Origin of the sequence: Variovorax beijingensis, from assembly GCF_007828835.1 — a bacterium.
In the GTDB taxonomy this organism is placed as follows: domain Bacteria; phylum Pseudomonadota; class Gammaproteobacteria; order Burkholderiales; family Burkholderiaceae_C; genus Variovorax; species Variovorax beijingensis_A.
Window position 1 is genome coordinate 1 of record NZ_VIVL01000006.1, and the last position, 225,323, is coordinate 225,323.

201 protein-coding genes, 1 tRNA gene, 2 pseudogenes and 2 riboswitches are annotated in these 225,323 nt (G+C 68.5%); of the genes and pseudogenes, 121 read left to right on the forward strand and 83 right to left on the reverse strand.

The window, feature by feature from the left end; genetic code table 11:
• From vgrG to FB547_RS18100, 8 genes and pseudogenes are all read left to right on the forward strand, one after another.
• A pseudogene (vgrG, locus tag FB547_RS18065) lies at positions 1-886 on the forward strand (type VI secretion system tip protein VgrG); the annotation flags it as partial.
• A 54-nt stretch (positions 887-940) separates the two neighbouring features.
• Positions 941-1,945: a DUF2515 family protein gene (locus FB547_RS18070; RefSeq protein ID WP_145744589.1), complete on the forward strand. Its 1,005-nt coding sequence runs from the start codon at positions 941-943 to the stop codon at positions 1,943-1,945.
• A gap of 111 nt (positions 1,946-2,056) precedes the next feature.
• Positions 2,057-2,836: a hypothetical protein gene (locus FB547_RS18075; RefSeq protein WP_145744591.1), complete on the forward strand. Its 780-nt coding sequence runs from the start codon at positions 2,057-2,059 to the stop codon at positions 2,834-2,836.
• A 319-nt stretch (positions 2,837-3,155) separates the two neighbouring features.
• Positions 3,156-3,413 carry a pentapeptide repeat-containing protein gene (locus FB547_RS33625; protein ID WP_261380331.1) on the forward strand — a complete coding sequence of 86 codons (258 nt, stop codon included), beginning with the start codon at positions 3,156-3,158 and terminating at the stop codon, positions 3,411-3,413.
• Positions 3,414-3,597: 184 nt separating this feature from the next.
• Positions 3,598-4,602 (forward strand): sugar ABC transporter substrate-binding protein, encoded by a 1,005-nt coding sequence (locus tag FB547_RS18085; protein WP_145744593.1) that lies wholly within the window; start codon positions 3,598-3,600, stop codon positions 4,600-4,602.
• Positions 4,603-4,621: 19 nt separating this feature from the next.
• Positions 4,622-5,581 carry an ABC transporter permease gene (locus FB547_RS18090; RefSeq protein WP_145744595.1) on the forward strand — a complete coding sequence of 320 codons (960 nt, stop codon included), beginning with the start codon at positions 4,622-4,624 and terminating at the stop codon, positions 5,579-5,581.
• On the forward strand, positions 5,581-6,378 hold the full coding sequence (locus FB547_RS18095) for an ATP-binding cassette domain-containing protein (RefSeq protein WP_145744597.1): 798 nt from the start codon (positions 5,581-5,583) through the stop codon (positions 6,376-6,378). The genes FB547_RS18090 and FB547_RS18095 overlap by 1 nt, the downstream gene beginning before the upstream one ends.
• Positions 6,371-7,600 (forward strand): ROK family transcriptional regulator, encoded by a 1,230-nt coding sequence (locus FB547_RS18100; protein ID WP_145744599.1) that lies wholly within the window; start codon positions 6,371-6,373, stop codon positions 7,598-7,600. The genes FB547_RS18095 and FB547_RS18100 overlap by 8 nt, the downstream gene beginning before the upstream one ends.
• Positions 7,601-7,634: 34 nt before the next feature.
• On the opposite strand, the gene FB547_RS18105 is transcribed toward FB547_RS18100, so the two are convergent.
• The 6 genes from FB547_RS18105 to FB547_RS18130 all read right to left on the reverse strand — a co-directional run bounded on the left by FB547_RS18105 (position 7,635) and on the right by FB547_RS18130 (position 13,269).
• Entirely contained in the window at positions 7,635-8,075 is a 441-nt protein-coding gene (locus FB547_RS18105; protein ID WP_145744601.1) for a hypothetical protein, read from the reverse strand.
• A gap of 143 nt (positions 8,076-8,218) precedes the next feature.
• On the reverse strand, positions 8,219-9,241 hold the full coding sequence (locus FB547_RS18110; protein WP_145744603.1) for a Bug family tripartite tricarboxylate transporter substrate binding protein: 1,023 nt from the start codon (positions 9,239-9,241) through the stop codon (positions 8,219-8,221).
• 28 nt (positions 9,242-9,269) lie between these two features.
• The gene (locus FB547_RS18115) at positions 9,270-10,688 is read right to left on the reverse strand and encodes a sensor histidine kinase (RefSeq protein WP_261380332.1); all 1,419 of its coding nucleotides are present in this window, start codon (positions 10,686-10,688) and stop codon (positions 9,270-9,272) included.
• Positions 10,689-11,354, reverse strand: coding sequence for a response regulator (locus FB547_RS18120; protein WP_145744605.1), 666 nt, complete (start codon positions 11,352-11,354; stop codon positions 10,689-10,691).
• A gap of 25 nt (positions 11,355-11,379) precedes the next feature.
• The gene (locus FB547_RS18125; protein ID WP_145744607.1) at positions 11,380-12,390 is read right to left on the reverse strand and encodes a Bug family tripartite tricarboxylate transporter substrate binding protein; all 1,011 of its coding nucleotides are present in this window, start codon (positions 12,388-12,390) and stop codon (positions 11,380-11,382) included.
• 84 nt (positions 12,391-12,474) lie between these two features.
• Positions 12,475-13,269: an IclR family transcriptional regulator C-terminal domain-containing protein gene (locus FB547_RS18130; RefSeq protein WP_145744608.1), complete on the reverse strand. Its 795-nt coding sequence runs from the start codon at positions 13,267-13,269 to the stop codon at positions 12,475-12,477.
• A 201-nt stretch (positions 13,270-13,470) separates the two neighbouring features.
• On the opposite strand from FB547_RS18130, the gene FB547_RS18135 reads away from it, so the two are divergent.
• The 20 genes from FB547_RS18135 to FB547_RS18230 all read left to right on the forward strand — a co-directional run bounded on the left by FB547_RS18135 (position 13,471) and on the right by FB547_RS18230 (position 33,775).
• On the forward strand, positions 13,471-14,394 hold the full coding sequence (locus FB547_RS18135) for a shikimate dehydrogenase family protein (RefSeq protein ID WP_145744610.1): 924 nt from the start codon (positions 13,471-13,473) through the stop codon (positions 14,392-14,394).
• 42 nt (positions 14,395-14,436) lie between these two features.
• Positions 14,437-15,042, forward strand: a complete 606-nt coding sequence (locus FB547_RS18140) for a TRAP transporter small permease (protein ID WP_145744612.1) — start codon at positions 14,437-14,439, stop codon at positions 15,040-15,042.
• Between the two features lies 1 nt (position 15,043).
• Positions 15,044-16,324: a TRAP transporter large permease subunit gene (locus FB547_RS18145; RefSeq protein WP_145744613.1), complete on the forward strand. Its 1,281-nt coding sequence runs from the start codon at positions 15,044-15,046 to the stop codon at positions 16,322-16,324.
• A 46-nt stretch (positions 16,325-16,370) separates the two neighbouring features.
• Positions 16,371-17,375, forward strand: coding sequence for a TRAP transporter substrate-binding protein (locus tag FB547_RS18150; RefSeq protein WP_145744615.1), 1,005 nt, complete (start codon positions 16,371-16,373; stop codon positions 17,373-17,375).
• A gap of 15 nt (positions 17,376-17,390) precedes the next feature.
• The gene (locus tag FB547_RS18155) at positions 17,391-18,224 is read left to right on the forward strand and encodes a shikimate dehydrogenase family protein (RefSeq protein ID WP_145744617.1); all 834 of its coding nucleotides are present in this window, start codon (positions 17,391-17,393) and stop codon (positions 18,222-18,224) included.
• A gap of 100 nt (positions 18,225-18,324) precedes the next feature.
• Positions 18,325-19,533 carry a 3-carboxy-cis,cis-muconate cycloisomerase gene (gene pcaB / locus FB547_RS18160; RefSeq protein ID WP_145744619.1) on the forward strand — a complete coding sequence of 403 codons (1,209 nt, stop codon included), beginning with the start codon at positions 18,325-18,327 and terminating at the stop codon, positions 19,531-19,533.
• Positions 19,533-19,964, forward strand: a complete 432-nt coding sequence (locus FB547_RS18165) for a carboxymuconolactone decarboxylase family protein (RefSeq protein WP_145744620.1) — start codon at positions 19,533-19,535, stop codon at positions 19,962-19,964. The genes pcaB and FB547_RS18165 overlap by 1 nt, the downstream gene beginning before the upstream one ends.
• The gene (locus tag FB547_RS18170; RefSeq protein ID WP_145744622.1) at positions 19,961-21,181 is read left to right on the forward strand and encodes an MFS transporter; all 1,221 of its coding nucleotides are present in this window, start codon (positions 19,961-19,963) and stop codon (positions 21,179-21,181) included. Before FB547_RS18165 ends, FB547_RS18170 begins: the two co-directional genes overlap by 4 nt.
• Complete coding sequence (locus FB547_RS18175) at positions 21,178-21,942, forward strand: alpha/beta fold hydrolase (RefSeq protein WP_145744624.1); 765 nt, start codon at positions 21,178-21,180, stop codon at positions 21,940-21,942. Before FB547_RS18170 ends, FB547_RS18175 begins: the two co-directional genes overlap by 4 nt.
• A 141-nt stretch (positions 21,943-22,083) precedes the next feature.
• Positions 22,084-23,982: a bifunctional sugar phosphate isomerase/epimerase/4-hydroxyphenylpyruvate dioxygenase family protein gene (locus tag FB547_RS18180; protein ID WP_145744626.1), complete on the forward strand. Its 1,899-nt coding sequence runs from the start codon at positions 22,084-22,086 to the stop codon at positions 23,980-23,982.
• A gap of 30 nt (positions 23,983-24,012) precedes the next feature.
• Positions 24,013-25,425: an MFS transporter gene (locus FB547_RS18185; protein WP_145744628.1), complete on the forward strand. Its 1,413-nt coding sequence runs from the start codon at positions 24,013-24,015 to the stop codon at positions 25,423-25,425.
• 38 nt (positions 25,426-25,463) lie between these two features.
• Positions 25,464-26,147, forward strand: coding sequence for a DsbA family oxidoreductase (locus FB547_RS18190; protein ID WP_145744630.1), 684 nt, complete (start codon positions 25,464-25,466; stop codon positions 26,145-26,147).
• 122 nt (positions 26,148-26,269) lie between these two features.
• Complete coding sequence (locus FB547_RS18195; protein ID WP_145744632.1) at positions 26,270-26,740, forward strand: hypothetical protein; 471 nt, start codon at positions 26,270-26,272, stop codon at positions 26,738-26,740.
• 50 nt (positions 26,741-26,790) lie between these two features.
• The gene (locus tag FB547_RS18200; protein ID WP_145745200.1) at positions 26,791-28,341 is read left to right on the forward strand and encodes a DUF1800 domain-containing protein; all 1,551 of its coding nucleotides are present in this window, start codon (positions 26,791-26,793) and stop codon (positions 28,339-28,341) included.
• Positions 28,342-28,491: 150 nt separating this feature from the next.
• Complete coding sequence (locus FB547_RS18205; RefSeq protein WP_145744634.1) at positions 28,492-29,703, forward strand: DUF1501 domain-containing protein; 1,212 nt, start codon at positions 28,492-28,494, stop codon at positions 29,701-29,703.
• A 54-nt stretch (positions 29,704-29,757) separates the two neighbouring features.
• The gene (locus FB547_RS18210; protein ID WP_145744636.1) at positions 29,758-30,504 is read left to right on the forward strand and encodes a tRNA-uridine aminocarboxypropyltransferase; all 747 of its coding nucleotides are present in this window, start codon (positions 29,758-29,760) and stop codon (positions 30,502-30,504) included.
• A gap of 142 nt (positions 30,505-30,646) precedes the next feature.
• Positions 30,647-31,705 (forward strand): NAD(P)H-dependent flavin oxidoreductase, encoded by a 1,059-nt coding sequence (locus tag FB547_RS18215; RefSeq protein ID WP_145744638.1) that lies wholly within the window; start codon positions 30,647-30,649, stop codon positions 31,703-31,705.
• A gap of 4 nt (positions 31,706-31,709) precedes the next feature.
• Positions 31,710-32,375, forward strand: coding sequence for an alpha/beta hydrolase (locus FB547_RS18220; RefSeq protein WP_145744640.1), 666 nt, complete (start codon positions 31,710-31,712; stop codon positions 32,373-32,375).
• A 126-nt stretch (positions 32,376-32,501) separates the two neighbouring features.
• Positions 32,502-33,437: a DUF3014 domain-containing protein gene (locus FB547_RS18225; RefSeq protein ID WP_145744642.1), complete on the forward strand. Its 936-nt coding sequence runs from the start codon at positions 32,502-32,504 to the stop codon at positions 33,435-33,437.
• Positions 33,438-33,526: 89 nt separating this feature from the next.
• Entirely contained in the window at positions 33,527-33,775 is a 249-nt protein-coding gene (locus FB547_RS18230) for a hypothetical protein (RefSeq protein WP_145744644.1), read from the forward strand.
• Positions 33,776-33,785: 10 nt separating this feature from the next.
• On the opposite strand, the gene gcvP is transcribed toward FB547_RS18230, so the two are convergent.
• The 8 genes from gcvP to denD all read right to left on the reverse strand — a co-directional run bounded on the left by gcvP (position 33,786) and on the right by denD (position 43,238).
• Positions 33,786-36,692: an aminomethyl-transferring glycine dehydrogenase gene (gcvP, locus tag FB547_RS18235; RefSeq protein WP_145744646.1), complete on the reverse strand. Its 2,907-nt coding sequence runs from the start codon at positions 36,690-36,692 to the stop codon at positions 33,786-33,788.
• A 50-nt stretch (positions 36,693-36,742) separates the two neighbouring features.
• Positions 36,743-37,114, reverse strand: coding sequence for a glycine cleavage system protein GcvH (gene gcvH / locus FB547_RS18240; RefSeq protein ID WP_145744648.1), 372 nt, complete (start codon positions 37,112-37,114; stop codon positions 36,743-36,745).
• A gap of 47 nt (positions 37,115-37,161) precedes the next feature.
• A complete protein-coding gene (gene gcvT / locus FB547_RS18245) occupies positions 37,162-38,340 on the reverse strand; it encodes a glycine cleavage system aminomethyltransferase GcvT (protein WP_145744650.1) in 1,179 nt (392 codons plus the stop codon).
• A 45-nt stretch (positions 38,341-38,385) separates the two neighbouring features.
• A riboswitch (glycine riboswitch) is annotated at positions 38,386-38,501 on the reverse strand.
• 12 nt (positions 38,502-38,513) lie between these two features.
• A riboswitch (glycine riboswitch) is annotated at positions 38,514-38,604 on the reverse strand.
• 31 nt (positions 38,605-38,635) lie between these two features.
• Positions 38,636-39,184 carry a hypothetical protein gene (locus FB547_RS18250; protein WP_186454199.1) on the reverse strand — a complete coding sequence of 183 codons (549 nt, stop codon included), beginning with the start codon at positions 39,182-39,184 and terminating at the stop codon, positions 38,636-38,638.
• 150 nt (positions 39,185-39,334) lie between these two features.
• Positions 39,335-40,612, reverse strand: a complete 1,278-nt coding sequence (locus tag FB547_RS18255) for a TRAP transporter large permease (RefSeq protein ID WP_145744653.1) — start codon at positions 40,610-40,612, stop codon at positions 39,335-39,337.
• On the reverse strand, positions 40,609-41,103 hold the full coding sequence (locus FB547_RS18260; RefSeq protein WP_145744654.1) for a TRAP transporter small permease: 495 nt from the start codon (positions 41,101-41,103) through the stop codon (positions 40,609-40,611). Before FB547_RS18260 ends, FB547_RS18255 begins: the two co-directional genes overlap by 4 nt.
• Positions 41,104-41,185: 82 nt before the next feature.
• The gene (locus tag FB547_RS18265; RefSeq protein WP_012748393.1) at positions 41,186-42,157 is read right to left on the reverse strand and encodes a TRAP transporter substrate-binding protein; all 972 of its coding nucleotides are present in this window, start codon (positions 42,155-42,157) and stop codon (positions 41,186-41,188) included.
• Between the two features lie 64 nt (positions 42,158-42,221).
• Complete coding sequence (gene denD / locus FB547_RS18270; protein ID WP_186454200.1) at positions 42,222-43,238, reverse strand: D-erythronate dehydrogenase; 1,017 nt, start codon at positions 43,236-43,238, stop codon at positions 42,222-42,224.
• Positions 43,239-43,306: 68 nt separating this feature from the next.
• Between denD and FB547_RS18275 the strand changes: the two genes are divergently transcribed.
• The 4 genes from FB547_RS18275 to FB547_RS18290 all read left to right on the forward strand — a co-directional run bounded on the left by FB547_RS18275 (position 43,307) and on the right by FB547_RS18290 (position 50,150).
• Positions 43,307-44,212 carry a LysR family transcriptional regulator gene (locus FB547_RS18275; RefSeq protein WP_145744656.1) on the forward strand — a complete coding sequence of 302 codons (906 nt, stop codon included), beginning with the start codon at positions 43,307-43,309 and terminating at the stop codon, positions 44,210-44,212.
• A gap of 91 nt (positions 44,213-44,303) precedes the next feature.
• Positions 44,304-45,119 (forward strand): putative hydro-lyase, encoded by an 816-nt coding sequence (locus FB547_RS18280; protein ID WP_145744657.1) that lies wholly within the window; start codon positions 44,304-44,306, stop codon positions 45,117-45,119.
• Between the two features lie 39 nt (positions 45,120-45,158).
• Complete coding sequence (locus tag FB547_RS18285) at positions 45,159-46,451, forward strand: MFS transporter (protein ID WP_145744658.1); 1,293 nt, start codon at positions 45,159-45,161, stop codon at positions 46,449-46,451.
• A 42-nt stretch (positions 46,452-46,493) separates the two neighbouring features.
• Entirely contained in the window at positions 46,494-50,150 is a 3,657-nt protein-coding gene (locus FB547_RS18290) for a hydantoinase B/oxoprolinase family protein (RefSeq protein ID WP_145744659.1), read from the forward strand.
• Positions 50,151-50,403: 253 nt separating this feature from the next.
• Here FB547_RS18290 and FB547_RS18295 read toward each other — a convergent pair whose 3' ends face one another.
• Positions 50,404-52,107: an electron transfer flavoprotein-ubiquinone oxidoreductase gene (locus FB547_RS18295; protein WP_145744660.1), complete on the reverse strand. Its 1,704-nt coding sequence runs from the start codon at positions 52,105-52,107 to the stop codon at positions 50,404-50,406.
• 116 nt (positions 52,108-52,223) lie between these two features.
• On the opposite strand from FB547_RS18295, the gene FB547_RS18300 reads away from it, so the two are divergent.
• Positions 52,224-53,006, forward strand: coding sequence for an SDR family oxidoreductase (locus tag FB547_RS18300; protein ID WP_145744662.1), 783 nt, complete (start codon positions 52,224-52,226; stop codon positions 53,004-53,006).
• Positions 53,007-53,028: 22 nt separating this feature from the next.
• The gene (locus FB547_RS18305; protein WP_145744664.1) at positions 53,029-53,451 is read left to right on the forward strand and encodes an acyl-CoA thioesterase; all 423 of its coding nucleotides are present in this window, start codon (positions 53,029-53,031) and stop codon (positions 53,449-53,451) included.
• A gap of 9 nt (positions 53,452-53,460) precedes the next feature.
• Here FB547_RS18305 and FB547_RS18310 read toward each other — a convergent pair whose 3' ends face one another.
• On the reverse strand, positions 53,461-54,813 hold the full coding sequence (locus FB547_RS18310; protein ID WP_145744666.1) for a sensor histidine kinase: 1,353 nt from the start codon (positions 54,811-54,813) through the stop codon (positions 53,461-53,463).
• Complete coding sequence (locus tag FB547_RS18315) at positions 54,810-55,484, reverse strand: response regulator transcription factor (protein ID WP_145744667.1); 675 nt, start codon at positions 55,482-55,484, stop codon at positions 54,810-54,812. The genes FB547_RS18310 and FB547_RS18315 overlap by 4 nt, the downstream gene beginning before the upstream one ends.
• A 149-nt stretch (positions 55,485-55,633) precedes the next feature.
• On the opposite strand from FB547_RS18315, the gene FB547_RS18320 reads away from it, so the two are divergent.
• Genes FB547_RS18320 through FB547_RS18330 form a run of 3 tightly spaced genes read left to right on the forward strand, consistent with a single transcriptional unit; the run spans position 55,634 to position 58,724 of the window.
• Positions 55,634-56,359, forward strand: coding sequence for a phosphatase PAP2 family protein (locus FB547_RS18320; RefSeq protein ID WP_145744669.1), 726 nt, complete (start codon positions 55,634-55,636; stop codon positions 56,357-56,359).
• Positions 56,346-56,915, forward strand: coding sequence for a phosphatase PAP2 family protein (locus tag FB547_RS18325; protein ID WP_145744670.1), 570 nt, complete (start codon positions 56,346-56,348; stop codon positions 56,913-56,915). Before FB547_RS18320 ends, FB547_RS18325 begins: the two co-directional genes overlap by 14 nt.
• A gap of 57 nt (positions 56,916-56,972) precedes the next feature.
• Positions 56,973-58,724, forward strand: a complete 1,752-nt coding sequence (locus tag FB547_RS18330; protein ID WP_145744672.1) for a phosphoethanolamine transferase — start codon at positions 56,973-56,975, stop codon at positions 58,722-58,724.
• Between the two features lie 12 nt (positions 58,725-58,736).
• Here the strand turns inward: FB547_RS18330 and FB547_RS18335 are convergent, their stop codons facing one another.
• From FB547_RS18335 to eat, 5 genes are all read right to left on the reverse strand, one after another.
• Positions 58,737-59,318 carry a peroxidase-related enzyme gene (locus FB547_RS18335; RefSeq protein ID WP_145744674.1) on the reverse strand — a complete coding sequence of 194 codons (582 nt, stop codon included), beginning with the start codon at positions 59,316-59,318 and terminating at the stop codon, positions 58,737-58,739.
• 192 nt (positions 59,319-59,510) lie between these two features.
• Positions 59,511-60,770 carry an HAD family hydrolase gene (locus FB547_RS18340; RefSeq protein ID WP_145744676.1) on the reverse strand — a complete coding sequence of 420 codons (1,260 nt, stop codon included), beginning with the start codon at positions 60,768-60,770 and terminating at the stop codon, positions 59,511-59,513.
• Between the two features lie 85 nt (positions 60,771-60,855).
• Positions 60,856-61,638 (reverse strand): ethanolamine ammonia-lyase subunit EutC, encoded by a 783-nt coding sequence (gene eutC / locus FB547_RS18345; protein WP_145744678.1) that lies wholly within the window; start codon positions 61,636-61,638, stop codon positions 60,856-60,858.
• Positions 61,635-63,029 (reverse strand): ethanolamine ammonia-lyase subunit EutB, encoded by a 1,395-nt coding sequence (locus FB547_RS18350; RefSeq protein ID WP_145744679.1) that lies wholly within the window; start codon positions 63,027-63,029, stop codon positions 61,635-61,637. The genes eutC and FB547_RS18350 overlap by 4 nt, the downstream gene beginning before the upstream one ends.
• A gap of 13 nt (positions 63,030-63,042) precedes the next feature.
• Complete coding sequence (gene eat, locus FB547_RS18355) at positions 63,043-64,464, reverse strand: ethanolamine permease (RefSeq protein ID WP_145744681.1); 1,422 nt, start codon at positions 64,462-64,464, stop codon at positions 63,043-63,045.
• A 154-nt stretch (positions 64,465-64,618) separates the two neighbouring features.
• Between eat and FB547_RS18360 the strand changes: the two genes are divergently transcribed.
• Entirely contained in the window at positions 64,619-64,996 is a 378-nt protein-coding gene (locus FB547_RS18360; RefSeq protein WP_370878910.1) for an FKBP-type peptidyl-prolyl cis-trans isomerase, read from the forward strand.
• 39 nt (positions 64,997-65,035) lie between these two features.
• On the opposite strand, the gene FB547_RS18365 is transcribed toward FB547_RS18360, so the two are convergent.
• Positions 65,036-65,788 carry a glucose 1-dehydrogenase gene (locus tag FB547_RS18365; protein ID WP_145744684.1) on the reverse strand — a complete coding sequence of 251 codons (753 nt, stop codon included), beginning with the start codon at positions 65,786-65,788 and terminating at the stop codon, positions 65,036-65,038.
• A gap of 125 nt (positions 65,789-65,913) precedes the next feature.
• On the opposite strand from FB547_RS18365, the gene FB547_RS18370 reads away from it, so the two are divergent.
• Complete coding sequence (locus FB547_RS18370; protein ID WP_145744686.1) at positions 65,914-66,831, forward strand: LysR family transcriptional regulator; 918 nt, start codon at positions 65,914-65,916, stop codon at positions 66,829-66,831.
• 13 nt (positions 66,832-66,844) lie between these two features.
• On the opposite strand, the gene FB547_RS18375 is transcribed toward FB547_RS18370, so the two are convergent.
• From FB547_RS18375 to FB547_RS18385, 3 genes are all read right to left on the reverse strand, one after another.
• Positions 66,845-68,443: a glucan biosynthesis protein gene (locus FB547_RS18375; RefSeq protein ID WP_145744688.1), complete on the reverse strand. Its 1,599-nt coding sequence runs from the start codon at positions 68,441-68,443 to the stop codon at positions 66,845-66,847.
• Between the two features lie 216 nt (positions 68,444-68,659).
• Entirely contained in the window at positions 68,660-69,505 is an 846-nt protein-coding gene (locus FB547_RS18380) for a class I SAM-dependent methyltransferase (RefSeq protein ID WP_145744690.1), read from the reverse strand.
• 116 nt (positions 69,506-69,621) lie between these two features.
• Positions 69,622-71,130, reverse strand: a complete 1,509-nt coding sequence (locus FB547_RS18385; protein ID WP_145744692.1) for a CoA-acylating methylmalonate-semialdehyde dehydrogenase — start codon at positions 71,128-71,130, stop codon at positions 69,622-69,624.
• 103 nt (positions 71,131-71,233) lie between these two features.
• On the opposite strand from FB547_RS18385, the gene FB547_RS18390 reads away from it, so the two are divergent.
• On the forward strand, positions 71,234-72,178 hold the full coding sequence (locus FB547_RS18390; protein ID WP_145744694.1) for a LysR family transcriptional regulator: 945 nt from the start codon (positions 71,234-71,236) through the stop codon (positions 72,176-72,178).
• A 36-nt stretch (positions 72,179-72,214) separates the two neighbouring features.
• Here the strand turns inward: FB547_RS18390 and FB547_RS18395 are convergent, their stop codons facing one another.
• Positions 72,215-73,126, reverse strand: a complete 912-nt coding sequence (locus tag FB547_RS18395) for a LysR family transcriptional regulator (RefSeq protein ID WP_145744696.1) — start codon at positions 73,124-73,126, stop codon at positions 72,215-72,217.
• A gap of 114 nt (positions 73,127-73,240) precedes the next feature.
• On the opposite strand from FB547_RS18395, the gene FB547_RS18400 reads away from it, so the two are divergent.
• The 6 genes from FB547_RS18400 (at position 73,241) to FB547_RS18425 (ending at position 78,164) form a co-directional block, all read left to right on the forward strand.
• Positions 73,241-74,416: a CaiB/BaiF CoA transferase family protein gene (locus tag FB547_RS18400; RefSeq protein WP_145744698.1), complete on the forward strand. Its 1,176-nt coding sequence runs from the start codon at positions 73,241-73,243 to the stop codon at positions 74,414-74,416.
• Positions 74,413-75,396 carry a hydroxymethylglutaryl-CoA lyase gene (locus tag FB547_RS18405; RefSeq protein WP_145744700.1) on the forward strand — a complete coding sequence of 328 codons (984 nt, stop codon included), beginning with the start codon at positions 74,413-74,415 and terminating at the stop codon, positions 75,394-75,396. Before FB547_RS18400 ends, FB547_RS18405 begins: the two co-directional genes overlap by 4 nt.
• The gene (locus FB547_RS18410) at positions 75,393-75,773 is read left to right on the forward strand and encodes a VOC family protein (RefSeq protein WP_145744702.1); all 381 of its coding nucleotides are present in this window, start codon (positions 75,393-75,395) and stop codon (positions 75,771-75,773) included. Before FB547_RS18405 ends, FB547_RS18410 begins: the two co-directional genes overlap by 4 nt.
• 48 nt (positions 75,774-75,821) lie before the next feature.
• A complete protein-coding gene (locus FB547_RS18415; RefSeq protein ID WP_145744704.1) occupies positions 75,822-76,793 on the forward strand; it encodes a Bug family tripartite tricarboxylate transporter substrate binding protein in 972 nt (323 codons plus the stop codon).
• A 100-nt stretch (positions 76,794-76,893) separates the two neighbouring features.
• Entirely contained in the window at positions 76,894-77,931 is a 1,038-nt protein-coding gene (locus FB547_RS18420; RefSeq protein WP_145744706.1) for a hypothetical protein, read from the forward strand.
• Complete coding sequence (locus FB547_RS18425; protein WP_145744707.1) at positions 77,928-78,164, forward strand: hypothetical protein; 237 nt, start codon at positions 77,928-77,930, stop codon at positions 78,162-78,164. Before FB547_RS18420 ends, FB547_RS18425 begins: the two co-directional genes overlap by 4 nt.
• 9 nt (positions 78,165-78,173) lie before the next feature.
• Here FB547_RS18425 and FB547_RS18430 read toward each other — a convergent pair whose 3' ends face one another.
• Complete coding sequence (locus tag FB547_RS18430; RefSeq protein ID WP_021007927.1) at positions 78,174-78,740, reverse strand: LuxR C-terminal-related transcriptional regulator; 567 nt, start codon at positions 78,738-78,740, stop codon at positions 78,174-78,176.
• Positions 78,741-78,843: 103 nt separating this feature from the next.
• Between FB547_RS18430 and FB547_RS18435 the strand changes: the two genes are divergently transcribed.
• The 4 genes and pseudogenes from FB547_RS18435 (at position 78,844) to FB547_RS18450 (ending at position 82,114) form a co-directional block, all read left to right on the forward strand.
• Positions 78,844-79,647, forward strand: a complete 804-nt coding sequence (locus FB547_RS18435) for a CoA transferase subunit A (RefSeq protein ID WP_145744709.1) — start codon at positions 78,844-78,846, stop codon at positions 79,645-79,647.
• Position 79,648: 1 nt separating this feature from the next.
• Positions 79,649-80,287 carry a 3-oxoacid CoA-transferase subunit B gene (locus FB547_RS18440; protein ID WP_145744711.1) on the forward strand — a complete coding sequence of 213 codons (639 nt, stop codon included), beginning with the start codon at positions 79,649-79,651 and terminating at the stop codon, positions 80,285-80,287.
• 81 nt (positions 80,288-80,368) lie between these two features.
• Positions 80,369-81,753 (forward strand): annotated as a pseudogene (locus FB547_RS18445) (CoA transferase).
• 28 nt (positions 81,754-81,781) lie between these two features.
• Positions 81,782-82,114: a hypothetical protein gene (locus FB547_RS18450; RefSeq protein WP_145744713.1), complete on the forward strand. Its 333-nt coding sequence runs from the start codon at positions 81,782-81,784 to the stop codon at positions 82,112-82,114.
• A 10-nt stretch (positions 82,115-82,124) separates the two neighbouring features.
• Here FB547_RS18450 and FB547_RS18455 read toward each other — a convergent pair whose 3' ends face one another.
• Positions 82,125-83,021 carry a LysR family transcriptional regulator gene (locus FB547_RS18455; protein ID WP_145744715.1) on the reverse strand — a complete coding sequence of 299 codons (897 nt, stop codon included), beginning with the start codon at positions 83,019-83,021 and terminating at the stop codon, positions 82,125-82,127.
• Between the two features lie 139 nt (positions 83,022-83,160).
• Between FB547_RS18455 and FB547_RS18460 the strand changes: the two genes are divergently transcribed.
• Genes FB547_RS18460 through mmsB form a run of 5 tightly spaced genes read left to right on the forward strand, consistent with a single transcriptional unit; the run spans position 83,161 to position 88,302 of the window.
• Positions 83,161-84,684, forward strand: coding sequence for a CoA-acylating methylmalonate-semialdehyde dehydrogenase (locus FB547_RS18460; RefSeq protein WP_145744716.1), 1,524 nt, complete (start codon positions 83,161-83,163; stop codon positions 84,682-84,684).
• A 32-nt stretch (positions 84,685-84,716) separates the two neighbouring features.
• Complete coding sequence (locus FB547_RS18465; protein WP_261380333.1) at positions 84,717-85,073, forward strand: lysozyme inhibitor LprI family protein; 357 nt, start codon at positions 84,717-84,719, stop codon at positions 85,071-85,073.
• Complete coding sequence (locus FB547_RS18470) at positions 85,070-86,224, forward strand: acyl-CoA dehydrogenase family protein (RefSeq protein WP_145744720.1); 1,155 nt, start codon at positions 85,070-85,072, stop codon at positions 86,222-86,224. Before FB547_RS18465 ends, FB547_RS18470 begins: the two co-directional genes overlap by 4 nt.
• Before the next feature lie 28 nt (positions 86,225-86,252).
• Entirely contained in the window at positions 86,253-87,368 is a 1,116-nt protein-coding gene (locus FB547_RS18475) for an enoyl-CoA hydratase/isomerase family protein (RefSeq protein ID WP_145744722.1), read from the forward strand.
• A 31-nt stretch (positions 87,369-87,399) separates the two neighbouring features.
• Positions 87,400-88,302, forward strand: a complete 903-nt coding sequence (mmsB, locus tag FB547_RS18480) for a 3-hydroxyisobutyrate dehydrogenase (RefSeq protein WP_145744724.1) — start codon at positions 87,400-87,402, stop codon at positions 88,300-88,302.
• Between the two features lie 11 nt (positions 88,303-88,313).
• Here the strand turns inward: mmsB and FB547_RS33360 are convergent, their stop codons facing one another.
• A complete protein-coding gene (locus FB547_RS33360) occupies positions 88,314-88,469 on the reverse strand; it encodes a hypothetical protein (RefSeq protein ID WP_186454202.1) in 156 nt (51 codons plus the stop codon).
• Positions 88,441-89,736: an MFS transporter gene (locus FB547_RS18485; RefSeq protein WP_145744726.1), complete on the reverse strand. Its 1,296-nt coding sequence runs from the start codon at positions 89,734-89,736 to the stop codon at positions 88,441-88,443. Before FB547_RS18485 ends, FB547_RS33360 begins: the two co-directional genes overlap by 29 nt.
• Before the next feature lie 159 nt (positions 89,737-89,895).
• On the opposite strand from FB547_RS18485, the gene gcvA reads away from it, so the two are divergent.
• On the forward strand, positions 89,896-90,879 hold the full coding sequence (gene gcvA, locus FB547_RS18490; protein WP_145744727.1) for a transcriptional regulator GcvA: 984 nt from the start codon (positions 89,896-89,898) through the stop codon (positions 90,877-90,879).
• Here gcvA and FB547_RS18495 read toward each other — a convergent pair.
• Both FB547_RS18495 and FB547_RS18500 read right to left on the reverse strand, forming a co-directional pair.
• Positions 90,780-91,220 (reverse strand): hypothetical protein, encoded by a 441-nt coding sequence (locus tag FB547_RS18495; protein WP_145744730.1) that lies wholly within the window; start codon positions 91,218-91,220, stop codon positions 90,780-90,782. The two genes, gcvA and FB547_RS18495, sit on opposite strands and share 100 nt — an antisense overlap.
• A gap of 54 nt (positions 91,221-91,274) precedes the next feature.
• Complete coding sequence (locus tag FB547_RS18500; protein WP_145744731.1) at positions 91,275-92,201, reverse strand: LysR family transcriptional regulator; 927 nt, start codon at positions 92,199-92,201, stop codon at positions 91,275-91,277.
• A gap of 102 nt (positions 92,202-92,303) precedes the next feature.
• Between FB547_RS18500 and metE the strand changes: the two genes are divergently transcribed.
• Positions 92,304-94,649, forward strand: a complete 2,346-nt coding sequence (gene metE / locus FB547_RS18505) for a 5-methyltetrahydropteroyltriglutamate--homocysteine S-methyltransferase (protein ID WP_145744733.1) — start codon at positions 92,304-92,306, stop codon at positions 94,647-94,649.
• A gap of 40 nt (positions 94,650-94,689) precedes the next feature.
• Positions 94,690-95,556, forward strand: coding sequence for a hypothetical protein (locus FB547_RS18510; protein WP_145744735.1), 867 nt, complete (start codon positions 94,690-94,692; stop codon positions 95,554-95,556).
• Here FB547_RS18510 and FB547_RS18515 read toward each other — a convergent pair.
• Entirely contained in the window at positions 95,498-97,009 is a 1,512-nt protein-coding gene (locus FB547_RS18515; protein WP_145744737.1) for a short-chain fatty acyl-CoA regulator family protein, read from the reverse strand. The genes FB547_RS18510 and FB547_RS18515 overlap by 59 nt on opposite strands.
• Between FB547_RS18515 and FB547_RS18520 the strand changes: the two genes are divergently transcribed.
• From FB547_RS18520 to FB547_RS18540, 5 genes are all read left to right on the forward strand, one after another.
• Positions 96,993-97,529 carry an acyl-CoA thioesterase gene (locus FB547_RS18520; RefSeq protein ID WP_307698037.1) on the forward strand — a complete coding sequence of 179 codons (537 nt, stop codon included), beginning with the start codon at positions 96,993-96,995 and terminating at the stop codon, positions 97,527-97,529. The genes FB547_RS18515 and FB547_RS18520 overlap by 17 nt on opposite strands.
• On the forward strand, positions 97,526-98,692 hold the full coding sequence (gene prpC, locus FB547_RS18525; protein WP_145744738.1) for a 2-methylcitrate synthase: 1,167 nt from the start codon (positions 97,526-97,528) through the stop codon (positions 98,690-98,692). Before FB547_RS18520 ends, prpC begins: the two co-directional genes overlap by 4 nt.
• A 34-nt stretch (positions 98,693-98,726) precedes the next feature.
• Positions 98,727-100,181: a bifunctional 2-methylcitrate dehydratase/aconitate hydratase gene (locus FB547_RS18530; RefSeq protein WP_145744740.1), complete on the forward strand. Its 1,455-nt coding sequence runs from the start codon at positions 98,727-98,729 to the stop codon at positions 100,179-100,181.
• Between the two features lie 2 nt (positions 100,182-100,183).
• On the forward strand, positions 100,184-101,062 hold the full coding sequence (locus tag FB547_RS18535; RefSeq protein ID WP_145744742.1) for an oxaloacetate decarboxylase: 879 nt from the start codon (positions 100,184-100,186) through the stop codon (positions 101,060-101,062).
• A 164-nt stretch (positions 101,063-101,226) separates the two neighbouring features.
• The gene (locus tag FB547_RS18540; protein WP_145744744.1) at positions 101,227-101,568 is read left to right on the forward strand and encodes an alpha/beta hydrolase; all 342 of its coding nucleotides are present in this window, start codon (positions 101,227-101,229) and stop codon (positions 101,566-101,568) included.
• A gap of 104 nt (positions 101,569-101,672) precedes the next feature.
• Here FB547_RS18540 and FB547_RS18545 read toward each other — a convergent pair whose 3' ends face one another.
• Positions 101,673-102,251, reverse strand: a complete 579-nt coding sequence (locus tag FB547_RS18545; protein ID WP_145744746.1) for a DNA-3-methyladenine glycosylase I — start codon at positions 102,249-102,251, stop codon at positions 101,673-101,675.
• A gap of 65 nt (positions 102,252-102,316) precedes the next feature.
• On the opposite strand from FB547_RS18545, the gene FB547_RS18550 reads away from it, so the two are divergent.
• The 7 genes from FB547_RS18550 to FB547_RS18580 all read left to right on the forward strand — a co-directional run bounded on the left by FB547_RS18550 (position 102,317) and on the right by FB547_RS18580 (position 107,761).
• Positions 102,317-102,793 carry an NUDIX hydrolase gene (locus FB547_RS18550; protein WP_145744748.1) on the forward strand — a complete coding sequence of 159 codons (477 nt, stop codon included), beginning with the start codon at positions 102,317-102,319 and terminating at the stop codon, positions 102,791-102,793.
• Entirely contained in the window at positions 102,790-103,017 is a 228-nt protein-coding gene (locus tag FB547_RS18555) for a hypothetical protein (RefSeq protein WP_145744749.1), read from the forward strand. The genes FB547_RS18550 and FB547_RS18555 overlap by 4 nt, the downstream gene beginning before the upstream one ends.
• Positions 103,014-103,547: a DUF2867 domain-containing protein gene (locus FB547_RS18560; protein ID WP_145744751.1), complete on the forward strand. Its 534-nt coding sequence runs from the start codon at positions 103,014-103,016 to the stop codon at positions 103,545-103,547. The genes FB547_RS18555 and FB547_RS18560 overlap by 4 nt, the downstream gene beginning before the upstream one ends.
• A gap of 127 nt (positions 103,548-103,674) precedes the next feature.
• A complete protein-coding gene (locus tag FB547_RS18565) occupies positions 103,675-104,370 on the forward strand; it encodes a DUF3348 domain-containing protein (protein WP_145744753.1) in 696 nt (231 codons plus the stop codon).
• Complete coding sequence (locus tag FB547_RS18570; protein ID WP_145744755.1) at positions 104,363-106,453, forward strand: DUF802 domain-containing protein; 2,091 nt, start codon at positions 104,363-104,365, stop codon at positions 106,451-106,453. The genes FB547_RS18565 and FB547_RS18570 overlap by 8 nt, the downstream gene beginning before the upstream one ends.
• Positions 106,453-107,109, forward strand: a complete 657-nt coding sequence (locus tag FB547_RS18575) for an OmpA family protein (protein WP_145744757.1) — start codon at positions 106,453-106,455, stop codon at positions 107,107-107,109. The genes FB547_RS18570 and FB547_RS18575 overlap by 1 nt, the downstream gene beginning before the upstream one ends.
• A gap of 7 nt (positions 107,110-107,116) precedes the next feature.
• Positions 107,117-107,761, forward strand: a complete 645-nt coding sequence (locus FB547_RS18580; protein ID WP_145745203.1) for a DUF2894 domain-containing protein — start codon at positions 107,117-107,119, stop codon at positions 107,759-107,761.
• 19 nt (positions 107,762-107,780) lie between these two features.
• On the opposite strand, the gene FB547_RS18585 is transcribed toward FB547_RS18580, so the two are convergent.
• The 7 genes from FB547_RS18585 to FB547_RS18615 form a co-directional block, all read right to left on the reverse strand.
• On the reverse strand, positions 107,781-108,095 hold the full coding sequence (locus FB547_RS18585) for a chaperone modulator CbpM (protein WP_145744759.1): 315 nt from the start codon (positions 108,093-108,095) through the stop codon (positions 107,781-107,783).
• Positions 108,096-108,097: 2 nt separating this feature from the next.
• On the reverse strand, positions 108,098-109,060 hold the full coding sequence (locus tag FB547_RS18590) for a DnaJ C-terminal domain-containing protein (protein ID WP_145744760.1): 963 nt from the start codon (positions 109,058-109,060) through the stop codon (positions 108,098-108,100).
• Positions 109,061-109,105: 45 nt separating this feature from the next.
• Positions 109,106-109,747, reverse strand: coding sequence for a histidine phosphatase family protein (locus FB547_RS18595; RefSeq protein ID WP_145744763.1), 642 nt, complete (start codon positions 109,745-109,747; stop codon positions 109,106-109,108).
• A 14-nt stretch (positions 109,748-109,761) separates the two neighbouring features.
• Positions 109,762-110,340 (reverse strand): glutathione S-transferase family protein, encoded by a 579-nt coding sequence (locus tag FB547_RS18600; RefSeq protein ID WP_209502780.1) that lies wholly within the window; start codon positions 110,338-110,340, stop codon positions 109,762-109,764.
• A gap of 30 nt (positions 110,341-110,370) precedes the next feature.
• Positions 110,371-111,012, reverse strand: coding sequence for a CDP-alcohol phosphatidyltransferase family protein (locus tag FB547_RS18605; protein ID WP_145744764.1), 642 nt, complete (start codon positions 111,010-111,012; stop codon positions 110,371-110,373).
• 125 nt (positions 111,013-111,137) lie between these two features.
• A complete protein-coding gene (locus FB547_RS18610) occupies positions 111,138-111,674 on the reverse strand; it encodes an SRPBCC family protein (protein ID WP_145744766.1) in 537 nt (178 codons plus the stop codon).
• 30 nt (positions 111,675-111,704) lie between these two features.
• Positions 111,705-112,046, reverse strand: coding sequence for an ArsR/SmtB family transcription factor (locus FB547_RS18615; protein ID WP_145744768.1), 342 nt, complete (start codon positions 112,044-112,046; stop codon positions 111,705-111,707).
• Positions 112,047-112,214: 168 nt separating this feature from the next.
• Here FB547_RS18615 and bla point away from each other — a divergent pair, with 168 nt between their 5' ends.
• Positions 112,215-113,114 carry a class A beta-lactamase gene (gene bla, locus FB547_RS18620; protein WP_145744770.1) on the forward strand — a complete coding sequence of 300 codons (900 nt, stop codon included), beginning with the start codon at positions 112,215-112,217 and terminating at the stop codon, positions 113,112-113,114.
• Positions 113,115-113,138: 24 nt separating this feature from the next.
• Here the strand turns inward: bla and FB547_RS18625 are convergent, their stop codons facing one another.
• The 4 genes from FB547_RS18625 to FB547_RS18640 all read right to left on the reverse strand — a co-directional run bounded on the left by FB547_RS18625 (position 113,139) and on the right by FB547_RS18640 (position 116,615).
• Entirely contained in the window at positions 113,139-114,440 is a 1,302-nt protein-coding gene (locus tag FB547_RS18625) for a UDP-N-acetylglucosamine 1-carboxyvinyltransferase (RefSeq protein ID WP_145744772.1), read from the reverse strand.
• Between the two features lie 20 nt (positions 114,441-114,460).
• Complete coding sequence (locus FB547_RS18630) at positions 114,461-114,898, reverse strand: helix-turn-helix domain-containing protein (protein ID WP_186454203.1); 438 nt, start codon at positions 114,896-114,898, stop codon at positions 114,461-114,463.
• Between the two features lie 91 nt (positions 114,899-114,989).
• The gene (gene trhA, locus FB547_RS18635; RefSeq protein WP_145744776.1) at positions 114,990-115,610 is read right to left on the reverse strand and encodes a PAQR family membrane homeostasis protein TrhA; all 621 of its coding nucleotides are present in this window, start codon (positions 115,608-115,610) and stop codon (positions 114,990-114,992) included.
• A 93-nt stretch (positions 115,611-115,703) separates the two neighbouring features.
• Positions 115,704-116,615, reverse strand: coding sequence for a LysR family transcriptional regulator (locus FB547_RS18640; RefSeq protein ID WP_145744778.1), 912 nt, complete (start codon positions 116,613-116,615; stop codon positions 115,704-115,706).
• Positions 116,616-116,757: 142 nt separating this feature from the next.
• Between FB547_RS18640 and FB547_RS18645 the strand changes: the two genes are divergently transcribed.
• From FB547_RS18645 to FB547_RS18660, 4 genes are read left to right on the forward strand one after another with little or no spacing between them, the layout of a single operon-like run.
• Positions 116,758-117,213 carry a DoxX family protein gene (locus tag FB547_RS18645; protein WP_145744780.1) on the forward strand — a complete coding sequence of 152 codons (456 nt, stop codon included), beginning with the start codon at positions 116,758-116,760 and terminating at the stop codon, positions 117,211-117,213.
• 24 nt (positions 117,214-117,237) lie between these two features.
• Positions 117,238-117,888 carry a (2Fe-2S)-binding protein gene (locus FB547_RS18650; RefSeq protein ID WP_145744783.1) on the forward strand — a complete coding sequence of 217 codons (651 nt, stop codon included), beginning with the start codon at positions 117,238-117,240 and terminating at the stop codon, positions 117,886-117,888.
• Positions 117,881-118,876, forward strand: a complete 996-nt coding sequence (locus tag FB547_RS18655) for an FAD binding domain-containing protein (protein ID WP_145744785.1) — start codon at positions 117,881-117,883, stop codon at positions 118,874-118,876. The genes FB547_RS18650 and FB547_RS18655 overlap by 8 nt, the downstream gene beginning before the upstream one ends.
• Before the next feature lie 2 nt (positions 118,877-118,878).
• Entirely contained in the window at positions 118,879-121,119 is a 2,241-nt protein-coding gene (locus FB547_RS18660; protein WP_261380334.1) for a xanthine dehydrogenase family protein molybdopterin-binding subunit, read from the forward strand.
• Positions 121,120-121,128: 9 nt separating this feature from the next.
• On the opposite strand, the gene FB547_RS18665 is transcribed toward FB547_RS18660, so the two are convergent.
• The 5 genes from FB547_RS18665 to FB547_RS18685 form a co-directional block, all read right to left on the reverse strand.
• Positions 121,129-121,488, reverse strand: a complete 360-nt coding sequence (locus tag FB547_RS18665) for a hypothetical protein (protein ID WP_145744786.1) — start codon at positions 121,486-121,488, stop codon at positions 121,129-121,131.
• Between the two features lie 143 nt (positions 121,489-121,631).
• Positions 121,632-123,047, reverse strand: coding sequence for a GTPase/DUF3482 domain-containing protein (locus FB547_RS18670; RefSeq protein WP_145744788.1), 1,416 nt, complete (start codon positions 123,045-123,047; stop codon positions 121,632-121,634).
• Complete coding sequence (locus FB547_RS18675) at positions 123,044-124,453, reverse strand: DUF2868 domain-containing protein (protein ID WP_145744789.1); 1,410 nt, start codon at positions 124,451-124,453, stop codon at positions 123,044-123,046. Before FB547_RS18675 ends, FB547_RS18670 begins: the two co-directional genes overlap by 4 nt.
• 386 nt (positions 124,454-124,839) lie before the next feature.
• Entirely contained in the window at positions 124,840-126,699 is a 1,860-nt protein-coding gene (locus FB547_RS18680; RefSeq protein ID WP_145744791.1) for an ABC transporter ATP-binding protein, read from the reverse strand.
• A 30-nt stretch (positions 126,700-126,729) separates the two neighbouring features.
• The gene (locus FB547_RS18685; protein WP_145744793.1) at positions 126,730-127,674 is read right to left on the reverse strand and encodes a LysR family transcriptional regulator; all 945 of its coding nucleotides are present in this window, start codon (positions 127,672-127,674) and stop codon (positions 126,730-126,732) included.
• Positions 127,675-127,774: 100 nt separating this feature from the next.
• Here FB547_RS18685 and FB547_RS18690 point away from each other — a divergent pair, with 100 nt between their 5' ends.
• From FB547_RS18690 to FB547_RS18700, 3 genes are all read left to right on the forward strand, one after another.
• Positions 127,775-128,605 (forward strand): DODA-type extradiol aromatic ring-opening family dioxygenase, encoded by an 831-nt coding sequence (locus FB547_RS18690; RefSeq protein WP_145744795.1) that lies wholly within the window; start codon positions 127,775-127,777, stop codon positions 128,603-128,605.
• A gap of 28 nt (positions 128,606-128,633) precedes the next feature.
• Positions 128,634-129,506, forward strand: a complete 873-nt coding sequence (locus tag FB547_RS18695) for an alpha/beta fold hydrolase (RefSeq protein WP_145744797.1) — start codon at positions 128,634-128,636, stop codon at positions 129,504-129,506.
• Between the two features lie 121 nt (positions 129,507-129,627).
• Complete coding sequence (locus FB547_RS18700) at positions 129,628-130,443, forward strand: MipA/OmpV family protein (protein WP_145744798.1); 816 nt, start codon at positions 129,628-129,630, stop codon at positions 130,441-130,443.
• Here the strand turns inward: FB547_RS18700 and FB547_RS18705 are convergent.
• The 4 genes from FB547_RS18705 to FB547_RS18720 all read right to left on the reverse strand — a co-directional run bounded on the left by FB547_RS18705 (position 130,431) and on the right by FB547_RS18720 (position 134,594).
• On the reverse strand, positions 130,431-131,840 hold the full coding sequence (locus FB547_RS18705; protein ID WP_145744800.1) for a sensor histidine kinase: 1,410 nt from the start codon (positions 131,838-131,840) through the stop codon (positions 130,431-130,433). The genes FB547_RS18700 and FB547_RS18705 overlap by 13 nt on opposite strands.
• Entirely contained in the window at positions 131,837-132,502 is a 666-nt protein-coding gene (locus FB547_RS18710; RefSeq protein ID WP_145744802.1) for a response regulator transcription factor, read from the reverse strand. The genes FB547_RS18705 and FB547_RS18710 overlap by 4 nt, the downstream gene beginning before the upstream one ends.
• A gap of 80 nt (positions 132,503-132,582) precedes the next feature.
• Positions 132,583-133,599, reverse strand: coding sequence for a Bug family tripartite tricarboxylate transporter substrate binding protein (locus FB547_RS18715; RefSeq protein WP_145744804.1), 1,017 nt, complete (start codon positions 133,597-133,599; stop codon positions 132,583-132,585).
• On the reverse strand, positions 133,596-134,594 hold the full coding sequence (locus FB547_RS18720; RefSeq protein WP_145744806.1) for a Bug family tripartite tricarboxylate transporter substrate binding protein: 999 nt from the start codon (positions 134,592-134,594) through the stop codon (positions 133,596-133,598). The genes FB547_RS18715 and FB547_RS18720 overlap by 4 nt, the downstream gene beginning before the upstream one ends.
• Positions 134,595-134,759: 165 nt before the next feature.
• Here FB547_RS18720 and FB547_RS18725 point away from each other — a divergent pair, with 165 nt between their 5' ends.
• The 7 genes from FB547_RS18725 (at position 134,760) to FB547_RS18755 (ending at position 142,968) form a co-directional block, all read left to right on the forward strand.
• A complete protein-coding gene (locus FB547_RS18725) occupies positions 134,760-136,211 on the forward strand; it encodes an FAD-dependent oxidoreductase (RefSeq protein WP_145744807.1) in 1,452 nt (483 codons plus the stop codon).
• 68 nt (positions 136,212-136,279) lie between these two features.
• Entirely contained in the window at positions 136,280-137,122 is an 843-nt protein-coding gene (locus FB547_RS18730) for an IclR family transcriptional regulator (protein ID WP_145744809.1), read from the forward strand.
• 43 nt (positions 137,123-137,165) lie between these two features.
• Positions 137,166-138,461, forward strand: coding sequence for an aconitase X (locus FB547_RS18735; RefSeq protein WP_145744811.1), 1,296 nt, complete (start codon positions 137,166-137,168; stop codon positions 138,459-138,461).
• A gap of 121 nt (positions 138,462-138,582) precedes the next feature.
• Positions 138,583-139,029, forward strand: coding sequence for an aconitase X swivel domain-containing protein (locus FB547_RS18740; RefSeq protein WP_145744813.1), 447 nt, complete (start codon positions 138,583-138,585; stop codon positions 139,027-139,029).
• The gene (locus tag FB547_RS18745; RefSeq protein ID WP_145744815.1) at positions 139,026-140,726 is read left to right on the forward strand and encodes a dihydroxy-acid dehydratase; all 1,701 of its coding nucleotides are present in this window, start codon (positions 139,026-139,028) and stop codon (positions 140,724-140,726) included. Before FB547_RS18740 ends, FB547_RS18745 begins: the two co-directional genes overlap by 4 nt.
• 117 nt (positions 140,727-140,843) lie before the next feature.
• Positions 140,844-141,971: a porin gene (locus FB547_RS18750; RefSeq protein WP_145744817.1), complete on the forward strand. Its 1,128-nt coding sequence runs from the start codon at positions 140,844-140,846 to the stop codon at positions 141,969-141,971.
• 19 nt (positions 141,972-141,990) lie between these two features.
• Positions 141,991-142,968 carry a Bug family tripartite tricarboxylate transporter substrate binding protein gene (locus FB547_RS18755; RefSeq protein ID WP_145744819.1) on the forward strand — a complete coding sequence of 326 codons (978 nt, stop codon included), beginning with the start codon at positions 141,991-141,993 and terminating at the stop codon, positions 142,966-142,968.
• Positions 142,969-142,981: 13 nt separating this feature from the next.
• On the opposite strand, the gene FB547_RS18760 is transcribed toward FB547_RS18755, so the two are convergent.
• On the reverse strand, positions 142,982-143,869 hold the full coding sequence (locus FB547_RS18760) for an aldo/keto reductase (protein ID WP_307698073.1): 888 nt from the start codon (positions 143,867-143,869) through the stop codon (positions 142,982-142,984).
• A 211-nt stretch (positions 143,870-144,080) separates the two neighbouring features.
• On the opposite strand from FB547_RS18760, the gene imuA reads away from it, so the two are divergent.
• The 4 genes from imuA (at position 144,081) to FB547_RS18780 (ending at position 150,573) form a co-directional block, all read left to right on the forward strand.
• Positions 144,081-144,887, forward strand: coding sequence for a translesion DNA synthesis-associated protein ImuA (imuA, locus tag FB547_RS18765; RefSeq protein ID WP_145744821.1), 807 nt, complete (start codon positions 144,081-144,083; stop codon positions 144,885-144,887).
• Positions 144,856-146,205, forward strand: coding sequence for a Y-family DNA polymerase (locus tag FB547_RS18770; protein ID WP_145744823.1), 1,350 nt, complete (start codon positions 144,856-144,858; stop codon positions 146,203-146,205). Before imuA ends, FB547_RS18770 begins: the two co-directional genes overlap by 32 nt.
• Positions 146,198-149,554 carry an error-prone DNA polymerase gene (locus tag FB547_RS18775; RefSeq protein WP_145744825.1) on the forward strand — a complete coding sequence of 1,119 codons (3,357 nt, stop codon included), beginning with the start codon at positions 146,198-146,200 and terminating at the stop codon, positions 149,552-149,554. Before FB547_RS18770 ends, FB547_RS18775 begins: the two co-directional genes overlap by 8 nt.
• A 74-nt stretch (positions 149,555-149,628) precedes the next feature.
• Positions 149,629-150,573: a hypothetical protein gene (locus FB547_RS18780; RefSeq protein WP_145744827.1), complete on the forward strand. Its 945-nt coding sequence runs from the start codon at positions 149,629-149,631 to the stop codon at positions 150,571-150,573.
• 11 nt (positions 150,574-150,584) lie between these two features.
• On the opposite strand, the gene FB547_RS18785 is transcribed toward FB547_RS18780, so the two are convergent.
• The 19 genes from FB547_RS18785 to FB547_RS18875 form a co-directional block, all read right to left on the reverse strand.
• Positions 150,585-150,815 (reverse strand): hypothetical protein, encoded by a 231-nt coding sequence (locus FB547_RS18785; protein ID WP_145744829.1) that lies wholly within the window; start codon positions 150,813-150,815, stop codon positions 150,585-150,587.
• A gap of 96 nt (positions 150,816-150,911) precedes the next feature.
• The gene (locus FB547_RS18790; RefSeq protein WP_145744831.1) at positions 150,912-151,511 is read right to left on the reverse strand and encodes a hypothetical protein; all 600 of its coding nucleotides are present in this window, start codon (positions 151,509-151,511) and stop codon (positions 150,912-150,914) included.
• A gap of 32 nt (positions 151,512-151,543) precedes the next feature.
• On the reverse strand, positions 151,544-153,058 hold the full coding sequence (locus FB547_RS18795) for a mannose-1-phosphate guanylyltransferase/mannose-6-phosphate isomerase (protein WP_145744833.1): 1,515 nt from the start codon (positions 153,056-153,058) through the stop codon (positions 151,544-151,546).
• Positions 153,059-153,090: 32 nt separating this feature from the next.
• Positions 153,091-153,879 (reverse strand): LuxR C-terminal-related transcriptional regulator, encoded by a 789-nt coding sequence (locus tag FB547_RS18800; protein WP_145744834.1) that lies wholly within the window; start codon positions 153,877-153,879, stop codon positions 153,091-153,093.
• A gap of 59 nt (positions 153,880-153,938) precedes the next feature.
• A complete protein-coding gene (locus tag FB547_RS18805; protein ID WP_145744836.1) occupies positions 153,939-155,186 on the reverse strand; it encodes a glycosyltransferase WbuB in 1,248 nt (415 codons plus the stop codon).
• Positions 155,183-156,448, reverse strand: coding sequence for a lipopolysaccharide biosynthesis protein (locus tag FB547_RS18810; protein ID WP_145744838.1), 1,266 nt, complete (start codon positions 156,446-156,448; stop codon positions 155,183-155,185). Before FB547_RS18810 ends, FB547_RS18805 begins: the two co-directional genes overlap by 4 nt.
• 31 nt (positions 156,449-156,479) lie before the next feature.
• Entirely contained in the window at positions 156,480-157,412 is a 933-nt protein-coding gene (locus FB547_RS18815) for a hypothetical protein (RefSeq protein ID WP_261380335.1), read from the reverse strand.
• 9 nt (positions 157,413-157,421) lie between these two features.
• Entirely contained in the window at positions 157,422-158,354 is a 933-nt protein-coding gene (locus tag FB547_RS18820; protein WP_145744842.1) for a hypothetical protein, read from the reverse strand.
• On the reverse strand, positions 158,351-159,448 hold the full coding sequence (locus tag FB547_RS18825; protein ID WP_145744843.1) for a glycosyltransferase: 1,098 nt from the start codon (positions 159,446-159,448) through the stop codon (positions 158,351-158,353). Before FB547_RS18825 ends, FB547_RS18820 begins: the two co-directional genes overlap by 4 nt.
• A gap of 8 nt (positions 159,449-159,456) precedes the next feature.
• Complete coding sequence (locus FB547_RS18830) at positions 159,457-160,779, reverse strand: hypothetical protein (protein WP_145744845.1); 1,323 nt, start codon at positions 160,777-160,779, stop codon at positions 159,457-159,459.
• Positions 160,780-160,824: 45 nt separating this feature from the next.
• Positions 160,825-161,805, reverse strand: coding sequence for a GDP-L-fucose synthase family protein (locus FB547_RS18835; RefSeq protein WP_145744847.1), 981 nt, complete (start codon positions 161,803-161,805; stop codon positions 160,825-160,827).
• A gap of 42 nt (positions 161,806-161,847) precedes the next feature.
• Positions 161,848-162,510 carry a sugar transferase gene (locus FB547_RS18840; RefSeq protein WP_145744849.1) on the reverse strand — a complete coding sequence of 221 codons (663 nt, stop codon included), beginning with the start codon at positions 162,508-162,510 and terminating at the stop codon, positions 161,848-161,850.
• Positions 162,507-164,801 carry a polysaccharide biosynthesis tyrosine autokinase gene (locus FB547_RS18845; RefSeq protein ID WP_145744851.1) on the reverse strand — a complete coding sequence of 765 codons (2,295 nt, stop codon included), beginning with the start codon at positions 164,799-164,801 and terminating at the stop codon, positions 162,507-162,509. Before FB547_RS18845 ends, FB547_RS18840 begins: the two co-directional genes overlap by 4 nt.
• 43 nt (positions 164,802-164,844) lie before the next feature.
• Entirely contained in the window at positions 164,845-166,026 is a 1,182-nt protein-coding gene (locus FB547_RS18850) for a polysaccharide biosynthesis/export family protein (RefSeq protein ID WP_145744852.1), read from the reverse strand.
• Between the two features lie 31 nt (positions 166,027-166,057).
• Entirely contained in the window at positions 166,058-166,939 is an 882-nt protein-coding gene (locus tag FB547_RS18855) for an alpha/beta fold hydrolase (RefSeq protein ID WP_225612827.1), read from the reverse strand.
• Between the two features lie 49 nt (positions 166,940-166,988).
• Positions 166,989-167,807, reverse strand: a complete 819-nt coding sequence (locus FB547_RS18860; RefSeq protein WP_145744856.1) for a serine aminopeptidase domain-containing protein — start codon at positions 167,805-167,807, stop codon at positions 166,989-166,991.
• Positions 167,804-168,565, reverse strand: coding sequence for a 4'-phosphopantetheinyl transferase family protein (locus FB547_RS18865; RefSeq protein ID WP_145744858.1), 762 nt, complete (start codon positions 168,563-168,565; stop codon positions 167,804-167,806). The genes FB547_RS18860 and FB547_RS18865 overlap by 4 nt, the downstream gene beginning before the upstream one ends.
• Positions 168,566-168,571: 6 nt before the next feature.
• Positions 168,572-173,572: a non-ribosomal peptide synthetase gene (locus tag FB547_RS18870; RefSeq protein ID WP_145744860.1), complete on the reverse strand. Its 5,001-nt coding sequence runs from the start codon at positions 173,570-173,572 to the stop codon at positions 168,572-168,574.
• Positions 173,569-180,909: a polyketide synthase gene (locus FB547_RS18875; protein ID WP_145744861.1), complete on the reverse strand. Its 7,341-nt coding sequence runs from the start codon at positions 180,907-180,909 to the stop codon at positions 173,569-173,571. Before FB547_RS18875 ends, FB547_RS18870 begins: the two co-directional genes overlap by 4 nt.
• Before the next feature lie 936 nt (positions 180,910-181,845).
• Here FB547_RS18875 and FB547_RS18880 point away from each other — a divergent pair.
• Together FB547_RS18880 and FB547_RS18885 are read left to right on the forward strand one after the other, a co-directional pair.
• Positions 181,846-182,619, forward strand: coding sequence for a TIGR04325 family methyltransferase (locus tag FB547_RS18880; protein ID WP_145744862.1), 774 nt, complete (start codon positions 181,846-181,848; stop codon positions 182,617-182,619).
• Positions 182,620-182,915: 296 nt separating this feature from the next.
• Positions 182,916-183,173, forward strand: coding sequence for a hypothetical protein (locus FB547_RS18885; protein ID WP_145744864.1), 258 nt, complete (start codon positions 182,916-182,918; stop codon positions 183,171-183,173).
• A gap of 34 nt (positions 183,174-183,207) precedes the next feature.
• On the opposite strand, the gene FB547_RS18890 is transcribed toward FB547_RS18885, so the two are convergent.
• The 3 genes from FB547_RS18890 to FB547_RS18900 all read right to left on the reverse strand — a co-directional run bounded on the left by FB547_RS18890 (position 183,208) and on the right by FB547_RS18900 (position 184,824).
• Positions 183,208-183,281, reverse strand: a tRNA-Gly gene (locus tag FB547_RS18890).
• A gap of 131 nt (positions 183,282-183,412) precedes the next feature.
• Positions 183,413-183,991, reverse strand: a complete 579-nt coding sequence (locus FB547_RS18895; RefSeq protein ID WP_225612825.1) for a hypothetical protein — start codon at positions 183,989-183,991, stop codon at positions 183,413-183,415.
• Between the two features lie 11 nt (positions 183,992-184,002).
• Complete coding sequence (locus FB547_RS18900) at positions 184,003-184,824, reverse strand: ferritin-like domain-containing protein (RefSeq protein ID WP_145744866.1); 822 nt, start codon at positions 184,822-184,824, stop codon at positions 184,003-184,005.
• A 246-nt stretch (positions 184,825-185,070) separates the two neighbouring features.
• On the opposite strand from FB547_RS18900, the gene alaS reads away from it, so the two are divergent.
• The 22 genes from alaS to FB547_RS19010 all read left to right on the forward strand — a co-directional run bounded on the left by alaS (position 185,071) and on the right by FB547_RS19010 (position 210,528).
• Complete coding sequence (gene alaS / locus FB547_RS18905) at positions 185,071-187,695, forward strand: alanine--tRNA ligase (protein ID WP_145744869.1); 2,625 nt, start codon at positions 185,071-185,073, stop codon at positions 187,693-187,695.
• Positions 187,695-188,726, forward strand: coding sequence for a 2-dehydropantoate 2-reductase (locus FB547_RS18910; protein ID WP_145744871.1), 1,032 nt, complete (start codon positions 187,695-187,697; stop codon positions 188,724-188,726). Before alaS ends, FB547_RS18910 begins: the two co-directional genes overlap by 1 nt.
• A 60-nt stretch (positions 188,727-188,786) precedes the next feature.
• On the forward strand, positions 188,787-190,043 hold the full coding sequence (locus FB547_RS18915; protein ID WP_145744873.1) for a D-amino acid dehydrogenase: 1,257 nt from the start codon (positions 188,787-188,789) through the stop codon (positions 190,041-190,043).
• A gap of 221 nt (positions 190,044-190,264) precedes the next feature.
• On the forward strand, positions 190,265-191,248 hold the full coding sequence (locus FB547_RS18920) for a Bug family tripartite tricarboxylate transporter substrate binding protein (protein WP_145744875.1): 984 nt from the start codon (positions 190,265-190,267) through the stop codon (positions 191,246-191,248).
• A 6-nt stretch (positions 191,249-191,254) separates the two neighbouring features.
• Positions 191,255-192,070 carry an SDR family oxidoreductase gene (locus tag FB547_RS18925; protein WP_145744877.1) on the forward strand — a complete coding sequence of 272 codons (816 nt, stop codon included), beginning with the start codon at positions 191,255-191,257 and terminating at the stop codon, positions 192,068-192,070.
• Positions 192,071-192,105: 35 nt separating this feature from the next.
• Positions 192,106-192,654, forward strand: coding sequence for a cupin domain-containing protein (locus tag FB547_RS18930; RefSeq protein ID WP_145744879.1), 549 nt, complete (start codon positions 192,106-192,108; stop codon positions 192,652-192,654).
• A 14-nt stretch (positions 192,655-192,668) separates the two neighbouring features.
• Entirely contained in the window at positions 192,669-193,544 is an 876-nt protein-coding gene (locus tag FB547_RS18935; protein WP_145744881.1) for an alpha/beta fold hydrolase, read from the forward strand.
• Between the two features lie 53 nt (positions 193,545-193,597).
• Positions 193,598-194,434 (forward strand): IclR family transcriptional regulator, encoded by an 837-nt coding sequence (locus tag FB547_RS18940; RefSeq protein WP_145744883.1) that lies wholly within the window; start codon positions 193,598-193,600, stop codon positions 194,432-194,434.
• Between the two features lie 8 nt (positions 194,435-194,442).
• A complete protein-coding gene (locus tag FB547_RS18945; protein ID WP_145745211.1) occupies positions 194,443-195,276 on the forward strand; it encodes an SDR family oxidoreductase in 834 nt (277 codons plus the stop codon).
• Positions 195,269-196,984, forward strand: a complete 1,716-nt coding sequence (locus FB547_RS18950; protein WP_145744885.1) for a thiamine pyrophosphate-binding protein — start codon at positions 195,269-195,271, stop codon at positions 196,982-196,984. The genes FB547_RS18945 and FB547_RS18950 overlap by 8 nt, the downstream gene beginning before the upstream one ends.
• 5 nt (positions 196,985-196,989) lie before the next feature.
• Positions 196,990-197,784, forward strand: a complete 795-nt coding sequence (locus FB547_RS18955) for an aspartate dehydrogenase (protein ID WP_145744887.1) — start codon at positions 196,990-196,992, stop codon at positions 197,782-197,784.
• 10 nt (positions 197,785-197,794) lie between these two features.
• A complete protein-coding gene (locus FB547_RS18960; RefSeq protein ID WP_145744889.1) occupies positions 197,795-199,273 on the forward strand; it encodes an aldehyde dehydrogenase in 1,479 nt (492 codons plus the stop codon).
• Entirely contained in the window at positions 199,270-200,241 is a 972-nt protein-coding gene (locus FB547_RS18965; RefSeq protein ID WP_145744890.1) for a VOC family protein, read from the forward strand. The genes FB547_RS18960 and FB547_RS18965 overlap by 4 nt, the downstream gene beginning before the upstream one ends.
• Before the next feature lie 17 nt (positions 200,242-200,258).
• Positions 200,259-201,251 carry a Bug family tripartite tricarboxylate transporter substrate binding protein gene (locus FB547_RS18970; protein WP_145744892.1) on the forward strand — a complete coding sequence of 331 codons (993 nt, stop codon included), beginning with the start codon at positions 200,259-200,261 and terminating at the stop codon, positions 201,249-201,251.
• Between the two features lie 29 nt (positions 201,252-201,280).
• Positions 201,281-202,438, forward strand: a complete 1,158-nt coding sequence (locus FB547_RS18975) for an FAD-dependent monooxygenase (RefSeq protein WP_145744894.1) — start codon at positions 201,281-201,283, stop codon at positions 202,436-202,438.
• 31 nt (positions 202,439-202,469) lie between these two features.
• Positions 202,470-202,691 carry a recombinase-like helix-turn-helix domain-containing protein gene (locus tag FB547_RS18980; protein ID WP_012748259.1) on the forward strand — a complete coding sequence of 74 codons (222 nt, stop codon included), beginning with the start codon at positions 202,470-202,472 and terminating at the stop codon, positions 202,689-202,691.
• A gap of 13 nt (positions 202,692-202,704) precedes the next feature.
• The gene (locus tag FB547_RS18985) at positions 202,705-203,748 is read left to right on the forward strand and encodes an aromatic ring-hydroxylating oxygenase subunit alpha (RefSeq protein WP_145744896.1); all 1,044 of its coding nucleotides are present in this window, start codon (positions 202,705-202,707) and stop codon (positions 203,746-203,748) included.
• A gap of 18 nt (positions 203,749-203,766) precedes the next feature.
• Entirely contained in the window at positions 203,767-204,735 is a 969-nt protein-coding gene (locus tag FB547_RS18990) for a PDR/VanB family oxidoreductase (RefSeq protein WP_145744898.1), read from the forward strand.
• A 36-nt stretch (positions 204,736-204,771) separates the two neighbouring features.
• A complete protein-coding gene (locus FB547_RS18995) occupies positions 204,772-205,878 on the forward strand; it encodes a porin (protein ID WP_145744900.1) in 1,107 nt (368 codons plus the stop codon).
• A 44-nt stretch (positions 205,879-205,922) separates the two neighbouring features.
• On the forward strand, positions 205,923-207,233 hold the full coding sequence (locus FB547_RS19000) for an MFS transporter (RefSeq protein ID WP_145744902.1): 1,311 nt from the start codon (positions 205,923-205,925) through the stop codon (positions 207,231-207,233).
• A 646-nt stretch (positions 207,234-207,879) separates the two neighbouring features.
• Entirely contained in the window at positions 207,880-210,105 is a 2,226-nt protein-coding gene (locus FB547_RS19005) for a M1 family metallopeptidase (RefSeq protein ID WP_145744904.1), read from the forward strand.
• Positions 210,106-210,117: 12 nt separating this feature from the next.
• Entirely contained in the window at positions 210,118-210,528 is a 411-nt protein-coding gene (locus FB547_RS19010; RefSeq protein ID WP_145744906.1) for a hypothetical protein, read from the forward strand.
• Positions 210,529-210,548: 20 nt separating this feature from the next.
• Here FB547_RS19010 and FB547_RS19015 read toward each other — a convergent pair whose 3' ends face one another.
• Together FB547_RS19015 and FB547_RS19020 are read right to left on the reverse strand one after the other, a co-directional pair.
• Entirely contained in the window at positions 210,549-211,304 is a 756-nt protein-coding gene (locus FB547_RS19015; RefSeq protein WP_145744908.1) for a transporter substrate-binding domain-containing protein, read from the reverse strand.
• 70 nt (positions 211,305-211,374) lie between these two features.
• Positions 211,375-212,193, reverse strand: a complete 819-nt coding sequence (locus tag FB547_RS19020) for a substrate-binding domain-containing protein (protein WP_145744909.1) — start codon at positions 212,191-212,193, stop codon at positions 211,375-211,377.
• A 135-nt stretch (positions 212,194-212,328) separates the two neighbouring features.
• On the opposite strand from FB547_RS19020, the gene FB547_RS19025 reads away from it, so the two are divergent.
• Both FB547_RS19025 and FB547_RS19030 read left to right on the forward strand, forming a co-directional pair.
• On the forward strand, positions 212,329-213,102 hold the full coding sequence (locus FB547_RS19025; RefSeq protein ID WP_145744911.1) for an AraC family transcriptional regulator: 774 nt from the start codon (positions 212,329-212,331) through the stop codon (positions 213,100-213,102).
• Between the two features lie 38 nt (positions 213,103-213,140).
• Complete coding sequence (locus tag FB547_RS19030) at positions 213,141-214,052, forward strand: DMT family transporter (RefSeq protein ID WP_145744913.1); 912 nt, start codon at positions 213,141-213,143, stop codon at positions 214,050-214,052.
• Here the strand turns inward: FB547_RS19030 and FB547_RS19035 are convergent.
• Positions 214,038-214,322 carry a DUF1488 family protein gene (locus FB547_RS19035; protein WP_145744915.1) on the reverse strand — a complete coding sequence of 95 codons (285 nt, stop codon included), beginning with the start codon at positions 214,320-214,322 and terminating at the stop codon, positions 214,038-214,040. The genes FB547_RS19030 and FB547_RS19035 overlap by 15 nt on opposite strands.
• A gap of 126 nt (positions 214,323-214,448) precedes the next feature.
• Between FB547_RS19035 and FB547_RS19040 the strand changes: the two genes are divergently transcribed.
• Together FB547_RS19040 and FB547_RS19045 are read left to right on the forward strand one after the other, a co-directional pair.
• Positions 214,449-215,600 (forward strand): sensor histidine kinase, encoded by a 1,152-nt coding sequence (locus FB547_RS19040; protein ID WP_145744917.1) that lies wholly within the window; start codon positions 214,449-214,451, stop codon positions 215,598-215,600.
• A 162-nt stretch (positions 215,601-215,762) separates the two neighbouring features.
• Positions 215,763-216,203: a hypothetical protein gene (locus FB547_RS19045; RefSeq protein WP_145744919.1), complete on the forward strand. Its 441-nt coding sequence runs from the start codon at positions 215,763-215,765 to the stop codon at positions 216,201-216,203.
• A 38-nt stretch (positions 216,204-216,241) separates the two neighbouring features.
• On the opposite strand, the gene FB547_RS19050 is transcribed toward FB547_RS19045, so the two are convergent.
• Positions 216,242-217,147 carry a response regulator transcription factor gene (locus tag FB547_RS19050; RefSeq protein ID WP_145744921.1) on the reverse strand — a complete coding sequence of 302 codons (906 nt, stop codon included), beginning with the start codon at positions 217,145-217,147 and terminating at the stop codon, positions 216,242-216,244.
• Complete coding sequence (locus tag FB547_RS19055; protein ID WP_145744923.1) at positions 217,125-220,514, reverse strand: ATP-binding protein; 3,390 nt, start codon at positions 220,512-220,514, stop codon at positions 217,125-217,127. Before FB547_RS19055 ends, FB547_RS19050 begins: the two co-directional genes overlap by 23 nt.
• A 250-nt stretch (positions 220,515-220,764) precedes the next feature.
• Here FB547_RS19055 and urtA point away from each other — a divergent pair, with 250 nt between their 5' ends.
• The 4 genes from urtA (at position 220,765) to urtD (ending at position 225,094) form a co-directional block, all read left to right on the forward strand.
• On the forward strand, positions 220,765-222,030 hold the full coding sequence (urtA, locus tag FB547_RS19060) for an urea ABC transporter substrate-binding protein (protein ID WP_145744925.1): 1,266 nt from the start codon (positions 220,765-220,767) through the stop codon (positions 222,028-222,030).
• A gap of 148 nt (positions 222,031-222,178) precedes the next feature.
• Positions 222,179-223,093: an urea ABC transporter permease subunit UrtB gene (gene urtB, locus FB547_RS19065; protein WP_145744926.1), complete on the forward strand. Its 915-nt coding sequence runs from the start codon at positions 222,179-222,181 to the stop codon at positions 223,091-223,093.
• A 34-nt stretch (positions 223,094-223,127) separates the two neighbouring features.
• Entirely contained in the window at positions 223,128-224,333 is a 1,206-nt protein-coding gene (urtC, locus tag FB547_RS19070; protein ID WP_145745214.1) for an urea ABC transporter permease subunit UrtC, read from the forward strand.
• A gap of 17 nt (positions 224,334-224,350) precedes the next feature.
• On the forward strand, positions 224,351-225,094 hold the full coding sequence (gene urtD / locus FB547_RS19075; protein ID WP_145744928.1) for an urea ABC transporter ATP-binding protein UrtD: 744 nt from the start codon (positions 224,351-224,353) through the stop codon (positions 225,092-225,094).
• Positions 225,095-225,323 lie beyond the last annotated feature (229 nt).

Genomic DNA, 225,323 nt, shown 5'->3' on the forward strand with positions numbered 1-225,323 from the left:
TGGACCGACCGCTACGGCCGCATCAAGGTGCAGTTCCACTGGGACCGGCTGGGCCAGCACAACGAGCATTCGAGCTGCTGGGTGCGCGTGTCCACCGCCTGGGCCGGCGCCACTTTCGGCGCGGCCGCCTTGCCGCGCATCGGGCAGGAGGTGATCGTCGATTTCCTCAACGGCGACCCCGACCATCCGATCGTCACCGGCCGGGTGCACAACGCCGACGAGATGCCCGCTTGGGCCCTGCCCAGCCAGAAGCAGCTCACGGGCATCCGCAGCCGCGAATTGGGCGGTGGGCGCAGCAACCACCTCGCCCTGGATGATTCCAGCGGCAAGGTGCAGGCCCAGCTCAAGAGCGACCACCAGAGCTCCAGCCTGAGCCTGGGCCACATCGGGCGACCTCACGGCGCTCAGGGACAGCATCAACGCGCTGGCCAAGCTGGACATCAAGATGGAGGCCAACCGGATCACCATCACGGCGAAGGAAGAGGTGCTCGTCAACGGCGGCTCCAGCTACACGCGCTGGACCGCCGGCGGCATCGAGAGCGGCACCCTCGGCCTGTGGCGCGCGCATGCGGCTTCGCATTCGATGGTGGGGCCTAGATCCATGGGGGTGAACGTGCGGGGCGAGCCGGAGCTCTCGCTGTACGACGAGACGTTCAAACTGCTCGACCCCAAGGGCAATCCCATGGCCCACATCCCTTACGCCCTGAGGGGCGCAGGCGACATCGGCCACGAGGCCCAGACCGGCAAGTCCGGCCAGACACCAAGAATCAATACCAAGAGCCCGGAAAAGTTGAAGTTCTCCCTGGCGTGGGCGGAAATCTTCGTGGATTCCGATGCCGACAAGAGTCCCGATACATCCGGAAGGGGAAGGGCAGCAAGCACATGAACGACCGTACCACCGTCGAAGCGACAACCAACGAAACCCAGAACAGCTGCGTCGATGTCCACTGCGACTGTCCCACGTTGTGGTCAATGGCGCAGCAGTTCTGCTATCTGCGCCTTTCGAACTCGACGACCAAAGAAGAGGGGGGGCACGATCAGCCACCGGCTGATCAATTTCTTCCCCGCACGAGCAAGGCGGATTGCTGCGACCTATGCGCGGCTGTACCTTGAACTGGAAGACCACAGCACGCCGGCAAAGAAGGGGCGCTACTACTGGATGGCGCTGGGAGCGTTCGCTAGCAAGACCGTCGCTTGTTCGATCGAATCGCTGCAGTTGACTTGGACGCGAGGTGTGATGGGATCGACAGTGCGCGAAGGCTTGGGGCAAGGCAATTTCTGGCTTTTCAACGACATTGCGGCGTGGCACTGGTTCTACAACGTGAGTCCGGATTCGTTCGATCATTGCGTGGAAGAGCGAGATACCAATACCTACGTCACTCAGGTCAAGGAGCAAGTCGACAAGCTGCCTTGGGCTGCGCAATCACTGGCCAAGATCGACAGGCTCAAGGTGAAGCCGGAAGTCAGGCAAGGATTCGAACTCGTCAAGAAAATCGAAAATACGTCCCCTTCTCCCCGCCGAGAGGAAAATCAACTACGCCATCTGATGAAAATGGCTGCCCATGAGCAAAAAAACATCCTGCAAAATCTCATTTATAACAATGCCGATTTTTCTTGGTGGATCAAAGTTCAAAGAAATGATTCGGAGTTGCGGGGGCTGGCAAAGGCTTTTGCAGTTCCGGCAAGTTGGGTCAGCCCCAAGTTGAAGGTTTCTTTCATCAGTCAATGCGATACCGATCTTCCGGAGTACAGCAATGTCGCTTCCGAGGATACGAAATTGAAAAGCTATCAAAGCCGAATGAAATGGATCGAGTTGGTCGGGAGCCAATTTCATGACTTGATGAGAAGAAAGACCTCGTTCATGGAAGCGGAACTGTCGGCGATGGCAGGCTGGGTCGATACACAAGATTCGGTTGTTTATCTGAAGGAAAGTCGAGCACTCTGATGAATTTTCGAGAATTAAATGGGGTGTTCGCCATTTTTTTTGCTTGCCAGTTTTTCTTTTTTGGCGTGGGCTGCCCCAAGCCAAACCCCAGATGCCTTATCGAAAACAGTTATGAATTCCTCGGAAAAACGCAACGTATTCGTAGAGATTGGAGAGCCTCCCGAGGCTTGGGTCAGACGTTATGGGAAAAAGGTTGAAATCAATTCAAAAAATCATGGGTTAAAGTTCTACGGCCTCGATTGGACGGTCAAAAATCCGGGGCAATTGATCGTTCGCAATCGTTTAAGTGAATTTCAATTGGAAGCGGTGCTGGGGGCAATGGGGACTTTCGATGACGAATATCCAGGAGAGGGCTTTTCGAAGATTGTGATTACGACGAACATCTCCCAGAGCGAAACCATCGCTCATGACGAAGCTCGGCAAAAAATATTCGCACTGCTGCAAAAAATCCGAAGTGCAGGATGGACACGCTGGATCTATCCGAGTGACCCTCGATTGAGCGGGGAGGACGCATTTCGTTATCAAATCGCAGAAGACGATACGTTCTACTCATTGGACTCGAATTACCTGCCTCCCTTGGATGTCTGGATGAAGCTTTCAGATCGCTCGCAATGGAAGTTCTTCTTGAATGATGTTGCTATGTCCGTCAGATTCTCTAGAGACCAGGATCGGATGAAGCCGAACCTCCCCGGCGCGTATATTGTTTGGATCGAGCTGATATCGAAGAACGAGATGGAGCGTAGCGAATTTCAAGGTGAGGAGCGTAAAAAATGGAAGGCGCTATATCCTGGGGCAAGAAAAAGACAGCTGTCCATCCGCATTGAGCAGGAAAAAAAACTCCAGATGCAAGGTTATAAAATAGATGTCGAATATAAGAATCCAGATCAATGACATTGCAGAGCCCTTGGGCAGGAGATGGCCCCGTTGACGTGGGATGAACCATTGTGGCAATTGGGACAAACAACATAAGCGCCCAACAATTCATCCTCGACCACGACAAATGGCGCAAAGGCCTCGGCGGCGCGCCCGCGGGCCTGGCCGGCCAAAGCGACGCCAATGCCTATCCCCGGCTGGACTGGAAACGGCGCAGTTCGCCGCGTCGTCCTTCTCGGGCAGCAGCTTCACGGACACGGTCTTTAGGCGCGCCGGCTGGACCGCCTGCCAATTCGATGGCTGCAGCTTCACGCGCTGCAACGTCGAGCACATCGCTATGGCGGATTGCGTGTTCACGCGCTGTGCCTTCGACCAGGCGCAGTTCAGCCAAAGCTCCCTTCGCGGTTGCCGCTTTGTCCAGTGCACGTGGAACGGCATGAACTTCGACGGCAGCGACTGGAGCCATGTGAAGGTGCTGCAGTGCAAGGGAACGAACGTGAACGCAAGGAACCTGCGCGGCGAGCAGGTCGACTTGACTGACAGCTATTTCGAGCAGGTCGAATTCGAGGGTGCGCAGCTCAACAACACCCTGTGAGGCCGCGAGGTGCGAACTTGCGCCCCCTCGGGTTTTCGATAACTAAAACCACTTGATTTAGTCGCTTCGCTCGCCGATAGTCTCCCTGCGTCCGGCCGCCGCGCTCCTTCCACACAGGGGCCGCTGCCGGTTATCCAGCCCCGCGGGCGCGTGCCGCCCGCCAACGAACGTACGGAGACAAACCATGTTCAGCTCCCGCTCCATCCTGGCCATGGCGGCCATGTCCCTGGCCGCATCGTCTGCCGCCTTCGCCGCCGACCAGCCCGTCATCGGCCTGGTCACCAAGACCGAAACCAATCCCTTTTTCGTCAAGATGAAGGAGGGCGCGCAGGAAGAGGCCAAGAAGCTCGGCGCCAAGCTGCTCTCGGGCTCGGGCAAGGCCGACGGCGACAACGCGGGCCAGATCACCGCGATGGAAAACATGATCGCCGCGGGCGCCAAGACCATCCTCATCACGCCGAGCGATGCCAAAGCCATCGTGCCGGCCATCAAGAAGGCGCGCGACAAGGGCGTGATGGTGATCGCGCTCGACAGCCCGGCCGATCCGCCGGATGCGACCGATGCGCTCTTTGCCACCAACAACTACACGGCCGGCGTGCTGATCGGCGAATATGCCAAGGCCGCGATGGCCGGCAAGACGCCGAAGATCGTCGCGCTCGACCTGCTGCCGGGCCACCCGGTGGGCGCGCAGCGGCACAACGGCTTCATGAAGGGCTTCGGCCTGCCGGCCAACGACGCCAAGTCGAACGAGCTGTCGAAGGCGCCCGAGATCGTCTGCATGGCCGACAGCTTCGGCGACCAGGCCAAGGCGCAGACGGCGATGGAAAACTGCCTGCAGAAGGCGCCCGACGTGAACCTGGTCTACACCATCAACGAACCCGCCGCGGCCGGTGCCTACAACGCGCTGAAGCGGGCAGGCAAGGAGAAGGGCGTGCTGATCGTCTCGGTGGACGGCGGCTGCCAGGGCATCAAGGACACCAGCGCCGGCATCATCGCCGCCACTTCGCAGCAGTACCCGCTCAAGATGGCCGCGATGGGCGTGGCGGCGGGCGTGGAGTTTGCCAAGACGGGCAAGAAGGCCTCGGGCTACGTCGACACGGGCGTGACCCTGATCGCGGGCAAGAGCGTGGCCGGCGTCGACAGCAAGGACACCAAGACCGGCGCCGAGCTGTGCTGGGGCAAGAAGTAAGCCGGCCCGGAGCGTCCTGATGGCGAAATCTCCAACGCACCACATTCCGTGGGGCGCCCTGGGGCCGTGGCTGGCCCTGCTTGGCGCATGCATCTTCTTTGCGACCCAGTCCGACCGTTTTCTCACGGGGGACAACCTCTCGCTGATCCTGCAGCAGGTGATGGTGGTCGGCGTGATCGCCATCGGCCAGACGCTGATCATTCTCACGGCGGGCATCGACCTGTCGTGCGGCATGGTGATGGCGCTGGGCAGCATCATCATGAGCAAGTTCGCGACCGAGCTCGGGCTGCCGGTGCCGGTGGCCATTCTGTGCGGCGTGGGCGTGACGACGCTGTTCGGGCTGGTCAACGGCCTGCTGGTCACGCGCATCAAGCTGCCGCCCTTCATCGTGACCCTGGGCACGCTGAACATCGCGTTCGCGATCACGCAGCTGTATTCGTCATCCCAGACCATCACCGACCTGCCCGCCGGCCTCACGGGGCTGGGCACCACCTTCGCCGTCGGCGGCGCCGCGGTGGCCTGGGGCGCGGTGCTGATGCTGGTGCTCTATGCGCTCGCCTGGTTCGTGCTGCGCGAGACGGCGGCGGGGCGGCACATCTACGCGGTGGGCAATAACGCCGAGGCCACGCGGCTGGTCGGTATTCCGACGCAGCGCGTGCTGCTGGGCGTGTACGTGGCGGCGGGTGCGCTCTACGGCATTGCCTCGCTGCTGTCGGTGGCGCGCACCGGCGTGGGCGACCCGAACGCGGGGCAGACCGAGAACCTCGACGCCATCACGGCCGTGGTGCTCGGCGGCACCAGCCTGTTCGGCGGCCGCGGCGTGGTGCTGGGCTCGCTGATCGGCGTGCTGATCGTGGGCGTGTTCCGCAACGGGCTCACGCTGATGGGCGTGTCCTCGATCTACCAGGTGCTGGTGACGGGCGTGCTGGTGATTCTGGCGGTGGCGGCAGACCAGCTGTCGCGCCGGGGAGCACGTTGATGAATACCGTGGCAAACCCCAAGATCGTGATGCAGGCCCGTGGCCTGGTGAAGCGCTACGGCCAGGTCACGGCGCTCGATGGTGTCGACTTCGAACTGCGCGAAGGAGAAATCCTCGCGGTGATCGGCGACAACGGCGCGGGCAAGTCGTCGCTGATCAAGGCGCTGTCGGGCGCCATCGTGCCGGACGAGGGCGAGATCCTGCTCGACGGCGCGCCGGTGCACTTTCGCAACCCGCTCGATGCGCGGCGTGCAGGCATCGAGACGGTCTACCAGGACCTGGCGGTGGCGCCCGCCATGACCATCTACGAGAACCTCTTTCTCGGCCGCGAGCTGCGCCGCCCCGGCTTCCTGGGCAACATGCTGCGCATGCTCGACAAGAAGAAGATGCTGCACGAAAGCGCGGCCCGCATGGCGGACCTGAAGGTCGGCATCCAGTCGATGACGCAGGCAGTCGAAACGCTCTCGGGCGGCCAGCGCCAGTGCGTGGCGGTGGCGCGCAGCGCGGCCTTCGCGCGGCACGTGGTCATCATGGACGAGCCCACCGCGGCACTTGGCGTGAAGGAGGGCAACATGGTGCTCGAGCTGATCCGCCGCGTGCGCGACCGCGGCCTGCCGGTGGTGCTCATCAGCCACAACATGCCGCACGTGTTCGAGGTGGCCGACCGCATCCACGTGGCGCGCCTGGGCAAGCGCGCGGCGGTGCTCAACCCGAAGAACATCAGCATGAGCGACACGGTGGCCGTGATGACCGGTGCCATGACCGCCGACCAGCTGCCCGCGGAGGCGCATGCCTGATGCAGAAGCCCCTGCGCGCTCGCCCGACCTGCTGCGGCCTCGCGGGTCCAACCAGGTCGGCATGCGCCAGTTCAACGAGCGCACCGTGCTGCAGGCGCTGCGCGTTCACACCAGCCTGCCCAAGGCCGACCTCGCGCGGCTCACGGGGCTGAGCGCGCAGACCATCGGGCTCATCACCGCGCGGCTCGAGGAAGACGGGCTCATCATCAAGCAGGGCCGCGTGCGCGGCCGCATCGGGCAGCCTTCGGTGCCGCTTGCCTTGAACCCGGACGGGGCCTTTGCGATCGGCATCAAGGTGGGCCGGCGCGGCGCCGAATGGCTCTTGATCGACTTCACCGCGAAGGTGCGCGAGCGGCATGCGATCAGCTACGACTTTCCCGATGCGGACGAACTGCTGCCCGCCATCGCGCAGCACATCCACCGGCTGCGCGAGGGCCTCGGGCCGCTGGCGGTGCGCAACGTGGGTGCGGGGCTGGCCGCGCCGTTCCAGCTCGGAGGCTGGCATCGCACGCTGGGGCTGTCGAAGGCGCAGGCCGACCTCTGGAACCAGATGGACCTGGCGGCCGAGGTGCGCGCGCGCACCGAGCTGCCCGTGAGCTTTGCGCGCGACACGGTGGCAGCCTGCGTGGCCGAGTTGGTGGGCGGGCGCGGCCATGACCTGAAGAGCTTTCTCTACATCTTCGTCGACACCTTCGTGGGCGGCGGGCTGGTCATCAACTCGCACCTGCACACCGGCGCGCACGGCAACGCGGGCGCGCTGGCTTCGCTGCCGATGCAGCCGGCGCAGGCTGGTGCGGGCGGGGCGCTGCCGCCGCAGGTGATGGCCGAGGCCTCGCTGTGGGAACTGGAACAGCGGCTGCAGGCCCAGGGCCTGGATACCACCGCGGCCTACGACGACCGCGCGCTGCAGGCGCCCTTTGCCGCAGCCACGCAGGCCTGGCTCGGCTCCGCATCGCTGGCGCTCGCGCATGCCATCGTGAGCAGCACGGCGGTGCTCGACCTGGCGGACGTGGTGATGGACGGCTCGATGTCGCGCTCGCTGCTGCAAGCCCTGCTCGAGCAGACCCGTGCAGCGCTGGCCCGGTGCAACTGGGAGGGCTTGTGGGCGCCGCAGCTGCATGGGGGCCGGGTGGGTGCACAGGCGTGTGCGCTGGGCGGCGCGATGCTGCCGCTGCACGCCAATTTCGCGCCCGATCATGATGTGTTCCTGAAGGCGGCCTGAGGCGCGGCTCCGGTCCGGTTCTGAACCACGCCGCCTATAGCCGCGCCGCTGCCACGTGCAGGTTGCGTGGCAGTCGCAGCGTGCTTGCGCGTGCGCTTTCGGGGCAGGGCCCATCGGAATAGAGGGCATCGCCCTCGGGCATGACACACTTTTGCACTTCGACGAAGGCGGGCGGCTCTGCTGGAGCGACCGCCGGGCTTTCGATGACGGCGTTCACGAGCGGCGCGCGAAAAGGCACCGGCGGGGCAGGCGCTTCCCTGGCTGGCACCGGGGGCTCGACATGGGCCGGCATGGTCGCTGCCGGCAAGGCCGGTGCGCGCGCGGTGCTTTCGTGCACCAGGTCTTTCAAGGCCACATAGAAAAGGGATGTCGCCAGCAGCGCCACGGCCAGGCAGGGCGCCCAGTACCGTTGCGAGCCGGATCGGCGCGCAGCATCCGGGTGCCTGGACGGGTCGATCGTGTGTTCCGGGCTCATGGCTGAAGCTCCTTGGTTGTCTTCAGCCGTTCTTACCGGCGCCCGTCTGGCGCTGCTGTAGGCCTGCGCCACGTGGCGCTACGGAATCCGCCGCGTCGATGCCGTGGAAAGGACCGCTGCGGGGCCTCGCCCACCCGGGTTCTTCAGGGCTTCCAGCGCCGCAGGCCCAGTTCTTCGGCGAGCTGCCGGTAGGCCTGGATGCGGGCCTGCACGTAGTCGTCGAGCGCGGCGCCGGTCAGCGCGAAGGGGTAGAGGCCATGCCGTTCGCGCAGCGCCGCATAGCCGGGCGCGGCCGTGGCTTCGACGAATGCCGCAGTCCATGCGCGCACCGCGGCATCGGGAACGTTCGCGCTGAGGTACAGGCCGCGCACGGTCGGCCAGACGATGTCCACGCCTTGCTCTCGCGCGGTCGGCACACCGTCGAGTGCACCGCCCAGCCGCGCCTGCGAGAGCACGGCCAGCAGCCGCACCGCCGCACCGCCCGCGATGGCCTGCAGCGCCTCGGCGGCGTCGCCGGGGAACGCATCGACGTGCCTGCCCTGCAGCGCGCCCAGCGCGTCGCCGCCGCCTTCGAAGGACACGAAGCGCATGGCGCGGTGGTCGCGGCCGGCGGCGCGCACCAGCAGCGCGGCCTTCACCCAATCCTGGCTGCCGACCGTACCGCCCGCGCCAAAGGCCACGCGCGAGGGGTCCTGGCGCAGCGCGGCCACCAGGTCCTGCAATTGCCTGTAGGGCGAGTCGCGGTGCACGGCGATCACGCCGTAGTCGGTGCCGAGCGCGGCAATCCAGCGCACGGCTGAGGGCGCATGCGGACCGAAGCGGCCCTGCGCGAGGTTGAGCAGCGAGCCGCTGGAGAACGCCACCAGCGTGCCAGGCCCGCCGAGCCGGCCGGTGGCGATGCGGTCGAAGGCCACCGCGCCGATGCCGCCCGGCAGGTAGCGCAGGCCGAGCGGCGGCCGCGCGGGGCGCACGGCCTGCAGCGCATCGCGCGCCAGCGCGCAGGTCAGGTCGAAGCCGCCGCCGGCCTTGGCGGGGATCACGCATTCGGCCGCGGCCAACGACGGATCGGTGGTGCTCTGCGCCATGGCCGTGCGCGCGATGCCGGGCATCAGCAGTGCAGACAGCGCGCTGAGCGCATGGCGGCGGGTGGCGAAAGGAATCGGCATGGGAGCGTTGGGCGGCGCGACGTCCCGGCTAGCTGGCCGCCGGACGGGGCCACCAGATGATCGCATGCAGCCCCGTGCCGGACTCGCGTGCCTCGAGCCGCAGCTCCCCGCGGTGCCGCTGCGCGATGGAGCGCGCGATGGCCAGGCCGAGCCCGAAGCCGCCCTTGCCCGCGCGCGCCCCGCGGCGAAAGCGCTGGCCCAGCGCGGTGCGCTCCTCATTGCTCAGGCCGGGGCCGTCGTCCTCGACGTTGAGGCTCCAGCCCGCCGCATCGCCCGCCGCGAAGAGGGTGATCGTGCCTTCGGCCGGCGTGTAGGCGATGGCATTCGCCACAAGGTTGCTCAAGGCTTCGCGCAGCAGTGCCCGGTCGGCCACCGCGAAGAACTCGGGCGCGGGCGCATGGATGCCCAGGTCGATGCGCTTGGCGCGCGCGAGCGGCAGCAGGTCGACGGCCACTTCGCGCAGCAGCGCCGCCAGGTCGAACTCGGCGGGCTCCACCGCCACCGTGTCGCTGCGGCCCAGCGCCAGCAGCTGCTGCGCGCTGCGCGTCGCGCGGCCGATCTCGGTGCCGAGCGCGTCGAGTGCGGCCTGCACCTGCGCCGGGTCTTCCTCGCGCCTGGCGTAGTCGGCCTGCATCTGCAGCGTGGTGAGGTGCGTGCGCAGCTGGTGGGACGCATCGTCGAGAAACTGGCGCTGCTGCGCCGCCAGTTCCTGCGTGCGCGACATCTGCTGGTTGACGGCGGTGACCAGCGGCCGGACTTCCGCGGGCAGGTCGGCGTCCGCGATTCGGGTCAGGTCGTCGGGCGCGCGGGCCTGCACCTCGCGCGCGAGCCGCGACAGCGGCCGCAGCGCCGCGGCCAGCGCCAATGAGGTGCTGCACAGCAGCAGCGCGAGCACCAGTCCGTCGCGCAGCGCGGCGCTTCGGACAAAGCGCGCGCTGAATTCCTGCCGCGAGCGCGTGCTCTCGCCCACCTGGATCAGCACGCTGCGCCCGGTGCTGCCGGCCGGCGTGCGGTCGAGGTCGCGCCGGTAGGCCGCGAGCCGCACGGACTCGCCGAAATAGCTTGCGTCGTAGAAGGCCGGCACGCCCGTGCGCAGCTCGGCGGGCGGCGCGGGCAGGTCGGCGCTGCCGAGTTCGACCAGGCCGTCGGAGGTCGCCACGCGAAAGAACACCTGGCCGCTGGCCGTGAGCTCGAAGAACTCGAACATCGTGTAGGGCAGTTCGACCGAGAGGCCGCCCGAGACGGTGGAGATGTTCGCGTCGATTGACTTGAGCGCGCCGAGCAGCGAGCGGTCGTAGGCCGCGTTGGCGGCAGCCAGCGCGTCGTGCCGCGTCATCCACAGCTCGATGCCGGTCACCAGCAGCAGGGCGGGGAACAGCAGCAGCGCGAGCCGCCGCCACAGGCTCGCGCGCCGCAGGCGCTGTGCGAATGGGCGCAGCGCACTCACTCAGTCGGCTTCCAGCACGTAGCCCAGGCCGCGCAGCGTGACGATGCGTACCCCGCTGCCGTCGAGCCGCTTGCGCAGCCGGTAGACCAGCACTTCGACCGCTTCGAGATGCACCTCATCGTCGTCGGAGAACACGCGCTCGAGGATCTGCTGCTTGGACAGCGGCTCGCCGCTGCGCTGCACCAGCACGCGCAGCACCGCCTGTTCGCGCGGCGACAGTGCCAGCGCTTCGCCGTCCAGCACGAACTGCCGGCGCGCGCCGTCGTACGCGAGCGGCCCGCAGGCCAGGCGCGGATGCTCCACGCCGCGCGCGCGGCGCACCAGCGCATGCAGCCGCGCCTCGAGTTCGGCCAGCGCGAAGGGCTTGGCCAGGAAGTCGTCGGCGCCCGCATTGAGCGAGGCCACGCGCTCGCTCAGCGAATCGCGCGCGGTGAGGATCAGCGCGGGCAGCCGCTGGTCGCGCTCGCGCAGCCGCTGCAGCACTGTGTGGCCGTCCATGCCCGGCAGGCCGAGGTCGAGCACCAGCGCGTCGTGGTCGCGCTGCTGCAGCGCGCGGTCGGCGAGCCGGCCGTCATCCACCCATTCGACCTGGATGCCCGCATGCTCCAGCGCCTTGCACAGCCAGGTGCCCAGGGTGTGTTCGTCTTCGGCCAGCAGGATGCGCATGGCGCGATGCTAGAGGCTGGAGCGCTCAATCAGGCTTGATGTTTGCCCTTGCGATGACCTTCTGCCAACGGGCTTGTTCCGCCGCGATGAACTGTGCGAACTGCTCGGGCGTGCCGCCGACGGCCTCGGCCGCATCGGCCGTGAGCCGCTGCATCGAATCCGGCGACTTCACGGCCTTCATCGTTTCGGCCGAGAGCTTGGCGAGGTTCGCGGGCTCGATGTTGGCCGGTGCGAGCATGCCGTACCACTGGGTCATCTCGAAGCCCGGGAAGCCCTGCTCGGCCACCGTGGCCACGTCGGGCAGTTGCGCGAGGCGCTTGGCCGAGCCGGTGGCGATGCAGCGCACCTTGCCTGCCTTGATGAACGGAATGATGGCCGCGGCGCCGATGGCCGAGGCGTCGAGCCGGCCCGAGAGCAGGTCGGTCACCATCGGCCCGGTGCCGCGGTAGGGCACGTGCAGCATGAACACGTCCGCCGTCATCTTCAGGTATTCGAAGGCCAGATGGCCCGCGCTGCCGTTGCCTGCGGAGCCGTAGCTGAGCTTGCCGGGCTTGGACTTGGCGTAGGCGATGAATTCCTTGAGGTTCCTGGCGGGCACGTCGGGGTGCACCACGTAGAGGCTGGGCACCTTGGCCAGCAGGCTCACGGGCTTGAAGTCCTTGTTCGCGTCGTAGGGCAGCTTGGCGAAGATGTACGGGTTGACCGCCAGCGTGCCGATGTGGCCGAGGATGATCGTGTGCTGGTCGGTGCTGCGCGCCACCTCGCTCATCGCGATGTTGCCGGCCGCGCCTGGCTTGTTGTCGACGAAGACGCTCTGGCCCAGCGTGCGCGAGAGTTCGGCGGCGGTGGAGCGCGCCACGATCTCCGAGCTGCCGCCCGGCGCAAAGGGCACGACGAAGCGCACCGACTTGCTGGGCCATGCCGACTGGGCCAAGGCGAGAGAAGGAAGCAGGCCGCCGAGGGCGAGCGCGGACCCGCCCTGCAGCCATTGGCGGCGCGTGGGCTGCAGGTCGTTCGGGAAGAAGTTGTCGGACATGGTGCTTGTCTCCATCGATCTTGTAGAAAAGGAAAGCCGCCATCCTGCCCGGCGGATGCTGTCGGAATGCTGTCAGTCCGCGATTCAGATCAGGTTGCGCATGGCTTGCGCCGTCTCGCGCAGCACCGGCAGCACGCGGGCGACCGCGTCCTCGGAGCTTTCGTGGCCCATCGGCATGGTGATGTTGAGCGCGCCCACCAGCGTGCCGTGCCGGTCGCGCAGCGGCACCGCAATGCCGCGCGAATTGAGGTCCAGCTGCTGCTCCGACAGCGCCCAGCCCTGGGCCCGGATGCGCGCGAGCTCCAGCTTCATGCGCTCCTTGCTTGCGATGGTGTGCGAGGTGAACACCTGCAGCTGCCGCGTGGCGAGCCAGCCGGCCAGCTCGGCGTCGCTGCGCAGCGCGAGCATCAGCATGCCTGCGGCCGTGACCTGCGCCGGCACCCGCGCGCCCAGCACGTAGCCCGTGCTCATGCTGCGGTTGGGTCCGTTGCGCGCGATGTAGACCACCTCGTCGCCGTCCATCACGCTGAGGTAGGCGATCTCGCTGGTGCCCGCGGCCACGCGCTGCAGGAAGGGCTGGACGATGCGCGGCAACCGCGCCGAGTCGAGGTACGACTGCCCGAGCCGCAGCACGCGCGGCGTGAGCCAGAACAGCTTGCCGTCGCTCGCCACGTAGCCCATGTGCTGCAGCGTCAGCAGATAGCGCCGCGCGGCGGTGCGCGTCATGCCGGTGCGTTCGCCGGCCTGGCTGGCGGTGAGTCGCGGATGGGCGTCGTCGAAGGCTTCGATGATGCTCACGCCGCGTTCCAGCCCGGCGATCCAGTCGCGCTTGTCGAGGCCGGCCGGCGCGGGGGAAAGATCGGTGGCATCGGTGCTCATGGCCCGAAGTGTGCCGTGCGGCGGGCGGTGCGGCGGCCCGGCTGGATAAGGACAAACCCTGTTTATGTACGATCATCGAACGAACAAGGATGATTGTCGATCGACATGGGCTTGATTCCTGAGCGAAATCCATGGAGAGGTGGCTAAAGTTCGCCTTGGCAATGGTCCTGGAGCGATTGCCGTACAAAAAAGAGGCAAGACATGACCACCTCCATCAGCGGCAGCACCCTGGCGTACCTGATCCCCGGCGACCCCGTGCGGAACGTGCGCCTGCCCCGGATGTTCAACGCCGCCTTCGAGCGCTTCGGCATCGACGCGGTGCTGGTGCCCGTGCAGGTGCCGCTGCGCGATTTCGCGGTGTTCTTCAAGTCGGCCTTCCTCGCGCGCAACGTGCGCGGAATGGTGATTGCACCGCCGCACAAGCCGCTGGCGGTCGACCTGCTCGACGGCTGCGGCCTGTTCGGCCGCGTGGCGGGCTCGGTCAACGTGGTGCGCCGCATCGAGAACAACGAGCTGGAGGGCGACCTGTTCGACGGCGAGGGCCTGCTGGGTGCGCTGGACCACTTCAACATTCCATTCCGCGGCAAGCGGGTGCTGATCCTGGGCGCCGGCGTGAGCGCCGCGGCCATCGGCGTGGCGCTGGCCGAAGGCGGCACGGTCGACGGCGCCGAGCACATCGCGTTCTACGACACCTCGGCCGGCAGGGCCGCCGGCGTGGCGGCCAAGCTCGACGCCTTCTTCGATGCCAACGTGGTGGCGGTCGACCGCAATGCGCCCGAGGGCTACGACCTCGTCATCAACGCCACGCCGCTGGGCCTGGACGAGGCGGACGCGCTGCCCGTCGACGTCGCACGCATGGACGCCCATGCCGCGCTGTTCGACATCCTGCTGCGCAACCAGCCGACGCCGCTGGTGCGCGCCGCGCGCGCGCGCGGCCTCAATGCGCAGGCCGGCTTCGAGATGCTGATCCAGCAGATGCCGCACTACTTCGGCTACTTCGGCCACAAGGATGCAGCCGAAGCGCTGCGCAAGGACGCGGATTTCCTGCGCGAGCTGATCTATCCGGCCGCCATGGCCGCGGAGATTACCGCCCCCTTGCGCTATCGCTCCGACAACGTCGCCTGAAAGCGCGGACCGACCCAGAACAATTTCAACAGGAGGCAAGCAATGACAAGGATCTTCTCGTGGTACTGCCGGGGGCTCGAAGGGCTCATGGCGCTGATGCTGGCCCTCATGGTGGCCATGGTGTTCGGCAACGTCGTGCTGCGCTACGGCTTCAATTCGGGCATCACCGTGTCGGAGGAAGTGTCGCGCTGGCTCTTCGTCTGGATGACCTTTCTGGGCGCCATCGTCGCGGTGCGCGAGCACGGCCACCTGGGCACCGACATGCTGATCTCGAAGCTGCCCACCTGGGGCAAGAAGCTGTGCCTGGTGGTGGCCCACGGGCTGATGCTGTTCGCCTCGTACCTGCTGCTCACGGGCAGCTGGCAGCAGACGCTGATCAACTGGGACGTGAGCGCGCCCACCACCGGCGCCTCGGTCGGCATCTTCTATTTCGTCGGCGTGGTGTTCGGCGTCTCGGCCATCGTGTTCCTGCTGTACGACCTGTGGCTGGCGCTGAGCGGAAAGCTCAGCGACGCAGAACTCGTGATGGTGCACGAGTCGGAAGAGCAGGGCGACATCGACCGCATCAACGCCGAACTGGCGCGCCGCGATGCGGAAGAAGAAGCACGCACCCGCCAGGGCAGCGGCAACGACACGCGAGGCCGCTGACATGACGATCGCCATCTTCCTCGGTGCCCTGCTGGGCGCCATGGCCATCGGCGTGCCGATCGCCTATTCGCTGCTGCTGTGCGGTGTCGCGCTGATGTGGCACCTCGACCTGTTCGACGCGCAGATCCTGGCGCAGAACGTGATCAACGGCGCCGACAGCTTTCCGCTGCTGGCCGTGCCTTTCTTCATGCTGGCCGGCGAGGCCATGAACCAGGGCGGGCTGTCGCGGCGCATCGTGAACCTGGCGCTGGCGGTGGTCGGCCACGTGCGCGGCGGCCTCGGCTACGTCGCGATCGTGGCGGCCTGCATCCTCTCGGCGCTCTCGGGGTCGGCGGTGGCCGACGCGGCCGCGCTGTCGGCGCTGCTGATCCCGATGATGGTGGCCGCCGGCCACGACAAGGCGCGCTCGGGCGGCCTGATCGCCGCCTCGGGCGTGATCGGGCCGATCATCCCGCCCTCGATCGGGTTCGTGATCTTCGGCGTTGCCGCCAACGTGTCGATCTCCAAGCTCTTCCTTGCGGGCATCTTCCCGGGCATCCTGATCGGCGCCTCGCTCTGGTTCACGTGGTGGTGGCTGGTGCGCAAGGAAAAGGTGCTGCCGCCGCCGCGCAAGTCCGGCGCCGAGATGCTCACCGCGCTGCGCGAGGCGACCTGGGCGCTGCTGCTGCCGCTGATCATCCTGGTGGGCCTGCGCTTCGGCATCTTCACGCCCACCGAGGCGGCCGTGGTGGCCGCGGTCTACGCGATCTTCGTGGCCACCGTCGTCTACCGCGAGCTCAAGCCCTCGCAGTTCTATGCCATGTTCGTCTCGGCCGCCAAGACCAGCGCGATCGTGATGTTCCTGGTTGCGGCGGCCATGGTCTCGGCCTGGCTCATCACCGTGGCCGACCTGCCGGCCAAGCTGGTCGCGCTGCTCGAGCCGCTGATCGCGAGCCCGATGCTGCTGATGGTCGTGATCATGGTGCTGGTGATGGCGGTCGGCACCGCAATGGACATGACGCCCACCATCCTGATCCTCACGCCGGTGCTGATGCCGGTCATCAAGGCCGCGGGCATCGATCCGGTCTACTTCGGCGTGCTTTTCATCATCAACAACTCGATCGGCCTCATCACGCCGCCGGTGGGCACAGTGCTCAACGTGGTGGCCGGCGTCGGCCGGATGAAGATGGACGAGGTCACGCGCGGCGTGTGGCCCTTTGCTGTTGCGGAGTTCGGAATGATGTTCCTGATGGTCATGTTCCCCCAACTCGTCATCTGGCCGGCCCGGCTGCTGAGCGGCTGACGTCCACCCTTTCTTTTTTCCCAGATCAACCCAAGGAGACTTTCACATGAACAGCTTTTTCAAGCGCACGCTGGTCGCCGTCGTCACGCTCGCGGCCATGGGCGGCGCCGCGGCCCAGGTGAAGGAACGCACGCTCAAGTTCGCGTTCCAGAACCAGACCGGCCATCCGCAGGCGCAGGGTGCGCAGAAGTTCGCAGACCTCGTCGCCGAGAAGTCGGGCAAGAAGATCACCGTCAAGCTGTTCCCGGGCGGCACGCTCGGCGGCGACCTGCAGACGGTTTCCGCGCTGCAGGGCGGCACCGTGGAGATGACGGTGCTCAATGCCGGCATCCTGACGGCGCAGGTCAAGGAGTTTGCGGCCTACGACTTCCCGTTCCTGTTCAACAACGCGCAGGAAGCCGATGCCGTGACCGATGGCCCCTTCGGCCAGAAGCTGCTCGCCAAGCTCGACGAGAAGAACCTGCACGGCCTGGGCTACTGGGACCTTGGCTTTCGCAACCTGACCAACAGCAAGCGCCCGATCGCCAAGGCCGACGACATCGCGGGCCTGAAGATCCGCGTGATCCAGTCGCCGATCTACATCGACCTGTTCAACACGCTGGGCGCCAATGCCACGCCGATGCCCTTCCCGGAGCTGTACTCGGCGCTGGACCAGAAGGCGGTGGACGGCCAGGAGAATCCCAACACCGTGATCGCGTCGTCGAAGTTCGCCGAAGTGCAAAAGCACATCACGCAGACGCGCCACATCTACAACCCGCAGGCGCTGATCATCAGCAAGAAGGCCTGGGACGGCATGAGCGCCGAGGAGAAGAAGATCATCGGCGAGGCCGCCGCCGAAGCCACCAAGTTCCAGCGCCAGGCGTCCCGCGACGCGGCCGACACCGCGCTCGACACGCTCAAGAAGGCCGGCATGACCGTGACCGAACTCCCGCCCGCCGAGATGGCCAAGCTGCGCGACAAGGTCAAGCCGGTGATCGACAAGTACACGGCCACCGTAGGCGAGGCGACCGTCAAGGAACTGATGGCGGAGATCGCCAAGGTTCGCAAGTAAGGACGGCTGACCGACATGATTTCCGGCAAGACCACACTCGTCGCGCACCTGGGCTTTCCCACCGAAAGCTTCAAGGCGCCGATGATCTACAACCCCTGGTTCGAGAAGCAGGGCATCGACGCCGTCGTGGTGCCGATGGGCGTGAAGCCCGAGGACTATCCGGCTGCCTTCGCCGCGCTCTTCCGGCTCACCAACATCCGGGGCGCGCTGGTGACCATGCCGCACAAGATCACGACCATGGGCCTGGTCGACGAGGTCACGCCAACGGCAAAGATCGCGGGCGCCTGCAACGCCGTGCTCAAGCGCGCCGACGGCACGCTGGTGGGCGACCAGTTCGACGGCGCAGGCTTCGTGCGCGGCGTGCTGCGCAAGGGCTGCGCGCTCGAGGGCGCACGCGTGCTGGTCTCCGGCAGCGGCGGCGTGGGCTCGGCAATCGCAGCCTCGCTGGCAGCGGCCGGCGTGGCGCAGATCGCGCTCTTCGATGCCCACGCACCGTCGGCCGAGGCGCTCGCCGGGCGCCTGCGCACGCACTATCCGGCGCTGGCCGTGTCCACCGGCTCGAACGATCCGGCCGGCTTCGACCTCATCGTCAATGCCACGCCGCTGGGCATGAAGGAAGGCGATCCGCTGCCTTTCGATGTGGACCGCATCGCGGCCTCGACCTTCGTCGGCGAAGTGGTCATGAAGTCGGAATACACGCCGCTGCTGCGTGCCGCCCGGGACAAGGGCTGCGCCGTGCAGGTGGGCACCGACATGCTGTTCGAGATGATTCCCGCGTACCTCGAGTTCTTCGGCTTCGGCACGGCCACGGCCGATGCGCTGCGTGCCGAGGCGAAGATCAGCTACTGAGCAGTGTGCAACGCCGGCCCTGCGCCGTGCGGCGCGAGGGAAGACGCGGTGTAATGCTGTTGCGATCACTCGATTTTTTTGACGCAAGAAGACATTCACCATGAGTATTTTCGAAGGCTTCCTTTCCACGTCCGAGACGCTTTCCGCCTTCAGCGACCACAATTTCGTCGGCGCGATGCTTCGCTTCGAGGCCGCACTGACCCGCGCGCAGGCCGCGCTCGGGCTGGTGCCGGAGGCGGCCGCGCATTCGATCGTCGGCAGCTGCAAGGTCGAACTGTTCGACGTGGCCAAGATCGTGCGCGACAGCGGCCGCGCCGGCAGCGTCGCGATTCCGCTGGTCAAGGCCTTGAAGGAGGCCGTGGGCCTGTTCAATCCGGGCGCCGTGCCCTTCGTGCATTTCGGCAGCACCAGCCAGGACGTGATCGACACCGCGATGGCGCTGGTCACGCGCGAAGGCATTGCGCTGATCGAAGCCGATGTCGACCGCGCCATCGAGGCGCTGCTGCAGCACGCGACGCAGCATGCGGCCACGCCGATCCTGGCACGCACGCTGATGCAGCCCGCGTCGGTCACGAGCTTCGGCCTCAAGTGCGCCGGCTGGGCCGCGCCGCTGGTGCGCAGCCGCGCCCGCCTGCGCGAGGCCGCACGCCACGCGCTGAGCGTGCAGCTCGGCGGTGCCGTCGGCACGCTCTCGCAGATGAAGGGGCAGGGCCCGGCCGTCGTGCAGCGCGTGGCCGATGAGCTCGGCCTCGGCAATGCCGGCGCCACTTGGCACACGCAGCGCGACGAATGGGTCGCGCTCGGCTGCGAGCTGGGGCTGCTCACGGGCAGCCTCGGCAAGATCGCGCGCGACATCGCGCTCATGGGCCAGTACGAGGTCGGTGAGGTGGCCGAGCCCACCGAGCCGGGCCGCGGCGGCTCTTCGGCCATGCCGCACAAGCGCAACCCGGTGGCGGCGATGGTCGCGCTGGCCGCCGCCCAGCGCGCGCCCCAGCGCGTGGCCGCGCTGCTGGCGGCCATGCCACAGGAACACGAGCGCGCGCTCGGCGGCTGGCAGGCCGAGCTGGCCGAATGGCCGCAGCTGCTGATGTCGGCGCACGGCAGCGCGCGTGCGCTGGCCAGTGCGCTGCCGGGCCTGCAGATCGACGCGGCGCGCATGCGTGCCAACATCGACACCCTGCGCTCGGAGCTGCCGCGCGAGGCCGCGGACGAATGGTTCGACCCCGCGCTGGCCGGGCCCGCAGGCGAAACCGCGCTGCGGCAAGTCGCGGCACTGCGCGCCCAACTGATTGCGAAAGACACCCCCTGATGACCGACGAAGCAAGCACGACCACACCTCCCAACGACTACGAAGCCGGCCTCGTCAACCGCCGCCGCGTGCTCGGCGACGCCTGGGTCGACAAGTCGCTCGCCAACCGCAACGCGTTCAACGCCGAGTTCCAGGAGCTCATCACGCGCCATGCCTGGAACGACATCTGGGGCCGGCCCGCGCTGGGCGACAAGACGCGCCGCTACATGGTGCTGTCGATGATGCTGGGCATCCACGCCTATGAAGAATTCGCGATGCACGTGCGCGCGGCGCTCGACGGCCCGCCCGAGTCGCGCCTCACGCCCGAGGACATCAAGGAAGTCATCATGATGGCGGCCATCTACTGCGGCGTTCCGGTGGCGAACCACGCCTTCGGCATCGCGACCGGCATCCTGCGCGAGAAGGGCTTGCTGGCCGCGGCCGCCCAGTGACCGGGCCGAGCATCCGCAAGGCCCGGTTCGAACTCGGCTTTGGCCTGCTGCTGCCGCTGCTGCTGGCGGCACAGCCCGTGGCCACTGACAGCTACCTGCCCGCGCTGCCCGCTATTGCCAGGGAGCTGGGCTCGGCCAGCACCAGCCTGACGCTGTTCGTGCTGGCCTTCGGCTTTGCGCAGTTGCTGTGCGGCCCGCTGGCCGACCGCTTCGGCCGCCGGCCGGTGCTGCTGGCGGGGCTTGGCTGCTACGCGGCCGCGGCGCTGGGCGGCGCCTTCGCCGGCAGCGTCGCGGTGCTCGCGGGCTGGCGCACGCTGCAGGGCTTTTCGATGGCGGCCATCCTGGTGTGCGCGCGCGCCGCGGTGCGCGACCTCTACCCCGCGCACGAGGGCCCGCACGTGATGGCGCGCGGGCTCACGGGCCTGGGCGTGGTGGGGCTGCTGGCGCCGCTCGTGGGCGCGTGGCTGGTGCAGGGCGCCGGCTGGCGCTGGGTGATGGCGTCGATGGCGCTCTACGCGCTGGTGCTGCTGGCCCTGTGCTGGCGTTCGTTCGCGGAGACGCGGCGGCCGCTGGCGGGCGAGCCCTCGGCGCCGAGTGGCAGCACCCGCGCCGTGTTCGCGAGCCACAGCTTCCGGGCCTGGGCCTCGGTGGCCGCAACCACCTACGGCGGCCTTTTCTGCTTCCTGCTGCTGTCGCCGATGGTCTACATCGGCTACCTGGGCTGGTCGCCCGCGATGTACGGCTGGATCCCGGCCGGCGGCTCGCTGGTCTACATCTTCAGCACCACCCTGTGCCGGCGGCTGCTGCGCAGGTACGGCCCGGTGGGCACCGTGCAGCTGGGCGCCACGCTGAGCATGGCCGGCGCAGCGGTCCAGGCGCTGGGCTGCTGGCTCGCGCCGCACAGCGCACTGCCGCTGCTCGCGGGCCACGCGGTGTATTGCCTGGGCCACGGCATCCACCAGCCCTGCGGCCAGGCCGGCGCCGTGGGCGACCTGCCGCACCTCGCGGGGCGGGCCGTGTCGTGGTCCGGTTTCGGCATGATGATGGTGGCGTTCGGCGTCGGGCAGATGGCCGCGCAGTTCGTCGACACCGATTTTTCGAACGGCGCCTGGCCGATGGTCGTTCCGATGCTGCTCGCAGGCTGCGGGTTGCTGGCCATCGCGTTCCTCTGGCTGCCGCGTCTTCAACATCCGATCAAGGAAAAGGAATCACCATGACCCGTTTGAACGTCGTCCGAGAAGGCAGCGGTCCTTTCGTCGTGCTGAGCCATGCGCTGGGCTGCGACCTGCACATGTGGGACGGCGTGGCCGAGCAGCTTGCGCGCGCCCACACCGTGATCCGCTACGACCACCGCAACCATGGCGGCTCGCAGGTGGTGCCGGGCGCGCTGCGCGTGGAGACGCTGGCGCAGGACGCGGCCGAGCTCATCCAGCGCGAGGCGGGCGGGGAGCCGGTGCACTTCGTCGGCCTGTCCATGGGCGGCATGACCGCGCAGGCGCTGGCGGTGCGCCATCCCGAGCTGCTGCGCAGCGTGGTGATCGCGAATTCGTCGGCCCACTACCCTGACCAGTCGCCGTGGCGTGCGCGCGCCGAGACGGTGGCCGCCAAGGGCGTGGCCGCCATTGCACCAGGCGCGGTGGCGCGCTGGCTCACGCACGGCTACGTCACCACGCAGGAGGGCAAGGCCGCGGCCGAGGCGCTGCACGACGTGCTGGTGCGCACCGACGCGCAGGGCTACATCGAAAGCTGCAACGCGGTGGCGGCGATCGATTTCCGCGACAGCAATCGCCGCATCGCCGTGCCCACGCTGGTGATCGCGGGGCTGCAGGACGAGGCCACGCCGCAGGTGATGTCCGAAGCCATCGCGGCCGCCATTCCCGGCGCGCGTCTGGCCACCATCGACGCGGCGCATCTGAGCGCGGTGGAGCGGCCGGTCGAGTTCACGCAGCTGCTGATCGATTACTGGCGCAGCCTTTGAGAAACGCGGCCTCCACGCCATGGGTCGGGCCTAGGTCTAACCCCTAATCCGTGCGAACAATGCACGCATGCGTTCGATGATCGAACGCTGGGTGCATGTGGAGCGTTGTGGGCGGCGGTGGGTGTTCCTACAGTCACCCCCATGCATCGCTCCATTGCCACCGTCTCCCTCAGCGGCACGCTTCGCCAGAAGCTCGAAGCCGTTTCGGCCGCGGGCTTCGACGGCATCGAGCTGTTCGAGGCCGACTTCGTCAACTTCAAGGGCAGCGCCGCCGAACTGCGCCGCATCGCCTCGGACCTCGGCCTCTCGATCGACCTGTACCAGCCCTTCCGCGATTTCGAGGGCATGCCCGAGGCCCAGTTCCGCCGCAGCCTGGAGCGCGCCGAGCGCAAGTTCGACCTGATGGAGGCCATGGGAGCGCCGCTGATGCTGTGCTGCTCCAACACCTCGCCGCTCTCGGTGAACGACCCCGCGCTGGCCGCCGCGCAGCTGCACGAACTCGCGGAGCGTGCCGCGCGCCGCAATCTGCGCGTGGGCTTCGAGGCGCTGGCCTGGGGCCGCCACACCTCGTTGTACGGCCAGGCCTGGAACATCGTGAAGCAGGCCGACCACCCGCAGCTCGGCCTGATTCTCGACAGCTTCCACACGCTGTCGCTGAAGGACGATGCCACGGGCATCGCCGCCATTCCGGGCGACAAGATCTTCTTCCTGCAGATGGCCGATGCGCCGCTGCTGTCGATGGACGTGCTGCAATGGGCGCGCCACCACCGCTCGTTCCCGGGGCAGGGCGATTTCGACGTGATCGGCTTCTTCGAGCAGGTGCTGCGCGCGGGCTACACCGGCCCGCTGTCTCTCGAGATCTTCAACGACCTGTTCCGCGAAACGCCCAACCGCCGCACCGCGGTGGACGCGATGCGCTCGCTGCTGTACCTCGAAAGCGAGGCGCGGCAACGGTTGGCTCCGGCGGCCGATGCGCAGGCGCCCGCGCAGCCGGTCGCGGTCGAGCTGTTCAGCCCGCCGCCCGTGCCGGCGCTCTCGGGCCTGTCGTTCATCGAGTTCGCGGCCGATGAGGCCTCGGCCGGCACGCTCGGCGCGTTCCTGGAGCAGATCGGCTTCCGCCGCGTCGGCCGGCACCGCTCGAAGGCCGTGGTGCTGTACCGCCAGGGCGAAATCAACCTGATCGTCAACGCGCAGCCGGATTCGTTCGCACGCAGCCGCTTCGAGGCGCACGGCACCTCGGTGTGCGCGCTGGGGGTGCGCTGCGCCGATCCGCAGGCCGCCGTCGAGCGCGCCACGGCCATGTGCTCGCAGCGCCACGACAGCCCGGTCGGACCGAACGAATTGCGCGTGCCGGCCATCGTGGCGCCGGGCGGCAACCTGATCCATTTCGTGCCCGAGGCCCTGGGAACCAATGGGCTGTACGAGGCCGACTTCATCCTCGAGGAAGACGCGGCGGCCGATGCCGGCGGCGCCGGCCTCGCGCAGGTCGACCACGTGGCGCTGGGCCTGGCGCTCGACCAGCTCGACACCTGGGTGCTGTTCACGCGTGCCGTGCTGGGACTGGAGCCCGGCGAAAGCCTGGAGCTGGCCGACCCTTTCGGCCTGATCCGCTGCCGCGGCGTGGCCAATGCCGACCGCAGCGTGCGGCTGGTGCTCAACGTGTCGCTGAGCCAGCGCACCCGCACCGCGCGCACGCTGAGCCTGACCGGCGGCGGCGCGGTGCACCACATCGCGCTGCGCTGCGACGACATCTTCGAGAGCGTGGAGCGGCTGCGCGCGAGCGGCACGCGCTTCGTGCCGATTTCGGACAACTACTACGACGACCTGGCCACGCGCGTCGACCTCGACCCGGCGTTGCTCGCACGCCTGCGCGCGGCGGGCGTGCTGTTCGACCGTTCGCCCGCGGGCGACTACCTGCACATCTACACCGAGAACATCGAAGGCGGGCTCTTCTTCGAACTGGCACAGCGCACCGCGGGCTACGACGCCTACGGCGCGCTCAACGCACCGGCGCGCATGGCATCGCAGGCGCAGCAATAAAGATTCTTTTCGTCAACCCGGAGACAAACCATGGCAACCATCACGGCCCACGAGCCGAAAGGCAAGCACCAGTCGAAGAAAGCCACCGCGAGCGGCTGGATCGGCTCGGCGCTGGAGTACTACGACTTCTTCATCTACGCCACCGCGGCGGCGCTGATCTTTCCGCAGATCTTCTTTCCCAAGGGCGACCCGCAGATCGCGATCATCGCGTCGCTCGCCACCTACGGCGTGGGCTACGTCGCACGGCCGATCGGCGCGCTGCTGCTGGGCCACTGGGGCGACACGCACGGCCGCAAGACGGTGCTGATCCTGTGCATGTTCCTGATGGGCTTTTCCACCGTGGCCGTCGGCCTGCTGCCCACCTATGACCAGGTCGGCCTGTGGGCGCCCGCGCTGCTGGTGGTGCTGCGCCTGATCCAGGGCTTTGCGGTGGCCGGCGAGATTTCGGGCGCGAGCTCGATGATCCTGGAGCACGCGCCGTTCGGACGCCGCGGCTTCTTCGCGAGCTTCACGCTGCAGGGCGTGCAGGCCGGCCAGATCATGGCGGCCGCCGTGTTCCTGCCGCTCGCGCACTACATGGACAAGGATGCCTTCAACGCCTGGGGCTGGCGCATTCCGTTCCTGCTGAGCTTCATCGTCATCGTGGCCGGCTACATCATCCGCAAGGAAGTGGACGAGACCCCTGCCTTTGCCGAAGTCGAGAAGAGCGCCAAGGTGCCGAAGGCGCCGGTGATCCAGGCCGTGACCGAGAGCTGGGGCGACATGCTGCGCGTGCTGCTGTGCTCGCTGATGAACGTGATCCCGGTGGTCGCGACCATCTTCGGCGCCGCCTACGCGGTGCAGCCGGGCTACGGCATCAACTTCGAGAAGGACATCTACCTCTGGATTCCGGTGATGGGCAACATCCTGGCCGTGATCGTGATCCCGTTCGTCGGCAACCTGTCGGACAAGGTCGGCCGCCGCCTGCCGATTGCCGTCGGCGCCATCGGTTCGGGCCTGCTGTCGTTCGGCTACCTGTACGCCATCAGCATCCACAACGTGCCGCTGGCCATCGTGATGTCGCTCCTGATGTGGGGCGTGGTCTACCAGGGCTACAACGCCGTGTTCCCGAGCTTCTATCCGGAGATGTTCCCCACACGCACCCGCGTTTCCGGCATGGCGATCTCGCAGAACATCGGCACCGCGATCACCGCGCTGCTGCCGGCGCTGTTCGTGGCGGTCGCGCCTCCCGGCGCCGCCAACATCCCGCTGACCGTCGGCGCCATCACGCTGGCGATCTGCGCCATTGCCGCGATCTCGGCCCTGAGCGCACGCGAAACCTACCGCGTGCACATGAACGACCTGGGCAAGCCCGATGCGGTGCCGGTCGACAAGCTCGAGTACGACCGGCTGCGCGAAGAAACGCTCGCCTCCGCACGCATGGCCGCCAAGGCCGTGGCCTGAAGACCTTGCGCGCACCAAGGGCGTCGGCGCCATGAAGAATGGCGCCCATGACCTCCCATCTCAAGATCGATTTCGTCTCCGATGTCTCCTGCCCCTGGTGCGCCGTCGGCCTGGGCTCGCTCGAAGCGGCGCTGCGGCGCGTCGCGCCCGGCATCACGGCGGAGCTGCATTTCCAGCCCTTCGAGCTGAACCCGCAGATGCCGCCCGAAGGCCAGGACACCTTCGAGCACCTGAGCCAGAAATACGGCTCCACGCGTGAACAGCAGGCGCAGTCGCGCGAGATGATCCGCCAGCGCGGGGCCGAGGTGGGCTTCGAGTTCAGCCCCGAGGGCCGGCCGCGCATCTACAACACCTTCGACGCCCACCGCCTGCTGCACTGGGCCGAGCTCGAAAGCCCGGCCAGGCAGGCAGCGCTCAAGAAGCTGCTGCTGAAGGCCTACTTCACCGACCGCCAGAACCCCTCCGACCACGAGGTGCTGGTGCGCCTGGCCGCCGAGGCCGGGCTCGATGGGGCACGGGCCCGTGAGATTCTGGCCAGCGACGAGTTTGCGCGCGAAACCCGAGAGCGCGAACGCATGTACACCGATGCCGGCATCCATTCGGTGCCCGCGATCATCATCAACGACCACCACCTGATCTCGGGCGGCCAGCCGGTCGAGGTGTTCGAGCGCGCCTTGCGCCAGATTGCCGGCGCTGCACCTGCCAGCGTGGCGGTTGCCTGACTTAGCCGGAGCTTAGGCACTGCCTCGCGCGGCGCGGCGAAGGTAAAGTGCGTCAACGCGGAGCGGGGCACGGTGGTTGAGGAAGCGTCCTCGAATCGCCGTTACCCGCAGGAGCTCCGAAGATGAAAAAGAAAAGCCTCATCGCCGCACTCGTTCTCATGGCCGCGGCCTCGCTGCCCGCGTTGGCCGACGAATACGGCAGGCACCCGTTCTACCTGCACGCCCTGTCGGACCTGCGCACGGCCGCCTGGAAGGTGGAGCACCGCCGCCCCGAAGACGGGCAGGTCTCGCGCGACGAGCAGGTGGTGCTCGACGAGATCCATGCCGCCATCGGCGACCTGCAGCACGCGGCGTGGCTCGATGGCAAGCCCGTCGAATGGCGCGAGCCCACCGACGCCTGGCTGCCGCGCGAGGGCCGCCTGCATGCAGCGGTCGACCTGCTGCGCAAGGTGCGCTCCGACGTGGCGCGCGAAGAAGACGACCCGCGTTCGCGGCTGTTCCAGCAGCGCGGCCTGGCGCACGTCGACCTGGCACTCGGCACCGCGCAGCACGCCATCGGCGACGTGCGCCGCCACGACCTGCGCAGGGAGTGAACGCGGTGCCGGCCGCCGCTTCGCCGTGGTTCTCCATTCGTCGCGCGCGGATGTCGCTGGGTGCATGCGCACTGGCACTGCTCGCGGCCTGCGCGGGCGCGCCGGGCGACCATCGGCCGCTGGTCTCGGTCTCCTTGCCTTTCGCTTCGGTCGACGAAGCTGCGCGGCTGCGCTGGCTCGACCGCGTGGGCTGGGGCGCCAATGCGAGCAGCGAAGCGCAGCTGGCGCGGCGCGGCCTGCCGCTGTGGATGCGCGACCAGCTCAATCCGCGGCCCGCCGCGCTGCCGCCGGCCGCGCAGGCGCAGGTCGATGCCATGGCCATTTCGCGCACGCCGCTCGACCAGCTCGTGACCGAACTCGACGCACAGCGCAAGGCTGCCGACGCCTTGCCCGACGAAGACCAGAAGAAGGCCGCGCGCCAGGCCTACCAGCAGCAGCTCAATGCGCTGGCGCGCGAGGCGCAACAGCGCTTCTTGCTGCGCGCACTCTATTCGCCCAACCAGCTGCAGGAGCACATGACGTGGTTCTGGATGAACCACTTCAACGTCAACCTGCGCAAGGACAACATCCGCGCGATGGTGGGCGACTACGAAGAGAACGCGATCCGCCCGCATGCGCTCGGCCGGTTCCGCGACCTGCTCGGCGCCACGCTGCACCACCCCGCGATGCTGCGCTACCTGGACAACGCGCAGAACGCCGCCAACCGCATCAACGAGAACTATGCGCGCGAACTGATGGAACTGCACACCTTGGGCGTGGGCGGCGGCTATTCGCAGGCCGACGTGCAGGAACTCGCGCGCGTACTCACCGGCGTGGGCGTGAGCTACCAGCCGCTCGATGCGCCGCCTCCCAACGTGCGGCCGGCGCTGCGCGCCGATTACCTGCGCCGGGGCCTGTTCGAGTTCAACCCCAACCGGCACGACTACGGCCCGAAGACGCTGCTGGGCCAGCCTATCCAGGGCCGCGGACTGGCCGAGGCCGACGAGGCGCTCGACCGCCTGGCGCGCGCGCCGGCTACCGCGCGCTTCATCTCGCGCAAGCTCGCCGTGTACTTCGTCTCCGACGATCCGCCGCAGGCGCTGGTCGAGCGCATGGCTGCGGCCTTCACGCGCAGCGACGGCGACATCGCCGTCACGCTCAAGGCGATGTTCGAGTCGCCCGAGTTCGCCGCCTCGCTCGGACGCAAGTTCCGCGACCCGGTCCACTACGTGATCGCCGGCGTGCGGCTCGCATACGACGACCGCGTGGTGACGAACCTGAATCCGATGCTCGGCTGGATCAACCGCATGGGCGAACAGCTGTACGGCCACGAGACGCCCGACGGCTATCCGCTCAACGAAGCAGCCTGGGCCAGCGCGGGGCAGATGAACACGCGCTTCGAGATCGCGCGCGCCATTGGTGCGAACGGCGCCGTGCTGTTCCGCACGGACGACAAGGCGCCGCTTGAGAAACCCGCATTCCCGCCACTGGCCGATTCGCGCGCGGTGCGCGCCATGCAGGCGGGCCTGGGCGCGGACACGCGCGAGGCGCTGGCGCAGGCGAGGACCCCGCAGGAGTGGAACACCTTCCTGCTGGCGTCGCCCGAGCTGATGCGGCGCTGATCGCGGTTTTTCTCCCTCCCCTCCGGGGGAGGGCAGGGGTGGGGGCCAGCGGCGTTCGATGACGCACAAGGCGAGACAAGCGCCGCCGGGCCCCCATCTCAACCTTCCCCCGGAAGGGGAAGGGGCAAGGCAGAAGAAAGGACATATCTTATGCAACGTCGAGAACTCTTGAAGCTCCTGGCCGGCGCGCCACTCGCGGGCGCCGTCGGCCGGCTGGTGGCCGCGCCCGCGGCCGAAGGCACCAAGCTGCTGGTGGTGTTCCTGCGCGGCGCGTACGACTGCGCCAACCTGCTCGTGCCCACCGGCAGCGACTTCTACTACGCATCGCGCCCCAACATCGCCATCGCCCGGCCCGGCTCGCCCAACGGCGCGCTGCCGCTGGACGCCGACTGGGGCCTGCACCCTGCGCTGGCGCAGAGCGTGATGCCGATGTTCCAGCAGAAGCAGGCCTCCTTCATCGCCTTCGCCGGCACCGACGACCTCACGCGCAGCCACTTCGAGACGCAGGACTCCATCGAACTGGGCCAGGCGCTCGACAAGCGCCGCGACTACCGCTCGGGCTTTCTCAACCGGCTGGCCGGCGTGCTCGGCGCGGGGCCCGTCACCGACGTCTCGCCCATCGCCTTCACCGACCAGTTGCCGATCTCGATGCGCGGCAGCGCCAAGGCAGCCAACATGGCGCTGGCCGGCAGTGCGCGCTCGGGCATCGACGCGCGGCAGAGCCAGGTCATCGCGGCCATGTACCGAAACACCACGCTGGCCCAGCCGGTGGCAGAGGGCTTCCAGGTGCGCGACGAGGTCATGCGCGCGGTGCAGGCCGAGATGGACGCCGCCAGCCGCAACGCCATGAGCGCCAAGGGCTTCGAGCTGGTCGCGCGCCGCATGGCGCTGCTGATGCGGGACCGCTTCGACCTCGGCTTCGTCGACGTCGGCGGCTGGGACACGCACGTGGGGCAGGGCGGCGCCACCGGCTACCTCGCCAACCGGTTCGAGGAACTGGGCCGTGGCGTGGCCGGCTTCGCGCAGGAAATGGGTGAAGACGCCTGGCGCCAGACCGTGGTGGTGATCATCAGCGAATTCGGCCGTACCTTCCGCGAGAACGGCAACCGCGGCACCGATCACGGGCACGGCACCGTGTACTGGGTGCTCGGCGGCGGCCTCTCGGCGCAGGCCGGCGGGCGCATCGTGGGCGAGCAGCAGGAAGTGGCGCAGGCCACGCTGTTCCAGAACCGCGACTACCCGGTGCTCAACGAATACCGCGCGGTGTTCGGCGGGCTGTTCAAGCGGATGTACGGCCTTTCGCCGGCCCAGCTCGCGCGGGTGTTCGAGGGGGTGGCGCCGAAGGATCTGCAGCTGGTTTAGCTGCCCGGCGCATTCCTGCGGACCGGGCGTCCAGGAGCCGCCGAGAATCGGTGCATGCCTCATGCCGTCTCCTTCCTTCGCGCCGCACGCCTGGCGCGAAGCGCCAAACCCTTTCTCGCCCGCGGCGGCTTCAAGCGCGAGCGCTGCGCGGGCTGCCGCCTGGTGCCCAGCCATTGCATGTGCGCCGTGCGCCCTTCGGTGGCAACGCACGCGGGGGTGTGCCTGCTCATGGCCGACATCGAGCCGCTCAAGCCCACCAACACGGGGTGGCTGGTCGCCGACGTGGTGGCCGATACCTTCGCCTTCGGCTGGGCCCGCACCGAGACCGATCCCGCGCTGCTGGCGCTGCTGAACGATCCGCAATGGCAGCCCTACGTGGTGTTCCCGGGGCAATACGCGGCACCCGAGCGCGTGGTCCTGGCCGTTCCGGCGCCTGGAACGGACGGCAGCGGCATTTCGAAACGGCCGCTCTTCATCCTGTTCGACGCGACATGGGCCGAGGCACGCAAGATGTTCCGCAGAAGCCCTTACCTCGACCGGCTGCCGGTGCTGAGCCTGCAGCCGGAGCGGATCACGCAGTACAAGCTGCGCAATTCCGGCCGCGACGACCACTTCTGCACCAGCGAGGTGGCCGCGATGTGCATGAGCCTGGCGGGCGAAAGCGTCGCCGAACAGACGCTGGATGCCTACCTCGCGGTGTTCACGCACCACTATCTGCATGCGAAGAACCAGCAGCCCGTTGCCTGGGACGGTGCAGCGCATCGGCGGCTGCGCGAAGTGTCCATTCGACCGCCGGCGTAATGTCGCCGAACTTGCCAGCGATCATCGTCATGCCTCGGCTTGCGGCACTTCCCGCATCGCCTGCCTGCTCGGCGCCAGGGCTTTGGGCTTCGCCGCAAAATAGGCGCCGGCGCGCACGGCGCATCCAGAAGGAACATCCGACATGACTACGCCCTTACAGCAACTCCTCGGCACCGATCTGCCGCTGATCCAGGCCCCGATGGCCGGCGTCCAAGGCAGCGCCATGGCCATTGCGGTCAGCAACGCGGGCGGGCTCGGCTCGCTGCCCTGCGCCATGCTGGCCCCCGATGCCATGCGCAGCGAACTCGCCGCGATCCGGGCCGGCACCGGCAAGCCCTGCAACGTCAACTTCTTCTGCCACACGCCGCCGGAGCCGAGCGCCGAGCGCGAGGCGGCATGGCGCAGTGCGCTGGCGCCGTACTACGCCGAATTCGGCATCGATGCCGCGAGCATCCCCACCGGTCCCGGGCGCAATCCGTTCAGCGCCGACGTGGCCAAGGTGCTGGCCGAGTTCCGCCCGGCGGTGGTGAGCTTTCATTTCGGGCTGCCTTCGGAGGCGCTGATGGCGCAGGTGCACGGCTGGGGCGCGAAGGTGCTGGCTTCGGCCACCACGGTCGAGGAGGCGCGGTGGCTCGAAGCGCGTGGTGTGGATGCGGTCATCGCGCAAGGGCTGGAGGCAGGCGGGCACCGCGGCCATTTCCTGTCGCATGACCTGACGAGGCAGCTCGGCACCTTTGCGCTGCTGCCGCAGCTGGTGCATGCCGTGAAGGTGCCGGTGATCGCGGCCGGCGGCATTGCCGATGCAGCGGGCGTGGCCGCGGCCATGGCGCTGGGCGCGGCGGGCGTGCAGGTCGGCACCGCCTATCTGCTGGCGCCGGAGGCGACCACCAGCGCCGTGCACCGTGCGGCGCTGAAGAGCCAGGCCGCGCGCCACACGGCGCTCACCAATCTCTTCACGGGCCGCCCCGCGCGCGGCATCGTGAACCGCGTGATGCGCGAGCTGGGCCCGATCGGTGCCGCGGCGCCCGAGTTTCCGCTGGCCACGTCGGGCATTGCGCCGCTGCGCGCCAAGGCCGAGGCGCAGGGCAGCGGCGATTTTTCTCCGCTGTGGTCGGGGCAGAACGCCACCGGCTGCCGCGAGCTGCCGGCCGCCGAGATCACGCGCGCATTGGCGCAAGGTTTTCAATCTCTTACGGCCTGACGCCATGACGCAACTCCACCTGCCTTTCAAGTTCCTCGAGCAGGCCGCAGGGCCGAACGTGCGCGAGCCCTGGCTGCTGGTGCTGATGCACGGCGTCGGCAGCAACGAGCAGGACCTGTTCGGCCTCGCGCGGCTCATGCCGCCGCAGTTCCACGTGCTGAGCCTGCGCGCGCCGTATGTGCTGTCGCCCGATGCCTATGCGTGGTTCGAGTTCGAGGTGCTGGCCGATGGCGAGCGGCGCATCAACGAGGAGCAGGAGCGCGAAAGCCGCTTCCTGGTGAGCGAGATGGTGGCCTCGGCGTCGCAGCAGCTCGGCGTACCGCCCGAGCGCGTGGTGGTCGGCGGTTTCAGCCAGGGCGGCATCATGGCGCTGTCGCTGCTGCTGACCCAGCCCGCCAAGGTGCGCGCGGCGATGGTGTGGCACGGCCGGCTGCTGTCGCAAGTGGCGGCGCACGTCGCGCCGCCCGAGGCTTTCGAAGGCAAGGCGCTGTGGGTGAGCCACGGCAGCGGCGACAACGTGATTCCGCCAAGCGCCGCGCAGGCCACGCGCGAACTCGCGCGCGGCCTGCCGCTGGCGCTGTCGGGCGCCGATTTTCCGGGCGGCCACGAGATCCGTCCGGCCGAGCTGCAAGGCACGCTGGCGTGGCTGCAGGCGCTCGGCGCGTCCTAGCGGTCGAACTTTCGGGCGATCGGCGCGTCACAGGGCGTTACGGGACCAAGCCGCGGCCGGGCGCCAATCTGGTGCACCATAGCCGCTCGTCTCCCATTGCAATCCTCCAAAAAGGAAACCGCAGACATGTCCGACCGAGACATCCCCGAAATTCACGACGCGCGCGATCCGCGCGATGCGCCTGCGTACAGGCCGCGGCGCGAGACATCGACCGGAACCATCATCGTGATCGTGCTGCTGGCGATCGCGGCCGGATTCCTGGGCTGGCGCTGGTACCAGCAGCAACAGCCGCTGCCGGTCGAACCGCCGGTGGCCACCGCCCCGAACGACGGGCTTGCGCCTGCGCCGCCCCCGTCCCTGCCCGAATCCCCGGAGCCGCAGAACCCCATCGACGCGATCGCGCTGCCCGAATCGGGGCTGCCCAAGGTCGCCGATTCCGATGCGCGTGTGATGAAGGCGCTCGTCGACCTGATGGGCAGCAAGAACGTGGCGGACTTCCTGCAGTTCGAAGGCATCGTGCGCCGCTTCGTGGCCACGGTCGACAACCTCGCGCGCGAGCAGTCGCCCGCGAGCACGTGGCCGGTGCAGCCGACGAAGCAGCGCTTCACCACCCAGGGCAAGGGCGAGAAAGAGACCATTTCGCCCAACAATGCCGCGCGCTACAGCCCTATCGTGATGCTGGCCGAGTCGATCGATCCGGCCAAGGCGGCCAAGGTGTATGCGCGGCTCTATCCGCTGTTCCAGCAGGCCTACGAGGAGCTCGGCTATCCGGGGCGCTACTTCAACGACCGGCTCGTTGCCGTGATCGACCATCTGCTGCAGGCGCCCGAGCCCGCCGGCCCGGTGCCGGTGCGCCTGGTCGAGGTGAAGGGCAACGTACCGTCGCAGCGGCCCTGGGTGCGCTACGAGTACGCCGATCCGCAGCTCGAGTCGCTCTCGTCGGGCCAGAAGATCATGGTGCGCGTGGGACTGGAGAACGAACGCAAGCTCAAGGCCAGCCTGCGCGGCTTCCGCGACCAGATCGCCACGGGCGAGCTGGCGAAGAAGAAGCAGCAGCGCTGAGCGAGTGCGCCGTGTAGGCGCGGGCCGATTGCATGCGGCGCCGATGCCGGGGATGATTCGCCGGATCCCCAGATTTCGAGGACACCCGTATGAACCTGATGAGCGTCGACCTCTACCAGAGTGCCACCGATCCCGAGAAATTCCTGGCGCTTCCCGCGGGCACCGACCCTGCCGAGCTCATGGGTCCGATGACCTTCGACCGCGACTTCGCGCATGTCAGGTGCTACAAGGAAGGCTTCGAATTCGATCCGTCCCAAAGCTACGCGGGCGTCAACGCCGCGAAGATTGCGGCGGACGTCCTCACCGTGAAATGGGCGATGTACCGCCGCGAAGCCTGAGCGGCCTTTTTCAGGCCTCTTCGGTTTCCTTGTAGTTGCCCACCGGCACGCAGCTGCAGAACAGGTTGCGGTCGCCGTAGACGTTGTCGACGCGGCCGATCGGCGGCCAGTACTTGGCCAGCTTCAGTTCGGCCAGCGGAAACGCGCCCAGTTCGCGCGAATACGGGTGCGCCCATTCCGTGCCGAGCAGGCTGGCCGCCGTGTGCGGCGCGTGCTTGAGCGGGTTGTCGTCCTTCGGCCAGACGCCTTCCTCGACGCGGCGGATCTCGCCGCGGATCGCGATCATCGCGTCGATGAAGCGGTCGAGTTCGGCCAGCGGCTCGCTCTCGGTGGGTTCCACCATCAGCGTGCCCGGCACCGGAAAGCTCAGCGTGGGCGCGTGGAAGCCGTAGTCGATCAGCCGCTTGGCCACGTCCTCGGCGGTGACGCCGCTGCTGTCCTTGAGCGGGCGCAGGTCGAGGATGCACTCGTGCGCGACGTGGCCGTTGGGGCTCGCGTACAGCGTGGGGTAGTGGTCCTTGAGGCGCGCGCTGATGTAGTTGGCGCTCAGGATCGCGGTCTCGGTCGCCGCCTGCAGGCCCTTGGCGCCCATCATGCGGCAGTACATCCAGCTGATCGGCAGCACGGCCGCGTTGCCCAGCGGTGCCGCCGACACGGCGCCCACGCCGTTGGAAGCGACACCCGCGGTCGCATGCCCTGGCAGGTAGGGCACGAGGTCTTCCACCACGCACACCGGTCCCACGCCCGGGCCGCCGCCGCCGTGCGGAATGCAGAAGGTCTTGTGCAGGTTCAGGTGGCTCACGTCGCCGCCGAACCCGCCCGGCGCGGCCACGCCGACCAGCGCATTCATGTTGGCGCCATCGACGTACACGCGGCCGCCGTGTTCGTGCACGAGCTCGCAGAGTTCCTTCACGCGCGTTTCGAACACGCCGTGCGTGCTCGGGTAGGTGATCATCACGGCCGCGAGCTTGTCGCTGTGCTTCTCGCAGGCGCGCTTCAGGTCGGCCATGTCGACGTTGCCCTGCGCGTCGCAGGCCGTCACCACCACCTGCAGGCCCACCATCTGTGCGCTCGCGGGGTTGGTGCCGTGCGCCGACGACGGAATGAGGCAGATGTTGCGGTGCCCCTGGCCGTTGGCCTCATGGAAGGAGCGGATGGCCAGCAGGCCCGCGTACTCGCCCTGCGAGCCCGCGTTGGGCTGCAGGCTGATGCCCGCGTAGCCCGTGGCTTCGCAGAGCCAGGCGCGCAGCTGGGCGTCGAGCTGGGCGTAGCCCACCAGCTGCTCGGCCGGCGCAAAGGGATGGATGTTCGCGAATTCGGGCCAGGTGATCGGGATCATCTCGCTGGTCGCATTGAGCTTCATCGTGCAGCTGCCCAGCGGGATCATGCTGCGGTCGAGGGCCAGGTCCTTGTCCGACAGGCTGCGGATGTAGCGCAGCATCGCGGTTTCGCTCTTGTGGGTGTTGAACACCGGGTGCGTGAGGAAGGCGCTGGTGCGGCGCAGGTCCTCGGGCAGGCGCGGCGCTGTGTTGGCCAGGTCGTCGAAGCGCGGCATCGGCGTGCCGGCCGGCACGAACAGCGCCCAGAGCGTCTCGATGTCGGCGCGCGTGGTGGTCTCGTCGAGCGAAATGCCCAGGTGCTGCTGCAGGCGCTGGCGCAGGTTGACGCCCGCAGCCTGGGCGCGCTCGATGATCCTGGGCGTGTCGTCGCCGGTGCGGATGGTCAGCGAATCGAAGGCGGTGGCATTGACCGGCTCGCGGCCCATTTGCGCGAGGCCCTGCGCGAGGATGGCCGTGAGCGCGGCCACGCGCTGCGCAATGCGCGTGAGGCCGTCGGGCCCGTGGTACACGGCGTACATGCTGGCCACCACGGCCGGCAGCACCTGGGCGGTACAGATGTTGGAGGTGGCCTTCTCGCGGCGGATGTGCTGCTCGCGCGTCTGCAGCGCGAGGCGGTAGGCGGGCTGGCCGTGCGTGTCGACACTCACGCCGACCAGGCGGCCCGGCAGCGAGCGCTTGAACTCGTCGCGGCAGGCCAGGTAGGCCGCGTGCGGGCCGCCGTTGCACATCGGCATGCCGAAGCGCTGCGTGGTGCCGCAGACGATGTCGGCGTCCCACTCACCGGGGGGCGCGAGCAGGGTGAGCGCGAGCAGGTCGGCGGCCACGCAGAAGGCGGCGTCGCACTGGTGCGCATGGCCCGCAAGCGGGCGCAGGTCGTGCACATGGCCGGTGGTGGCGGGGTACTGCGCGAGCACGCCGAAGAATTCGCCGCTCACCATCAGGTGCGGCAGCGTCTCGGAGACGGTGCTGACCTTGACCTCGATGCCCAGCGGCGCGGCGCGCGTCTTGATGACCTCGATGGTCTGCGGGTGGCAGTCGCCCGACACGAGGAACACGTTGCTCTTGCTCTTGACGCTGCGCTTGGCGAGCGTCATGGCCTCGGCCGCGGCCGTGGCTTCGTCGAGCATCGAGGCATTGGCGATGGCCATGCCCGTGAGGTCGCACACCATGGTCTGGAAGTTGAGCAGCGCTTCCATGCGGCCCTGCGAAATCTCGGCCTGGTAGGGCGTGTAGGCCGTGTACCAGGCGGGATTCTCGAGCACGTTGCGCAGGATGACGCCCGGCGTGTGCGTGCCGTAGTAGCCCTGGCCGATGAAGCTCTTGAAGACCTTGTTCTTCGCCGCGATCGCCTTCAATTCGGCCAGCGCGTCGGCCTCCGCGATGGGCGCCGGCAGCCGCATCGGCTTCGCCCGGCGGATGGCCGCAGGCACGATGCCGTCGATGAGCTCCGCGCGCGTTTCCGAGCCGATCACCGGCAGCATGCGCGCCTCGTCGGCCGCATCAATGCCGATGTGGCGGGCGAGAAACTCTTCGGCGTTCTCCAGTTGTTGCAAAGAGGGAAGGGCGGGAATCGGCATGGCGGTGAAGGCTCGGGGATGAGGAAAAAGCGGCTTGCGAACTCGGCGGATCAGGACTCGGCAGCGAACTTGTCGTAGCTGGCGGCGTCGAGCAGCGCGTCGAGCTGCGCCGGCTCGCTGAGCTTGACCTTGAAGAACCAGCCCGCGGCCAGCGGGGCGGTGTTGGCGAGCGAGGGATCGGCGCGCAGGGCTTCGTTCACTTCGGTGATCTCGCCCGACACGGGCATGAACACATCGGCCGCGGCCTTGACCGATTCGACGACACCGGCCACCTCGCCCTGTGCAAAGGTCTTGCCGACTTCAGGCAGGTCGACAAAGACCACGTCGCCGAGCGCGTCCTGCGCATGCACGGTGATGCCGACGGTGGCTGCGTTGCCTTCGGCCGAGACCCATTCGTGGTCCTTGGTGTACTTGATGCTCATGGTGGAAAACTCCTCGTGGAAAAAATGATGATGGGGGCGCGCAGCGCCTAGCCGCGGTAGTAGCGCGTGGGCACGAAAGGCAGGGTCGAGACTTCCATCGGCACCGGCTTGCCGCGCACGATGGCCTGAACGCGCGTGCCGGGCTCGGAAAACGCGGTGGCCACGTAGCCCATGGCAATCGGGCGGTCGGCCGTCGGGCCGAGCAGGCCGCTCGTGACAAAGCCGATGTCGTGGCCTTCGAAGGATTGCAGCACGGTGCCGTCGCGCACCGGAATGCGTTCCAGCGCCACGAGGCCGACGCGCTTGCGCTTCAGCGTGTCATGGTCGGTGTGGCCCGCGGCGCCGGCCGTGGCGGCGGCGAGCTGGGCCAGGACTTTGGCCGCGCCGGGGAAGCCGCCTTCGCGCGCGCCGCCCGTGCGGCGCACCTTCTGGATCGCCCAGTTCAGCGAGGCCTCGACCGGCGTGGTGGCGGTGTCGATGTCGTTGCCGTAGAGGCACAGCCCCGCTTCCAGCCGCAGCGAATTGCGTGCGCCCAGGCCGATGGGCTTGACCTCGGGCTGCGCCAGCAGCAGGCGGGCCAGCGCCTCTGCATTCTGGCCGGCCACCGAGATCTCGAAGCCGTCCTCGCCGGTGTAGCCGCTGCGCGTGGCGAAGGCCGGAATGCCGCCGATCTGCACCGCGCCGCCCGTCATGAACACGAAGCGCTCGATGCCGGGCGACAGCCGCGCCAGCACCGTGGCTGCCTGCGGCCCCTGCAGCGCGAGCAGCGCGTGGTCGGGCATGGGCTGCACCTCGCAGCGTGCGCCGATCTGCTGCTGGATGTGGGCGATGTCCGCCACCTTGCAGGCGCCGTTGACGATCACGAAGATCGAGCCGTGGCCCTCGTTGAAGAACATCAGGTCGTCGAGGATGCCGCCCTCGTCGTTCAGCAGCAGGCCGTAGCGCTGCTTGCCGGCGGCAAGGTCGATCACGTCGACCGGCATCAGGGTTTCGAAGGCGGCCGCCGCGTCCGGGCCCACCAGGCGCAGCTGGCCCATGTGCGAGATGTCGAACAGGCCGGCCGCATCGCGCGTGTGCCTGTGCTCGGCCATGAGGCCGGCGGGGTACTGCACCGGCATCGAATAGCCGGCAAACGGCACCATGCGGGCGCCGAGCTCCACGTGCAGGCCGTACAGCGGGGTCTTCAGGAGTTGTTCGGCGGAAGAGGCGTCGGAGGATGCGGCCACGGGGCACTCCAAAGGGGCAGACGAATTCCATGGCGCGAGCCATGGGCCACCCCTGCTGTCCGCTTTACCTGAGAGATTCGCCCCACGATCGGGGTTTGCTCCTTCGGTGGGCTGGTGCATCGCATTGATGCAAGCAACAGCCTCTCTCCAGCAAGGAAACGCCGGCATGCGCCAGCGCTGTGTCAGTCCTTTTGCCTGAGCGTTCGGGAAACCCCTGCGCCTTCGGCGGCCCCGGCTGGCGGGGCTCTCTCCTGACCATGGGAGTGTAGTGGATCGCGGCCGTCCGGTCTGCGGCTCAGTGCACGGTCTCGGCCGGCGGCAGCAGCCGGTCGATGCGCTCGCGCAGCGATTCGGCCCGCTCGGCGCCCGCGGCTTTCTCGACCTCGGTGAGCATCAGCGCGGCAATGGTCAGCATCGCGCCGCGGTCGCGCGCCTCGCGCAGGGCGTCGCGCATCTGCAGCGCGAACCTGGGGTCGCGGCGCACGAACATGCGCTCGCAGATGTCGAACAGGAACATGCGCGTCGTGGCCAGGGATCGCTTGCCGTCGAAGTTGTCGGCCGAGGTGGCGAGCCGTATCGGGTCGGCCGCGGGCACCGGGGCGGGCGGCGGGGCCACGGCCTGCGCTGCCGCGGCAGCCACCGCCTGCGCGTCCTGCAGGTAGCCCTGGCGCATCAGCGCCTGGATCGCCTGCTCGGCTTCGGTCCGGCTTGCGAACAGCGGGCTGAAATCGGTCAGCGAACGCCGGCCGTCGGCCATCAGCAGCAAGGCGCGTTCGCGCTGGCTCAGCGTGCGCTGGCGGCCCTGGAGTTCGTCGCGTGCCTTGTCGGTCTTGGTGGGAAACATGGCGCCACAGCTTTCGGGAATCGAGGGCTGCAGCATCGTTGCAAGCGGTGACATCTTCGTGAAACGTTTGCCTTACAGCGGCGCCGCCGCACAAAAAAAAGCAGCCTGCGAACAGGCTGCCGTTTCCTCCTTGTTTTTGGCGCCGTTCCGCTACTTGGCGTACACCAGGTCGCGCAGCGCCAGCGATATCCATGGCACGTAAGTGATCACCATCAGGCAGGCCAGGATCACGAGCACGAAGGGCACCAGGTACTTCACGATCCGGTCGAGCGAGATGCGCGCCACCGTGCAGGCGGCGAACAGGTTCACGCCGAAAGGCGGGGTGATCATGCCGAGCGCGAGGTTCACCACCATGACGAGCCCGAAGTGCACCGGGTCGATGCCGAAGTGCACCGCCACCGGCGCGAGGATCGGCGCGAGCACGATGATGGCCGCGCTGGTCTCGATGAACATGCCGATGACGAACAGTGCCGCGTTCACGCCCAGCAGGAACATCGCGGGCGACTTCAGCACTTCCTGCAGCCAGTGGCCGATGGCGTCGGGCACGCCTGCGCGCGTGATCAGGAACGCGAACAGGCCCGCATTGGCGATGATGAACATGATCACCGCCGACGACAGCACCGACTTGCGCAGGATCACGTACAGGTCCGCGGGCTTGATCTCGCGGTAGATCACGACGCCCACCACCAGCGCATAGAACACCGCCACGGCCGAGGCTTCGGTGGGCGTGAAGATGCCGCCGTAGATGCCGCCCAGGATGATGACGGGCATCAGCAGCGCCCAGCCGGCCTGCCACAGCGCGCGGCCGAAGGGCATGCGGCCGTCGCCATCGTTCTTGCCCCAGCCCTTCCACTTGCAGTAGATCCAGACGAACAGCATCAGCGCCAGGCTGATCAGGATGCCGGGGCCGAAGCCCGCGATGAACAGTTCGCCGATCGAGACCTCGGCGCTCACGCCGTAGAGGATCATCGGGATCGAGGGCGGGATAATCACGCCCAGTTCGGCACTCGTGGCCTGCAGCGCCGCCGCGTAGGCGGTGGGATAGCCGTGCTTGATGAGCGCCGGAATCAGGATCGCGCCAATGGCGAAGGTGGTGGCCACCGACGAACCCGACACCGCCGCAAAGATCATGCAGGTGAGCACGCAGGTCATCGGCAGGCCGCCCTGTACGCCGCCCACGATGCTCTTGGCAAACTCGACCAGCCGCCGCGAGATGCCGCCGGTTTCCATCAGGTTGCCGGCCAGGATGAAGAACGGAATCGCCGCCAGCGGAAACTTGTTGATCGAATTGAACATCTCCTTGACGGAGATCAGCATGTTGGCATTGGCCACCTGGATGCCCAGGATCGACGCGAGCCCGATGGAAACCGCCACCGAAACCGACAGTGCAAAACACAGCACCATCGTTGCAACCATGACTGGTGTCATTGCGCGGTCTCCAGTTCGAGCCGCTTGGGATCGAGAAAATTACCAACGATGCCGAACAGGCAGAAGACGGAGCCGACCGGCAGCGCCAGGTATGCCCAGACCATCGACAGGCTTTCGAGCCCGGCCATCGACTGCACGCGGCCGCGCATCGCGTAGTCCCAGCCCCACCAGAGAATGACCAGCATCAGGATGAGGGCGGCAATGCTCACCACCGCGTCGAGCACGCGCTTGATGCGCGGCGGGCTCCAGCGGTAGAGCACGTCCACGCTGACCATGGCACCCTGGCGAAACGCCATCGGTATGCCCAAAAACACCATCCAGATCAGGCTCACGCGGATCAGGATCTCGCTCCACTCGGCGGGCTGCTCGAGCACGAAGCGGGTCACGATCTGGAACACGCCCAGGGCCGATGCAATGACCAGCATCAGGCAGGCGGCAAGCATCGAGGCGCCGGTGGTCCAGCGTTCGATGCCGAGGAATTTTTCTTTCATCTGCACTCGCGTTCAAAACAAAAAAGCCCGCCAGACCGGTCTGGGCGGGCGGGGGCATGCCGCCGGGCGGCGGCAGCCGGGGTTACTTGTAGTCGCGGATCTTGTCGAGATTGGCCTTGCCGAAGTCCTTCTCGAACTGCGCATTCACCGGAGCGAGCGCGGCCACGAACTTGGCCTTGTCGACATTCTCGATCACGGTCATGCCCTTGGCGCGCAGGTCGGCCACGCCCTTGGCGTCGTCCTCGTCCACGCGGGCGCGGTTGGCCTTGGTGCCTTCCTTGGCGGCGTCGAGGAAGGCCTGCTTGTCGGCCGCGCTGAGCTTGTCGAACGAGGCCTTGTTCATCAGGAAGATGCAGGGCGAATAGACGTGGCCCGTGAGCGAAAGATGCTTTTGCACCTGGTCGAACTTGGCGGAGATGATCACCGGCAGCGGGTTCTCCTGGCCGTCGACCGTGCCCTGCTGCAGCGCGGTGAACACCTCGGGGAAGGCCATGGGCGTGGTGATGATGCCGAAACCCTTGTAGGCGGCGATGTGCACCGGGTTCTCCATGGTGCGCATCTTCAGGCCCTTGAGGTCTTCGGGCGCCTTCACGTCGCGCTTGCTGTTGGTCATGTGGCGGAAGCCGTTCTCGGCCCAGGCCAGCGCCTTGAAGCCCTTGGCGTCGAACTTGGTGAGCAGGTCCTGGCCGATCGGGCCGTCGAGCACGGCGCGCGCATGGGCCTTGTCGCGGAACAGGAAGGGCACGTCGAGGATCTTGGTCTCGGGCACGAAATTGGGCACCGGGCCGGTCGAGGAGAACGCGAGTTCCTGCGTGCCCAGCTGCACCGCCTCGATCGATTCGCGCTCGCCGCCGAGCGAGCCGTTGTAGAAGGTCTGGACCTTGTAGCGGCCGCCCGTGCGCTTTTCGACTTCCTTGGCGAAGGTGTCGATGGCCACGCCCTGGTGCGAGTTCTGCGCGGTCGAGATGCTGATCTTCATGGTCGTCTGCGCAAAGGCCGCGCAGGCCATGCCCATGCCCAGAACCAGGCCAGCGGCCAGTCGGGTCAATTTCATTCTTCTGTCTCCTGAGATGGAAAGGGGGGTGTCGCAAAGCGTCGGCTTCGCGCGCAACCGATGACTATGCCGCAATAACCAGTTTGACTGCGTCGGGATTTTCACGGACGTAATCGCGAATGACCGCCTCGAAGCTGGCGTCGGGCACGAGCCCGAGCTTGCCGGCGCGCGCGGTTTTGATGCGCCCGGGCCAGGTCTTCACGATGCGCTGGATAACCGGATCGGGCGTGCGGTCGAGCAGATCGGTGGCCGCCTTGCCGGCCACGCGTTCGAGCGCGGCGGCCATTTCGCCCACCGTGGTGGAAAGCGAGGGCAGGTTGAGCGCGGTGCGCGGTCCCCATTCGGCATCGCTGGCCTGCGCGGCGCGCAGGATGCCTTCGACGGTGCGCGCCGGCGACGCGATGGCCACCGGCGTCTCGTCGGGCACCGGGCAGGCGGCGCGGATGCCCGCGAGCGGCTCGCGGATCATGCCGCTGAAAAAGCCCGAGGCCGCGCCGTTGGGCCGGCCGGGGCGCACGCTCACCGTCATCAGCCGCACGCTGCGCCCGCGCACGAAGCCCTTGCGCGTGTAGTCGGCCACCAGCTGCTCGCCGATGAATTTCTGGATGCCGTAGCTGGTCTGCGGCGTCGGCAGCGTGTGGTCCTCGATCACCGGCGGCAGCGGCTGCTCGGGCGAGTCGCCGAACACTGCGAGCGAGCTGGCAAACACCAGCAGCGGCCGGGTGCCCACGGCGCGCGCCTTCTCGAGCAGCGCATGCGTGGCGGCGAAGTTGCTGCGCATGCCCAGGTCGAAGTCGGCCTCGCATTCGCCGCTGACGGCTGCGGCCAGGTGAAAGATGGCGTCGGCCTCGCGCCAGGGCGCCGCATCGGACGAGGCCAGCTGTTCGTTCATGTCGCCGAGCGCGGTGGCGATGCGCGGCTCGGCCGCCAGGTCGGCCGGCGGCGCGGCGCGGTCGACCAGCGTGATGCGGGAAATGGTGCGTGCCGGCGCACCCGCCAGCGAAAGCTCGCCCTGCTTCAGCAGGGTGCGGGCAAGGCGTGCGCCCAGGAAGCCGGCGCCGCCCGTGATGACGATCTGCATGGTGGTCTTGTCTCCTTCGCCAACGAGCATAGCGCAGCGAAGGGCGCGGCTCAGGCGACACTTGCACCATGAACCTGCGATTCGTCGAAGCCTTCCATTGGGCCGTGGCGCTCAAGAGCGTCACCCGTGCGGCCGAGAAGCTGCACCTCACGCAGTCGGCGCTGTCCAGCCGCATCGCCGCGCTCGAACGCGAGCTGGGCGTGCTGCTGCTCGACCGGCGCGACAAGCAGTTCCGCCTCACGGTGGCGGGGCAGCGCTTCCATGCCTTTGCGCAGAAGCTGCTCGAGATGCAGATGCACATCAAGGCCGAGATGGGCTCGGGCACGGTGCGCGAGGCCGTGCTGCGCGTGGGCGCCATCGAATCGGTGGTGCACAGCTGGCTGACCGGCTGGCTCAAGCACATGCAGGCGACGCATCCGGACTTCGAGCTGGAGCTCACCGTCGAAACCACGCCGGTGCTGGTCGATCAGCTGCAGCGCGGCAAGCAGGACCTGGTGTTCGCCGCGCTGCCGGCCGCCGGGGACGGCGTGCGCACCCGCGCCGTGCCGCCGATGCCCATGTGCTTCGTCGGCCACCGCGAGCTGCACCTGAAGCGGCGCTACCGCCTGCCGGACCTGCTGTCGCTCGACCTGCTGACCTTCCAGCGCGGCTCGCAGCCGCATGTGGCGCTGCTCGAGCTGTTCCGCGAAGCCGGCAGCCCGCCGCCGCGCGTGCATGCGATTTCGTCGATCTCGGCGATGGCGCAGCTGGTGGAGGCGGGCTTCGGCGTGGCCGCGCTGCCGCGCGCGGTGGTCGAGCCGCTGGCGCGGCGCCTGCCGCTGCGCGTGTTGCCTTGCGACGTGACGCTGGAGCCGCTGCCCATCTACGCGAGCTACCGCGACGACCCCTCGTCTCCGCTGCCGGAGGCCGCGCTGGGCTCCGCCGTGGTGCATGCCTCGCACCGCATGGGGTCATCGAAAAAATCGATGAGTTGAGAAAGAAACTTTGCGTTGGCGTTCGTGAGCGCGGATTCCCACAATCCGGCGCATCACACCACAGCGATGCCTCGGGCATCGGAAACGCCAAATGTCGAACCGTCCATCCTTCGCAGAACAGCCCGGCGCAGGCAGCAGCGCACTGGCCGTGCGCCAAGCCTGCCGCAGCGGTGCGCTGAGCTCCCACACCAGCGGGCTCGCAAGCGCCCATGTGCAGGGCAACCTCGTGATCCTGCCGCGGGTGCATGCGGCCGACTTCCTGCGCTTCTGCCAGGCCAACCCCAAGCCGTGCCCCTTGCTCGGCGTCTCGGAAGCCGGTGACCCGGCGCTGCCGGCGCTCGGCGAGGACATCGACATCCGCACCGACCTGCCGCGCTACCGCGTGTGGCGTGACGGCATCCTGGCGGACGAACCCACCGACGTGCGCGCGCTCTGGAGCGACGACCTGGTGAGCTTCGTCATCGGCTGCTCCTTCACCTTCGAGCATGCGCTGATGGCCGAAGGCATCGTGCTTCGCCACGTGGCGCAGGGCCGCAACGTGGCGATGTACCGCACCTCGGTGGCCACCACGCCGGCCGGTGCCTTCCATGGGCCGATGGTGGTGTCGATGCGCCCGCTGCGCGCGGCCGATGCCATTCGTGCGGTGCAGATCACCTCGCGCTTTCCGGCCGTGCACGGCGCGCCGGTGCACATCGGCAACCCGGCGCTGATCGGCATCCGCTCGATTGCCGACCCCGACTACGGCGACGCGGTCGAGGTGATGCCCGATGAGCTGCCCGTGTTCTGGGCCTGCGGCGTCACGCCCCAGGCCGCGCTGGCCGCCGCCCGCCTGCCATTCGCCATCACGCATGCGCCGGGCTCGATGTTGGTGACCGATCTGCTGCATCACAGCCTGGCCGCGTTCTAGCTCCGCCGTTTTCACCCATTCATACCTGGAGACAAAACCATGAAAACCACCCTCGATGCCACCCAGGCGGGCGACGCCGCACCAGCCGAAGGCAGCTGGCTGCGCACGCTCAACCCGAACGAGAAACGCACGCTCGCCGCATCCTTCAGCGGCTACGCGGTAGACGCCTTCGACTACTACACGCTGCCGCTGGTCACGCCTATCCTGCTGTCGCTGTGGGGCATGAGCAAGACCGAGGTGGGGCTGATCGGCACGGCCACGCTGGTGGCCTCGGCCATCGGCGGCTGGGTGGCCGGCATCCTGGCCGACAGGTATGGCCGCGTGCGCATCCTGCAGCTCACGATCCTGGTGTTCGCGATCTTCACCTTTGCCTGCGGCCTCGCGCAGACACCCGAGCAGTTGCTGGTCGCCCGCACGCTGCAGGGCCTGGGCTTCGGCGGCGAATGGGCGGTGGGCTCGGTACTCATCGCCGAGATGATCCGGCCTGCCTACCGGGGCAAGGCGGTGGGGCTGGTGCAGAGCAGCTGGGCCGTGGGCTGGGGCGCGGCGGTGCTGGTGTCGATGGCGCTGTTCTCGTTCCTGCCGCCGGAGTATTCGTGGCGCGCGATGTTCATGCTGGGCCTGCTGCCGGCGCTTTTGATCGTGTTCATCCGCCGCTCCATCCGCGACCCGGAAATCTACGTGCAGAGCCGTGCCGCGGTGGCGCGCGGCGAGCGCAGCGGCAATTTCCTCGCGATCTTCAAGCCCGGCATGCTGGGCACCACGGTGCTCGCGAGCCTGCTGTTCACCGGCATGCAGGGCGGCTATTACGCGATCGGCGTCTGGCTGCCCACCTTCCTCAAGAACGAGCGCCATCTCACGGTGCTGAGTTCGGGCGGCTACCAGTTCATGTTCATCATCGGCGCCTTCATCGGCTACCTGTGCGGCGCCTACCTGTCGGACCGGCTCGGGCGCCGCCGCGCCTTCATCCTGTTCGCGGTGGGCGCCGGATCGCTGGTCTATGCCTACACGCTGCTGCCCATCACCGACGGCCTGATGCTGCTGCTCGGCTTTCCGCTCGGCTTCTTCATGTCGGGCATCTTCAGCGGCGCAGGTGCCTTCCTGGCCGAGCTCTTCCCCAATGAGCTGCGCGGCTCCGGGCAAGGCTTTTGCTACAACTTCGGGCGTGGCATCGGCGCCACCTTTCCGGCGCTGGTCGGTGTGCTGAGCGACCGCATGCATCTTTCGCTGGGCACGGCCATCGGCGTGTGCGCCGCGGTGGCCTACGCCATGGTGGTGATCGTGGCGCTGTGCCTGCCCGAGACGCGCGGGCGCGACCTGCGGCAGAACTGATCCGGACCGCCATTCCCTTTTTGCGAAGACTCTTCCTTTCCCATGACCACGCATTCCCTTCTCCCGTCCCGCTGGCAGTTCTGGATCGACCGCGGCGGCACCTTCACCGACCTGGTCGGCCGCGACCCCGAGGGCGGCCTGCACACGCTCAAGCTGCTGTCCGAGAACCCCGAGCAGTACAAGGACGCCGCCGTCGAAGGCATCCGCCGCCTGCTGAAGCTCGCGCCCGCCGAGGCCGTGACCCCCGAGCGCGTCGAGTGCGTGAAGATGGGCACCACGGTGGCCACCAACGCACTGCTGGAGCGCAAGGGCGAGCCCACGGTGCTGGTCACCACGGCGGGCTTTCGCGATGCGCTGCGCATCGCCACGCAGGCGCGTCCGCGGCTGTTCGACCGCCGCATCGTGCTGCCGGAGCTGCTCTACGAGCGCGTGATCGAGGCTGGCGAACGCATGGATGCGCAGGGCGGCGTCGTGCAGCCGCTCGACGAGGACGCATTGCGCGCCGAACTGCAGGAGTCCTTCGATGCCGGCCTGCGCGCCTGCGCCATCGTCTTCATGCACGGCTGGCGCCACACCGCGCACGAGGCGGCGGCCGAGCGCATCGCGCGCGCCATCGGCTTCACGCAGGTGTCGGTCTCGCACAAGACAAGCCCGCTCATGAAGCTGGTGCCGCGCGGCGACACCACGGTGGTCGACGCCTACCTGAGCCCGATCCTGCGGCGCTACGTGGAGCAGGTGTCGCGCCAGATGCCTGGCGTGCCGCTGTTCTTCATGCAGAGCTCGGGCGGGCTCACGCAGGCCGACCGCTTCCAGGGCAAGGACGCGATCCTCTCGGGCCCGGCGGGCGGCATCGTCGGCATGGTGCGCACCGCGATCGATGCCGGCCATCCGCGCGTGATCGGTTTCGACATGGGCGGCACTTCCACCGACGTCTCGCATTACGCCGGCGAGTTCGAGCGCTCCTTCGAAACCCAGGTGGCCGGCGTGCGCATGCGCGCGCCGATGATGAGCATCCACACCGTGGCCGCGGGCGGCGGCTCGGTCATCGCCTTCGACGGCGCGCGGCTGCGCGTGGGGCCGGAGTCGGCCGGCGCCAACCCCGGGCCGGCCAGCTACCGGCGCGGCGGTCCGCTCACCACCACCGATGCGAACGTGCTGCTCGGCAAGATCCAGCCTTCGCACTTTCCGCGTGTGTTCGGCCCCAACGCCGATGAACCGCTCGACCTGGCGGCCGCGCGGCGCGGCTTCGAAACCATGGCGCGCCGCATGTCGGAAGCCACGGGCCGCACCGTGAGCGCCGAGGAAGTGGCGAGCGGCGCGCTGCGCATCGCCGTAGCCAGCATGGCCAACGCCATCAAGCGCATCTCGGTGGCGCGCGGCTACGACGTCACGCAGTACACGCTGCAGTGCTTCGGCGGCGCCGGCGGCCAGCACGCCTGCCTGGTGGCCGATGCGCTGGGCATGCGCAGCGTCTACCTGCATCCGCTGGCGGGCGTGCTCTCGGCCTTCGGCATGGGGCTGGCCGACCAGCTCGCGATGCGCGAACTCGCGCTGGAACGCCGGCTCGATGCGCAAGGCCTGGCGGCGGCGCGCGAGGCGGCGGGTTCGCTGGCGGCGCAGGCCAAAGGAGAACTGCGCGAGCAGGGCATGGCCGATGCAGCCATTGCCACGGTGCACCGCGTGCAGCTGCGCTACGAGGGCACCGACACCGCGCTGGCCTGCGCGCTGCCCATGGCGGGTTCGGCCGGCGAGGCGATTGCCGCGATGCGCGAAGAGTTCGAAGCCGGCTATCGCCGCCGCTTCGCCTTCCTGATGGCCGAACGGGCGCTCGTGATCGAAGCCGTGACGGTCGAAGCCGTGGGCGCCGGCGAGCGCGCCGCGGCGCCGGCCGCGCAGGCCGAAGCGGCCTCGCATGCACCGGAGCCGCTGGCGGCCGTGCGCATGTACTGCGAGGCCGACGAAGAAGCCGCGGGCTGGCGCGACGCCGCGCTGTTCGACGAGGCGGCGCTCAAGCCCGGCGCCTCCATCGACGGTCCCGCCATCCTCGCGGGCCGCAATGCCACCACGGTGATCGAGCCCGGCTGGCAGGCGCGCGCCACCGCGGCCGGCATCGAGCTGCACCGCGTGCGCCCGCGCGTGGCCGCGCAGGCCCTGGGCACCAGCGCCGATCCGGTGATGCTCGAGGTGTTCAACAACCTCTTCATGAACATTGCCGAGCAGATGGGCCTGCGGCTGCAGAACACGGCCTACTCGGTGAACATCAAGGAACGGCTCGACTTCTCCTGCGCGTTGTTCGACGTGCAGGGCAAGCTGATCGCCAATGCGCCGCACATGCCGGTGCACCTGGGCTCGATGAGCGAGTCGATCAAGACGGTGATCGACGGCAACCCCGGCATGAAGCCGGGCGACGTCTTCGTGCTGAACGACCCCTACCACGGCGGCACGCACCTGCCCGACATCACGGTGGTCACGCCGGTGTACCTGGGAGCGAGCGATGCGCGGCCCTCGTTCTACGTGGCGTCGCGCGGCCACCATGCCGACGTGGGCGGCATCACGCCGGGCTCGATGCCGCCGTTCTCCGCCACCATCGGCGACGAGGGCGTGCTGATCGACAACTTCAAGCTGGTGGAGGGCGGCCGCCTGCGCGAGGCCGAGCTGCGCGCGCTGCTGGCCAGCGGCGCGCATCCCTCACGCAATATCGAGCAGAACCTGGCCGACCTGCGCGCGCAGATCGCCGCCAACGAGAAGGGCGTGCAGGAGCTGCAGGCCATGGTCGCGCAGTTCGGCCGCGAGACCGTGGCCGCCTACATGGCCCACGTGCAGGACAACGCCGAGGAATCGGTGCGCCGCGTCATCACGGCGCTGAGGAACGGCGAGTTCACGCTGCCGCTGGACAACGGCGCGCAGATCCGCGTGCGGGTCACGGTCGATGCCGTCGCGCGCTCGGCCACGGTCGACTTCACCGGCACCAGCGCGCAGCTGCCCAACAACTTCAATGCGCCGCGGGCCATCACCATGGCGGCCGTGCTGTACGTGTTCCGCACGCTGGTGGACGACGACATCCCGCTCAACGCGGGCTGCCTCAAGCCCATCGAGGTGATCGTGCCGGACGGCTGCATGCTCAATCCGCTGCCGCCGGCCGCGGTGGTGGCGGGCAACGTCGAAACCTCGAGCTGCGTGACCAATGCGCTCTACGGCGCGCTGGGCGTGATGGCCGCGAGCCAGTGCACCATGAACAACTTCACCTTCGGCGACGGCGAGCACCAGTACTACGAAACCATCTCGGGCGGCTCCGGCGCGGGCCCGGGCTTCGATGGCACGAGCGTGGTGCAGACCCACATGACCAACTCGCGCCTGACCGACCCCGAGGTGCTCGAATTCCGCTACCCGGTGCGCCTGGACAGCTACCGCCTGCGCACCGGCTCGGGTGGGGCGGGCCGCTGGCGTGGCGGCGACGGCGGCGTGCGGCGCGTGCGCTTCCTGGCGCCGATGACGGCATCGATCCTCAGCAATGGCCGGCTCTACGGTGCCTTCGGCGGTGCGGGTGGGGAGGCTGGTGCGGTGGGCATCAACCGTGTCGAACGGGCCGATGGGACGGTCGAGACGTTGGATCACATCGGACAGGTGCAGATGGCACCGGGGGACGTGTTCGTGATCGAGACACCCGGTGGGGGAGGGTGGGGCGAAGCTGGGCGCTGAACTGTGCGTTCTGTCGGCGGGGGTGCGCTCCCGCCGACGGGGTACCTTGCTCCGCGAATGTCCTCCGGCCTGCGGCCTCCCCCTTGATTTCGCTGCGCAAGGCACCCCACCGACGGGAGCGTTATGCGCAGCGGTCGTTGATCAGCGGTACACCGGCGCCGTGGCCTGTGCACGCACCCCGAACAAGAGCGCACAACAACCAACAAAAAGCAAAAAGCCCTCCGAAGAGGGCTTCCAAGAAGGTAGAGAAGCCTCACATCCCCACGTAATTCGGCCCGCCGCCCCCTTCAGGCGTGACCCACACGATGTTCTGCGTCGGGTCCTTGATGTCGCAGGTCTTGCAGTGCACGCAGTTCTGCGCGTTGATCTGCAGGCGCTGCTTGCCCGCGCTGGCCTCGTCGGGCACGAACTCGTACACGCCGGCCGGGCAGTAGCGGCTTTCGGGGCCCGCGAACTTCGAGAGGTTGATGTTCACCGGCACCGACGCGTCCTTGAGCGTCAGGTGCGCCGGCTGCTGCTCCTCGTGGTTGGTGTTGCTGATGAACACGCTCGAGAGGCGGTCGAAGGTCAGCTTGCCGTCCGGCTTGGGATAGGCGATGGGCTTGCACTCCGCCGCGGGCTTGAGGTACAGGTGGTCGGGCTTGTGGCGGTGCAGGGTCCATGGAATATGACCCTTCAACAGCCACTGCTCGATGCCGTTCATGAAGGTGGCAATGCCCAGCCCCTTCTTGAACCAGGCCTTGAAGTTGCGCGCCTTGTTCAGCTCGGTGTAGAGCCAGCTCTTCTCGAAGGCGGCCGGGTAGGCCGTGAGCTCGTCGTGCTGGCGGCCGGCCTGCACCGCGTCGAAGGCGGCTTCGGCGGCCAGCATGCCGGTCTTGATGGCGGCGTGGCTGCCCTTGATGCGGCTCACGTTGAGGTAGCCGGCCTCGCAGCCGACCAGCGCGCCGCCCGGGAACACCGTCTTGGGCAGCGACATCAGGCCGCCGGCCGTGATGGCGCGCGCGCCGTAGCCGATGCGCTTGGCGGGCTTGATGCCCTGGGCCTCGTCGCCTTCGAGGTACCAGCGGATGTTGGGGTGCAGCTTCCAGCGCTGCATTTCCTCGAACGGGCTCAGGTAGGGGTTGCTGTAGTCCAGGCCGGTGATGAAGCCCATGGTGACCTTGTTGTCTTCCATGTGGTAGAGGAAGGCGCCGCCGTAGGTGTCGCTCTTCATCGGCCAGCCGGCGGTGTGCAGCACGAAGCCGGGCTGGTGGCGCTTGGGGTCGATCTCCCACACTTCCTTCACGCCCAGGCCGTAGGTCTGCGGATCCTTGCCCTCGTCGAGCTTGAATCTGGCGATCAGCTGGCGGCCCAGGTGGCCGCGCGCGCCTTCGGCAAACACCGTGTACTTGCCCAGCAGCTCCATGCCGAGCTGGAAGTTCTCGGTGGGTTCGCCGTCCTTGCCCACGCCCATGTTGCCGGTGGCCACGCCGCGCACCGAGCCGTTCTCGTTGTAGAGCACCTCGGCCGCCGGGAAGCCCGGGAAGATCTCCACCCCCATGTTCTCGGCCTGCTGCGCGAGCCACTTGGTGAAGGCGCCCAGGCTGATGATGTAGTTGCCGTGGTTCTGGAAGCAGGCCGGCAGGAAGAGGTTGGGCGTGCGCAGGCCCGACTTCTCGCCGAGGAACACCATGGCGTCGTCGGTGACGGGCTGGTTGAGCGGGGCGCCCAGTTCCTTCCAGTCGGGCAGCAGCTCGTTGAGCGCGCGCGGGTCCATGATGGCGCCCGAGAGGATGTGCGCGCCGGGCTCGGAGCCCTTTTCGAGCACCACCACCGAGATTTCCTTTTCATGATGGGCGGCCAACTGCTTGAGCCGGATGGCGGTCGAGAGGCCGGCCGGGCCGCCGCCGACGACGACCACGTCATATTCCATGGATTCGCGGGGGCCGAACTGGGCGAGGATTTCGTCGTGGGTCATGTGGGTCTCGTCGATAATGATTTGAGGCTCGGACGCCTCGAGGGCGCGAAACATTTTATGTGGAGTGCCGGGCGTCGCCTCGGCGACTCGGCAACGGCTCAACAGGACCCCCTTTCATGGCTTACAGCATCGATCTTTCGGGCCGCGTGGCCTTCGTCACCGGCGCTTCCAGCGGACTGGGTGCACAGTTTGCCAAGACGCTGGCGCGCGCCGGCGCCGCAGTGGTGCTCGCGAGCCGCCGGCTCGAGAAACTGAAGGAGCTGCGCGCCCGCATCGAGGGCGAGGGCGGCGACGCGCATGCGGTCGAGCTCGACGTCACCGACATCGGCAGCATCAAGGCTGCCGTGGCGCGCGCCGAAACCGAGGTCGGCCCCATCGACATCCTGGTCAACAACTCGGGCGTGAGCACCACCCAGCGCCTGCAGGACGTCAAGCCCGACGACTACGACTACATCTTCGACACCAACGTGAAGGGCTCCTTCTTCGTCGCGCAGGAAGTGGGCAAGCGCATGCTGGCACGCGCCGACGGTTCGGCGCCCGGCACCTACATCGGCGGGCGCATCATCAACATCGCCTCGGTGGCGGCGCTCAAGGTGCTGCCGCAGATCGGCACCTACTGCATGAGCAAGGCCGCGGTGGTGCAGATGACCAAGGCCATGGCGCTCGAATGGGGCCGCTTCGGCATCAACGTGAATGCGCTGTGCCCGGGCTACATCACGACCGAGCTCAACGAGGACCACTGGGCCTCCGAGGGCGGCGCCAAGCTCGTGAACATGCTGCCGCGCAAGCGCGTGGGCAAGCCCGAAGACCTCGACGGCCTGATCGTGCTGCTGGCCAGCGGCCAGAGCCATTTCGTGAACGGCGCGGTCATTGCGGCCGACGACGGGTTCGCGCTCTGATCCTTTCCATCAAAGCCCACCGATGAGAATCGAAATCCCCGAGGAGAAAAAGTTCGTGTTCGAGATGTCCATCCCCATCCGCTGGGGCGACATGGACGCCATGGGCCACCTCAACAACGGCACCTACTTCCGCTACCTCGAAACTGCGCGCATCGACTGGATCCGCTCGCTCGGCATCGAGCCCGCGCCGGGCGGCGAAGGCATGGTGATCGTCAACGCCTTCTGCAATTTCTACCGCCAGATCGAATATCCCGGCGACGTGCTGCTCAAGATGTACGTGAGCGATCCGGCACGCACCACCTTCGAGAGCTGGGCCACCATGGCGCGCGCCGAGGCGCCCGAGGTGATCTGCGCGGCCGGCGGGGCCACCACGATCTGGGTCGACTTTCCGAAGCAGAAGGCGCTGCCCTTGCCCGACTGGCTGCGCGCGGTGGTGAGCGAGTAGGCCTGGCCGCTAGGCCGGCCGCAGCACGATGCGCGCCTCGAAGCCGTGGGCGGCGCCGGGCGGGGGCGATGCCAGTTCGAGCCTGGCGCCATGCTTCTCGACGATCGTGCCCACGATCGACAGCCCCAGTCCGTAGCCCGCGCGATCGGAGCTGTGGCGCACATGGCGCTGCTGCAGCGTGGCGAGCTGCGCGGCGCTGACGCCCGCGCCGAAGTCGCGCACCGCGAGCGTGCAGGGCGCCATCACCTCGATCACCACGCGGCCGCTGCCGCCGTAGCGCAGCGCGTTTTCCACCAGGTTGCGCAGCGCGATCGCCAGCGCGTCGACGTCGCCCGAGGCAACCGGCGCGGCGTCGTCGGGCACCTTGAGCGCGAGCCGCTCGCTGATCTGCGGGTCGTTCCAGAAGTCCTGCGCCACGGCACCGGCCAGCTGCACCAGGTCGACCCGTGCGCGAGCGAGCGAGGCGGCCGATTCCGCGCGCGAGAGCTGCAGCAGCTTCTCGGTGCGGTGGCTGAGCATCTGCAGCGCATCGAGCGCCGCCTGCACGTCGTTGCGCTGCAGGTCGTGCTCGAGCGCGGTCTGCAGCCGCAGCCGTGCGGCGGCCAGCGGTGTTCGCAGCTCGTGCGCCGCGTTGGCGGCCAGCGCGCGCTCGACGTCCAGCGAGTGCGACAGGCGTTCCAGCAGGCTGTTGACGTGGTCGCCGACCGCGCGCAGCTCGTACGGCAGGCCGGGCAGCGTGATGGGGCGCAGGTCGGAGCCGCTGCGCTTCTCGATCTCGCCTGCGAGCTGCTGCAGCACGCGCAGCTCGTTGCGGGCCACCCTGCGCAGCACCAGCGCCAGCAGCGGCAGCACGGCACCCAGCGGAATGATCAGCCCGAACAGCGTGCGGTTCAGCGCCGAGCGCCGCTCGTCAAGCGGATCGGCCACCTGGAAGTAAAGGCCCAGCGTGGGATGCCGCACCGTATAGATGCGCCAGGTCTGGTTGTTGGCGAAGCCCGCGGCCAGCGGCACGTCGAAGGCATCGGTGGGCGCCTCGGCCGAGCGCAGCAGCACGTGCTCGTGGATGTCCACCACCTGGTACATCACAGCGTCTTCCGAGAACAATTGCTTGGGCGCGATCATTGGCGCGTCCGGCGTGGCGCCCGAATGCTGCAGCTTGCCGAGCTCTTGCAGCGCCATGTCGAACATGCGGTGCGAGACCTCGACCAGTTCGTTGTCGAAGTTGTGGTTGATCTCGCGGTCCACGTACCAGACCACGGCCAGCACGCAGAGCATCCACACGCCGCCGACCCAGAGGATCAGTGTGCGCGTCAGGCGGCCGGCCAGCGTGTCGCGGTCGTCCTTCGGGCGTGCCGCGGTCATTCGTCGTCGCCCGACGAGGTCGACAGCCGGTAGCCCAGGCCGCGCAGCGTCTGGATGTGGTTCTTGCCCAGCTTGCGCCGCAGGCGGCTGATGAACACTTCGAGCGTGTTGCTGTCGGCCTCGTCGCCGAAGCCGTAGAGCGCGTCGGCCAGGTTCTCGCGCGTGTGGATGCGCTCGGGCCGCGTGGCCATCACGCGCAGCAGGGCCCATTCCTTCTGCGTGAGGACGACCGGGTTGCCGTCCTTGCGGACCCTGTCCTGCGCCAGGTCGATCTCCAGTGTTCCCAGGCGCAGCACTGGCGAGCTGCCGGCGCTGCGCCGCCGCTCCACCGCGCGCAGCCGGGCCAGCAGTTCGGCCGGGTCGTAGGGCTTGATGAGGTAGTCGTCGGCGCCGGCGTCGAGCCCGCGGATGCGGTCGGTGACCTGGTCGCGCGCCGTCAGCACGATGACGATGGGCGGCTCGCGCAGCGCGCGCACCTGGGGCAGCAGCGACAGGCCGTCGCCGTCGCCCAGGTGCAGGTCGAGCAGCACGGCGGCGTACTGCACCGAGAGCAGGGCGCCGCGTGCCTCGGCGAGGCTGGACGCCACGTCGACCACGAATGCCTTCGCAACCAGGTAGCTGCAGACGGCGTCTGCCAACGCACTGTCATCTTCGACGAGCAATATGCGCACGCGATGGGGTCTTTCAAAAAAAACGCAGTCTAGCGCCGACTGTCGCGGGGCCGGGCGGCGTCAGTTTCCGTTCAGGGCCGCTTCAGGCTCGGTTCAGGCCACGAACGTAGGCTCTGGGGGTTTTCAGGCTTGCAGGTTTCTCTGTTCTCATGACGCGTGTCCCCAATCATCCAAATCCCTCGAATCTCCGCCTGGGAGCACTGACCTTCCTTGCATTGGTCCTGCTGCTGGCGTGGGACGCCACCGGAGGCGATCTCGCGCTGGCCCGCCTGGCGGGCACCCCCGTGGGCTTTCCGTGGCGCGACAACGCCTTCCTGGTGCATGTGATGCACGAGGGCGCGAAGGACCTGAGCTGGCTGTTCGTGATCGCGCTGTTCGCCGCCATCCGCTGGCCGCTCGGCGTCCTGCGGCAGCTGCCGGTTCGCGCCCGGGCGCAGCTGGCATTCACCGTGCTGCTCTCGGTTGTGGCCATCAGCCTGCTCAAGCATGCGAGCCACACGAGCTGCCCCTGGGACCTGAAGGAATTCGGCGGCGCGGCCAGCCATGTGTCGCACTGGGCATGGAAGGTCTATGACGGCGGCGCGGGCGGGTGCTTCCCGGCGGGCCACGCTTCAGCGGCCTTCGCCTATGTGGGCGGCTATTTCGTGCTGCGCCGGGTATCGCCGCGCGCCGCCATCCTCTGGCTCTGCGCGTCGCTGGCCGCGGGGCTGCTGCTCGGCCTGTCGCAGCAACTGCGGGGGGCCCACTACATGAGCCACACGCTCTGGACCGCCTGGATCTGCTGGGTGGTGGGCTTTGCCATCGACCTGGCCGCCGCACCCCGCGCTTTGCGGTTGGCCGCAGCCGAACCTGCTGTGCTGCATGCAGGCCCTTGATGCCGCCCTGTTCGCGCTGATCAACGCCAGTGCCGCGGCACCGGCGTGGAGCATCCATTTCGCGCGCTTTGCCTCCGACGTGCTGCCGGCCTTGCTGGCCACCGCGATCATCGGTGCGGCGGTGATCGACCGCCGCCTGCGCTATGCCTGCTTCACCGCGCTGGTCAGCGTGCTGGCGGTCTGGATCTTCGTGAACGTGTTCCGCTCGGCCATGCCGTTCCAGCGGCCCGCCTTCTACGGCCTGGGAATCCAGTGGGCGCCGCAAGGCGCGCGGCCGGGCTTTCCGAGCCTGCATGCCGCCTGCACCTTCGCTGCGGCGTTTTCGCTGTGGTGCCTGCCGTGGCGCGCGCCCATGCTGGCCGCGCTGGCGGTGGCCGCGGTGGTCGGATGGAGCCGCGTGTTCCTCGGACTGCACTTTCCGCTCGACGTGGTCGTGGGGGCGATGCTCGCCGCCCTGATGTCGATCGTGGTGGAGCGCGGCCTGAGCCGGCCGCTCAACCTGGCGCTCAGGGCCTTCATGCGGCCCCGCTTGAGGGCGAGGCGGGCGCGAACCTGAACGCCGGCTGAACGCGCAATTCAGGCTGGCTTCAGTTGCGCTTCTTACAGTCGGTAGATGTCATTTTCAAGAATCGGGCCCACGCCGGGGCGGGACGTGGGCGTGCCGGCGTCCGGCGCTTCCTTCCTGGCGCCCGCACGTGCGCTCTGGGCGCACATCGACCTCTGGCTGGCGCGGCCACGCTCGGCGCAGAGCGTGGTCGTCTGGCTCGCCATCTACCTTGCCCTGGCCGCCAACTGGCCGCTCTGGAACGAACTGGCGCGCATCGGCGGCGCACCCAGCACCTACCTGCCCACGAGCGCCGCCATGGCGGTGCTCATGGTGTGCGCCACGGTCGCGCTGCTGTCCTTCACGGCCTGGTCGCGCTGGATGAAGCCCTTGTGGTTCGCGGTGGTGCTGCTGGCCGCGTTCGTGCAGCACTACATGCTCGAGTACCGCGTGGTGATGGACCCGACCATGATCGCCAATGTGCTGCAGACCGACCCGAACGAGGCGCGCGACCTCATGAGCTGGCGCATGGCCTACCACGTGCTGCTGGTGGCGCTGCTGCCGGCGCTGGCGCTCTGGCGCGCGCGCATCGTGCCGATGCGCTTCGTCTCCAAGCTCTGGCGCAACGCGGCGCTGCTGCTGCTTTCGGTGGTGGTGGCGCTGGTGGCTGCGGTCTCGATGAACCGGCAGCTCGCGCCGCTGATGCGCAACAACGTCCACCTGCGCTACATGATGAACCCGGTCGCGAGCCTCTACTCGGCCGGCTCGGTGGTCATCAGGCCGATGTTCAAGCGCAGCCGCAAGCTGATTCCCATCACGGCCGGAACGGCGCTGGGCGCGAGCTACGCGGGCCAGGCGCGGCCGCCGATGTTCGTGCTGGTGGTGGGCGAGACGGCGCGGGCCGACCACTTCGGCCTCAACGGCTATGCACGCAACACCACGCCCGAGCTGGCGGCGCGCGGTGTACTGAGCTATCGCGACGTGCATTCGTGCGGCACCAACACGCTCGCCTCGGTGCCGTGCATGTTCTCGCCGCTCGGCAAGCAGGGCTACGAGTCGCGCAGCGACGACTACGAGAACCTGGTCGACGTGCTGCAGGCCGCCGGACTGGCGGTGCTGTGGCTGGACAACCAGGCCGGCTGCAAGGACGTGTGCACGCGCATTCCCAATGCCTCGGCTTTCGACAGCCTTTCGCCCGCGCAGAAGAGCGCGCTGTGCGACGGCGAGGAATGCCTGGACGACGTCATGCTCAAAGGCCTGGACGCGCGCATTGCCGCGCTGCCCGCCGAGCGCCGCGCGAAGGGCGTGGTGCTGGTCATGCACCAGATGGGCAGCCACGGGCCGGCCTACTACAAGCGCTCGGCGCCGGAGGTCAAGCGCTACCTGCCCGAGTGCAAGACCAATGCGCTGGCCGAGTGCGGCCACGCGGAGCTGCAGAACGTCTACGACAACTCGATCGCGCAGACCGACCATTTCCTGGGCCAGACCATCGACTGGCTCAAGGCGCAGTCGAGCCAGTACGACCCGGCCTTGCTCTACGTGAGCGACCATGGCGAGTCGCTCGGCGAATACGGCCTGTTCCTGCATGGCGTGCCCTACAGCTTCGCACCCGAGGCGCAGAAGCACGTGCCGATGGTCACCTGGTTCGGTGCCGGCATGAGCGAGCGCCGCAAGCTGTCGCGCGCGTGCATGGAGGCGGGGCTCGACACGCCGCTCACGCACGACAACCTCTACCACACGGTGCTGGGGCTGATGGACGTGAGCAACCCCACCTACAAGCCCGCGCTGGACGCGCTCGCGTCCTGCCGGGGCAAGGCCTGACCCCCGCGCGGTCTATTTCTTCTCGCGCGGCAGCCGCCCCATCAGGAAGAACTCGGTGTTCGGCTGCATGCCGCTGAAGCTCGCGAGGCGGTTGCTCAGGCCGAAGAAGGCGGTGATGGCGGCGATGTCCCAGATGTCCTCGTCGTCGAAGCCGTGGGCGTGTAGTGCGGTGAAATCCGCGTCCTCGACTTCGTGCGAGCGTTCGCAGACCTTCATCGCAAAGTCGAGCATGGCGCGCTGGCGCGGCGTGATGTCGGCCTTGCGGTAGTTCACCGCCACCTGGTCGGCCACCAGCGGCTTCTTCTCGTAGATGCGCAGCAGCGCACCGTGCGCCACCACGCAGTAGAGGCACCGGTTGGCCGCGCTGGTGGTACTGACGATCATCTCGCGGTCGCCCTTGGTGAGCGAACCTTCCTCCTTCAGCATCAGCGCGTCGTGGTAGGCGAAGAAGGCGCGCCACTCGGCCGGGCGGCGCGCCAGCGCGAGGAACACGTTGGGCACGAAGCCGGCCTTTTCCTGCACTGCGAGGATCGCGGTGCGGATGTCTTCCGGCAGGTCTTTCAGCTCGGCGAGGGGGTAGCGGTCTGTGGCCATGTCGTCTCCGGTGCGGGTTGTCTCGATGGGCCATCATAGTTTTTACTACGATGACGTATGACCCGCGGCCCACGCGACTGGCGCAGCCAATGCCAGGAACACCGCGGAACCGGCTTCGCCGGGCCGCTGGTGTTGCCCCCGGTGAGGGGGAGGGAGAAGCGACACGAAGTGCGCGAAGCCTGGGGATGAGCCTTATTTCAGTGCCTTGCCCTGGGTTGCGCCGAGCGGCGTGTGCAGCTGTGAAGCCACCCACTGGCCGGTGTTGTCGTCGCGGCCCTGCAGCAGGTAGCGCGTGTCGGGCTTGCCGTAGTTCTGCACCGCCATGGCCGAGAACTTGCCGATGTCGGTCTTGGGGTCGCGCAGGCGGTTCACGATCAGCACCTTCTTCGTGTCGGCGAAGTCGGCCATCATGTTCTGGTCGCCCTCGCTGTCGCCGGCAATGAAGCTCGGGCCGTAGCCGTACTTGCTGACCAGGAAGCGCTGGATGTTCTTGGTCTTGCCGGGGCCCTGGGTCTGGTCGTAGCCGTGGCGGTACTCGGGCTGGATCACGCCGTTGGCGTCGCGCTCCAGCTCCATTGCCAGCACGCGCTCGGGCGGGTTGTTGTAGCCGAAGGCGGGGTTCGAGGAAATCTCCTTGATCACGTCGACGAAGGAGGCCGAGCACACCCACACGTCGAAGCCTGCGTTGCGGAACGCGGCATACAGCTCCTGCATCTCGGGCTGCAGCCGCAGGCCGTTCTTCCAGCTGACCGAGACCACGCCGGCCTGGCCCGGCAGCGCGGCCGGCGAGGTCCATTTCACCTTGGCCACGGGCTCCTTCAGCTGCCAGGCCACGGTGGCGGCCGTGAGCTTGCGCACCTGGGCTTCGGTCATGCCGGCGAAGAGGTAGGTGACCCAGGGGTAGGCGGTGTCGTGGTCGAAGGTGTCGCCGATGGCTTCATAGAGAAAGCGCACCTTGGTGGTGAAGGCGATGTAGTGCGGGCTCAGCTTCACCGCGGCCAGCGGCTGGCTGCCCTTGAGGCCGCTGTAGTTCTGGTAGAGCCAGGTGTAGCTGGCCACGATGTCGGGCACCACGCGGTCGATGTTGACCGGCTGGCCGGCCGCATTGTTGTAGGCGGGAAGAAAGTCCTTCTTCGGGATGTTCTTGCGCAGCGCCACCTCGAGCTGCGCCGGCGTGGCGCCGAAGACCAGGTTCTCGAGCTGGTAGATCAGCGAGGCTTCCTCGATGTCGAGGAACACGCTGGTGTTGTCCCAGTCGAAAACCACATAGGGCGGCCTGGCCGCGTTGTAGCCCGGGCTCGACTTGCCGAGGCTGGCGATCAGGCCTTCGATCTGCGCCCGGTTGAAGGCGTCCCAGTGGCCGGTGTTCAGGCGCTGGGAAGGCACGCTGGCGCAGCCGGTGGCGACGAGCGCCGCGGCCAGGGGGGTGAGAAGGACGAGTCGGCGTTGCATTGTTTTTGACCTTGTACTTGTGCAGGGATGAACCAGGCCGCGAGCGTACGGAACGCTCGTGACAATTTGGCAAGGGGCTTGGCGCTCAGCGCGGCAGCGGTGTCGCCTGGCGTGATTCGAGCACCGCGAGATCGCTCTCGTCCTTGAGCCCGACGCCGGTCAGCCCCCGGCGTAACGCCTCACGCATCAGCCATGCCAGCTTGAACGCGGCGGCTTCGCAGGGCAGGCCTTCGGGGCGCACGTTCGAGATGCAGTTGCGCTCGGCGTCGTGGCGGCCGCGTTTCGGCGAATGGGTCAGGTAGATGCCGAGGCTGTCCGGCGAACTGAGCCCCGGGCGCTCGCCGATCAGCATCACCGAGAGCGCGGCGCCGAACAGCTCGCCGACCTCGTCGGCCAGCGCCACGCGCGCCTGGGTGGCGATGACCACGGGAGAGAAGCGCGTCTCGGGCGGCAGCTGCGCGCGCAGCGCGGCCAGCAGCGGCGCGGCATGGCGCGCCACGGCGAGCGAGGAAAGGCCGTCGCCGACGACGAGGCACACATCGCAATCGCTTGTCGCGGCGGTTCGCAGGCGCTGCGCATCCGCGGGGTCGAGCTGGCGGCCGAGGTCGGGGCGGCGCAGGTAGGTGGTGCGGTCTTCGGCGCGGCTGCGTGCCCGCATCACCTGCCAATGCTGTTGTTGCAGCGTGGCTTCGAGTGCATCGACGTCGAGCGCCGCATGGATCGCATCGCGCGCCATCGCATGGGCCCAGCCGAAGCGCAGCGTCTCGTCGGTCGGCATGCCGGCGCCGGCGCGGCCCAGCGCGAGGCGCGCGGGGGTGGCCGAACGCCATTGCGCCCAGGGATTCGGCGTGACGGCGTCCTTGCTCATGGCGCGAGCGCGGCGAGCCCGCTCATGTCCGCCAGCAGGCGGTTGGCCGAAGGCGGCGCGAGTTGTCCCGCGGCATCGGTGATCTGCATGCGCTGCAGCCAGGCCTCGAACTCAGGGGCACGCTTCAGGCCCAGCGTCTGGCGCAGGAACAGCGCGTCGTGGAACGAGGTGCTCTGGTAGTTGAGCATCACGTCGTCGGCGCCCGGAATGCCCATGATGAAGTTGATGCCCGCGGTGCCCAGCAGCACCAGCAGGTTGTCCATGTCGTCCTGGTCGGCCTCGGCATGGTTGGTGTAGCAGATGTCGCAGCCGATGGGCAGGCCCAGCAGCTTGCCGCAGCAATGGTCTTCGAGGCCGGCGCGGATGATCTGCTTGCCGTCGTACAGGTATTCAGGCCCGATGAAGCCGACCACCGTGTTGATGAGCAGCGGCTTGTAGCGCCGCGCCAGCGCATAGGCGCGCACCTCGCAGGTCTGCTGGTCGACGCCGAAGTTGGCATTGGCCGACAGCGCGCTGCCCTGGCCGGTCTCGAAATACATCACGTTGTTGCCGACCGTGCCCCGGTTCAGTGCCAGTGCCGCGGCATAGGCTTCGTCCAGCAGCTCGGGCGTCACGCCGAAGGACAGGTTCGCCTTCTCGGTGCCCGCGATCGACTGGAACACCAGGTCCACCGGCGCGCCGGCCTCCGCGAGCTTGAGCGTGTTGGTCACGTGCGTGAGCACACAGCTCTGGGTGGGGATCTCGAAGCGCTGGATCACCTCGTCGAGCATGTGCAGCAGGCGGCCGAGCACCTGCATGCTGTCGGACACCGGGTTGAGGCCGATCACCGCGTCGCCCGCGCCGTAGAGCAGCCCGTCGAGCGTGGAGGCCGCCACGCCGCGCAGATCGTCGGTCGGGTGGTTGGGCTGCAGGCGCACGGCCAGGTGGCCGGGCAGGCCGATGGTGTCGCGGAAGCGCGTGACCACGCTGCATTTTTTGGCGACCGACACCAGGTCCTGGTTGCGCATGAGCTTGGACACGGCTGCCACCATCTCGGGCGTGAGGCCCGGTGCCAGTGCCGTCAGCGCGTCGGTGGTGGCCTGCTCCGAAAGCAGCCAGTTGCGGAAGTCGCCGACCGTGAGGTGGGCCACCGGCGCAAAGGCCTGCGCATCATGGGTGTCGATGATGAGACGCGTGATGTTGTCGCTCTCGTAGGGAATCAGCGCTTCGCTCAGGAACTGCCTGAGCGGCGTTTCGGCCAGCACGTGGCGCGCCGCCATGCGCTGCTGCGCGGTGGCCGCGCCGATTTCCGCCAGGTAGTCGCCCGAGCGCGCCGGGCTGGCCACGGCCATGACCTGCTTCAGGTCGTCGAAGGCGAAGACCTGGCCGGCGATGGTGGTGCGGTAGCGCATCTTTCCTTCCTCTTCACAGAGTGCGCGTTGAGGAAAGCATCTCGTCGGGCGCCGCCGCCTTGCGCTGCGCCGAGGTCAGCAGGAAGTAGCCGTAGGCCAGGGCCATCAGCACCACGAACAGCAGCGTGAGCATGGCGTTGAACCAGACCATGGCACCCAGGCAGACCACCCCGAGCCCGAGCGCAATCGCCGGAAACACCGGATAGAAGGGCGCGCGGTAGGCGCGCAGCAGGCCGGGCTCGCTGCGGCGCAGCTTGAAGAGCGCGGCCATCGAGATCAGGTACATCACGATGGCGCCGAGCACGGCCATGGTCACGATGTTGGCCGTGAGCGTCTGGCCGCCGAACTGCACCCACTCGTCGCTGAAGATGGCGACCACGCCGATCACGCCGCCCGCCAGCAGCGCGCGGTGCGGCGTGTCGAAGCGCGGGCTCAGGCCCGCGAAGTAGCGCGGCAGGTAGCCCGCGCGCGCCAGCGCGAAGATCTGGCGCGAATAGCCCATGATGATTCCGTGGAACGAGGCGATCAGGCCGAAGAGGCCGATCCACACCAGCATGTGCAGCCAGCCGCTGTTGTCGCCCACCACCGCCTTCATGGCCTGCGGCAGTGGGTCGTTGATGTTGGCGAGCTTGCGCCAGTCGCCCACGCCGCCGGCGAAGATCATCACGCCGAAGGCCAGCACCACCAGCGTGACGATGCCCGTGGTGTAGGCGATGGGAATGGTGCGGTGCGGATCGCGCGCTTCCTCGGCGGCCATGGCCGCGCCCTCGATGGCCAGGAAGAACCAGATCGCGAACGGTATCGACGCGAAGATGCCCGAGATGGCCGCGCCGTTGAGCACGCTGCCGCCGGCCCAGCCGTTGGCAACGAAGTTGGCCATGGTCCAGCCCGGCGTGACCACGCCCATGAACACCAGCAGCTCGACGATCGCGAGCACCGTCACGAACAGCTCGAAGGCCGCCGCAATGCCGATGCCGATCCAGTTGAGCGCGATGAAGATCACGTACGCGCCCAGCGCGAACCACTTGGGGTTGATGCCCGGGAACTGCACGTTGAGGTAGGCGCCGATGGCCAGCGCGATGGCCGGCGGCGCAAAGACGAACTCGATCAGCGTGGCAAAGCCCGCCACGAAGCCGCCGGTCGGACCGAAGGCGCGCCGCGCATAGGCAAAGGGGCCACCCGCATGCGGGATGGCGGTGGAGAGCTCGGTGAAGCTGAAGATGAAGGTGGTGTACATCGTGGCCACCAGCACCGTGGCCACCAGGAAGCCGAGCGTGCCGGCGGTGTTCCAGCCATAGCTCCAGCCAAAGTACTCGCCCGAGATGACCAGGCCCACGGCGATGCCCCAGAGCTGGACGGGGCCGAGGACCTTCTTCAGGTGGCCGGTGCCTGCGGGAACAGCGGCTGCGGCCGGCGTGACTGCGGTGGACTGCATGGGGCTTCCTCCTTTTGCGGATGTTGACAGTGCGTATCCGGCAAAGCAAGGCCCGTTCCACCGCTGGCCATAATCGTGCCTTTCCAATCTCCCGAGGTGTTCAGTGAAGTCTTCCTCTTCTTCCTTGTCTGTCTTCTGTGCCGTCCTGGTTTCTCTGTGCGCGGTGTCCTCCGCCTGGGCGCAGTCGGCACCCGTCACCACGCCGAGCGGCCTGGTCTACCAGTCGCTGAAGGAAGGCACCGGTGCATCGCCCGCCGCCACCGACGTGGTCAAGGTGCACTACCGCGGCACCTTTCCCGACAGCGGCAAGGAATTCGACAGCTCCTACAGCCGCGGCGAGCCGACCGAGTTTCCGCTCAACGGCGTGATCCCCTGCTGGACCGAAGGCGTGCAGAAGATGAAGCCGGGCGGCAAGGCCAAGCTGACCTGCCCGCCGGCCATCGCCTATGGCTCGCGCGGCGCAGGCGGCGTGATTCCGCCGAATGCCACGCTCAACTTCGAGGTCGAGCTGGTTTCCGTCAAGAAGCGCTGAACCGGAGTGCTCGGTTCGTGAGCCTGGGGCGGGGCGTGCCTATATTTGCGCCATGCCTCCGTCGACGAAGAGCTCCGCTCCGTGCACGAAGCTGCTGTCGTCGGAGGCCAGGAATACCACGGCCTTGGCGATCTCGTCGGGCGTGCCTACCCGGCCAAGTGGAATGTTCTGCGCCTGTCCCTCGATGAAGCCTTTCACCTGTTCCGCCGTGAGGCCCAGCAGGTCGTAGGCCGGGGTAGGCACCACGCCGGGACTGACCGCGTTGACTCGGATGCCGGCATCCTTCAGGTCCACCGCCCAGCTGCGCGCGAAGCTGCGCACCGCCGCCTTGGTCGCACTGTAGACGCTGAAGGCGGGCGTGCCCTTGATGCTGGTGATCGATGCGTTGAGGACGATCGACGCGCCCTTCGGCATCAGCGGCAACGCCTTCTGCACGGTAAAGAGCAGGCCGCGCACATTGGTGCCAAAGATCTTGTCGAAATGCTCTTCGGTGATCTGGCCCAGCGGCAGCAGGCTGCCGCCGCCTGCGTTCGCGAAGAGCACGTCGAGTCGGCCCTTTTGTTCCTTGATGGCGGCATAGAGCCGATCGAGATCGGCGGTCTTCGACACGTCGCCGAGCACGCCGGTCACGTTGCGGCCGATGGTTTTGACGGCTGCGTCGAGCTCGGCCTGGCGGCGGCCGGTGATGAACACGTGGGCGCCTTCGGCCACGAAGCGTTGCGCGGTGGCAAGGCCGATGCCGCTGGTGCCGCCGGTGACGAGGGCGATCTTGTCGCTGAGCTTGAGGGTCATGGTTTCCTTCTTCCTTGATGGCTGCAATGCAGCGTTGACGACGGAACGAAGTTTGGGCGCGACCCGCTCGCGGACCAAGACGCCTCGGAGGATATGTTTATTCACGAATCACTAATAATCCAGCGATGGACCAGATCACCGCCATGCGCGTCTTCGCCAGGGTGGTCGAGGCGGGCACCTTCACCCGCGCGGCCGACTCGCTGCAGATGCCCAAGCCCACCGTGACAAAAATGGTGCAGCAGCTCGAGACGCATCTGCGCGTGAAGCTGCTGCAGCGCACGACGCGGCGCGTGACGGTCACGCCCGAGGGCGCGGCGTACTACGAGCGCACCGCGCGCGTGCTGGCGGAGCTCGAAGGCATCGAATCGGACCTCACCAACGCACAAGCCAATCCGCGCGGGCGGCTGAGGGTGGACGTCGGGTCCTCCTTTGCCAACATGATCCTGATTCCACAACTGCCGGCGTTTCATGCGCGGTATCCGGAGATCGAGCTCGAGATCGGCGTGAGCGACCGGCCCGTGAACCTGATCGGCGATGCGGTCGACTGCGTGATCCGTGCGGGCGAACTGAGCGACCAGTCGCTCGTGGCGCGCCGCATCGCGACCTTGCGCTTCGTGACCTGCGCGACGCCGGCCTATCTGGAGCGCCACGGCATGCCGAAGACGCCGGCGGACCTCGGCGACGGCACGCACCGCGTGGTGGGCTACTTCTCGTCGCTGAGCAACCGACCGATTCCGCTGCGCTATGTGCGCGGCGACGAGCGCATCGAGATCCATGGCCACACCGTGGTGGGCGTGAACGAGAGCACCGCGCACCTGACGGCCATGCTCACCGGCATGGGCGTGGCGCAGACCTTCGACGTGATGGCTGCTCCGTACCTCGCGAGCGGCGCACTCGTCGAGATGTTGCAGGGCTGGGCGCCGCCGCCGTATCCGCTGCACGTGGTGTATCCCCCCAACCGGCACCTGAGCGCGAAGCTGCGGGTGTTCGTCGATTGGGCGGTGGAGCTCTTCGCGCCCTACAACCAGCCGGGCAGGCGCTGAAGTATCGGCGGCCTCAGGCTGGCTGGTACTGGAACAGCCAGGTTTCGGTCAGCGTCTTGTCGCCGGTCTTCAGGTAGAGCCGCATGTCGATCGGCTCGTTGCCTTCGGGCGTGAAGTCGAACTGTGCGCGCCAGTGGCCCGGCACACCGTTCGGCACGGCCTCGGCAAAGACGTAGGAGAACTTGCCGCGCGGCGCCGTCAGCACCAGCTCGGGCTTCACGCCGAAGGGCACGGTGGTGAGCGGCTGCCCGACGAACTCCACCATGAACTTGCGCACGCCCGGCGGGCGCGGCTGGCCGGGCTGTCCGCCGCGTCCGATGCGCGTGGCCACGCAGCGCGCGAGCGGCGAGGGAAAGGGCTCCTGATCGGTCCAGTGCAGCCGGTACTGCAGGCTGTAGCTCGCGCCCGCCTTGGCCTCGGCCTTGGGCACCCAGAAGGCGACGATGTTGTCGTGGATCTCGTCGTCGGTCGGGATCTCGATCAGCTGCACCGAGCCTTCGCCCCAGTCGCCCAGCGGCTCGATCCAGAGGCTGGGGCGCTTCTCGTAGTTGACGCCGTCCTGGTAGTTGTCGAACGCACGGTCGCGCTGCAGCAGCCCGAAACCGCGCGGCCGGGTGTCCGCAAAGGCCGAGGCGCGCGTCTGCGTCGGGTTGTTGAGCGGGCGCCAGATGCGCTCGCCCGCGCCGTTCCAGATGGCCAGGCCGTCGGAGTCGTGCACCTCGGGGCGCCAGTCGATGGCGGTGGGCTTGATGGTCTCCGAGTACCAGTACATCGAGGTGAGCGGCACCAGGCCCAGGCGCGACACGTCGCGGCGCAGGAAAACGCGTGCGTCGATGTCCATGATCACGGCCTTGCCGCGCTGCATCACGAACTTGAACACGCCCGTGACGCTCGGCCCTTCGAGCAGCGCGTAGACGGTCATCGATGTGGTGTTGTTCGCAGCCGGCGTCTCGAAGTAGAAGCGCGTGAAGGTGGGGAATTCCTCGGGCTTGTCGGGCACCGCCACGTCGAGCGCAAGGCCACGCGCCGACAGGCCGTACTGGTAGAGCTCGCCGATCGCGCGGAAGTAGGAGGCGCCCAGGAAGGCCACCCAGTCGTTCTTCTGCCAGTCGAGCTTGCTCTGGTCGCCCAGGCGGCTTTCCTGCAGCCGGAAGCCCGCAAAGCCAGCGCCGGCTGGCAGCGCGCGCGCCGGGCTGTCGGGCGGCATCGAGAAGTACGAAGGGCTGTAGAGCACCTCGCGTGCGAAGGCGTCGCCATCGGAATTCTCTAGCACGTGCATGCGCACGGGTGTCTGGAAGAAGCGGCCGAGGTGGAAGAAGGTGACGGGAAAGGCGCCCGGGCCGTCGCGGAAGAGGGCGTTGGCCGGGTCGAACTTGATCTTGCCGTGTGCGTCGTAGTCGATCTTCTCGAGCACCTCGGGTGCGAGCGGCGCGGCCGCGGCATAGGGCTGCCCGGCCAGGCGCCTGGCCTGCGCCACGAGGCGGTCGAACGAGAAGGGCGAAGGCTGGCTCAGCTTCAGGCCGTTGGCGGCCAGTGCCTCTTCGGGCAGTCCAAGGGCGGCGAGTGCGGCGGCGGCACCACCTGCGGCAAGGAAGGATCGGCGATCAAGCATGTGTTTCTTGAGGGTTGCGGTCTTGGGAGTACGTCGTGGAGTACGAAAAGGAATGAGCGGAAGGCGATGCGGCCGGGGAAACCATCCTAATGCAGCCGGCGCCCTGGATTTTCCGCGCACAGGAGCGACGAGCATGCCGCGGCCGCGGGGTTTGGCGCGTCAGCCAAGCTGCGCAGCGCGAGCCGGACAAGGCCGGGATTTGAGAAATTTGTGCGTTTATGTATCGGCGCTGTCGGCCACGCCCAGCGCGTAGACGGCATAGAGCGGCAGGCCGAGCAGCATCAGCACCAGTGGCGCGAACAGGGTGTAGGCCAGGCCGCTGCCTTCGAGCACCCGGTAGGTGGCATCGAGCCGCAGGCGCGGATGGGGCTGCGTCAGCTCGGCGGTCTTGCGCAGCCCCCAGTGGAACTCCGCCCCGGTGGCGCGCAGCGAGGGATGCTGCGCGGCGCGGCCCACGGCAAGCCAGCAGACCGCATCGAAGGCCAGCACCGAGCCCGCGGGCGCGCGTTCGCCGAAGGTCGCAAGCACGGCCTGCGCCTGCTGCGGCTGAAGGTACATCAGGACGCCTTCGGTGAAGAGGAAGACCGGCTGCGCCTGGCGCTTGCGCGGCAGTTCGAGCGCGTCCCACCAGCGCGGCGATGTGAGGTCGAGCTCGCGCGCATCGTGGCGCGGGTGGGTCTCGGGAATCAGCTCGCGGCGCAGCGCCATCACCTCGGGCAGGTCGGCATCCGTCATGCGCGACCTTCCGTCGTCCAGCCACTGGAAGTAGTGGCTCAGGCCGCAGCCCATGTTCACCACGCGGCCGCCCGGATGCTGCTTGAGGAACTCCTGCGCGAGGCCGCGGAAGCGCCGCGTGCGGCTCAGGATGCTGTAGATGGTGGTCCGGTCCTCGGGCAGCGGATGGCCTTCGTCGCGGATCTTCTCGAGGATCGAGGCGGCGTAGGCGTCGCGCACGGCCATCTGCGGAAACATCGCGTCGCCCGAAGCGCGCGCGGCGAGCGGGATCCGCAAGGTCGACGGCACGGCCGACAGGCTTCGCGCGGCTCTCTTGCTTGCTGTCATGGGCGCAGGCACCGGTTCATGCGCAAGTCTGGCCGCTCCCACGCCGCGGAGCAAGTCAGCCTTTCGTTAGCCCGCGGGCAGGCCGGCATGCCCCGTGCCGGCCGCCGCTGCATCTTCTACTTGGCGGTGGGCATCACGAACTCGGCGCCCTTGCCAATGCTCTCGGGCCAGCGCTGCATGATCGACTTCTGCTTGGTGTAGAAGCGAACGCCTTCCTCGCCATAGGCGTGCATGTCGCCGAACAGGCTGCGCTTCCAGCCGCCGAAGCCGTGCCATGCCATGGGCACCGGGATCGGCACGTTGATGCCGACCATGCCCACCTGGATGCGGCGGCTGAATTCGCGCGCCACGTTGCCGTCGCGCGTGAAGCAGCTCACGCCGTTGCCGAATTCATGGTCGTTGACCAGGTCGACCGCGTCCTTGAAGCTGGCCACGCGCACGCAGGAGAGCACCGGGCCGAAGATCTCTTCCTTGTAGATGCGCATCTCGGGCGTGACGTGGTCGAACAGCGTGCCGCCCATCCAGAAGCCGTCGCCGCAGCCGTCGCCAGCCTTGCTGCCATCGAACTGGCGGCCGTCGACCAGCAGTTTCGCGCCTTCTTTTTCGCCCTGGGCGATGTAGCCCGTGATGCGCTCGTGCGCCGCGCGCGTGACGATCGGGCCCATCTCGGCCGCGAGGTTCTCGCCGTCGAGCACCTTGAGCGTCTTCGTGCGCTCGACGAGCTTGGGAATGATCTTGTCGGCCACGTCGCCCACCAGCACCGCCACGCTGATGGCCATGCAGCGCTCGCCGGCCGAGCCGTAGCCCGCGCCGATCAGCGCATCCACCGTCTGGTCGATGTCGGCGTCGGGCATCACCACCATGTGGTTCTTTGCGCCGCCGAGCGCCTGCACGCGCTTGCCGTTGCGGGCGCCGGTTTCGTAGATGTAGTTGGCAATGGGCGTGGAGCCCACGAAGCTCACGGCCTTGACGTCGGGGTGCTCGAGCAGCGCATCGACCGCCACCTTGTCGCCCTGCACCACGTTGAACACGCCGTCGGGCAGGCCCGCCTCCTTCAGCAGCTCGGCCATGCGCAGCGACGGGGTCGGGTCGGTCGGGCTGGGCTTGAGCACGAAGGTGTTGCCCGCGGCAATGGCCACCGGGAACATCCACATCGGCACCATCACCGGGAAGTTGAAGGGCGTGATGCCGGCGACCACGCCGAGCGGCTGGCGCAGCGTCCAGTTGTCGATGCCGGTGGAGACCTGGTCGGTGAAGTCGCCCTTGAGCAGCTGCGGGATGCCGCAGGCGAACTCGACGATGTCGATGCCGCGCGAGACCTCGCCCTGCGCGTCGGTGAACACCTTGCCGTGCTCGGCGGTGATCATGTGCGCGAGCTCGTCCTTGTGCAGGTTGAGCAGCTCCAGGAACTTGAACATCACGCGGGCGCGGCGGATCGGCGGCGTGTCGGCCCACTTGGGGAAGGCGGCCTGCGCGGCGGCCACCGCGGCATCGACGTCGGCCTGGGCGGCCAGCGCCACCTTGCCCGTGACCTTGCCGGTGGCCGGATTGGTGACGTCCTGCGTGCGGTCGGAGGTGCCGGCGGCGTGCTGGCCGCCGATGAAATGCGCGATCTGTGTGGTCATGGAGGGTCCCAGGTCAAGTGATTGCGCCAGTCTAGAAAGGGGAAGGGCGCCTGCCTAGACGCTGGAGTTGAACTGTTTGTTCGCTATAGTGAACAATCCCACCATGGATCTGCAAAAAGCCGAATCGCTCTGGATGCACCTGCACTGGCTGATCGTGCTCGGCCAGCAGGGCAGCTATACCGCCGCCGCGGCGCGCCTGGGCGTGAGCAAGGCCGCCATGAGCCAGCGCATCGCCGAGCTGGAGCGCGCCGTGGGCGTCACCCTGGTGCGCCGCACCACCCGCAGCATGCGGCTGACCGAGGCCGGACAGCAGCTGGTCGACCAGACGCGCGAGCCCTTCGAGCAGATCGCCCACAGCTTCCTGCAGGCGCAGGACCATGCGGGCGAACCGCGCGGCCTGGTGCGGGTCACCGCGCCGGTGGCGCTGGGGCGGCAGCAGCTGCTGCCCAGGCTCGCCGATTTTCTGCTGGCGCATCCGTCGATCCGCATCGAGATGGAGCTTTCCGACCGGCTGAGTTCGCTGGCCACGGAAGGCTTCGACCTCGCGGTGCGGCATGCCGCATCGCCGCCCGACACGCACGTGGCCTGGCGCCTGTGCGACACGCGCTCGGTGCTGGTGGCCAGCCGGGCCTACCTGCGCCGCCGCGGCACCCCGCTGGCGCCGCCCATGCTGACCGAGCACGACTGCCTGCACTATCCGCGCGGGCAGGAAACCAACGTGTGGTCGTTCGAGCGGCGCGGCGGCCGCGCGCGCCAGGCCGAGCGCGTGACCGTGCCCATTGCCGGTCCGCTGGCGGCCAACAACAGCGAGGCGCTGCGCGACGCGGCCCAGGCGGGGCTGGGCATTGCGCTCTTGCCCGACTTCAGCGCGCAGTCGGGCCTGCAGGCGGGCAAGCTGGTCGAGGTGCTCCCCGACTGGCAGCCCACGGGCGCCTTTGCCGACCAGATCTACGCCATACGGCCTTATTCGCTGCACATTCCGCGCGCGGTCAACCTGTTCGTGAGCCATCTGCGCGAGACGCTCAAGGCGGGGTTCGAGCTGCCTTAGGGCTGATGCTTCAAGGAGACCGTTCCGGTCTCGTTTTCAGTTGGACGACGCCATCAACTGCCCCACCAGCAGCTGCGCCGCCGGCGACAAGGTCTCGCCCGTCTTGGTCGCCATCAGCAGACGGCGCACGGCCCAGGCGTCGCTGAGCCGAACCACCTTGAGGCCGAGTGCGTTCACCTGCGCCTTGCAGGCCGCGAGCGGCACCACGCCGATGCCGAGGTTGGCCGCGATCATGTGGCACATCGCATCGAAGCTGCGCACCTGCACGCGCAGTCGCATCGGAATGCCGGCCTGCTCGGCCGCGCGCGAAGTGAGTTCGAGCAGCGAGCTGCTGCGGTTCAGGCCCACGAACTCATGCGCGAGGCAGGTCTTGAAATCGGTCCGGCGGGTGCGTGCGAGCGGATGCTGCCGGGCGCACAGCACCACCAGCTCGTCGGTCTGGAACGGCGCCACGTCGAGCCCGTAGGCTGGCGTGTTCTCGGCGAACACGCCCACGTCGGCCAGGCCGTCGACCAGCGCGCGCACGATGTCGCCGCTCAGCTGTTCCTCGACCTCGACGCGGATGTCCGGGTGCTGGCCCAGGAAGGCGGCGAGCGTGGCCGGCAGGAACTCGGTGAGCGCCGACATGTTGGCCCACAGCCGCACATGGCCGCGCACCCCGCTCGAGTAGTCGCCGAGCTCGTTGCTGAACTGCTCGAAGCCCTGGAACAGCCGCATTGCATGCTGCATGGCCACGTGGCCGGCCGGGGTCAGCGCGATGCCTTGCGAGCTGCGCTCCAGCAGCTTCGATCCCGTGGCCGCCTCGAAGTCCGAAAGCCGCCGGCTGGCGGCCGAGAGCGCCAGGTGGCAGGCTTCCGCGCCCTTGGTGATGCTGCCCGACTGGGCCACGGCGCAGAACAGGCGCAGCGTGACGAAGTCGACGCGGGCGGGGTTGATGGGAACGGCCATCCGTTCATTCTAGAAAGCCTTCGCATTTTGCGAAGGCCTCCTGCCATCAAAGCAATTCCGCTCGCCGCGATCTGTTCCTAGAGTTGGGGCAACCAACCAGGAGACAGACGCAAGATGAATGCACTCGAAGGCCTCAAGGTGCTGGAGCTCGGCCAGCTCATCGCCGGCCCGTTCGCGGGCAAGACGCTCGCGGAATTCGGCGCCGACGTGATCAAGGTCGAGCCGGCCGGCGTCGGCGATCCGCTGCGCAAGTGGCGGCTGCTGCGCGAAGGCACTTCGGTGTGGTGGGAGGTGCAGTCGCGCAACAAGCGCTCGGTGTGCCTCGACCTGCGCAGCGCCGAAGGCCAGCAGGCCGTGCGCGCGCTGGCGCTGGAGGCCGACGTGCTGATCGAGAACTTCAAGCCCGGCACGCTCGAAGGCTGGGGCCTGGGCTGGGAGCAGCTGCATGCGCTCAACCCGCGGCTCATCATGCTGCGCATCTCGGGCTACGGGCAGACCGGGCCGTACCGCGACAAGCCGGGCTTCGGCGTGCTCGGCGAATCGATGGGCGGGCTGCGCTACCTGAGCGGCGAGCCGGGCCGGGTGCCGGTGCGCGTGGGCGTCTCGCTCGGCGACACGCTGGCGGCGCTGCATGGCGTGATCGGCGTGCTCACGGCGCTGCACCATCGCACGGTCCATGGCGGCGAGGGGCAATTCATCGACGTGGCGCTCTACGAGTCGGTCTTCAACGTGATGGAAAGCCTGCTGCCCGAATACGACGCGTTCGGCGCGGTGCGCGAGCGCGCCGGCAGCGCCCTGCCGGGCATTGCGCCGACCAATGCCTACAAGTGCAATGACGGCCACTACGTGCTGGTGGCGGGCAACGGCGACAGCATCTTCAGGCGGCTGATGCGCGCCATCGGCCGCGCGGACCTGGAGAACGATCCGCAGCTCGTGCACAACGATGGCCGCGTGCAGCGGGTGGAAGAGATCGATGCCGCCATCGAGGCCTGGACGCTGCAGCGCAGCCGCGACGAGGTGCTCGCGGTGCTCGATGCGGCCGGCGTGCCGGTCGGGCGCATCTACACGGTGGCCGACATCGCCACCGATCCGCAGTACCTGGCGCGCCAGATGATCGTCGAGACGGCCACCGCCGACGGCGAAATGCTCAAGGTGCCGGGCGTGGTGCCCAAGCTCAGCGCCACGCCGGGGCGCATCGCGCATCCCGCGCCGCGGCTCGGCGAACACACCGATGAGCTGCAAGGCGCGGGCTGGCCGGCGCGCCGCACCGAAGAAAGCGAGGCCGTATGAAAGAAGGCAAGGGCAAGCGGCTCTTCATCAACGAAGTGGCCACGCGCGACGGCTTCCAGATGGAGGGCCGCTTCATTCCCACCGACGACAAGATCGCGCTCATCGATCGGCTGGGCACGCTGGGCTACGCCAAGATCGAGGTGACTTCGTTCACCTCCGCCAAGGCGATTCCGGCGCTGCGCGATGGCGAGGAAGTGATGCAGCGCATCGTGCGCCGGCCGGGCGTGGTCTATACCGCGCTGGTGCCGAACCTGCGCGGGGCCGAGCGCGCTCTGGAGAGCCGCATCGGCGAATTCAACATCGTCATGTCGGTCAGCGAGACCCACAACCTCAGCAACCTGCGCATGACGCGCGAGCAGTCGTTCGCGCAGCTGGCCGAGGTCATCGCGCTGGCCAGGCGGGCCGGCGTGCCGGTGAACGTGTCGCTCTCCTGCGTCTTCGGCTGCCCGATGGAAGGCGAGGTGCCGATGGCTGCGGTGCTGGAATGGATCGACCGCTTCGCGGCGCTGCAGGTGCAGGGCATCACGCTGTGCGACACCACGGGCATGGCTTTTCCCACGCAGGTGCAGGCCGTCTGCGAGGCCGCGATGGCGCGGCATCCCGGCCTGCAGTGGACGGCGCACTTTCACAACACGCGCGGCATGGGGCTCGCGAACACGGTGGCGGCAGTCGAGGCGGGCATCGAGCGGCTCGACATGTCGCTGGGCGGCATCGGCGGCTGCCCCTATGCACCCGGCGCCACCGGCAACGTCGCCACCGAGGACGTGGTGCACATGCTGCAATGCATGGGCTACGACACCGGCATGGATCTGGACGGCCTGATCGATGCCGCCTCGGAACTCGAAGCGCTGGTGCAGCACGAATTGCCGAGCCAGGTTTCCCGCGCCGGCCACCGGCTCACGCGGCATGCGCCGCCGGCGGATTTCAACGACATCGCGGCGCGCGCGCATGCGCGCCGGGCCAAGGAGCTGCACGCATGATCGACCATCTGGACCACCTGGTGCTCACCACCGCTCACGAGGAGGCCTGTACCCGCTTCTATGTCGACGTGATGGGCATGGCGCTGGAGACTTTCGGCGCGAACCGCAAGGCCTTCCGCTTCGGCAACCAGAAGATCAACCTGCATGTGAAGGGCCATGAGTTCGAGCCCAAGGCGCAGGTGCCGACGCCGGGCTCGCTGGACCTGTGCTTCATCGCGAGCGTGCCGCTCGAGGACGTGATCGCGCGGCTGAAGAACAATGGCGTTCCGATCCTCGAAGGCCCGGTGATGCGGACCGGCGCCACCTCGCGCATCCGATCGGTCTACGTGCGCGATCCCGACCTGAATCTCATCGAGATATCCGAGCTGGCGCCCTGACGCGCCGGCTTCGAATGCAACCCTAAAAACACCGGAGACAGACAAACCATGAAATCCACCCATCGCCTTCTGATGGCCGCAGGCCTCGTGCTGGCGGCCAGCGCGGCCAGTGCCGACACCTGGCCCTCGAAACCGATCACCTTCATCGTGCCCACCGCGCCTGCCGGGTCCACCGACATCATGGCGCGTATGGTGGCCGACCCGCTGCAGCGCGCGCTGGGCCAGCCCATCGTGGTCGACAACAGGCCCGGCGCCAGCGGCAACATCGGCACCGAGGCGGTGGCGCGCGCCGCGCCCGACGGCTACACGCTGCTGATGCAGTACTCGGGCTACCACGTCGGCAACCCCGCGCTCTTTCCGCAGATCAAGTGGAGCCCCACCAAGGACTTCGTGCCGGTGGCGCTGGTGATGCGCGCGCCGCACGTGGTCGCGGTGAGCGGCAAGCTGCCCGTGAACTCGATGAAGGAGCTGATCGATTACGGCAAGAAGAAGAAGGAGGGCGGCCTGTTCTACGCCTCGTCGGGCAACGGCTCCATCCAGCACATCGCGGGCGAGCTGCTGTCGCGTCAGGCCAGGCAGCCGATGACGCACGTGCCCTACAAGGGCTCGGGCCCGGCCATCAACGACCTGATCGCGGGCAACGTCGACATGTTCATCACCACGCCGCCCTCGGTCATCGGCCATTTCGCGGGCGGGCGCATCAAGCCGCTGGCGTACACCGGCAGCAAGCGCCATCCGTCGATGCCCGATGTGCCGACCTCGGCCGAGGCGGGGTTGCCGGGCTACGAGGTGGAGTCGTGGTTCGCGGTGTTCGCACCGGCCAGGACGCCGCCCGAGGTCGTCAACAAGCTCAGTGCGGAGATCAAGAAGATCGTCGAGAGCGAGCCGTTCCGCAAGAAAGTGGACGAGCAGGGTGCCTTCGCCACCTACATGGACCCGGCGGCGCTGGGCAAGTTCGTCGACCAGGAACTGGCGGCCTGGGCGAAGGTGATCAAGGCGGCGGACATCAAGCCGGATTGAGGGGCTCGACGGCGCAGCGTTCGCTTGCCGCGCCGGACTTTTTTGGAGGGGCGCGAGACTGAACGGCCCATCGCGGCTCGGCGAACTATCGGCAACCCGCATGCACACTGGTTTTTCGCTTACGCACCTCGAGAAAGTGCGCAAAAAGGCCTGGGCAGGCATGCCTCACGCTGGTAGCCTCGGGCGAAAAGGCAATCAACCAAATGATTGCTTTCCTGGTGCGTGGAAGGGGGAATTTGTGGCTGAAGTACTGGAAATGTCAGTGACGGACCGGGTCGGCGAAGCCATGCGGCGGGCCCTGCCTCTTTTGCCAAACGAAGCTCGGTCGATCGTCATGGCGATGTTGCAGCCCCAGGCGCTTGCGATCATCGCAGGAACGCTGATCGTGTGGGCTGGCTCGCACTTCTTCGGAGTGGGTGAAATCGTCGACATCATCCTGCTTGTGGTGGGTTTCGCTGCACTCGGCATGTCGGTATTTTCAGGAGCCAGTGAGCTCACCGATTTTGTGCAAAAGGCAGTAGATGGACGGTCGGATGCGGATCTCGATCAGGCTGCCGAGCACTTCGCAAAGGCGATTTCCTTGCTTGGAATTTCGACGATTCAGGCTCTGCTGATGCGCGGTGCCGCCCGTACAGTAATAGAGCGTGGTGTACCGAAAGTCGAGCCTTTGCCCAACGTTGGGACACCTCCTCCCGCAGGGAATGCGCTGCGGCTCAGTCGGCCCGAGTCGCTGCCGAGCGGGATCGCTGGCTCCACCAGTTTGTTCGGCGACGTCAGCATTGCGCGCAGCCAGAGCCTCACCGAGCAGCGGATCACGCTTTTCCATGAGTTGGTTCATCGCTATTTTTCGCCGCGGACCGGTCCGTTGCGCCAACTGCGTGCGGAACTACGCTGGTCTGCGTATTCACGATCTTCGCTACTGCGTTACCTCGAGGAAGCGTTGGCGGAAGGTTACGGACAGCTGAAGGTGCATGGCTTGGCTCAGGCATTTGGCGCGTACCGCTTTCCAATCCAAAACGGGTACGTCACGGTATCTCAACTCGCGGTGGAAGGCATGTACATCGGCCGAATTCTTATCGGTGGCTCCAGTTTCTGGGTTGGTGTGAGTGGCGGCCAGATCCCAAATCACAGACCATGATTGACGAGCAAACCGCACTGGCGATCGCCAGAGCTGAGGCACAGGCGCTGGGTTGGGCCTTTGGCGAACCCGTTGAAGCTGTGTTGAGACGGCGCCGATCCTGGTTCGGCAAGCTCGAGGACCGTGGGCAGTGGAAGATTCGCACCAATGCCATGGCCCTAGGAACTTGCGCATGGTTTGTCATTGACGCGAGCGATGGACGGATCCTTGAAAAGGGCTATGTTCCCCGTTGAAGAGTTTTTCTATCCCGCAATGAGTTTCTGCACCAGCTCCGCCGTGGTCGCTGCCGCGTACTTGCGCATCAGCCGCGCCCGGTGCAGTTCCACCGTGCGATGGCTGATGCCCAGCGCCTTGCCGATCTCCTTCGAGGTCAGCCCGCGCATCACCTGTGCCGCCACCTCGCGCTCGCGCGGCGTGAGCTCGGCCTTGACCGCGCGGCGCGATCCCAGGTCCTCGAAGGTCCAGATGCCGGCCTCGTGCGGCGCGGCGCGGTTCATGGCGTGGCCCGTGACGTGGCACCAGAAGGTCTCGCCGGCGATGGCGCCGTGCAGGCCGCCCAGGCGCTTCATCATGCGGTTGTCGGCATAGCGGCCGCTGGCGTTCAGGAACGGTTCCATGCGCTTGCCGATGCGCTCGAACTCGGCCACGCTCGGGTACAGGATGCTGAACGAATGCCCGACCAGGGCGGAGGGCGTTGCACCGAAAATCTCGCACACCCGCTCGTTGCAGGCCACGATGGTGCGGTTGCTCGACACCACCATGCCGACGGGCGCATGTTCAAAAGCCAGCCGGTAGTCGATCTCGGGCATCGGGGGTCACCATTACGAAATACTACGTATGCGACTACGTAGTATCGTTCAAGGCTTGCAAAAGGCTTTACGCCAACTCTCCACCATCCATCAAGGAGCCCGAGTGAACAAGATTTATCCCTCCGCAGACGCGGCACTCAAGGGGGTCGTGGCCGACGGGCAGACGCTCGCGGTCGGCGGCTTCGGCCTGTGCGGCATTCCCGAGGCGCTGATCGACGCGCTGCACGACTCGGGCGTCAAGGATCTCACCTGCATCTCCAACAACGCGGGTGTCGACGGCTTCGGCCTCGGCAAGCTGCTCGAGACGCGCCAGATCAAGAAGATGATCGCGTCCTACGTGGGCGAGAACAAGGAGTTCGAGCGCCAGTACCTCGCGGGCGAACTGCAGCTCGAATTCACGCCCCAGGGCACGCTGGCCGAGAAGCTGCGCGCCGGCGGCGCGGGCATTCCGGCCTTCTTCACCAAGACCGGCGTCGGCACGCAGGTGGCCGAAGGCAAGGAACTGCGCGAGTTCGACGGCGAAACCTACGTCATGGAGCGCTCGCTGGTGCCCGATGTGGCGCTGGTCAAGGCCGACGTGGCCGACAAGTCGGGCAACCTGCGCTTCCGACTCACGGCGCGCAACTTCAACCCAGCCGCCGCCATGGCCGGCAAGATCTGCATCGTCGAGGTCGAGAAGATCGTCGAGGTGGGCGAACTGGCCCCTGACGACATCCACCTGCCCGGCATCTACGTGCATCGCATCGTGCTCAACGCCAAGCCCGAGAAGCGCATCGAGAAGCGCACCGTGAGCGCCGCCGCGCCGGCCGACGCCGCGGCCGCCAAGGTCGAAGCCCAGGCCGCCATTGCGCAGGCCGCCGCCGGCAGCGAAGTGCCTGCCCCCGTCAAGAACAACAAAGGAGCCTGAGATGCCCTGGACCCAAGACCAAATGGCCGCGCGTGCGGCGCAAGAACTCGAAGACGGCTTCTACGTGAACCTGGGCATCGGCATTCCCACGCTGGTGGCCAACTTCGTCGGCGACAAGGAAGTGTGGCTGCAGAGCGAGAACGGCATGCTCGGCATCGGCCCGTTCCCGACCGAAGACCAGGTCGACGCCGACCTGATCAACGCCGGCAAGCAGACCGTGACCACCATCCCCGGCTCGGCCATCTTCGGCAGCCATGACAGCTTCGCGATGATTCGCGGCGGCAAGATCAACCTGTCGATTCTCGGCGCCATGCAGGTCAGCGTGAAGGGCGACCTCGCCAACTGGATGATCCCGGGCAAGATGGTCAAGGGCATGGGCGGCGCCATGGACCTGGTGGCCGGCGTGAAGCGCGTGATCGTGCTGATGGAGCACGTCGCCAGGAAGAAGGACGGCACCGAGGACCTCAAGATCCTCGAGAAGTGCACGCTGCCATTGACCGGTGTGGGCGTGGTCGACCGCATCATCACCGACCTGGCCGTGATGGACGTGGTGCCCGAAGGCCTCAAGGTGGTCGAGCTCGCGCCGGGCGTGAGCTTCGACGCGCTGCAGGCCAAGACCGGCGCCAAGCTGATCCAGTAGGGCGGCGGCGCAACGGCGACGAAGGGCAGGGCCGCGAGAGCGGGCCCTGCCTTTTTGCTTTGGACGTTCTGGAGAAATGAAATGAATGCGAGCGACGCCCTGGACAGCATCTGGCAGCGGGCGGGCCTGCCGCCCGAGGCCTTGCAACAAGCGCGGCTCACGGGCGAAGACCCGGTGCTGCCGTCGTCCTTCGCGGTGGGTGCGGCCGCGCAGAGCAGCATTGCGGCTGCGGCGCTCGCGGCCTGCGAACTGGGCCACTTGCGCGGCGCCGGGCGGCAGGAAGTGGCCGTCGACATGCGCCACGCGGCGCTCGACTGCACCGGCTGGTTCAGCCTCGACGGCCGCGTGCCCGAGCTGTGGGACAGCTTCTCCGGGCTGTACCGCTGCGCCGACGGCTGGGTGCGCATCCACGCGAACTTCGCACACCATCGCGACGGCGCGCTGCGGCTGATGAAGCTGGATCCGGCCACCGCCACGCGCGCCGAGGCCGAGGCGGCCATGGCGACGTGGCGCGCGCTCGACTTCGAAGACGCCGCCGCCGCGCAAGGCCTGGTGGCGACCGCGCTGCGCCGCTTCGACGAATGGGACGCAACGCCGCAGGGCCGGGCCATTGCGGCACAGCCGCTCTTCACGATCGAGCGCATCGGCGATGCACCGCCGCGCGTGCTGCCGCCGCTGCGCGAAGACCAGCGGCCGCTCGAGGGCTGCGCTCGCTCGACCTGACGCGCATCCTCGCGGGCCCCGTGGGAGGCCGCGCGCTGGCGGCCTATGGCGCCGACGTGATGCTCGTCAATTCGCCGCACCTGCCCAACATCGAATCGATCGCCGACACCAGCCGCGGCAAGCTGTCGGCGCACGTGGACCTGCGCACCGAGGCGGGCCGCGCCGTGCTGCGGCAGCTCGCCGCGCAGGCCCATGTCTTCGTGCAGGGCTACCGGCCCGGCGGCATCGCGGCACTGGGCTTCGGGCCGACGGAACTCGCGCGGCTCGCGCCCGGCATCGTGTGCGTGTCGCTCACGGCCTATGGCACGCAAGGCCCGTGGGCGCATCGCCGCGGCTTCGATTCGCTGGTGCAGACCGCCATGGGTTTCAACCACGCCGAAGGCGAAGCGGCCGGCGACGGCAAGCCGAAGCCGCTGCCGATGCAGATCCTCGACGAGGCCACGGGCTACCTCATCGCCTTCGGCGCGGCCGCGGCGCTCTGGCGGCAGCAGCAGGAGGGCGGCAGCTGGCATGTGCAGGTGTCGCTGGCGCAGACGGGGCAATGGCTGCGCGGGCTCGGTCGCGTGGCTGGCGGCCTGTCGATCGCCCGGCCCGACCTGAAGCCCTATCTGGAGACCTCGGCCTCAGGCTTCGGCGAACTGACCGCGCTGCGCCACGGCGCGCAGCTGTCGCGCACGCCGGCCACATGGCCGCGTCCGTCGATGCCGCCGGGCAGCCATGCGCCGGCCTGGCCGACGTCCTAGCGGCCCCGGGCAATGAGAAACTTGGCGCATGCAGACGACGAACAGATACGAAGGAAGGCCGTTGCTGCGGCTGGTGGATTGCCTGGTGCTGGACGCCATCGACCAGCTCGACGACGCCAAGCGCGCCAAGCTCGAAGCGCTGGAGCCCACGCTCGCCCAGACCTTCAATGCGAGCGGTACCTGGCAGGAGATGGTCGGCACCCAGATGGGCTTTGCCGATGACGTGCAGGACCAGATCCGGCAGTTCTGGCGCAGCTACCTCGACCGGGCAGAGGAGCAGCAGCTGCGCGCGGACCCGCAGGAGTTCGTGATCGAGTTCGTGGCGCTGAACTTTCCGGACCTCGCGCCGCCGCGGCGCTGATTCTTCGGCGTCATGCGGGCGCGGGCAGCAGCAGTTGCCGCTGTGCCTGCACCGTCTCGCGCAGGAACTCCCACACCGCCTGCATCCGCACCAGGTGCTTGGTCTCCGCCGGCATCGACATCCAGAACGTGCGCGTGAAGTTCGCCTGCCCCGGCAGCACGGGCTTGAGCGCGCCGTCGTTCTCCGCGATGAAGGCCGGCAGCACCGCGATGCCCGCGCCCGCCAGCACCGCGCGGTGCTGCGCGAGCACGCTGGTGCTGCGCAGCGCGAAGGCATCGGGGCGGTGCAGTTCGTCCAGGTACTGCAGCTCCTTGCTGAAGAGCAGGTCGTCCACGTAGCTGATGAAGGTGTGGCCGCGCAAGTCTTCGCGTGTCTTGATGGGCTTGTGCGCGGCCAGGTACTTCTTCGACGCATAGAGCCTGAGCGTGTAGTCGGTGAGCTTGGTCACGACCACCGGTCCGCGCGCCGGCCGCTCGAGCGAGATCACGATGTCGGCCTCGCGCCGCGACAGGTGCACCAGCCGCGGCATCGCGAGCAGGTCGATGGTGAGCTTGGGATGCTGCTGCGCGAAAAGCGCCAGCTGCGGTGCCAGCACCACGGTGCCGAAGCCCTCGGTCGCGCCGATGCGGATCAACCCCGACAGCCCCTCCTGGGAGGCCGGTGCGGTGCTCTCCACCGCCTGGAACGCGCTTTCCATGGCCTCGACCTGTGGCTGCAGCTTGCGGCCCGCCTCGGTGAGCCGGTGGCCACCCGACTCGCGCGAGAAAAGCGGCGCGCCCACTTCCTTTTCGAGCGCCTGGATGCGCCGCGCCACCGTGGTGTGGTCCACCTCCAGCCGGCGCGCGGCGCTCATCAGCGTGCCCGAGCGGGCCAGTTCCAGAAAGTAGCGGAGGTTGTCCCAGTCCATGTGTTCGCGTGTTCTTGGGTGGGCTCTGCATTTTTGCAAAGCAATGGCGCATATTTGTCTATTGTCATGGCAAATCTGCAAAGCTAGGATGCGTGTTGAACCTGCATGCAGGCCCCGTATTCACAGGAGACAAAACCCCATGGACGCCACCACCACCCCCAAGACCCAGGTCGCCACCGTCAAACTGCTGATCGGCGGCAAATTCGTTGAATCCAAGACCAGCGAATGGCGCGACATCGTCAACCCGGCCACGCAGGAAGTGCTGGCCCGCGTGCCGTTTGCCACGCAGGCCGAGCTCGATGCCGCCGTGGCTTCCGCCAAGGACGCCTTCAAGACCTGGCGCAAGACGCCTATCGGCGCGCGTGCCCGCATCTTCCTGAAGTACCAGCAGCTCATTCGCGAGAACATGGGCGAGCTGGCCGCCATCCTCACCGCCGAGCAGGGCAAGACGCTGCCGGACGCCGAGGGCGACGTGTTCCGCGGCCTCGAAGTGGTGGAGCATGCCGCGAGCATCGGCAACCTGCAGCTCGGCGAGCTGGCCAACAACGTGGCCAACGGCGTCGACACCTACACGCTGCTGCAGCCGCTGGGCGTGTGCGCCGGCATCACGCCGTTCAACTTCCCGGCCATGATTCCGCTGTGGATGTTCCCGATGGCCATCGTCACCGGCAACACCTTCGTGCTGAAGCCCTCGGAGCAAGACCCGATGGTCACGATGCGCCTCGCCGAACTGGCGCTCGAGGCCGGCATTCCGCCCGGCGTGCTGAACGTGGTGCATGGCGGCGAAGCGGTGGTCAACGGCATCTGCGACCACAAGGACATCAAGGCCATCAGCTTCGTCGGCTCGACCAAGGTCGGCACGCACGTCTACAACCGCGCCACGCTGGCCGGCAAGCGCGTGCAATGCATGATGGGCGCGAAGAACCACGCCATCGTGATGCCCGACGCCAACAAGGAGCAGACGCTCAACGCACTGGCCGGCGCGAGCTTCGGCGCGGCCGGCCAGCGCTGCATGGCGGTGTCGGTGGCGGTGCTGGTGGGCGAGGCGCGCAACTGGGTGCCCGAACTCATCGAGAAGGCCAAGACGCTGAAGATCGGCGCGGGCACCGAGAAGGGCGTGGACGTGGGACCGCTGGTTTCCTGTGCAGCCTACGACCGTGTCAACCATCTCATCGAACGCGGCGTGGCCGACGGCGCCAAGCTGGAGCTCGACGGCCGCAAGCCCACGGTGCCCGGCTACGAGAAGGGCAACTTCGTGGGCCCGACGATCTTTTCGGGCGTGAAGCCCGGCATGACGATCTATGACCAGGAAGTGTTCGGGCCCGTGCTCTGCGTGGCCGATGCAGAGAACATCGACGAGGCCATCGAGCTGATCAACAGCAACCCGAACGGCAACGGCACGGCGATCTTCACGCAGTCGGGCGCCGCGGCGCGCCGCTTCCAGGAAGACATCGACGTGGGCCAGGTCGGCATCAACGTGCCGATCCCGGTGCCGGTGCCGATGTTCTCGTTCACCGGTTCGCGCGCATCGAAGCTCGGCGACCTGGGCCCGTACGGCAAGCAGGTCATCATGTTCTACACGCAGACCAAGACCGTGACGGCACGCTGGTTCGACGACAGCACCGTCTCGCACGGCGTCAACACCACGATCAGTCTCAAGTGAGCCGCGCGTTCTGCGCTGTCGCGGCATCGGCCATGCTGCTCCTGCTCGCCGCCGGCGCGCATGCGGCCGATGATGCAAACCCGCTGGACTGCAGGCCCGACGGCAACCAGCAGCAGATGAATGCCTGCGCGGTGCGCGACTTTCGCGCCGCCGACGCCGCGCTCAACATCCGCTATGGCGAGGTGATGAAGACGCTCTCGCCGCAGATGCGCGTCGCGCTGCGCACCGAGCAGCGCGCCTGGCTCAAGGGCCGCGACCCCTCTTGCAAGCGGGCCTCGAAAGCGAGTGAAGGCGGCTCCATCTGGCCGCTGGTGTTCAATTCATGCCTGGAGGAATCGACCCGGAAACGGACGGCCGAACTGGGTCACTGGAAGGGTCGCGAACAATGAACTTCGAATTGTCCGAAGAGCAGAACGCCTTTGCGCAGACCGCGCGCGATTTCGCACAGGCCGAGTTCGCACCGCATGCGGCACGGTGGGACGCCGAGGCCATCTTCCCGAAGGAAGCCATCGCCAAGGCCGGCGAGCTGGGCTTCTGCGGGCTCTATGCGCCCGAGCGCATCGGCGGCCTCGGCCTGCCGCGGCTCGACTCGGCGCTGGTGTTCGAGGAGATGGCCGCGGTCGACCCCTCGACCACGGCCTTCATCACGATCCACAACATGGCGACCTGGATGCTCGGCACCTGGGCGACCGATGCGGTGGCGCAGCAGTGGGGCGAAGAGCTCACGAGCGGGCGCAAGCTGGCTTCCTACTGCCTCACCGAGCCGGGCGCCGGGTCGGATGCGGGCTCGCTCAAGACGCGCGCCGAACTGCAGGGCGCCGAGTACGTGATCAACGGCGGCAAGGCCTTCATCTCGGGCGCCGGGTCGACCGACGTGCTGGTGCTCATGGCGCGCACGGGCGGCGCGGGCGCCAGCGGCATCTCGGCCTTTGCGGTGCCGGCCGACGCGCCGGGCGTGAGCTACGGCAAGAAGGAGCACAAGATGGGCTGGAACAGCCAGCCCACGCGCACCATCAGCTTCGACAACGTGCGCGTGCCGGCCGAGAACCTGCTGGGCAAGGAAGGCGAGGGCTTTCGCATTGCGATGAAGGGGCTCGATGGCGGGCGCATCAACATCGCGACCTGCTCGGTGGGCGCGGCGCAGGGCGCGCTCGATGCGGCGCGCCGCTACCTGCACGAGCGCCAGCAGTTCGGCCAGCCGATCGCGAGCTTCCAGGCCCTGCAGTTCAAGCTGGCCGACATGGCGACGGAACTGGTCGCCGCGCGGCAGATGGTGCGGCTCGCGGCAAGCAAGCTCGATGCGGGCCATGCCGATGCCAGCACCTACTGCGCCATGGCCAAGCGCTTTGCGACCGATGCGGGCTTCAACGTCTGCAACGACGCGCTGCAGCTGCACGGCGGCTACGGCTACCTGAGCGAGTTTCCGCTCGAGCGGCTGGTGCGCGATACCCGCGTGCACCAGATCCTCGAAGGCACCAACGAGATCATGCGCGTGATCGTTGCGCGAAAATTGCTGGAAGGGGACAGCGATATCCGCTGAAGCCCCGCATCCAGAACCTCTCAAGACAATGACCGACTCCGTAGTTCTCTTCGACGAAATCAAGACCGCCGGCGGCAAGCGCTTTGCCACCGCCACGCTCAACGCACCCGCTTCGCTCAACGCGCTGTCGGTGGACATGGTGCGCCTGCTCACGCCTCGGCTGCGCGAATGGGCGAAGGACGACGGCATCGTCGGTGTGCTGCTGCAGGCGGCCGGCGAGAAGGCCTTCTGCGCCGGCGGCGACCTGCGCCAGCTGTACCAGACGCTGCTCGAGTGCGGCCCCGCGCGCAACACCTACGCCGAAGACTTCTTCCGCGAGGAATACGAGCTCGACTACCTGATCCACACCTTTCCCAAGCCCTTCCTCTGCTGGGGCCACGGCATCGTGATGGGCGGCGGCGTCGGGCTGATGGCGGGCTGCTCGCACCGCGTGGTCACCGCGCAGAGCCGCGTTGCCATGCCCGAGATCAGCATCGGCCTGTACCCCGACGTGGGCGGCAGCTGGTTCCTGCGCCGCACGCCGGGCCGCACGGGCCTGTTCCTGGCGCTCACGGCCGCCAACCTCAATGCGGCCGACGCCATCTTCTGCGGCCTGGCCGACCTGCTGGTGCCGCATGAGCGCAAGGGCCAGGTGTTCGAAGCGATTGCCGCCGCGCACTGGCGCGGCGAGCAAAAGGCCGACCGCGCCGAGCTTTCGCGCATCCTCGCGCGCGCCGGCGAGGGCGCCGAGATGCCGCCCTCCAAGGTGCGCGAACACTACGACACCATCAACGCGCTGATGGCCGGCGACGACCTGCTCGACATCGCCGGGCGCCTGCGCAGCCTGCAGAGCGACGATGCCTGGCTGCAGTCCGCCGCCAAGACCTTCGCCAAGGGCGCACCCAGCTCTGCGGCGCTGAGCTTCGAGCTCTGGCAGCGCGTGCACCACATGTCGCTGGCCGAGGTGTTCCGGCTCGAATACTGGGCCTCGCTCGGCTTCTGCGCGCACAAGGACTTTGCCGAGGGCATCCGCGCGGTGCTGATCGACAAGGACCGCAATCCGCGCTGGAACCCCGCCGCCCTCGAAGAGATCACGTCCGCCTTCATCGAGGACCACCTGCGCCCGCGCGGCCAGATGCCCGCGGAGCTGGCCGCGCTGGCCTGAGCCTCTTTCACGAATACAACGGAGACATCAAATGAAAATCGCATTCATCGGCCTCGGCCACATGGGCGGACCCATGGCCCTGAACCTGCGCAAGGCGGGCTTTGCGGTCAAGGGCTTCGACCTGTCGGACGAGGCCTGCAAGAAATACGCGGCCGAAGGCCTGGCCATTGCCGCATCGGCCGCCGAATCGGTGGCCGATGCCGACGTGGTCATCAGCATGCTGCCGGCCAGCGCGCACGTGGAGGGCCTGTTCCTGGGCAGCGGCGGCAGCAAGCCTGGCCTGCTCGACAGCATCCGTGCCGGCACGCTCGTGATCGACAGCAGCACCATTGCCGCCGCCACCTCGCGCAAGGTGGCGGAGGCGGCTGCGGCCAAGGGCATCGCGATGATCGACGCGCCGGTTTCCGGCGGCACCGGCGGCGCGATTGCCGGCACGTTGACCTTCATGGTCGGCGGCGAGACCGACGACCTCGAACGTGCGCGCCCCGTGCTCGAGAAGATGGGCGCCAACATCTTCCATGCGGGCGGCATCGGCGCGGGCCAGACCGCCAAGATCTGCAACAACATGCTGCTCGGCATCCTGATGATCGGCACCTCGGAGGCGCTGGCGCTGGGCGTGGCCAACGGGCTCGATCCCAAGGTGCTGTCCGAAATCATGCGGCGCAGCTCGGGCGGCAACTGGGCGCTCGAAAAGTACAACCCGATGCCCGGCGTGATGGAAGCTGCGCCCGCATCGAAGAACTACGCGGGCGGCTTCGGCACCGACCTGATGCTCAAGGACCTGGGCCTCGCGCAGGAAAACGCCACCGCCGTTCGCGCTGCCACGCCGCTGGGCGGGCTCGCACGCAGCCTTTATGCGGCGCACAGCCTGGCGGGCCATGGCGCGCTCGATTTCTCGAGCGTGCTGAAGCTGCTGCAGAAGGCTTCGTCCTAGCGTCCCGGCTTCTAGCCGAACAGGGCGTCGCTGGCCCACAGAAGGCCCAGCACACCCACGAACAGCAGCAGGAACACGGCCCATGCGCGCGTGAACGCCTGCGTCTCCGTGATCTCGGCGGGAGCCGTTTCGGGCGGCTTAGGAGCGCTGGGCGTTTGTGGGTTCATTCCCGACTGTACCCCGCGCGCCCGGTTCTGCCGCCGTGCGCGTCTTCGACATGGCCAGCAGCACCCCGGCCGCGACCAGGTTGGCGCCGATGCTGGCGAGGATCGGCAGCAGGTAGCTGCGGCTGATGTCGAATGCGAAGCCCGCCGCGCTCGGGCCGACCAGGGTGCCGAAGGCCACGCTGGTGTACAGCACGCCCAGGATCGCGCCGATGCTGCGGCCGCCGAAGTAATCCATGACGAGGGCAGGCAGCAGCGCGACGAAGCCGCCGTAGAAAACGCCGTAGGCAAACGCGAACGCGGCCAGCCCCCAGAACCCGCCGGACACCGCCCACACCACCAGCGAAAGCGCCATGCCGCCCGACATCAGCGGCAGCGCCAGCTGCCGGCCCAGTCGATCGGCCAGCCCGCCAAGAAAAAATCGCCCCGCCGTGCTGCCGACGCCGATGGCGCCGAGCAGCAGCACGGCTGCGCTGGCCGACTGGCCGTGGTCGAGCGCGTAGGGCACGAGGTGGACGAAGGGAACGAACAGCCCGAACGAGCTGATCAGGCAGGCCGCATAGAGCCCGGCGAAGCGGCGCGACCTGATCGCGTCGCGCAACGTGGAGCCTGCGGGCAAGGCCGACGGTGCTTGCGGCTGCGGTGGATCGCCGTCGGGCCCGAGCCCGCGGTGGCGCGGATCGTCCTCGATCAGCAGCGCCATGCCGGCGCCCACCACCACGGCCATTGCGCCCAGCGCCAGGTAGGCGTGGCGCCATCCCAGCGCCTCGATGAGAAGCGAGGCCAGCGGCGGCATCACCAGCGTGCCCACGCCGATGCCGCTCACCGCCAGCCCCGAGGCGAATCCGCGCCGCCTGACAAACCAGCGCTGCACCGCGCCTAGCACCGGCACATAGGAGGCGCCGACGCCGAGCCCGACGCCCAGGCCGTAGGCCAGGCAAGCCTCGGTCAGGCTGCGCGCCTGTCCCGCGGCGGCCAGGCCCAGGCCGACCAGCACCATGCCCGCGACCGCCAGCCGCCGCGCACCCCACCGGTCCGCGAGCGGGCCACTGACCACACCCAGCCCGAAGTAGAGGAAGCCCGCGAGCGAGAACACCAGCGAGGCCGATCCGCGCGAGGCGCCGAAGTCGCGCTGCAGCGATTCGAGGAAGGCGCTGAAGGTGTAGGCGCTGCCGAAGCCCACGAGCGTGACGGCGAATGCGCCGGCCACCACGAACCAGCCGCGGAAAAGGCGTGTGCGTGGCGCTGAGCGGGAGGAGAAGGAGGTCAATGCGGGTTTCCAGTTTGCTCAGAATATCTATTGGTTGGAGAATGGGCTCCAGCGCGCAAGAGTGCTTCTTCTTCATGCGCCAGTGTGCGGATGCTCCTCTTTCCCGCACGGCCTTGCAAACCAGATTTTCTGAGGCAATCAGTTCAGCTCAGCTAAACGATGGAACACCAGCTCCCGCCGCTCAACGCGCTCCGCGCCTTCGAGGCGACCGCCCGCCATCTCTCGGTGAAGAACGCGGCCGACGAGCTGTGCGTGACCGCCGGCGCCGTCAGCCAGCTGATCAAGTCGCTGGAGCTGCACCTGGGCATTGCGCTGTTCCGGCGCGCGAACCGCGGCATCTTTCTGACCGATGCGGGCCAGGCCTACCTGCCGCCGGTGCGCAATGCCTTCCGGCAGATCAGCGACGCGACGCGCCGCATCGCCATGCCTGCGGAAACCGGCATCCTCACGGTGAGCACCACGCCGTTCTTCGCGTCCATGTGGCTGGTGCCGCGGCTCAAGAGCTTTCACGATGCGCATCCGGACATCGATCTGCAGGTGGTGAGCAGCACCGCGCTGGCCGATTTTTCGCGCGACGGTGTGGACGTGGCGATCCGCCATGGGCTCGGCCGCTATCCCGGCCTGATCAGCCACCGCGTGCTCACGGTGGAGATCGTTCCGGTTGCCGCGCCCGCGCTGGTTCGCAGCCTCGGGCCGCCCGCGGCACCGGCCGATCTCATGCGCTGGCCGCGCGTGAACGATGCCGAGCGCAAGGGCTGGGCCATGTGGTTCGAGGCGCAGGGCATCGATCAGGCCGCGCCGGTGCGCGGCCCGTCCTTCGATGATTCGGGCCTGTTGCTGAAGGCGGTGCTTGCGGGGCAGGGCGCGGGCTTGCTGCCGGCGGCGCTGGTGGCGGACGAGATGGCCGAAGGCCGGCTGGTCCAGCTGTCGGAAGCCGCGTGGCTCGAAGACTTTGCCTACTACCTCGTGTACCCCGAAGACAGCCGCCACAGGCCGAAGGTGGCCGCCTTCAGGGCATGGATGCTCGGCGCCGCGGGTGCCGGTCAGACCGCGGCAAGAAAGGCCTCGGCGTCGCCGGCTTCGCACTTCCAGTCGGCAAATACGCCCACGAGATTGCACGCGGTGCAGCGGCAGCCCAGGTAGTACCAGCGCACGTCGCTGCTGTCGCTGTAGAGCGCGACGCCCGACAGCAGCTCGAAGCTCTCGGCCGCGCAGACGCATTCATGGCCGCCGAACTCGGCCTCGTCCGCAAACTCCGCGCTGTCGCCCATCAGCTGAACCGTGCCGCAGGTCAGGCAGGTGCGCCGTGCGGCACCTGCGTCTTCGTCGGTCTCGAGCCTGAACGCGCGGTGGCCGCAGGCGCACACCGATTCCGCGAACCGGGTCGCCGGACAGGCGTTGGCCTTGCTGTAGCGCAGCAGTTCGGCTCGGGTGTCGTCCGGGCCGCTGCCATACCAGTACCTGCCCTTCTTCGTCAGTGCCATGGGAAGCTCATTCTGTTGTCGAATCGATGGCCATGATTCTGCTGCAGGGCCGCGTCAGAGCAGCTCGATGCCCGGCAGGCTCTTGAAGCAGCTCTCGCGCGTGATGCGCACGAAGTCCGCCAGCCACGGCTGGCCGGACGTGCCCTGCGTGCAGGCCATGTAGAGCCGCCCCGTGAGGCCCCGGGCGCCCACGCGCCGGGCCGTGACATAGCCGCGGTCCAGGTAGTTCTGCACCGCCCACAGCGGCAGGGTGGCCACGCCGCGGCCGCTCGCCACCAGCTGCAGCATCGCCACCGTGAGCTCGGTCGTGCGCCGGTGCGCAGGCGCCACGCCGGCCGGCGCCAGCACCTGGCGCACGATGTCGAGCATCTCGTCGGGCACGGGGTAGGTGATGAGCGTCTGGTCGGCAAAGTGGCGCGCCGTCAGATGCGGCTTGGCGACGAGCGCATGGTCGTTGGCGAGCAGCGCCACGATCTCGAAGCGGAACAGCGCGTGGTAGTCCACGGTCTCGTCGGGGTCCTGCTCGGAGACGATCGCCACCTCGGCGCGGTTCTGCATCACCAGCGCGATCGGGTCGGGATGAAAGCCCGAGACGATGTCCAGCTCGATCTCCGGCCAGCGCTGGCGGAAGGCATCCATGGCCGGCATCAGCCAGTCGAAGCAGGTGTGGCACTCGACCACGATGCGCAGCTGCCCGCTGCGGCCCAGCGCCAGCCGCGCCACGTCACGCTCGGCTTCTTCGACCAGCGGCAGCGCGGCATCGGCCAGCTGCAACAGCCGCAGCCCGGTGGTGCTGAACTGCGGCGGCACCGACTTGCGCTCGAAGAGCTGCGCGCCGTAGCGGTCTTCGAGCAGCTTGACCTGGTGCGACAGCGCCGACTGCGTGAGGTTCAGCAATTGCGCCGCGCGCACCAGGCTGCCGGTGTCGCGCAGCGCAACGAGCGTGCGCAGGTGGCGTATCTCGAGGATCGACTGCAACATGAATGATTTTCAAGCGAATGGGCAAAAGGTTTCGTTTGGATCATATGCCCCAAAGCCCGACCATTGCCGATTCTCAAAGATTCAGCGACCGGACCATCTGCAATGACCATCCGTACCCACATCCTCGGCTTTCCGCGCATGGGCGCCCACCGGGAACTCAAGTTCGCCCTCGAAAAGCACTGGCGCGGCGAGATCGACCACGCCGCGCTGGAAGAAGTTGGCGGCCAGCTGCGCGTACGCCACTGGCAGGCCCAGCGCGACGCCGGGCTCGACTACGTCACCGTCGGCGACTTCGCCTGCTATGACCACGTGGCCAACCACATCCAGCTCTTCGGCTGCGAGCCGGCGCGCTTCGGCTTCAAAGGCGACGAGCCCGAGCTGTCGCGCTATTTCAGGATGGCGCGCGGCGTGGAGGACGAGGCCGGCCATACGCACCAGGCTGGCTGCAGCCACGGCGCCGAGGGCACTTTCGCGCTGGAAATGACCAAGTGGTTCGACACCAACTACCACTACCTCGTGCCCGAGTTCACCGCGGCCACGCAGTTCAGGCTGGCCTCGACGCGGCTCTTCGACGAGGTGGCGCAGGCGCAGCAGGCCGGCCATGCGGTCAAGGCCGTGCTGCTCGGGCCGCTGAGCTTCCTGTACCTTGGCAAGGAGAAGCAAGAGGGCTTCGACCGCCTGTCGCTGCTCGATGCATTGCTGCTCGTGTACGAACAGGTGCTGAACCGGCTCAAGCAGCAGGGCGTCGAATGGGTGCAGATCGACGAGCCCATCCTCGGCCTGGACCTGCCCGATGCCTGGCGCAATGCCTTCGAGCGCGCCTACTGGCAACTGGCCCGCAGTGCGCCGAAGCTGCTGCTGGCGACCTACTTCTCGCCGCTGTCGGACAACCTGCGCCTCGCCTGCCAGCTGCCGGTGGCCGGCCTGCACGTGGACGCCGTGCGCGCGCCGCAGGAGCTGACGGGCGTGGCCGACTGGCTCGCCACGCACAAGGTGCTGTCGATCGGCATCGTCGACGGCCGCAACATCTGGCGCACCGACCCCGACGCGGCGCTTGCCGTGCTGCGCCCGGTGATCGACAAGCGGCGCGGCGAGCTCTGGATCGCGCCATCGTGCTCGCTGCTGCACGTGCCGTTCAGCCTGGCCGCGGAAGACAAGCTCGATGCGGAGCTCAAGTCGTGGCTCGCCTTCGCCGTCGAAAAGCTCGGCGAACTGCGCGTGCTGCGCGCCGTGCTCGACGGCCGCGAGGACTCGGTCGCGCAAGAACTCGAAGCCGCGCGCGCCGCGGTGGCCGCAAGGCGCAGCAGCCCGCGCGTGCACCGCGCCGACGTGGCGCTGCGGCTCGCCCGCAGCGTGGCCGGCGACGACCAGCGCGCATCCCCGTTCGGCCAGCGGCAGCGGGTGCAGCGCGCGCGCTTCGCATTGCCCGCGCTGCCCACCACCACCATCGGCTCGTTCCCGCAGACCAGGGAGATCCGCGCCGCGCGTGCCGCCTTCAAGCGCGGCGAGCTCGATGCGGCAGGCTACCGCGAGAAGATGCGCGCCGAAATCGCACTGGCCGTGCGCAAGCAGGAAGCGCTGGGCATCGACGTGCTGGTGCATGGCGAGGCCGAGCGCAACGACATGGTCGAGTACTTCGGCGAACAGCTCGACGGCTTTGCCTTCACCGCCAACGGCTGGGTGCAGTCATACGGCTCGCGCTGCGTGAAGCCGCCGGTCATCTTCGGCGACGTGGCGCGCCCTGCGCCGATGACGGTCGAATGGACCGCCTATGCGCAGAGCCTCACCAAGCTGCCGATGAAGGGCATGCTGACCGGCCCCGTCACCATCCTGCAATGGTCCTTCGTGCGCGACGACCAGCCGCGCAGCATCACCTGCGAGCAGATCGCCTGGGCGATCCGCGACGAGGTGGTGGACCTCGAGGGCGCCGGCATCGGCATCATCCAGATCGACGAGCCCGCGATCCGCGAAGGCCTGCCGCTGCGCCGCGCCGGCTGGCCGGCCTACCTGAAGTCGGCCACGCGCGCCTTCCGCATCAGCGCTTCGGGCGTGCGCGACGAGACGCAGGTCCACACCCACATGTGCTATTCGGAATTCAACGACATCCTGCCGGAAATCGCGGCCATGGATGCCGACGTGATCACCATCGAGACCAGCCGCTCCGACATGGAGCTGCTGCGGGGATTCGGCGGCGAGAACAATGCGGGGGGCTTCCGCTACCCGAACGAGATCGGCCCCGGCGTGTACGACATCCATTCGCCGCGGGTGCCCTCGGTGGACGAGATCGTGCGCCTGATGCGCAAGGCGGCCGGCGTGGTGCCGCTGGATAACCTCTGGATCAACCCTGATTGCGGCCTGAAGACCCGCGGCTGGCCGGAGACCGAGGCCGCGCTGTCGAACATGGTTGCGGCCGCGAAGCTGCTGCGCAAGGAACTGGCGGCCGCCTGAGGAGAGAGAAGCGGGCAGGGCGAGCGCCAATAATGGCGCCATGGTTGCCCTTTCAGTTTCACCAAGACGTTTCTTTCTCGCGCCTTTTTTTCTCCTGCTGCCGCTGCTGCTCGCACCCGTCATGGGCTGGGCGCAAGACCGCGCCCAGGCCCTGCTGCAGTTCGAGGGCGTGCAGGCGCGCTACCAGGCGGCTTATGCGCCGGGTGCCGTGTCGCGCGATGCGCGCCAGCTGCTGGAGCCTGCCGATCAGGCCATTGCCGACAAGGCGCTCAAGGCGTTGGACACGGCCGCTGCGCGATCTTTCGATGTGGCCGCGTCCGTTGCCGCCATCCAGCAGGAGGTGGCTGCTGCCGGCAAGGGCGGCGCGGCGCCGAGCCCGCAGGTGCAGGCCGCGGTGGCCCGGCTCTCGAAGTTGCGCACCGACTACGCCGCAATGGACGACACAGGCAAGATGGAGTTCTTCAACCGTGAACGAGCGAAGCCGGCCGATCCCGCGCGCACGGAACTGCTCGAGCGCATGGCCGTGGCCGACCTGCGCGAGGTCGATTTCTCGAGCCAGCTGCTGCTGAGCTCGGTCGTCAAGCAACTGGCGCGCGGCAACGCCGGACAGTTCACTTCGCTGCCGGACCGCACGCTCGACATGGCCGTCGACACGCTGTGGTCGCGCGGCGTCACATCGCCGCGCCCGCGCAACCTGCTGACGGTGGCACGCGAGTTCGAGAGGCAGGTCACGCAGGCGCTGCTCGCAGCGCTGCCCGATGCGGACGTGGCCGCCTTGCTCGCCTGGCGCAACGACCCGCAGGCCGCGGCCGAGCGCGAAGCCCTGGTGGGCAGCTACCGCGCCGAGGTCAAGGGGAGCGGCGCCGTGGCGATCCGGACGCTGGTGCGCGGCTGGCCGCGTTCCTGACGGCGGTGCGCGCAGTGGCGTACCTGTCGGGCGCCGCGGCATAGGGCATGAAGCGGCTCTGGTTCTCGTCCACGTCGAGCGGGCGCCCCACGAACGGAAAGGCGCGCTGCGGACAGGCCTCGCGCTCGCACACCTTGCAGCCCGCGCCGATGGGCGTCGGCACCTCGGGATCGCGCAGGTCCATGCCCTTGGAATAGACCAGCCGCGTGGCATGGCTGATGTCGCAGCCCAGCCCGATGGAAAAGGTCTTGTTGGGCGAACCATAGCCTCGGTAGCCGTGCGACACCGTGCGCGCGATCCAGAGGTAGGCGCGGCCGTCGGGCATGCGCGCGAGCTGCGTCAGCACGCGGCCGGGCTGCGCGAAGGCTTCGTACACGTTCCACAGCGGGCAGGTGCCGCCGGTCTTCGAGAAGTGGAAGTGCGTGGCCGATTGCCGCTTCGAGATGTTGCCCGCGCGGTCGACGCGGATCAGGAAGAAGGGCACGCCGCGCGCCTCGGGCCGCTGCAGCGAGCTCAGGCGATGGCAGATGGTCTCGAAGCCCACGCCGAAGCGCCGTGCGAGCTGGTCGATGTCGTAGCGCAGCTGCTCGGCCGCTTCAAGAAAGATGCCGTAGGGCAGCAACAACGCGGCAGCGAAGTAGTTGGCCAGGCCGATGCGCGCCAGCGAACGCGCGGTGTCGCTCGACAGCGGCGCCTCGGCCACGAGCTGGTCGATCATGCCGCCGAGTTCGAGGAACGCGAGTTGCGTTGCGAGCTGGAAGGCGTGCTGGCCCGGCTCCAGATGGCGCGAGAGCCGCAGCACGCGCGTGGCCGGGTCGAAGCGGCGTTGCGCGCCGCCCTCGTCATCCTCCGCCGGAATCACTTGCACGCCATGCGCGTCGAGCAGGCGATGCGCGAGCCGGTCGCCCGGATTGCCTTCGCGCAGCCGCCATTGCGCGGAGAAAGCCTCGGCGGCGTCGTCGAGCGGGGCGATGTGGTTCTGGTGTGCAAAGAAGAAGTCGCGCACCTCCTCGAAAGGCATCGGCCGCGCCTGCGGCATGCGTGCGAGATCACCGCGGCCGTCGCCGAGCTCGGCGGCCAGCGCTTCGAGCCGCTCCATGGCATCGCGGTGCCGCTGATGCAGTGCTACCAGCGCGCGGCCCACGGCCGGCATCTGCGTGGCCACTTCGCGCAGCTCGGCGAGCGCGACCGCATCGCCGCCCGGGTTGTCGGCCAGCGCCTCGCGCAGGCTGGCGACGAGCCGCGCCTCTTCGTCTTCCGAGAAGGCCTGGATGTCGACACCCAGTGTGGCGTGCAGGCGCAGCAGCACCGGCACGGTGAGCGGCCGCTGGTTCTGCTCGATCTGGTTCAGGTAGCTGGGCGACAGGCCGAGCTGCTGCGCCAGCGCGAGCTGGCTCAGGCCGCGCTCCTCGCGCAGGCTTCGCAGCCGCACGCCCATGAAGGTCTTCTTCATCGTTGATCCGTTCTTCGCAACATTCGCAAATCGATGGCGATCCGTTCGCAATCATTCGCCAATTCAGGTCTTCATTATGGGCACGATGTTGCGTAAATTGCGAATCATGCAGAACGCACGCGGCACTGTCCGTTTGATCGAGGTGGTGTTTCCGGAACACACCAACCACTACGGCACCTTGTTCGGCGGGCAGGCGCTGCAGCTGCTGTCGAAGGCGGCGTTCCTGTCGGGCCGCAGCTTCGTGCGCGGTGACGTGGTGATGGCGCGCTGCGGCGAGGTGCTGTTCCATGCGCCGGTGCGGCTGGGCAGCACGCTCGTGCTCGATACGCAGGTGTCGCGCGTGGGCCGCAGCTCGCTCACCGTGCGCGTGGCCGGCAGCGTGCAGGACGTGGCCACCGAGGCGCTCGTGCGTGTGCTTGACGGCGAATTCGAGATGGTGGCGGTGGATGCCGCCGGACGGCCGGTGCGGCTGGCGAATACGCCGCGCCTTCATGAAGAAACATTCGAGGAGACCGTATGACACTGGCCACAGAGAACCCGCCTGCCGCCGGCTTCAAGCCGAAGAAATCCGTCGCGCTTTCGGGCGTGGCCGCGGGCAACACCGCGCTGTGCACTGTGGGGCGCACCGGCAATGACCTGCACTACCGCGGCTACGACATCCTTGACATTGCCGATGTCTGCGAGTTCGAGGAAATCGCACACCTGCTGGTGCACGGCAAGCTGCCCAGCGCGTCGGAGCTGCGCGCCTACAAGAGCCGCCTAAAGGCCATGCGCGGCCTGCCCGCGAGCGTGAAGGAGGCGCTGGAGCGCCTGCCCGCCAGCGCCCATCCGATGGACGTGATGCGCACCGGCGTCTCCGCGCTCGGCTGCGTGCTGCCCGAGAAGGACGACCATTCGCTGCCGGGCGCACGCGACATCGCCGACCGGTTGATGGCGTCGCTCGGCTCGATGCTGCTCTACTGGTATCACTGGTCCACGCAGGGCCGGCGCATCGAGGTCGAGACCGACGACGACTCGATCGGCGCGCACTTCCTGCACCTGCTGCATGGCCGCGCGCCATCGGCGAGCTGGGAGCGGGCGATGCACACCTCGCTCAATCTCTATGCCGAGCACGAGTTCAACGCCTCGACTTTCACCGCGCGCGTGGTGGCGGGCACGGGCTCCGACGTGTATTCGGCCATCACCGGTGCCATCGGCGCGCTGCGCGGTCCCAAGCACGGCGGCGCCAACGAGGTGGCCTTCGAGATCCAGAAGCGCTACGACACGCCCGATGAAGCCGAGGCCGACATCCGCCGCCGCGTGGAAGCGAAGGAAGTCGTGATCGGCTTCGGCCACCCGGTCTACACCGTCTCCGATCCGCGCAATGCGGTCATCAAGCGGGTCGCGAAGCAGCTCTCCGACGAGGCCGGGTCCACGCGCATGTACGACATCGCCGAACGCATCGAAGGCGTGATGTGGGATGCGAAGAAGATGTTCCCGAACCTCGACTGGTTCAGCGCCGTGAGCTACCACATGCTCGGCGTGCCGACGGCCATGTTCACGCCGCTCTTCGTGATTGCGCGCACCAGCGGCTGGGCCGCGCACATCATCGAGCAGCGGCAGGACAACAAGATCATCCGGCCCAGCGCCAACTACACCGGGCCCGAAGACCTGATCTTCGTGCCCATCTCCGATCGCCGCTGAAAGCACCCGTCCCGTTTACCGCCACAGAAAAATCATGTCAGCTCACATCAGCAACGTCCGCCCCGAACCCGACCAGGTGCTGGTCGACATCGTCGACTACGTGCTTGCCCACCAGCAGATCACGAGCGCGCTGGCTTACGAGACCGCGCGCCACTGCCTGATCGACACGCTCGGCTGCGGCCTCGAGGCGCTCGAATACCCGGCCTGTACCAAGCTGCTCGGCCCGGTCGTGCCGGGCACGGTGGTGCCGCATGGCGCGAAGGTGCCCGGCACGCCGTACCAGCTCGACCCCATCCAGGCCGCCTTCAATATCGGCACGATGATCCGCTGGCTCGACTTCAACGACACCTGGCTCGCGGCCGAGTGGGGCCATCCGAGCGACAACCTCGGCGGCATCCTGGCCACGGCCGACTGGCTCAGCCGCAATGCGGTGGCCGTGGGGCGCCAGCCGCTCGTGATGCGCGACGTGCTTACCGCCATGATTCAGGCGCACGAGATCCAGGGCTGCCTGGCACTGGAGAATTCGTTCAACAAGGTGGGGCTCGACCATGTGGTTCTGGTGAAGGTGGCCTCCACTGCAGTGGTGGCGCGCCTGATGGGGCTGTCGCGCGACGAGATCGTCAATGCCGTGTCGCTCGCATGGGTCGACGGGCAGAGCCTGCGCACCTACCGCCATGCGCCCAACACCGGCAGCCGAAAGAGCTGGGCCGCGGGCGACGCCACCAGCCGCGCGGTGCGGCTCGCGCTCATCGCCAAGACCGGCGAGATGGGCTACCCGAGCGTGCTCACCGCGAAGACCTGGGGCTTCTACGACGTGCTGTTCAAGGGCCAGCCGTTCAAGTTCCAGCGCCCGTACGGCAGCTACGTGATGGAGAACGTGCTGTTCAAGATCAGCTTTCCCGCCGAGTTCCACAGCCAGACGGCGGTGGAGGCGGGCATGGCGCTGCATGCGCAGCTGCAGCAGTCCGGCAAGACGGTGGACGACATCCGGAAGGTGAGCATCCGCACGCACGAGGCCTGCATCCGCATCATCGACAAGAAGGGGCCGCTCGCCAACCCGGCCGACCGCGACCACTGCATCCAGTACATGGTGGCGGTGCCCATGATCTTCGGGCGTCTCACCGCCGCCGACTACGAGGACGGCGTGGCGAGCGACCCGCGCATCGATGCGCTGCGCGACAAGATCGTGTGCGTGGAAGACCCGCGCTTCACGGCCGACTATCACGACCCCGAGAAGCGCAGCATCGCCAATGCGCTGACCGTGGAGTTCAAGGACGGCACCAGCTTTGCGGAGGTCGCGGTCGAATACCCGATCGGCCACAAGCGCCGCCGCGCCGAAGGCATTCCGCTGCTCGAAGCCAAGTTCCGTACCAACCTGGCGCGCCGCTTCGCGCAGAAGCAGCAAGAGGCCATCCTCGGCGTGTCGCTCGATGCGAGGAAGCTCGAGGCCATGCCGGTGCACGAGTACGTGGATCTGTACGCCGCATGACCATGACCCAAGACAACGAGTCGCCGAAGAAGACCCTGCGCCGCCTGGCCGAGGCGCGCCGCGGCGTGCTGGTGCCGGGCGCGTTCAATGCGCTGTCGGCCCGCGTGATCGAGGACCTGGGCTTCGAGGCCATCTACGTCACCGGTGCCGGCGTCACCAACATGCACTTCGGCCTGCCCGACCAGGCCTTCATGGGCCTGCACGACATCGCGGAGCACACCGCGCGCATCCGCGATGCGGTGAACCTGCCGCTGCTGGTCGATGCCGACACCGGCTTCGGCAACGCGCTCAACGTGCGGCATGCGGTGCGCGTGCTCGAGCGCGCGGGGGCCGACTGCATCCAGCTCGAGGACCAGGTCAGCCCCAAGCGCTGCGGCCATTTCGCCGGCAAGGCGGTGATCGACACCGCAGAGATGCTGGGCAAGATCAAGGCCGCGGTCGATGCGCGCACCGACGCCGGCATGCTCGTCATGGCCCGCACCGACGCGGCGGCCGTGCACGGCTTCGAGGCGGCCATCGAACGTGCGCAGCAGTTCAGCGAGGCCGGTGCCGACATCCTGTTCGTCGAGGCCGTGACCTCGGCCGACGAAGTGCGCGCCATGCCGCGGCTTCTGGACAAGCCGCAGCTCATGAACATGGTGATCGGCGGCAAGACGCCCACCTTCGGCGCCGAAGAACTGGGCGCGCTCGGCTATGGACTGGTGCTGTACGCCAATGCCGCGTTGCAGGGCGCAGTGGCTGGCATGCAACGTGCATTGACCGTGTTGCGCGATACTCGCCGCCTCGACGAAGACCCATCGCTCGTGGCTTCGTTTGCCGAACGGCAGCGCCTCGTCGGCAAGCCCGCGCTCGACGAGCTAGAGAAAAAATACGCAGGTTGAGCCAAATTTCTTGAGGAAAGTGTGGACTTTGGCGCTCACGTCAAAAAGTTCCCCGTTATTGTTTCAGTTTCATGAACACTGCGATTCGGTTTGGCTAGGGTTTTCCCTTGTCATCCTGGTGCAAACTTCAGGGCATCCAAAGCCCAATCAAGAAGGAAATTGAAATGAAGACCTCGAACATCCTCGCCGCCGCCGCTCTGTCCCTGCTCGCCGCTGCCGGCGCCCACGCAGAAACCTACGAAGGCGTGCAGCCCCTGACCTCCGGCTACAGCCGCGCCGACGTGGCTCCCCAGGCCGCTGCCGCTGCCCGCGAAGGCAACGTCTACAGCGACGCCGCTTCGTCCACCGTGGCGCCCGTGCTGGCTGCTTCGACCGACCGCGCCGCAGTCCGCAGCGAAGCTGTTGCTGCCGCTCACGCGCCCGGCCAGAACCTGCGCCGCGAAGCTTTCGCCGGCAGCGTGGTTCCCTCGCAGGCACGCACTTTCACGCGCCAAGCCGGCCTGTAAGAAGGCGGGCACAAGAGAAGAGACGGCGGCATCGCCCGCGCGTCTTTCCTCTGCAGTAAAAAAGCCGGACGGCGCCCCAGGTGCCGTCCGGCTTTTTTGCGTTTTCAGCGCTGCCGCGGCGCGGCGTGGTGGCAGAAGCACTCGGGTGCGTGGTCGTCCACGATGCCGGTGGCCTGCATCCATGCATAGACGATCACCGGCCCCACGAATTTGAAGCCGCGCTTCTTCAGGGCCGCCGACATCTGTTCCGAAAGCGGCGTCTTGGTCGGCACTGCGCCGGTCCTGCTGTTGACGATGGGCTTGCCGCCGGCCATGCCCCAGACGAATTCCGAAAAATCCTCGCCCGCGGCCTGCATCGCCAGATAGGCGCGGGCATTGCCGATGGTGGCCTCGATCTTGGCGCGCGAGCGCACGATGCCCGCGTCCAGCATCAGACGGTCGACGTCGGCCGTGGTGAACCGTGCCACCTTTTCGGGCACGAAGCCCTCGAATGAAGCACGGAACGCATCGCGCTTGCGCAAAATCGTGAGCCACGAGAGGCCCGCCTGGAAGCCGTCGAGCATGAGCTTTTCCCACAGCGCGCGGCTGTCGCGCTCGGGCACGCCCCATTCGGCGTCGTGGTAGGAGGCCAGCAGCGGATCGCTCTGGGCCCAGGTGCAGCGGGGCTTGGTCTCTGGGGTCATCTGGTTGCGGGTTTCGTTCTTCGGCAGGGGGTGCTTCGGACTTTAACCACCGATACTCGAGCCTCATGATTTCAGTCCATCTCCACGGCCAGCGCTTTCAGGTGCGGGCCGCCGCGGTCATCCTTCATGCGGGCCACGCGCTCCTTCACCGCGCGCCGGGCGACGACTACTGGGCCTTGCCGGGTGGCAGGGTCGAAGTCGGCGAAGAGGCCTCGGCCACGATCGTGCGGGAGATGAGGGAAGAGCTTGGCGAAGAAGTCGAATGCGGCCGGCTTCTTCATGTGGCGGAGAACTTCTTCGACCTCGCGGGCCGGCGCAACCACGAGATCGGGTTCTATTTTCTCGTCTCGCTGGCCGAGGATTCGCCCCATCTCGACAAGGCGCGAAGCTACCGCGGCATCGAGAGCCACCTGGATCTGGAATTCCGCTGGTTCCCGATCTCGGAGCTGGCGGCCGTCAACCTGCGGCCGACCTTTCTCCCGGCCTCGCTGGCGGCCGATCCGCTGGCCTTCTCGCACGCGGTTCAGCGTGAATACCCATGAGCGGCGAGCGCTATCTGTTCAACGTGTTCGGCCAGGTCATGGCCATTGAAAGAGCCGCGGACCGCTGGGAGAGCTACTTGACGGGGCCCGACGGCAAGCGCCGCAGGATCCAGCTGGCAATTCCATCCGACGTCCCACGCGCCGAGCTTTCGCAGTATCTCTACGACATCTATCACGAGCAGGCGACGCCGACCAACGGCGATGTGTTCGAGATCTTGCAATGACAAACCACCATCGGCTGCACAGTTCCCGCCGCGAGGCGCTGCCCCCGGGCGCGCGCGTGGCCGGCCTCTATCGCGGCGCCTTTCTGGCCGACGCCTTCGCCATCGACCTGCCTCAGGGCGCCACCCGCGACGTGCTGGCGCTGGCGCGCTTCACTTTCGAGCGTCCCGCTCCCTGGGTCAACGCGCTGTTGGCGCTGCGCGACCGCTTGGTCGGCGGCTTCGGCCTCAAGACGGCCAGCGCGCTGCGCGCCGGCACGCCGGACGGTGCGCCGCGCGTCGGCATCTTTCGCATCTACGAAACGCATGCCAACGAGGTGGTGCTCGGCGAGGACGACCGGCACCTGGATTTCCGCGTTTCGGTGATGCGCTCCGTGGCGGGGGATTCGCTCACTGCCGTCACGGTGGTGCACTGCCACAACCTCTTCGGCCGCAACTACATCCGGCTGATCGCGCCGTTCCACCGGATGGTGGTGCGTTCTGCGCTCGAACGCGCGGCGCGCTCAGGCTGGCCTGCGGAAGCGGCGGTCTGAATCCAACGGAACGCCTGGTTACCGCCTGGAACGTTTGCTTGAACTTTCCCTCCCGGCAGCAGCCGTGGAGCGGGGAGGCCAAGGAGAGCCGCCGGTGTAGACTGCCAGGTTTTTCGTTCTGGCGGGTATGGCGCAAGTTTCACAGCGCACAGTTTTCAACGGCTCGGCGCTTGTTCGCTTGCTTTCCCGGCTGACCGAGGTCGACGTCCGCGAACCCCGGCAGGCCACCGCGGATCGATTGAGCCAATGGTTCGGCTGGACCGACGCCATCTCGCTGTCGGCCGCGCTGGACGGCGCCGTGGCGGCGGCTGCGCCTTCGCGCGCACGGGCTTCCGCGAGCGCCGAGGAGCGCGAATGCGTGCGTGCGCGGTCCGCGTTGGCCAAGGCGGTGGCCGAAGACGGCGCTGTCGCGGCGGCCGTTGATTTCACGCCGTTTCGCCGCCGCCATCTCACGCTGCAACAGGCCATGGAAGCAGGCATCGGCCCGCTGCGCGGCCGTTTGCGGGCGCTGCTGGCGGCCAGGTCGCCGGCCATGGCGCGGCTTGCGGCGGTGGACGTGGTGATGGAGCAGGTGCTGGCTGCGCGCGAGCACAGCCTGCTCGCGGCCGTGCCCGCGCTGCTCGAAAAGCATTTCACGCGCCTGCGCCAGGCCAGCCCGGAGACGGTGGGCGAACCCGGCAGCGAGGCAGAGGCCGGCGAGTGGCTGCATGTGTTCCGCAAGGACATGAAGAACGTGCTGCTCGCCGAACTCGATTTCCGATTTCAACCGATCGAAGGACTGCTCGAAGCCCTTCGCATGAGGCCACCAGAGTGCCATGAATAGATTTCTTCACTACGCTGTTTTTGCTGCGGGCCTGGCCGTCGTCTGCTGGGTCGGGGCCGGATACGTCGGCTCGCACACGCTGGCGCTCGCCGTCACGATGCTGGTCGGCGCGTTCTACCTGATGGGCGCGCTGGAACTGCATCGCTTCCAGCAGGCCACCGCCACCTTGTCGCGCGCCGTGGCGGATCTTTCCGACCCGCCCTCGAGCCTGGGCGCCTGGCTCGACCGGCTGCATCCCACGCTGCGCAATGCGGTGCGCCTTCGCATCGAAGGCGAGCGCGTGGGCCTGCCGGGGCCGGCGCTCACGCCGTACCTGGCCGGACTGCTGGTGCTGCTGGGCATGCTGGGCACTTTCCTCGGCATGGTGGTCACGCTGAACGGCACCGGCATGGCGCTGGAAAGCGCGACCGACCTGCCGGCCATCCGCGCCTCGCTGTCGGCGCCCGTGAAGGGCCTGGGGCTGGCGTTCGGCACCTCGGTGGCCGGCGTGGCCGCCTCCGCGATGCTGGGGCTGGCCTCGGCGTTGTGCCGGCGCGAGCGGCTGCAGGCCGGGCAGATGCTCGACAGCAGGATCGCCACCACGCTGCGCGCCTACTCGCTGGCCCACCAGCGCGAGGCCTCGTTCCAGCTGCTCGAACAGCAAGCCCACCAGATGCCGCGGCTGGTCGACCAGCTGCAGGCCATGATGGCGGCGATGGAGCGGCAGAGCCAGGCCCTGAATGAGCGCCTTGCCGCCGGCCAGGCGCAGTTCCACACCAAGGCCGAGGCCGTGTATGCCGGGCTGGCCTCTTCGGTCGACCAGTCGCTCAAGCAGAGCCTGAGCGAAAGCGCGCGCATCGCGGGCGCGACGATCCAGCCGGTGGTCGAGGCCACCATGGCGGGCATCGCGCGCGAGACGGCCTCGCTGCACGACACCGTCGCGCGCACCGTGCAGCAGCAGCTCGACGGGCTTTCGAGCCGCTTCGAGGCGGCCACCGCCAGCGTGGCAGGCACCTGGCAGGCTGCGCTCGCCGAGCACCAGCGCACCTCCGAGGCGCTGTCGAGCGACCTGCGCGCTTCGCATGACCGCTTTGCCGAAACCTTCGAGCAGCGCTCGGCCTCGCTGGTGGAGGGCGTCTCGGCCCGGCTCGAAGGCACGGCGGCCGGCGTGTCCGACACCTGGAGCAGCGCACTCGCGCAGCACCAGCGCGTCAGCGAAAAGCTGTCGCAGGAGGCGCAGCAGTCGCTTGCGGCGGCGGCAGCCGGCTTCGAGCAGCACTCGGCCTCGCTGCTGCGCACGGTGGAACAGGCGCATGCCGCGCTGCAGGCCGATATCGCAGCGCGCGACGAGCAGCGGCTGTCGGCCTGGACGCAAGCGCTGGCGACCGTGTCCGCGTCGCTGCAGCAGCAGTGGCAGCAGGCGGGCGCATACACGGCGAGCCAGCAGCAGCAGCTCTTCGACGCGCTCGCGCAAACCGCGCGCGACATGTCGACCCAGGCCGAGGCGCATGCGAAGAACACGGTCGGCGAGATCGCCCAACTGCTGCAGGCCGCCTCGGAAGCGCCGCGGGTGGCCGCCGAAGTGGTGGCCGAGCTGCGCCAGAAGCTGTCCGACAGCATGGCGCGCGACAACGCGATGCTGGAAGAACGCAGCCGCATCATGGAAACGCTGGGAACCCTGCTCGATGCCGTGAACCACGCCTCCACCGAGCAGCGCTCGGCGGTCGATGCGCTGGTGGGTGCATCGGCGGACGTGCTGGACCGCGTGGGCAGCCGCTTCACCGAGAAGGTCGACGAGGAAACCGGCAAGATGGCCGCGGTCGCCGCGCAGATCACCGGCAGCGCCGTTGAAGTGGCCAGTCTGGGCGAGGCCTTCGGCTTTGCCGTGCAGCTCTTCAGCGAGTCGAACGACAAGCTGGTGGCCCACCTGCAGCGCGTCGAAGGGGCGCTCGGCAAGTCCATCGCGCGCAGCGACGAGCAGCTGGCGTACTACGTGGCGCAGGCGAGGGAAGTCATCGACCTGAGCATCATGTCGCAGAAGCAGATCGTCGAAGACCTGCAGCAGATCGCGGGCCGGCAGGCCGCCGTGGGCAGCGAGGCGTGATGCGGGACGATCTCGACGCCGGCCTGGAGCCGAGCGTGCCGGTGTGGGCGGTCTTCGGCGACCTGATGTCGGGGCTGGTGGGGGCCTTCGTGCTGATTCTCGTGGGGGCGCTCGGCATGCAACTGGACCTGGCGGCGAAGCTGCAGGCCGAAGTGCAGCAGCGCCAGGCCGAGACGCAGCGCCGCGAGGCGCTCGAGCAGGCGCTGGCCGGGCCGCTCGCGGCGGGCCGGGTCACGCTGAACAACGGGCGCATCGGCATCAGCGGCAGCGTGCTGTTCGCCTTCAACTCGGCCGACCTGCAGCCCGAAGGCCGGCAGGTGCTCAAGAGCCTGGCCGCGCCCGTGGCCACGTACCTGCGCGCGCGCGACGAGGTGCTGATGGTGAGCGGCTTCACGGACGACCGGCAGATGCGGCAGTCGAAGGACGGCAACCGTCCGTTCGCCGACAACTGGGAGCTCTCGGCCCAGCGCGCATTGACGGTGACGCGGGCCTTGATCGAGGAGGGCGTTCCGTCGTCATCGGTGTTTGCCGCGGCCTTCGGCTCCGAGCAGGCCGTGGCATCCAATGCCGATGCCGAAGGGCGGGCGAAGAACCGGCGTGTCGAAATGGCGCCCACGCCGCGGCAGGCTGGCGCCGGCACCAAGTCCCGTGAGTAGCAGCAGCATCGATCCCGCCGCAGTGCTCGACGCCTGGCGCGCGCAGGGCGGGCATCGCCGGGATCCCGTGCGCTTTCGCTTCATCGAGGCGCTCGCGAGGCGGGCGGCCGCCCATGAGGGCGATGCGCGGCGCATCCTCGACGAGCGGCTGGCCGTGCTGCTCGCGGCGTATCGCGGGAATCTCGAAGAGGCTCGGCACGCGGACGGCCTTCCGGCGGTTCGCGATGCGAGCGCGAAACAGGCGGCCCGGCTTCCCCGCGGCCCGCTCGCGGAGCTCGTGGAGCACATGGCGCGGCAGGCGCCGCCGCAAGGCGATGATGGCGCGGCGGCCGATGACGCCGCACCCGCCACCCCCGAGCTCAAGACGCTGCGCTACTTCAGGAGCACCTGGTCGCGGCTCAGCGCCGACCGGCGGCTGACGCAGTCGCTGGCCAAGGTGCCGGAAAATGCGGGCCCGCTGAATTCGCACCACCTGGTGCACCGGTCGCTCATGCTGATGCACGAGCTTTCGCCGGAATACCTCAACCGATTCATGTCGTACGTCGACACCCTGCTGTGGGTCGATCAGCTGAATGGCAGCAATGGCCCGGCCGCCGCGAATGCGCCGCGCGCCGAAGGCCCGAAGAAAAACGCGCGCGGCAAATCCGGCTGATCTGCGCTTTGCGGGGTGGCTAGCGAAGCCCGTGCGCGCGGATCACCGCCTTGAGCCGCCGCACCTCGTGCTGCAGGTCGAGGATCAGCGCGGCGGCGTCGAGGCCGACGCCAAAGTCGCGCTCCAGGCGGCGCGCCTCGAGCGCGCATTGCAGGTCGGTGCTGGAGAAGCGCCAGTGCTCGGGCGGCGCTTCGACCGCGGCGATCTGCACGATGCCCACCTCGACGAGCTGCACCACCCACTCGGTATCGGCGCCGCAGGCATGGGCCAGCTCGCTGGCGGCGAGCGGCTGCGAGGCGCTGATGGCTGTGGTTGTCACGGAAACGGTCGCCATGCTCACACTCCCAGATGCTGGCGTGGGTTGAACGAAGCGGACGCCTGCGCCAGCTGCTCGTAGGCCTTGCGCGCGGCCTCGCTGTCGGCCGGTGGCAGGGCGATGTCGAGCAGCAGGTACAGGTCGCCGGGCTGCTTGCCGGCCAGCCCGCGGCCCTTGAGCCGCAGCTTGAGGCCGCTGCGCGCGTTGCGCGGCACGGTCACCTCGACCACGCCGCCGGTGGGCACGGGCACCTTGACCTGCGCGCCGAGCGCGGCCTCGGTCGGCGTGACGGGCAAGGTCATGTAGAGGTCGCGTTCCTCGATGCGGTAGAGCCGGTGCGGCGCGATGCGCACTTCCAGGTAGAGGTCGCCCGCGGGTTCGCCGCCATGGCCCGGCATGCCCTGGCCGGCGAGACGGATGAACTGCCCCGGATGCACGCCGGGCGGGATCTTGACGCTCAGCGTGCGCGTCTTGAAGGTGGGCCGGCCCTGCGCGTCGAGTTCCTGTGCGCGCAGCGTGATCTCGCGCTCGGCGCCGTTGAGCGCATCCTCGAGCGCGATCTCGATGGCCGCGTGATGGTCCTCGCCGCGGGCGCGGTAGTTGCGCCTTGCCGCGCCGCGCCGCTCGGCCTCGCCGAACAGCGACGAAAAGAACTCGCTGAAGTCGGCATGGTCGGCCGGGCCCTGGTTCGGGCCGCGGTGGAATTCGAAGCCCGTGTCCCAATCCGGTGGCGGCTGGAAGTCGCCCTGGGGATGGCCGCCGCGCGCCACGCGGTCGGCCAGCGCGTCGTAGGCGGCGCGCTTTTCCTTGTCGCGCAGCACGTCGTTGGCTTCGTTGATGTCGCGCATGCGCTTCTCGGCGTCCGGCTCCTTGCTGACGTCGGGGTGGTACTTGCGCGCGAGCTTGCGGTAGGCCTTGCGCACGTCCTCTTCGGACGCAGTGCGGTCGATGCCCAGGGCGCTGTAGTAGTCCTTGAATTCCATGCTTTTCGGTGGTGTGGATGCCGAACGGTACGCCTGCCGGCCGCTTCAGGCCAGGCTCGAGCCGCCGTCGGCATGCCGCAGCAGCGGCGTCACGGTCCATGTGGGGCCGCTGCGCGAGAAACGCAATGGCTGCGCATTGCCGAGCAGGGCCAGGTCGATGGGCAGGCCGATCAGCGCGGCCAGTGCGTAGAGCGTGCCTCCGTGTGCCACCACCAGCACCGGCGCGGGTTGCGCCAGCGCTGCGTCCAGCGCCAGCCGCTTGCGGGCCACGAACTGGGCCAGGGTTTCGCCGCCCTCGGGCTCGCAGGCCCAGTCGATCTCGGCCGACGAGGTGCCGATGAGCGCGCCGAAGTTGCGCTCGCGCAAGGCCGCCTGCGGCGTGGGCACAAGGCGAAGCACGGTGGCCACGGCATGCGCCGTGTCGTGCGCGCGGCGGGCGTCGCTGCAGACGATGGTGCGGATCGGCTCGCCCGCCAGCAGCTGGGCGGCGCGCGCGGCCTGCTGCAGGCCGAGTTCGCTCAGCGGCTCGTCCACGGCCTGGAAGATGCGCTGCGCATTGCGGCCGGTCTGGCCGTGGCGCAGGAAGTAGAAATGGTCGCAGGCCGGTGCCAGCGGCTGCTCGGCGGCGATGCGGACCAGCTGGTCGAGGCCGGTCGCCGCGCCGTGGGGGAAGGGTGCTTTTGACATGGGATGGGTGCGGTTCAGCCGAACTTCATGCCCTTGGGGCGGGCCTGCAAGCGGTCGATGTAGGCGTCGATCTTGGGGCGGTTCGAGCGCCCGCCGAAGGCGCGGTGCCAGATGAACATCGAGCCGATCATCACGTCGGCCGCGGTGAATTGCGCGCCGAAGAGGTACGGGCCGTAGCCCAGCTCGTGCTCCACCACATTCTTGGCCTGCTCGAAATGGGTCCAGCCGCGCGCGCTGTTGTTGCTGTGCAGCCCGAGCAGGCTGTCGCCCATCGCGGGTTCGAGCTGCGCCGTCGAATAGACCATCAGCGACAGGTAGCGGCCGCGCTCGGGCGAGCCTACCGATGGCGCCAGCCTGGCCTGCGGAAACTTCTCGGCCACGTACATGCAGATGGCCGCATTCTCGAAGACGCGGGCGCGGCCGTCGACCAGCGCCGGCAGCTTGCCCGAGGGATTGATCTTCAGGTAGCCGGGCTTCTTGTGCGCCTTCTCCCGGATCAGGGTGGGCACGATTTCGTAGTCCACGCCGGCTTCGTCGAGCATCCATTTCGCGACCTGCGAGCGGCTCTGTGGATCGAAATACAGCTTCATCATTTGACGGGGTTCCTTGGAGTGGATGGACGGTCAGAACTTGGGAATGCGCAGCGTCTTGCTGATCATCAGCGTGCCCGACAGCGCGAAGAGCAGCGTGAGCGGATGCAGCTGCCAGGGGCCGAGCACCCAGGCGCCGCCCCACACCGCGTCGCCGATGCGGCCCTGCCACGCGGCCCAGGCCAGCACGCCGACCAGCACCACGCTGGTCGGAATGGGCGTGCCTTCGAAGTACTTGACCTTGTCGGCGCCGGCGGAAAGCGCCTCGGCAGTGACGTTGTAGCGCGCGAGCCGGCTCACGCCGCAGCCGACGAAATAGATCAGCAGCACGCAGTCCCAGCCGCCGTCCAGGCCCGCCGCGAAGGCGAGCGCGGCCGGCGCCACGCCGAAGGAGATCACGTCGGCCAGCGAGTCGAGCTCGCGTCCCAGCGCGGAATGGGTTTGCCGCCAGCGCGCGATGCGGCCGTCGAACACGTCGAACACGAAGGCCGCGGGCGCGAGCGCGGCGGCCCAGAGGAAGTGCGCCAGCGACTGGCTCGCCATGAAGGCCATCGAGAGGAACACCGCGCCCACCCCGCACGCCGCATTGCCGAGCGTGAATACGTCGGCCAGGTGAAAGCCGCGGATCATCGAGAAATGCTTGCGGACCGGTACGGGGGAAGGGGTGGTGGCCATGGGATGCTTCGGAGTCGCGGATGCTGCGAACCTTAACGCAAGCGCGGGCGCTTGCCTGTAGTCGCCATCCGACTCCGCAAAGGGGCCGGCCGCACCGGATGGAGCGGCGCGGCTTTTTCGTCCGCTCAGGCCGGAAGGCGTTCGTCGTAGGCCTTCTCGAGCGCCGCGTGGTTGGTCCAGAACCCCCGCGGCTTGCGGCCGTGCAGCACGTCGTCGAGCACGTCGAGGTGGGCGTGCCAGCCGCTGGAGACGCTGAGGGTTTCCCTGCGGTCGGGCAGGCGCCGGTGCGTGAGCACGAGGTGCGTGGCATCGCCCTCTTGCGTGAACTCGAAAGTGACCTCGGAGGCGGTGGCCCTTTCGCTGCCCCAGCTGATGGTCAGGCGCTTGAGTGGCTCGAATTCGACGACCCGCGATTTCTGGACGATGGGGCTGCGGCAGGCGCTGAAGCGCTCGGGGGCCACTTCGCCGGAGAGCCGGGTGTGGTCGAAACGCAGCTCGAACACGCTGCCGGGCTCCTCCGCCATGGTGCCGCCGGCCAGCCAGGCGGCGCGCTTGCCGGGGTCGACGAAATAGGCCCACACGCGCTCGACGGGGGCGGGCAGGGTGCGCTCCATGCGCAGGGTGCCGGGTTCGATCAGGGTTCCGAGTTGGCTCTTGGCCATGGCTTGCTCCTTGAAAAAGAATGGGGAACTTCACTTGCCGCGGGATGCGTCGCGCCGCAGTTCGTCTTCCAGCGCATCGAGATGGCTGTTCCAGAAGCCTTCGTAGTAGCGCAGCCATGCGTTGGCCGACGCGAGCGCCGCCGGCTCCAGCCGGCAGACGTGCGCGCGGCCCTGCACCGTGCGGGACACCAGGCCGGCGCGCTCCAGCGCCTTGACGTGCTTGGATGCACCCGCGAACGACATGCGAAACGGTGCGCCGAGTTCGCCCACGCTGCATTCGCCCTGGGCCAGCAGCTGCAGCATGGTGCGGCGCGTGCTGTCGGCCAGGGCCTGGAACACGGCGTCGAGCCGTTCATCGTCTAGTTCAACCATGAGGTTGAATGTAGCCGTGCCTCGAAAATTATTCAACCAATAAGTTGAATGATTTTTGCGGTTACACCCGATACAGGCGAGACGCGGCAGCGCCGCCTGGCGCTGGAGCCTGCGCGATGGCGCTCCTACGATTCGCTCCGTTCCATCCACTCGCAAAAAAGAAGACCCATGAAATCCTCCGCCAATCGCCGCACCTTCCTGCTCGCCGCCTCGGCCTTGCCCCTGGCCGGCGCCTGTACCGCATGGTCCGCCAAGGGACCGCAGGCCGGCACGCTTTCAGGTGCCCAAGCGCAGCTCGCGGCCCTCGAACGCTCCGTGGGCGGGCGGCTCGGCGTGGTCGCCTTCGACACCGCCACCGGCGCACGCGTGCAGCACCGCGCCACCGAGCGCTTCCCGATGTGCAGCACCTTCAAGATGATGGCGTCCGCCGCCATCCTGGATCGCAGCAGCCGCGAGCCCGGCCTGCTGGAGCGGCGCGTGAGCTACGCGAGGAGCGACATTCTTCCCAACTCGCCCGTCACCGAGAAGCACCTGGGCGAGGGCATGACGGTCTCCGCGCTGTGCGCCGCCACCATCCAGTACAGCGACAACGCCGCGGCCAACCTGCTGATGAAGATGCTCGGCGGCCCGTCCGCGGTGACTGCGTTCGCGCGCTCCATCGGCGACCCGGTCTTCAGGCTCGACCGCTGGGAGACCGAGCTCAACAGCGCCATTCCGGGCGATCCGCGCGACACCACCTCGCCCGAGGCCATGGCCGCGAGCCTGCAGCGGCTGGTGCTGGGCGACGGGCTCGGGGCGGCGCAGCGCAGCCAGCTCGAGGCCTGGCTGCTGGGCAATACCACCGGCGCCACGCGCATCCGTGCGGGCGTGCCGGCTGACTGGAAGGTGGGCGACAAGACCGGGGCCGGCTCCTATGGCACGGTGAACGACATCGCCGTGCTGTGGCCGCCGGCCGGCGCGCCGCTGGTGATGGCGGTGTACCTGACGTTCCCGGCGCAGGATGCGCCGGGCCGCAACGACGTCATCGCATCGGCGGCGCGCATCGCGGTGGAGGCGCTGCGGGGCTGAGCCGCCCCGCGCCCGCCCGATGATTCACTCCTCGCTCGCCCACTCCACCTGCGCGCCCAGGCTGCGCAGGTTCTCGGCGAAGCGCGGATGGGCCCGGCGGATCGGCGTGGCATTGCGGATTTCGGAGCGGCCCTCGATGCTCGCCGCCACCATGAAGAGCGCGATCGCCACGCGGATGATGTAGGGGCTCTCGACCACGGCGGGCGTCAGCGGGCTGCCGCCGAAGCTGATGAGCCGGTGCGGGTCCGAGGAGAAGACGTGGGCGCCGAACTTCGACAGCTCGCCGGTCCATCCCAGCGCGCCGTCGTACACCTTGTTCCAGAACATCGCATTGCCCTGGGCGCGCACGCCCAGCGCAATGAAGATGGGGAGCAGGTCGACCGGAAAGTACGGCCACGGCGCCGCCTCCACCTTGGTGAGCACGTTGCTGGTGAAAGGCGTCTGCACCTTCAGCGGGCCGTCGCTGCTGGCGCGCGACCAGCCGTCGGCGTGCGTGACCGTGACGCCGAATTTCGCGAAGGTGCGGTCGATCAGCGGAAAGTTCTCGGGCGCGCTGTTGCGCACGACCACGTCGCCGCCCGTGATGGCGCCCAGCGCGAGGAAGGTGGTGATCTCGTGGAAGTCCTCGTCGAAGCGGAATTCCCCGCCGCCCAGCGCGCCGCCGCCGTGCACCGTGAGCCGAGAGGTGCCGATGCCCTCGATGCGCACGCCGAGCATCGCCATGAAGCGGCAGAACTCCTGCACGTGCGGCTCGCAGGCGGCATTGGTGAGCGTGGAGCTGCCGTTGGCCGCCGCCGCGCACAGCACGAAGTTCTCGGTGGTGGTGACGGAGGCGTAGTCGAGCCAATGCTGCGCGGGCACGAGCGGCCCGGCGCAGCGCACCAGCAGCGAGCCGCTGGCGCGCTCCACCTCTGCGCCGAAGCGGCGGAACACATCGACGTGCGGATCGATCTCGCGCACGCCCAGCGTACAGCCCTTGACGTTGTCTTCGAGCCGCGCAATGCCGAAGCGCGCGAGCAGCGGCGGCACCAGCATGATCGAAGAGCGCATTTCCTCGGGCAGCCGGTCGCGCGCGGCATCGAAGGCCGTGTCGCGGTGGTGCAGCTCCAGCGTGCCGGTGGCGTGGTCCATGCGCGCCTCGCTGCCCAGGCTGCGGAAGATGTCGAGGATCTTGCGCACGTCGGTGATGTCGGGCACGCCATGCAGGCGCAGCGGCTCGCGCGTGAGCAGCGTGGCGCACAGTACCGGCAGCACGGCATTCTTGTTGGCGGAAGGCGTGATGCGGCCACGAAGCGGCGTGCCGCCGTGCACGATGAGGCTGGACATGAAAGAAGAGCGCGGCCGGCTTATCCGTTCAGCTGCTCGGCCACTTCGCGCCGGCCGAGGCCCCGCACGGCGGCCAGGCCTTCGAGCTGGGCCTTGCGCGGCCTGGCCTTGCCTTGCTCCCATTTGTAGATGGTCTGGCCGGTCACGCCCACCAGCTTGCCGTAGGCAGCGGCCGAGAGGCCGAGCTTGACGCGGTGCGCGGCCAGCCGGCTCGCGCTGAATCGCCGGTGCGGGCCTGATTCGGCGGCTTCGTCGGCATCGCCTGCGGGAGTGGCGCGCGCCACGGTCCTGGTGGCGCGGCGCAGTTCCTTCTCCAGCTTTTCGACCTGCCGGCGCAATGCGGCGATCGAGGCGCGGTGCAGCGTGGAAGCTTTTCTGAGCGTTTCGATCTCCGCGCGAACTTCCTTGCGGGCGACACGGGAAATCTCGGATTTCAGGATGGAGGCGATATTTGGCATGGGGCGCATTGTGCACATCTCACGACGCGAAACTCCGCGAGAGGTGGTAACAGGTGCTTACGGCGGGGTCCTGCTCGCCCGCGGCTGCGCATCAAAGCACGAACCACCCCACGCACACGTAGTGGCTCGCCGTACCCGCAAGCACGAACAGGTGCCAGGTGCCGTGCGCATGCCTGAAGCCCCGCCGGTTGCGGTAGAACACCGTGCCCACGGTGTAGAGCACCCCGCCGGCCAGCAGCCACGCGAGCCCGCCGCGGTCGAGCCGCGCGGCCAGCGGCACCGCGGCCAGCACGCCGAGCCAGCCCATGGCGATGTAGAGCGCCAGCGGCGGTTTCGAGGCTGCGCTACCTGCCTGCAGCAGCTCGCGTGCGATGCCGAAGAGGGCCGCGCCCCATACGGCGGCCATCAGCAGCCAGCCCCAGACCCCGTGCAGCGTGACCAGCGCGAACGGCGTGTAGGTGCCCGCGATCAGCAGATAGATGGCGCAGTGGTCCACGCGCTCCCAGAAGCGTTTGCGCGGCCCGCGGGTGCTGTGGAACAGTGTGGACGCCGCATACAGCACCACCGCCGAGAGCGAGAACACCAGCGCGCCGGCAATCCGCGCGGCGTCGCCGGTGGGCAGGGTCTTGGCGAGCAGCAGGGCGGTGGCCGCGAGTGCGAGCAGCAGGCCCAGCAGATGGCTGTATCCGTTGAGCCGTTCGCCGGGGTACATCGCGTGGGTGGGGTGCAGTCTGGGTGGATGGCGGCAAGGGCCTGCGGATGCTAGGTGCGCCGCATGACTGAGCGGTGACCACTGCGCCGGCGCCTATGCGGCCGCGCTGCCGAAGCGCTCCGCATAGAGCTGCGCGATCCAGTCGATGAACACCCGCACCCGCGGCGAGAGCTGGCGGTGGTGCGGGTACAGCACCGAATAGACCATCGGCGGGCAGGGCGTGTGCGGCAGGATCTCGACCAGCGTGCCTTCGCGCAACTGGCTCTCCACGCTGAAGCGCGGCACCTGGATGATGCCGCAGCCCTGTTCGGCGCAGCTCTTGTAGACATCGGCGTTGTTGACGCTGATCCAGTCCTTCAGCATGCAGGTCTCGAGCTTCCCGTCCACCATGAACTCGTACGGAAACACCTCGGGCCGCGAGGCCGAGAAGAAATTGACCGCGAGGTGCCGGGCGAGGTCGGACGGCTGCGTGGGCGTGCCGTACGCGGCCAGGTAGCCCGGGCTCGCGCAGGTCACTTGCGGCAGCAGCGCCAGGCGGCGCGTGACCAGCGACGAATCCTTGGGCTCGCCCGCGCGCACCACGCAGTCGACGCCTTCGCGCACCAGGTCCACCAGCCGGTCGCCGCTGCCCATGGCCAGTTGGATGTGCGGATAGCGCTCATGAAATTCCTGGATGCGCGGCAGCACGATGGCCTGGGCGGGCGCGCCGTGGATGTCGATGCGCAGGCGCCCGCGCGGGTTGACCGACAGCTCCGCCAGTGAGGACTCGGTCTCTTCGAGTTCGCGCAGCAAATGGCGGCAGCGCTCGTAGAAGGCCTGGCCGTCGACGGTGGTGCGCACCTGGCGCGTCGTGCGCTCCAGCAGCCGCACGTGCAGCCTGGCCTCCAGCTCCTTGATGGCATGCGTGGCCGTGGCACGCGGGATGTCGAGCGCGGCCGCGGCCTGGGTGAAGCTGCCCAGATCGACGATGCGGGTGAACAGCTGCATGGCGTCGAAGCGGTCCATGGGTTCTTCTCGATTGTTGAGTCTCCTTGAATTGTATTGGCGAGATTTACGTATTTATTCGCCCAGGGAGAACAGAGAGACTTTCTCTCGCGCCATCTTCGAAGGCGCTTCCCGCATCCCCTTTGACCCAGGAGCAATCCCCATGCAACTGATCTTTCCGCGGCTGCGCAGCGTCTATGAGCGGCTGGAGCCGCTGAGCTATGCGCTGCTGCGCATCGCCTTCGGCCTGATGCTCATGACCCACGGCATCCCCAAGCTGCTGGGCCGCAGCCACGGCAGCATGGCCGATCCGATGGCCGGCTCGGTGAACCTGATCGCCAACGTGCTGCACCTGCCCGCTGCCCCGCTGATCGGCTGGTTCATCGCGCTGCTCGAAGGCGTCGGCGGGCTGATGCTGGCATTGGGTTTCCTGACGCGCATCGTCGCGCCGATGGTGGTGGTGCAGATGCTGGTCATCTGCTACCTGCTCGCACCCACCTTTCCCTGGATCGACCGCGGCTACGAATACCCGCTGATGCTGGTCTTCGCCGCGCTGTGCATCGCGGCGCGCGGCAGCGGCCCCGCGTCGGTCGATGCGCGCCTCGGCCGTGAATTCTGAAGAAGCAAGAAAGGAAGAAGCCCCATGAGCCAACCACTCCTGCAGAACGCGGCAGGCGCATTGCCTGCCGTCAATCGGCGCATGTTCATGATGACCACGGCGGCCGGTGCGGGCGCCGCGGCTTCGGCCGGCGCGAGTGCGGCCGCGGAAGCCGGCAGCGCGGCACCCAACTCCGGCACGGGCTCCCAGGAGACCCGCGTCACCATCAACGGCAGGCTCCACGAACTGAAGCTGGAGCCGCGCGCCTCGCTGCTCGACGTGCTGCGCGAACAGCTCGGCCTCACCGGCGCCAAGAAGGGCTGCGACCACGGCCAGTGCGGTGCCTGCACGGTGCATGTGGACGGCCGCCGCGTGGCCTCGTGCCTCACGCTGGCCGTGAAGACCGACGGCTGCGCCGTGACCACCATCGAGGGCATCGAGTCGCCCGACGGCACGCTGCATCCGATGCAGCAGGCCTTCCTCGACCACGACGCGCTGCAGTGCGGCTATTGCACGCCCGGCCAGATCATGGCCGCCATTGCCTGCGTGCGCGAAGGCCATGCCACCAGCGACGCGCAGATCCGCGAATACATGAGCGGCAACATCTGCCGATGCGGTGCGTACACGGGCATTCTCGAAGCGATCCGCGAGGCCGCGCCACGGATGCGCCGCATGGAGGGCAGCCGCCATGCATGACTTCGCCTACCTGCGTCCGCGCAGCACCGGCGAAGCCGTGCAGCTGCTCGCGCAGAACCAGCCCGGCGCGCGCTACTTCGCGGGCGGCACCACGCTGTTCGACCTGATGAAGCTCGGCGTGGAAGCGCCGGCCACGGTGATCGACATCACCCGCATCGAGGGCCTGCGCGAAGTCGACACCGCCAGCCGCGGCGAACTGCGCATCGGCGCGCTCGCGGCCATGAGCGACGTGGCGGACAACGCCGTGGTGCAGCGCGAATTCCCGGCCTTGTCGGAGTCGCTGTGGAAGGCCGCTTCGCAGCAGCTGCGCAACATGGCGACCGTGGGCGGCAACCTGCTGCAGCGCACGCGCTGCGCCTACTTTCGCGGCGGGCCCGAATTCGCCTGCAACAAGCGCGTGCCCGGCAGCGGCTGTTCGGCCGTGGGCGGCCAGAACCGCGGCCATGCGGTGCTGGGCGGCAGCGACGCCTGCGTGGCCGTCTATCCGGGCGACTGGGCCGTTGCATTGGTGGCCTTCGATGCGCTCGTCGACACCGTCAGCCCGCGCGGCGAACGCACGGTGCCGGTGCGCGAACTGCACCGCGCGCCCGGTGCCGCGCCGCACCTGGAGACGGTGCTCGCGGCCGACGAGCTGATCGTGGGCATCCGCGTGCCGCGCGGGGCGATCGGCCGGGGCTCCACGTACCACAAGATCCGCGACCGCGAGTCCTATGCCTTTGCGCTCGCCTCGGCGGCCGTGGCCCTGGAGCTCAGGAGCAACCGCGTGTCCGACGCACGCATTGCGCTCGGCGGCGTGGCAACGCATCCGTGGCGCGCGGCCGAGGCCGAGCGCAGCCTGGTCGGCCAGCCGTTCACGCGCGCGGCCGCGCGGCGCGCCGCCGAGCTTGCCTTCGAGGGCGCGAAGCCGCTCGAGCACAACGCGTTCAAGGTGGCGCTCGGCATCGAGACGGTGACCGATGCGCTGATGCTGGCCAGGGAAAGGAGCTGAAGATGGCAACGAGCCTCAAGACGGTGATGACGAAGCGCACGACCCGCGCGGGCGCCGAGCGCGTCGACGCGCGCGACAAGGTGCGCGGCGCCACGCGCTATGCGGCGGACGATGCGCGCGCCGGGCTGCTGCATGCCGCGCTGGTGCCCTCGCGCATCGCACGCGGCGCCGTCACCGCCATCGACACCGCGGCGGCGCAGCGCGTGCGCGGCGTTCGCACGGTGTTCACGCACGAGAACGCCGGCAGCTTCGACACCGGCGGCTTCCTGATGGGCGGCGGCTTCGGCTTCCAGAGCTTCTATCCGCTGCGCTCGCCGCAGGTCGCCTACCGCGGCCAGACCGTGGCGATGGTGGTGGCCGACACGCCCGAGGCCGCGCGCGAGGCCGCGGCGCTGGTGGCCGTGACCTATGCTGCCGTCCCTTTCGTGGCGACCATCGATGCGCCCGACGCCCAGCCGCAGGCGCAATCGGCCCTGCTGCCGCAGCCGATGTTCGCCGACCGGCGGGCGGGCGATGCCGAGGCCGTGCTCCAGGGCGCGGCCTTCACGGTGGACGCGGCCTACGAGTTGCCGATCCAGCACCAGAACCCGATGGAAATCATCGCGACCGTGGCCGAGTGGAGCGCCGACGGCGTGCTCACCATCCACGAGCCGACCCAGAATGCCGAAAGCGTGCGCCACGGCCTGGCGAAGCAGCTCGGCATCGAGCCGGCCAGGGTGCGCGTGCTGTCGCCCACGGTGGGCGGCGGCTTCGGCCAGAAGAACTCGCTGCAGTCGCACACCGCGCTGGTGGCGATTGCGGCGCGCGCGCTGGGCCGGCCGGTCAAGCTCGTGCTGTCGCGCAGCCAGCTGTTCCACAACGCGAGCTTCAGGCCGGCGAGCCGCCACCGGGTGCGCCTGGGCGCCGACCACGGCGGCAAGCTGGTCGCCGCCATCCACGAGATCGACCAGCAGACCTCGCGCCACGACCTGTTTCCGTCGAGCGGCACCGAGATCACTGCGCGGCTCTACGGCATCGGCAATTTCCTCGGCCGCGAACGGCTCGTGCGCACCGACGTGCAGACGCCCGGCTACATGCGCGCGCCGTTCGAGCATCCGGCCGCCTTCGCAATCGAAAGCGCGGTGGACGAGATGGCCTACGCGCTCGGCCGCGACCCGGTCGCGTTCCGGCTGGCGAACGACGCGGCCGTCGATCCGATCAGCGGCAAGCCCTTTTCGTCGCGCCACCTGGCCGAGTGCCTCGCCAAGGGGAGCAGCGCCTTCGGCTGGGCGCGCCGCACGATGGCGCCGCGCTCGATGCGCGCGCCCGACGGCAGCCTCATCGGATGGGGCGTGGCGGCCGGCGCCTACAAGGCGGCGATTGCTCCGGCCGTGGCCAAGGTGCGACTCGATGCGAGCGGCGCGGTGCGGGTGGCGGTCGGCGGCCACGAGATGGGGCAGGGCATTCGCACCGCCATCGCATTGACGGTGGCGCGCGTGCTCGGCGCGCCGGTGGCCGCGGTGGAGATCCTGGTCGGCGACACCGCCGCCGCGCCGCAACACCTGACCGCCGGTTCCTGGGGCACGGCCACCGCCTTGCCGCCGGTGCAGGAAGCCGCGCAGCGGCTCATGGACGACCTGCGCCAGAACGCGGGTGCGCCAGGCGATGCGAACGGCGGCACGGCCGTGGCGCTGCTGCGTGCCTCGGGCCGTCCCTTTGCCGAGGCCGAGAGCCGGATGCGCGCGCCGGGCCAGCCGGAGCAGGTCTTCGGACGGCTCACCGGCGGCCTGCCCGCCGCGGCGGGGCCGGTGTACCCGGATTTCGTCGCCTTCAGCTTCATTGCGCACTTCGTCGAGGTGCGCATCGAACCCACCACGCGGCGCATCCGCGTGCCGCGCGTGCTCAGCGTGGCCGACTGCGGCACGGTGGCCAGCCTGCGCACCGCACGCAGCCAGGTCGAAGGGGGCGTGGTGTGGGGCATTGGCGCCGCCCTGCGCGAGGCGAGCGAGGTGGACACGCGCTACGGCGGCTTCCTCAACGCGGACCTTGCGGAATACGTGCTGCCCGTGGCGGCGGACATCGGCCGCATCGATGTCGACTTCGTCGGCAAGCCCGACACGCGGCTCAATGCCATGGGCGTGAAAGGCCTGGGCGAAGTGGCCATGGTCGGCGTGGCGCCCGCCATCGTGAATGCGGTGTTCCATGCCACCGGCAAGCGCCTGCGCCGGTTGCCGCTGCGGCTGGAGGATCTGCTCGAAAGCTAGGACCGGAGGCTACCTGCCGGTGCCGAACGAGTTGACGTGCACCTCGACGATGTCCACGAATTCCGGCAGCTCGAGCAGGAACTCGGAATCGCGTGCGAGCGGCGCCACGCGCAGCGGATCGCCGCGTTGCGCGTGCATCGCGTGCATGTGCTCGATCGATTGCCAGTAGGAGACGGTCCTGAATTCGGCGGTCTCGCCGTTCAGCTTGCGAAAGTACTGCACGCCCAGGCATTCCGGTTTCTTGGCGATCTCCTGGATGCCATGCTCGAAGCTGTAGCGCAGGTATTCGTCGGCGCGCGCAATGGGGGTGCGGCCTTGCCACACGCGCCCGATCAAGGGGGTGGCGAGCAGTTTGCATTCGACGGCCATGGATGCTCCTTTTCGGGGAAGACAAAAAAACGAACGGCACCCCGCGTGCCGTCGATGTCTTCGAACAAAGCGTGGGGCGCACGGCAGCGTCAGCACGTAGGAATCCGGCGCCTCCGCCTGCAAGCGAAGGCAGGAGCCGGCGCTCAGGGCTCGAACGCTTGCAGCAGCGTGCGCGCGAGATCGGCCGCGAGCGCATCGCGCTGCGGTGCCGGGCGCCAGAAGCCGCGCGAGGCCAGGCCCGCCGATACCCATTCGGGATGGCTGCGTGCAGGCCGCGCCGCGCGCACGGCGGCGGCCGTGGCGCGCGTCGGCGCGTCCTGCGTCGCGCTCGTTTCGGCCGCGATGCGCCCCGTGGCCGCATGCCCGCGCTGCTCCAGTGCGCGCGTGAGCTTCAGCTGCCAGGCCACCAGCGCAAACAGCACGCCGTCCTCGACCGTGAGCTCGTGCACGTTGCGCAGCCGGTTCGCCAGCTTGCGGCCGAACGGGCCCCAGCCCTGCGACACCGCGCCGCCGATGGCGCCGCCCAGCGCCGCGCCCGTGCCGAGCGAAATGCCGGCTACGGCCAGGTCCGCCACCACGCCCACGGCCGCGCCGATGGCCGCGCCCTTGCCGAGCCGCAGGCCCGCGTCCTTCAGGGCTTCGGGGCTGAAGAAGTCCAGCGTCCAGCGGCCTTCGATGAGCGGCAGCGGCGCCTCGCCCGCATCGTCCTGGCGGAAGCCGTAGAGCGCGAGCAGGTCGTCGGTGCAACGCTGCGCCTTGTCGAACACGTCCTTCCGCAAGGCCGCGACGAAGGCTTTGCGGCGCGCCGTGTCGGCGAACTCCTCGGCCGGCACCGTGCGGCGCAGCGCGGCGGCATCGACCAGCAGTTCCGCGATGCGCGCGCAGGCCGCGCCGCGGCGCTCCGCGGCTTCGGCGGCGAGCGAATCCACCACCGCGCGCAGCTGCTCGCGGCGGTCACGCAGCAAGGTCGACAGGTCGCCGTAGAGCTCGCGCTCGGCTCCAACGAAGGGCGCGGCGGCGTCGAAGCGCACCTGCACGTGCAGTCCGTAGGCCGAGAGCAGTTCCTTCCAGTCGGGCTCGCGGCTGGCCGCATCGCGCACGAAGTTGAGCACCGGCAGCACGGGCCGGGCGCAGGAGTTGAGCAGCTCGATCTCGTCGCGGAACTTGGGCAGCACCGGCTCGCGTACATCGATCACGAGGAAGGCCGCATCGATGCCCTGCATGGTGCGCAGCACCTTGGCTTCCTGCTCGAACACGCCATGCGCTTCGGGGCCTTGCAGGAACTGGCGGATGCGCTCGGGCGGCGTGGCCTGCGCATCGAAGCCGGCCAGGTGCTCGCGCAGCGCCACTGCGTCCTCGAGGCCCGGCGTGTCGAAGAAGCGCACGGCGGCCTGGCCGTTCACCTCGAGATCGATGGACTCCACATGGCGCGTGGTGCCGGGGCGCTGCGACACTTCGCCGAAATTGGCGCGCCGCGTCAGCGTGCGCAGCAGCGAGGTCTTGCCCGCGTTGGTGTGGCCGACCACGGCGATGCGGATGGCTTGCTGCTGCTGCGTCATGGGGTGGTGCCGAGGCCTTGCAATGCGTCTTCGAGCCGGGGCGTGGCCGCGACGCGCGGCAAGCCGGTGCCCTGCAGCCAGTCGATCCAGCGCTGCGATGCGTTCGCGCCGGGCATGTCCCTGGCGGCCGGTGCCAGCCAGAGCCGGCATTCGCCGCAATGGGCCAGCACTTCGCGCAGGAAGCGTTCGGTGCCCCGGTCGGGGCTCGATGCGGCGTGGCACGCCAGCAGCACGGCACGCGGACGGGCCTGCGCCAACTGGTCGAGCAGCGCGCGGCGCGCGGGGGCGCTGCCGTCGATGCGCTGCACCTGGGCCGGGGTGATGGCGGGCAGGCCCTCGGGCGGCCACGGCGTATCCGCAGGCAGCTCGAAGCCGATGACGAACAGGCTATCGCGCAGATCCGAAGGCGCAAGGCCCGCGGGCGCCGAGCCCGGCGCACGCCCCGGATCGGCATCGACGATGGCGGGCGGCGCGAGCGCAGCGAAGCGCGCCGCGAGCCTGCGGTAGTAAGGATCGCTCCAGTCGGGCCGCAGCGCGGCGCGGCGCCGCTGCCACACCGCCGCGCTCAGCAGCACCAGCGCCAGGCGCGGCAGCAGCCCGTACACCACGATGCAGCCGGTCAGCCACAGCGCCCACGTGCGCTGGCCCGCGGCGCCGGGCGAAGGGGAGAGCACGGTCGCGGCGTCGGGAACCGGAAAGCCGATCTGCGACGGCGCCCAGCCCAGCACCTGCACGGCGTGCACGAAGAAGGCCGGGTCGAGGATCGTCGTCTCCCAGCTCAGCGTGTAGCTGCGGAACGCCAGCGCGAACAGCAGCGCGGCCAGCACCACGGCGAACGAGAGCGACCAGATGCCGTGGCTCACCAGCCCCAGCGCCCAGGGCAGCAGCCTGGCGCGCGCGAGCAGCCCGGTGGCGGCCCGTACCAGCACCGGCACCTGGCCGCGCTTGCCGCCGGCCACGCGCGCGGTGAGCGACAGCCAGATCCATCCCAGCGAGCTCGTGTTGAACGCGCCGAGCGGCAGCCACAGGCCGGCCAGCCAGAGCAGCAGCGTGAGCGCATGCAGGCCGAGCAGGCTCGCGAGCGCGACGATCACGTTGATGTGCCGTTCGCCGCCGCCGACCACGTTGCCCGCGAGGCCCAGGCCGGCCATGACGATGAGCGCCACCAGCCCGAGCAGCACCCATGGCGCCCATTGGCTGGCGCGTGCCAGCTCGGATTGCAGGCCGATGCGTTCACCGAGCAGGAGCGCGCGTACGGTGATGCGTGCCGGCGCGCCGCAAGCGCGGGCGAGGGCCGCGCGCAGGACCTCTGCGTCGTCGAGCGGACCTTTCTCCTCGGTCCATCGGATCGCTTCGGTGACGACCGCGTCCGGAAAGGCAGGTTCGCGCAACGCGGTGTTGGTCAACAGGGTCCCTTCGCAGCAAGTGGTGCCCCGCAAGTGCCGGGGCGCGCGAATTATGCCCGGCGCGCTTTGGGTGACCCATGAGAAACGGGGCCGCGCGAACGGCCCCGTTGTTGTTCAGCAGGCGAGTCGAAAACGCGTGCCCGGTTTCAGCGCAGGCCGAAGAACGAAAGCACGGCTACGACCACGACGACCAGACCGACGATGTAAATGATGGAATTCACGCGAGGACTCCTCGTTGTTGACGACAGCTCCAGCATCGCGCCCGGGGTGTCCGGTTGCTGTCGGCGGGTGGCGGCCTGTGCTGTAGGACTCGCGAAGACCGTCCGGGCGCCCGCCCCGCACGGCCGTAACTCTTGCTGACAAATCGCCGGCATGGGCTCAGGCACTCAGGCCCGCAGGGCTTCTTCTTCCTCGTCGAGATCGTCGCCCAGGAAGCCGCCGCTCTGGTGCGCCCACAGCCGTGCATAGAGTCCGCCCTGCGCCATCAGCGTGCGGTGGTCGCCTTCCTCCACCACGCGGCCTTCGTCGAGCACGATGAGCCGGTCCATTGCCGCGATGGTCGACAGCCGGTGCGCGATCGCGATCACGGTCTTGCCTTCCATCAGCCGGTAGAGGCTCTGCTGGATGGCGGCCTCCACCTCGGAGTCGAGCGCGCTGGTGGCCTCGTCGAGCAGCAGGATCGGCGCGTCCTTGAGCATCACGCGCGCAATGGCCACGCGCTGGCGCTGGCCGCCCGAGAGCTTCACGCCGCGCTCGCCCACGTGCGCCTCATAGCCCTGCCGGCCGCTGGCGTCGCCCAGCGTCTGGATGAAGTCGTGCGCTTCGGCGCGCCGGGCGGCCGCTTCGATCTGGGCCGGCGTGGCATCGGGCCGGCCGTAGGCGATGTTGTCGGCCACCGAGCGGTGCATGAGCGAGGTGTCCTGCGTGACCATGCCGATGTGGCTGCGCAGCGAATCCTGCGTCACGTGCGCGATGTCGCGCCCGTCGATCAGGATGCGGCCGCTCTCCAGGTCATGGAAGCGCAGCAGCAGGTTGACCAGCGTCGACTTGCCCGCGCCCGAGCGGCCGACCAGGCCGATCTTTTCGCCGGGCCGCACCACCAGGTTCAGGTCGTCGATGACGCGGCGGCCCGCATCCGCATAGCGGAAGCTCGCATGCTCGAAGCGCACCTCGCCGCGCGGCACCTCGAGCACGCCGGCCTCGGGCGCGTCGAGCACGGTGCGCGGGCGCGACAGCGTCTTCATGCCGTCCTGCACGGTGCCGATGTTCTCGAACAGGCTGGTCATCTCCCACATGATCCAGTGCGACATGCCCTGCAGGCGCAGCGCCATCGCGGTGGCTGCGGCCACCGCGCCTACGCCCACCGTGCCGTTCGACCAGAGCCACAGCGCGGTGCCGGCCATGCCGGCGGTCAGGCCCATGCTGAGCGTGTGGTTGACGATCTCGAAGGCGCTCACCAGCCGCATCTGGCCGTAGCCCGTGTGCATGAACTCGCGCATCGCCTCGCGCGCGAAGCCGGCCTCGCGCTGCGTGTGCGAGAACAGCTTGACGGTGGCGATGTTGGTGTAGGCGTCGGTCACGCGCCCGGTCATGAGCGCGCGCGCGTCGGCCTGCGCCTTGCCCACCTTGCCCAGCCGCGGCACGAAGTACATCAGCGCACCCGCATAGAGCACCAGCCAGACGATGAAGGGCAGCACCAGCTGCACGTCGAGCACGGTCACGAGCACGATGATGGTCACCACGTACACGCCCATCGCCACCACCACGTCGGCCAGCACGAACAGGGTGTCGCGCACCGCCAGTGCGGTCTGCATCACCTTGGCCGTGATGCGGCCCGCGAATTCGTCCTGGTAGAAGGCCATGCTCTGGCCCAGCATCACCCGGTGGAAGTTCCAGCGCAGGCGCATCGGCAGGTTCACCGCCAGCGTCTGGTGCTTGACGATGGTCTGCAGCGCGACCACGCCGATGCTGATCACCAGCAGCGCGGCCAGCCACGCCAGCGTGTCGCCGCGCTCGGCCCACAGCCGCGACGGCACCTGGCCGCCGAGCCAGTCGACGATGCGCCCGAGGATCGCGAACAGCAGCGCCTCGAAGCCCGAGATGGCCGCGGTGAGCGCCGCCATGACGGCCATCTTGAGGCGCAGGCCCTGGGTGCAGGCCCACAGGAACGCGAAGAATCCCGTCGGCGGAGGCGACGGTTCGGCCGCGGGATAGGGGTGGAGCAGTTTTTCGAAGAAACGGAACAAGGCGTGCGGTCTCCAGGGGAAGCCGCGACTTTAGCCCGGGGTGGCATGTCCTTGCCCCGAAAGGGTGCGTTTTGCCGCCGCGGGCGGCTGGCCGCCCAGCCGCTCGCCGAGAAAGTCGATGAAGCTGCGCAGCTTGGGCGCCATGTACTGGCGGCTGGTGTACACGGCAAACAACGTGACCGGCGGCGAGGCGTGGTCGGGCAAAAGCCGCACCAGCCGGCCCGCGGCCAGGTCGTCGTCGACCAGCCATTCGGGCAGGAAGGCAATGCCCATGTCCGCGCGCACCGCATGCAAGGTGAGCGTGGTGTCGTCCGAGCGCAGCGCCGGCGTGAGCCGCAGCGCAAACATCCGCCCGCCCGGCCCCTTGAGCGAGAGGTTGTCGAGGTTCACGTAGCTCGGCACGATGGCGCCGAGCCGGTCCACGTCGGCCGGCAGCGTGGGGTTGCCGCCCATGCGGCGCAGGTAGGCGGGCGTGCCTGCCAGGTGGAAGGGCACGCGGCACAGCGGCCGCGCGATCAGCGCCGGGGAGGGCTCCTGGGTGGCGCGCAACGCGAGGTCGTAGCCATCGGCCGCGAGATCGACCTTGCGGTTCTCCAGGTGGATGTCGACCAGCACTTCCGGAAAGCGCTCGCGGTAGTCGGCCAGCACGCGCGCGAAGCGCGGCGTGGCACACCACACCGGCGCGCTCACCTTGAGCTGGCCGCGCGGCGCCTCGCTCGTCTGGCCGATGGCGGCCTCGGCGGCATCGAGCAGGTCGAGTGCGCGCCGGCTCTGCTCGTACCAGGCGGTGCCGGCCTCGGTCAGGCTCAGGTGGCGGCTCGAGCGGTGCAGGAGCCGCGCGCCCAGGGATTTCTCGAGCTGCGCCACATGCTTGCTGGCCATCGGCGGCGACATCGACAGCCGCTCGGCCGCGGCCACGAAGCTGCCCGATTCGACGACCTCCCGAAACACGCGCAGGCTGGTCAGACGGTCCATGGATGGTTTCCTCTGAGGAAATGAATCGATGCATCGTAGCCTGTCGATTTCCCCGTGGGAAATGTCTACAGTCGGTGCAACGCCTTCAAGGAGCATCGGCTTGACCCACGACAACACCACCTCGCGCCTGCCCACGTACTTCATCTCGCATGGCGGAGGCCCCTGGCCCTGGATGAAGAAGGAGATGGGCGGTGTCTATGACCAGCTGGCCGCGGCGCTGGCCGACATGCCGCGCCAGATCGGCCGCACGCCGGACGCCATCCTGATGGTGTCGGCCCATTGGGAGGCACCGGTCTTCACGGTGCAGGGCAACCCGCGTCCGCCGATGATCTACGACTACGGCGGCTTTCCCGCCCACACTTATGAAGTGCGCTACGACGCACCGGGTTCGCCCGAGCTTGCGCGGCGCGTGCAGTCGCTGCTCGAGGCGGCTGGGCTGCCGGCGGCCATCGACCCCGAGCGCGGCTTCGACCACGGCATGTTCTCGCCCATGAAGGCGATGTACCCCGATGCCGGCGTGCCGGTAGTGCAGTTGTCGCTGCGTCGCGGGCTCGATCCGGCGGAGCACCTGGCACTCGGCCGCGCGCTCGCGCCCCTGCGCGACGAGAACGTGCTCATCGTGGGCAGCGGCCTGAGCTATCACAACCTGCGCAACTTCGGCCCGCAGGCACACGGCGTTTCCAAGGCCTTCGGCGACTGGCTCGACCACACGGCAGTGCAGTCGCCGCCGCAGGAGCGCGTACAGCGGCTGCAGGACTGGGCCGCCGCACCGTCGGCGCGCATGGCGCATCCGCGCGAGGAGCACCTGATCCCGCTGATGGTGGCGGTCGGCGCGGCCGAGCAGGAGCCCGGCGAACGCGTCTATCACGAAGAGGCCTTCATGGGCGGCCTCGTGGTGTCGAGCTACCGCTTCGGCGCCGGCGCCAGCTGAAAAGGCTGCGCGTTGGCAGAATCGGGCGATGCCTTCCATTCCTGATTCAGATTTCAATACCGAAGCCCGCCTGCAGATCGAACGCATCGCCGCGAGCGGTACGCGCCATGACGTGGTGCACGGCGGCGTTCGCGTCTGCTGGCGCCGCTTCGGCGATGACAACACCCACGCGCCGCTGGTGCTGCTGCACGGCGGCCACGGCAGCTGGATGCACTGGTTGCGCAACGTCGAGGCGCTTTCGGCCGGGCGCACGCTGTGGCTGCCCGACATGCCCGGCTTCAACGATTCCGACGCGCCGCCGCGCGCAGCGCCCGGCGAGGACCCGCTCGGCCCGTTGCTCGATGCGCTGGGCGGATCGCTCGACCAGCTGATCGGCGCGGGCACGCCCATCGACCTGGGCGGCTTCTCCTTCGGCGGGCTCACCGCGGCGCGCTTCGCGGTGCGGCGCGGTGCCATCCGGCGCCTCGCGCTCGTGGGCAGCGGGGGCCACGGCACGATGCGGCGCATGGCGGTGGAGATGATCAACTGGCGCGCCGCCCCCGACCGCGCGCAGGAACGCGCCGCGCTGCTGCACAACCTGGCCGCGCTGATGCTGCACGACAAGGCCGCGATCGACCCGGTGGCGTTCGAGATCCACGACATCTCCTGCCACGGCACGCGTTTTCGCAGCAAGGACGTGTCGCAGGCGGGCGGCCTGCAGGCCGCGCTCGACACGCTCGGCGGGCCGCAGCTGCTGCTCTGGGGCGAGTACGACGTCACCGCCGATCCGCGGCCGCTGGTGGCGCAGCTCACGGCCGGCCATCCGCAGCGCGAAGGCGTGGTGATCGACGGGGCAGGGCATTGGGCGCAGTACGAGCGCGCCGATGAATTCAACCGGCTGCTGCTGCGCTTCCTGGGCTGAGCGCCGGGCCATTCATCGAATCTTAAAAAGCCTAAAGAGTTATTAAAGCCTCAGGGTCAGCATCCGGCGGCGAGGCGGTGATGCCGCTTCGAACCTTCGACTTTCCACCCTGAGGATCCTGATGAAGAAGCCAACCCGCCTTGCCGCCCGAGGCCCCCGTTTCCATGGCCGCTCGGCCTTCGCGGCCATTGCCGTGGGCGCCGTCTCCGCCACCTGCATGCCACTCGCCTGGGCGCAGTCCGACGAAGAGAAGTTCCAGGCCGGGGGCTCCCAGTGGGGTCTCGGTATCGCGGCGGGCATGGACCGCAAGCCCTACCGCGAATTCGACGACAAGACGATCGCCATTCCGATGGTCACCTACGAGAACCGGTGGGTCAGCGTTGCGGGCCCGAGCCTCGACCTGAAGCTCCCTTCCGCGGGTCCGGTGTCGTTCCGGCTGCGTGCGCGCTACGCTTCCGACGGCTACGAGGCCGAAGACTCCCCCTACCTGGCCGGCATGGAGGAACGCAAGGCCAGCATCTGGCTTGGGGCCGCCGCGATCTGGCGCAACGAGTTTGCCAACCTGTCGGCCGAGCTGCTGGCCGACGCTTCCGGGCACAGCAAGGGCACCCGGTTCAAGCTGCAGGCCGACCGCCGCTTCACCTCGGGGGCCTTCAGCTTCACGCCACGGCTCGCTGTGCATTGGGTCGACCGCAAGTACGTCGACTACTACTACGGCGTGCGCGCAGCGGAAGCCCGCTCGGACCGCGCCCGCTACGACGGCGACGCCGCCGCGAACGTCGAATTGGGCCTGCGCGTGGACTACGCCGTGGCGCCGAAGCAGACCCTGTTCCTGGACCTCAGCGGCACCCGCCTCGGCAGCGGCATCAAGAACAGCCCGCTGGTCGGCCGGTCGAGCCAGACCGGCGTGCGCGTCGGCTACCTCTACAGATTCTGAAGCGCGGGAGCCTCGGCGGAGCCCAACGCCGGAAACAGCACGCGAATGCCGAGGCCGCGGCCGTCGAGTCCGGCGCCGGTCTCGATGGTCGCGCGATGCACCTCGGCGATGCCCGCCACCAGCGACAGCCCGATGCCGCTGCCGCGCGACGGCGTGCCGGCCACGCGGTGAAAGCGCTTGAAGATCGAGGCGCGCTCCGCGGCCGGCACGCCCGGGCCGTCGTCGGCCACCTCGAGGTAGACGCGCCGGGCCTCGTCGGGTCCGGTGCCCGCCGTGTGGCCGCAGCTCACGCGCACGCGGCCGCCCTTGGGCGTGTAGCGCAGCGCGTTGTCGACCAGGTTGCGCAACAGGATGCCGATCTCGTCGATGTCGCAGCGAATGGTGCACGGCCGCGCGTCGAGCAGGATGGTGCGCGCGTGCTGGAGCGCATGCACGTCGAACTCGTTCGCCACGTGCATCACGAGTGCGCCCAGGTCGGCCGGCGCATGCTGTGGCGCGTTGGCGCCCGCATTGAGGCGCGCCAGGTCGAGCAACTGCTCCGACAGGCGCGTGCTGCGCTCGGCCACGGCGAGCAGCTTGGCGAGTGCGACGTCCTTCTCGGCCGCGGTGGGTGCGCGCAGCGCGATCTGGGCCTGCGCCTGCAGCGCCGAGAGCGGCGTTCGCAGCTCGTGCGCCGCATCGCCGATGAAGCGGCGCTCGCCCTCGACCGCCTCGTCGAGCTGCCGCAGCGCATGGTTGAACGACGCGACCAGCGGATGCAGTTCGCGCGGCAGCGGCGCCGGAGAGAGCGGCGTGAGGTCGAAGCTGCGCCGCTGGCGCATCTGCTCGCCCAGCGCCAGCACCGGCTTCAGCGAACGGCGCACCACAAACCACATCAGCGCGCCCACCAGCAGCAGCAAGAGCGTGTTGATGACCAGCGCGGTCATCGCGTCCCCGCGCAGTTCGGCGTCGACCACGCTGTGCAGATTGCCCACCTGCACATGCACGCGGCCAGTCTTGTCCGAGGCGGAGTAGACACGCCATCGCGCGCCCGCGATCACGCTGGTGGCCGCGCCTCCGGCGAAGCCCGGCCGCAGCGGGGTCTCGGGCGCGCCGGGCGAGCGCACGAGCAGGCGGTCGCCGTCGAGCCAGATCTGGAACGCGAACGCCTCGCTCTCGGGCAGCGCCTCGTCGCGCAGCTGAAGGCCGTTGGCGCGCGGCCGCAGCCCCTTGAGCTTGTCTTCGCCGGGAATGGTCAGCAGGATGCGCGTGGCGACGGTCTGGAGCTTGTCGTCCCAGATGCTGTTCCTGTTGTGCGTGAGGTAGACGAACAGCACCGTGAGCGCCACCGCCCAGCACAGCGCGATGGTCGCGGCGATCACCATGATCATCCGCGCCTGCAGCGAGTTCAGCCTCATGGACGCGGCTGGCCCACCACGTAGCCGTGCCCGTGCACGGTCCGGATCAGGTCGTCGCCGAGCTTGCGGCGCAGCTGGTGGATGAAGACGGCGATGGTGTTACTCTCGACCGCGCTCGCGTTGCCGTAGACGGCGTCCTGCAGATGGTCGCGCGTGACCACGTGGCCGGGCCGCTCGAGCAGTGCCAGCAGCGTACGGTATTCGTGCGCGCTCAGCGTCACCTCGACCCCGGCCTTCGACACCACGCGGCGGCTGCGGTCGACCTCGATGTCGCCATGCGAGAACACCGGGACCACGCGGCCCTGGCTGCGGCGGATGACCGAGCGCACGCGCGCCCAGAGCTCGTCGAACTGGAAGGGCTTGACGATGTAGTCGTCGGCGCCCGCGTCGAGCCCGTGGATGCGCTCGCTGAGCTGGCCGCGCGCGGTCAGCATCAGCACGGGCGTCGGGTCGTAGCGGCCGCGCATCGCGCGCAGCACCGAAAGCCCCGACTCGCCGGGCAGCCCGATGTCGAGCAGCACGGCGGCATAGGCATGGTCGATCAGCGCGAGCCGGGCCGCGGGCGCGTCGCAGACATGGTCGATGGTCCAGCCGCCCTGGCGCGCGCCGTCGCACACCGCCTCGCCCAGCATGGCATCGTCTTCGACCAGGAGCAGGTGCATGGGGGCGTGGCGCGTGAAAAGCAGTGCGAATGATGCCCCAGAGTTTTTAATATCTCTTTAAGCGAGAGCCCGGAGCCTCGCTATTGCTTCACCAGGCCCAGCCTGCGGATCGTGTCGCCCCACTGGTCGTAGGTCGTACGCGTGAGTTCGGCCAGTTGCGCGGGGCTCGACGACTCGGCCTCGTAGGCGCCCTGGCGGAAGAAGTCGCGCGTGGCGGGCATCGCCAGCACCTGCGCGAGCGCGCCGTTGAGCCGGGCGACCACCGGCGCCGGCATGCGCGCCGGACCGAAGAAGCCGAGCCAGCTCGGCATGTCGACCCCGCTCACGCCTTGCTCGGTCATCGTGGGCACGTCAGGCAGCATCGCGCTGCGCTTCGGCGCCGCCACTGCCAGCATGCGGACCTTGCCGGTGGCGGTGTTCTGGATGGCGTTGGGCGCGGCGTCGAAGTAGTACTGCACGCGGCCCGCGAGAAAGTCCTTCGCGGCATCGGCGCCGCCCTTGTAGGGCACGTGCACCACGTCCAGCCCGGCCTGCTTGGCGAAGGCCTCGCCGTAGATGTGCGACGAGGTGCCGGTGCCGAAGGAGGCATAGCTCATCTTGCCGGGGTTGGCCTTGATGTAGGCTACCAGCTCGTGCACCGTGCGCGCGGGCACGCTCGCATGCACCGTGAGAACCAGCGGCCCGCGCGCGCCGAGCGAGATCGGCGTGAGGTCCTTGAACGGGTCGTAGCGCACCTGCGCCAGCGTCTGCGGGTTCTGCGCCACCACCGAAGAGGGCGCGTACATCATCGTGTAGCCGTCGGGTGCGGCGCGAATCACTTCCTCGGTGGCAAGGATGAAGCTCGCGCCCGGCCGGTTCTCCACGATCACGGGCGTCTGCAGCACTTCGCCGAGCTTGTTGGCGACGAAGCGCGCCTGCGCATCCGAGGCGCCGCCCGCCGCCAGGCCGAGCACGATGCGGATGCTGCGGCCCTTCTCGGGGAAGGGCGCGGGCTCGGCCGCGAGCGCGCCGCACGGCAGCGCGGCCGCGCCCAGTGCGAATCCGAGCCACGCGGCAACGCGCCGGCGGCCGATGGAGAAAGGTGGCCCGGCCTTCATTGCTTCGCCAACCCGACCTGCTGCACCATCGCGCCCCAGCGCTCGTAGGTCGAGCGCGTGACGCCGGCAAACTCCTCGGGCGTGCTGGCCCCGGCTTCATAGCCGCCGCTGCGATAGAACTCGCGCACCTGCGGCATCGCCAGCACCTGCGTGAGCGCCGCGTTGAGCCTGGCGACCACCGGCGCGGGCATGTGGGCCGGCCCGTAGAAGCCGAGCCAGCTCGGCAGGTCGAGGCCTGCGAGGCCCTGCTCGGCGAAGGTCGGGACCTCGGGCAGCGCGGCGATGCGCTCGTTCGCGGCAATTGCCAGGATCTTCACCTTGCCGGTGCCCGAGGTGATGATGGCCGAGGAGGCCGAATCGAACATGTACTGCACGCGGCCGCCGATCAGGTCCTTGGCCGCATCCGAGCCGCCCTTGTAGGGAATGTGCACCGCGTCGAGGCCGGCCTTCTTCACGAAGGCCTCGCCGTAGATGTGCGACGAGGTGCCCGCGCCGAACGATGCATAGCTCACCTTGCCGGGATTCGCCTTCACGTAAGCGATGAGTTCCTTCACGTTGCGAGCCGGCACGGTGGTGCTCACCGACAGCACGAGCGGCCCGCGGCCGCCCATCGAGATGGCGGTGAAGTCCTTGAACGGGTCGTAGGGCACCTGCGAGAAGGTGTGCGGGTTCTGCGCCATGGTCGACGAAGGCGCGTAGAGCAGGGTGTAGCCGTCGGGCAGGGCGCGCGCCACCTCGCTCGCGGCCAGCATGGTGCTGGCGCCGGGCTTGTTGTCGACGATCACGCCGGTGCCCAGCACCTCGCCGAGCTTCTGCGCCACGATGCGCGCCTGCGCATCGGTGCCGCCGCCGGCTGTGAAGCCCACCACGATGCGTATCGGCTTGCCGCCGCGCACGGGAAAGTCTTGCGCGAGCGCCAGGGGCGCCACGCCCAGGAGGGCCGCCGCGCCGAGCGCCGCGCCGAATGCGCGGCGGGTGCCGCAGGGTTTCTTCATCAATGTCTCCGTTGGAATGTTCTTCTTATATTGGTTTAGAAAACCATAAAAATCCATATCGACTAGGGAATACCCCGAAGAAACGCCTTTTTCAGGCTTTTGTGTTTGACAAAATGAACATTGAAATCAAAATACGACGCAACAGCCCATCAAAGACATTCATCCATGAAAACTGTCGTCCGCACCGACGAGCGCATCCTGTCCTCCGACATCTTCGACCGCGACAGCCGCGTCAAGCGTCCTGACCACGGCAGCTGGGCCGAGCCCGGCAAGAACATCCCGGTCTACCACCGCTGCGGCGTGCTGGTGGTGGGCGGCGGGCCTTCGGGCACCGCGGCCGCCGCGGCCGCCGCGCGCGCCGGCGCCGACGTGGCGCTGCTCGAGCGCTACAACCACCTGGGCGGGCTTTCCACCGGCGGCCTCGTGATCTGGATCGACCGCATGACCGACTGGGAAGGCCAGCTGGTGATCCGCGGCTTTGCCGAAGAACTGTTCGACCGCCTGCCGGCCGATGCCATTGCCGGACCCGCGCGCGAAGACTGGGGCTCGCAGGACGCGGCCAAGGCCGCCCACTGGTCGCAGCGCACGGCCGCGTACCACGGCGTGGTCACCTGGTCGCCCACCATCGACCCGGAACGGCTCAAGCTGCTGTCGCAGGAGATCGTGCTGGAGCGCAAGGTCAAGCTCATCTACCACTCGTGGGCCGCGATTCCGATCGTGCAGGACGGCGCCGTGAAGGGCGTGGTGTTCGAGAGCAAGGAAGGCCGCATGGCGATCATGGCCGACGTGGTGGTCGACGCCACCGGCGACGGCGACCTGTTCGCGCGCGCCGGCGCGGCTTTCGTGAACGACATCGAGGAGGCCGACGTGCACCACTGCATGAACACCTCGTGGCTGTTCGGCGGCGTGGACATGAACCGCTGGATCGAGTTCAAGGCCGGCCAGCCCGAGGCCTTCAGCGCCTTCATGGCGCGCGGGCGCGAAGTGTGCGGCCTGTTCGAGCGGCCCTTCGTCTCGTGGCGCAACGACGTGGCGCTGTTCATGGGGCCGCGCCAGTCGGGCTACTCCGCGCTCGACGTGGACGACCTCACGGCCGTGGAAGTGCGCTCGCACCGCGCGATGGCCGCGCACCTGGACTACTTCAAGGCGCATGCGCCCGGCTTCGAGGAGGCCTACCTGATGCTGAGCGCGCCGCAGATCGGCGTGCGCCATGCGCGGCGCCTCTCCGGCGTGGGCGCGGTGCTGCGCAGCCAGTGGCCCGACGGCGTGGCACTGGCCGACGAGGTGGGCGTGACGCCCGCGGTGTCGCCGAAATTTCCGAACATCTCGATTCCCTATGGCGCGCTGGTGCCGCAGCAGCTCGACGGCCTGCTGGCCTGCGGGCGCCACATCTCGTGCGACCGCAACTCGCACGGCTTCATGCGCGAGATCCCGCAATGCTGGATCACCGGCCAGGCCGCGGGCGTGGCGGCGGCGCTGGCCTCGCAGGGCTGCATCGAGCCGCGCTTCGTCGACGTGGGGGCGCTGCAGTCGGCGCTGCTCGCGCAGGGCGTGTACCTGCGTGCCGGCGCCGGGCAGGGCGCGCAGGCGCGGGCCGCGGCCGAAGCCGGTATCTGAATCGCATGAACCCGGCCGACGCGCTTTCGCCAGCCTCTACATTGCAGAGTCTTGCAAAGGGTTCTTCCATGTCCACTGACAAAAACGACACCTCTTTTTCCGCCGCCGATTCCGCCGATGCGCGCGGCGACCGCGCCGACACCGTGAGCGCGCTGGAGCGCGGCATCTCGGTGCTGCGCTGCTTCAGCGAGGCGCGCCCCGTGCTGGGCCATGCCGACATCGCGCGCATGACCGGCATCCCGCGGCCCACGGTCAACCGGCTCGTCGCCACGCTGCTCTCGCTGGGCATGCTCAAGGCCGCGCAGGTGGCCGACCGCTTCATGCTCGGACCGGGCGTGGTGTCGCTGTCGCGCGTGTTCCTCGGCAGCCTCGACGTGCGCGCCGCCGCGCGGCCCAGCATGCAGGCGATGGCCGAGGAGGTGGGCGCCTCGGTCTACCTGGCCATACGCGACGGCATGGAGATGGTGCTGATCGAGGCCTGCCGGCCGCGCTCGTCAATGCTGTCGGCGCGGCTCGACGTGGGCTCGCGCGCGCCGCTGGCCAACTCGGCCCTGGGCCGCGCCTACCTTTCGGCGCTGCCCGAGGCGCAGCGCAACCAACTGGTCGATTCGATGCGCCTCCTGCGCGGCCCCGAGTGGGACAGCATCGCACCCGGCATGACGCGCGCCATCGGCGAGGCCCGGCGGCTGGGCTACTGCCTTTCGCTCGGTGAGTTCCACCGCGAGATCAACTCGGTGTCGGTGCCAATGATCGGGCCCGACGGCGAAGTGATGGCGCTCAACGGCGGCGGCGCGGCCTTCGTGTTCACCGAGGAACGGCTGCGCAACGAACTCGCACCGCGCCTGCACGACATCGCGCTCACCATCGCGCGCGACATCGGTGGCCACGTGCCCACGCCCTTGCCGGGCTAGCCCCGGCCGACCCCCCACGACACAAAAAACGGAGACACAGGCCATGCACCTGAGCGATGAAGAAAAAGCCATGATGGACGGCCGCGACGGACCGGCCGTGCAGAAGGCGATGGACCTGCTGATGCGCTACGGCGAGGCACTGGGGGCCGAGCGGCTGGTGGAAACGCGCAACGTCTGCGCCACCATCACCTCGACCACGCCGTTCCAGCGCGACTTTGCCTTGGCCAAGGGCGGCGGCATGGACGCGGTGTTCTCCGAGTTCAGCCTCGACAGCCAGGAGACGGTCGAGATTCCGAAGTTCAAGGTCTTCACCAGCCACCTGCAGCTGGGCTTCGACCCCGGCCAGCCCGAGCGCATGGGCGTGAGCGAGGAGATCGTGCAGTTCTACAACAAGAGCGAGCGCCATGCCGCGGGCCTGGGCGCGCAGATCATGAACACCTGCACGCCCTACCAGGTCGGCAACATCCCGACGCGCGGCGAGCACTGCGCGTGGATGGAATCGTCGGCGGTGGTGTATTGCAACTCGGTTCTGGGCGCGCGCACGAACACGGAAGGGCGCGAAAGCACGGGCGCCGCCATGCTCACCGGGCGCATTCCCTACTGGGGCTACCACCTCGACGAGAACCGCCACGCGACGCATGTGGTCGAGCTCGATGTCGAGGTCGAGTCGGTGCAGGACTGGGGGCTCCTGGGCTACTACATCGGCGAGCATGTGCAGGAACGCGTGCCAGTGGTGCACAGCCAGCGCGGCATCGGCCGCGTGCCGAACCTGCCGCGGCTCAAGCACTTCGGTGCGGCGGCCTCGTCCTCGGGCGGCGTGGAGATGTACCACATCGCCGGTGTCACGCCCGAAGCACTGACGCTCGAGCAGGCGCTCGGCGGCCGCGCGCCGGTGGAGGTGCTGCGCTACGGCGAGGCCGAGCGCCGCGCCACCTACGAGAAGATCAACGCGACGGGCAAGGATGCCGAGGTGCAGTACGTGATGCTGGGCTGCCCGCACTACACCATCGAGCAGATCTGGGAGGCCGCGCAGCTCATCGAGGGCCGCAAGGTGCACCCGGACTGCGAGCTGTGGATCTTCACGCCGCGCGCCATCAAGTCGCTGGCCGACCGCAACGGCTACACCCGGATCATCGAGGACGCGGGCGGCATCCTCATGACCGACAGCTGCTCCGCCATGAGCCGCGCCGTGCCCAAGGGCACGAAGACGGTGGCGCTCGATTCGGCCAAGCAGGCGCACTACCTGCCCGCGATCCTCGGCGTGCAGGCGTGGTTCGGCAGCACGGCCGAATGCATCGATGCGGCGTGCACGGGTCGCTGGAATGGAGGCATGCAATGAGGCACCGGAATTTCTCCCTCCCCCGCTGGGGGAGGGCAGGGGTGGGGGCCGGCGGCGCATCCGTCGAGCGCTCTGGCTGCCCCCATCCCTACCTTCCCCCGAAAGGGGAAGGAGCAAGACCATGAATGCACGCGACAACACATCCACCCTGGTCATCCGCGGCCGCAAGGTGGTCGGCGGCGTGGCCGAAGGCGAGGCGCTGGTCACGCGCGACCGCATCTCGGGCTGGGGCGGCATCGACCCGCGCACCGGCACCGTCATCGAGACGCGGCACGAACTGCGCGGCCAGAGCTTCGCGGGCAAGGTGCTGGTGTTTCCGGGCGCCAAGGGCTCGTCGGGCTGGTCGGCCATGTTCCACATGACGCGGCTCATGAACTCGGCACCGGCGGCGTTCCTGTTCAACGAGATGACCACCAAGATGGCGCTCGGCGCCGTGGTCACGCATTCGCCGTCGATGACCGACTTCGAGCGCGATCCGCTCGAATGCATAGCCACCGGCGACTGGGTGCGCGTGGACGCCGACCGCGGCGTGATCGAGATCACAAGAAAATCGGAAGGTACGCGATGACCCGTCCCCTGCGCAGCAACTTCCCGCGCGGCTCCTACCTGTGGTCGGTGCGCAATGCGCACTGGCGCGCGCTCGGCATTCCCGAAGAGGATTGCGAGAAGCCGAAGATCGCCATCGTCAACAGCTCGTCGGAACTGGCTGCCTGCTTCAGCCACCTCGACCGCGTGGCGGCGGAAATCAAGACCGCGATCCGCGCCGCGGGCGGCGTGCCCTTCGAGGTCCGCACCGCCGCGCCCAGCGACTTCATCACCGGCGCGGGCGCGCGCGGCGCCTACATGCTTGGCGCGCGCGACCTCGTGACCAACGACATCGAGGTGGCGGTCGAAGGCGCGCAGCTCGACGGCATGGTGTGCCTCACCTCGTGCGACAAGACCGTGCCGGGCCAGCTCATGGCGGCCGCGCGGCTCGACATTCCGACCCTGCTCGTGCCCTGCGGCTACCAGCCCAGCGGCGAATACCGCGGCAAGCACATGGACATCGAGGAAGTGTTCATCGGCGCGATGCATGCGGTCACCGGCCACCTGCCGGTGGAAGAACTCGTGGGCATGAGCCGCGAGGCGATCCGCGGGCCGGGCGTGTGCTCGGGCCTGGGCACGGCCAACTCGATGCACATCGTCTGCGAGGCGCTCGGCATGGCCTTGCCGGGCAGCGCGCCGGTGGCCGCGCTGAGCCCGAAGATGATGGCCGACGTGCGCGCCGCCGGCACGCGCATCGTGCAGATGGTGTGGGACGACCTGAAGCCGCGCGACATCCTCACGCCCGGCGCCTTTGCCAACGCGGTGCGCGCGGTGCTGGCCATCGGCGCTTCGCTCAACACGGCCAAGCACCTGCAGGCCGTGTCGACCGAGGGAGAGTGCGGCGTCGACGTGTACGGCCTGTTCGAAAGCCTCGGCCCGGCGACGCCGGTGCTGGCCGGGGTGCGGCCGATCGGCGAGCACAGCATCGAAGCCTTCGAGGCGGCGGGCGGTTGCCGCGCGCTGATGAAGCAGCTCGCGCCCTTGCTCGACACCGGTGCGTTGACCGTCACGGGCGGCACCGTGGCCGACAACCTGCGCGGCGCCGAAGTCGCCAGCGCCGAGGTGATCCGCCCCATCGAGCGTCCGGTCGCGCCGCATCCCGCGATCGTCCTGCTGCGCGGCAACCTCGCGCCCGAATCGGGCCTCATCAAGACCGGCATCGTGGAGCGCAAGGTGCGCAGCTTCACGGGCCCGGCCGTGTGCTTCTGGACATCCGACGCGGCCATTGCGGCGCTCAAGAAGGGCGAGATCGTGCCGGGCCAGGTGGTGGTGATGCGCGGCGCCGGTGCCTGCGGCGGTCCGGCGATGGGCGGCGGCGCCTCGCGCGTGGTGTTCGCGATCGACGGCGCGGGTCTGGGCGACCAGGTTGCGATCCTGACCGACGGGCATCTCTCGGGCCTGGTCTGCAAGGGGCTCGTGGTGGCCGAGGTGTCGCCCGAGGCCGCGCTCGGCGGGCCGCTCGGCCTGGTGCGCGACGGCGACACGATCACCATCGACCTCGATGCGCGCCGCCTCGATATCGCATTGACCGATGCGGAACTCGCCGCTCGCCGCGCCGACTGGCAGGCGCCGCCGCCGGCCTTCGACACCGGCTGGCTGCAGCAGTACCGGCGCAACGTGAGCCCGCTCTCGAAAGGCGCCGTGCTCGTGCGCACCGAACGCCCCGAGCCCTCGGGCTAGACCTTTTTCACCCCGGCCTTCGCCAACCGGTGCGCAACCCCGCGCGCACCCGGTGGCGCAGCCCTGCGCGCGTTCCCGAGTTTTTCAACCAAGAGAAGAAGCAGGAGACAAGAAAACATGAAGAGATTCTTGATGGGGTCGGCGCTGGCGCTGGCCGGCAGCGGCGCGGCGCACGCGCAGTCCAGCGTCACCGTGTTCGGCGTAATGGACATCGGCGTGCAGTACACGAAGGGCGAGGGCGGCGGCTCGGTCAGGGCGCTGTCGAACGGCGGCCTTTCGACCAGCCGGCTCGGATTCCGCGGCACCGAAGACCTGGGCGGCGGCCTGCGCGCGGGCTTCTGGCTCGAAGGCAGCCTGAACCCCGACAACGGCACGGGCAGGCCGAGCAACAGCAACAACCAGGCGAGCGGCGCGGGTGCGGCAGGGCCGATCACCTTCGACCGCATGTCCTTCGTGAGCCTGTCGCACCAGAAGTTCGGCGAGCTGCGCCTGGGCCGCGACTTCATCCCCACGCACTACAACAGCATCTACTTCGATCCCTTCAACGCCAACGGCGTGGCGCGCGCGGGCAACCTCACGTTCGCGGGTGCGGGCACCGGGCCGCTGCCCACCGGCATCACGGGCAGCAACACCGTGAGCTACTGGCTGCCGGCCGGGCTCGGCGGCTTCTACGGCATGGCGATGATCGGCACCGGGGAGAACGACTCCACTGCGCCGAACCGCGACGACGGCAACTTTGCCGGTGCGCGCTTCGGCTTTGCCGCGGGTGCGTTCGACATTGCCGCGGCCGTCACGCGCACGCACTTCGACGCCACCGCCGCCATCGGCAACTACACGCATGCCAACATCGGCGGCACGTGGGACGCGGGCTTTGCGAAATTCTTCGCGCTCTACAACAAGGTGACGGTGAAGCTTGCTGCCGGCACGGTGCGCAAGAACACCGCCGAGATCGGCGCGCACATTCCGGCCTTCGAGGTCGGCCGCATCCGCCTGAGCTACGCCTACCTGGACGACCGCAGCGACGAGAGCCTGCGCAACGCCAACGGCATGCCGCGCAACCGCGACGACGCGCGCCAGTTCGGCATCGGCTACGTGCACAACCTCTCGAAGCGCACCGCGCTCTACGGCACCTATGCGCGGCTCATGAACGGCGGGCAGGCGCGCTACGTGGTGAGCGGCGGCGTGGCACCGGCGGGCGGGCGCCGCTCGTCGGGCTGGGAGCTCGGCGTGCGGCATCTCTTTTGACTGAAGAAGGAGCAACGACATGCGACGCAGAAACCTGACGCTGGCGGCCCTCGCGGCCGGCGGCACGCTGGCCATGCTGCCGGGCGCGGCAGCATGGAGCGCCGAGGGCAGCTATCCGGACAAGCCGCTGCGCCTGATCGTCGGCTTTGCGCCCGGCGGCGGCGCCGACGCGCTCACGCGCATCATCGCGGAGGGGCTGTCCAAGCAGCTCGGCCAGCAGGTGATCGTGGAGAACCGCCCCGGCGCCGACGGCGTGCTGGCGGCACAGGCCACGTCGTCCGCCAAGCCCGACGGCTACACCTTGCTGATGGGCACCAACACCGCGATGGTGGCGGCGCCCACGCTGCGGCCGACGCCGCCCTACGACCCGTTCAAGGCCTTCACGCCGATCAGCTCGGCCGGCCAGTTCTCGATGTTCCTGGTGGTGCCGGCCAGCCTGCCGGTGAAGAGCGTGAACGAACTGCTGGCCATGGTGGCGGCCAGGCCCGGCGCCTACAACTCGGCATCGAGCAACAGCGCTTCGGAGCTGGCCATGTTGCAGCTGCTGGGCGAGCGCAAGGTGGTCAACGCGCGCTACAAGGGCGACATGCAGGCCATGACCGACCTGCTGGGCGGACAGATCCACATGATGTTCACCACCGGCACGCTGGCGCCGGGCTTCGTGAAGGAGGGGCGCATCCGCGCGTTGGTCACGCTGCTGCCGCAGCGCAGCGCCTTGCTGCCCGACGTGCCCACGGGCGGCGAGCTCGGGCTGGGCAAGCTCACCATCACGCCCTGGGCCGGCTTCTTCGGGCCGCCGGGGCTGCCGCAGGCGATCACCGACAAGCTGTCGCAGGAGCTGCAGAACACCCTCAAGCGCCCCGAGGTGCATGCGCAGCTGGTGCAGCAGGGCTTCGAGGGCTACGGCATGAGCCCCGCGAAGTTCGCCGAATTCTTCCGCGCGCAGTACGAGGCCTTCGGCGCCACCGTGCGGCAGCACAACGTGAAGTTCGAATAGCCGCGGTGGCGGGTCAGAGCCCGATCGATTCCGCGTTGCGGCGCCAGAACACCGCATCCGGGAACGCGCCTGCGCCGGCCGCGGCGTTGTCGGCCATGTGCTCGGCGCGGCTGGTGCCGGGAATCGTGCAGGTCACGGCCGGCTGGCTCAGCACGAACTTCAGCAGCACCTGCGCCCAGCTCGTGCAGCCGATCTCGCCGGCCCAGGCGGGCAGGGGCTTGCCGCGCAGCCGGCGCAAGAGGCCACCGCCGCCGAAGGGCATGTTGACGATCACCGCCACACCGCGTTCGGCTGCGAGCGGCAGCAGGCGCTCTTCGGCCTCGCGCGCGTCGAGCGAATAGTTGATCTGCAGGAAGTCGAGCTTCTCGGCGCGCAGCACGGCCTCGACTTCGCGGTAGGCCGAGGCCGTGTAGTGCGTGATGCCGATGTAGCGCACGCGGCCTTTCTCTTTCCAGCCGCGCAGCGTGGCGAGGTGGGTCTTCCAGTCCATCAGGTTGTGCACCTGCATCAGGTCCATGCGCTGGGTGCGCAGCCGCGCGAACGACTGCTCCATCTGCGCGATGCCGGCCTCGCGGCCCGAGGTCCAGACCTTGGTGGCGAGAAAGGCCTGGGTCTCGCGCGGCCTCGCTGCGGCGGCCAGCAGCTCGCCGGTGCTTTCCTCGGAGCGGCCGTACATCGGCGAGCTATCGATCACCGTGCCGCCGGCTGCGAAGAGGGCGTCGAGCACGCCGGGCAGGCGCTGGTATTCGTCGCTGCCGGGGCGCTGGTCGAAGCCGATCCAGGTGCCGCAGCCGACCACCGGCAGGGCTTCTTGCGTGGAGGGGATGGGGCGGGTATTCATCTTCAGGCTGCCTTGCTGCGCGGATGCGGGGGGAAGCGCCGCGCCGGCGCACAGCGCCATGCCCAGCCGCAGCAGCCGGGCGCGCGTGAGGGAAAGACCGTTTGCCGGCAGGGTCACGGGAAAAAAGTCCTTCGGGGGTGGCTTTGCCGTTCCAGCTTTCAGTATCGGCCGGGACGGCGCAGAGGGCCACCGCGCGAGAAAAGCCCCTCCAGCCGGCTTTGCGGTTGCGATGCATGGAATACTGTATAAAAATACAGTTAACAGTTGAATCATGGGCCTCCCTTTCCTCGACTCCTTTTCCGCTGCCGCGGGCCGCGGCGTCTGGCATGCCGACGAGCTCGGGCTGGCCGACGCGCAGGTGGTTGCCACCGGCCACGCCGCGCTCGACGCGGAGTTGCCGGGCGGCGGATGGCCGGTCGGCGCCATGACGGAGCTGCTGCAGACCGCGCCCGAAGCGCATGTCTGGCGCCTGCTGCTGCCCGCGCTGGCGCAGGCGGTGGCCGCGCACGGCGGGCCGGTGGTGCTGATCGGCGCGCCCTACGAGCCCTGCGCGGCGGCGCTCGCGGCGCAGGGGCTGCCGGTGGAGGCGCTGATGTGGGTCCGCAGCGAGGCGCCGGCCGCGCGGCTGTGGGCCTGCGAGCAGGCGCTGCGCTGCGCCGACGTGGCGGCCGTGCTGGCCTGGCTGCCGCAGGCCCGGGTGGGCGAACTGCGGCGGCTGCAATTGGCGGCCGCCCAGCACGAGGTGCTGCTCTTCGTGTGCCGGCCCGCCTCGGCCGCGCAGGGCGCATCGCCGGCGCGGCTGCGCCTTCAGGTGGAAAGCTGCGAGGCCGATGCGTCGCAGATCGAACTGCGCATCTTGAAGCGCCGCGGTCCGCCGCTGGCCGCGCCCGTCATGCTGCCCGCGCGCAACGAGCGCATGGCCGCATTGCTGGCCGCCGCCCGGCTGCGCCGCAAGCTGCGGCTGCAGCAGCAGGGCACGGCGCCGGCCACCGAGGCGGCCGGGTCGGCCACCGTGGTGCGCATCGACGCGTGGAAAGGAAACGGAAATGCACTGGATCGCGTTGCGGTGGTCGCTTGATGCCGACGCGCCCGATGCCCCGGTGCTTCCCACGCCCGAGGCGCTGGGCTGGTGGGCGCTGCGCTACACGCCGCACGTCGCCTGGCAGGACGAGGCGCTGATGCTCGAAGTCTCGGCCTGCGAGCGCCTGTGGGGCGGGCGCTCGTCGCTGATGCGCCAGCTGGCCCACGAGAACCCCGCGCCCGGCGCCGTGATGCGCGGCGCGCAGGGCGCCACGAGCCTGATCGCGCTGGCGCGGCTGCGCCTGTTCGAGCGCAACGAGAGCCGGCCCAGGGACATTCCCGCCGGCCTGCCGCTGGACACGCTGACGGCCACGCGTCCCCACCTCGACCTGCTCGCGCGCCTGGGCTGCCGCACCTGGGGCGAGGTGGCGGCCCTGCCGCGCGGCGGCCTCACGCGGCGCTTTGGCGTGGAACTGCGCGAAGCGCTCGACACCGCCTGGGGCCTGCGACCTGAAAGCCACGACTGGCTCACGCTGCCCGACGTGTTCGAGCAGAAGCTGGAGCTGCCCGCGCTGGCCGAGACCGCACCCGAATTGATGTGGTCGGCCAACCGCCTGCTCGCGGCGCTGCAGATCTGGCTGCGCGCGCGCCAGCGCGGCGCGCGTGCGCTCGAACTGCAGTGGACGCTCGATCTCAAGCGCTTCAACGGCGTGAACCTGCCGCCGCACCAGCAGGTCACCGTGCGCACGGCCGAGCCCACGCAGGACATGGCGCACCTGCGCCGCCTGCTGTCCGAAAAGCTGGCTCTCACCACGCTCGCGGCACCTGCGAGCTGGCTCCGGCTGCGCACGCTCGAGACCGATCCGTGGGCCGGCGCCAGCACCAGCTTCCTGCCCGAGGACAACCGCAAGGGCGACAAGCTGCACGAGATGGTCGAGCGGCTCAGCGTGCGGCTCGGAGCGCACCAGGTGGTGGTGCCCGCTGCGCAGGCCGACCACCGGCCCGAGCGCAAGCAGGCCTGGCGCCCCGCGCTGCAGCAGGACAAGGCGCTGGCGGACAAGGCCGGCAAGCAAGCGAAGGCCGCGGCTTTGCAGCCCGATGCCCTCTACCCGCCCTGGCTGCTGCCCGAGCCGCTGCTGCTCGAGATGGATGGCGAGAGCCCGTGCTACCGCGGCCCGCTGCGCAAGCTGGTCGGGCCGCAGCGCATCGAGGCGGGCTGGTGGGGCGGCAAGGAAGACGGCGGCCAGCCGGCGATGCGCGACTACTACGTGGCGGAAAGCCCCGAGGCCGGCCTGGTGTGGATCTTTCGCGAGCGGCCCTCGGCGCGCTTTTCTCCGGCCGAGGTGCGCTGGTACCTGCAGGGGTTCTATGCCTGACCTGAGCGAAAAGCAGCTGCGCGGGCGCAACTCGGCCAAGGTGCATGCGCTGCCCTTGCCTTTGCGCAGGAAGCCTGCCCCCACGCTGCCCGACTACGCCGAGCTGCACTGCCTCAGCAACTTCAGCTTCCAGCGCGGCGCCTCGACGCCCGAGGAACTGGTCGAGCGCGCCTACCAGCTCGGCTACACGGCGCTGGCCATCACCGACGAATGCTCGGTGGCGGGCATCGTGCGCGCCCATGTCTGCCTGCGCGAGCTGCCGGCCAAGCTCGCGGAATACGAGCGCGAGCATCCCGACGAAGCGCCGCTCCCGCGCAACCCCGGCTTCCGGCTGCTGTTCGGCAGCGAATTCCGTTTCGAGCGCTTCAGGCTGGTGGTGATCGCCAACGGCACGGAAGGCTGGGGCAACCTCTGCGAGTTCATCACCGCCGCGCGCAACACCGAACTGCCCAAGGGCGAGTACCGCGTGAGCTGGGAGCACAGCGACGTGGCCTCGCTGCAGGACTGCCAGGTTCTCTTCGTGCCGCACCGCGCGCCGGGTGCCGCCGTGAATGCGGCCACGCTGCATGAAGACCTGTTGGCCGCCAAGGCGCTCTACGCAGGCAACCTGTGGCTGGCCGTGGAAATGCTCAACGAGCTCGACGACGACCTCTGGTTCGCCGCGCTGCTGCAGGCGGGCGAGCAAACGGGCGTGCCGCTGGTGGCGGCCGGCGACGTGCACATGCACGCGCGTTCGAGCAAGCCGCTGCACGACGTGCTGACGGCCGTGCGCGAAGGAAAAACGGTGGCCGAATGCGGCTTTGCGCTGCAGCCCAATGCCGAGCGGCACCTGCGGCAGCGGGTGCGGCTGGCCGAGCTCTATCTGCCCCAGATGCTGTCGAACACGCTGGTGGTGGCCGAACGCTGCCGGTTCGATCCCGAGGTGATCCGCGAGAACTACAAGTACCCGCTCGAAACCGTGGGCAGCAGCGAGACGCCGGCCGAGACGCTGGTGCGCAAGACGTGGGAGGGGGCGGCGCTTCGCTATCCCGAGGGCATTCCCGCCAAGGTGCGGGCGCAGGTCGAGAAGGAACTCGCGCTGATCGTCGAGATGAAGTACGAGATGTTCTTCCTCACGGTGGAAGACATCGTGCGCTTCGCGAAGTCGCAGAGCATCCTCTGCCAGGGCCGCGGCTCCTCGGCCAATTCGGCGGTCTGCTATTGCCTGGGCATCACCGCGATCAATCCTGAAAAAGGCCACCTGCTGTTCGAGCGCTTCCTGAGCCGGCACCGCCACGAGCCGCCCGACATCGACGTCGACTTCGAGCACCAGCGGCGCGAAGAGGTCATCCAGTACATCTACGAGAAGTACGGCCGCGATCGCGCAGCCATCGCGGCCGTCGTCATCTGCTACCGCGCGCGCAGCGCCCTGCGCGACGTCGGCAAGGCCATGGGCATCGACGAACGGCTGATCGACGAATTCGCCAAGGACCACTACTGGTTCGACGACACCGTGCTGGGCGAGCAGCTGTTCAAGGCGGCCGCGCGCGTCGGCGTGGAGGAGGACGAACTCAAGCTGGTGCAATGGATCGAGATGACGCGGCGGCTCAAGGGCTTTCCGCGCCACCTGAGCCAGCACGTGGGCGGCTTCGTGCTCACGCACACCCGGCTCACGCGGCTGGTGCCGGTCGAGAAGGCGTCCATGAAGGACCGCTCCGTCATCCAGTGGGAGAAAGACGACCTCGAAGCCATGGGCATGCTCAAGGTCGACGTGCTCGCGCTCGGCATGCTCAGCGCGATACGGCGCGGGCTCGACCACATGAACCGCTGGCGCGGATCGATGGTGCAGATGCACCAGATCCCCAACGACGACCCGAAGGTGTTCGACATGATCTGCGACGCCGACACCATCGGCGTGTTCCAGATCGAGAGCCGGGCGCAGATGTCGATGCTGCCGAGACTGAAGCCGCAGAGTTACGAAGATCTCGTGATCGAGGTCGCGATCGTGCGGCCCGGGCCCATCCAGGGCGGCATGGTGCATCCCTACCTCAAGCAGCGCGAGCGGGTGGCCAAGCGCTTGCCGATCCATTACGAGAAGGAAGAACTGAAGCCCGCGCTGGAGCGCACGCTGGGCATTCCGATCTTCCAGGAGCAGGTGATGCAGATCGCGATGATCGCGGCCAGGTTCACCGCCGACGAAGCCGACCAGCTGCGCCGCGCGATGGCGGCATGGAAGCGCAAGGGCGGCCTCGAGAAGTTCCACCACAAGCTCGTGAAGGGCATGACCGACCACGGCTACAAGGCCGAGTTCGCCGAGGCCATCTTCAAGCAGATCCTCGGCTTCGGCGACTACGGCTTTCCCGAAAGCCACGCCGCGAGCTTTGCCTTGCTGGTCACCGTGAGCAGCTGGCTCAAGAACTACGAACCCGCCTGCTTCCTCGCGGCGCTGCTCGACTCGCAGCCGATGGGCTTCTACAGCCCCTCGCAGCTGGTGCAGGATGCGCGGCGGCATGGCGTCGAGGTGCGGCCGGCCGACGTGACCTGCAGCGGCATCGACACCACGCTCGAAGCCCGCGCCCCCGATGCGCCACGCATGCCGCCGGGCACCGATGCGCGCTACGCCGATCGCCTCGGCCGCGAGAACCAGCCCGCGGTGCGGCTCGGCCTGAACCGTATTTCAAGCCTCAGCAAGGAGGGCGCCAAGCGCCTGCTCGAAGCGCGCGCGCAGGCACCCTTCACCAGCACCGAAGACCTCGCGCTGCGCGCCGAGCTCGACGGCAAGGACATGGCGGCGCTGGCCGCGGCCGATGCGCTGATGTCGCTCTCGGGCCACCGCCGCCAGCAGGTGTGGGACGCCACCGCGCAGCACCGCTCGCCGGCCCTGCTCAAGGGCGTGCCGATCAACGAGCCGGTGCTGCAGCTGCCCGCGGCGCCCGAGGGCGAGGAGATCGTCGGCGACTATGCCGCGCTCGGCCTCACACTGCGCCGCCATCCGCTCGCGCTGCTGCGCCCGCGCCTCGCGCGCATGAGGCTCATGAGCGCGGAGCAATTGCGCGCACAGCCCAGCGGCCAGACCGTGCGCGCCTGCGGCATCGTCAAGGGCCGCCAGCGCCCGGGAACCGCCAACGGCACCATCTTCGTCACGCTCGAGGACGAGACCGGCAACGTCAACGTGATCGTCTGGAGCCATGTCATCGAGGCCTGGCGCGAGCCGCTGCTGAAGTCGCACCTGCTCGCGGTGCAGGGCACCTGGCAGCGCGACGACGACAGCGGCGGCAAGGTGCAGCACCTGATCGCCACAGGCTTCAAGGACCTGACGCCGCTGATGGGCCGGCTGGCGCAGAGCAACACCAGCCGCGACTTCCATTGAGGGCAGGGCATCGAATGCAACCGATCGTTCCATGCCTCGCGCACCCCACGACTTTTCGCTAACCTGTTTCTCCCATGCCCGCATTCGCCCTCGATCCCGTCGTCGACGCGCCGATCGGCCCGCCGCCGCCCGCGCCCGACGTGCCCATTCCCGTGCCGCCGCCACCGCCGCCCGGGCCTCCGCCCGAGGGCGATCCGCCACCCGTGGAGCCGCCGTTCACCGACCCCGGTTTTCCGCCGCCCGTGATCGATCCTCCGCCGCCGATGCAGCGCACCGGCGAGCTGCCATTCGGCAAGCTGCATGCACGGCGGCTGCGCGAGATCTACCGTTCGGCGGGCTGGCCCTGCTGCGACGCCATCGAGGTCGAGCTGCTTGCGGGCGGGTTCCTCGAACGCATGCGCACGCCGCATGGCCACGAGACCCTGCGCGTGACCGATGCCGGCATTGCGCGCATTGCCACCACGCTCACCCTCAACCGCGCGGCGCTCTCGCCGCACGAGGCGCTGGTCGAGCGCGTGGCGCGCGAAATGACCCGCGGCGGCCGCATTGCCTGGCGCGGCCTTGGCCTGCGGGCGCGCCTGCCGCCGCTCGAAGAGGGCGGCAAGCCGCGCTGGTGCATCGCGAAGCCCGACGTGTTCTCGATCCGCAATACCAGCGTCGAAGCCTATGCGCATCCCATCGTGCACGAGGTGAAGGTGAGCCGCGCCGACCTGCTGGGCGACCTGCGCAGGCCCGACAAGCGCGCAGCCTACCTCGACCTGGGCGGCGAGTGCTGGTACGTGCTGGGCAACGATGCGCGCGGCCGCTGCATTGCATCGCCCGACGAGGTTCCGCCGGAGTGCGGCGTGCTCGTGCTCGAAGGCGAAAGGCTGGTGGTCGCGCGCGCCGCCGTGCACCGCGCCTTCGATCGCATTCCGTTCGGCGTGTGGCTCGCGCTTGCCAAGGCCCAGCCCATCGCGGGCTTCGATGACGACGCGCAGGACCTGCTCGGCGAGGCCGGCGCAGAGGACGGCATCTAGGCAATTTCCATTCAGCCGGCCGGTGGCCACCAGTGCTCGGCGGTGGTGCGCAGCACGCGCGCCGCATGCAGGCGCACGTCATTGCCATCGCAAGGGAGGCCGCCGCCATCGCGGTCTTTTTCCGTGGCCACGCGAAAGGGCCAGGTCGAGATCCGGCCCACGGGCTGGCGCGGCTGCGAGCGCCGCAGCGGCGAGAAAAACAGGATTCGCGCAGAGGACGCCGGCGGGCTGGCGGTGGTCATGGTGTCGCCTTGAATGTTTGCTCTTGGAGACGAGTCATTCTAGAGGAAACACTGTATGAAAGAACAGTATTTTCGCAGCACCGCGGCGCACCGGGCTCAGGTGTCGAAAAGCGGCTGCGCTGCCCTCGGCATGTCCGGCCCGCTGCGCAGGTTGTGCTCGATGAACTCGCGCGCAATGGCATCCACGTTGGCCGGCGCCGGCGTGTCGAAGGACATGCGGTACTTCAGCAGCCGGCCGTCGCGGGCCGTGAGAAAGGTGAACGACTCGTAGGCCTTGCGCGTGACGGCATGCACGATGCGCAGGCTCACGCGGCGAAAGTCCTGCCCTTCGATCCGCACGTCGGTGATGAGGCCGACCTCCACCTCGGCGTAAAGGCCGCGCGCCACCGCGAGCCGGACCTCGTTCACCGAAGACTCGAACTGCGCTGCGAAGCGCGGATCGTCGACGCCGGCCTGCCAGTGGCCCTGCTTCAGGTCGTACAGGTAGACGTCGACCCAGCCCACGCGGCTCTCGTAGCGGTGGCTGACGCCCAGCCCCGGCAGCCGTGCCTCGTGCCAGGTCGAGCGCACATACTGCCACGTCACCGCGCCGGCCGCGGGCGCCGCCGGCACGGGCGTGGCTGGCGGCGTGGCGCTGGGCGCCGCGCAGCCCGAGAGCAGGGCGGCGGCCAGCAGCGCAGGCCAGAGCTTGGTCATGGCGGATGCTGCGTGGTGCCCGTGCGGCGGCGCTACGGGGCGGGGGCCAGCTGCGGCGCGGCCACGGGCATGACGGCCACCACGGGCACGGCGGGTACGCCGGCATCCGGCAGCGCATCGCCGTTGCGCGCCTTGATCGAAGGGCAGCGGCCGTAGGTGTCGTCGAAGCGCACGATGTCGTCCTCGCCGAGGTAGCCGCCGGTCTGCACCTCGATCACTTCGAGCATCGTCTTGCCCGGGTTCTCCAGCCGGTGGATGGCGCCCAGCGGCAGGTAGATGGATTCGTTCTCGCGCACCAGCGTGACCTGCCCGTCGCAGGTGGCCTTGGCCGTGCCCTGCACCACGATCCAGTGCTCGGCGCGGTGGTGGTGCATCTGCAGCGACAGCTTGGCGCCGGGCTTGACGGTGAGCCGCTTCACCTGGAAGCGCTCGCCGAAGTCGAGCTTGTCGTAGGCGCCCCAGGGCCGCACCACGCGCCGGTGTTCCGTGGCCTCGGCCCGGCCGTCGGCCGTGAGCATCCGCACCACGTCGCCGACCTGCTCGGCGCAGTCCGCGCCCGCCACCAGCACGGCGTCGGGGGTGTCCACGATGATCAGGCCGCGGGTGCCCAGCGCCACCACGCGGCGGTGCGGCGCGTGGATGAAGGTGTCGCTCGAACGCAGCGCGCTGGCGTTGCCGCTCAGCCGGTTGCCGCTGCCGTCTTCCGCGTGCAGCGTGGCCACCGCGTTCCAGCTGCCGACGTCGCTCCAGTTGCCGTTGAACTTGACGACCGAGATGGCCTCGTGCTTTTCGAGTACCGCATAGTCGATGCTGTCGCTGCGGCAGGCCTCGAAGGCCTCGCGGTCGAGCCGGTCGAAGCTGCCGTCGGCCGTGACGGCGGCGGTGGCGCGTTCGCAGGCCTCGAGGATGTCGGGGGCATGCTTGCGCAGCGCCGCAACGAGGGTGTCGGCACGCGCCAGGAAGATGCCGGCGTTCCAGCTGTAGCCGCCGTGCAGGATCAGCGACTCGGCCACGGCGGCCGTGGGCTTTTCCACGAAGCGCACCACCGCGTGGCTGTGGCCGTCGGCCGAGGGTGCGCCGGCCTCGATGTAGCCATAGGCCGTGCTCGCGAAGCTGGGCGCCACGCCGAAGGTCACGATGCGCCCGGCCAGCGCGGCGTCGATGCCGCTGCGCACCGTTTGCGCGAAGAGCGCGGTGTCGGGAATGTGGTGGTCGGCCGGCGCAAACAGCAGCAGGTCGTCCGGCCCCGCGCGCAGCGCCGCGGCGGCCATGGCGGCCGCCGTGTTGCGCGCCACCGGCTCCAGGATCTGGCGGCCGGTCGCGCCGGCCCTGTCGACCGCCTCGCGCACCAGGAAGCGGTGGTCTTCCGATGCCACGCAGGTGATGTTGCGGTTCAGGCTGCACAGGCGCTCCAGCGTCAGCTGCAGCAGGCTCTTGCTGCCGATCAGCGGTGCGAACTGCTTGGGCAGGGTCTTGCGCGAAAGAGGCCACAGGCGCGTGCCGCTGCCGCCGCACAGCACGACGGGATGGATGGTGGGGGTGGTCATGGCGTCATCCTCGTGAAGTGGAGGTGCTTCGGTCAGAGCTGGCCGGTGTGGGTGGCCAGGCTCACCGCCTGCGCGCGCGAATGCACGTGCAGCTTCTTGTAGATGTTCTTGATGTGGGCGTTGACGGTCTGCCCCGAGATGCCGAGCCGCATGCTGATCTCCTTGGAAACGCAGCCGCGCGCCACGAAGCGCAGCACCTCGCGTTCGCGTGCGGTCAGCGTGGCTTCGCGCAGCGGCGTTTCCGTGGCCGGCCGTTCGCCGCTGCCCTGCAGGTTCATGCGCGTGAGCAGCCGGCGCGTCAGCTTGGGCGTGATGGCCGCGCCGCCGTTGACCACCTGCAGCACGGCCTCGGCAAAGCTCTGCAGCCAGGCGTGCTTGAGCAGGTAGCCGGTGGCGCCGAGCTCGAAGGCGTGCATCACGTGGGCATCGTCCTCCAGCGCGGAGATCACGATGATCTCGCAGTAGCGGTGCAGCTTGCGCGCCTCGCGGATCAGGTCGAAGCCCGAGCCGTCGCCCAGCCGCAGGTCGACCATCAGCACGTCGAACTCGTGGGTGGCCAGCAGGCGGCGGCCGTCGCGCACGCTGCTGCCTTGCCCCTCGAGCTGGATGCGCATGTCCGACAGCAGTTCCTGGGCGATCACGCGCCGCATGAATTCGTCGTCGTCGATGAGCAGCACGCGCACCGGCGCGTCTTCCTGCCCGGTGAGGAAGTGCGGCCACAGCGGTTCGGGCGGTGGGCACAGGCCAGGCGGGCTGGCTTTCCGGCGCTCCGGCAGGCGGCCGGGATCCGGCGTGTCGGAAGGAGGAGTGGTGTCGGACATGTGGATCCCCAGGTTGGAGTTGGAGGGCGTGGATGTCGTGGGTGGCGTGTGTTGTGGTGTCAGTCGGCAAGGCAGCGCAGCAGCTCGCGCTCCAGGCGCTGCAGGATGGCGTTCTGGTCCAGCTCGGTTTCGGCGAAGGAGCGCGCGGCCGCCCCCATGGCTTCGCGCTCCGGGCGCGAGGTGGCGAGCTGCGCGATGGCCTCGGCCAGCGCATCGGCGTCGCCGGGCGCAACCACCAGGCCGCGGCCCGACACCACGTTGCTCAGTTCGGTGCCCGCATGCGCCGTGACGATCACGGCCTTGCCGCTCGCGAGCATGCCGCCCAGCTTCGAGGGCATCACCAGGTCCGCTGCGTCGGCGCGCTGTGGCAGCACGTGGATGTCGGCCATGCCCAGCAGCTCGTTGAGCCGCTCGGCCGGCTGCAGGTCGAGAAAATGCACGTGGTCCAGGCCGGCGCATGCGGCCTTCAGCGGCTCGCGGCTCGGCCCGTTGCCGCAGAGCACGAAGTGGATGTGCCTGGCTGCCGCCAGCCGGCCCGCCGCCTCGGCCAGCAGTTCGATGCCCTGCTTGTTGCCCAGGCTTCCCGCATAGAGCACCACGACCGCGTCGTCCGGAATGCCGAGCATGGCCCGGTAGCCGTTCGCGCCGTCGCCGGTGCCCGGGGCCGCGGCCGGCTGCGGGTAGATCGAGCGCACGTCCACCCAGTTGGGAAGCAGCACCAGCCGGGCCGCGTCGATGCCCTTGTTCCTGGCCTTGTCGAGCATTGCGGCGGAGATGGTCGACACCCGGCTGAAGCGGCTCAGGAGCCAGCGCTCGGCCGAGAGCGCGAAGCGCCGCACCCGCGCACCGCGCACCAGGCCCAGGTCGAAGGCCGCGTCCACCTCGTAGTCCTGGATGTGCAGCCATGACTTGATGCCCAGCATCCGCGAGAAGAACAGCACCGCCGGCGCGCAGAAAAGAGGCGGTTCCACGACGAAGACCAGGTCCGGCTTCCAGCGCAGCTGCCCGAAGAGCAGCGGCATGCTCGACAGCATGAAGGAGAACAGGTGCACCATGCGCGCCAGCGCGCGCGGCCGGGCGGGCACCCAGGTGGGGGCGCGCCAGACCGTGATGCCGTTCCAGTCCGTCTTGCGGTAGGCCCAGGCCGAGTGCCCTTCGAACGGCACCCAGTGCGGAAAGAACGGCGGCGAAGCGATCACCCGGACCGCGTGGCCCTTGGCATGCAGCCACTGGGCCATCTCGCCCGAGTACTTGCCGATGCCGACGAGCTCCGGCGTGAAGTTCATCGAATAGAGCAGGATTTTCATGAAGGTCTCTGGAAGGAACCGCGAACCAGCCGCGCGAGCGGAAAGAAGCCGAGCAGCGCACGCATCCGCACCTCGTAGAGGAGCAGGTCGGACACGGCGGCAATGAAGAACACGTAGTGCGGCTTGCCGGGAAACACCGACACCACCACGCCGTAAGCCAGGAGCCGCAGCAGCACCTCGGCCAGCGCCCACCACCCCAGCGAGCCCATCGGCACCTTGAGCGCGAGCAGCATCTCGTGGTGGACCGTGTAGGTGCGCAGCAGGAAATAGGGCGCCATGCACAGGAAGATCTCGAGCGCCTCGCGCCCCACCTTCAGCAGCGGCGCGGCGGCCGTGATCACGACGCCGAGCCCGGCGAAGAGCGCGCAGCCCAGCAGGAAAGAGTGCCTGGCGAGCCGCAGGTCCGTGCCGTCCGCGTCCGCGGGATCGGTGCCCAGCATCGGGCGCGTCTTGGTGTAGAGGAAGGCCTGCACGAATTGAGAGGGCGCCTCCGCCAGCAGGAAGGCGATCTTGAAGGCGCCCACATACCCGAGCGGCATGAAGAAGGCCACCACCAGCAGGTCCGACTTGCGCAGCAGGAATATCAGCAGCGAATAGACGGTGGCTTTGCCCTGCGATGCCAGTTCGAGCGCGGCGGGCCCGGCCGGCGGGCCCGCGACCCAGCGCGTCTGCATGCAGGCCGCGCCGACCAGCACGAAGGCCAGCAGGTTGATCAGCAGCAGCTGCGTCGCGCGCAGCTCGGCGCCCCAGGCGGCGAAGGCCGCCACGCCGATCACCAGGATGGTCGAGCGGATGCCTCCCTCCAGGTTGAGCAGGCCGGCACGGCCCAGCCCCCGGCTGTACGACAGGCGCAGGCTCATGAACGAGAAGACCGCGAGCGCCGCCATCAGCAGCGCGAAGGGCGCGCCCACCACCGGCAGGTGCTGGATGCGCAGCACGGCGGCGCTCAGAAGCGCGGCCAGCGGAAGCCCGATGGCCAGCGTGCGGACCACGTCGCCGCGGCGCACGCCCGGCGGCACGGTGGCGGCATGGCGCGCGAACAGCAGCGGACTGCCCAGCATGGCCACCACCAGCGCCACTTCCATCACCGACTGGTAGATCGAATACTCGCCGAAGTCCGACGGCGAGACATGCGCGGCCATCAGGAACAGCGCCGCAAAGCCTGCAAGGTACACATAGAGCCGCGAAGCCAGCGCCCCCACGCCGTGGAGCTGCACCGCGCGCATGCCGGTGAGTTGAACGGTGCGGTTCAGGATGTTCATGGCCGTGCGTGTTTGCCCGCGGGAGTCGGCGTCATTTCGGTTCGGCCGCGCCGGCAAAGCGCCCGCCGCCCGCGGGGCGCTGCGCGAGCTGGCGCATGCCGAAGGCCCAGTTCTTGGCCCGGCGCGCCAGCCGCAGCGCATAGGTCAGCGCGGCGACCGTGTGCACCCGGCCATGCAGCACGTGCGCCATCGCGATCTTGGCGCCGCCCTGGAAGTGCAGCGCCAGCACGTTCACCAACTCGCCCGCCGGCGTGACCAGGCAGGGCTGGCCGTCGACGAACACGAGGCGCTTGGCGCCGCCCCGGTCCTGGAATTCGTTCACGAGCAGGTTGTGTCCGCCGTTGATGTTGTGGTCGATCACGCGTCCGCCGAACACCCGGTTGATGGGCGCTGCATTGCCGCTCGCATGGGCCCAGAGGTGCAGCAGGGTCATGTCCGACACCCCGCCGCGCACGCCCCGCGCGGCAAACCGCGCCGCGATCGCGCGCAGCTTCCTTCGGCCGCTGGGCGTTGCATACGTGTTGAGCAGGAACGCGATGAACTGCTGCAGGCCTGCGGCGGTCCAGTAGCTGACGTGCGGCGAGATCTGGCAGGGGTCCCAGCCATCGACAGGGCGCAGGTACGAGCCCGAGAAATTCGCCTTTCCAGCCACGCGCCGGATGTGCGCGCCGACGCCGCTGAACAGCAGCACGTCGCTGTCGATCAGCACGAACTCGCGGTGCTCCGGATGGGCGCGCAGATATTCCGACAGCAGGAAGTAGCGCCGGAAGCAGATCTTCTCGAACTCCGGCGGATTGCTCGACAGGTGCACATAGGTGCGGCACAGGCGCTCGTAGCCGGGCCCGGCGTCGGTGCCCGACAGCACGATCAGCGGCTCCCCGGCACGTGCCGCCGATTCGCGGCACAGCAGCAGGGACCTGTTCTGGCGGTCTTCCACCACGATGAAGGCAAGGGAATGGGTCATGGTCATGTCTCAGGGCCGGGGTGCCGTCGCGTTGCGGACCAGCGCGACGTGCGCGGGGAGAAATCGGAAGTCGTCGTCCAGCGGCAGGTCGAGCGTGAAGAGCCCGCTGCGCGCATTCGCCTGCGCGATCCAGCCGCGCACCTGGGCGGCGGTGAAGCGCGGCGGCGTCGGCTGGCCCCAGGAGGCGCCGAGCGGCGTCAGCAGATGGAACTTCAGCTCCGAACGCGGTGCGCTCAGCTGCGCGGGAGGCTGCATGAATTCGCCGGCCATCAGGTTCTGGCACGGCGCGGCCTTGGCGCTGAAGCGCGCCGGGCCTTCGCCCGCATTGAAAGCCAGCCACCGGTCGGGGGCGCCGCTGCGCGCCGCGGCGCACAGCGCATCCCAGCCGGACGGCGAGATGCCCCGGGTGTTGTAGACGCCGTCGAACCACCAGCCCCTGGCAAGCGCGCCGTAGTGCTGCGACCAGTCGCGGATCACCGCAGTCCATGCGGCGATGAAATCTGCCGGCGGCGGCTTCTGCTCGGAGATGTCGCCCAGGCACTCCATCAGCGCTGGGTCCGCCTGCGGCGCGCGAAACGGCAGGTAGAGCACCAGGGCAATGCCGCGGCTGCGCAGCGCGCGGCCGATCTCCAGCGGCAGGTCGCGCGGCGGCCGGTCCGCGGCAGTGTGCGGGCACAGCGCCTCGAGCGCCGCATTCGGCGCGATGTACTGGCCGTTGTTCTGCCCGAGCGTCAGGATGAGGTGGGACGCGCGCATCTGTGCGAGCGACGCCGCAAACGCTTCGACGTCGAAGCGGGCGGCGTCGGCGATCGACTGCCTGTCGGGCAGGTAGTGCACCATCACGCCAAAGCCCGAGTCCGCCGCTGCCGAGGTCGACGCGCAGGCGGCGCCGAGCATCCCCGCCGCGAGCAGCTGTCGAAGAACGCCTGCGCTGCGTGTCATTGCATGGCTCCGGCAAGCGAGACGGCCTCGCGCTTGAGCATGAGATAGCGCCTGGCCACCGCGCCGGGCGCGCAGGCTTCGGCATGCAGCCAGGCCGGCTGCGTGTCCCGGTGCTCGTCCAGGTACCGGGACAGCTGGTCCATGTCGCATGGCTCGCTGCCGATGAGGAAGGCGTAGCCGCCGAACAGCTCGCGGTGCACCGGAATGTCCGAGAGCAGCAGCGGCACACCCAGCGTGGCGGCTTCGGCGGCCGAGAGATTGAAGCCCTCGAAAGCCGACAGCGAGATGAAGGCCGTCGCGCCGCAATAAAGCCGCGTCAGATCCTGGCGCGGGACCAGTCCGCGGTGCCGCACGCAGTTGCCGAGTTCGGGGGCCATGCCGGCGACCATCCGTTTCACCTCGGCCGCGCCGTTGCCCGTGATGTCGAGCCAGTCGACCAGCCCCGCGCGCTTCATGCGCTCGAAGAGCTTCAGCGCGGCGCCGAAATTCTTGTGCGGGTAGTAGTGGTAGGACGCGATCAGGTAGCGCTCGCCCGCGGGCGGCTCGCGGGACGGTCCGGCCGCACTGGCCGAGCCTGCGGCGCGCGTGGCCTCCACCGGGTTGAAGATGACGCTCGCGTGCTCGCAGCGTCCGAAGTGCTGCTCGAAATCCTGCTGGCTGCTCCTGCTGATGAACACCACGTCGGCCGCGCTGCGCGCCACGCGCCGGAGGTTCCAGTCGAGCCACAGGCGCTTGGTGCGGCTGAAGTACGCGGGGTAGTGGCGGTACTGCAGGTCATGGACGATCACGATCGAGTCCCGGTGGCGCCCGAAAAGCGTGAACGGCAGGAAGTAGTTCGGAAACAGCGAGAACACCCGCTCGCCCGAGGCCAGCGCCCGCAGCCGGTGGTAGTTGTAGAGCAGTATCTCGACCAGGAACCGGCTGATGCGCAGGCGCCGCGCCACTGCAAAGAGGTGCGGGTGCCGTTCGCTGACCGGCTGGATGTGGTCGCCCTTGCACAGGCGCATCCGGCGCAGCAGCAGATCGGACACGTTCAGCACGCCGCCCGCGCCGCGGTTGAGGCGGATCGTGTCGTAGAACAGGTACTTGTACATGCTGGACCTCAGGCCGAGCGGGGGGCGTAGCGGGCCGCGCGGCGGCGCACCGCGCGGAAGCGCGAACTCAGCAGGCCGGCGAGCAGCGCCGCAATCAGCCCCGATGCCGCGAACGGCCCCCAGCCGAGGATCGGCCCGCGCAGGAACGGCACGTAGGCGGCCAGCAGCACCAGTGCGCACAGATAGCTGCCTGACAGTGCGGCGCGCGGATCGACCATCCTGTCCAGCACCCGGAAGCCGCCCGAGATCGCGAGGCCGAACATCACCGGCCCGGCCAGCCCGAAGTCGAAGTACGCGGTGGCGAAGGGCGGCAGCGACAGGTTGGACTGCGAGAAGTTGCCCAGGATGGCCGGCCACCCCAGCGGATCGAAGTCCGGAAACAGCTTCAGGTCGCGCGGCAGGATGAACGAGAACGCCGACAGCAGATAGCGCCCCCACCCGAGCTCGGGCTCGGATGCGCGCTCCAGGATGCCGGCCACGACGTACATCGCGTCGAAGTCGGGGCTGAAGGGAAAGGTGGTGAGCGTCTCGCCCCAGAAGCTGCCGCGCGACACCAGGTTGAGCACCGGTCCAAGGCCGGCGATGGCGCCGAAGATCAGCAGGCCCAGCGTCCAGCGCCAGCCCCGGCCCAAGAGATGGATGAAAAGAGGCAGCAGGCCGATCAGCAGGACCTGCCGTGCCGTGTTGACCGGGTTCGCGGCGAATGCAGCCATTGCCAGCGCAAGGCCCGCGGCACACCACGACCAGAACGTGCCGCGGCGCATGGCATGGATCGTCAGTGCCACGAAGCAGATCAGCACGATCAGCTTGGGCAGCGTCGAATAGATGATGTAGTCGACAGGAAGGCTTTCCTCGGTTCCCGGGATGCCGCGCGCGATGAAGTTCAGCTCGGGGCGGATGAACAGCGAAGCGAAGGCCGAGACCGCGCCGCTCAGCAGCAGCAGGGCCGGGTGGGCCACGCCGGCCGCCGGCAGCTCGGGCGCCGCGCGCGCGCGCGCCGGCGCCGGTGCCTCGGGCAGGCCCAGCCGGGCTGCTTCGACGCCCGCCATGTAGAGCAGCAGCAGCGTGAACGCCTGCATGTGCGCGACCGCGCCGATCACCCCCGTGTCCCAGAACGAGACGTCGGCGGCGATCTGCATCGCCGGCGCCACCGAGAAGTAGGTCAGGATCGTGGCGTAGTGGATCAGCAGGAAGACGCTGGCCCCCGGCGCGCGGAGCATCGACAGCTGGACCAGCGACAGCACGCACACCGCCGCATAGCCCCAGGCCGGCTCGAGCAAGCCGCACAGGAAGGCGATGGCGATGCCTGACCAGAAGGAGAGCGCTCTCATGGGAGGCCTTGTGCTTGTGGTTGAGTGCGGGGAGCCGGCGCGGGCTCAGGCATGCGCCAATTCCTGGGCGGCAGGCTGCAGCGACTTCTGGTAGTCCGCATAGGTGCGATGCAAGCCCTCGGCCAGCGATACCGTGGGGTGCCATCCGATGGCAGCCGCGCACGACACGTCGAGCAGCTTCCGGGGCGCGCCGTCCGGCCGCGAGGGATCGAAGCGGATGCGGCCCCGGTAGCCCACGACCTCGCCGATCAGTTGCGCCAGTTCGGCGATCGTCTGGTCCTCGCCCATGCCCAGGTTGATGTGGGCGCACATCGGCGTGGTGTGCTGCTCGTAGCCCGCGCGGCTCAGGCCCATCACGGTGGTGCAGCCTTCGGCCATGTCGTCGACGTAGAGGAACTCGCGCCTGGCCTGGCCCGTGCCCCAGATCAGCACTTCGGGCGCATTGGTGGTCTTGGCAAGATGGAAGCGGCGGATCAGCGCCGGCACCACGTGGCTGTTCTCGGCGTGGTAGTTGTCCCCGGGGCCGTACAGGTTGCACGGCATCACGCTGCGGTAGTCGATGCCGTGCGAGGCGCCGTACTGGCGGTTGTAGCTCTCGCACAGCTTGATGCCGGCGATCTTTGCGATGGCGTAGGGCTCGTTGGTCGGCTCGAGCTGGCCGCCGAGCAGCGCGTCCTCGCGGATCGGCTGCTCGGTCAGCCGCGGATAGATGCAGCTGGAGCCGAGGAACAGCAGGCGCTTGACGTTCGCCAGAAAGGCCTGGTGCGTGACATTGGCGGCAATCAGCAGGTTCTGGTAGATGAACTCCGCCGGATAGGTCATGTTGGCGTGGATGCCGCCGACCTTCGCTGCCGCCAGGTACACCTGGTCGACGCGCTCGGTGGCGAAGAAACGGCGAACGGCCTCCTGGTCGAGCAGATCGAGTTCCTCGTGGCTGCGCGTGACGACCTCGTGCCCGAGGCTGCCCAGACGCTTCACGAGCGACTGCCCCACCATGCCGCGATGACCAGCAACGTAGATACGCATATGTTCTTTCGGTTAAAGGTTGAGGGTTGAGGGATGTGGCGCCTAGCGCGAGCCGCGTGCCCCGGCCACCACGAGAAAAGTCTTCAAGAGGATCGCGATGTCCTGGCGGATCGAGAGGGTGGCGACGTAGTCCGCGTCCATCGCCGCGCGGCGCCGGTAGCTGATCTCGTTGCGCCCGCTCACCTGCCACAGCCCGGTGATGCCGGGCCGCACGGCGCAGTAGCTGCTCCAATAGACGCCGTACAGCTCCTTCTGGGCAAACATGCAGGGCCTCGGGCCGACCACGCTCATGTCGCCCTTGAGCACGTTCCAGAACTGGGGCAGTTCGTCCAGGCTGTACTTGCGCAGCACCGCGCCGAAGCGCGTGATGCGCGGATCACGGTCGAGCTTCTGGTACATCTCCCATTGCCGCCGGGCCGCCTCGTTGCCGCGCAGGTAGCGCTCCAGCACGGCGTCGGCATCGGGCACCATGGTGCGGAACTTGTAGAAGCTGAAGACGCGCCCGTCCCGGCCGTAGCGCGGCTGCTTGTAGATGCCCGGCTTGCCGGAAGTCAGCAGCACGCCGATCCAGACCAGCGCGAACGCCCATCCGAGCACAAGGAAGAAGCCGCCTGCCAGCAGCACGTCCACGGCCCGCTTGGTGCCCATCAGCAGCCGTGAATTGCCAGACGGATGGACGGTGGCATTCGATCGCAGTGTGTTCATGATGCGGCGCTCGCACGGGCAGGTTGGGGAAGCTCGGCAACCGCGCTCGGGTACTCGTGCACCCGCGGCTGGTAGCCGCCGTAGCGGTAGGCCAGCTTGCCGTAGTAGCGGCGGCTGGTGTCCATCGCGTTCAGCACCACGCCCTGGAACTGCGCGCCGGCATGCCGCAGCTGGTTCGCGCTTTCCGACAGGTCGCCCAGTTCGTTGTCGCCGGCGCGCGCCACCATCAGCAGCGTGCCCATGCAGGCTGCCAGCTCGGCCGTCTCCGAGGCGAGCAGCATCGGCGGCGTGTCCACGATCACCACGTCATAGCGTTCCGAGGCCTTTTCGAGAACCTCGGCAAAGGCGTCGCTCGTCAGGAGCGCGCTCGGGTCCGTGGGCAGCGCCCCGGTGGTCATCACGTCCAGGTGCCCGAGCACGTCCGTGTGGATGGCGTTCTGGAATTCGATCGAGCCGCGGATCAGATCCGACAGGCCGCCGCGGCGCTTCAGCCCGAACATGGCTGCCACGCTGCTGCGCCGCAGATCGGCGTCGATCAGCAGCACGCGGCGGCCGGTCGAGGCGATCACGGCCGCGAGATTGCCCGACACGAAGGTCTTGCCCGCGCCCGGCGTGGCGCTGGAGATCATCACGCGGTTGTTCGAGGCCTTGGGCATGGCGAACTTCAGCGCCGTGCGCAGCCGCCGCAGCCCCTCCAGCGCCGGGTCGTTCGGATGCTGCGCCGCCAGCAGGTGCACGCCGGGCTTGCCGTGGCGAATGGCGCGGTCGAGCAGGGGCTGGTGCGCGCTGAGCGTCACGGTGCTGTAGACGTCCAGGCCCGTGTGGGTCTCGATCTCGGCCGGGCTGGCGATGGTCTTGCGCCACGACCGGCGCAGGAACGCCGAGCCCGCCCCGAACGAAAGGCCCGCGATCAGCGCGATGCCCATGACGATCGAGGGCTTGGGCCGGATCGGCTTTTCCGGCAGCAGCGCCTGGTCGAGCACCCGCACGTTGCCGATCCGCCCCTCCCTGGCGAGCCGCATCTGCAGCGAGCTGTTGAGCAGCGACACGTACAGGTCGGTGTTGACCTTGATGTCCCGCTGCATGCGCAGCGAGTTCTGCTGCAGCATGGGCATGCGGCGGATGCGCTGCTCCACGCCCCCGAGGGCCTTCCTGAGCGAAGCGATCTGTGCGTCGATGGTCATCACGCTCGGGTCCCTGGACGTGAAGCGCTCGGAGAGCTCGATGCGCTTCTGCGTGGCATCGAACAGCTTCGTCTGCAGTTCCAGGTTCTGCGACAGCGCATTGCGCGCCTCGTCGTCCAGGCTGACGGTTCCGTTCTGGTTGCGGTACTGGTTGTAGATTTCCTCGGACTGCTCCAGCTGCAGCTTGAGCTTGGGCAGCTCGGAGCCCAGGAAGTTGAGGGCGCGCTGTGCCTGCGCCGTCTTCTGGTCGATGTTCACGCGCACATAGAGCTGCGCGATTTCATTGAGCAGGTTGGCCAGCTGCGTCCGGTTGCCGTCGCGCCAGCTCACTTCCACCACCGATGACTGCTTGCCCTTCTCGATCACGCGCAACTCGCGCTGCAGCTCGAGCAGCACGAGCTGCTTGGACTGGCGCACCAGCTCGAAGGCCGCGCCGGGCAGGCCCGAGATCGAGCCCACCAGCAGATGGATCGGGCCGAGCGGGGTCTGCGCATCGAGCGGCAGGCCGACGGTGCCGGCGAGCGGCTTGTCCAGCTTGGGGTGGGTCAGCGTGTACGCACCGTTCGCGCCCGCGGTCAGCAGGAAGCGCTTGCCTTCGAGATCCGCCGGCACGTCCATCTGCGCGACCACGATCCGTTCGTTGCCGCTCACGTAACCCGACAGGCCCGCGAAGCCCGGCTCGGAGAGCGTCTTGGCGCGGCGCGCCAGCCAGGCGCCGACGAGCGGCACATACAGCGGCTGCGCCTCGATGTAGAGCTTGGTGTTCTCGATCGCCTGGTCGAGCACCAGGCGCGACTTGAGGATCTCGGCCTCGCCCGCGGTCGGCGTCTTGGCGTTGAGCGCGTTGCTCGCGGAGTCGCCCACCAGCGTGCCGCCCGAGCGGTCCGGGTCCTCGACCTGGATCAGCACGTTGGCTTCGTACACGCGCGGGCCGAACATGGCGTAGGCCGCGCCCAGCAGCAGCGCGACAGCGGTGATGCCCGCGATCTTCCATCGGCTGTCCAGCAGCAGGTCGACATGCTCCCGGAGCCTGGAAGGAGGGTTGTCGGAAGCCTCGGCGTCCGGGGCCGAGGGAGCGGGGAGTACAGGTTGCCAGTGCGCATTCATGAGGATCACCTTTGTGTGTTGCCTGGACGGGTGGGGCGCGGCTTCAGCGGCGGCTGGTGGTGCCGCCGAGGTTCACGATCTGCGCGGCGGGAAGGATCAGGCTGATCACCCGGTTCCAGCGCGCCAGCGGCACGGGGTCGACGTAGACCACGTCGCGTGGCTGCAGCTCGAAGCGGTCGGCCAGCGCCAGCGCCACGGGGTTCTTCGCATCGAGGTGGAACACCTCGGGCACGTCGCCGCTCGAGTTGCGCACCACGTAGATCTGGTCGGTCGACGCGGTCTGCAGCGCCGGGCCGCCCGCATCGCCCAGCGCCTCGTTCAGGCTCAGCCGGCCGTCGCGCATCGGCAGGGCGGTGGGGCGCTGGATCTCGCCCATCACGTAGATGCGGCTGTCGTCGCGGCTGCCCACGTTCACGATGTCGCCGTTCTGCAGCGGGATGCGGGTCGGGTCGAGTCCCAGGCGCCGAAGCAGCGGCAGGTCGATCACCATCGTGCGTTCTCCGCGCGTCAGCGACACGCGCGAACGGTCGCCAGCCGGGGTGATGCTGCCGGCGCGGTTGATGGCCTCGGCCAGCGTCATCGGCACGTCGGTGAAGATCTGCAGGCCCGGCGTGCGGACCTCGCCCTCCACATAGACGCGCCGGCTGCGGAACGTCTGGATCCTGACGCTCACGAGCGGATCCTTGACGAAGGGCGCGATCTTGCGCGAGATCATCTCGGCAGCGGACCTCTCCGTCATGCCCTCGATCTTGGTGCGGCCGACGTAGGGAAAGCTGATCTCGCCCTCGCCATCGACGATGAAGCCGGGCGCGACGCTCACCCCGGTCGGGTCCGACTGCTGCGAGATGACCGTGCCCGCGTTGGGCATCAGCTCGGGATGGCGATAGACCACGATGCCGACCACGTCGCCCGGGGCGATCGTGTAGGCCGGCGCCTTGCCGAACAGCTGCCGCACATCGGCCGGCAGCGCGGCGGGGTTGCGCGTTGCCATCGTGCGGATCAGCTCGGGCGTGATGGAGACGATCTTCGGTTCGCCCCGCGCACCGCTGCCGCTCGAGCGGTAGGCGCCCCAGTTGCCGCTGTCGGGCGGGCCGAAGCCCGGAACCCCGCAGCCGGCCAGGCACAGCGGCAGCAACAGCAGCGCCGCCGATCGGATGCGGACGCGGGCGCGGGCGGGAACGGCGCGGGCGATGCGCAAGGAACTGGCCGGAGCGAGGTGTGCCATGGGATGTGTCCTTTCTTCCTGGGGAATCGGTTCACTGCGGGACGTAGGCGCCGCGCGCGGGGCGCTCCACGAGGGGTGCGAGCGGGCTCGGGCTGGTGCTGGGGCTGCGGCGCTCGGGGCCGGCGCTGATGGCGCAGGCGGCCACCCAGCCGCCGACGGAGCGCAGGAACAGCTGCTGTCCCCGCACCGTGCACAGCGTGTGGTCGGCATCGCGCATGAATTCGTACTGCACGGCCTGCGCGAACGGCTCGCCGCGGAACGGGCCGAGCTGGTCGCGGTCGTGGTCGCAGACATGCAGCGAGCCCGAATAGAGCAGTTGCACCGCCACCTTGCGCTCGACCAGGCGCCGCATGGTGGCGCCGAACCACACGGCGTTGACCTCGGGCGGCTTGCGTTCCACGAAGAAGCCGGGCAGCGGCTTGTTCGAATGGCTGGGCAGCAGGTGGCGCTGCAGCCAGCGCTTGGCCTTGCCCGCGAACGATGGATGCGCGGGCGCCGCCAGGGCGCGCCGCAGCGTGCGTTCCCAGCGCGAGCGCCGGTCCGGAAAAGCGAAGCCGTCGAACAGCGAGAGCGCCACCACGCGCGTGTCCGTCGCGGCCGTGGTCATGGCGTGCTCCACGCCCGAGCACATGCCCACGATCGCGAACTTGCGGATGCCCAGCATGCTCTCGAGAAGGTCCATGCCGGCGCGCAGGTCGCGCACCGCGCGGACCTGCACGTCGCACGAGGCGTCGGATGCGTCGCTGTCCCCCAGGCCCCCGAGGTCGAAGCGCAGGCTGCTCACGCCGCGCGCGGCCAGGACGTGTGCCAGCTTCACGTTGATGCGGCGCGGCCCGACCCGGTGGTTGACGCCCATGTTGAGCATCAGGCAGGCGACGTCGGCCGGCGCCCGGTACATGGGAATGGTGATCATGCCCATCAGTGCGTTTCCCGGTCCGAAGCGGACGGGGCATTGCGTCATGTCATTCATGGAGGGCACCCTGCAAGCGGTTGAGCGCGTCGGCCGGAACCATGGCGCTGTTGGGATAGGGATCGGCGGTCCAGTCGAGCCGGTGCTGGAAATAGGCGAGCCGCACCGGCATGTGGCGCGACTGCTGCTCGGCCGCCCATTGCGCGGTGTGCTGGTCGTCGGGCGAGGTCAGCACCAGCGTGTCGTGCAGGGCGGTGAGCGGCAGCGACTCGGGCGCCAGCGCGCCGAGCTGCGTGCGCAGCGTGGGCGACAGCACGGTGCCCAGTGCTTCCTCGGGCAGCGCGTCGGGATCGTGCGCGAGGTTGCGGCGCCAGGCCAGGTCCGGAATGCAGAAGGTCGTGTCGATGGCCGCCACATGCCGCTCGCGCAGGTGGCGCGCATAGCGCCGGCCGTCGATCACCGGCTCCCACAGCACGAGCCGCGCCGGGTCGCAGCGTCCGTTGCGCGCCGCCAGCACGGCCAGGGTGGCGCCGAGCCGCGCGCCGATCCAGACGATGCGGCTTCCCGGGGCCCTGCGGCGCAGCTCCTCGTGGGCCGAGCACAGGTCGCGGCGCCAGCCGTCGAGCTCTCCTTCGCTCTCATCGCCGGGCGAGTCGCCCGCACCGTGGAAGTCGAAGCGCAGGGTGGCGATGCCCGAGCGCGCGAGGCGCTCGGCCAGCACCTTGAAGAAGCGGTAGGTCCGCAGGCCCTCCTGGCCGAAGGGCGGGCACACGAGCACCGCGGTACTTCCGGGCCGCCCGTCGCCAGCGGCATGGAACACGCCGAAGATCTGGCGCGACGCCGGCCCGAACATGAAGGGGTACGCGTTCATTGCGGCGTCCTTGGCGCTGCGCGCCTTTCCGCCGAGCGGGAGCGGGCACAGGTCTGGGCCGCGAAACCCGGCATGCTGGCGCGCACATGCGTCTGCCGCCATTCCGCAATCGCTCCCACGCTGTCCACGCGCAGCGGCGCGGGCTGCAGCACGAGCCACAGGATCCGGCCGGCCACGGGCACCTCCACGCTCCGGCAGTCCGGCTCCAGCCCCACCTCGAAGCGCTCGGTCGGCACGACCAGCCCGAGACCGATGGCCTTGAGGCAGGCTTCCTTGCGCGTCCAGCAGGTCAGGAAGGCGTGCTCGCGCTCGGCGGCGGGCAGGGCCAGCAGCGCTTCGTTCTCGCTGTCCGTGAAATGCTGCGCGGCAAGCGCGAGCGCATCGGGAATCGGCCGCAGCAGTTCGACGTCGGCCCCCAGCGGACCGCGTTCGCCGATGGCGAGCAGTCCCAGCCCCAGGCTGTGGCTCAGCGAGAACCGCACCCGCGGCCAGCCCGACAGCGAAGGCTTGCCGAATGCGCTGCGGGTGAAGCGCAGCGCCTCGGGGCGCTCGCCGGTGTGCGCGGCCAGCGCACAGCGCAGCGCGGCATGCGCGGCAACGAAGCGCTGCCGGTCAGCCTCGAAGCGGAACTGCGCGGCGCGCTCCAGTTCGTCGTCGCAGAGGAGCCGCTCGGCCTCGGGGCCGGGCTCGCCGTCCAGCTCCAGATACCGGCAGACCGGTGCATCGACGGAAGTCAGGGAGAAAGCTGCGGAGCCCATGATGAATCACTCCTTACGCAGCCAGTTGCCGAAGGCGCGGCTCAGCAGGCCGTCGCCGCGCGCCGCACCCTTGAGGTTGCCGAGCGGCAGTTTTCCGAGATCCGAGAGCTCCGCGTCCTCCGCGGCCTGGTGCGCGGACGAGGCGATCTGCCCGAGGTTCTCGAACAGGTAGCGGCGCGACTGCACGCGGTAGCCCAGCGTCGTCTCGGCCTGCTGGATCGCACGCAGCACCAGCAGCGAATCTCCGCCGAGGTCGAAGAAGTTGTCGCTTGGGCGGATGTCGTTGACATCGATCCCGATCACCGAGGCCCAGATCTGCGCGAGCCGCGCGTGCTCGGGGTTCAGGATGGTGCTTTCCGCCGCGGCACCGGCCGGCGCATCCACCGGCGCCGCAGCCCTGAGCGGATCGACGGCGGCGAGCCTGCGCAGGTAGACGGCGCTCGCGGAGCCTTCTTCGCTCGCAAGCTCGGCCAGCGAGGCCTCGGGGCGATCAGCCACTTTCTGCAGCAGTTCGAGATAGCGGTCGCGCAGCTGTGCCCCGGTCTCGCGCAGGTAGATGTCGGCGTTGTAGATCAGTGCGCCTTCCAGCCCGTGCGGCTTGTCCATCAGCCACACGCCGATGTCGTCGGTGGCGCCGCGCTGCATCAGGTGCAGCTGCCGCGTCTGCAGGCTGCCGAGCCGGCGCGCACGGTCGCGCGCATCCTGGAAAGAGAACATCGCCTGGTAGGGCCCGACCGCGCGGATGCGCGCGGCCAGAGCGGGCTCCGCCATCAGGCGCTCGAACGGCACCTGCTGGTAGTTCATGAGCGAGAGAAGCTCGCGCTTCACGTAGCGCATGAACTCCGGGAGCGGCTGTTGCAGGCCGACCTGCAGCGACACCGGCAGCACGTTGTTGAAGAAGCCCATCACGTCCTCGGTCTCGGGCTGCTGCCGGCCCCGCACCGGGTTGGCGATGACGATGGTCTCGGACCTGATGATGCTGCTCATGGCAAACGCATACACGCCGAAGGTCAGCATGCTGAGCGTCACGTCCATGTCGCGCGCCACCTTGCGCAGTTGCTGCGTGACGGCGAGGTCGACGCGGATCCAGTGGGCGCCGCCCTGGCCGCTCTTGCCGGCGCGCCGCGGCATGTCGGTGTTGGGCAGGCGCGGCATCGGCGCGCTTGCAAAGCGCTTGAGCCAGAAGTCGAGCTGGTCCTGGAACGAGGGCTCCTTCATCCAGCTGGCCAGCCACTCGGCATAGTCGCCCTGCGTGGTGGCGATGGGCGCGAGCGCATGCGGCCGGCCGCGCTCCGCCGCGTCGTAGATGGCGGAGAGTTCGCGCTGCAGCAGGTCGAAGGACCAGCCGTCCCAGATCAGGTGGTGCGGCACGAAGACGAACACATGCTCGTGCACGTCGAGCTGGAACACCGCCGCATGCAGCATCGGCGCGCGGTGGATGTCGATCGGCCGGTCGGCGAGCTCCTGCATGCGTTCGGCCAGCTCGGCCTCGCGCTGGTCGGCCGGCAGGTTGCGCAGGTCGATGAAGGGCAGCGAGAAATCCACCGACTCCGCGATCAGCTGGGCCGGCTGGCCGGTGTGCGGATCGGTGCCCATGCGGGTGCGCATGGCGGGCTGGCGGCGGATGATTTCCTTGAACGCGGCCTCGAAGCGCTGCGCATCGAAGACGCCGGTCAGGCGCTGCGCCGCGGGCGCGTTGTAGACCGAGCGGCCCGGGTGCAGGTCTTCCATGAAGCGGATGCGCTCCTGCGCGGGCGTGAGCGGTGCAGTCTTGCGGTCCATGCGGCAGGGCAGCGGTGCCTGCGCGCCGGCGCCCGCGTTCTGCAGGCCCTCGACCACGGCGGCCAGCTTCTCGGGCGTGGGCGCCTCGAACAGCGAGCGCAGCGGCAGCGTGATCTGGAATTCGCGGCTCAGAAGCGTGGTCAGGCGCGAGGCCAGCAGCGAATGCCCGCCCATCGTGAAGAAGTCGTCGCGCATGTCCAGGCCCGGCAGGCTCAGCACCTTTTCCATGGTGGCGAGCACCTTGCGTTCGCATTCGGTGCGCGGGCCGGCGCCGCGCCGCGCCTCGTCGCGCGACACCGCCTGCGGCGCGGGCAGCGAGATGCGGTCGATCTTGCCGTTGGGCAGCGTGGGCAGTGCGTCCAGCGCCACCACGTGCTGCGGCAGCATGAAGGCCGGCAGGTGTTCGCGCAGGTGCGCCATCAGCACGTCCAGTTCGAAGTCGACACCGGGCGTCAGCGCCAGGTAGGCCACCAGCCGGACATCGCCCGGGCTGTCTTCGCGCGCCACCACCACGCAGCGCGACACGCCGGCCACCTCGCAGCAGCGTGCCTCGATCTCGCCGGGCTCGATGCGGTAGCCCCGCACCTTGAGCTGGAAGTCGAGCCGGCCCAGGTGCTCGATGAGCCCGTCGTTGCGCCAGCGGCCGCGGTCGCCGGTGCGGTACACCGTCTTGGCGCTGCCGAAGATGCGCGCGGCAACGAAGCGCTCGGCCGTGAGTTCGGGGCGGTCGATGTAGCCCAGTGCGAGGCCGTCGCCTGCGATGCAGATCTCGCCCGGCACGCCGATCGGGCAGGGCTGCAGGTCGGCATCGAGGATCCATATCTCGGTGTTGTCGACCGGGTGGCCGATCGACACGCCGCGCGATGCGACGACATCGGGGCGCACCAGCCAGGCCGTGGAATACACGGTGGTCTCGGTCGGCCCGTAGCCGTTCCAGAATTCGTCCGTGCGCTCGCACAGCGCGAGCGCCATGCTGGGCCGCAGCGCTTCGCCGCCGGTCCAGCCGCGGAAACCGGGCGCGCCGGGCCACTGGGCGTCGAGCAGCAGCTGCCACATGCCGGGCGTGGCCTGCAGGAAAGTGATGCGCTCTTCCTTGAGCAGCCGGCACAGGCGGTTGCCGTCCATGGCCACCTCGCGCTGCACCATCACGATCTCGGAGCCGCCCGACAGCGGCAGCAGCAGGTCCGGCACCGCCATGTCGAAGGACAGGGTGGTCACCGCGGCGATCCGGTCGTTTGCGCTCAGGCCCGACTTGCGCTGCATCCACTGCAGCAGGACCACCACCGAATGGTGCCGCGCACACACGCCCTTGGGCACGCCGGTGGAGCCCGAGGTGTAGATCACGTAGGCGCCGTCGTCGGGGCCGGCATCGTCGCCGCTCGGCGGCAGCGGCTCGCCGCTTTCCTGCTGCCAGGCGCTGTGGCGGTCGATCTCGAACACCCGCTCGGCCGCGTCGGCGCGCCAGTTGCGCGGCGCCGCCCCGATGTCCGACGAGGTCAGCAGCAGGCAGAGCCCGGCGTCCCTGGCGTAGTGCTCGAGCCGAGCCTGCGGAAACCCGGGATCGAGCGGCACGTAGGCCGCGCCCGCCTTGAGCACGGCCACCAGCGCGGTGACCATCTCGATGCTGCGCTCCAGGCACAGCCCCACGCGCTCGCCGCGGCGGACACCGCGCGCGCGCAGCGCCCGCGCCAGGCGGTTGGACTCGGCATCGAGCTCGGCATAGCTGCAGACCCGCGCACCGTCGCGCACCGCGGGGCGCTCGGGCTGCAGCGGCACGCGCGCCAGGAAGCGGGCCAGTGCATGCGGCGCGCTCTCCAGCGGCGTGCGCGGCGGCTGCAGCGCGACCAATTCCTGCGCGGCCTCGGCCGACAGCACCTCGAGCCGGCCGACCGTCTCGCCGGGGTTGCGCACCGCCGAGCGGAGCACGCACTCGAAGATGTCGAGCCAGCGCTGCACCGTGGCCTCGTCGAACAGGTCCGAGTTGTACTGCGCCTCGATCTGCAGGCCGCCGTCGAGCGGACGCAGGTTCAGGAAGAGCTCGAAGTTCTCGTACTGGCGCGCGATCGTGTCCTGTGCGACTTCGAGGCCCGGGAAGGTTTGCGCGCTGCTTGCCACGTCGGGGTCGACGTTGAACGCCACGCTCACCAGCGGCAGCCGGCTCGGGTCGCGCTGCAGCGACAGCTTGCCCAGCAAGGCGCCATAGGTGAGCGCCTGGTGCTCGAAGGCGTCGAGCACCGTGGTGCTGCATTCGCTCAGCATGGCATCGAAGCGAAGCTGGGCATGAACCGCCACGCGCAGCGGCAGCAGGTTCACGCAGTGGCCCACCAGGCCGGGCATGTCGCGCGCGACCTGGCCCGACGCGGGGATGCCCACCACGATGTCGTCCTGCCCCGTGAGCCGGTGCAGCGTGGCGATGAAGCCGCTGAACAGGCCCGCGAACAGGCTGGCGCCGGTCTTCGCGCTCATGGAGCGCAGGCTGCTCACGAGGCGGCGGTCGAGCAGGCGCTCGGCGCGCTGCGAATGGAAGGTGCGCACGGCGGGCCGCGGATGGTCCACCGGCAGTTCGAGCACGGGCAGGGTGCCGCCGGCGAAGCGCTCCAGCCAGTAGTCCACGTGCGGCTGCATGTCCGGATGCGCGGCCTCGGCGGCTTCCTCTGCCGCGAACTCCGCATAGCTGGGCGCGGCCTTCAGTGGCTGGCCGCTGCCGGCCTGCTCGGCATAGAGATGGCCGAGCTGCTCGGTGATGACCATCCAGGACCAGCCGTCGCACACCACGTGGTGGGCCGACATCACGAGTTCATGCTCGGCCTCGCCCAGCCTGCAGAGCACCGCGCGGAACAGCGGGCCGTGCTCCAGCGAGAAGGGCGTGCAGACCGCTTCGTCGTGCGCGGCCTTCAGCGCCTGCTCGCGGGCCTCGGGCAGGAGGCCGCTGAGGTCCTGCTGCTCCAGCAGGCCTTCGCCGGGCCGGCCGACCAGCATGCAGCTGCCGTCCGGCGAGATGGTGGCGCGCAGCGCCTGGTGGCGCTCGACCAGCCGCGCAACGGCACGTCCCATGGCGGCGGTGTCCAGCGGCCCGCGCAGGCGCAGCAGCACCGATTCGTTGTAGGCCAGCGAGGCGTCGGTGCTCATCGTCGCGCCGAGCCAGATCTCGCGCTGCGATTCGGTTGTCGGTATGACGCACTCGATGAGGCCGCCGGTGGCGGCGGGGCGGAGAACGGCGTTCATGCTGCGGCCTTTCCATTGATGAGGGGGGAGGGGCTCGCGGCGTCGGGCACGTACCAAAAGGGCTGGCCGTCGACGTCGCGGGCGAGCACGGAGCCGTCTTCCTCGCAGCGCTTGCGGTAGTCGAAACCCGTGATCACCGTGGCGCGGCGCGGCAGGAAGCCGGATTCCTGCATCTCGGCCACCGACTCCTTGAAGACGCGCTGGATGGTGGCGATGTCCTCGGCGCTGTGCGCGCTGGTGAGGAAGCAGGGGAAGTTGTCCAGGATGTGCACGCCGCGGCTGCGCATCATGGCGAACAGCAGGTCCTGCAGCGGATGCTCCTCGAGCCAGCTCACGCGCCAGAGCGAGGCGAACTGGCGGATCGCGATCGGCGCACCCACCTCGGCGCACCAGGCCGTGAGCTCGTCGGCCATGGCGGCGGTGCTGCCTGTGAGGCCGGCCTGCAGCGAGGGGCCGGCTTCCTTCAGGTGCGTGAGCGAAGCCTTGGCCGCGGCCAGCGCGAGCGGATGCCGCACGAAGGTGCCGGCAAAGTAGGTCACGCCGACGCCGGGAATCGAGTCGTCGCCGTACTGCCAGGCGCCGCCGTCGAGCGCGTCCATGAAGGCCCGTTTGCCGGCGATCACGCCCACCGGAAAGCCGCCGCCGATCACCTTGCCGTAGGTGGCGAGGTCGGCACGCACGCCGAACAGTTCCTGCGCGCCGCCAAGGCCGACGCGAAAGCCCGTGATGACCTCGTCGAAGATGAAGCAGGTGCCGCTCTTCTCGGTGATGGCGCGCACTTCCTGCAAAAACTCGCGCGGCTGGAAGTCGGGCCGGCGGCTTTGCACCGGCTCGGCCAGCACCGCGGCCAGGTCGTCGGCGTTCTCGCGGATGAAGGCCAGCGCCTCCGCCGTGCCGTAGTCCAGCACGCGGATGTCGCCGAACATGCCGCTCATCACGCCCGGCGCGGCCGACAGGCCACGGCCGCCCTTGCCGGCGCGCACCAGCACCTCGTCGAAGGTGCCATGGTAGGAGCCGGTGAACACCACCACGGTGCTGCGCCCGGTGACCGTGCGCGCGATGCGCAGCGCGGCCATCACGGCTTCCGAGCCGGTGTTGCACAGGGCGGCGCGGTCGCAGCCCGTGAGCTCGCAGATGAGGCCGGTGACGTCGGCCGCCAGCGGATGCTGCGGCCCGATCTCGTAGCCCGCATCGAGCTGCTTGCGCACCGCTTCCTGCACGAAGTCGGGCTGCCAGCCGAACATGTTCATGCCGAAGCCGTTGAGGGCGTCGACGTATTCGTTGCCATCCAGGTCCCAGAGCCTGGAGCCCTTGGAGCGCTCGATGACGATCTGGTAGGTGATCTCCTTGGTCAGCGGCCGGAAGCCGTTGACCACGCGCGGGTCGGCCATGTGCGGCCGGTTGGCCTGCGTGAACTGCTTGCTCTTTTGCGTGCGCTCCACATAGCGCCGCATGAAGGCCGCGAGCCGCGCCTTCTGCCGGCCGCTCGGCTCGGCGGTGCGCTGGGTGTGGATGCGCGCGATCGCGCCGAAGGCCTTGGTGACGTCGTAGCGCTGCGGTTCCCTGGCCGGTGCTTCGTCGGCGGCGGGCTGCGCCGCGACGGTGGCGGCGGCAGCGGTGCTTGCGGCAGCCGCCGGCATGGCGGGCGCAGCGGGCAGCGCGTCCATGCCTGCGCCCGACAGCAGCGCGAGCTGGCGCCGCATCAGTTCCATCTGCTGCGCCACCAGCTGCACGATCGGCCCGCTGCCGATGTCGCCGCCAGCGGCCGGTGCGGTCACCCCGGGCAGGAACGCGGCCGGCGGCTGCGCGGCCGCCACCTGCACCGGCGCGGCCATGGTCAGCGGCACCGCGGCGGTGGATGCAGGCACGGCCGCAACCACGGGCTCGGGCGGCAGGCTCTCGCGCAGGAACGCGGACAGGGTGTCGAAGCTGCGGTAGTTCTCCATGAGCTGGCGAAAGCTCAGGTTCACCTTGAAGCGTTTCTTGATCTGCGTGGCGACCTGCGTCAGCGTGAGCGAATCCAGGCCCAGCTCGCCGAAGGCGGCATGTCCCTCGGCCTGCATCATGTCGATGCCGGAGATGTCCTCGAACAGGGATCGCAAGCGCGCGTCCATGGACTCGGTGGACGCGGTGGAAGCAGGTGAAGGAAGTGGCGGGGACACTGCAGCTGTCACGGTCGGCTCCAAGAAGGTGGGTGGAACGGAGAGCGCGGGCGCGGATGGGGCAACGGCCAGCGAGGCCGGCGGCGAAACTGGCGGCACGATGGCCGGGCTCGCCGCAGCCGCTGCGATGTCGACCCAGAAACGCTTGCGTTCGAAGGGATAGGTGGGCAGGCGCACGCGCTGTGCGCCGGTACGAACGGAAAGGCGCGACAGCTCCACGTCCGCGCCGCATGTCCAGAGGCGGGCCAGCGCCAGGCGCAGCGTGCGGGCCTCGTCGGCGGGCTCGCCGTGCAGCAGCGGCATCACTTCGGCCGCGCCGTGCTGGCGCACCAGCGTGGCCAGCGTGTTGCGGGGGCCCACTTCGATGAAGAGCGGGCGGGCCGCCTGCGCCATGGCGCTGCGCACGGCGGGCGAGAACTGGACGGTGCTGCGCAGGTGGCGGGCCCAGTAGGCGGGGCTGGTGGCCTCGGCGTCCTCGAGCAGGCGGCCCGTGAGCGTCGAGAAGATCGGCACCGTGGGCGCATGCAGCGCCACCTCGCCGACCAGCGCCTCGAACGGCGCGACGGCGCCATCCATCATCGAGGAATGGAAGGCATGCGAGGTCTGCAGCTGGCGGCTCGCGATGTCCTCTTCCTGCAGCGAGGCGCGCAGCGTTTCGATCGCGTCGAACGGGCCGGCCACCACGCAGGCCGTGGGGCCGTTGTCCGCGGCCAGCGAGAGCAGCGGGCCGAGCCGGGCCGAGAGTTCGGCCGCGCCCAGGCGCACCGACAGCATCGCGCCCGCGGGCTGCGCCTGCATGAGCGCGCCGCGGCGGGCCACCAGCCGGGCCGCGTCTTCCAGCCGCATCACGCCGGCGATCACCGCGGCAACGAACTCGCCCACGCTGTGCCCGATGAGCGCATGCGGCCGCACGCCCAGCGAGAGCAGCCGGCGCGCCAGCGCGTACTCGATGGCGAAGATCGCGGGCTGCGTGACGGCGGTGGGCAGCAGCGCCTGCGGGTCGTCGCCGAACATGCGCTCGCGCAGGTCGAAATCCACCGCGCTGCCGAAGGCCTTCAGGCAGGTGTCGAAGGCGGCCGCGAACACCGGGTCGTTAGCATGCAGGATCTTGCCCATGCCGGTGTACTGCGCACCCTGGCCCGGAAACATCAGCACCGGCTGCGGCGCGCGCGCATCGACGCGGCCGCTGGCGCGCCACGGGCTGTCGCCTGCGCGCAGCGCGGCCACGGCTTGTGCGGCATCGCCGGCCACCACCGCGCGGCGGAAGGCATGCGCCTTGCGGCCCACGCTCAGCGTATAGGCGACATCGGCCAGCGGCACGCCGGGCGTGGCATCGAGATGCGCGGCCAGCTGTTCCGTGGCCACGGCCAGCGCGGCTTCCGAGCGGGCCGAGATCGGCAGCACCTGCGGCCCTGAGGCGCTGGCCGAGGTGGGCCGCGCGGGTGCTTCCTCGAGGATGACGTGCGCATTGGTGCCGCCCACGCCGAAGGCGCTGACGCCGGCGCGCCGCGGCTGGCCGGTGCGCGGCCAGGCCTGCAGGCTGCCGCTCACGTAGAAGGGCGTGCGCGCGAAGTCGATCGCCGGGTTGGGCGCGCTGAAGTGCGCGGTCGGCGGAATCGCTTCATGGTGCAGCGAGAGCGCCGCCTTGATGAGGCCGGCCGCTCCCGCGGCCGTCACCATGTGGCCGACGTTGCTCTTGAGCGAGCCGAGCGTGCAGTAGCCGAGCGCGCCGGTGTGCTCGGCATAGGCGCAGGTCAGCGCCTCGACCTCGACGGGGTCGCCCATCGGCGTGGCGGTGCCGTGCGCCTCGACGTAGGAGATGCTGCGCGCGTCCACGTTGGCCGCCGCCAGCGCCGCGCGGATCACCGCGGCCTGCCCGTCCACGCTGGGCGCGGTGAAGCTGGCCTTGGTGCCGCCGTCGTTGTTGACGCAGGCGCTGCGCAGCACCGCGTAGATGGTGTCGCCGTCGGCCTGCGCATCGGCCAGGCGCTTGAGCAGCACCACCGCGGCGCCGTCGCTGAAGACCGTGCCCTGCGCCTGCGCGTCGAAGCTGCGCGTGTGCCCGTCGGGCGAGAGCATCGAGCCTTCCTGGTACAGGTAGCCGCTGCGCGGCGGGCAGGTGACGGAAGCGCCGCCGGCCAGCGCCATGTAGCACTGGCCGGTGCGCAGTGCGTGGAAGGCATGGGCCACGGCCACCAGCGAGGTCGAGCAGGCGGTATGGATGCTCACCGCCGGCCCCGTCAGATTGAGCCGGTTGGCCACGCGCGTGGTGATGTAGTCCTTCTCGTTGGCCAGCATCACCTGGAACTCGCCCACCGCTTCGATCAGGTCGGGCCGCGTGGCGACGTGGCGCTGGAAGTAGCTGGCGTTGTACATGCCGGCATACACGCCCACCGGGCCCGGTGCGGCATCGGGCACGTAGCCCGCGCGCTCCAGGCATTCCCAGCAGATCTCGAGGAACACGCGCTGCTGCGGGTCCATCAGCGCGGCTTCCTTCGGGCCGATGCCGAAGAAGGCGGCATCGAAGTTCTCGATGCCCTCGATCACGCCGCGGGCCCGCACGTAGGCCGGGTCCTTGCGCAGCGCTTCGCTCACGCCGGCATCGAGCGTGTCGTCGTCGAAGAAGCTGATGGTGTCGCGGCCGGCGACGAGGTTCTCCCAGAACTGCTCGACATCGGCCGCCCCCGGGAAGCGGCCCGCGGTGGCGATCAGCGCGATGGCCTCCGACATGTGGGCGTCGGGCTCGGCGAGCGGCTGTTGTTGCGGCTCGTGCCCCGTGCGCGGCACTGCGGCCGGTGCGGGTGCCGCATCGTCGGCGCCGGCCGTCTCCAGTTCGGCGGCGATGGCGCTCGGCGTCGGATGGCGGAAGAACAGGTTGGTCGACAGCGGCTGCGCGCTGTCCTGCTGCAATTCGGCCAACACCTGCAGCACGCGCAGCGAGTCGCCGCCCAGGTCGAAGAAGTTGTCGTTGCGCCCCACCTTCTCGATGTGCAGGGCGCGGGCGAAAGCTTCGCACACGCGCTGCTCGGCGGCGCTGCGCGCTTCCTCGAAGGGCTGCGCGAGATCGGGCCGCTCGGCCGCCGGTTCGGGCAGCGCGCGGCGGTCGAGCTTGCCGTTGGGCGTGACCGGCAGCTGCGCAAGCCAGACCTGCGCGGAGGGCAGCAGCGCCGCAGGCAGGCGCGCGGCCAGGTGCGCGCGCAGGGCATCCCACGAGAGCCTGTGCGAGCGCGCGACGAGGTAGGCCACCAGCCGCAGCTGCCCATCGGCGTCGGGCCGCGCATCGACGGCGCAGGCCTGGATCGCGGGATGCGAGAGGATGGCCATCTCGACCTCGCCGGTCTCGATGCGGTGGCCGTGGATCTTGACCTGGCCGTCGCGCCGGCCGATGAATTCGAGGGTGCCGTCAGGCAGCCAGCGCGCCAGGTCGCCGGTGCGGTAGAGGCGCTCGCCCGGCGCGCCGAACGGATCGGGCACGAAGCGTTCCGCGGTCAATTGCGGCTGCCGCAGGTAGCCGCGCGCCAGCCCGTGCCCGCCGATGCACAGCTCGCCCACCAACCCGGTCGGCAGCAGGTCCATCGAAGGGCTCAGCACGCGCAGCACGGTGTCCTTGATGGGCCGGCCGAGCGGCACCGAGCGCAGCTCGGCGGGCAGTGCCGGAATGCGGTGGGTGGCCGCGAAGGTGGTGCATTCGGTCGGCCCGTAGCCGTTGCTGAGCGCAAGCGCAGGAAGCGCGGCCAGCGCGCGCCGCACGTGCGGCACCGAGAGCGCTTCGCCGCCGGTGATGAGATGCCGCAGTCCCGAAAGATGCGCCGGGTCGTCGTCGATCACCGCGTTGAACAGCGCCGCAGTGAGCCAGGCGGTGTGCACGCCGTGGCGCGCAATGGTGCGGGCCAGGCCCGCGCCCGTGGGCACGCGCTCGCCGTGCACCACGCAGCAGCCGCCGTTGAGCAGCGGTCCCCAGATCTCGAAGGTGGCGGCATCGAAGCCGAGTGGCGCCGCATGCAGCACGCCGCGGCCCGGCGCCAGTTCCGCATAGTCGACGCCGATGACCAGGCGCAGGATCGCGCGGTGGCAGATCTCGATGCCCTTGGGCGTGCCCGTGGAGCCCGAGGTGTACATCACGTAGGCCACCGATTCGCCGTCGATCGCGGGAGCGCTCCAGGGCGCGGGCCCGGTCTCCCCGGCTTCATCGAGCAGCAGCAGCGCATGGGACGCGGGCACCAGGTGGCGCAGCGCCGAGGTGCTGACCACCTGCTGCGCGTTCGCCTGGTCGAGCATGAAGGCGATGCGCTCGGGCGGGAAATCCGTCGGCACCGGCACATAGGCCGCGCCGGCCTTGAGGATGCCCAGTTGCGCCACCACGGCCTCGATCGACCTGTCGAGCACCAGTCCCACGTTGTCGCCCGCACGCACGCCCAGGTGCTGCAGGCGGTGCGCGAGCTGGCCGGACTGGCGCTCGAGTTCGCCGTAGCTCATCTGCGCATCGCCCTGCGCGAGGGCCACGGCATTGGGCGCGGCCGCGGCCTGGCGGGCGAACATGCCCACCACGGTGAGGCGCCGGTCCAGGGGAGCGGGGGGCGTGTTCCAGCCGGCGAGCTGGTGCTCGCGGTCGGCGGGGGGGAGGGTGCGGATCTCGTCCAGCGGGCAATCGGGCCGGTCGATCAGATCGGCGGCTGTGTCGGCAATGGCCGCGAGCAGCTGCTGCACCGATGCCGCGTCCAGCAGGCTTGCTGCCGCACTGGCGCGAAGGCGGGGCGCGTCCGATGCGGTGGTGCTCAACCAGAGAAGGAGGGGGGCCTGGACGCCGTCGGCGCCGGGGTCGCCGCGCAGCCAGAGAACTTTCGGCGATGGCTCAGGCGAGCCTGCGGTGGCGGCCTGGCGCCGTTCCTGGTCGAGCGATGCCAGCCAGGTGCGAGCCGATGGGGTCGGATCCGGCTGCTGCTCGCCGAGCCAACGCGCCTGGAGCAGGAGCCATGCCGCCGAGAAGGGGGTGTCGGGCAACTGGCCGGTGGCGTCGATCCAGTGCGTCCAGCGCTGCATGCCCCGCTCCCCGAGCGCCACCGAGCCCTGGATCCGTTCATCCGGCCTGTCCGAATTGAGGCGCGAGACGAACAGATCATCCAACGAAAGTCGGGGGGGCGCGGATTGCGCCGAATCGGCTATTTGAATTTTCATAGAAAAGATGGAAAAAAGAATTCATGCAATAGACGAGGGTTCATGAATTGGCAATTGGCCAATAAAATTAGGTAGTACGTTAGTTTCTATTTCGAGGTAATCCTAGAGGCTTTGTCCGACGCGGTGTTGATCAAAGTTTGTCGGGTTACATTGCCGAATCATTCGTTACATATTCGTACTACCTCATATCGCTCGAACAGGGTAACCAGCGCCAAATTCGGGCGCCTTTCCCCGATTCCGTCCGAACCGGGGAGTAGGCGTTTTTCCCGGAAAGGCACCGGCCCAGGAAACCCACTGTATGAATTGCGCCCCCTGTGCGCATGAGCAATGCGCCCCCTTCCAAGGGAGACAATCGCCCCCGCCCACCGTGCCCGGAACCATGACAAAGCGCCTGCCGAACGCAGCGCAAGCCGCTGCGGCCAAAGCCGAATGCGCCAGAAAACGGGGGAAACGGGTAGAAGCGAAACAGGGGAGTGCGGACGCCTTGCGTTCCCTGCGCCGGATACGGCGGCGGGTTGACCGGAAGCTGAATTGGCGGAGGACGCCTGGTGAAACGGATGTAATCCCCACCCTGTTCCGGATGCGGTAGCCATTAATTGGCGTGATACCGAAGAACCTTGAAGCTATTCGCGGAAGAATCCCCTCGTTGTGTAACTCGGAGGCTGCCGCTGGCCCTGTTCTTGGGTGGATTCAATCCAAAATTTATGTTGATTTAATTAAATCAATGAAATTTGTGGCATTCTGATTGCAATTCGGCGGCCGAAGGCCGGGTTGAACCGGAAAAAAAGCCCGTTTTTGCGGCCGCGATGCGAAGAAGTTCATCCGCGAGGCGCCGGAATCGCTAGGATTCGGGGGGTCGCATTTCTCCGCGCAGCGCCGTACGCCTGCCGAGGCGCTGCGAGGAGGCGGCCCTTCAGCCAACGAGGAAACCAGCCCATGCTTCCCAACCTGCTGCCCTTGCGTCACCGCGCCGAAGCCTACAGGCGCAAGTTCCTGGTCAACGAGACCGAGAACCTCTTCATGGGCTCGTTCGAGAGCTTTGCCGCCGCGGAGGCCGGCGCGCCGGAGTCGAAGGCCGTCGGCTACAGCAATGCCAAGGCGGCGGGCGAGCTCTACACCCATCAGATCTACTTCTACGACTACCCCGGCCTTTTCTGGCTCGGGAGATCGTTCGACGAGGGCATGCGGCGCGTGTTCGACCTGGGCGGCCACGTGGGCATCAAGTACTACGCATTCCGCCGCGTCCTGCCTTACCCCGACAGCCTGCGCTGGACGGTCTGCGACGTGCCCGGGGTGGTGCAATCAGGGAAGGAACTGGCCGTGCAGCGCGACGCCACCGCACAGCTGGACTTCACCACCGACTACCAAGGCGCCAGCGGCTGCGACGTGCTCTATGCCTCGGGCAGCCTGCAGTACTTGCCGCAGCGCATCTCCGAGATCCTCGCGGGGCTCGCGGTCAAGCCCAGGCGCATCGTGCTGAACACGACGGCGGTGCACCCCGACCGCACCATCTACACGATCAACAGCATCGGCATTGCGTTCTGCCCCTACCGCATCCAGCACGTCGAGGAGTTGTGGGCCGAGCTCAGGGATGCCGGCTACAAGCGCCGCGATGCCTGGCGCAACGAAGGCAAGCCCATCGAGGTGCCGTTCGTCGAGGGCGGCGACAAGCCCTACTACGCGGGCTGCTGCTTCGATCTGGCAGGATAGTGGGTACCCAGGTACCATCTGTCTAGGTACCATCTTTATCTGTCTAGGTACCATCTCTGTATCTGTCTAGGTACCATCTCTGTATCTGTCACTCGGCCCCTTGGTCACGCCAGCCTCGGCGGCCCGAGCCCCCCAGCCTTCCGTCTCGGAGGCCTCCCTTGCTTTAGTGCTTAAGTTGGCGTCTTCGCTACAACGCGGCTGGCTTGCGTCCGACAAGCCAACGCGGCAGGGAAATACTTTTTTCGAAATTCACGCGAAGGAACATTTGCAGCAACAACGCCAATCGAGGGATCCGCATGCCTCTGACTTTCCTGATGAGCCTCCAGCACGTTCCGCTGCCCAAGAAAGTAGTGTCTCCCGAAGACGTTCGACACGTATCGGTCCTCAAGGCAACGGGTCTGATCGAAGCGGAAATAGCGCCGGCGCTGGACGGCTCGGGCAAATACAAGAACGCACGCAATGCCATCGTGACGCGCATCACCAAGGAGGGGATGGCCGAGATCAACAGGATGCGGACGGAGGAGAGCCGGTCGAAGCTTGCGCGGCGGCCGTGAGCGGCACGCAGGCCGCGCAGGAGTGCGGGGCTTGTGGAGCGGGTGAAGGGAATCGAACCCTCGTATGAAGCTTGGGAAGCTGCCGTTCTACCATTGAACTACACCCGCAGCAGGCGCGGATTCTACCCGGCAGTCCGGGTGCCCGGCGGCCGCCGGAGACTACCGCCGAAAAGCCGAAGGCTCGTTCTGTCCCTTTGCTGCGGCAAGGCACTTGCTCGCCGCTTCCGCAGCCTCCTGCATCAGCTCCTGATCGAGTGCATCGGGCGCGGGCCCAAGGCCGCGGAAGTAGGCGATCTGCTTCCTGTGCAGGTCGCTCGCGGCTTCGCGGGAGCGCTGCTCCAGTTCCTTCCACAGCCGCAGTACGCGACGGTGGCGGGCACAAGCTCCGGTGCAGCCGGGCGGAGGGCGGCGGCTATATCGATCTCGTCCGCATGTGCGAACTGTTCCTCGGCCCAGTCCGGCTTGGAGGGCATGTCCCCGGCATGGGCCTCTTCGCCGATGCCGGCGGCAAACCAGCGGTAGGTATTCTTACGCTTGCCGACGCGGCCCGTGGTTCGCACGAACAGGTAGCCCGCAGTGGCGTTTCCCGTTTCATCGACCGGTATGCCGGCTGCCCGAAGCGCCTCGACCCGCTCGTCGACGCTCAAGTAGAAGGACAACTGCAACGTGACTGTTGCGTTGTGAATGACCTGATGGACCATTTCTCCGCTCACATTGGTTGGCAAAGGGCGAAGCATCCCTTTCCCCGCTCCCCAAGTGAAGACATGGAGGAGGACAAAAGTGTGAGTTTTTCCACGAATTGCAAAGAAAGTTTGCAATTGAAGGTTCGTCAGCGCAGGAAGACGTGCTCCATGAACTGTCTGATTGGGTATTGCACCACGGCCTGCACGCCGGCCGGCAGTTCCAGCGGCCGCATCAGCATCTTGAGCGTGGCGCCCGGGCTCAGGTGGGTGCGCACGGTGCTGTTCATGCGCGCGCTCAGCTGCTGGATGTAGGCGGTGTCGGCGGCACGCTCGGGGGTGCGGGCGCGCACCACGTGGCGGATGGCGCAGTCGGCGTCCTCGCTCTTGAGTTCCAGCGTGCGCCGGCCGATGGTGCCCAGCACGCGGAAGCGGCCCAGCCCTTCCTCTTGCCGGTAGCGCCGGAAAAACCGGTAGAAGTGCTTGTAGTGGCTGACCTCGTCGGCCGCGATGCGGCTTGCCAGGTCGCACAGCACCGGTTCGGCGGTGCTGCGCGCCAGCGCCCGGTAGTAGCTGGCGGTGCCGGTCTCGATCACGCAGCGCGCGGTCAGCTCGAGCCCGCGCGTCGGCGCGAGCAGCTCCACCTTGCAGTAGGTGGCGTATTCCTCCAGGAAGCTGCGGTAGGCGCCTTCCCAGTCGAATTCGGGCCAGACGTGGGACACGTAGGCGCGCAAGGCCCGGCCATGCTGCAGTTCCTCGGCTTCCCATTGGTGGGTGAGCCAGGCTGTGACTTCGTCGTCGCCGCGGAAGAAGTCGACCAGGTTCTGGGTGTACAGGTCCGAGCCGCTTTCGACGAACGAGGCGCAGGCCACGAGGTAGAAGAGATTTTCGTCCCGGCGGACCTCCGGCCGCGCGATGCGGGAGAAATCCAGATCCTCGATCTTCCAGTGTGCTGCCTCATGGCCTGCCATGCATGCTCCTTGATTCACGTTGAAATGAATGGGACGAAGCCGGACGCATTTGGTTCTGCGCGCTCATTCCCATATTAGCTTTGGCACCCGCGCGGCGCCGGCGTGTCCTGGCGAAGGCGCGGCCCGCAAGCGAAACCTATAATCGATTGTTCAAGCAAATCAAGCAGTCAGGTCGGTTCGCCGCAGTGGTTTCGACGAGAGGGTCGCCATCGCCAGGCCGCCCTCGACAGAAGACGAAATCCAAAGATGAGCCAGCCCACAATCACGGTCGCGGACATCCGCAAGACCTTTCTCGATTTCTTCGCTTCCAAGGGCCACACGGTGGTGGCCTCCAGCTCGCTGGTGCCGGGCAACGATCCCACGCTCATGTTCACCAACTCGGGCATGGTGCAGTTCAAGGACGTGTTCCTGGGCGAAGACAAGCGCCCCTACGTGCGCGCCGCCTCGGTCCAGGCCTGCCTGCGCGCCGGCGGCAAGCACAACGACCTGGAGAACGTGGGCTATACCGCGCGCCACCACACCTTCTTCGAGATGCTGGGCAACTGGAGCTTCGGCGACTACTTCAAGCGCGACTCGCTGAAGTGGGCCTTCGAACTGCTGACCCAGGTCTACAAGCTGCCGGCCGAAAAGCTCTGGGCCACGGTCTACGTCGAGGACGACGAGGCCTACGACATCTGGACCAAGGAAATCGGCCTGCCGCCCGAGCGCGTGGTGCGCATCGGCGACAACAAGGGCGGGCGCTACATGTCCGACAACTTCTGGATGATGGCCGACACGGGCCCGTGCGGCCCGTGCTCCGAGATCTTCTACGACCACGGCCCCGAGATCCCCGGCGGCCCGCCCGGTTCGCCCGATGAAGACGGCGACCGCTACATCGAGATCTGGAACAACGTGTTCATGCAGTTCGACATGCAGCCCGACGGCTCGGTCAAGAAGCTGCCCGCGCCCTGCGTGGACACCGGCATGGGCCTGGAGCGCCTGGCCGCGATCCTGCAGCACGTGCACAGCAACTACGAGATCGACATCTTCGACGCGCTCATCAAGGCCGCCGCGCGCGAAACCGGCGAGAAAGACCTGGGCAACAACTCGCTCAAGGTGATTGCCGACCACATCCGCGCCACTTCGTTCCTGGTGGCCGACGGCGTCATTCCGTCCAACGAAGGCCGCGGCTACGTGCAGCGCCGCATCGTGCGCCGCGCCATTCGCCACGGCTACAAGCTGGGCCAGAAGAAGCCTTTCTTCCACAAGCTGGTGCCCGACCTCGTGAAGCTTATGGGCGAGGCCTACCCCAAGCTGGTGGCCGATGAAAAGCGCATCACCGAAACGCTCAAGGCCGAAGAAGAACGCTTCTTCGAGACGCTGGCCAACGGCATGGAAATCCTCGACGCGGCGCTGGCCGGCGGTGCGAAGACGCTGCCGGGCGAGGTCGCCTTCAAGCTGCACGACACCTACGGCTTCCCGCTCGACCTGTCGGCCGACGTGTGCCGCGAGCGCGGCGTGAGCGTCGACGAGGCCGGCTTCAATGCCGCCATGGAAAAGCAGAAGGCCGCGGGCCGCGCCGCCGGCAAGTTCAAGATGGACCGCAACGTCGAGTACGGCGGCGCAGGCAACGTCTTCACGGGCTACGACAAGCTGGAAGAAAACGCCAAGGTCGTGGCGCTGTACTTCGAAGGCGCGGCCGTGCAGCAACTGAAGGAAGGCCAGCCCGGCATCGTCGTGCTCGACACCACGCCCTTCTATTCGGAGAGCGGCGGCCAGGTCGGCGACCAGGGCGTGCTGGTGGCCGAGGGCGTGCAGTTCGGCGTGGACGACACGCAGAAGATCAAGGCCGACGTGTTCGGCCACCACGGCACGCAGACCCAGGGCACGCTCAAGGTGGGCGACACGGTCACGGCCGCGGTCGACACCGCGCGCCGCGCCGCCACCATGCGCAACCATTCGGTCACGCACCTGATGCACAAGGCGCTGCGCGAAGTGCTGGGCGCGCACGTGCAGCAGAAGGGCTCGCTGGTCGATGCCGACAAGACGCGCTTCGACTTCGCGCACAACGCGCCCGTCACGCACGACCAGATCCTCGAGATCGAGAAGCGCGTGAACGCCGAGATCCTGGCCAACACCGAGACGCATGCGCGCGTGATGGACATGGAGTCGGCCCAGAAGACCGGCGCCGTGATGCTGTTCGGCGAGAAGTACGGCGAGAGCGTGCGCGTGCTCGACATCGGCACCAGCCGCGAACTCTGCGGCGGCACCCACGTGGGCCGCACGGGCGACATCGGCCTGTTCAAGATCGTGAGCGAAGGCGGCGTGGCCGCCGGCGTGCGGCGCATCGAAGCCGTCACGGGCGCCAATGCGCTCGGTTACCTGCAGGAGCTCGAAGCCACGGTGCAGAGCGTGGCTGCCACGCTCAAGTCGCCGGCCGCCGAGCTGCAGGGCCGGCTCACGCAGGTGCTGGAGCAGGTGAGGGCGCTGGAGCGCGAGGTGGGCTCGCTCAAGGGCAAGCTCGCGTCGTCCAAGGGCGACGAGCTCGTGGCGCAGGCGGTGGACGTCAACGGCATCAAGGTGCTGGCCGCCAAGCTCGACGGCGCCGACGCCAAGACGCTGCGCGACACCATGGACAAGCTCAAGGACAAGCTCAAGACGGCCGTGGTCGTGCTGGCCGCGGTCGATGGCGCCAAGGTGCAGGTGGCTGCGGGCGTGACGAGCGACACGGTCGGCAAGGTCAAGGCCGGCGAGCTGGTCAACTTCGTCGCGCAGCAGGTGGGCGGCAAGGGCGGCGGCAAGGCCGACATGGCGATGGCCGGCGGCACCGACGCCGCGGGCCTGCCGGCCGCGCTCCAATCGGTGCAGGCCTGGGTGGCGGAACGCACCTGATGGCCCAAGCCGAGGCGCCCGACCGGCCTCCCGGCGAAGTGCTGGTGATGGGGGCGGGCACCATCGGCTGCTTCGTGGGCGGCAGCCTGGCGGCGGCCGGTGTGCCGGTGACCTTCGTCGGCCGTCCGCGCGTGCTGCAGGGCCTGGCGGCACACGGCCTGGCGCTCACCGACTTGGAAGGCGGCACGCATCGCCTGCCGGCCGCGAGCCTTCGCCTCAGCGAGCAGGTGCCCGTGGGCGCAGTGCCGGCGCTGGTGCTGCTGTGCGTGAAGAGCGGTGCCACGGCCGAGGCCGCTGCCGAACTGGCCTTTGCGCTGCCCGCAGGCACGCTGGTGGTCTCGCTGCAGAACGGCATCTCCAACTGTGCCTCGGCGTCGCGCGTGGGCCCCACGCTCCAGGTGCTGCCGGGCATGGTGCCCTACAACGTGGCCGAGATCGGACCCGGTGCCTTCCACCGCGGAACGGCCGGCCGGCTGGCGGCGCAGGACGATGCGGCGCTGCGGCCCTGGCTGCCGGTCTTCGAGCGGGCCGGCGTGCCGCTCGACCTCTATCCTGACCTGCTGCCCGTGCAGTGGGGCAAGCTGCTGCTCAACCTTAACAACCCGGTCAATGCGCTGTCAGGCCTGCCGCTGCGCGACGAGCTGCTGCAGCGCGGCTACCGGCGCTGCTTTGCGGCGCTGATCGACGAGGCGCTCGGCGTGCTGGGCAGCGCCGGCATTGCGCCCGCGCAGGTGGCCGCGGTGCCGGCGCAGCGGCTGTCGGCGGTGCTGCGGCTGCCCGACTGGCTGTTTCGCATCGTCGCGGCGCGCATGTTGCGCATCGATGCCAAAGCCCGCTCGAGCATGGCCGACGACCTGGCGCTCGGGCGCCGCACCGAGATCGATGCGCTCAGCGGCGAGGTCGTGCGGCTCGCGCAGGACCAGGACCTGGAGGCGCCGCGCAACGCCAGGATGTTCGCGCTGCTCGAGGAATGGCCCGCGCAGCCCCGGCGCTGGACGGCACGGCAATTGCAAGACGCACTGGGCCTGTAGCCGCACGGACGCTGTACCCTCTGGGGCCATCGGTGCGCATGGTTTCAAGGGAGTGTTCTCATGCAGGTTCTGATCCTCGGCAGCGGTGTCATCGGCACCTCGGTGGCGTACTACCTGGCGCGCGCCGGCCATGACGTGACGGTGCTCGAGCGGCAGCCCGCGCCCGCGCTCGAAACCAGCTTCGGCAATGCGGGCGAAGTCTCGCCCGGCTATTCGGCGCCATGGGCCGGACCCGGCGTGCCGCTCAAGGCCATCAAGTGGATGCTCATGCAGCACAGCCCGCTGGTGATCAAGCCCATGCTCGATCCGGCCATGTGGCGCTGGGGCCTGTCGATGCTGTGCAATTGCACGCAGGCGCGCTATGAACTCAACAAGGGCCGCATGGTGCGGCTCGCCGAATACAGCCGCGACTGCCTGAAGGCGCTGCGCGCCGACACCGGCATCCGCTACGACGAACGCGCGCTCGGCACGCTGCAGCTCTTTCGAAGCCAGAAGCAGCTCGACGGCATCGCCAAGGACGTGGAAGTGCTCGAGGCCTCCGGCGTGCCCTACCAGGTGCTCGACCGCGAAGGCTGCGTGCGGTACGAGCCGGCGCTCGCGGCCGTGAAGAACAAGTTCGTCGGCGGGCTGCGCCTGCCGGGCGACGAGACCGGCGACTGCTTCAAGTTCACGCAGGCGCTGGCGGTGCTGGCCGAGGCGGCCGGCGCGAAGTTCCGCTTCGGCGTGGCCATCCAGGCCATCGAGCACGACGCCGGCGGCGTCACCGCCGTGAGCACCGACGCCGGCCGCTTCACGGCGGACCGCTACGTGGTGGCGCTTGGCAGCTACTCGCCGGCCATGGTCAAGCCGCTGGGCATCGACCTGCCGGTGTACCCGGTCAAGGGCTTCTCGATCACCGTGCCCATCTCCGACGCCAGCGGCGCGCCCGAATCCACCGTGATGGACGAGACCTTCAAGGTGGCCGTCACCCGGCTGGGCGAGCGCATCCGCGTGGGCGGTACCGCGCAGCTCTCGGGCTTCGACCTGCGGCTCGATGCGAAGCGGCGCGACACGCTCGAGCACGTCGTGACCGACCTCTTTCCAAAGGGCGGCAACGTGCGCGACGCCTCCTTCTGGACCGGCCTGCGCCCCATGACGCCCGACGGCACGCCGGTGATCGGCGCCACGCGCATTCCCAACCTGATGCTGAGCACCGGCCACGGCACCCTCGGCTGGACCATGGCGGCCGGCACCGGCCGCGTGATGGCCGACCTGATCGACGGCCGAAGCCCCGCCATCGACATGGAAGGGCTGACGGTCGCGCGCTACGGCGCGTGAGCTGAGCAGCACCGGCCGGCGCGCGGGGCAAGAGCCCGCGGCCCTCCGGACAACCCGTCGAGAACCACCTGTGGGCCGCACGGCCGACCGGGGCTGCGCGCCTTGGATTCAAGGGTTTGTACCTAGATTGACGAAGCCATTGGTACTCGGTATTCTTCGCTCCGTTCCATTAATAAATCACTGTTTCATTAGTGAAACAAACAGATCAACCCACGAACGCCATGCCATCCACACGCCGACAAGCCATTGCAACCGCGCTCGCACTGGCCGCCGCCTGCGCCACCGGGCTCGCCCGGGCCGACAGCTATCCGAGCAAGCCGATCACGCTGGTTGTCGCCTATCCGGCCGGCGGCGACACCGACGCGCTCGCGCGGCTCTTCGCCGAAAAGCTGTCGGCGCGCGTGGGCCAGCCCGTGGTGGTCGACAACCGTCCCGGCGCCAGCGGCATCATCGGCAGCGCCTATGTCTCCAAGGCGCAGCCCGACGGCTACACGCTGCTGCTCGCGCCCAGCACCTTCTCGATTGCGCAGCTGGTGCTCAAGACGGGCGGCACCTCGGGCTACGACGTGCTCAACGGCTTCACGCCCATCGTGCAGACCGGCAGCCTGCCGCTGTTCCTGGTGGCGAGCGGCGCCAGCGGCCTGGCGAGCGTGAAGGACCTGGCGGCAGCGGCCAAGGCCGGCAAGCCGCTGACCTATGCGAGCCCGGGCAGTGGCTCGCCGATGCACATCCTGGGCGAGATGTTCAACCGCGCCGCAGGCGTGAATCTGGCGCACGTGCCCTACAAGGGCGTGGCGCCCGCGGTCAACGACGTGCTGGGCGGCCACGTGCCCGCCACCTTCATCACGCTGGGCCCGGTGGCGCCGTACCTCGCCAACGGCAAGATGCTGCCGCTCGCGGTGGCATCGCGCGAGCGTTCGGCACTGGCGCCCAAGGTGCCGACGCTGCTGGAACTCGGCTACAAGGACGTGGAGGTCACGGCCTGGAACGGCCTCTGGGGCCCGCGCAACCTGCCGCCCGAGATCGTCAAGACGCTCAACGGCCACTTCAACGAGATCCTGAAGATGCCCGACATCGTCTCGCGCATGGCCGTTCTCGGCACCACGCCCGTGGGTGGCAGTGCCGACGTGCTCGGCAAGATCAACGCCGCGGACTTCGAACGTTTCGGCAAGGTCATCAAGGAGCTCGGCATCCAGGCCGACTGAACGCACATGACCGAACTCAAAGCCGTTCCCGATCCCTCGAGCCTGCAAGCCCTGTTGGCCGAGCTGCCCGCCAATCTGCTGGCGGGCCGCCGCATCCTCGTGACCGGCGGCGCGCGCGGGCTGGGGCTTGCCTTTGCGCAGTGCATCGCGGCGGCGGGCGCGAGCGTGGTGCTGGCCGACATCCTCGGCGAGCTGGCGGAGAGCGAAGCCAGGGCGCTGCGCGATGCCGGCCACAAGGCGTACGCGCTGGCCGTCGACCTGTCGGATCCGGCTTCGATCGAGGCCTGTGCAACGGAAGCCGTCCGCCTGCTCGGCGGGCTCGACGGCCTCGTCAACAACGCCGCCATCACCAATTCGGGTGGACGCGATGCGCACCAGCTCGACCTCGACACCTGGGACCGCGTGATGAACGTCAACGTGCGCGGCACTTGGCTCATGGGCCGGGCCTGCCGGCCCGCGCTCGCGGCCAGCGGACGCGGCGCGGTGGTCAACCTCGCGTCCGACACCGCGCTGTGGGGCGCCCCCAACCTGCTGGCTTATGCGTCGAGCAAGGGCGCCGTCATTGCCATGACGCGCTCGCTGGCGCGCGAGTGGGGCGGCGACAACGTCACCGTCAACGCCGTGGCGCCGGGCCTCACGCTGGTGGAAGCCACCGAGTACGTGCCGATGGCGCGCCACCAGAAGTACCTCGAAGGCCGCGCCATCCCGCGCGAGCAGCAGGCCGCCGACGTCTGCGGCGCCACGCTGTACCTGCTTTCCGGCCTCGCACGCTTCGTGACGGGCCAGCTGCTCGCCGTCAACGGCGGCTTTGCGATGCACTGAATCAAATTTTTCCGACGACGAATGGAGTGAACACGATGAGCGATTTGTCCGAACAGCAGAAGATCACCGACACCGCCGGCAGCACGCTGGCGCAGCCCGAAGGCAGCAGCCTGGCCGAGTGGATGAACAGCCGCATCGCGCGCTACGAAACCCGCAAGTACGACTGGGATGCGCTCAAGTTCCAGGCCGACCTCGATCCCAAGTTCCGCCGCGCGCAGATGCGCTACGTGGGCACGGGCGGCACCGGCGTTGCCAAGGACGTCAACACCGTGCCGGCCGAGCACTTCACCTTCTCCACCATGGTGATCCCGGCCGGCCATGAAGGCCCGCCGCACCTGCACACCGACGTGGAAGAGGTGTTCTTCCTGATCCGCGGCAAGCTCAAGGTGGTGATCGAAAAGGACGGCGAGCGCTTCGAAACCGTCATGACCGACCGCGACCTGATCTCGGTGCCGCCGGGCGTGTACCGCGAAGAGATCAACATCGGCGACGAAGACGCACTGATGTGCGTGATGCTCGGCGCGAAGAAGCCCGTGACGCCGACCTATCCGGCCGACCATCCGCTCGCGAAGATCAAGCGCTGAAGAAGAAGCAGGCCATGAACGACGCCACCGCCACCGACGTGCTGACCGCCTTGCCCGCTTCCGAGCTGGCGCTGCTGGAGGCCCGCTTTCCGGCGCACGCCGTGCCGGTCGAAGGCAGTGCCGTGGTGTCGGTGCGCGAATGCGGCACGGGCCCGGCCCTCATCTGCCTGCACGGCATCGGCTCCGGTGCGGCCTCGTGGCTCGGCCTCGCCTTGCAGCTCGCGCCGCAGGCCCGCGTGATCGCGTGGGATGCGCCGGGCTATGGCGCATCGACGCCGCTCGCGGCCGCGGCGCCTTGCGCGGCCGACTATGCGCAGCGGCTGCACGGGTTGCTCGATGCGCTCGACATCCAGTCCTGCGTGCTGGTCGGCCATTCGCTCGGTGCGCTCACTGCCGCGTCTGCCGCGCGCGAGGATTCGGCGCTGGCCTCGCGCATCCGGCGCCTCGTGCTCATCAGCCCCGCGGCCGGCTATGGCGCCCCGCAGCGCGAGGAAGCCCGCCGCAAGGTGCGCGCCGAGCGGCTTGCCACGCTCGACGAGCTCGGCATCGCCGGCATGGCCGCGAAGCGCGCGGGGCGCCTCGTGTCCGGCAGTGCCGGCGAACTCGCGCGCCAATGGGTGCAGTGGAACATGGCGCAGCTGAACGAGGGCGGCTATCGCCAGGCCGTCGAGCTGCTGTGCAACGCCGACCTGCTGGCCGACCTGCCGCCCGCCATGCCGGTGCGCGTAGCCTGCGGCACGCTCGATGCCGTCACCACGCCAGAGGCCTGCGCCGAAGTCGCGCGCCGCTGCGGCGTGCCGCTCGAACCGATCGCCAATGCAGGACACGCCAGCTACGTGGAGCAGCCGCAGGCCGTTGCCGCACTGCTGCGCGAAGTGCTCGCCGCCTGACAGGCCTGACAGAAGACACACCACAAGACATGCAAAGGGAAGAACGAACCACCATGGCCACCAACGACAACGAGACAATGGAAGAGGGCGGCGAGCGCTACAACGTACCGGCGCTCGAACGCGGCCTGCGCGTGCTGTGCGAGTTCAGCCGCGAGAGCCGCACGCTCTCCGCGCCCGAACTGGCGCGCCGCCTCGACCTGCCGCGCTCGACCGTGTTCCGGCTGCTCACCACGCTCGAGAACATGGGCTTCCTCGAGCGCGCCGAGGGCGGGCGCGACTACCGCCTGGGCCTGGCCGTGCTGCGCCTGGGCTTCGAGTACCTGGCCTCGCTCGAGCTCACGCAGCTGGGCGCACCGCTGCTCAACCGCCTGTGCGACGAGCTGCGCACGCCCTGCAACCTGGTGGTGCGCGACGGCCGCTCCATCGTCTACGTGGCCAAGGTGGCGCCGCCCACGCCGTTCGCAAGCTCGGTCACTGTGGGCACGCGCCTGCCGGCCCATGCCACCGTGCTCGGCCGCGTGCTGCTCGAAGACCTCACGCTGCCGCAGCTGCGCGCGCTCTATCCGGAAGACCGGCTCGAGACCTTCTCGCCGAGCACGCCCAAGACCGTGAGCGAGCTGTTCGACATGGTGCAGGCCGACCGCACGCGCGGCTACGTGCTGGGCGAAGGCTTCTTCGAATCGAACATCTCCAGCATCGCGGCGCCGGTGCGCGACCACAGCGGCCACATCGTGGCTGCGCTGGGCGCCACCATCACCTCGGGCCACATCGAGGAGAACCGCATGGACGAGATGGTGCAGCGCGTGCGCGCCACCGCCGAGGAAATTTCGGGCCTCCTGAACTACTCGCCTGCCCGCACGCAAAAGGTGGTGCCGCTTCGCAGCGCATGAACCACGCCATGACACAGCCTTCTTCTTCCTTCTTTTCCGCCGACGCACTGGCGGGCCGCGTGGCCGTGGTCACGGGCGGTTCCTCGGGCATCGGCCTGGCCACGGTCGAGCTGCTGCTCGAATGCGGCGCCGCGGTGGCGCTGTGCGGCCGCAATGCCGGGCGGCTCGACGGCGCGGTGGCCGGCCTGCGCGAAAGGCACCCCGACGCGCGGCTTTTCGCGCAACCCTGCGACGTGCTCGACGGCCCCTCGGTGCGCGCCTTTGCGGCCGCCAGCGAGGCCGCGCTCGGCCCGGCCTCGATGCTGGTCAACAACGCGGGGCAGGGGCGCGTCTCCACCTTCGCCGATACCGACGACGCGGCCTGGACCGAGGAGCTCAAGCTCAAGTTCTTCTCGGTCATCAACCCCACGCGCGCCTTCCTGCCGCAGCTCTCGGCGCAGCGTGCCGTGCTGGGCGATGCCGCCATCGTCTGCGCCAACTCGCTGCTTGCGCGCCAGCCCGAGCCGCACATGGTCGCCACCTCGGCCGCGCGCGCCGGCCTGCTGAACCTCGTGCGCTCGATGGCCACCGAGTTCGCGCCGCACGGCGTGCGCGTGAACGGCATCCTGATCGGCCTGGTCGAGTCGGGCCAATGGCGCCGCCGCTTCGAGGCGCGCGAAGACCGGTCGCAGGACTGGGCCGCATGGAGCGGCCAGCTCGCGCAGAACAAGCACATCCCGCTGGGCCGCCTGGGGCTTCCGAGCGAAGCCGCACGCGCCATTCTTTTTCTTGCTTCACCGCTCGCGTCATACACGACCGGCAGCCACATCGATATTTCCGGAGGCCTTTCGCGCCATGCATAACCCCAACAACAACACGGTCACGGTCGGCGCAGTCGTCGCGGCCTTTCTCGAACAGTGCGGCGTCAAGGCGGCATTCGGCGTGATCTCGATCCACAACATGCCGATCCTCGATGCCTTCGCGCAGCGCGGTGCGATCCGTTTCGTGCCCGCGCGCGGCGAGGCCGGCGCCGGCAACATGGCCGATGCCTACGCGCGCTCCACGGCCAGCCTGGGCGTGTGCCTCACGAGCACCGGCCCCGCGGCCGGCAACATCGCGGGCAGCATGGTCGAGGCGCTGACGGCCGGCGCGCCGCTCTTGCACATCACGGGCCAGATCGAGACGCCGTACCTCGACAAGGGCATGTCGTACATCCATGAAGCGCCCGACCAGCTCACCATGCTCAAGGCGGTGTCGAAGGCGGCCCTGCGGGTGCGCAGTGTCGAGACAGTGCTCGGCACGCTCAAGCGCGCGGTGCAGCTTGCATTGACGGCGCCCACCGGCCCGGTCAGCGTGGAGATCCCCATCGACATCCAGTCCGCGCTCACGACCATGCCGGCCGACCTGTCGCCGCTGCCGATCGAACGGCCCGTGCCTTCGGCGGCCTCGCTCGACGCGCTGGCGGCGCGCCTGGTGGCCGCCAGGCGTCCGATGCTGTGGGTCGGCGGCGGCGCGCGCCATGCGGGCGCTGCCATCCGCCGGCTGCAGAAGCTCGGCTTCGGCGTGGTCACGACCACGCAGGGCCGCGGCACCGTGCCCGAAGACGATGCGGGTTCGCTCGGTTCCTACAACATCCACAAGCCGGTCGAGGCGCTCTACCAGCGCTGCGACGCGATGCTGGTCGTCGGCTCGCGGCTGCGCGGCAACGAAACGCTCAAGTACGAGCTGAAGCTGCCGCGCCCGCTGCTGCGCATCGATGCCGACGCAGCTGCCGAAGGCCGCGGCTACGCCACCGACCTGTTCGTCTGCGGCGATTCCGCGCTGGCGCTCGAAGGCCTGGCGGACCGGCTCGAAGCCGCGAAGTACAGCGCCGACCCGCTGCTCCTCACCGAGCTGCGCGCCGCGCACGCGCAGGCCGTGGCCTCGCTGACCGACGGCCTCGGCCCCTACGCCGCGCTCGTGAAGGAACTGCAGGCCGCAGCCGGCCGCAGCTTCAACTGGGTGCGCGACGTGACGGTGTCGAACAGCACCTGGGGCAACCGCGAGCTGCGCATCTTCGAACCCAGCGCGGGCGTGCATGCCACGGGCGGCGGCATCGGCCAGGGCATGCCGATGGCCATCGGCGCGGCCATCGGCGCGGCCGAGACGGGCTCGGGCCGCAAGACCTTCTGCCTGGCCGGCGACGGCGGCTTCATCCTGAACCTCGGCGAGCTTGCCACCGCGGTGCAGGAGCAGGCCGACATGCTGATCGTGCTCATGAACGACAAGGGCTACGGTGTCATCAAGAACATCCAGGACGCGCAGTACGGCGGCCGCCGCTGCTATGCCGACCTGCACACGCCCGACTACGCGATGCTGTGCGCCTCGCTGGCCCTGCCGCATGCGCGCGTGCAGCGCACGGACGAGCTGAAGGCGAAGCTCGGCGAGGCGCTGGCAAAGAAGGGGCCGTTCCTGCTCGAGATCGACATGCTGTCGATCGGCGAATTCAAGAGCGCCTTCGCCGGCCCGCCGACCAACACCGTGACCCAGATTCCGGCGCTCGGCAAGGCTGCCGCTGCGTCGGTGGAGTGAAGGGCATGACCGTGCTGCGCGTTGCACTCATCGGCTGCGGTGCCATCGGCACCTCGGTGCTCGAACTGCTCAAGGGCGACACGGCCCTGGCGGTGGTGGCGATCGTCGTGCCTGAAGAAGGCGTGGCCGCCGCGCAGAAGCTGGTGCCCGGCGTGCCGGTCGCAAGCCGCGTGCCGGCAACGGGCATCGACCTCGTGGTCGAGACGGCCGGCCATGCCGCCATCGAGGAGCATGTGCTGCCGGCGCTCGCGCGCGGCACGCCCTGCATCGTCGCCTCGGTGGGCGCGTTGTCGGCTGCGGGCCTCGCTGAAAGGCTCGAGGCCGCCGCGGTTGCCGGCCGCACGCAGGTGCAGCTGATCGCGGGCGCCATCGGTGCCATCGACGCGCTGGCGGCCGCGCGCATCGGCGGGCTCGACAGCGTGCGCTACACGGGCCGCAAGCCGCCGCAGGCCTGGAAGGGCACGCCGGCCGAGCAGGGTCGCGACCTCGATGCGCTGACGCAGGAGACCGTGATCTTCGAAGGCAGCGCACGCGAAGCGGCGCAGCTCTATCCCAAGAACGCCAACGTCGCGGCCACCGTGTCGCTCGCGGGGCTGGGGCTCGACAGGACGCTCGTGCGGCTCGTCGCCGATCCGGCCATTGCCGAGAACGTGCACACGGTCGAAGCCGAGGGTGCCTTCGGCAGCTTCGCGCTGACCATGCGCAACAAGCCGCTCGCGGCCAACCCCAAGACCTCCGCGCTTACCGTGTACAGCGCGGTGCGCGCGCTGCGCAACCGGGCCGCGGCGCTCGCCATCTGAGCCATTCGCCATGATTTCTTCCGAACTTCTTCCGATCTGCATTGCCGGTGAATGGCGCCTGGGCGGCGGCGACGTGTACGAGAGCCTCTATCCCGCCACGGGCGAGCCGGTCGCGCGCCTGAGGGCCGCGAGCCTGGCCGACGTCGAGGAGGCCATCGCGCGCGCCGACCATGCCTTCCGCACCAGCGGCTGGGCCCAGCGCCTGCCGCATGAGCGCGCCGCGGTGCTGCACCGCGTGGCGCAGCTGATCCGCGAGGAGAGTGAAAGCCTTGCGCAGAAGCAGCGCCTGGACAACGGCAAGCCGATCAACGAAACGCGCAACCTCGTGGCCAGCGCCGCGGGCACCTTCCAGTTCTTCGCGGCTGCGCTTGAAACGCTCGAAGAAACCATCACCCCGTCGCGCGGCGCCTTCGTCACGATGAGCGTGCACGAGCCCATGGGCGTGGTCGCCGCCATCACGCCGTGGAACTCGCCGATCGCGAGCGAGGCGCAGAAGCTGGCGCCCGCGCTGGCGGCCGGCAACGCGGTGGTCGTCAAACCCGCCGAGGTCACGCCGCTGATGGCGCTGGAGCTTGCGCGCATCTGCGAGCAGGCCGGCGTGCCCAAGGGCATCGTCAGCGTGCTGCCGGGCAAGGGCTCGGTCATCGGCGATGCGATCACCCAGCACCCGCTGGTCAAGCGCGTGTCGTTCACCGGCGGCACCACCACCGGCAAGCACATCGCGCACATCGCGGCCGACAAGATGATGCCGGTGTCGCTGGAACTCGGCGGCAAGTCGCCCACCATGGTGCTCGACGATGCCGATCTCGACCATGCGGTGAGCGGCGTGCTCTACGGCATCTTCAGCTCGTCGGGCGAATCGTGCATCGCGGGCTCGCGGCTTTTCGTGGCGCGCGGCATCTACGACGAGTTCCTCACGCGGCTGGCCGAAGGCGCCAATGCCTTGCGCGTGGGCGATCCGGCCTCGGAGCGCACGCAGATGGGCCCGCTCATCACCGCCAGGCACCGCGAGGGCATCGAGCGCTACGTGGAGCTGGGCGTGTCCGAGGGCGGGCGCATCCGCACCGGGGGCGTGCGGCCGCATGGCGGTGACTACGACAGGGGCTACTTCTACCGGCCGACCATCATCGAAGGGCTGGACAACAGCGCGCGCACCAGCCAGGAAGAGATCTTCGGGCCGGTGCTGGTCGCGATGCCTTTCGACGACGAGGAGTCGCTGGTCGCGCAGGCCAACGACAGCGTCTATGCGCTGGCCGCCGGTATCTGGAGCCGCGACTTCAAGCGCGCCTGGAAGCTCGGCCGCGCGGTGCAGGCCGGCACGGTCTGGGTCAACACCTACAAGCAGTTCTCGGTCTCCACGCCCTTCGGCGGCTGGCGCGACAGCGGCCTGGGCCGCGAGAAGGGCCGCGAAGGCATCTTCCAGTACATGGAGCAAAAGAGCATGTACTGGGGCACCAACGAACAACCTCTGCCCTGGGCACTGACATGAGCGTACTTGGCATCGACCAGATCACCTACGGGGCGGACGACCTGCCCACCTGCCGCCGCTTCTTCGAGGACTGGGGCCTCGCGCTCAGGTCCGAAGCGGCGGACGAACTCGTCTTCGAATGCCTCAACGGCTGCAAGGTGGTCGTCGCGGCGTTGGACAAGGCGGGCCTGCCGAGCGCGATGGAAGAGGGCCCGACACTGCGCGAAGTGGTGTGGGGCGTGCAAAGCGAAGCGGACCTCGACCGCTACGCCGCCGCCATCGCCCATGACCCGGCCTTTTTCGATGGCACCGTCGACGGCGCGCGCCGCATCGGCTGCATCGACCCCAACGGCCTCGCCGTGCGCCTGCAGGTCAGCCGCAAGCATGCGGTCGAGGTCGACTGCGGTGCGATGAACACCTGGAACGCCAAGCCGCGCGTCAACCAGCCCGCGCCGATCTACGAACGCGCCACGCCGATCGAGGTCGGCCACGTGGTGTTCTTCGTGAGCGACGTGAAGGGCACGAGCGCGTTCTACGCACAGCGCTTCGGCTTCGTCTCGTCCGACAGCTATCCGAACCGCGGCGCGTTCATGCGCTGCGCGCCGGAGGGTGGCCACCACGACCTGTTCCTGCTGCAGATCCCTTCGGGCAAGCGCGGGCTCAACCACGTCGCTTTCACCGTGCGCGACATCCACGAGGTGTTCGGCGGCGGCCTGCACTTTTCGCGCTGCGGCTGGGAAACGCAGCTGGGCCCGGGGCGGCATCCGGTGTCGTCGGCCTACTTCTGGTACTTCAAGAATCCGGCCGGCGGCCTGATCGAGTACTACGCGGACGAAGACCAGCTCACGGCCGACTGGCAGCCGCGCGAGTTCGAGCCGGGGCCCACGGTGTTTGCCGAATGGGCGGTCGATGGCGGGCTCGACGGCAACACGCGCCGGCAGAAGAACGCGGAAGGCCCGAAAGGCGCTTTCCTGACAGAGAAAAAGTGACCCCGATAACCACCATCATGCAACGACGTCTTTCCCTTTCCCTCGTGTTCGCCGCGCTGTCGGCCTTCGCCATCGCTTCGCCCGTGCAGGCCCAGGGCGATGCGCAGAAGCAGCTCTCGAGCGATCGCTTCACCATCGTCTCGCCGTTCCCGCCCGGCGGGCCGGTCGACACGCTGGCGCGCGTGCTCTCGGACGGGCTCGCCAAGCGCTACGGCCAGGCCGCGGTGGTCGAGAACCTGGTCGGCGCGGCCGGCAACATCGGCATCGACAAGGTCAAGCGGGCCAAGGGCGACGGCCACACGCTGCTTGTGGTGCCCGCAGGCAACCTCACGATCAACCCCACCTTGATGCCGAACTTCCCGTTCGACATCGAGAAGGACTTCGTGCCCGTCACCATGCTGGCCAAGGCGCCCAACGTGCTGGTTGCTTCGCCCTCGTCGGGCATCAAGAGCGCGAAGGAACTGGTGGCACGGGCCAAGGCCAAGCCCGATTCGCTCTCGTACGCCTCGCCCGGCGTGGGCAGCGGCCTGCACCTGGCGGGCGAGCTGTTCAAGCAGCAGGCCGGCATCGAGATGCTGCACGTGCCCTACAAGGGCACCGCCCCCGCGCTCAACGACGTGCTCGGCGGCGCGGTGCCGCTGATGTTCAGCAACCTGCCCGCGACCATGCCCTTCATCAAGAACGGCAAGCTGGTGGCGCTGGGCGTGACCGAGGCCGCGCGCAGCCCCGCCGCGCCCGACATTCCGACGCTGGCGGAGCAGGGCATCCAGGGCGTGGCCGTGACCTCGTGGTATGGCCTGCTGGCACCCAGGGGCACGCCGCCCGCGGTGGTCGAGCAGCTCGCGAAGGATGCCGCCGAGATGCTGGCCCAGCCCGACGTGCGCGAACGCCTCAAGGCGCAGGGCATGACCGACGCGGCGATGAAGCCGGCCGCGTTTGCCGCGCACATCCGCGAGGAGACGGCCGTGTGGGCCCGGATCATCAAGGCCCGCAACATCGTGGCCGAGTGAGCCGCAAACAACAAAAAGGGGAGACACCCATGAAGACAAGCGAATCCACCATCGGCATCGTCGGCGCGGGCATCGGCGGCCTCGTGGCGGCCATCGCGCTGCGGCGCGCGGGCCACGACGTGGCCGTGTTCGAGCAGGCGAAGCAGTTCGCCCGCGTCGGCGCGGACATCAACCTCACGCCGAATGCGGTGCGTGCGCTCGACGGCCTGGGCGTGGGCGAGGCCGCGCGGGTGACGGCGGCACGTCCCTCGCACCGCATCAGCCGCACCTACGACACCGGCGAGGAAACCTCGCGCCTGGAGATGGCCGACTCGGCGGAGCAGCGCTACGGCGCACCCCAGCTCACCATCCACCGCGCCGACCTGCTGGCGGCGCTGGCCGACATGTTCCCGATGGAGCACGTTGCTCTCGGCAAGCGCGCCGAGAAGATCGCCGCCGATCGGAATGGTGTGAGCCTGTCGTTTGCTGACGGTACGACAGCCCGCGTCGGCGCGCTGCTCGGCGCCGACGGCATCCATTCATGCGTGCGCGCCGCGATGTTCGGCGCCGAGAGCCCGCGCTTCACCGGCATCGTCGCCTACCGCGCCGTGGTGCCCGCCGAGCGCGTGGCTGGCGTGCCGAACCTCGGCGCCTTCACCAAGTGGTGGGGCCCGAATCCGCAGAGCCAGATCGTGACGTTCCCGCTCAACCGCGGCAGGGACATCTTCATCTTCGCGACCACGCCGCAGGACAGCTGGCACCTCGAATCCTGGACCGCGCCCGGCAGTGTCGACGAGCTGCGGGAGCAATACGCGGACTACCACCCGGAGGCACGGGCCCTGCTCGACGCCTGCGACACGGTGCTGAAGACCGCGCTGTACGAGCGCGACCCGATGCCGGCCTGGACCGCGGGCCGCATGGCCCTGCTCGGCGATGCCGCGCACCCGATGCTGCCATTCATGGCGCAGGGCGCGGGCATGGCGATCGAGGATGCCGTGGTGCTGTCGCGCCACCTCGAAGGCGTGGCAATGTCCGACGCGGCCGCTGCGCTGAAGGGCTACGAAAAAGCCCGCATCGAACGCGCCGGCCAGGTTCAGCTCGGCTCGCGCGGCAACAACTGGCTGCGCGAAGGCGGCAACGCCGACTGGGTCTACGGCTACGACGCCTGGGCTGTGCCGCTGGGTGCCCCCGCCGCTGCCACCGCCTGATTCACATCCACCTCACCCCACGGAGGCAACCATGCAACAAGACCGCTACCTGCAACCGCACCAGGCGCGCCAGCGCCCCGCGACCACCTATGAAGACCTGCTGGGCGACGTGATCGAGCGTGCCTTTGCCGACGGCATCCACGACCTGCCCGGCCTGGTGCAGCGCCTGAACGACAGCGGCCTGGCCACGCCCGGCGGCCAGCCCTGGACCGAGGCGCTGTACCGCAAGGAAATGGCCACGCTGGCCGCCTGAGGAGCATCACACCATGACCATCGCCATCACCCCCGTTGCCGCAGACCCGGTCGACCACCTGCTCGAGATCGGCCTGAAGGATCTCTGGTACCCGATCTGCCCCTCCCACTTCATCAAGGAGAACCCCGTCTCGCTGCGCCGCCTGGGCCGCAAGATCGCGCTGTGGCGCGACGGCGAAGGCGTGCTGCATGCGCTGGAAGACCGCTGCCCGCACCGCGGCGCGCCGCTGTCGCAGGGCGTGGTGCTGGGCGACCGGCTCTCGTGCCCGTATCACGGCGTGGAAGTGCGGCATGACGGCGTCGTTACGCGCGTGCCCGGCAGCCCGGGCTGCAAGCTCGAAGGCTCGCAGGCCACGCGGCACTTCCATGTGCAGGAGCGCGCGGGCGCCGTGTTTCTCTACAACTCGAAGGAGCCGGTCGACGTGCCGCCGCCGCTCGTGCTGCCCGAGCAGCTGACCGATGACGCCGAGTACAGCAGCTTTCTCTGCTACACCGAGTGGAAGGGCGACTACCGCTACGTGCTCGACAACGTGATGGACCCGATGCACGGCACCTACCTGCACAAGCAGTCGCATTCGATGGCCGAGGGCGATTCGTCGGCCAAGTTCGGCATCCGCCAGACCGACACCGGCTTCGTGTTCGAGAAGGAGGGCCAGCGCAACGTCAATTTCGACTGGACCGAATGGGCCGACACCGGCATTCACTGGATGCGGCTGGAAATTCCGTATCCGAAGACCGGCGGCCCCGGCGGCAACTTCATCATCATCGGCGCCTTCTCGCCGATCGTGAAGGGCATGACGGCCACCTTCTTCTGGCGCGTGCGCAAGCTGCCGCCGGGCTGGGAGCGCGACACCTGGCGCTTCCTCTACAAGAACCGCCTCGAGGCGCGCCACTGGCACGTGCTCGAGCAGGACCGCGTGATGCTCGAAGAGATGGAGCCCGACGCCAACCAGCACGAGAACCTGTACCAGCACGACCTGGGCATCGTGCGGCTGCGCCGCCACATGCGCAATCTCGCGCAAGCCCAGCTCGCGGAAGCGGCCGCGGCCACGGCCTAATCCATAGAAAGCCTTGCCATGTCTTCCCCCACGCTGAACGCCCTGGTGCACACGATGCGCTACGAGGCCGACGGCATCATCAGCGTCGAGTTCCGGCCGGCTTCGCCGGACACGGACTTTCCCGCTTTCGAGGCCGGCTCCCACATCGACCTGCACCTGCCCAATGGCCTGGTGCGCAGCTACTCGCTGTGCAACCCGCCGACCGACCGCCAGCGCTACGTGGTCGGCGTGCTCAACGACCGCAAGAGCCGCGGCGGCTCGCGCTATGTGCACCAGCAGCTGCGCGTGGGCATGACGCTGCCGATCTCGGCGCCGCGCAACAACTTCAAGCTCGAAGAGGGCGCGGACCATTCGGTGCTGGTGGCCGGCGGCATCGGCGTGACGCCCATCTGGTGCATGCTGCAGCGGCTCGTGGCCGCGGCCAAGCCGGTGGAACTCGTCTACTGTGCGCGCACCCGCAAGGAGGCGGCTTTCTGCGACGCGATCGAGGCCCTGGCGCGTGAGCACGCCGTACCGCTCACCTGGCACTTCGACGACGAAAAGGGCGCGCCGCCCGACCTCGCCGCGCTGCTGGGCGGCAAGGGCGCCGCCAGCCACTACTACTGCTGCGGCCCCACGCCGATGCTCGATGCCTTCGAGAAGAGCTGCGAGAAGCTGGGCTACGCCCATGCGCACATCGAGCGCTTTGCTGCGGTGCACGTGGAGGCGCCGAGCGCCTCGCAGGGCTGCGTGGTCGAGTGCGCGAAGAGCGGCAGGAGTGTCGAGGTGCCGCCCGGCAAGTCGATCCTCGACAGCCTGATCGATGCCGGCCTGAACCCTGACCACAGCTGCAAGGAGGGCGTCTGCGGCGCCTGCGAGACAGCCGTGCTCGAAGGCGAGATCGACCACCACGACGGCATCCTCACCAAGATCGAACGTGCGTCCAACAAGACCATGATGATCTGCGTCTCTCGCTGCAAGGGCGAGCGGCTGGTGCTCGACATCTGAGGCCGCAGGCCAGAGAAAAACCAACCCGAAAATCCAATGAAAAAGTACTTGATCGCGCTGGCTGCGGCCAGCGCGGCTGGCGCAGCGCTGGCCCAATCTTCCCTCACGCTCTTCGGCGTGGTCGACGCGGCCGTCACCTACACACGCGGCAGCGGCGACGGATCGGCCCACAAGGCGCAGCTGACCAACAGCGGCAACATGTTCAGCCGCCTCGGCTTTCGCGGCACGGAGGACCTGGGCGGCGGGTACTCGGCCAACTTCTGGCTCGAGATGGGCCTGCAGAACGACAGCGGCACGGGCTTTCCCTCGAACTCGAACAACCAGGCCAGCGGCAACGGCCCGGCGGGCGTGCTGAGCTTCAACCGCCGCTCGACGGTGAGCCTGGCGGGCCCGTTCGGCGAAGTGCGCCTGGGCCGCGACTATGTGCCGGCGTTCTGGAACACGGCCATCTTCGATCCCTTCGGCACGGGCGGCGGCATCGGCGCCAACCAGATCTATTTCTCGGGCCTGGGCGGCCTGGTCGCGCCGACCGGCACGCGCGCCTCGAACAGCATCGGCTACTTCCTGCCCGCGAGCCTCGGCGGTTTCTACGGGCAGGTGATGTATGCGATGGGCGAGAACGATTCGAACGCGCTGCTGCCGGGCGCGCGGGTGTCGAACAGGCACGACGGCGAACACACCGGCGCGCGCTTCGGCTACCAGGACGGCGGACTCAACATTGCCATCGCGACCGGCCGCACGCGCTATGCGCTCGGCGACCTGCGTGTGACCAACCTGGGTGCGGCCTATACCTTCGGGCCCTCGCTCATGAACCTCAAGCTCACCAGCGAGCTGTACAAGGAATCGAAGGGCAGCACCGACGCCAAGGGCGCGCTGATCGGCTTCCACCTGCCCGTCGGGCCGGGCGAGATCAAGGCCTCGTATGCACGCTACAAGCTGGCGCCCGCCAATGCGGCACTGCAGCCGACCTCGTCGAAGCTGGCCATCGGCTACGTGCACAACCTGTCCAGGCGCACGGCGCTGTATGCGACGGTGGCGCGCATCAGCAACAGGAACGGCGCGGCGCAGGCGCTCTCGGGTGCGATCACGGCGCCGAACCGCGCGTCGAGCGGTACCGAGTTCGGCATGCGGCACATGTTCTAGGCGCGCAACGCGCCAGCACCACCCACGCAGGAGAGGCACAGGCCATGCAGAGCAGACACTTTCGTTGGTACGGCGTCGTCACGCTGTTCGTGATCGTCGCGATCTCCTACGTGGACCGCATCAACATCGCGGTGCTGATCACCGATGCCGCGTTCCTGGAGCACGTGGGCGTGGCGGCGTCCGACCGCGTGAGCCAGGGCTTCCTGGCCACGGCCTTCATGCTGGGCTACGGCGTGTCGGCCTTCGTGCTCACGCCGTTCTGCTCAGCCTTGTTCGGCGTGCGCCGCAGCCTGGTCTACGGCCTGGTCCTCTGGGGCGTGGTGACCTGGGCCTCGCCCATGTTCGACAGCTACGGCCTCCTGCTGGCCTCGCGCGTGCTGCTGGGCGTATCGGAGGGGCCGCTGTTCTCGCTCGCGTCGTCCTATATCAAGGCTCACTTCAAGAGCGACGAGAACGGCAAGCCCAACGCGCTCGTGAACATGGGCACGGGGCTGGGGCTGGCGGTGGGCTATCCGCTGGTGGGCTACCTGCTCACGCGCTTCGCGTGGGACAGCTCGTTCCATGTGCTGGGCGTACTCAACATCGCACTCGGCATTCCGCTGGTGCTGGCCTTCGTGCGCATGCCGGCGGGGCATGAAGGCGGCGCCAGGCCGTCGTCGCTTGGCGAGGCAATGGCGCGCGTGGGCGGCATCGTGCGGGGTGCGCTGCACACGCGCAACCTGTTCCTCATCACGCTGCTCACTTCGGCGGCGCTGGCCTATCTCTGGGGCAGCAGCAACTGGCTGCCGACCTACCTGCGCGAGGCGCGCGGCTTCTCGCTGCGCGAGATGGGCTGGATCGCGTCGGCGCCCCAGTACGCCACGGTGCTTGCGGTGTTCGTGGGCGGCGTGCTGATCGACAGGCTCGGGCGCGACCGCGTGCCGTTCATCTTCATGGGCGCGAGCGCGGGCGTGGCGCTGTCGGTGCTCATGGCCATCAATGCACGCGATCCGTACGCGGCCGCGAGCTGCCTGGTGGCGGCCAATTTCTTCTGGGGCCTGCAGAGCCCGGCCATTCCGAGCACGGTGCAGCATTGCTCGCGGCCCGAGCACACGGCCAGCGCCTTCGGCGTGACGAACGGCGCAGGCAGCCTGGTGGCGGCCTTCATGCCGGCGCTGATGGGCGGCGTGATCAGTGCGGTGTCGCATGGCGGCGCGGGCGCGGCCGTCACCGCGGTTTCGTCGGCGGCGGGCTTCTTCGCGGGCTTTGCGCTGCTCATCGGCACGCAGGCGGTGGTGTTCGCCTGCGGACTGCTGCTGTGGTGGCGCGAACGCGCGCAGCGCGTGGCTGCAGTCTCTGGTTCACAGCTTTCGTAGCGGCGGCGCGCGCTGGAACCTTCGTACTGTGGCCGCTGTGTCACAGCGAACGGCCCCTGTGCTTGCGGATCATGCGAGCCGATGCCGCGGGCGCAGAACCATCTTCGTATCGCAAGGCCTGCGGCGCGGGCCATGACGCCATTCGGCTTATGGCGCGCGAACATTTTGAGAGAGAAAAGTTCCGCGGGTCGTTGAGCTGCCAGATTCGATCAGCTACAACTGTGCGCACTTCAACGGACGAGGGAATGCGCGTGAAAACAAAGACAAGAGCCGCTTGCAGGCCTGCCGCTGCCGTTCCGGCACCGGCCATTCTTTCTTCGGCGCGGCAGGGCGCCGCATCGATGCACGGGCACTGAGCCCGCTTCCACGCGCCACCATCCGCGCCCGCACATCTTCCATCGCCGTGCCTTGACGGAAATGGCTCCGGTCACTCCGCGCATCCTGGGGCCGCCGAACCCCGAGCGGTGCGATCCGGCTTGAGCGTGCGTTCCTGACGAACCCGGTGTTCGACGGGAGGGCGCCGTGCCGCCCGCCGTTTTCCACGGTTGGCTTTTCATCTCATCCCGCGTGCCATGTGCAGCGCCTGCTATCCGCTGGCGTCCGCAGTGCTGCGCATGTTCCTTACCCAGAGTACCCAGAGGCGATCATGAAAAAACTGAATACACCCGTCGTTCATCACCTGGCCCTCTCCGCCGTGATGCTTGCCGCCTTGACAGCATGCGGCGGCGGAGACAGCGGCGGCGGCGGCGCATCCTTTGGCGGCGCCGGCATGGGCGCATTGTCGTCGCTCACGGCCAGCGCGGAGGATCCCGCCAAGGCACCCGAGGACGGCGCGCCTTCATCGCAGGAGTCGAGCCTGGCGGCGATCGACCGCTCGGTGAAACCCATGGAGCTGCCCGACACCGTCTGGCCCGTCAACTACAAGCTGTGGTTCAGACCCGATGCGGCGCTGAAGACCTTCGCGGGGCGCGGCGACGTGGAGATCGAAGTGCTCAAGCCGGTCGATGCGATCGTGGTTGCCGCGCACAACCTCAAGTTCGCGAACGGCCGCACCACCTTGCGCAAGCTGTCGAATCCTTCGGAAGTGATCGCGCTGGTGCCCACGCCGCAGACCCTGGGCGACTTCGTGCAGCTGCGGCGCAACGACGGGCAGATCGCCAAGGGCAAGTACCTGCTGCACATGGAATGGGACGGCAAGATCCAGTTCTCCGACGCGGAATACTGCCCGCCCGAGGAGATGGCCCGCAATCCGTTCTGCTCGGCCGCGACCGGCGTCTTCAAGGTGGGCCTTTCCACGCCCGAGGGCGTGAGCAGCGACGCGATCGTGACGCAGGGCGAAACCAACTATGCGCGGCAGTGGTTCCCGGGCTGGGACGAGCCGGCCTTCCGCCACAGCTTCGAGATCTCCGCCGAGGTGCCGGGCGACTGGCAGACGGTGTCGAACGCCGCGCAGAAGTCGGCCGTCAAGCTGCCCGACGGCTACCAGCAGGTGTCGTTCGAGAAGACGCCTTCGATGCCGATGTACCTCGCCTTCTTCGGCGGCGGCAAGTTCGACGTTCTGTCGGACACCTTCAAGAGCCCGCTCGACGGCAGCGAGATGCCGCTGCGCTGGTTCACGCCGCCGGGGCGCTCCAGCTGGGCCACCTTCGCGATGGAGTGGACCAAGGTGGCGATGGACTACTACTACAACTACACCGGCATTGCGCTGCCGTTCAAGAAGTTCGACACCGTGGCGGCCAACGACAGCTACGACAACAAGCCCAATACCGGCTTCGGCGGCATGGAGAACTGGGGCTCGATCTTCGAGTTTGCCGACCGCGTGCTGACCAGGCCGGGCGAAACGCCCACGCTGTATTCGGTGACGGTGGTGACGCACGAGATCGCGCACCAGTGGTTCGGCGACCTCGTCACGCTCGACTGGTGGGACAACGTGTGGCTCAACGAATCGTTCGCGCGCTGGTTCGACCGCCGCACCACGATCAAATTCCATCCCGACTACTACAGCTTCTCCGACTATGTTCTCGACAAGCACGCCGTGATCGTGGCCGACCTGAAGGACACGGCGGTTCCGGTGCAGCGCAACCTCAACGATGCGGGATCGTTCGGTTTCATCAGCCCGTCGATCTTCGTCTACAACAAGGGCAGCCACGTGCTGGAGACGGTGCAGAACTACATCGGCGAGGAGGCGATGCAGAAAGGCCTGCAGATCTACCTGAAGGACTATGCCTTCGGCAACGCCACGCCGTCGCGGCTTTGGACCTCGCTCGAGAAGGCGAGCGGCGGCAAGAAGGTGGCGGACATCGGCGACAGCTTCATCCGCCAGACCGGCGTGCCGCTGCTGACGGTGGATGCGCAGTGCGCGGGTGACCGCACCTACGTGTCGATCAGCCAGGAGCCGTTCCCGAATCAGAACGCCTATCCGGCCTCGACCTGGACCATTCCCGTGACGCTGGCCTACGGCGACGCGATGGAGCAGCGCAAGACCTTCGTCATGGCCACCAGCACCACGCAGCTGGAGCTTTCGGGCTGCACCGCGGTGCTGGCCGGGCCCACGGGGCAGGACTACTACGTGAGCAACTACAGCACGCAGTCGTGGAGCGACCTGCTGGCCAAGGCGCAGAACTTCGCGGACAACAAGCCGCTCCTGCTCAACATCGAGCGGGACGCGTTCCGCCTGCTGTCGGCGGGGCGCATCACGCAGGGGCAGTACGACCAGATCAAGGGCGTTCTCAACCTGCCGACGACGCTGCTGGCCAAGACTGAGGCCAGCCAGCAGAAGATGATGGCGCAGGACGCGGGCGGCAAGGAAGACTATCCGCACGCGCTGCGCTACCAGGGCAGCCTGAAGCTGCGCGAGAACCAGAAGCGCTGAGGCCGCACGACCATGAAAAACACCCTCAACTGTGTTGCGGCCGGCCTGTCGTCGCTGCTGTTGCTGGCCGGCTGCAGCCCGCGCGCCGAGCCCGAGGCGCAGCTGGTCGGCGTCTATGCCGTGAAGACGAACGGCGCGCTGCGCGAGCTGGTCAAGATCGAGCGGCAGGGCGGCCGCTACATCATGCGCGACAAGGTGCGCACCCCCGAGTGGAGCGAGCCGAAGATGCAGATGCAGCCGGTGACGCGCGAGCGCTGGAACCGGATCACCACCGACACCGGGAACACCGCGTTCATCGGTGTGTCGAGCGACCAGCTCGCGATCTTCAAGGTGCCGCCGGGTTGGCAGAAGAACAGCTTCAGGACGGAGACCGGCTACTTCCTGTTCTATTCGCAGGGGCCGGTGGAAGCCTACAAGCTGTGATGCTCCGCTAGCGCCAGGCGCTACAGCGCCGCGCCAATCGAAGCCGGTGCGACGATCGCGCCTTCGATGCGGTGGCGCTTGAGCGCATCGGCAACAAAGCCGCTCGCCTTCATCTCTTCGACGAAGGAAGACAGCAGCGCCTGGGCCTCCGCACCGCGGCTCGCGGGCGTGCCCATGGCCTGCTGGATCACCATGAAGCGGCCGGGCAGCACGCGCACGCCCGGCTCGCGCCGCGCCTCGGCTTCGAGCAGCTGGCGAATGCCGGCGGCCACCTCGACCGCGCCTGAACGCAGTGCCGCCAACGCGGCGGCCGCGCCCTGGAGCCGGACGATCCCGGCCTGCCCGATCTCGCGCGTGAGGAACAGGTCGTAGGCACTGCCCGCACCGACCGAGATGCGATGGCCCTTGGCATCGACCTGCGCGTTGTCGGTGAGCTCCGACGATTCGCGCACGAGGTAGCTGCCCTCGATCAGCACATAGGGCGCGGTGAACAGCAGCCCTTCGCTGCGCGCCGGGTCGATGGCGAAGAAGCCGATGTCGGCCTTCTCGTTCTTCACCGCCTCGACCGATGCCGCCGCCTTCTCGAACACCACGAGGTCGATGCCCACGCCGATCCGGCGCGCGAACTCGCGCGCGAGATCGATGGACACGCCCACCGGTTCGCCGGTGGCCGCATCCTTGTTCGCGAGGATCGGGTTGCCGAGGTTGATCGATGCGCGCAGCGTGCCACCGGGCGCGAAGGCGGAGACAAGGGCGGGGGCAACGGCTTGGTTCATGGCATGCATCGTCCGGGAAAGATCATGGGCGCCAGTTTACTGAGCCCCGAACCGCCGCATCGCCGCCGCCTCAGCGCGCCGCCAGCGGCTCCAGCCCGGTCTTCGCGATGGTCGGCGCCGCTTCGGGCGAGTTGAGATAGCGGATCAGCTGGCGTGCCGCATCGGGCTGCTTCGAGGCCGTGGCAATGCCGGCCGAGAACACAGTCACCTGCTGCACCTCCGCGGGCAGCGGCCCGATGTAGTCGATGCCCGCGATCGGCAGCAGCTCGCTCACCTGCTGCAGCCCGAGCGCCGCGTCGCCGCGCGCCACCACCGTGCCCACGCGCTCGCTGAGGATGCGCTTGCTCTTGGGCAAGACCCGCTCCTCGATGCCGAGCTTCTTGAGCAGTTCGGTCTCGTAGTAGGTGCCGCTCGCGCTGGCCGAATAGGCGATCGAAGGCGCTGCCAGCAGCGTGCGCTTGAGCGCATCGACCGTCGAGATGTCGGGCTTGGGCGCGCCCTTGCGCACCGCGAAGCCGATCGACGAGCGCACCAGGTCGACCTGGCTGCCGGGCACCACCTTGCCTTGCGCCACCAGCGAATCGAGTGCGGGCCGCGCGAGGATCACCACGTCGGCCGGCTCGTTGCGCGAGAGCCGGCTCGGAATGGAATCCTCCGCATTGCCCATGGAAGCGCCATACGCGGTCTTGACCGTGCGGCCGCTGCTGCGTTCGAAGCCGGGGCGCAGTTCGTTGTACGCGGCCGTGAAGCCGCCCGAGGTCATCACGTGGATGTCGCCGGCCGCGGGTGGTGCGCTGCCGAAGCTGCCGCACGCGGCAAGAACGGAGGCCGCCGCCAGCAGGCTGGCGCGGCGGGTCAGGCGGTTGAACGAGAAGGTCTGGGGCTTCATGGTGTCTCCTGGTGAATCTGCCTCGATCGTAGGCAGTGAGGCTGTCAATCGGCCTTCAGCGTTTTCGGGGTAAACACCAGGGCGGCGACCCGGCTGGCAGAATCCGGGCGGGCGGTACTGCTGCCTTTCACACCCATGACCTACCTTCGCAGCGTGCTCTTCGAAAGCGGCTCCGCCAGCTGCCAGCTGGTCACGCTGGAGACGGCCGAGCCCGGCTGGAGCCCACCCTATCGCGTGCAGGGGCCGCGCCTGCTGCTGCCGCTGAGCCAGCGCTTCGAATGCCGGCTGGGCGCGGACGCCTTCGTCTGCGATCCCGCGGCCGCGCTGTGGCTGTCGCCCGACGGGCCCTACCAGTTGAAACACCCGATGGCGGGCCAGCGCAGCATGGTGGTCACGCTGGCCGAAGACCTGGCGCCGGCGGGCCGGGTGTACCTGCCGCTGGGCGGCCAGCTGCTGCTGCGCCGATGCCTGCAGGCCCATGCGATGCAGGCCATCGATGCGCTCGAGGTGCAGGAGCATCTTGCCGGCCTGGTCCAGAGCGTGCGGCCGGCCGATCGGCCGGCGCCGCCGAAGATCCACCGTGCGGTCGAGCGCGCCCGCGACCACATCTCCGCGGCACCGGAGCGCAGCGACACGCTCGACGAGATCGCCAAGGCGGTCCACTGCTCGGCATTCCACCTGGCGCGCCGTTTCCGCATGCACACGGGAACGAGCCTGCATGGCCTGCGCAACCAGCTGCGCATGACGCTTGCGCTCGATCGCCTGCGTGAAGGCGAGCGAAGCATCAGCGCGCTTGCGGCGGACCTGGGCTTTGCAAGCCACGCGCACTTCACGGTGGCCTTCCGCCGCGCGTTCGGCATGGCGCCGAGCCAGATGCGCACGAATCTGGAAGCGCGCCGCCTGCATTGACCGGACACTGCGGGCTTCGCATTCAACGGAGCCAGCAGATGACGGTCAACGCGCGCCTTTCAGCCGGCCTGGCCGCCGGCGCAGCTTCGGCGCTGATCGCGGGCATCTGGCAGGTGGCCACGCGCCACTCGACCACCACCACGATCGCGCCGGCCGACTTGGCGATCCTGCGCTACGGCATACCGGCGATCGTGCTCATGCCTGTGTGGCTGCGCGTGGGGCTGCTGCCGCGCGGGGTGCCGCTGCGTTGGCTGACCGGGATGGTGCTTGGCGCGGGGCTGCCGTTCGGACTGGTGGCGATGAGCGGCAGCAGGTTCGCCCCGTCGGCGCACATGGGTGTCTTCATGGCGGGCGCATGTCCGCTCTTTGCTGCGGGCCTGGCCTGGATGTTCTGGCGCGAACGCCCGGACCGCGCGTGCGCATCGGGGTTGCTGTTCCTTGCGGCGGGCATCGGCATCCTGGGAGCGGGCAGCTTCCGCGGCGTCGATGCGGGCGCCTGGCGCGGCGATCTGCTCTTTCTTCTTGCGGCCGCGCTGTGGGCCGGCTTCTCGCTGTCGTTCAGGCGCGCCGGCCTCGGCGCATGGCAGGGCGCGGCCGTCGTCAGTGCGTGGTCAGCGATCCTGCTGGTGCCATGGCTGCTGTGGCGCGGCGGAACGGGCCTCGTCGATGCGCCGCTGCGCGACGTGCTGTGGCAGGCACTGATGCAGGGCGCGGTTGCGGGCCTGCTGGGGCTGTGGATCTTCGGCGCCGCGGTCGTGCGTCTTGGTGCGTCGCAGGCGGCGGCATTCGGAGGGCTGGCACCCGTTTTCTCCGCATTGGGCGGATGGTGGTGGCTGGCCGAGCCCGCCACGGGCATCGATCGGATCGCCATTGCCAGCGCCGTGATCGGCGTGACGCTGGCCAGCGGTACCTGCACGCGCGGTGCGCGCGTGGATTCAACCGCGGGGTAGATCGAACTCGCGCAGCATCACGGGCTCGATCGAGCCCTGCGCCGCCCGCCGGCGCACGGCCGCTTCGAGCTGGTCCGCGTACTGCGCGTAGATTTCCATCGGGTCGTCGCCTTGCGCGCCGGGCCGGAAGCGGTAGCGCAGGACATCCCTGCTGATGCTCGCGCCCATGTGCTGGCCATCGATGAGCACCCAGAAGCGGACCGTGCCGGAGGCCTCGTGGAAGAAGGGAGGATCGAGGGGATCGGTCCCGGATGGAGGCTGTTCAGGCATGGAATGTGTTCCGGTTCGAGAGGCCCCAGGATACGCTTCATCGAGTACCCCTTTTTCCCGGCGCCTGTCCAGCCGTTGTTCGCCGTGCCTCTTGCTGCCCTGCACGGGGTGCATACTCCGCCCTGCATGCGCCTGAGCCAATTCATCAAGGACAACATCGAACCCATTCTTGTCGAGTGGGAATCCTTCGCACGAACGATGATCCCGCCGGCGGAGACCATGTCCGTTGTCGAACTGCGCGACCATGCGCATGAAATCCTGCTGGCCATTGCCGGCGAAATGGAATCGGCTCAGTCGGAAAAGGAGCGCGAGGCAAAGTCCAAGGGGCTCGCGGTGCCGTTCCTGAAAGAGACTTTTGCCGCCGAACATGGCGGCCTGCGCCAGCGCGTGGGGTTCGACCTCTCCCAGCTGGGCGCCGAATATCGCGCGCTGCGGGCCACGGTTCTTCGCTTGTGGATGGGGCACATCGGCACGGTCGATGCGGCGGTCCTGGAAGAAGTGGTGCGCTTCAACGAAGGCATCGACCAGGGCCTGGCCGAAGCCATGGCCACCTACTCGGACCATGTGGCCAACTCCAGGGACACCTTCCTGGCCGTGCTGGGCCACGACCTGCGAAACCCGTTGAGTGCGCTCAGCTCCTGCATCCATCTGCTCGAGCTGGGGGGCGAGGCCAAGCCCAGGGCGCGCACGCTCCAGATCGCCAGGCGAAGCATCGCGTCGATCAACGACATGGTCACCGACCTGCTCGAGTACACGCGCACCCGGCTCGGCCGCGGCATCGAGGTGGTTCCCCAGCAAGGCAGCCTGAGCGCCCTGTGCCAGGAGGCTTTCGACGAGGTCTGCGCGGCCTATCCCAAGCGGGTGCTCGTCGCCGAGATTCCGACCGACGTGGTCCTGATGTTCGACGCACCCAGGATGCGCCAGGTCCTCACCAACCTGCTGAGCAACGCCGTGCAGCACGGAGACCCCGCCCATCCCGTCGCGCTGGTGATCCGGGACGAGGGCGCGCATGTGACCCTGATCGTCAGGAACCAGGGAAGGCCGATTGCTCCCGATTCGATGCAGGTGATCTTCAATCCGCTGGTGCAGGTTGCAACGCGCGAATCGGCACCGCATGAGCGTCCCGCCACGAGCCTGGGCCTCGGCCTCTACATTGCGCGTGAGATCGTGACAGGACACGGCGGCACCATCACGGTGGCCTCCTCCGCGGAGGAAGGAACGGCCTTCACCGTCCATGTGCCCCGCGGCGGCAAGCAGGTGGCCCCGGACGGCGCGTGAGGCCGACGATCTGATTCGGAGGGCTTGCAGACAGGCCCCGCCCAGCTGTCCATTGCATGGCACCGGCGACTGGACCGGCCTGCCATGAAGACTTTGGACTACAAGCCGGGTTTCCGGCTGCGTCTAGCTTGGCCTTGTCGAAACATCAACAAGGAGACTTCGATGAAGCTGACACGACGTATTGCACCGACCCTGGTTGCAGTTCTCATGGGCGCCTGCGTGGCCCCGCTTGCATTGGCTGCGGGCGGCGGCTCGGGAGGCGGCGGTGGGGGCGCTGGCGGGGGCGGGGGAGGTGGCGGCGGCAGTGCCGGCGCAGGCGTGGGTGCCGGTGCGGGAGGCAATGGCGCCGGCGCGGCCAGCGGGTCCAATGCCTCGGCCAATGCAGCCACCCCGGCGACACCCGCCACGCCCGCGACGCCAGCCACGAGTACATCGCCTGCAACGCCAGCCACGCCTGCGACGCCGGCCACCCCGTCGCAGCAGTCTTCGTCTTCGTCGTCCACGATGTCAGCCACGCCCGCGACGCCGGCAGTGCCCGGTTCCAAGGCCGACAGCACGACGACGACGCCTGCGGTGCCTGCAACGCCGGCACCGAAGAGGTAAGGAACGGGGCCAGCCTGTCTGCCCGCCCGATGGCTGGATCAGGCCAGTTGCCCGCTGGCCAGTGCCGCGGCGGCAGCGCGCGTCTCGACGCCCAGCTTCTCGAAGATGTGCTCGAGATGCTTGTTGACCGTGCGCGGGCTGGTGCCGAGGATCTCGCCGATGTCGCGGTTGGTCTTGCCCTTGGCGAGCCATGAGAGCACTTCGGTCTCGCGCGGTGTGAGCGCCGCTTCGGCCAGCCGGGCCGAGGGCGTGCCCGCGGTCCCCTCGCGCTGCGTCGCGAACAGCAGCATGGTCTCGCCGAGCGCCGCGGCGCCGAGGTTGCGCACCGAGATGCGTGCGCCCGCCGTGGTGACCAGCGCAATGGCTGCACCAGGCGCCAGCGCGGATTCGAGCGAGGCGGGCAGCAGCCCGGCGGCCGGCGGTGCATCGAGTGCGTGGAGCCACAGCGCAGCCTGCGGCGAGCGCCATGCGATGCGCCCGCGCGCGTCGACGAAGACCACGCCCATGCCGGCCACGTCGACCGCGTCGCGCGCCATGCGCGTGATGCGTGCGTTGCGCGTGTGGGTGTGCAGCCGTGCCAGCACCTCCTGCGCGCGGATCGGCTTCACCACGTAGTCGACACCGCCGCATTCGAAGCCCTCGACCACGTGCGCCGTCTCCGAGAGGCCGGTCATGAACAGCACCGGAATGTGCGCAAGCGCCGCATTGGCCTTGATGCGCCGGCAGGTCTCGAAGCCCGACAGGCCGGGCATCAGGCCGTCGAGCAGGATCGCGTCGGGCACCACCAGTTCGAGGCGCTGCAGCGCAGCCTCGCCATCGGCCGCGACGAGCACGGTGTAGCCGCTGGATTCGAGGGTGTCGCACAGCATGCCGAGGCTGCTGGGGGCGTCGTCCACCACCAGCACCACGGGGCGTTCGGTTTCAGGGGGCGAGAGTGTCTGCATCTTGTTCTGCGAGTGCCTTGCGGAGCTTGTCGAGTTCGAAACGGTTGACCATGCCGCGCAGCCAGGTGCAGGTGGCCGCGGCCGGCGGGGATGCGGCGGCGAGCCGGTCGAGCACCTGGTGCAGGCCGCGCACATGTCCCATCTGCACCAGCCGCATCAGCTCGGCGCGGTCGTCTTCCGAGAGCGCGAGCTGCACCGGCCGTGGCGCGATGTCGACGGCGGGCGGCATTGCGGCGTCGCTCGACGCCAGCCATTCGAGCCCGAGGTGGCGCTCCAGCGTGGCGATCAGCTCCGACTCGATGACCGGCTTGCCAACGAAGGCCTGGCAGCCCGCGGCGCGCAGCAGGTCGCCCTGGTTCTCGAACATGTTGGCCGAGACGATGATGATCGGCAGGCGATCGAAGCCCGAGGCGCGCACCAGTGCCGCGGTCTGCCAGCCATCCATGTCGTCCATGGTGAGGTCCAGCAGGATGGCGGAAGGCAGGTTCTCGCGCAGGCTGTCCAGGCATTCGGTGCCGCTCGCGGCCTCGCGCACCTCGAAGCCCAGCGGTGCGAGCATGCCGGCCAGCATCTGGCGCTGCACCGGCTGGTCGTCGACCACCAGCAGCGTGCGCCGCGCGCCGATGTAGCCCGACACCGGCCGCCGTGTCTCTGCCTGGGGGCCGGGGTCGGCCACTTCGCGCAGGTACACCCGCACGCTGAAGGTGCTGCCCGTGGGCGAGGTAGCGGCCAGCGCGAGTTCGCCGCCCATCAGCGATGTGAGCAGGCCTGTGATGGTGAGGCCGAGGCCCGTGCCGGGCTCGCCGCGCCGGCGCCCGGCGGCGCCGCGCTCGAACGGGAGAAAAATGCGCTGGTGGTCCTGCGGCGCCACGCCGATGCCGGTGTCGACCACGTCGAAGCGCAGCACTTCGCGCCGCGCATCCACGTGCAGCGTGACCGTGCCGCTGTCGGTGAAGCGCACCGCGTTGGCCAGCAGGTTGATGAGGATCTGGCGCAGCCGCTTGGCATCAGCATGCACCCAGGGCGGCAGCCGCCCGCTGTGGGTGTACACGAACGCAAGGCCCTTGTTCTCCGCCTGCGGCCGCACCATGTGCACCACCTCGTCCAGAAACGCCGGCAGCGCGAGCGCAGCGGGCTCCAGCTGCAAGCGTCCGGCCTCGATGCGCGCGAGGTCGAGCAGGCCGTCGATCAGCCCGAGCATGTGCTCGCCGCTGCGCTGGATGGTCTGCACGGCTTCCCGCGGCGGCGCCACGGCCTCGCCCTTGAGCAGGATCTGCGAGTAGCCCAGGATGCTGTTGAGCGGCGTGCGCAGCTCGTGCGTCATGCCGGCCACGTAGCGGGTCTTGGCCTGGTTGGCGGCTTCGGCGGCTTCCTTCGCGGTCTGCAGGGCGGCGTCGGTGCGCTGGTGCGCCTCGATCTCGACAGTGAGCAGGTGGTTGTGGCGGTTCGATTCCTCCTGCGCCATCTGCCGGCTCTCGCTGCCCAGCACGATCCACCAGGCGGCCACCGCCGCCACCAGCGACAGCAGCGCGAACACCTTGAGGAAGGCGCTGCGCAGGGCCGGGTCCACCGCATCGGCGCCCACGATGGCCTCCTGCGCATACACCACGCCCATCACCGTGGCCAGCAGCGCCACCAGCGAAGTGGCCACCATCAGGTAGTGCGCCACGCGAAAGTTGAGCCGGCCCGACAGCGCGGGCGGCAGCAGCGCCTGGAGCCAGCCGCTCATCTGCTCGGCCGCGCGGGAATCGGTCTTGCAGCGGTCGTGGCAGCGCGATTCGAGCGTGCAGCACAGCGAGCAGATCGGCGCGCTGTAGGCCGGGCAGTGCGCCATGTCTTCCGACTCGAAGCTGTTGTCGCACACCGAGCACTTCACGATCTGCCCGGGCGTCCAGCGCCGGATGTCGCTGCGCGCCAGGTAGTAGCGCCCGCGCGTGCGCCAGGCCAGCAGCGGCGAGACCAGAAGCGCCGTGATCAGCGCGATGAAAGGCGAGAACGCGCGGGCCCACTGGCCCAGCACGCCGGAATACGCCAGCATGGCGAGCGCGGCCGCCACCAGCATCGCACCCAGGCCGACCGGATTGATGTCGTACAGGTGCGCGCGCTTGAACTCGATGGTGCGCGGGCTCCAGCCCAGCGGCTTGTTGATGACCAGGTCAGCCACCAGCGCGCCGACCCAGGCAATGGCGATGTTGCTGTAGAAGCCCAGCACGTGCTCCAGCGCCGCGAACACGCCCAGCGTCATCAGCAGGATCGCGATGACCACGTTGAACACCAGCCACACCACGCGCCCCGGGTGGCTGTGCGTGAGCCGCGCGAAGAAGTTCGACCACGCCAGCGAGCCCGCATAGGCGTTGGTGAGGTTGATCTTCATCTGCGAGACCACCACGAACAGCGTGGTGATCGCCAGCACCCAGGCCGGATCGCGCAGCACGTACGAAAAGCCCGTGAGGTACATCAGCGTGGGCTCGACGGCGTGCCTGGCGGGAATCTCGTGCTGCAGCGCCAGAAAGGCCAGGAAGGCGCCGCCCATCATCTTGAGCATGCCCGGCACGATCCAGCCCGGGCCCGCCACCAGCACCGCGGCCCACCAGCGGCCCCGGTTGGCGGCGGTCTTCTCGGGCAGGAAGCGCAGGTAGTCGACCTGCTCGCCGATCTGCACCACCAGCGAGAAGGCCACCGTGGCGGCGGCGCCGAACATCAGCGGGTCGAAGCTGCTGCTGTCGGAGCTGCGGCCCACCAGGCCGGTGAAGTCGGCATACAGCCCGGGCTTCTTCACCAGCACCGCGATGAAGGGGCACACGAACAGCACGATCCAGATCGGCTGCGTCCACAGCTGCAGGCCCGAGATCAGCGTGATGCCGCGCATCACCAGCGGCACGATCACGATCGACGACAGCAGGTAGAGCAGCGGCAGCGGCCAGTCGAGGTACAGCTGCAGCGCCAGCGCGAGGATGGCCGCCTCCAGCGCGAAGAAGATGAAGGTGAAGCTCGCGTAGATCAGCGAGGTGAGGGTGGAGCCCAGGTAGCCGAAGCCCGCGCCGCGCGTGAGCAGGTCCATGTCCACGCCATGCCGGGCCGCGTAGTAGGAGATCGGCAGGCCGGTGAGGAAGGTGATGAGCCCCACCACCAGGATGGCCCACAGCGCGTTCGAGAAGCCGTAGCTCAGCGCGATGGCGCCGCCGATGGCCTCCAGCGCCAGGAACGAGGTGGCGCCGAAGGCCGCGTTGGCGACGCGGAACTCCGACCACTTGCGGAAGCTGCGCGGCGTGTAGCGCAGCGCGTAGTCCTCCAGCGTTTCGTTCGCAACCCACGCGTTGTAGTCGCGGCGGATGCGAAAGATCTTCTGGCCGGTGACGGATGGCATGGTGGGCTCTGGCGGCGAGGGCGGCGTTGGCATGGCAGGCAGACACAGCAAGAAGCGCTCCCTGCAACTGCCCGGCCTGTGCACGGCCTGCGAGTCTGGCCGCTGGAGGCGTCCTGGCCGCTACGTTGAATGACGTATTCGCGGTGGCGCAGGTGATTTCTAAAGTACCAGCCATGGTGCTCGGGGCACCTTCCGATGCACTGCGATGGTGCGCGGCTCTTCTTTCCAACAACCTGCCTGGAGTTTCCTGATGTCGCGTGATTCCGATCCCTCCCTCGATGCCCTGGCATTGCGCCGCCGCCGATTGCTGCAAGGCGCCGCCGCGCTGCCCGTGATGGGCCTGAGCGGCCTGAGCTTCGGCCAGTCGCAGTTCCCCACCGCCAAGGTCAATACCACCAAGCTTGCGGTGACCGACACCGAGGTGACCGTGGGCCAGCTGCATTCGTCCTCCGGCACCATGGCCATTTCGGAGACCGGCTCCATCCAGGCCGAGCAACTCGCCATCGACCAGATCAACGCGATGGGCGGCATCCTCGGCCGCAAGATCAAGGTCATCAAGGAAGACGGCGCCTCCGACTGGCCGACCTTTGCCGAGAAGTCGAAGAAGCTATTGGTCAACGACCACTGCGCCGCCGTCTTCGGCTGCTGGACCAGCGCCTCGCGCAAGGCCGTGCTGCCGGTGTTCGAGAAGGAGAACGGCCTCCTGTACTACCCGACCTTCTACGAAGGCCTGGAGCAGAGCAAGAACGTGATCTACACCGGCCAGGAAGCCACGCAGCAGATCATCTGGGGCCTGGACTGGGGCGCCAAGGAGAAGAAGGCCAAGACCTTCTTCCTCGTGGGCTCCGACTACATCTGGCCGCGCACCTCGATGAAGATCGCGCGCAAGCACATCGAGAACTTCCAGAAGGGTTCGGTCAAGGGCGAGGAGTACTACCCGCTGGGCCACACCAACTTCAACTCGCTGATCAACAAGATCAAGGTGGCCAAGCCCGACTGCATCTTCGCGGCGGTGGTGGGCGGCTCCAACGTGGCCTTCTACAAGCAGCTGAAGGCCGCGGGCATCACGGGCGACAAGCAGTTCCTGCTGACGCTGGCCGTGACGGAAGACGAGATGACCGGCGTGGGCGGCGAGAACTTCGCGGGCTTCTACTCGTCGATGAAGTACTTCCAGACGCTGGACAACCCGAACAACAAGAAGTTCGTGGAGGCCTTCAAGGCCAAGTACGGCAAGGACGCGGTGATCGGCGACGTGACGCAGGCGGGCTACCTGGGCCCGTGGCTCTGGAAGGCGGCGGTGGAGAAGGCCGGCAGCTTCGACGTGGACAAGGTGGTGGCCGGCTCGCCGGGCATCGAGCTGAAGACGGCGCCCGAAGGCTACGTGAAGCTGGACGCGAACCATCACCTGTGGAGCAAGGCGCGCATCGGGCAGGGGCAACTGGACGGGACGTTCAAGGTGGTGGCGGAGTCGAGCGAGCTGATCAAGCCGGATCCGTTTCCGAAGGGGTACCAATAAATCCCTGATGACTTTCTCCCTCCCCTTCCGGGGGAGGGCAGGGGTGGGGGCAAGCGGCGTTGCCAATGGGCACGCCCTGCCTGCCCCCATCCCAACCTTCCCCCGGAGGGGGAAGGAGCCAATACCCAAACACCTGGAACCTGTCGCCATGACTCTGTCGGACATGATGAACATCGGCCTCATGCAGGGCTTCGCGGGGCTGAGCCTTTTCGCGGTGCTGTTGCTGATGGGCCTGGGCCTGGCGATCATCTTCGGCCAGATGGGCGTGATCAACATGGCGCATGGCGAGTTCATGACCATCGGCGCCTATTCCATCTACCTGGCCGCGCGCGTCACCGAAAGCCTGGCGCCGGCGTTCATGCCGTACTACTTTCCGATCGCGATCGGCCTGGCCTTCGTGTTCGCCTTCATCGTCGGCTGGATCGTGGAGTGGGTGCTGATCCGCCACCTCTACAAGCGCCCGCTCGACACGCTGCTCGCCACCTGGGGCGTGAGCCTGGGGCTGCAGCAGATCTTTCGCACCTTCATCGGCCCGAAGGAAGTGAGCCCCACGCTGCCCGAGTGGCTCATGGGCTCGTGGACGCCGCACGAGGGCCTCGACATTCCGATCAACGGCCTGTTCGTGCTGGCGCTCACCGCGCTTGTGACCGGCGGCGTGCTGATCGCACTGCACAAGAGCCGTTGGGGCCTGCGCGTGCGTGCCACCGTGGCCAACCGCACCATGGCCAACGCTACCGGCATCGACACCATGAAGACCGACCGCCTGACCTTCGCGATCGGCTGCGGCATCGCCGGCGTGGCGGGCGCGGCCTTCACCACCATCGGCTCGACCGGGCCGACCTCGGGCTCGCTCTACATCGTCGACGCTTTCCTGGTCGTCACTTTCGGCGGCGCGGCCAGCCTGCTGGGCACCGTGGTCTCGGCCTTCGGCATTGCGCAGACGCAATCGGTCTCGGAGTTCTTCATGACCGGCTCGATGGCCAAGGTGCTGACGCTGTCGCTGATCGTGCTGATCCTGATGATGCGGCCGCAAGGGCTCTTCGCCGTCAAGGTCCGCCGCTGATGAACCCGAACCCTTCCTGGAGAACGTTCCGATGATGAATTTCATCAAGGCCTCGATCCTGCGCTACCAGCTCGGCAGCCTCTTGCTGCTGGTGCTGCTGCTGGCGGTCGTGCTGCCGCTGTCGCTCGACATCTTTCGCCTCAACCTGGTGGGCAAGTACCTTACCTATGCCTTCGTGGCCGTCGGCCTCGTGATGGTGTGGGGCTACGGCGGCGTGCTGAGCCTGGGGCAGGGCGTGTTCTTCGGCATCGGCGGCTACGCGATGGCGATGTTCCTCAAGCTCGAAGCCTCCGACCCCGTTACGACCAAGATCCAGTCGACGCCCGGCATTCCGGACTTCATGGACTGGAACCAGATCACCGAGCTGCCCGCGCTGTGGCTGCCGTTCAAGAGCCTGCCGCTGAGCCTGGCGCTGGTGGTGCTGGCGCCGATGGCGCTGGCCTGGCTGGTGAGCTTTGCGATGTTCAAGCGCCGCGTGGGCGGCGTGTACTTTGCGATCATCACGCAGGCGGTGGCGCTGATCTGCACCGTGCTCATCATCGGCCAGCAGGGCTACACGGGTGGCGTCAACGGCATGACCGACCTGAAAACGATGCTGGGCTGGGACACGCGCACCGACGGTGCCAAGTACGTTCTCTACTACGTCTGCGTCGGCCTGCTGATCGCCAGCATCGTGCTGTGCCGCTGGATCCAGACCAGCAAGCTCGGCACGCTGCTGCTCGCCATGCGCGACAAGGAAGACCGCGTGCGCTTCTCGGGCTACGACGTGTCGAACTTCAAGGTCTTCATCTTCTGCCTGGCGGCCGGGCTCTCGGGCATCGGCGGCGCGATGTTCGCGCTGCAGGTGGGCTTCATGTCGCCGAGCTTCGTGGGCATCGTGCCGTCGATCGAGATGGTGATCTTCTGCGCCGTGGGCGGCCGCATGAGCCTCGTGGGCGCGGTCTACGGCGCGTTGCTGGTGAACGCGGGCAAGACGCTGTTCTCGGAGAGCTTTCCGGACCTGTGGCTGTTCCTGATGGCCGGCCTCTTCATCGGCGTGACCATGGCCTTCCCGATGGGGCTCGCAGGCCTGTGGGACGAAAAGATCAGGCCCTGGTGGAAGGAGCGCCGCAAGGCGCTGCGCGAGGCCGCGGTGCAGCCGCCCGTATCCACGCCGATGCCGCCCACACCTGTCTCTCTTTCCTCGCCGTCTTCGCCCGCACCGCAGTTGCCTGAAGGCGTTGGCAGCCAGAGCGCCTGAACCCGGAGCCACACCTCATGAGCAACACCGACTTCGCGCTTGCCGTGGAAGACCTCAGCGTTTCGTTCGACGGCTTCAAGGCTATCGACGACCTCACGCTCTACATCGACAGGAACGAGCTGCGCGTGATCATCGGCCCCAACGGCGCGGGCAAGACCACGCTGCTCGACCTGATCTGCGGCAAGACGCGCGCCAGCGGCGGCAGCATCAAGTTCAAGAACACCGAGCTCACGAAGATGGCCGAGCACAAGCGCGTGCGGCTGGGCATCGGCCGCAAGTTCCAGACGCCGTCGATCTACGAGAACCTCAGCGTGTTCCAGAACCTCGAGGTGTCTTTTCCGAAAGGCCGCTCGGTGCTCGGCGCGCTGGCGTTCAAATGCGACGACGAGGTCAAGGCCAAGGTGCAGGCGGTGGCCGAGGACATCGGCCTGGCCGACCGGCTGCGCACCGAGGCGGGCCTGCTGAGCCACGGGCAGAAGCAGTGGCTGGAGATCGGCATGCTGCTGATGCAGGAGCCCGAGTTGCTGATGCTCGACGAGCCCATTGCCGGCATGAGCGCGCGCGAACGCGAACTCACGGCCGAGCTGCTCAAGCGCATCTGCCAGAACCGCGCGGTGATCGTCATCGAGCACGACATGGCGTTCGTGAAGCAGATCGCACACAAGGTCACGGTGATGCACCAGGGAAAGATCCTGGCCGAAGGGCCGATGGAGAAGGTGCAGGCGGATCCGAAGGTCATTGACGTTTATCTGGGGCACTAGATGAAGTGCAGTCGTTCAGGGCGCGCTCCCGCCGACGGGGTACGCGGCGAAGCGAATGTCCCCCGGCCTTCGGCCTCCTCCTTTATTTCGCTGCGCAAGGCACCCCATCGACGTGATCGTTGGGCAGAGCGGCTGTTGATCAGCGGTACACCCACAGCGCGTCCAGATGCGCAGGGCATCGGGTGCTCCCCGCAGCGAAATAAAGGAGGAGCCGAAGGCGGGGGACATT

Bases quoted from the DNA above. Each gene is read 5' to 3' on its own strand.
- FB547_RS18230 (WP_145744644.1), top strand. From the start codon at position 33,527: ATGAACCTGATGAGCGTCGACCTCTACCAGAGTGCCACCGATCCCGAG.
- FB547_RS19000 (WP_145744902.1), top strand. From the start codon at position 205,923: ATGCAGAGCAGACACTTTCGTTGGTACGGCGTCGTCACGCTGTTCGTG.
- FB547_RS19005 (WP_145744904.1), top strand. From the start codon at position 207,880: ATGAAAAAACTGAATACACCCGTCGTTCATCACCTGGCCCTCTCCGCC.
- FB547_RS18855 (WP_225612827.1), bottom strand. From the start codon at position 166,939: ATGATCACCATTCCCATGTACCGGGCGCCGGCCGACGTCGCCTGCCTG.
- FB547_RS18885 (WP_145744864.1), top strand. From the start codon at position 182,916: ATGCCTCTGACTTTCCTGATGAGCCTCCAGCACGTTCCGCTGCCCAAG.
- FB547_RS18960 (WP_145744889.1), top strand. From the start codon at position 197,795: ATGATTTCTTCCGAACTTCTTCCGATCTGCATTGCCGGTGAATGGCGC.
- FB547_RS18165 (WP_145744620.1), top strand. From the start codon at position 19,533: ATGACCGACGAAGCAAGCACGACCACACCTCCCAACGACTACGAAGCC.
- FB547_RS19040 (WP_145744917.1), top strand. From the start codon at position 214,449: ATGCGCCTGAGCCAATTCATCAAGGACAACATCGAACCCATTCTTGTC.
- FB547_RS19045 (WP_145744919.1), top strand. From the start codon at position 215,763: ATGAAGCTGACACGACGTATTGCACCGACCCTGGTTGCAGTTCTCATG.
- FB547_RS18825 (WP_145744843.1), bottom strand. From the start codon at position 159,448: ATGTACAAGTACCTGTTCTACGACACGATCCGCCTCAACCGCGGCGCG.
- FB547_RS18810 (WP_145744838.1), bottom strand. From the start codon at position 156,448: ATGAACATCCTGAACCGCACCGTTCAACTCACCGGCATGCGCGCGGTG.
- trhA (WP_145744776.1), bottom strand. From the start codon at position 115,610: ATGTACCCCGGCGAACGGCTCAACGGATACAGCCATCTGCTGGGCCTG.
- eat (WP_145744681.1), bottom strand. From the start codon at position 64,464: ATGCAGTCCACCGCAGTCACGCCGGCCGCAGCCGCTGTTCCCGCAGGC.
- FB547_RS18180 (WP_145744626.1), top strand. From the start codon at position 22,084: ATGCATCGCTCCATTGCCACCGTCTCCCTCAGCGGCACGCTTCGCCAG.
- FB547_RS18265 (WP_012748393.1), bottom strand. From the start codon at position 42,157: ATGAAATTGACCCGACTGGCCGCTGGCCTGGTTCTGGGCATGGGCATG.
- FB547_RS18615 (WP_145744768.1), bottom strand. From the start codon at position 112,046: ATGGTTGAACTAGACGATGAACGGCTCGACGCCGTGTTCCAGGCCCTG.
- metE (WP_145744733.1), top strand. From the start codon at position 92,304: ATGACCATCCGTACCCACATCCTCGGCTTTCCGCGCATGGGCGCCCAC.
- FB547_RS18870 (WP_145744860.1), bottom strand. From the start codon at position 173,572: ATGAACGCCGTTCTCCGCCCCGCCGCCACCGGCGGCCTCATCGAGTGC.
- FB547_RS18920 (WP_145744875.1), top strand. From the start codon at position 190,265: ATGCCATCCACACGCCGACAAGCCATTGCAACCGCGCTCGCACTGGCC.
- FB547_RS18215 (WP_145744638.1), top strand. From the start codon at position 30,647: ATGACTACGCCCTTACAGCAACTCCTCGGCACCGATCTGCCGCTGATC.
- FB547_RS18220 (WP_145744640.1), top strand. From the start codon at position 31,710: ATGACGCAACTCCACCTGCCTTTCAAGTTCCTCGAGCAGGCCGCAGGG.
- FB547_RS18455 (WP_145744715.1), bottom strand. From the start codon at position 83,021: ATGGACTGGGACAACCTCCGCTACTTTCTGGAACTGGCCCGCTCGGGC.
- gcvA (WP_145744727.1), top strand. From the start codon at position 89,896: ATGGAACACCAGCTCCCGCCGCTCAACGCGCTCCGCGCCTTCGAGGCG.
- FB547_RS18625 (WP_145744772.1), bottom strand. From the start codon at position 114,440: ATGTCCAGCCTCATCGTGCACGGCGGCACGCCGCTTCGTGGCCGCATC.
- FB547_RS18585 (WP_145744759.1), bottom strand. From the start codon at position 108,095: ATGGCGACCGTTTCCGTGACAACCACAGCCATCAGCGCCTCGCAGCCG.
- FB547_RS18775 (WP_145744825.1), top strand. From the start codon at position 146,198: ATGCCTGACCTGAGCGAAAAGCAGCTGCGCGGGCGCAACTCGGCCAAG.
- FB547_RS18395 (WP_145744696.1), bottom strand. From the start codon at position 73,126: ATGGCCGTTCCCATCAACCCCGCCCGCGTCGACTTCGTCACGCTGCGC.
- FB547_RS18720 (WP_145744806.1), bottom strand. From the start codon at position 134,594: ATGAAGAAACCCTGCGGCACCCGCCGCGCATTCGGCGCGGCGCTCGGC.
- FB547_RS18705 (WP_145744800.1), bottom strand. From the start codon at position 131,840: ATGAGGCTGAACTCGCTGCAGGCGCGGATGATCATGGTGATCGCCGCG.
- FB547_RS18830 (WP_145744845.1), bottom strand. From the start codon at position 160,779: ATGAGAGCGCTCTCCTTCTGGTCAGGCATCGCCATCGCCTTCCTGTGC.
- FB547_RS18780 (WP_145744827.1), top strand. From the start codon at position 149,629: ATGCCCGCATTCGCCCTCGATCCCGTCGTCGACGCGCCGATCGGCCCG.
- FB547_RS18865 (WP_145744858.1), bottom strand. From the start codon at position 168,565: ATGGGCTCCGCAGCTTTCTCCCTGACTTCCGTCGATGCACCGGTCTGC.
- FB547_RS18465 (WP_261380333.1), top strand. From the start codon at position 84,717: ATGCTGCTCCTGCTCGCCGCCGGCGCGCATGCGGCCGATGATGCAAAC.
- FB547_RS19050 (WP_145744921.1), bottom strand. From the start codon at position 217,147: ATGCAGACACTCTCGCCCCCTGAAACCGAACGCCCCGTGGTGCTGGTG.
- FB547_RS18370 (WP_145744686.1), top strand. From the start codon at position 65,914: ATGGACCAGATCACCGCCATGCGCGTCTTCGCCAGGGTGGTCGAGGCG.
- gcvH (WP_145744648.1), bottom strand. From the start codon at position 37,114: ATGAGCATCAAGTACACCAAGGACCACGAATGGGTCTCGGCCGAAGGC.
- FB547_RS18685 (WP_145744793.1), bottom strand. From the start codon at position 127,674: ATGGACCGTCTGACCAGCCTGCGCGTGTTTCGGGAGGTCGTCGAATCG.
- FB547_RS18135 (WP_145744610.1), top strand. From the start codon at position 13,471: ATGACCACCTCCATCAGCGGCAGCACCCTGGCGTACCTGATCCCCGGC.
- FB547_RS19030 (WP_145744913.1), top strand. From the start codon at position 213,141: ATGACGGTCAACGCGCGCCTTTCAGCCGGCCTGGCCGCCGGCGCAGCT.
- FB547_RS18275 (WP_145744656.1), top strand. From the start codon at position 43,307: ATGAACCTGCGATTCGTCGAAGCCTTCCATTGGGCCGTGGCGCTCAAG.
- FB547_RS18925 (WP_145744877.1), top strand. From the start codon at position 191,255: ATGACCGAACTCAAAGCCGTTCCCGATCCCTCGAGCCTGCAAGCCCTG.
- FB547_RS19010 (WP_145744906.1), top strand. From the start codon at position 210,118: ATGAAAAACACCCTCAACTGTGTTGCGGCCGGCCTGTCGTCGCTGCTG.
- FB547_RS18645 (WP_145744780.1), top strand. From the start codon at position 116,758: ATGCAACTGATCTTTCCGCGGCTGCGCAGCGTCTATGAGCGGCTGGAG.
- eutC (WP_145744678.1), bottom strand. From the start codon at position 61,638: ATGAGCAAGGACGCCGTCACGCCGAATCCCTGGGCGCAATGGCGTTCG.
- FB547_RS18250 (WP_186454199.1), bottom strand. From the start codon at position 39,184: ATGTTTCCCACCAAGACCGACAAGGCACGCGACGAACTCCAGGGCCGC.
- FB547_RS18535 (WP_145744742.1), top strand. From the start codon at position 100,184: ATGACCCAAGACAACGAGTCGCCGAAGAAGACCCTGCGCCGCCTGGCC.
- FB547_RS18185 (WP_145744628.1), top strand. From the start codon at position 24,013: ATGGCAACCATCACGGCCCACGAGCCGAAAGGCAAGCACCAGTCGAAG.
- FB547_RS18930 (WP_145744879.1), top strand. From the start codon at position 192,106: ATGAGCGATTTGTCCGAACAGCAGAAGATCACCGACACCGCCGGCAGC.
- pcaB (WP_145744619.1), top strand. From the start codon at position 18,325: ATGAGTATTTTCGAAGGCTTCCTTTCCACGTCCGAGACGCTTTCCGCC.
- FB547_RS18600 (WP_209502780.1), bottom strand. From the start codon at position 110,340: ATGATGAAGCTGTATTTCGATCCACAGAGCCGCTCGCAGGTCGCGAAA.
- FB547_RS18400 (WP_145744698.1), top strand. From the start codon at position 73,241: ATGAATGCACTCGAAGGCCTCAAGGTGCTGGAGCTCGGCCAGCTCATC.
- FB547_RS18910 (WP_145744871.1), top strand. From the start codon at position 187,695: ATGGCCCAAGCCGAGGCGCCCGACCGGCCTCCCGGCGAAGTGCTGGTG.
- FB547_RS18730 (WP_145744809.1), top strand. From the start codon at position 136,280: ATGTCCACTGACAAAAACGACACCTCTTTTTCCGCCGCCGATTCCGCC.
- FB547_RS18550 (WP_145744748.1), top strand. From the start codon at position 102,317: ATGATTTCAGTCCATCTCCACGGCCAGCGCTTTCAGGTGCGGGCCGCC.
- FB547_RS18175 (WP_145744624.1), top strand. From the start codon at position 21,178: ATGACCCGTTTGAACGTCGTCCGAGAAGGCAGCGGTCCTTTCGTCGTG.
- gcvP (WP_145744646.1), bottom strand. From the start codon at position 36,692: ATGCCGATTCCCGCCCTTCCCTCTTTGCAACAACTGGAGAACGCCGAA.
- FB547_RS18125 (WP_145744607.1), bottom strand. From the start codon at position 12,390: ATGTCCGACAACTTCTTCCCGAACGACCTGCAGCCCACGCGCCGCCAA.
- FB547_RS18390 (WP_145744694.1), top strand. From the start codon at position 71,234: ATGGATCTGCAAAAAGCCGAATCGCTCTGGATGCACCTGCACTGGCTG.
- urtA (WP_145744925.1), top strand. From the start codon at position 220,765: ATGTCGCGTGATTCCGATCCCTCCCTCGATGCCCTGGCATTGCGCCGC.
- FB547_RS18735 (WP_145744811.1), top strand. From the start codon at position 137,166: ATGCACCTGAGCGATGAAGAAAAAGCCATGATGGACGGCCGCGACGGA.
- FB547_RS18280 (WP_145744657.1), top strand. From the start codon at position 44,304: ATGTCGAACCGTCCATCCTTCGCAGAACAGCCCGGCGCAGGCAGCAGC.
- FB547_RS18850 (WP_145744852.1), bottom strand. From the start codon at position 166,026: ATGGCACACCTCGCTCCGGCCAGTTCCTTGCGCATCGCCCGCGCCGTT.
- FB547_RS18440 (WP_145744711.1), top strand. From the start codon at position 79,649: ATGCCCTGGACCCAAGACCAAATGGCCGCGCGTGCGGCGCAAGAACTC.
- FB547_RS18430 (WP_021007927.1), bottom strand. From the start codon at position 78,740: ATGCCCGAGATCGACTACCGGCTGGCTTTTGAACATGCGCCCGTCGGC.
- FB547_RS18975 (WP_145744894.1), top strand. From the start codon at position 201,281: ATGAAGACAAGCGAATCCACCATCGGCATCGTCGGCGCGGGCATCGGC.
- FB547_RS19055 (WP_145744923.1), bottom strand. From the start codon at position 220,514: ATGCCATCCGTCACCGGCCAGAAGATCTTTCGCATCCGCCGCGACTAC.
- FB547_RS19015 (WP_145744908.1), bottom strand. From the start codon at position 211,304: ATGAACCAAGCCGTTGCCCCCGCCCTTGTCTCCGCCTTCGCGCCCGGT.
- FB547_RS18285 (WP_145744658.1), top strand. From the start codon at position 45,159: ATGAAAACCACCCTCGATGCCACCCAGGCGGGCGACGCCGCACCAGCC.
- FB547_RS18745 (WP_145744815.1), top strand. From the start codon at position 139,026: ATGACCCGTCCCCTGCGCAGCAACTTCCCGCGCGGCTCCTACCTGTGG.
- FB547_RS18805 (WP_145744836.1), bottom strand. From the start codon at position 155,186: ATGAAAATCCTGCTCTATTCGATGAACTTCACGCCGGAGCTCGTCGGC.
- FB547_RS18090 (WP_145744595.1), top strand. From the start codon at position 4,622: ATGGCGAAATCTCCAACGCACCACATTCCGTGGGGCGCCCTGGGGCCG.
- FB547_RS18330 (WP_145744672.1), top strand. From the start codon at position 56,973: ATGTCATTTTCAAGAATCGGGCCCACGCCGGGGCGGGACGTGGGCGTG.
- FB547_RS18295 (WP_145744660.1), bottom strand. From the start codon at position 52,107: ATGACCCACGACGAAATCCTCGCCCAGTTCGGCCCCCGCGAATCCATG.
- FB547_RS18605 (WP_145744764.1), bottom strand. From the start codon at position 111,012: ATGGCCACCACCCCTTCCCCCGTACCGGTCCGCAAGCATTTCTCGATG.
- urtB (WP_145744926.1), top strand. From the start codon at position 222,179: ATGACTCTGTCGGACATGATGAACATCGGCCTCATGCAGGGCTTCGCG.
- FB547_RS18795 (WP_145744833.1), bottom strand. From the start codon at position 153,058: ATGACCACCCCCACCATCCATCCCGTCGTGCTGTGCGGCGGCAGCGGC.
- FB547_RS18195 (WP_145744632.1), top strand. From the start codon at position 26,270: ATGAAAAAGAAAAGCCTCATCGCCGCACTCGTTCTCATGGCCGCGGCC.
- FB547_RS18130 (WP_145744608.1), bottom strand. From the start codon at position 13,269: ATGAGCACCGATGCCACCGATCTTTCCCCCGCGCCGGCCGGCCTCGAC.
- FB547_RS18475 (WP_145744722.1), top strand. From the start codon at position 86,253: ATGACCGACTCCGTAGTTCTCTTCGACGAAATCAAGACCGCCGGCGGC.
- FB547_RS18190 (WP_145744630.1), top strand. From the start codon at position 25,464: ATGGCGCCCATGACCTCCCATCTCAAGATCGATTTCGTCTCCGATGTC.
- FB547_RS18755 (WP_145744819.1), top strand. From the start codon at position 141,991: ATGCGACGCAGAAACCTGACGCTGGCGGCCCTCGCGGCCGGCGGCACG.
- alaS (WP_145744869.1), top strand. From the start codon at position 185,071: ATGAGCCAGCCCACAATCACGGTCGCGGACATCCGCAAGACCTTTCTC.
- FB547_RS18995 (WP_145744900.1), top strand. From the start codon at position 204,772: ATGAAAAAGTACTTGATCGCGCTGGCTGCGGCCAGCGCGGCTGGCGCA.
- FB547_RS18630 (WP_186454203.1), bottom strand. From the start codon at position 114,898: ATGCCAAATATCGCCTCCATCCTGAAATCCGAGATTTCCCGTGTCGCC.
- FB547_RS18380 (WP_145744690.1), bottom strand. From the start codon at position 69,505: ATGACAGCAAGCAAGAGAGCCGCGCGAAGCCTGTCGGCCGTGCCGTCG.
- FB547_RS18760 (WP_307698073.1), bottom strand. From the start codon at position 143,869: ATGGCGCTGTGCGCCGGCGCGGCGCTTCCCCCCGCATCCGCGCAGCAA.
- urtC (WP_145745214.1), top strand. From the start codon at position 223,128: ATGAATTTCATCAAGGCCTCGATCCTGCGCTACCAGCTCGGCAGCCTC.
- FB547_RS18210 (WP_145744636.1), top strand. From the start codon at position 29,758: ATGCCTCATGCCGTCTCCTTCCTTCGCGCCGCACGCCTGGCGCGAAGC.
- FB547_RS18200 (WP_145745200.1), top strand. From the start codon at position 26,791: ATGTCGCTGGGTGCATGCGCACTGGCACTGCTCGCGGCCTGCGCGGGC.
- FB547_RS18335 (WP_145744674.1), bottom strand. From the start codon at position 59,318: ATGGCCACAGACCGCTACCCCCTCGCCGAGCTGAAAGACCTGCCGGAA.
- FB547_RS33625 (WP_261380331.1), top strand. From the start codon at position 3,156: ATGGCGGATTGCGTGTTCACGCGCTGTGCCTTCGACCAGGCGCAGTTC.
- FB547_RS18145 (WP_145744613.1), top strand. From the start codon at position 15,044: ATGACGATCGCCATCTTCCTCGGTGCCCTGCTGGGCGCCATGGCCATC.
- FB547_RS18965 (WP_145744890.1), top strand. From the start codon at position 199,270: ATGAGCGTACTTGGCATCGACCAGATCACCTACGGGGCGGACGACCTG.
- urtD (WP_145744928.1), top strand. From the start codon at position 224,351: ATGAGCAACACCGACTTCGCGCTTGCCGTGGAAGACCTCAGCGTTTCG.
- FB547_RS18385 (WP_145744692.1), bottom strand. From the start codon at position 71,130: ATGACCACACAGATCGCGCATTTCATCGGCGGCCAGCACGCCGCCGGC.
- FB547_RS18845 (WP_145744851.1), bottom strand. From the start codon at position 164,801: ATGAATGCGCACTGGCAACCTGTACTCCCCGCTCCCTCGGCCCCGGAC.
- FB547_RS18840 (WP_145744849.1), bottom strand. From the start codon at position 162,510: ATGAACACACTGCGATCGAATGCCACCGTCCATCCGTCTGGCAATTCA.
- FB547_RS18075 (WP_145744591.1), top strand. From the start codon at position 2,057: ATGAATTCCTCGGAAAAACGCAACGTATTCGTAGAGATTGGAGAGCCT.
- prpC (WP_145744738.1), top strand. From the start codon at position 97,526: ATGACACTGGCCACAGAGAACCCGCCTGCCGCCGGCTTCAAGCCGAAG.
- FB547_RS19025 (WP_145744911.1), top strand. From the start codon at position 212,329: ATGACCTACCTTCGCAGCGTGCTCTTCGAAAGCGGCTCCGCCAGCTGC.
- FB547_RS18515 (WP_145744737.1), bottom strand. From the start codon at position 97,009: ATGAAGAAGACCTTCATGGGCGTGCGGCTGCGAAGCCTGCGCGAGGAG.
- FB547_RS18415 (WP_145744704.1), top strand. From the start codon at position 75,822: ATGAAATCCACCCATCGCCTTCTGATGGCCGCAGGCCTCGTGCTGGCG.
- FB547_RS18150 (WP_145744615.1), top strand. From the start codon at position 16,371: ATGAACAGCTTTTTCAAGCGCACGCTGGTCGCCGTCGTCACGCTCGCG.
- FB547_RS18815 (WP_261380335.1), bottom strand. From the start codon at position 157,412: ATGACCCATTCCCTTGCCTTCATCGTGGTGGAAGACCGCCAGAACAGG.
- FB547_RS18070 (WP_145744589.1), top strand. From the start codon at position 941: ATGTCCACTGCGACTGTCCCACGTTGTGGTCAATGGCGCAGCAGTTCT.
- FB547_RS18545 (WP_145744746.1), bottom strand. From the start codon at position 102,251: ATGACCCCAGAGACCAAGCCCCGCTGCACCTGGGCCCAGAGCGATCCG.
- FB547_RS18290 (WP_145744659.1), top strand. From the start codon at position 46,494: ATGACCACGCATTCCCTTCTCCCGTCCCGCTGGCAGTTCTGGATCGAC.
- FB547_RS18980 (WP_012748259.1), top strand. From the start codon at position 202,470: ATGCAACAAGACCGCTACCTGCAACCGCACCAGGCGCGCCAGCGCCCC.
- FB547_RS18495 (WP_145744730.1), bottom strand. From the start codon at position 91,220: ATGGCACTGACGAAGAAGGGCAGGTACTGGTATGGCAGCGGCCCGGAC.
- FB547_RS18715 (WP_145744804.1), bottom strand. From the start codon at position 133,599: ATGAAGGCCGGGCCACCTTTCTCCATCGGCCGCCGGCGCGTTGCCGCG.
- FB547_RS18875 (WP_145744861.1), bottom strand. From the start codon at position 180,909: ATGAAAATTCAAATAGCCGATTCGGCGCAATCCGCGCCCCCCCGACTT.
- FB547_RS18500 (WP_145744731.1), bottom strand. From the start codon at position 92,201: ATGTTGCAGTCGATCCTCGAGATACGCCACCTGCGCACGCTCGTTGCG.
- FB547_RS18225 (WP_145744642.1), top strand. From the start codon at position 32,502: ATGTCCGACCGAGACATCCCCGAAATTCACGACGCGCGCGATCCGCGC.
- FB547_RS18555 (WP_145744749.1), top strand. From the start codon at position 102,790: ATGAGCGGCGAGCGCTATCTGTTCAACGTGTTCGGCCAGGTCATGGCC.
- FB547_RS18410 (WP_145744702.1), top strand. From the start codon at position 75,393: ATGATCGACCATCTGGACCACCTGGTGCTCACCACCGCTCACGAGGAG.
- FB547_RS33360 (WP_186454202.1), bottom strand. From the start codon at position 88,469: ATGAACCCACAAACGCCCAGCGCTCCTAAGCCGCCCGAAACGGCTCCC.
- FB547_RS18955 (WP_145744887.1), top strand. From the start codon at position 196,990: ATGACCGTGCTGCGCGTTGCACTCATCGGCTGCGGTGCCATCGGCACC.
- FB547_RS19020 (WP_145744909.1), bottom strand. From the start codon at position 212,193: ATGAAGCCCCAGACCTTCTCGTTCAACCGCCTGACCCGCCGCGCCAGC.
- FB547_RS18570 (WP_145744755.1), top strand. From the start codon at position 104,363: ATGAATAGATTTCTTCACTACGCTGTTTTTGCTGCGGGCCTGGCCGTC.
- FB547_RS18510 (WP_145744735.1), top strand. From the start codon at position 94,690: ATGGTTGCCCTTTCAGTTTCACCAAGACGTTTCTTTCTCGCGCCTTTT.
- FB547_RS18990 (WP_145744898.1), top strand. From the start codon at position 203,767: ATGTCTTCCCCCACGCTGAACGCCCTGGTGCACACGATGCGCTACGAG.
- FB547_RS18110 (WP_145744603.1), bottom strand. From the start codon at position 9,241: ATGCCGATTCCTTTCGCCACCCGCCGCCATGCGCTCAGCGCGCTGTCT.
- FB547_RS18255 (WP_145744653.1), bottom strand. From the start codon at position 40,612: ATGACACCAGTCATGGTTGCAACGATGGTGCTGTGTTTTGCACTGTCG.
- FB547_RS18915 (WP_145744873.1), top strand. From the start codon at position 188,787: ATGCAGGTTCTGATCCTCGGCAGCGGTGTCATCGGCACCTCGGTGGCG.
- denD (WP_186454200.1), bottom strand. From the start codon at position 43,238: ATGCAGATCGTCATCACGGGCGGCGCCGGCTTCCTGGGCGCACGCCTT.
- FB547_RS18970 (WP_145744892.1), top strand. From the start codon at position 200,259: ATGCAACGACGTCTTTCCCTTTCCCTCGTGTTCGCCGCGCTGTCGGCC.
- FB547_RS18940 (WP_145744883.1), top strand. From the start codon at position 193,598: ATGGCCACCAACGACAACGAGACAATGGAAGAGGGCGGCGAGCGCTAC.
- FB547_RS18790 (WP_145744831.1), bottom strand. From the start codon at position 151,511: ATGACCAAGCTCTGGCCTGCGCTGCTGGCCGCCGCCCTGCTCTCGGGC.
- FB547_RS18750 (WP_145744817.1), top strand. From the start codon at position 140,844: ATGAAGAGATTCTTGATGGGGTCGGCGCTGGCGCTGGCCGGCAGCGGC.
- FB547_RS18935 (WP_145744881.1), top strand. From the start codon at position 192,669: ATGAACGACGCCACCGCCACCGACGTGCTGACCGCCTTGCCCGCTTCC.
- FB547_RS18325 (WP_145744670.1), top strand. From the start codon at position 56,346: ATGCAGGCCCTTGATGCCGCCCTGTTCGCGCTGATCAACGCCAGTGCC.
- mmsB (WP_145744724.1), top strand. From the start codon at position 87,400: ATGAAAATCGCATTCATCGGCCTCGGCCACATGGGCGGACCCATGGCC.
- imuA (WP_145744821.1), top strand. From the start codon at position 144,081: ATGGGCCTCCCTTTCCTCGACTCCTTTTCCGCTGCCGCGGGCCGCGGC.
- FB547_RS19035 (WP_145744915.1), bottom strand. From the start codon at position 214,322: ATGCCTGAACAGCCTCCATCCGGGACCGATCCCCTCGATCCTCCCTTC.
- FB547_RS18945 (WP_145745211.1), top strand. From the start codon at position 194,443: ATGACACAGCCTTCTTCTTCCTTCTTTTCCGCCGACGCACTGGCGGGC.
- FB547_RS18205 (WP_145744634.1), top strand. From the start codon at position 28,492: ATGCAACGTCGAGAACTCTTGAAGCTCCTGGCCGGCGCGCCACTCGCG.
- FB547_RS18140 (WP_145744612.1), top strand. From the start codon at position 14,437: ATGACAAGGATCTTCTCGTGGTACTGCCGGGGGCTCGAAGGGCTCATG.
- FB547_RS18350 (WP_145744679.1), bottom strand. From the start codon at position 63,029: ATGCGCTACCGCACCACCATCGCCGGCCAGGTCTTCGCCTTCGACGAC.
- FB547_RS18405 (WP_145744700.1), top strand. From the start codon at position 74,413: ATGAAAGAAGGCAAGGGCAAGCGGCTCTTCATCAACGAAGTGGCCACG.
- FB547_RS18560 (WP_145744751.1), top strand. From the start codon at position 103,014: ATGACAAACCACCATCGGCTGCACAGTTCCCGCCGCGAGGCGCTGCCC.
- FB547_RS18575 (WP_145744757.1), top strand. From the start codon at position 106,453: ATGCGGGACGATCTCGACGCCGGCCTGGAGCCGAGCGTGCCGGTGTGG.
- FB547_RS18695 (WP_145744797.1), top strand. From the start codon at position 128,634: ATGCCTTCCATTCCTGATTCAGATTTCAATACCGAAGCCCGCCTGCAG.
- FB547_RS18300 (WP_145744662.1), top strand. From the start codon at position 52,224: ATGGCTTACAGCATCGATCTTTCGGGCCGCGTGGCCTTCGTCACCGGC.
- FB547_RS18155 (WP_145744617.1), top strand. From the start codon at position 17,391: ATGATTTCCGGCAAGACCACACTCGTCGCGCACCTGGGCTTTCCCACC.
- FB547_RS18660 (WP_261380334.1), top strand. From the start codon at position 118,879: ATGGCAACGAGCCTCAAGACGGTGATGACGAAGCGCACGACCCGCGCG.
- FB547_RS18100 (WP_145744599.1), top strand. From the start codon at position 6,371: ATGCCTGATGCAGAAGCCCCTGCGCGCTCGCCCGACCTGCTGCGGCCT.
- FB547_RS18420 (WP_145744706.1), top strand. From the start codon at position 76,894: ATGCACACTGGTTTTTCGCTTACGCACCTCGAGAAAGTGCGCAAAAAG.
- FB547_RS18470 (WP_145744720.1), top strand. From the start codon at position 85,070: ATGAACTTCGAATTGTCCGAAGAGCAGAACGCCTTTGCGCAGACCGCG.
- FB547_RS18740 (WP_145744813.1), top strand. From the start codon at position 138,583: ATGAATGCACGCGACAACACATCCACCCTGGTCATCCGCGGCCGCAAG.
- FB547_RS18650 (WP_145744783.1), top strand. From the start codon at position 117,238: ATGAGCCAACCACTCCTGCAGAACGCGGCAGGCGCATTGCCTGCCGTC.
- FB547_RS18640 (WP_145744778.1), bottom strand. From the start codon at position 116,615: ATGGACCGCTTCGACGCCATGCAGCTGTTCACCCGCATCGTCGATCTG.
- FB547_RS18425 (WP_145744707.1), top strand. From the start codon at position 77,928: ATGATTGACGAGCAAACCGCACTGGCGATCGCCAGAGCTGAGGCACAG.
- FB547_RS18260 (WP_145744654.1), bottom strand. From the start codon at position 41,103: ATGAAAGAAAAATTCCTCGGCATCGAACGCTGGACCACCGGCGCCTCG.
- FB547_RS18880 (WP_145744862.1), top strand. From the start codon at position 181,846: ATGCTTCCCAACCTGCTGCCCTTGCGTCACCGCGCCGAAGCCTACAGG.
- FB547_RS18365 (WP_145744684.1), bottom strand. From the start codon at position 65,788: ATGACCCTCAAGCTCAGCGACAAGATCGCCCTCGTCACCGGCGGCACC.
- FB547_RS18860 (WP_145744856.1), bottom strand. From the start codon at position 167,807: ATGAACGCGTACCCCTTCATGTTCGGGCCGGCGTCGCGCCAGATCTTC.
- FB547_RS18085 (WP_145744593.1), top strand. From the start codon at position 3,598: ATGTTCAGCTCCCGCTCCATCCTGGCCATGGCGGCCATGTCCCTGGCC.
- FB547_RS18460 (WP_145744716.1), top strand. From the start codon at position 83,161: ATGGACGCCACCACCACCCCCAAGACCCAGGTCGCCACCGTCAAACTG.
- FB547_RS18950 (WP_145744885.1), top strand. From the start codon at position 195,269: ATGCATAACCCCAACAACAACACGGTCACGGTCGGCGCAGTCGTCGCG.
- FB547_RS18610 (WP_145744766.1), bottom strand. From the start codon at position 111,674: ATGGCCAAGAGCCAACTCGGAACCCTGATCGAACCCGGCACCCTGCGC.
- FB547_RS18340 (WP_145744676.1), bottom strand. From the start codon at position 60,770: ATGCAACGCCGACTCGTCCTTCTCACCCCCCTGGCCGCGGCGCTCGTC.
- FB547_RS18665 (WP_145744786.1), bottom strand. From the start codon at position 121,488: ATGGCCGTCGAATGCAAACTGCTCGCCACCCCCTTGATCGGGCGCGTG.
- FB547_RS18800 (WP_145744834.1), bottom strand. From the start codon at position 153,879: ATGTCCGACACCACTCCTCCTTCCGACACGCCGGATCCCGGCCGCCTG.
- FB547_RS18655 (WP_145744785.1), top strand. From the start codon at position 117,881: ATGCATGACTTCGCCTACCTGCGTCCGCGCAGCACCGGCGAAGCCGTG.
- FB547_RS18105 (WP_145744601.1), bottom strand. From the start codon at position 8,075: ATGAGCCCGGAACACACGATCGACCCGTCCAGGCACCCGGATGCTGCG.
- FB547_RS18770 (WP_145744823.1), top strand. From the start codon at position 144,856: ATGCACTGGATCGCGTTGCGGTGGTCGCTTGATGCCGACGCGCCCGAT.
- FB547_RS18785 (WP_145744829.1), bottom strand. From the start codon at position 150,815: ATGACCACCGCCAGCCCGCCGGCGTCCTCTGCGCGAATCCTGTTTTTC.
- FB547_RS18520 (WP_307698037.1), top strand. From the start codon at position 96,993: ATGAAGGTCTTCTTCATCGTTGATCCGTTCTTCGCAACATTCGCAAAT.
- FB547_RS18540 (WP_145744744.1), top strand. From the start codon at position 101,227: ATGAAGACCTCGAACATCCTCGCCGCCGCCGCTCTGTCCCTGCTCGCC.
- FB547_RS18700 (WP_145744798.1), top strand. From the start codon at position 129,628: ATGAAGAAGCCAACCCGCCTTGCCGCCCGAGGCCCCCGTTTCCATGGC.
- bla (WP_145744770.1), top strand. From the start codon at position 112,215: ATGAAATCCTCCGCCAATCGCCGCACCTTCCTGCTCGCCGCCTCGGCC.
- FB547_RS18985 (WP_145744896.1), top strand. From the start codon at position 202,705: ATGACCATCGCCATCACCCCCGTTGCCGCAGACCCGGTCGACCACCTG.
- FB547_RS18670 (WP_145744788.1), bottom strand. From the start codon at position 123,047: ATGACGCAGCAGCAGCAAGCCATCCGCATCGCCGTGGTCGGCCACACC.
- FB547_RS18310 (WP_145744666.1), bottom strand. From the start codon at position 54,813: ATGACCGCGGCACGCCCGAAGGACGACCGCGACACGCTGGCCGGCCGC.
- FB547_RS18835 (WP_145744847.1), bottom strand. From the start codon at position 161,805: ATGCGTATCTACGTTGCTGGTCATCGCGGCATGGTGGGGCAGTCGCTC.
- FB547_RS18450 (WP_145744713.1), top strand. From the start codon at position 81,782: ATGCAGACGACGAACAGATACGAAGGAAGGCCGTTGCTGCGGCTGGTG.
- FB547_RS18710 (WP_145744802.1), bottom strand. From the start codon at position 132,502: ATGCACCTGCTCCTGGTCGAAGACGATGCCATGCTGGGCGAGGCGGTG.
- FB547_RS18725 (WP_145744807.1), top strand. From the start codon at position 134,760: ATGAAAACTGTCGTCCGCACCGACGAGCGCATCCTGTCCTCCGACATC.
- FB547_RS18095 (WP_145744597.1), top strand. From the start codon at position 5,581: ATGAATACCGTGGCAAACCCCAAGATCGTGATGCAGGCCCGTGGCCTG.
- FB547_RS18820 (WP_145744842.1), bottom strand. From the start codon at position 158,354: ATGACACGCAGCGCAGGCGTTCTTCGACAGCTGCTCGCGGCGGGGATG.
- FB547_RS18565 (WP_145744753.1), top strand. From the start codon at position 103,675: ATGGCGCAAGTTTCACAGCGCACAGTTTTCAACGGCTCGGCGCTTGTT.
- FB547_RS18900 (WP_145744866.1), bottom strand. From the start codon at position 184,824: ATGGCAGGCCATGAGGCAGCACACTGGAAGATCGAGGATCTGGATTTC.
- FB547_RS18320 (WP_145744669.1), top strand. From the start codon at position 55,634: ATGACGCGTGTCCCCAATCATCCAAATCCCTCGAATCTCCGCCTGGGA.
- FB547_RS18120 (WP_145744605.1), bottom strand. From the start codon at position 11,354: ATGCGCATCCTGCTGGCCGAAGACGAACACACCCTGGGCACCTGGCTG.
- FB547_RS18590 (WP_145744760.1), bottom strand. From the start codon at position 109,060: ATGGAATTCAAGGACTACTACAGCGCCCTGGGCATCGACCGCACTGCG.
- FB547_RS18305 (WP_145744664.1), top strand. From the start codon at position 53,029: ATGAGAATCGAAATCCCCGAGGAGAAAAAGTTCGTGTTCGAGATGTCC.
- FB547_RS18595 (WP_145744763.1), bottom strand. From the start codon at position 109,747: ATGTCAAAAGCACCCTTCCCCCACGGCGCGGCGACCGGCCTCGACCAG.
- FB547_RS18530 (WP_145744740.1), top strand. From the start codon at position 98,727: ATGTCAGCTCACATCAGCAACGTCCGCCCCGAACCCGACCAGGTGCTG.
- FB547_RS18375 (WP_145744688.1), bottom strand. From the start codon at position 68,443: ATGCTTGATCGCCGATCCTTCCTTGCCGCAGGTGGTGCCGCCGCCGCA.